This is a genomic window from Pseudoalteromonas sp. K222D, from assembly GCF_017653575.1.
GTDB lineage: Bacteria > Pseudomonadota > Gammaproteobacteria > Enterobacterales > Alteromonadaceae > Pseudoalteromonas > Pseudoalteromonas nigrifaciens.
The window spans coordinates 1-230,686 of record NZ_JAGGDL010000002.1 but is presented as its reverse complement, the minus strand read 5'-3'; the positions used below and the strand labels follow the sequence as shown (position 1 = coordinate 230,686).

Annotated in this window: 207 protein-coding genes (1 of these 207 cut by a window edge); 89 read left to right on the top strand and 118 right to left on the bottom strand. The window is 39.3% G+C overall.

Annotated features, from left to right (window positions below):
• The 11 genes from J5X91_RS02535 to J5X91_RS02485 all read right to left on the bottom strand — a co-directional run.
• Window positions 1-1,262, bottom strand: the 5' portion of a protein-coding gene (locus tag J5X91_RS02535) for a CDC27 family protein (RefSeq protein WP_208834020.1). 64 nt of this gene lie to the left of the window's left edge; the window shows 1,262 of its 1,326 coding nt (coding positions 1-1,262); its start codon is at window positions 1,260-1,262; its stop codon lies off the left edge, out of view.
• Window positions 1,263-1,313: 51 nt separating this feature from the next.
• Window positions 1,314-1,919 (bottom strand): energy transducer TonB, encoded by a 606-nt coding sequence (locus tag J5X91_RS02530; protein ID WP_011330148.1) that lies wholly within the window; start codon window positions 1,917-1,919, stop codon window positions 1,314-1,316.
• 9 nt (window positions 1,920-1,928) lie between these two features.
• A complete protein-coding gene (locus tag J5X91_RS02525; protein WP_011330147.1) occupies window positions 1,929-2,339 on the bottom strand; it encodes a biopolymer transporter ExbD in 411 nt (136 codons plus the stop codon).
• A gap of 54 nt (window positions 2,340-2,393) precedes the next feature.
• The gene (locus tag J5X91_RS02520) at window positions 2,394-2,921 is read right to left on the bottom strand and encodes a MotA/TolQ/ExbB proton channel family protein (protein ID WP_011330146.1); all 528 of its coding nucleotides are present in this window, start codon (window positions 2,919-2,921) and stop codon (window positions 2,394-2,396) included.
• Window positions 2,922-2,924: 3 nt separating this feature from the next.
• Window positions 2,925-4,292 carry a MotA/TolQ/ExbB proton channel family protein gene (locus tag J5X91_RS02515; RefSeq protein ID WP_208834007.1) on the bottom strand — a complete coding sequence of 456 codons (1,368 nt, stop codon included), beginning with the start codon at window positions 4,290-4,292 and terminating at the stop codon, window positions 2,925-2,927.
• A gap of 10 nt (window positions 4,293-4,302) precedes the next feature.
• Entirely contained in the window at window positions 4,303-5,055 is a 753-nt protein-coding gene (locus tag J5X91_RS02510) for a DUF3450 domain-containing protein (RefSeq protein WP_011330144.1), read from the bottom strand.
• 299 nt (window positions 5,056-5,354) lie between these two features.
• Window positions 5,355-5,969, bottom strand: a complete 615-nt coding sequence (locus tag J5X91_RS02505) for a DsbA family protein (protein ID WP_179806786.1) — start codon at window positions 5,967-5,969, stop codon at window positions 5,355-5,357.
• A 103-nt stretch (window positions 5,970-6,072) separates the two neighbouring features.
• On the bottom strand, window positions 6,073-7,962 hold the full coding sequence (locus J5X91_RS02500; RefSeq protein WP_208834006.1) for a methyl-accepting chemotaxis protein: 1,890 nt from the start codon (window positions 7,960-7,962) through the stop codon (window positions 6,073-6,075).
• Between the two features lie 279 nt (window positions 7,963-8,241).
• Window positions 8,242-8,754: an RNA methyltransferase gene (locus J5X91_RS02495; RefSeq protein ID WP_011330140.1), complete on the bottom strand. Its 513-nt coding sequence runs from the start codon at window positions 8,752-8,754 to the stop codon at window positions 8,242-8,244.
• The gene (locus J5X91_RS02490; RefSeq protein ID WP_011330139.1) at window positions 8,754-9,266 is read right to left on the bottom strand and encodes a YcgN family cysteine cluster protein; all 513 of its coding nucleotides are present in this window, start codon (window positions 9,264-9,266) and stop codon (window positions 8,754-8,756) included. The genes J5X91_RS02495 and J5X91_RS02490 overlap by 1 nt, the downstream gene beginning before the upstream one ends.
• 93 nt (window positions 9,267-9,359) lie before the next feature.
• Window positions 9,360-11,213: a DUF885 domain-containing protein gene (locus J5X91_RS02485; RefSeq protein ID WP_208834005.1), complete on the bottom strand. Its 1,854-nt coding sequence runs from the start codon at window positions 11,211-11,213 to the stop codon at window positions 9,360-9,362.
• Between the two features lie 157 nt (window positions 11,214-11,370).
• On the opposite strand from J5X91_RS02485, the gene J5X91_RS02480 reads away from it, so the two are divergent.
• Together J5X91_RS02480 and J5X91_RS02475 are read left to right on the top strand one after the other, a co-directional pair.
• The gene (locus J5X91_RS02480; RefSeq protein ID WP_208834004.1) at window positions 11,371-12,642 is read left to right on the top strand and encodes an amidohydrolase family protein; all 1,272 of its coding nucleotides are present in this window, start codon (window positions 11,371-11,373) and stop codon (window positions 12,640-12,642) included.
• A gap of 292 nt (window positions 12,643-12,934) precedes the next feature.
• Complete coding sequence (locus tag J5X91_RS02475; RefSeq protein WP_208834003.1) at window positions 12,935-15,355, top strand: TonB-dependent receptor; 2,421 nt, start codon at window positions 12,935-12,937, stop codon at window positions 15,353-15,355.
• Window positions 15,356-15,428: 73 nt separating this feature from the next.
• Here the strand turns inward: J5X91_RS02475 and adhP are convergent, their stop codons facing one another.
• A complete protein-coding gene (adhP, locus tag J5X91_RS02470) occupies window positions 15,429-16,439 on the bottom strand; it encodes an alcohol dehydrogenase AdhP (RefSeq protein ID WP_011330135.1) in 1,011 nt (336 codons plus the stop codon).
• A gap of 225 nt (window positions 16,440-16,664) precedes the next feature.
• On the opposite strand from adhP, the gene J5X91_RS02465 reads away from it, so the two are divergent.
• Complete coding sequence (locus J5X91_RS02465) at window positions 16,665-17,210, top strand: MarR family transcriptional regulator (protein ID WP_058375105.1); 546 nt, start codon at window positions 16,665-16,667, stop codon at window positions 17,208-17,210.
• 64 nt (window positions 17,211-17,274) lie between these two features.
• On the opposite strand, the gene J5X91_RS02460 is transcribed toward J5X91_RS02465, so the two are convergent.
• Both J5X91_RS02460 and J5X91_RS02455 read right to left on the bottom strand, forming a co-directional pair.
• Window positions 17,275-18,291 (bottom strand): lytic murein transglycosylase, encoded by a 1,017-nt coding sequence (locus tag J5X91_RS02460; RefSeq protein WP_208834002.1) that lies wholly within the window; start codon window positions 18,289-18,291, stop codon window positions 17,275-17,277.
• The gene (locus tag J5X91_RS02455; protein WP_179806791.1) at window positions 18,284-18,565 is read right to left on the bottom strand and encodes a YcgL domain-containing protein; all 282 of its coding nucleotides are present in this window, start codon (window positions 18,563-18,565) and stop codon (window positions 18,284-18,286) included. Before J5X91_RS02455 ends, J5X91_RS02460 begins: the two co-directional genes overlap by 8 nt.
• A 155-nt stretch (window positions 18,566-18,720) precedes the next feature.
• On the opposite strand from J5X91_RS02455, the gene minC reads away from it, so the two are divergent.
• The 3 genes from minC to minE are packed head-to-tail and all read left to right on the top strand — an operon-like array spanning window position 18,721 to window position 20,508.
• Window positions 18,721-19,425 carry a septum site-determining protein MinC gene (minC, locus tag J5X91_RS02450; RefSeq protein ID WP_208834001.1) on the top strand — a complete coding sequence of 235 codons (705 nt, stop codon included), beginning with the start codon at window positions 18,721-18,723 and terminating at the stop codon, window positions 19,423-19,425.
• Window positions 19,426-19,430: 5 nt separating this feature from the next.
• Window positions 19,431-20,240 carry a septum site-determining protein MinD gene (gene minD / locus J5X91_RS02445; protein ID WP_011330130.1) on the top strand — a complete coding sequence of 270 codons (810 nt, stop codon included), beginning with the start codon at window positions 19,431-19,433 and terminating at the stop codon, window positions 20,238-20,240.
• Window position 20,241: 1 nt separating this feature from the next.
• Window positions 20,242-20,508, top strand: a complete 267-nt coding sequence (minE, locus tag J5X91_RS02440) for a cell division topological specificity factor MinE (protein ID WP_024604840.1) — start codon at window positions 20,242-20,244, stop codon at window positions 20,506-20,508.
• A 233-nt stretch (window positions 20,509-20,741) separates the two neighbouring features.
• Here minE and J5X91_RS02435 read toward each other — a convergent pair whose 3' ends face one another.
• A complete protein-coding gene (locus J5X91_RS02435; protein WP_208834000.1) occupies window positions 20,742-23,570 on the bottom strand; it encodes a TonB-dependent receptor in 2,829 nt (942 codons plus the stop codon).
• Between the two features lie 372 nt (window positions 23,571-23,942).
• On the opposite strand from J5X91_RS02435, the gene J5X91_RS02430 reads away from it, so the two are divergent.
• Window positions 23,943-24,683, top strand: a complete 741-nt coding sequence (locus J5X91_RS02430; protein WP_208833999.1) for a copper homeostasis protein CutC — start codon at window positions 23,943-23,945, stop codon at window positions 24,681-24,683.
• On the top strand, window positions 24,673-25,557 hold the full coding sequence (locus J5X91_RS02425; protein ID WP_208833998.1) for a BadF/BadG/BcrA/BcrD ATPase family protein: 885 nt from the start codon (window positions 24,673-24,675) through the stop codon (window positions 25,555-25,557). The genes J5X91_RS02430 and J5X91_RS02425 overlap by 11 nt, the downstream gene beginning before the upstream one ends.
• Here the strand turns inward: J5X91_RS02425 and J5X91_RS02420 are convergent.
• Window positions 25,554-26,279 carry a helix-turn-helix domain-containing protein gene (locus tag J5X91_RS02420; protein WP_208833997.1) on the bottom strand — a complete coding sequence of 242 codons (726 nt, stop codon included), beginning with the start codon at window positions 26,277-26,279 and terminating at the stop codon, window positions 25,554-25,556. The two genes, J5X91_RS02425 and J5X91_RS02420, sit on opposite strands and share 4 nt — an antisense overlap.
• A 165-nt stretch (window positions 26,280-26,444) precedes the next feature.
• Here J5X91_RS02420 and J5X91_RS02415 point away from each other — a divergent pair, with 165 nt between their 5' ends.
• From J5X91_RS02415 to J5X91_RS02385, 7 genes are all read left to right on the top strand, one after another.
• Entirely contained in the window at window positions 26,445-27,605 is a 1,161-nt protein-coding gene (locus J5X91_RS02415; protein ID WP_208833996.1) for a Gfo/Idh/MocA family oxidoreductase, read from the top strand.
• 7 nt (window positions 27,606-27,612) lie between these two features.
• A complete protein-coding gene (locus tag J5X91_RS02410; RefSeq protein ID WP_208833995.1) occupies window positions 27,613-28,668 on the top strand; it encodes a sugar phosphate isomerase/epimerase family protein in 1,056 nt (351 codons plus the stop codon).
• 10 nt (window positions 28,669-28,678) lie between these two features.
• Window positions 28,679-29,911, top strand: coding sequence for an MFS transporter (locus tag J5X91_RS02405; RefSeq protein ID WP_208833994.1), 1,233 nt, complete (start codon window positions 28,679-28,681; stop codon window positions 29,909-29,911).
• Between the two features lie 23 nt (window positions 29,912-29,934).
• Window positions 29,935-30,627 (top strand): DUF1080 domain-containing protein, encoded by a 693-nt coding sequence (locus tag J5X91_RS02400; RefSeq protein WP_208833993.1) that lies wholly within the window; start codon window positions 29,935-29,937, stop codon window positions 30,625-30,627.
• A gap of 2 nt (window positions 30,628-30,629) precedes the next feature.
• Window positions 30,630-32,309 carry a GMC family oxidoreductase gene (locus J5X91_RS02395; protein WP_058375092.1) on the top strand — a complete coding sequence of 560 codons (1,680 nt, stop codon included), beginning with the start codon at window positions 30,630-30,632 and terminating at the stop codon, window positions 32,307-32,309.
• 1 nt (window position 32,310) lies between these two features.
• Complete coding sequence (locus tag J5X91_RS02390; protein WP_208833992.1) at window positions 32,311-33,060, top strand: gluconate 2-dehydrogenase subunit 3 family protein; 750 nt, start codon at window positions 32,311-32,313, stop codon at window positions 33,058-33,060.
• A gap of 94 nt (window positions 33,061-33,154) precedes the next feature.
• Window positions 33,155-34,030 (top strand): sugar phosphate isomerase/epimerase, encoded by an 876-nt coding sequence (locus tag J5X91_RS02385; RefSeq protein WP_208833991.1) that lies wholly within the window; start codon window positions 33,155-33,157, stop codon window positions 34,028-34,030.
• A 117-nt stretch (window positions 34,031-34,147) separates the two neighbouring features.
• On the opposite strand, the gene kch is transcribed toward J5X91_RS02385, so the two are convergent.
• The 4 genes from kch to J5X91_RS02365 form a co-directional block, all read right to left on the bottom strand.
• A complete protein-coding gene (gene kch / locus J5X91_RS02380) occupies window positions 34,148-35,323 on the bottom strand; it encodes a voltage-gated potassium channel protein (protein ID WP_208833990.1) in 1,176 nt (391 codons plus the stop codon).
• A 187-nt stretch (window positions 35,324-35,510) separates the two neighbouring features.
• Window positions 35,511-36,641: a ribonuclease D gene (gene rnd, locus J5X91_RS02375; RefSeq protein WP_208833989.1), complete on the bottom strand. Its 1,131-nt coding sequence runs from the start codon at window positions 36,639-36,641 to the stop codon at window positions 35,511-35,513.
• Window positions 36,642-36,692: 51 nt separating this feature from the next.
• Complete coding sequence (fadD, locus tag J5X91_RS02370) at window positions 36,693-38,345, bottom strand: long-chain-fatty-acid--CoA ligase FadD (RefSeq protein ID WP_208833988.1); 1,653 nt, start codon at window positions 38,343-38,345, stop codon at window positions 36,693-36,695.
• Window positions 38,346-38,459: 114 nt separating this feature from the next.
• Window positions 38,460-39,311, bottom strand: coding sequence for an alpha/beta hydrolase (locus J5X91_RS02365; protein ID WP_208833987.1), 852 nt, complete (start codon window positions 39,309-39,311; stop codon window positions 38,460-38,462).
• A gap of 324 nt (window positions 39,312-39,635) precedes the next feature.
• Between J5X91_RS02365 and J5X91_RS02360 the strand changes: the two genes are divergently transcribed.
• A complete protein-coding gene (locus J5X91_RS02360) occupies window positions 39,636-40,925 on the top strand; it encodes an alkaline phosphatase (RefSeq protein ID WP_208833986.1) in 1,290 nt (429 codons plus the stop codon).
• A gap of 91 nt (window positions 40,926-41,016) precedes the next feature.
• On the opposite strand, the gene J5X91_RS02355 is transcribed toward J5X91_RS02360, so the two are convergent.
• The 3 genes from J5X91_RS02355 to J5X91_RS02345 form a co-directional block, all read right to left on the bottom strand.
• Window positions 41,017-41,346, bottom strand: coding sequence for a hypothetical protein (locus J5X91_RS02355; protein WP_089369288.1), 330 nt, complete (start codon window positions 41,344-41,346; stop codon window positions 41,017-41,019).
• A 76-nt stretch (window positions 41,347-41,422) separates the two neighbouring features.
• Window positions 41,423-42,127 (bottom strand): tRNA (adenosine(37)-N6)-threonylcarbamoyltransferase complex dimerization subunit type 1 TsaB, encoded by a 705-nt coding sequence (tsaB, locus tag J5X91_RS02350; RefSeq protein WP_208833985.1) that lies wholly within the window; start codon window positions 42,125-42,127, stop codon window positions 41,423-41,425.
• A 9-nt stretch (window positions 42,128-42,136) separates the two neighbouring features.
• Window positions 42,137-44,053 carry an ATP-dependent DNA helicase gene (locus J5X91_RS02345; protein WP_208833984.1) on the bottom strand — a complete coding sequence of 639 codons (1,917 nt, stop codon included), beginning with the start codon at window positions 44,051-44,053 and terminating at the stop codon, window positions 42,137-42,139.
• A gap of 334 nt (window positions 44,054-44,387) precedes the next feature.
• On the opposite strand from J5X91_RS02345, the gene J5X91_RS02340 reads away from it, so the two are divergent.
• On the top strand, window positions 44,388-45,683 hold the full coding sequence (locus J5X91_RS02340) for a sodium:proton antiporter (RefSeq protein WP_086993462.1): 1,296 nt from the start codon (window positions 44,388-44,390) through the stop codon (window positions 45,681-45,683).
• A 108-nt stretch (window positions 45,684-45,791) separates the two neighbouring features.
• Here J5X91_RS02340 and J5X91_RS02335 read toward each other — a convergent pair whose 3' ends face one another.
• Window positions 45,792-46,028: a hypothetical protein gene (locus J5X91_RS02335; RefSeq protein WP_011330119.1), complete on the bottom strand. Its 237-nt coding sequence runs from the start codon at window positions 46,026-46,028 to the stop codon at window positions 45,792-45,794.
• A gap of 396 nt (window positions 46,029-46,424) precedes the next feature.
• Between J5X91_RS02335 and hisG the strand changes: the two genes are divergently transcribed.
• Genes hisG through J5X91_RS02305 form a run of 6 tightly spaced genes read left to right on the top strand, consistent with a single transcriptional unit; the run spans window position 46,425 to window position 52,152 of the window.
• On the top strand, window positions 46,425-47,324 hold the full coding sequence (hisG, locus tag J5X91_RS02330) for an ATP phosphoribosyltransferase (RefSeq protein WP_011330118.1): 900 nt from the start codon (window positions 46,425-46,427) through the stop codon (window positions 47,322-47,324).
• A gap of 5 nt (window positions 47,325-47,329) precedes the next feature.
• Window positions 47,330-48,631 carry a histidinol dehydrogenase gene (gene hisD / locus J5X91_RS02325; protein WP_208833983.1) on the top strand — a complete coding sequence of 434 codons (1,302 nt, stop codon included), beginning with the start codon at window positions 47,330-47,332 and terminating at the stop codon, window positions 48,629-48,631.
• Complete coding sequence (gene hisC, locus J5X91_RS02320; protein WP_208833982.1) at window positions 48,621-49,730, top strand: histidinol-phosphate transaminase; 1,110 nt, start codon at window positions 48,621-48,623, stop codon at window positions 49,728-49,730. The genes hisD and hisC overlap by 11 nt, the downstream gene beginning before the upstream one ends.
• Complete coding sequence (gene hisB, locus J5X91_RS02315) at window positions 49,727-50,788, top strand: bifunctional histidinol-phosphatase/imidazoleglycerol-phosphate dehydratase HisB (RefSeq protein WP_011330115.1); 1,062 nt, start codon at window positions 49,727-49,729, stop codon at window positions 50,786-50,788. Before hisC ends, hisB begins: the two co-directional genes overlap by 4 nt.
• Complete coding sequence (gene hisH, locus J5X91_RS02310) at window positions 50,785-51,375, top strand: imidazole glycerol phosphate synthase subunit HisH (RefSeq protein ID WP_041454940.1); 591 nt, start codon at window positions 50,785-50,787, stop codon at window positions 51,373-51,375. The genes hisB and hisH overlap by 4 nt, the downstream gene beginning before the upstream one ends.
• Window positions 51,376-51,408: 33 nt before the next feature.
• Window positions 51,409-52,152: a 1-(5-phosphoribosyl)-5-[(5-phosphoribosylamino)methylideneamino] imidazole-4-carboxamide isomerase gene (locus J5X91_RS02305; protein WP_208833981.1), complete on the top strand. Its 744-nt coding sequence runs from the start codon at window positions 51,409-51,411 to the stop codon at window positions 52,150-52,152.
• Between the two features lie 92 nt (window positions 52,153-52,244).
• Here the strand turns inward: J5X91_RS02305 and J5X91_RS02300 are convergent, their stop codons facing one another.
• Both J5X91_RS02300 and J5X91_RS02295 read right to left on the bottom strand, forming a co-directional pair.
• A complete protein-coding gene (locus tag J5X91_RS02300; protein ID WP_208833980.1) occupies window positions 52,245-52,784 on the bottom strand; it encodes a cytochrome b in 540 nt (179 codons plus the stop codon).
• Window positions 52,785-52,800: 16 nt separating this feature from the next.
• Window positions 52,801-53,820 (bottom strand): catalase family peroxidase, encoded by a 1,020-nt coding sequence (locus J5X91_RS02295; protein WP_244363715.1) that lies wholly within the window; start codon window positions 53,818-53,820, stop codon window positions 52,801-52,803.
• Between the two features lie 670 nt (window positions 53,821-54,490).
• On the opposite strand from J5X91_RS02295, the gene J5X91_RS02290 reads away from it, so the two are divergent.
• The 7 genes from J5X91_RS02290 (at window position 54,491) to J5X91_RS02255 (ending at window position 64,325) form a co-directional block, all read left to right on the top strand.
• On the top strand, window positions 54,491-55,558 hold the full coding sequence (locus J5X91_RS02290) for an efflux RND transporter periplasmic adaptor subunit (RefSeq protein WP_208833979.1): 1,068 nt from the start codon (window positions 54,491-54,493) through the stop codon (window positions 55,556-55,558).
• Between the two features lie 11 nt (window positions 55,559-55,569).
• Entirely contained in the window at window positions 55,570-58,635 is a 3,066-nt protein-coding gene (locus J5X91_RS02285; RefSeq protein WP_011330110.1) for an efflux RND transporter permease subunit, read from the top strand.
• A 712-nt stretch (window positions 58,636-59,347) separates the two neighbouring features.
• Window positions 59,348-61,723 carry a diguanylate cyclase gene (locus J5X91_RS02275; RefSeq protein WP_208833978.1) on the top strand — a complete coding sequence of 792 codons (2,376 nt, stop codon included), beginning with the start codon at window positions 59,348-59,350 and terminating at the stop codon, window positions 61,721-61,723.
• 395 nt (window positions 61,724-62,118) lie between these two features.
• Window positions 62,119-62,892: an imidazole glycerol phosphate synthase subunit HisF gene (gene hisF, locus J5X91_RS02270; RefSeq protein WP_011330107.1), complete on the top strand. Its 774-nt coding sequence runs from the start codon at window positions 62,119-62,121 to the stop codon at window positions 62,890-62,892.
• Window positions 62,889-63,503 (top strand): bifunctional phosphoribosyl-AMP cyclohydrolase/phosphoribosyl-ATP diphosphatase HisIE, encoded by a 615-nt coding sequence (hisIE, locus tag J5X91_RS02265; RefSeq protein WP_208833977.1) that lies wholly within the window; start codon window positions 62,889-62,891, stop codon window positions 63,501-63,503. The genes hisF and hisIE overlap by 4 nt, the downstream gene beginning before the upstream one ends.
• Before the next feature lie 104 nt (window positions 63,504-63,607).
• The gene (locus J5X91_RS02260; protein WP_182683597.1) at window positions 63,608-64,123 is read left to right on the top strand and encodes a hypothetical protein; all 516 of its coding nucleotides are present in this window, start codon (window positions 63,608-63,610) and stop codon (window positions 64,121-64,123) included.
• Window positions 64,124-64,139: 16 nt separating this feature from the next.
• Complete coding sequence (locus J5X91_RS02255; protein WP_182683598.1) at window positions 64,140-64,325, top strand: DUF1289 domain-containing protein; 186 nt, start codon at window positions 64,140-64,142, stop codon at window positions 64,323-64,325.
• Window positions 64,326-64,377: 52 nt separating this feature from the next.
• On the opposite strand, the gene J5X91_RS02250 is transcribed toward J5X91_RS02255, so the two are convergent.
• On the bottom strand, window positions 64,378-65,649 hold the full coding sequence (locus tag J5X91_RS02250; RefSeq protein WP_208833976.1) for an aminotransferase class I/II-fold pyridoxal phosphate-dependent enzyme: 1,272 nt from the start codon (window positions 65,647-65,649) through the stop codon (window positions 64,378-64,380).
• Between the two features lie 135 nt (window positions 65,650-65,784).
• Complete coding sequence (locus tag J5X91_RS02245; protein ID WP_208833975.1) at window positions 65,785-66,048, bottom strand: MetJ regulator of methionine regulon; 264 nt, start codon at window positions 66,046-66,048, stop codon at window positions 65,785-65,787.
• 185 nt (window positions 66,049-66,233) lie between these two features.
• On the opposite strand from J5X91_RS02245, the gene J5X91_RS02240 reads away from it, so the two are divergent.
• Window positions 66,234-66,566: a PBPRA1643 family SWIM/SEC-C metal-binding motif protein gene (locus J5X91_RS02240; RefSeq protein ID WP_011330099.1), complete on the top strand. Its 333-nt coding sequence runs from the start codon at window positions 66,234-66,236 to the stop codon at window positions 66,564-66,566.
• A gap of 133 nt (window positions 66,567-66,699) precedes the next feature.
• Here J5X91_RS02240 and J5X91_RS02235 read toward each other — a convergent pair whose 3' ends face one another.
• The 3 genes from J5X91_RS02235 to J5X91_RS02225 all read right to left on the bottom strand — a co-directional run bounded on the left by J5X91_RS02235 (window position 66,700) and on the right by J5X91_RS02225 (window position 73,102).
• Entirely contained in the window at window positions 66,700-68,871 is a 2,172-nt protein-coding gene (locus J5X91_RS02235; RefSeq protein ID WP_208833974.1) for a S46 family peptidase, read from the bottom strand.
• Between the two features lie 178 nt (window positions 68,872-69,049).
• Window positions 69,050-71,149: a bifunctional diguanylate cyclase/phosphodiesterase gene (locus J5X91_RS02230; protein ID WP_208833973.1), complete on the bottom strand. Its 2,100-nt coding sequence runs from the start codon at window positions 71,147-71,149 to the stop codon at window positions 69,050-69,052.
• Between the two features lie 165 nt (window positions 71,150-71,314).
• Entirely contained in the window at window positions 71,315-73,102 is a 1,788-nt protein-coding gene (locus J5X91_RS02225; RefSeq protein ID WP_208833972.1) for a PDZ domain-containing protein, read from the bottom strand.
• Window positions 73,103-73,328: 226 nt separating this feature from the next.
• Here J5X91_RS02225 and J5X91_RS02220 point away from each other — a divergent pair, with 226 nt between their 5' ends.
• The 8 genes from J5X91_RS02220 to ilvN all read left to right on the top strand — a co-directional run bounded on the left by J5X91_RS02220 (window position 73,329) and on the right by ilvN (window position 83,191).
• The gene (locus J5X91_RS02220; protein WP_208834018.1) at window positions 73,329-74,843 is read left to right on the top strand and encodes a GGDEF domain-containing protein; all 1,515 of its coding nucleotides are present in this window, start codon (window positions 73,329-73,331) and stop codon (window positions 74,841-74,843) included.
• Window positions 74,844-75,059: 216 nt separating this feature from the next.
• Window positions 75,060-76,403: a nucleotide 5'-monophosphate nucleosidase PpnN gene (gene ppnN, locus J5X91_RS02215; RefSeq protein WP_011330093.1), complete on the top strand. Its 1,344-nt coding sequence runs from the start codon at window positions 75,060-75,062 to the stop codon at window positions 76,401-76,403.
• 8 nt (window positions 76,404-76,411) lie between these two features.
• On the top strand, window positions 76,412-77,185 hold the full coding sequence (gene xni, locus J5X91_RS02210; protein WP_208833971.1) for a flap endonuclease Xni: 774 nt from the start codon (window positions 76,412-76,414) through the stop codon (window positions 77,183-77,185).
• Between the two features lie 69 nt (window positions 77,186-77,254).
• The gene (locus J5X91_RS02205) at window positions 77,255-77,638 is read left to right on the top strand and encodes a DUF3192 domain-containing protein (protein ID WP_011330091.1); all 384 of its coding nucleotides are present in this window, start codon (window positions 77,255-77,257) and stop codon (window positions 77,636-77,638) included.
• Window positions 77,639-77,650: 12 nt separating this feature from the next.
• Window positions 77,651-79,333, top strand: coding sequence for a hypothetical protein (locus J5X91_RS02200; protein ID WP_197107531.1), 1,683 nt, complete (start codon window positions 77,651-77,653; stop codon window positions 79,331-79,333).
• A gap of 187 nt (window positions 79,334-79,520) precedes the next feature.
• The gene (locus J5X91_RS02195) at window positions 79,521-80,528 is read left to right on the top strand and encodes an isocitrate dehydrogenase (RefSeq protein WP_011330089.1); all 1,008 of its coding nucleotides are present in this window, start codon (window positions 79,521-79,523) and stop codon (window positions 80,526-80,528) included.
• Window positions 80,529-80,966: 438 nt separating this feature from the next.
• Window positions 80,967-82,691, top strand: coding sequence for an acetolactate synthase 3 large subunit (locus J5X91_RS02190; protein ID WP_011330088.1), 1,725 nt, complete (start codon window positions 80,967-80,969; stop codon window positions 82,689-82,691).
• Window positions 82,691-83,191: an acetolactate synthase small subunit gene (gene ilvN, locus J5X91_RS02185; RefSeq protein WP_011330087.1), complete on the top strand. Its 501-nt coding sequence runs from the start codon at window positions 82,691-82,693 to the stop codon at window positions 83,189-83,191. The genes J5X91_RS02190 and ilvN overlap by 1 nt, the downstream gene beginning before the upstream one ends.
• Before the next feature lie 152 nt (window positions 83,192-83,343).
• Here the strand turns inward: ilvN and J5X91_RS02180 are convergent, their stop codons facing one another.
• From J5X91_RS02180 to J5X91_RS02105, 16 genes are all read right to left on the bottom strand, one after another.
• Window positions 83,344-83,619: an HU family DNA-binding protein gene (locus J5X91_RS02180; RefSeq protein WP_008166804.1), complete on the bottom strand. Its 276-nt coding sequence runs from the start codon at window positions 83,617-83,619 to the stop codon at window positions 83,344-83,346.
• A gap of 209 nt (window positions 83,620-83,828) precedes the next feature.
• A complete protein-coding gene (locus tag J5X91_RS02175) occupies window positions 83,829-84,368 on the bottom strand; it encodes a DUF3833 domain-containing protein (RefSeq protein ID WP_011330086.1) in 540 nt (179 codons plus the stop codon).
• Between the two features lies 1 nt (window position 84,369).
• Window positions 84,370-84,861 carry a chalcone isomerase family protein gene (locus J5X91_RS02170; protein ID WP_041454935.1) on the bottom strand — a complete coding sequence of 164 codons (492 nt, stop codon included), beginning with the start codon at window positions 84,859-84,861 and terminating at the stop codon, window positions 84,370-84,372.
• A 53-nt stretch (window positions 84,862-84,914) separates the two neighbouring features.
• Complete coding sequence (locus tag J5X91_RS02165) at window positions 84,915-85,415, bottom strand: DUF2878 domain-containing protein (RefSeq protein WP_011330084.1); 501 nt, start codon at window positions 85,413-85,415, stop codon at window positions 84,915-84,917.
• Window positions 85,393-86,655, bottom strand: coding sequence for a cyclopropane-fatty-acyl-phospholipid synthase family protein (locus J5X91_RS02160; protein WP_089369335.1), 1,263 nt, complete (start codon window positions 86,653-86,655; stop codon window positions 85,393-85,395). Before J5X91_RS02160 ends, J5X91_RS02165 begins: the two co-directional genes overlap by 23 nt.
• 44 nt (window positions 86,656-86,699) lie before the next feature.
• Complete coding sequence (locus J5X91_RS02155) at window positions 86,700-87,437, bottom strand: DUF1365 domain-containing protein (protein ID WP_011330082.1); 738 nt, start codon at window positions 87,435-87,437, stop codon at window positions 86,700-86,702.
• The gene (locus tag J5X91_RS02150) at window positions 87,430-88,686 is read right to left on the bottom strand and encodes an FAD-dependent oxidoreductase (RefSeq protein WP_089369271.1); all 1,257 of its coding nucleotides are present in this window, start codon (window positions 88,684-88,686) and stop codon (window positions 87,430-87,432) included. Before J5X91_RS02150 ends, J5X91_RS02155 begins: the two co-directional genes overlap by 8 nt.
• The gene (locus tag J5X91_RS02145; RefSeq protein WP_011330080.1) at window positions 88,683-89,393 is read right to left on the bottom strand and encodes an SDR family NAD(P)-dependent oxidoreductase; all 711 of its coding nucleotides are present in this window, start codon (window positions 89,391-89,393) and stop codon (window positions 88,683-88,685) included. The genes J5X91_RS02150 and J5X91_RS02145 overlap by 4 nt, the downstream gene beginning before the upstream one ends.
• A gap of 2 nt (window positions 89,394-89,395) precedes the next feature.
• The gene (locus J5X91_RS02140; RefSeq protein ID WP_011330079.1) at window positions 89,396-89,824 is read right to left on the bottom strand and encodes a nuclear transport factor 2 family protein; all 429 of its coding nucleotides are present in this window, start codon (window positions 89,822-89,824) and stop codon (window positions 89,396-89,398) included.
• A gap of 1 nt (window position 89,825) precedes the next feature.
• Window positions 89,826-91,232, bottom strand: a complete 1,407-nt coding sequence (gene phrB / locus J5X91_RS02135) for a deoxyribodipyrimidine photo-lyase (RefSeq protein WP_208833970.1) — start codon at window positions 91,230-91,232, stop codon at window positions 89,826-89,828.
• On the bottom strand, window positions 91,232-92,185 hold the full coding sequence (locus tag J5X91_RS02130) for a DUF523 and DUF1722 domain-containing protein (RefSeq protein WP_011330077.1): 954 nt from the start codon (window positions 92,183-92,185) through the stop codon (window positions 91,232-91,234). The genes phrB and J5X91_RS02130 overlap by 1 nt, the downstream gene beginning before the upstream one ends.
• A gap of 24 nt (window positions 92,186-92,209) precedes the next feature.
• A complete protein-coding gene (locus tag J5X91_RS02125) occupies window positions 92,210-92,884 on the bottom strand; it encodes a ChrR family anti-sigma-E factor (RefSeq protein WP_011330076.1) in 675 nt (224 codons plus the stop codon).
• Window positions 92,877-93,500 (bottom strand): sigma-70 family RNA polymerase sigma factor, encoded by a 624-nt coding sequence (locus J5X91_RS02120; protein WP_011330075.1) that lies wholly within the window; start codon window positions 93,498-93,500, stop codon window positions 92,877-92,879. Before J5X91_RS02120 ends, J5X91_RS02125 begins: the two co-directional genes overlap by 8 nt.
• A 69-nt stretch (window positions 93,501-93,569) precedes the next feature.
• The gene (locus J5X91_RS02115; protein WP_208833969.1) at window positions 93,570-94,148 is read right to left on the bottom strand and encodes an LON peptidase substrate-binding domain-containing protein; all 579 of its coding nucleotides are present in this window, start codon (window positions 94,146-94,148) and stop codon (window positions 93,570-93,572) included.
• Between the two features lie 219 nt (window positions 94,149-94,367).
• A complete protein-coding gene (locus tag J5X91_RS02110) occupies window positions 94,368-94,640 on the bottom strand; it encodes a hypothetical protein (protein ID WP_208833968.1) in 273 nt (90 codons plus the stop codon).
• A gap of 216 nt (window positions 94,641-94,856) precedes the next feature.
• Entirely contained in the window at window positions 94,857-95,198 is a 342-nt protein-coding gene (locus J5X91_RS02105; protein ID WP_179806886.1) for a hypothetical protein, read from the bottom strand.
• Window positions 95,199-95,367: 169 nt separating this feature from the next.
• On the opposite strand from J5X91_RS02105, the gene J5X91_RS02100 reads away from it, so the two are divergent.
• Together J5X91_RS02100 and J5X91_RS02095 are read left to right on the top strand one after the other, a co-directional pair.
• Window positions 95,368-95,997, top strand: coding sequence for a hemolysin III family protein (locus J5X91_RS02100; RefSeq protein WP_011330071.1), 630 nt, complete (start codon window positions 95,368-95,370; stop codon window positions 95,995-95,997).
• A gap of 283 nt (window positions 95,998-96,280) precedes the next feature.
• On the top strand, window positions 96,281-96,910 hold the full coding sequence (locus J5X91_RS02095) for a trimeric intracellular cation channel family protein (protein ID WP_011330070.1): 630 nt from the start codon (window positions 96,281-96,283) through the stop codon (window positions 96,908-96,910).
• Window positions 96,911-97,197: 287 nt separating this feature from the next.
• On the opposite strand, the gene J5X91_RS02090 is transcribed toward J5X91_RS02095, so the two are convergent.
• A complete protein-coding gene (locus J5X91_RS02090) occupies window positions 97,198-97,680 on the bottom strand; it encodes a thioesterase family protein (protein WP_058375038.1) in 483 nt (160 codons plus the stop codon).
• A 426-nt stretch (window positions 97,681-98,106) separates the two neighbouring features.
• On the opposite strand from J5X91_RS02090, the gene J5X91_RS02085 reads away from it, so the two are divergent.
• Together J5X91_RS02085 and J5X91_RS02080 are read left to right on the top strand one after the other, a co-directional pair.
• Window positions 98,107-99,732 carry a sodium:proline symporter gene (locus J5X91_RS02085; RefSeq protein WP_192531854.1) on the top strand — a complete coding sequence of 542 codons (1,626 nt, stop codon included), beginning with the start codon at window positions 98,107-98,109 and terminating at the stop codon, window positions 99,730-99,732.
• Between the two features lie 9 nt (window positions 99,733-99,741).
• Window positions 99,742-99,873, top strand: coding sequence for a putative transporter small subunit (locus tag J5X91_RS02080; RefSeq protein WP_011330067.1), 132 nt, complete (start codon window positions 99,742-99,744; stop codon window positions 99,871-99,873).
• A gap of 158 nt (window positions 99,874-100,031) precedes the next feature.
• Here the strand turns inward: J5X91_RS02080 and J5X91_RS02075 are convergent, their stop codons facing one another.
• The gene (locus J5X91_RS02075) at window positions 100,032-100,337 is read right to left on the bottom strand and encodes an MGMT family protein (RefSeq protein WP_208833967.1); all 306 of its coding nucleotides are present in this window, start codon (window positions 100,335-100,337) and stop codon (window positions 100,032-100,034) included.
• Window positions 100,327-101,229, bottom strand: coding sequence for a LysR family transcriptional regulator (locus J5X91_RS02070; RefSeq protein ID WP_208833966.1), 903 nt, complete (start codon window positions 101,227-101,229; stop codon window positions 100,327-100,329). The genes J5X91_RS02075 and J5X91_RS02070 overlap by 11 nt, the downstream gene beginning before the upstream one ends.
• A 124-nt stretch (window positions 101,230-101,353) precedes the next feature.
• On the opposite strand from J5X91_RS02070, the gene J5X91_RS02065 reads away from it, so the two are divergent.
• From J5X91_RS02065 to J5X91_RS02055, 3 genes are all read left to right on the top strand, one after another.
• Window positions 101,354-102,436 carry an efflux RND transporter periplasmic adaptor subunit gene (locus tag J5X91_RS02065; RefSeq protein WP_208833965.1) on the top strand — a complete coding sequence of 361 codons (1,083 nt, stop codon included), beginning with the start codon at window positions 101,354-101,356 and terminating at the stop codon, window positions 102,434-102,436.
• A gap of 2 nt (window positions 102,437-102,438) precedes the next feature.
• Entirely contained in the window at window positions 102,439-105,519 is a 3,081-nt protein-coding gene (locus tag J5X91_RS02060) for an efflux RND transporter permease subunit (RefSeq protein WP_208833964.1), read from the top strand.
• Between the two features lie 241 nt (window positions 105,520-105,760).
• Window positions 105,761-108,295: a bifunctional diguanylate cyclase/phosphodiesterase gene (locus tag J5X91_RS02055; protein WP_208833963.1), complete on the top strand. Its 2,535-nt coding sequence runs from the start codon at window positions 105,761-105,763 to the stop codon at window positions 108,293-108,295.
• A 71-nt stretch (window positions 108,296-108,366) separates the two neighbouring features.
• On the opposite strand, the gene rluF is transcribed toward J5X91_RS02055, so the two are convergent.
• From rluF to J5X91_RS02040, 3 genes are all read right to left on the bottom strand, one after another.
• Window positions 108,367-109,350, bottom strand: coding sequence for a 23S rRNA pseudouridine(2604) synthase RluF (gene rluF, locus J5X91_RS02050; RefSeq protein ID WP_208833962.1), 984 nt, complete (start codon window positions 109,348-109,350; stop codon window positions 108,367-108,369).
• An 85-nt stretch (window positions 109,351-109,435) separates the two neighbouring features.
• On the bottom strand, window positions 109,436-110,530 hold the full coding sequence (locus J5X91_RS02045; RefSeq protein WP_208833961.1) for a DUF418 domain-containing protein: 1,095 nt from the start codon (window positions 110,528-110,530) through the stop codon (window positions 109,436-109,438).
• Window positions 110,531-110,541: 11 nt separating this feature from the next.
• On the bottom strand, window positions 110,542-111,756 hold the full coding sequence (locus tag J5X91_RS02040; RefSeq protein WP_208833960.1) for an HDOD domain-containing protein: 1,215 nt from the start codon (window positions 111,754-111,756) through the stop codon (window positions 110,542-110,544).
• Between the two features lie 224 nt (window positions 111,757-111,980).
• Between J5X91_RS02040 and J5X91_RS02035 the strand changes: the two genes are divergently transcribed.
• A complete protein-coding gene (locus J5X91_RS02035; RefSeq protein WP_208833959.1) occupies window positions 111,981-112,901 on the top strand; it encodes a hypothetical protein in 921 nt (306 codons plus the stop codon).
• Window positions 112,902-112,978: 77 nt separating this feature from the next.
• On the opposite strand, the gene J5X91_RS02030 is transcribed toward J5X91_RS02035, so the two are convergent.
• The 3 genes from J5X91_RS02030 to J5X91_RS02020 all read right to left on the bottom strand — a co-directional run bounded on the left by J5X91_RS02030 (window position 112,979) and on the right by J5X91_RS02020 (window position 114,732).
• Window positions 112,979-113,407: a hypothetical protein gene (locus J5X91_RS02030; protein WP_011330057.1), complete on the bottom strand. Its 429-nt coding sequence runs from the start codon at window positions 113,405-113,407 to the stop codon at window positions 112,979-112,981.
• Between the two features lie 226 nt (window positions 113,408-113,633).
• Window positions 113,634-114,020 (bottom strand): hypothetical protein, encoded by a 387-nt coding sequence (locus tag J5X91_RS02025; protein ID WP_182683617.1) that lies wholly within the window; start codon window positions 114,018-114,020, stop codon window positions 113,634-113,636.
• A gap of 283 nt (window positions 114,021-114,303) precedes the next feature.
• Window positions 114,304-114,732 carry an Lrp/AsnC family transcriptional regulator gene (locus tag J5X91_RS02020; protein ID WP_011330054.1) on the bottom strand — a complete coding sequence of 143 codons (429 nt, stop codon included), beginning with the start codon at window positions 114,730-114,732 and terminating at the stop codon, window positions 114,304-114,306.
• A 191-nt stretch (window positions 114,733-114,923) separates the two neighbouring features.
• Here J5X91_RS02020 and J5X91_RS02015 point away from each other — a divergent pair, with 191 nt between their 5' ends.
• From J5X91_RS02015 to J5X91_RS02000, 4 genes are read left to right on the top strand one after another with little or no spacing between them, the layout of a single operon-like run.
• Complete coding sequence (locus J5X91_RS02015) at window positions 114,924-116,129, top strand: aspartate aminotransferase family protein (protein WP_208833958.1); 1,206 nt, start codon at window positions 114,924-114,926, stop codon at window positions 116,127-116,129.
• A 49-nt stretch (window positions 116,130-116,178) separates the two neighbouring features.
• Window positions 116,179-117,213 (top strand): arginine N-succinyltransferase, encoded by a 1,035-nt coding sequence (astA, locus tag J5X91_RS02010; protein WP_011330052.1) that lies wholly within the window; start codon window positions 116,179-116,181, stop codon window positions 117,211-117,213.
• A gap of 6 nt (window positions 117,214-117,219) precedes the next feature.
• A complete protein-coding gene (gene astD / locus J5X91_RS02005; RefSeq protein WP_208833957.1) occupies window positions 117,220-118,686 on the top strand; it encodes a succinylglutamate-semialdehyde dehydrogenase in 1,467 nt (488 codons plus the stop codon).
• A gap of 49 nt (window positions 118,687-118,735) precedes the next feature.
• The gene (locus J5X91_RS02000) at window positions 118,736-119,539 is read left to right on the top strand and encodes a DUF1338 domain-containing protein (protein ID WP_179806896.1); all 804 of its coding nucleotides are present in this window, start codon (window positions 118,736-118,738) and stop codon (window positions 119,537-119,539) included.
• 444 nt (window positions 119,540-119,983) lie between these two features.
• On the opposite strand, the gene J5X91_RS01995 is transcribed toward J5X91_RS02000, so the two are convergent.
• On the bottom strand, window positions 119,984-121,264 hold the full coding sequence (locus J5X91_RS01995) for a flavohemoglobin expression-modulating QEGLA motif protein (RefSeq protein ID WP_011330049.1): 1,281 nt from the start codon (window positions 121,262-121,264) through the stop codon (window positions 119,984-119,986).
• A 146-nt stretch (window positions 121,265-121,410) separates the two neighbouring features.
• Here J5X91_RS01995 and J5X91_RS01990 point away from each other — a divergent pair, with 146 nt between their 5' ends.
• The 7 genes from J5X91_RS01990 (at window position 121,411) to J5X91_RS01960 (ending at window position 128,215) form a co-directional block, all read left to right on the top strand.
• On the top strand, window positions 121,411-121,668 hold the full coding sequence (locus J5X91_RS01990) for a DUF3081 domain-containing protein (protein WP_011330048.1): 258 nt from the start codon (window positions 121,411-121,413) through the stop codon (window positions 121,666-121,668).
• Window positions 121,668-121,970, top strand: coding sequence for a hypothetical protein (locus tag J5X91_RS01985; RefSeq protein ID WP_011330047.1), 303 nt, complete (start codon window positions 121,668-121,670; stop codon window positions 121,968-121,970). Before J5X91_RS01990 ends, J5X91_RS01985 begins: the two co-directional genes overlap by 1 nt.
• Window positions 121,971-122,409: 439 nt before the next feature.
• Window positions 122,410-122,985, top strand: a complete 576-nt coding sequence (gene betI / locus J5X91_RS01980; RefSeq protein ID WP_050754485.1) for a transcriptional regulator BetI — start codon at window positions 122,410-122,412, stop codon at window positions 122,983-122,985.
• A 1-nt stretch (window position 122,986) separates the two neighbouring features.
• A complete protein-coding gene (betB, locus tag J5X91_RS01975; RefSeq protein ID WP_197107559.1) occupies window positions 122,987-124,450 on the top strand; it encodes a betaine-aldehyde dehydrogenase in 1,464 nt (487 codons plus the stop codon).
• A gap of 12 nt (window positions 124,451-124,462) precedes the next feature.
• Entirely contained in the window at window positions 124,463-126,130 is a 1,668-nt protein-coding gene (gene betA, locus J5X91_RS01970; RefSeq protein ID WP_197107562.1) for a choline dehydrogenase, read from the top strand.
• Between the two features lie 155 nt (window positions 126,131-126,285).
• A complete protein-coding gene (locus J5X91_RS01965; protein WP_182683621.1) occupies window positions 126,286-127,503 on the top strand; it encodes a BCCT family transporter in 1,218 nt (405 codons plus the stop codon).
• Between the two features lie 10 nt (window positions 127,504-127,513).
• Window positions 127,514-128,215 carry a TorF family putative porin gene (locus J5X91_RS01960; RefSeq protein ID WP_208833956.1) on the top strand — a complete coding sequence of 234 codons (702 nt, stop codon included), beginning with the start codon at window positions 127,514-127,516 and terminating at the stop codon, window positions 128,213-128,215.
• 89 nt (window positions 128,216-128,304) lie between these two features.
• On the opposite strand, the gene J5X91_RS01955 is transcribed toward J5X91_RS01960, so the two are convergent.
• The 3 genes from J5X91_RS01955 to fdxA form a co-directional block, all read right to left on the bottom strand.
• Window positions 128,305-130,215 (bottom strand): EAL domain-containing protein, encoded by a 1,911-nt coding sequence (locus J5X91_RS01955; protein WP_208833955.1) that lies wholly within the window; start codon window positions 130,213-130,215, stop codon window positions 128,305-128,307.
• 139 nt (window positions 130,216-130,354) lie between these two features.
• Window positions 130,355-132,601 carry a carbohydrate binding family 9 domain-containing protein gene (locus tag J5X91_RS01950; protein ID WP_208833954.1) on the bottom strand — a complete coding sequence of 749 codons (2,247 nt, stop codon included), beginning with the start codon at window positions 132,599-132,601 and terminating at the stop codon, window positions 130,355-130,357.
• A gap of 146 nt (window positions 132,602-132,747) precedes the next feature.
• Window positions 132,748-133,071, bottom strand: coding sequence for a ferredoxin FdxA (gene fdxA, locus J5X91_RS01945; RefSeq protein ID WP_011330038.1), 324 nt, complete (start codon window positions 133,069-133,071; stop codon window positions 132,748-132,750).
• A 194-nt stretch (window positions 133,072-133,265) separates the two neighbouring features.
• Here fdxA and J5X91_RS01940 point away from each other — a divergent pair, with 194 nt between their 5' ends.
• A complete protein-coding gene (locus J5X91_RS01940; protein WP_011330037.1) occupies window positions 133,266-134,876 on the top strand; it encodes an NAD(P)/FAD-dependent oxidoreductase in 1,611 nt (536 codons plus the stop codon).
• 91 nt (window positions 134,877-134,967) lie between these two features.
• Here J5X91_RS01940 and J5X91_RS01935 read toward each other — a convergent pair whose 3' ends face one another.
• The 21 genes from J5X91_RS01935 to dapA form a co-directional block, all read right to left on the bottom strand.
• The gene (locus tag J5X91_RS01935) at window positions 134,968-136,269 is read right to left on the bottom strand and encodes a DEAD/DEAH box helicase (protein ID WP_011330036.1); all 1,302 of its coding nucleotides are present in this window, start codon (window positions 136,267-136,269) and stop codon (window positions 134,968-134,970) included.
• Window positions 136,270-136,359: 90 nt separating this feature from the next.
• Entirely contained in the window at window positions 136,360-137,589 is a 1,230-nt protein-coding gene (locus J5X91_RS01930) for a beta-ketoacyl-ACP synthase (RefSeq protein WP_208833953.1), read from the bottom strand.
• On the bottom strand, window positions 137,589-138,314 hold the full coding sequence (locus J5X91_RS01925) for a 3-ketoacyl-ACP reductase FabG2 (protein ID WP_208833952.1): 726 nt from the start codon (window positions 138,312-138,314) through the stop codon (window positions 137,589-137,591). The genes J5X91_RS01930 and J5X91_RS01925 overlap by 1 nt, the downstream gene beginning before the upstream one ends.
• Window positions 138,311-138,781 (bottom strand): hotdog family protein, encoded by a 471-nt coding sequence (locus J5X91_RS01920; protein ID WP_041454930.1) that lies wholly within the window; start codon window positions 138,779-138,781, stop codon window positions 138,311-138,313. The genes J5X91_RS01925 and J5X91_RS01920 overlap by 4 nt, the downstream gene beginning before the upstream one ends.
• Window positions 138,774-139,946, bottom strand: coding sequence for a beta-ketoacyl-ACP synthase (locus J5X91_RS01915; RefSeq protein ID WP_208833951.1), 1,173 nt, complete (start codon window positions 139,944-139,946; stop codon window positions 138,774-138,776). The genes J5X91_RS01920 and J5X91_RS01915 overlap by 8 nt, the downstream gene beginning before the upstream one ends.
• Window positions 139,943-140,503: a DUF3261 domain-containing protein gene (locus J5X91_RS01910; protein WP_179806907.1), complete on the bottom strand. Its 561-nt coding sequence runs from the start codon at window positions 140,501-140,503 to the stop codon at window positions 139,943-139,945. The genes J5X91_RS01915 and J5X91_RS01910 overlap by 4 nt, the downstream gene beginning before the upstream one ends.
• A gap of 15 nt (window positions 140,504-140,518) precedes the next feature.
• The gene (locus J5X91_RS01905; protein ID WP_182683627.1) at window positions 140,519-141,814 is read right to left on the bottom strand and encodes an NAD(P)/FAD-dependent oxidoreductase; all 1,296 of its coding nucleotides are present in this window, start codon (window positions 141,812-141,814) and stop codon (window positions 140,519-140,521) included.
• A 1-nt stretch (window position 141,815) separates the two neighbouring features.
• Window positions 141,816-144,077, bottom strand: coding sequence for a transporter (locus J5X91_RS01900; RefSeq protein WP_208833950.1), 2,262 nt, complete (start codon window positions 144,075-144,077; stop codon window positions 141,816-141,818).
• 40 nt (window positions 144,078-144,117) lie between these two features.
• On the bottom strand, window positions 144,118-144,657 hold the full coding sequence (locus tag J5X91_RS01895) for an outer membrane lipoprotein carrier protein LolA (protein WP_086995816.1): 540 nt from the start codon (window positions 144,655-144,657) through the stop codon (window positions 144,118-144,120).
• 21 nt (window positions 144,658-144,678) lie between these two features.
• A complete protein-coding gene (locus J5X91_RS01890; protein WP_011330027.1) occupies window positions 144,679-145,107 on the bottom strand; it encodes an acyl-CoA thioesterase in 429 nt (142 codons plus the stop codon).
• A complete protein-coding gene (locus J5X91_RS01885) occupies window positions 145,100-146,644 on the bottom strand; it encodes an aromatic amino acid ammonia-lyase (protein WP_011330026.1) in 1,545 nt (514 codons plus the stop codon). Before J5X91_RS01885 ends, J5X91_RS01890 begins: the two co-directional genes overlap by 8 nt.
• A 2-nt stretch (window positions 146,645-146,646) precedes the next feature.
• Window positions 146,647-147,606 carry an acyltransferase gene (locus J5X91_RS01880; RefSeq protein WP_182683629.1) on the bottom strand — a complete coding sequence of 320 codons (960 nt, stop codon included), beginning with the start codon at window positions 147,604-147,606 and terminating at the stop codon, window positions 146,647-146,649.
• Window positions 147,596-148,345 (bottom strand): glycosyltransferase family 2 protein, encoded by a 750-nt coding sequence (locus J5X91_RS01875; RefSeq protein ID WP_086995813.1) that lies wholly within the window; start codon window positions 148,343-148,345, stop codon window positions 147,596-147,598. The genes J5X91_RS01880 and J5X91_RS01875 overlap by 11 nt, the downstream gene beginning before the upstream one ends.
• Window positions 148,346-148,705 (bottom strand): thioester dehydrase, encoded by a 360-nt coding sequence (locus J5X91_RS01870; RefSeq protein WP_208833949.1) that lies wholly within the window; start codon window positions 148,703-148,705, stop codon window positions 148,346-148,348.
• Window positions 148,689-150,068 carry an AMP-binding protein gene (locus J5X91_RS01865; protein ID WP_208833948.1) on the bottom strand — a complete coding sequence of 460 codons (1,380 nt, stop codon included), beginning with the start codon at window positions 150,066-150,068 and terminating at the stop codon, window positions 148,689-148,691. Before J5X91_RS01865 ends, J5X91_RS01870 begins: the two co-directional genes overlap by 17 nt.
• A complete protein-coding gene (locus J5X91_RS01860) occupies window positions 150,061-150,627 on the bottom strand; it encodes a hypothetical protein (protein ID WP_208833947.1) in 567 nt (188 codons plus the stop codon). Before J5X91_RS01860 ends, J5X91_RS01865 begins: the two co-directional genes overlap by 8 nt.
• Before the next feature lie 4 nt (window positions 150,628-150,631).
• Window positions 150,632-150,877, bottom strand: a complete 246-nt coding sequence (locus tag J5X91_RS01855; protein ID WP_011330020.1) for an acyl carrier protein — start codon at window positions 150,875-150,877, stop codon at window positions 150,632-150,634.
• Window positions 150,878-150,902: 25 nt separating this feature from the next.
• Window positions 150,903-151,160, bottom strand: a complete 258-nt coding sequence (locus J5X91_RS01850; RefSeq protein WP_011330019.1) for a phosphopantetheine-binding protein — start codon at window positions 151,158-151,160, stop codon at window positions 150,903-150,905.
• On the bottom strand, window positions 151,157-151,942 hold the full coding sequence (locus tag J5X91_RS01845; RefSeq protein WP_011330018.1) for a lysophospholipid acyltransferase family protein: 786 nt from the start codon (window positions 151,940-151,942) through the stop codon (window positions 151,157-151,159). Before J5X91_RS01845 ends, J5X91_RS01850 begins: the two co-directional genes overlap by 4 nt.
• Complete coding sequence (locus tag J5X91_RS01840; protein WP_182683631.1) at window positions 151,935-152,648, bottom strand: beta-ketoacyl synthase chain length factor; 714 nt, start codon at window positions 152,646-152,648, stop codon at window positions 151,935-151,937. The genes J5X91_RS01845 and J5X91_RS01840 overlap by 8 nt, the downstream gene beginning before the upstream one ends.
• 117 nt (window positions 152,649-152,765) lie before the next feature.
• Window positions 152,766-153,683 carry a 4-hydroxy-tetrahydrodipicolinate synthase gene (dapA, locus tag J5X91_RS01835; protein WP_208833946.1) on the bottom strand — a complete coding sequence of 306 codons (918 nt, stop codon included), beginning with the start codon at window positions 153,681-153,683 and terminating at the stop codon, window positions 152,766-152,768.
• 172 nt (window positions 153,684-153,855) lie between these two features.
• Between dapA and J5X91_RS01830 the strand changes: the two genes are divergently transcribed.
• From J5X91_RS01830 to J5X91_RS01815, 4 genes are all read left to right on the top strand, one after another.
• The gene (locus tag J5X91_RS01830) at window positions 153,856-154,509 is read left to right on the top strand and encodes a DUF6058 family natural product biosynthesis protein (protein WP_011330015.1); all 654 of its coding nucleotides are present in this window, start codon (window positions 153,856-153,858) and stop codon (window positions 154,507-154,509) included.
• Window positions 154,510-154,900: 391 nt separating this feature from the next.
• A complete protein-coding gene (locus J5X91_RS01825) occupies window positions 154,901-155,107 on the top strand; it encodes a cold-shock protein (protein ID WP_011330013.1) in 207 nt (68 codons plus the stop codon).
• 190 nt (window positions 155,108-155,297) lie between these two features.
• Window positions 155,298-155,507 carry a cold-shock protein gene (locus J5X91_RS01820; RefSeq protein ID WP_011329603.1) on the top strand — a complete coding sequence of 70 codons (210 nt, stop codon included), beginning with the start codon at window positions 155,298-155,300 and terminating at the stop codon, window positions 155,505-155,507.
• A gap of 189 nt (window positions 155,508-155,696) precedes the next feature.
• Window positions 155,697-155,906, top strand: a complete 210-nt coding sequence (locus J5X91_RS01815) for a cold-shock protein (protein WP_011330012.1) — start codon at window positions 155,697-155,699, stop codon at window positions 155,904-155,906.
• Between the two features lie 136 nt (window positions 155,907-156,042).
• Here the strand turns inward: J5X91_RS01815 and J5X91_RS01810 are convergent, their stop codons facing one another.
• Window positions 156,043-156,312: a hypothetical protein gene (locus J5X91_RS01810; RefSeq protein ID WP_208833945.1), complete on the bottom strand. Its 270-nt coding sequence runs from the start codon at window positions 156,310-156,312 to the stop codon at window positions 156,043-156,045.
• Window positions 156,313-156,576: 264 nt separating this feature from the next.
• Here J5X91_RS01810 and ykgO point away from each other — a divergent pair, with 264 nt between their 5' ends.
• A complete protein-coding gene (gene ykgO, locus J5X91_RS01805) occupies window positions 156,577-156,711 on the top strand; it encodes a type B 50S ribosomal protein L36 (protein WP_011330010.1) in 135 nt (44 codons plus the stop codon).
• 73 nt (window positions 156,712-156,784) lie between these two features.
• Here ykgO and J5X91_RS01800 read toward each other — a convergent pair whose 3' ends face one another.
• The 6 genes from J5X91_RS01800 to J5X91_RS01775 form a co-directional block, all read right to left on the bottom strand.
• The gene (locus J5X91_RS01800) at window positions 156,785-157,171 is read right to left on the bottom strand and encodes an OsmC family protein (protein ID WP_011330009.1); all 387 of its coding nucleotides are present in this window, start codon (window positions 157,169-157,171) and stop codon (window positions 156,785-156,787) included.
• Between the two features lie 10 nt (window positions 157,172-157,181).
• Window positions 157,182-157,571: a cytochrome b562 gene (locus tag J5X91_RS01795; protein ID WP_011330008.1), complete on the bottom strand. Its 390-nt coding sequence runs from the start codon at window positions 157,569-157,571 to the stop codon at window positions 157,182-157,184.
• A 212-nt stretch (window positions 157,572-157,783) separates the two neighbouring features.
• The gene (locus J5X91_RS01790; protein WP_208833944.1) at window positions 157,784-158,659 is read right to left on the bottom strand and encodes a kinase; all 876 of its coding nucleotides are present in this window, start codon (window positions 158,657-158,659) and stop codon (window positions 157,784-157,786) included.
• An 80-nt stretch (window positions 158,660-158,739) separates the two neighbouring features.
• Entirely contained in the window at window positions 158,740-159,981 is a 1,242-nt protein-coding gene (locus J5X91_RS01785) for a uracil-xanthine permease family protein (RefSeq protein ID WP_182678826.1), read from the bottom strand.
• Window positions 159,982-160,005: 24 nt separating this feature from the next.
• On the bottom strand, window positions 160,006-160,635 hold the full coding sequence (gene upp / locus J5X91_RS01780; protein WP_011330005.1) for a uracil phosphoribosyltransferase: 630 nt from the start codon (window positions 160,633-160,635) through the stop codon (window positions 160,006-160,008).
• A 145-nt stretch (window positions 160,636-160,780) separates the two neighbouring features.
• Window positions 160,781-161,737: a phosphotransferase gene (locus J5X91_RS01775; RefSeq protein ID WP_208833943.1), complete on the bottom strand. Its 957-nt coding sequence runs from the start codon at window positions 161,735-161,737 to the stop codon at window positions 160,781-160,783.
• A gap of 506 nt (window positions 161,738-162,243) precedes the next feature.
• On the opposite strand from J5X91_RS01775, the gene J5X91_RS01770 reads away from it, so the two are divergent.
• Window positions 162,244-162,795, top strand: coding sequence for an outer membrane beta-barrel protein (locus tag J5X91_RS01770; protein ID WP_011330003.1), 552 nt, complete (start codon window positions 162,244-162,246; stop codon window positions 162,793-162,795).
• Between the two features lie 119 nt (window positions 162,796-162,914).
• Here the strand turns inward: J5X91_RS01770 and J5X91_RS01765 are convergent, their stop codons facing one another.
• The 5 genes from J5X91_RS01765 to J5X91_RS01745 form a co-directional block, all read right to left on the bottom strand.
• On the bottom strand, window positions 162,915-165,170 hold the full coding sequence (locus J5X91_RS01765) for an acyl-CoA dehydrogenase (RefSeq protein ID WP_208833942.1): 2,256 nt from the start codon (window positions 165,168-165,170) through the stop codon (window positions 162,915-162,917).
• A 302-nt stretch (window positions 165,171-165,472) separates the two neighbouring features.
• The gene (locus J5X91_RS01760) at window positions 165,473-166,501 is read right to left on the bottom strand and encodes a zinc-binding dehydrogenase (RefSeq protein WP_193038590.1); all 1,029 of its coding nucleotides are present in this window, start codon (window positions 166,499-166,501) and stop codon (window positions 165,473-165,475) included.
• A 9-nt stretch (window positions 166,502-166,510) separates the two neighbouring features.
• Window positions 166,511-167,923, bottom strand: a complete 1,413-nt coding sequence (locus tag J5X91_RS01755) for a TolC family protein (RefSeq protein WP_208833941.1) — start codon at window positions 167,921-167,923, stop codon at window positions 166,511-166,513.
• Entirely contained in the window at window positions 167,916-171,068 is a 3,153-nt protein-coding gene (locus J5X91_RS01750) for a multidrug efflux RND transporter permease subunit (protein ID WP_208833940.1), read from the bottom strand. The genes J5X91_RS01755 and J5X91_RS01750 overlap by 8 nt, the downstream gene beginning before the upstream one ends.
• A gap of 9 nt (window positions 171,069-171,077) precedes the next feature.
• Window positions 171,078-172,247 (bottom strand): efflux RND transporter periplasmic adaptor subunit, encoded by a 1,170-nt coding sequence (locus J5X91_RS01745; RefSeq protein ID WP_193038588.1) that lies wholly within the window; start codon window positions 172,245-172,247, stop codon window positions 171,078-171,080.
• A gap of 118 nt (window positions 172,248-172,365) precedes the next feature.
• Here J5X91_RS01745 and J5X91_RS01740 point away from each other — a divergent pair, with 118 nt between their 5' ends.
• Window positions 172,366-173,304, top strand: a complete 939-nt coding sequence (locus J5X91_RS01740) for a LysR family transcriptional regulator (RefSeq protein ID WP_011329997.1) — start codon at window positions 172,366-172,368, stop codon at window positions 173,302-173,304.
• Between the two features lie 3 nt (window positions 173,305-173,307).
• On the opposite strand, the gene J5X91_RS01735 is transcribed toward J5X91_RS01740, so the two are convergent.
• The 3 genes from J5X91_RS01735 to J5X91_RS18065 form a co-directional block, all read right to left on the bottom strand.
• The gene (locus J5X91_RS01735) at window positions 173,308-174,339 is read right to left on the bottom strand and encodes a GGDEF domain-containing protein (protein WP_208833939.1); all 1,032 of its coding nucleotides are present in this window, start codon (window positions 174,337-174,339) and stop codon (window positions 173,308-173,310) included.
• 131 nt (window positions 174,340-174,470) lie between these two features.
• Window positions 174,471-174,977 (bottom strand): hypothetical protein, encoded by a 507-nt coding sequence (locus J5X91_RS18070; protein ID WP_244363713.1) that lies wholly within the window; start codon window positions 174,975-174,977, stop codon window positions 174,471-174,473.
• Window positions 174,970-175,332, bottom strand: a complete 363-nt coding sequence (locus J5X91_RS18065; RefSeq protein WP_244363711.1) for a hypothetical protein — start codon at window positions 175,330-175,332, stop codon at window positions 174,970-174,972. The genes J5X91_RS18070 and J5X91_RS18065 overlap by 8 nt, the downstream gene beginning before the upstream one ends.
• A 512-nt stretch (window positions 175,333-175,844) precedes the next feature.
• Here J5X91_RS18065 and J5X91_RS01725 point away from each other — a divergent pair.
• Window positions 175,845-176,570 (top strand): tetratricopeptide repeat protein, encoded by a 726-nt coding sequence (locus J5X91_RS01725; RefSeq protein ID WP_193038794.1) that lies wholly within the window; start codon window positions 175,845-175,847, stop codon window positions 176,568-176,570.
• Between the two features lie 118 nt (window positions 176,571-176,688).
• Here J5X91_RS01725 and J5X91_RS01720 read toward each other — a convergent pair whose 3' ends face one another.
• The 10 genes from J5X91_RS01720 to dnaK form a co-directional block, all read right to left on the bottom strand.
• Window positions 176,689-178,110, bottom strand: coding sequence for a coniferyl aldehyde dehydrogenase (locus J5X91_RS01720; protein ID WP_182683641.1), 1,422 nt, complete (start codon window positions 178,108-178,110; stop codon window positions 176,689-176,691).
• A 178-nt stretch (window positions 178,111-178,288) separates the two neighbouring features.
• Complete coding sequence (locus tag J5X91_RS01715; protein WP_208833938.1) at window positions 178,289-179,764, bottom strand: DASS family sodium-coupled anion symporter; 1,476 nt, start codon at window positions 179,762-179,764, stop codon at window positions 178,289-178,291.
• Window positions 179,765-179,775: 11 nt separating this feature from the next.
• Window positions 179,776-180,735: a porin gene (locus J5X91_RS01710; protein ID WP_208834017.1), complete on the bottom strand. Its 960-nt coding sequence runs from the start codon at window positions 180,733-180,735 to the stop codon at window positions 179,776-179,778.
• A 188-nt stretch (window positions 180,736-180,923) separates the two neighbouring features.
• A complete protein-coding gene (locus J5X91_RS01705; protein WP_011329990.1) occupies window positions 180,924-182,288 on the bottom strand; it encodes a sigma-54 dependent transcriptional regulator in 1,365 nt (454 codons plus the stop codon).
• Window positions 182,281-184,011, bottom strand: coding sequence for a cache domain-containing protein (locus J5X91_RS01700; RefSeq protein WP_208833937.1), 1,731 nt, complete (start codon window positions 184,009-184,011; stop codon window positions 182,281-182,283). The genes J5X91_RS01705 and J5X91_RS01700 overlap by 8 nt, the downstream gene beginning before the upstream one ends.
• A 149-nt stretch (window positions 184,012-184,160) precedes the next feature.
• Window positions 184,161-184,424 carry a hypothetical protein gene (locus J5X91_RS01695; protein ID WP_041454922.1) on the bottom strand — a complete coding sequence of 88 codons (264 nt, stop codon included), beginning with the start codon at window positions 184,422-184,424 and terminating at the stop codon, window positions 184,161-184,163.
• 164 nt (window positions 184,425-184,588) lie between these two features.
• Window positions 184,589-184,840 carry a hypothetical protein gene (locus J5X91_RS01690; protein ID WP_208833936.1) on the bottom strand — a complete coding sequence of 84 codons (252 nt, stop codon included), beginning with the start codon at window positions 184,838-184,840 and terminating at the stop codon, window positions 184,589-184,591.
• A 56-nt stretch (window positions 184,841-184,896) separates the two neighbouring features.
• On the bottom strand, window positions 184,897-185,358 hold the full coding sequence (ybaK, locus tag J5X91_RS01685; RefSeq protein WP_182683645.1) for a Cys-tRNA(Pro) deacylase: 462 nt from the start codon (window positions 185,356-185,358) through the stop codon (window positions 184,897-184,899).
• A gap of 77 nt (window positions 185,359-185,435) precedes the next feature.
• Complete coding sequence (dnaJ, locus tag J5X91_RS01680) at window positions 185,436-186,578, bottom strand: molecular chaperone DnaJ (protein ID WP_182677957.1); 1,143 nt, start codon at window positions 186,576-186,578, stop codon at window positions 185,436-185,438.
• A 189-nt stretch (window positions 186,579-186,767) separates the two neighbouring features.
• Complete coding sequence (gene dnaK / locus J5X91_RS01675; RefSeq protein ID WP_011329985.1) at window positions 186,768-188,684, bottom strand: molecular chaperone DnaK; 1,917 nt, start codon at window positions 188,682-188,684, stop codon at window positions 186,768-186,770.
• 254 nt (window positions 188,685-188,938) lie between these two features.
• On the opposite strand from dnaK, the gene J5X91_RS01670 reads away from it, so the two are divergent.
• From J5X91_RS01670 to J5X91_RS01655, 4 genes are all read left to right on the top strand, one after another.
• Window positions 188,939-189,754: a thioesterase family protein gene (locus J5X91_RS01670; protein ID WP_011329984.1), complete on the top strand. Its 816-nt coding sequence runs from the start codon at window positions 188,939-188,941 to the stop codon at window positions 189,752-189,754.
• Window positions 189,755-189,911: 157 nt separating this feature from the next.
• Entirely contained in the window at window positions 189,912-191,141 is a 1,230-nt protein-coding gene (locus tag J5X91_RS01665; protein ID WP_197182297.1) for a paraquat-inducible protein A, read from the top strand.
• Complete coding sequence (gene pqiB / locus J5X91_RS01660; protein WP_179807142.1) at window positions 191,138-192,793, top strand: intermembrane transport protein PqiB; 1,656 nt, start codon at window positions 191,138-191,140, stop codon at window positions 192,791-192,793. The genes J5X91_RS01665 and pqiB overlap by 4 nt, the downstream gene beginning before the upstream one ends.
• Window positions 192,793-193,407, top strand: coding sequence for a PqiC family protein (locus J5X91_RS01655; RefSeq protein WP_208833935.1), 615 nt, complete (start codon window positions 192,793-192,795; stop codon window positions 193,405-193,407). The genes pqiB and J5X91_RS01655 overlap by 1 nt, the downstream gene beginning before the upstream one ends.
• Window positions 193,408-193,423: 16 nt before the next feature.
• Here the strand turns inward: J5X91_RS01655 and J5X91_RS01650 are convergent, their stop codons facing one another.
• On the bottom strand, window positions 193,424-193,930 hold the full coding sequence (locus tag J5X91_RS01650) for a GNAT family N-acetyltransferase (RefSeq protein WP_089369217.1): 507 nt from the start codon (window positions 193,928-193,930) through the stop codon (window positions 193,424-193,426).
• 334 nt (window positions 193,931-194,264) lie between these two features.
• Here J5X91_RS01650 and J5X91_RS01645 point away from each other — a divergent pair, with 334 nt between their 5' ends.
• On the top strand, window positions 194,265-195,647 hold the full coding sequence (locus J5X91_RS01645) for a Na+/H+ antiporter NhaC family protein (RefSeq protein ID WP_208833934.1): 1,383 nt from the start codon (window positions 194,265-194,267) through the stop codon (window positions 195,645-195,647).
• 88 nt (window positions 195,648-195,735) lie between these two features.
• Here the strand turns inward: J5X91_RS01645 and J5X91_RS01640 are convergent, their stop codons facing one another.
• The gene (locus J5X91_RS01640) at window positions 195,736-198,618 is read right to left on the bottom strand and encodes an insulinase family protein (RefSeq protein ID WP_208833933.1); all 2,883 of its coding nucleotides are present in this window, start codon (window positions 198,616-198,618) and stop codon (window positions 195,736-195,738) included.
• A 176-nt stretch (window positions 198,619-198,794) separates the two neighbouring features.
• Between J5X91_RS01640 and J5X91_RS01635 the strand changes: the two genes are divergently transcribed.
• On the top strand, window positions 198,795-199,214 hold the full coding sequence (locus J5X91_RS01635; protein ID WP_011329977.1) for an MAPEG family protein: 420 nt from the start codon (window positions 198,795-198,797) through the stop codon (window positions 199,212-199,214).
• 71 nt (window positions 199,215-199,285) lie between these two features.
• Here the strand turns inward: J5X91_RS01635 and J5X91_RS01630 are convergent, their stop codons facing one another.
• On the bottom strand, window positions 199,286-200,026 hold the full coding sequence (locus tag J5X91_RS01630; protein ID WP_011329976.1) for a peptidylprolyl isomerase: 741 nt from the start codon (window positions 200,024-200,026) through the stop codon (window positions 199,286-199,288).
• 249 nt (window positions 200,027-200,275) lie between these two features.
• Between J5X91_RS01630 and J5X91_RS01625 the strand changes: the two genes are divergently transcribed.
• Window positions 200,276-200,455, top strand: coding sequence for a hypothetical protein (locus tag J5X91_RS01625; protein WP_041454917.1), 180 nt, complete (start codon window positions 200,276-200,278; stop codon window positions 200,453-200,455).
• An 82-nt stretch (window positions 200,456-200,537) separates the two neighbouring features.
• Window positions 200,538-202,154, top strand: coding sequence for a bifunctional UDP-sugar hydrolase/5'-nucleotidase UshA (ushA, locus tag J5X91_RS01620; protein WP_011329974.1), 1,617 nt, complete (start codon window positions 200,538-200,540; stop codon window positions 202,152-202,154).
• Between the two features lie 32 nt (window positions 202,155-202,186).
• Here ushA and J5X91_RS01615 read toward each other — a convergent pair whose 3' ends face one another.
• Together J5X91_RS01615 and J5X91_RS01610 are read right to left on the bottom strand one after the other, a co-directional pair.
• A complete protein-coding gene (locus J5X91_RS01615; protein ID WP_208833932.1) occupies window positions 202,187-203,134 on the bottom strand; it encodes a hypothetical protein in 948 nt (315 codons plus the stop codon).
• Window positions 203,131-204,030, bottom strand: coding sequence for a PhnD/SsuA/transferrin family substrate-binding protein (locus J5X91_RS01610; RefSeq protein ID WP_208833931.1), 900 nt, complete (start codon window positions 204,028-204,030; stop codon window positions 203,131-203,133). The genes J5X91_RS01615 and J5X91_RS01610 overlap by 4 nt, the downstream gene beginning before the upstream one ends.
• Window positions 204,031-204,233: 203 nt before the next feature.
• On the opposite strand from J5X91_RS01610, the gene J5X91_RS01605 reads away from it, so the two are divergent.
• From J5X91_RS01605 to J5X91_RS01595, 3 genes are all read left to right on the top strand, one after another.
• Entirely contained in the window at window positions 204,234-205,100 is an 867-nt protein-coding gene (locus J5X91_RS01605; protein ID WP_182683655.1) for a S1/P1 nuclease, read from the top strand.
• A gap of 28 nt (window positions 205,101-205,128) precedes the next feature.
• The gene (locus J5X91_RS01600; protein ID WP_208833930.1) at window positions 205,129-208,335 is read left to right on the top strand and encodes a TonB-dependent receptor; all 3,207 of its coding nucleotides are present in this window, start codon (window positions 205,129-205,131) and stop codon (window positions 208,333-208,335) included.
• Window positions 208,336-208,656: 321 nt separating this feature from the next.
• Window positions 208,657-211,746, top strand: coding sequence for a TonB-dependent receptor (locus J5X91_RS01595; protein WP_208833929.1), 3,090 nt, complete (start codon window positions 208,657-208,659; stop codon window positions 211,744-211,746).
• A gap of 56 nt (window positions 211,747-211,802) precedes the next feature.
• Here the strand turns inward: J5X91_RS01595 and J5X91_RS01590 are convergent, their stop codons facing one another.
• Complete coding sequence (locus J5X91_RS01590) at window positions 211,803-212,234, bottom strand: MarR family transcriptional regulator (RefSeq protein ID WP_208833928.1); 432 nt, start codon at window positions 212,232-212,234, stop codon at window positions 211,803-211,805.
• A gap of 166 nt (window positions 212,235-212,400) precedes the next feature.
• Here J5X91_RS01590 and hmgA point away from each other — a divergent pair, with 166 nt between their 5' ends.
• Together hmgA and maiA are read left to right on the top strand one after the other, a co-directional pair.
• Window positions 212,401-213,702 carry a homogentisate 1,2-dioxygenase gene (hmgA, locus tag J5X91_RS01585; RefSeq protein WP_208833927.1) on the top strand — a complete coding sequence of 434 codons (1,302 nt, stop codon included), beginning with the start codon at window positions 212,401-212,403 and terminating at the stop codon, window positions 213,700-213,702.
• A gap of 6 nt (window positions 213,703-213,708) precedes the next feature.
• The gene (gene maiA, locus J5X91_RS01580; protein WP_182683660.1) at window positions 213,709-214,341 is read left to right on the top strand and encodes a maleylacetoacetate isomerase; all 633 of its coding nucleotides are present in this window, start codon (window positions 213,709-213,711) and stop codon (window positions 214,339-214,341) included.
• A gap of 35 nt (window positions 214,342-214,376) precedes the next feature.
• Here the strand turns inward: maiA and J5X91_RS01575 are convergent, their stop codons facing one another.
• Window positions 214,377-214,610 carry a TIGR02647 family protein gene (locus J5X91_RS01575; RefSeq protein ID WP_011329965.1) on the bottom strand — a complete coding sequence of 78 codons (234 nt, stop codon included), beginning with the start codon at window positions 214,608-214,610 and terminating at the stop codon, window positions 214,377-214,379.
• A gap of 206 nt (window positions 214,611-214,816) precedes the next feature.
• Between J5X91_RS01575 and J5X91_RS01570 the strand changes: the two genes are divergently transcribed.
• Both J5X91_RS01570 and J5X91_RS01565 read left to right on the top strand, forming a co-directional pair.
• Window positions 214,817-215,119, top strand: coding sequence for a YnjH family protein (locus J5X91_RS01570; RefSeq protein ID WP_011329964.1), 303 nt, complete (start codon window positions 214,817-214,819; stop codon window positions 215,117-215,119).
• Between the two features lie 54 nt (window positions 215,120-215,173).
• Window positions 215,174-215,482 carry a VF530 family protein gene (locus J5X91_RS01565; RefSeq protein ID WP_011329963.1) on the top strand — a complete coding sequence of 103 codons (309 nt, stop codon included), beginning with the start codon at window positions 215,174-215,176 and terminating at the stop codon, window positions 215,480-215,482.
• Between the two features lie 74 nt (window positions 215,483-215,556).
• Here J5X91_RS01565 and J5X91_RS01560 read toward each other — a convergent pair whose 3' ends face one another.
• Window positions 215,557-217,185 carry a diacylglycerol kinase family protein gene (locus J5X91_RS01560; RefSeq protein ID WP_011329962.1) on the bottom strand — a complete coding sequence of 543 codons (1,629 nt, stop codon included), beginning with the start codon at window positions 217,183-217,185 and terminating at the stop codon, window positions 215,557-215,559.
• A 353-nt stretch (window positions 217,186-217,538) separates the two neighbouring features.
• On the opposite strand from J5X91_RS01560, the gene J5X91_RS01555 reads away from it, so the two are divergent.
• The 6 genes from J5X91_RS01555 to J5X91_RS01530 all read left to right on the top strand — a co-directional run bounded on the left by J5X91_RS01555 (window position 217,539) and on the right by J5X91_RS01530 (window position 223,210).
• Window positions 217,539-218,063: a sigma-70 family RNA polymerase sigma factor gene (locus J5X91_RS01555; RefSeq protein ID WP_058374953.1), complete on the top strand. Its 525-nt coding sequence runs from the start codon at window positions 217,539-217,541 to the stop codon at window positions 218,061-218,063.
• A complete protein-coding gene (locus J5X91_RS01550; protein WP_208833926.1) occupies window positions 218,060-218,743 on the top strand; it encodes an anti-sigma factor in 684 nt (227 codons plus the stop codon). Before J5X91_RS01555 ends, J5X91_RS01550 begins: the two co-directional genes overlap by 4 nt.
• A 171-nt stretch (window positions 218,744-218,914) precedes the next feature.
• A complete protein-coding gene (locus J5X91_RS01545) occupies window positions 218,915-220,507 on the top strand; it encodes a DUF4331 domain-containing protein (protein WP_208833925.1) in 1,593 nt (530 codons plus the stop codon).
• Window positions 220,508-220,518: 11 nt separating this feature from the next.
• The gene (locus J5X91_RS01540) at window positions 220,519-221,025 is read left to right on the top strand and encodes an Ig-like domain-containing protein (RefSeq protein ID WP_208833924.1); all 507 of its coding nucleotides are present in this window, start codon (window positions 220,519-220,521) and stop codon (window positions 221,023-221,025) included.
• A 59-nt stretch (window positions 221,026-221,084) separates the two neighbouring features.
• Window positions 221,085-222,110, top strand: coding sequence for a tetratricopeptide repeat protein (locus tag J5X91_RS01535; protein ID WP_208833923.1), 1,026 nt, complete (start codon window positions 221,085-221,087; stop codon window positions 222,108-222,110).
• Window positions 222,107-223,210, top strand: coding sequence for a HupE/UreJ family protein (locus J5X91_RS01530; protein ID WP_208833922.1), 1,104 nt, complete (start codon window positions 222,107-222,109; stop codon window positions 223,208-223,210). The genes J5X91_RS01535 and J5X91_RS01530 overlap by 4 nt, the downstream gene beginning before the upstream one ends.
• A 46-nt stretch (window positions 223,211-223,256) precedes the next feature.
• Here the strand turns inward: J5X91_RS01530 and J5X91_RS01525 are convergent, their stop codons facing one another.
• The 4 genes from J5X91_RS01525 to J5X91_RS01510 all read right to left on the bottom strand — a co-directional run bounded on the left by J5X91_RS01525 (window position 223,257) and on the right by J5X91_RS01510 (window position 229,763).
• A complete protein-coding gene (locus tag J5X91_RS01525; RefSeq protein ID WP_208833921.1) occupies window positions 223,257-223,892 on the bottom strand; it encodes a TetR/AcrR family transcriptional regulator in 636 nt (211 codons plus the stop codon).
• Between the two features lie 151 nt (window positions 223,893-224,043).
• The gene (locus J5X91_RS01520) at window positions 224,044-225,456 is read right to left on the bottom strand and encodes an efflux transporter outer membrane subunit (RefSeq protein WP_208833920.1); all 1,413 of its coding nucleotides are present in this window, start codon (window positions 225,454-225,456) and stop codon (window positions 224,044-224,046) included.
• Window positions 225,456-228,587: an efflux RND transporter permease subunit gene (locus J5X91_RS01515; protein ID WP_182683665.1), complete on the bottom strand. Its 3,132-nt coding sequence runs from the start codon at window positions 228,585-228,587 to the stop codon at window positions 225,456-225,458. The genes J5X91_RS01520 and J5X91_RS01515 overlap by 1 nt, the downstream gene beginning before the upstream one ends.
• A gap of 12 nt (window positions 228,588-228,599) precedes the next feature.
• A complete protein-coding gene (locus tag J5X91_RS01510) occupies window positions 228,600-229,763 on the bottom strand; it encodes an efflux RND transporter periplasmic adaptor subunit (protein WP_208833919.1) in 1,164 nt (387 codons plus the stop codon).
• A 461-nt stretch (window positions 229,764-230,224) separates the two neighbouring features.
• Between J5X91_RS01510 and J5X91_RS01505 the strand changes: the two genes are divergently transcribed.
• Entirely contained in the window at window positions 230,225-230,515 is a 291-nt protein-coding gene (locus J5X91_RS01505; RefSeq protein WP_208833918.1) for a hypothetical protein, read from the top strand.
• The last annotated feature ends 171 nt before the right edge of the window (window positions 230,516-230,686 follow it).

The window sequence follows — 230,686 nt, the reverse complement described above, 5'->3', positions numbered from 1 at the left end:
TGCTTGGCTAAGCGCTGCGACTTTTTATGTATTTGCGCTTGTTCAAACGCTAAAATAGAGGCATCAAAGTTTTGTAAATTGAACTGTGCCATGCCCAAAGCTACAAATGCGTTTGATTCAAAATCAAGGTTGCCTTTATCAAGTGCTTTACGCGCAGAGTCGGCAGCTTCTTCATATTGCTCTGTATTTACATACACTTGTGCTAAGCGCTGATCGTAGTTACCACTGCTTGATAACTGCGCCGCTTTTACAAAGTATTTAATCGATTGCGCATCTTCTTTAGCTTGGATCATGGCTTCAGCTACAAAGGCATAGTTTTTAGCGGTTTGCTCTGCTATTCCTGCCTCAATTGCTTTACTCATCACTATGGCTGCTTTATAAGCCAAGCCATTGTATAAATACACCTGGGCTAATTGGCGTAAATCTGACTTGGAGGTTAAAAAGCCTTGCTGATATGCCGCTTCAATAATTGCTAGTTGTTGTTTTTCTTGACCTGTTTCGCCATACATACCTGCTAACTGCACCCAGTATTCTGGTTTGTTATACAGCTTAACCATGCGCTCTAGTACCTTTACCACTTTATCGGACTGATTAAGTGAGTAGTACATAGCACGCTGTAATACTAGCCAGTTCTCTTTTGGTACTTTGCCTTCGCTGTCACTTAGTGTAATAGCTTGCGTTATGTAGTTAAGGCCTTGCTGGTAGTCTTTTAGCTGATAATAGGTTTGCGCTCTTAACACATAGTAGCTCTCTGGCTTATCTTTTGTATTAATAGCATCCCATTGGTCTAAAAACGTAATTACTTTGTTGTAGTCACTGTTAGCCATTGCCAATTGAGCCAAACTAAACGTAGTGCTTAAACGTAATGTTTCTGGAATACCTTCCTCTGCGACTACTTTTTCAAACGCGGCTATTGCTTTGGGTAAGTCGTTTTCGTTGTAATAAATAAAGCCATAAAAGTTATGCATCATTGCAATTTCGTAGGAGTTCATGCTTGATGCGCGATCTTGTATAGAATCAAGCGCTTCAAGGCCTGCTTTAACATCGCCATCGTCGGCAAGCTTTTGGGCTCGCGCTAACTGGCTATATACTTTTTCACGCAGGGCCGGTACTCGTTTGGTTTTTTGCTCTGCGGCTTGCGCTGTAAAAGCACTCACACCTGGTAATAAACTAAGTGCACTGGGGGTTACAATACTTGCGCTTATTGTTGCGCTGCAAAAAAGTGTTAATTTAAAAATAACTGCTATTGGTTGTAATTTCATCATCGCCTCGCTTTTCTATCCATTAATAGGTTGAATTAATTAATCCAAAAATTAACCGCTTATCTGGAAAGATATTTTGTTCTGCACTCCCGCAACTTCAACGGCTTCACCATTGACTACGCGGGGCTTATATTTAAATTTAAGGGCTGCATCCATCGCCGCTCGGTCAAATAGCGATTCAGGCTCTGCCTTTAATACCTGAGGGTCGCGAACAGTGCCTTGTTTGGTTACTGTAAACTCAACAATAACGTAGCCTTCAATCCCACGAGACAGTGCGCGCCTTGGGTACACTGGCGCCACTTTTACAATGGGCAGATATTCACCATCACTTGATTCAAGGGCTAAACCACCGGCTAAATTCACCTCGGCATCAACATTGGCCGCAAAGTCAAAATTATTAGCTTTTGCATTGGCATCGCTGTTTTGCATTTTTGGTGACTCCATTGGTGGTGGCGGCTCTTTGGGTGTGGGTGGTTTTTGTGGTTTGCGCTGTTTTGTTTGTAAGCTTTCTTCTTTTTTAAGCCGTACAAAGTCAAGCACGTTCCCCTTTGCAGGTTCGCTCATTGCGCCCTCACCACCAGTAATAAGTGCCTGCATGCCTAAAAACAGCATAAAGGTTACTAAAATGGCTATTACAAATGCTATTAAATAACGCATGGCTAACCCTTAGGCTTCTTGGGCCGCAATCGACACATCAAACACACCCGCGGCGCGCGCTGCATCCATTACTTTAATTAAAGTATCCGTGGTCGACTTTTTATCTGCTTGAATAACCACGCTCCCTTGTGGGTTTTCGGCTTTTAAACGCTCAATATTTGCCTGCACCGCACGCACATCTATTTGGCGTTTATTAATCCAAATTTCACCTGTGTCTGAAATAGCGACCAAAATATTAGCGCGTTCTTTTTTAACCGCAGTGGCGGCTTCGGGGCGGTTAACATCAATACCCGACTCTTTTACGAATGAGGCGGTTACAATAAAGAAAATAAGCATGATAAATACCACATCTAGCATGGGGGTCATGTTTATTTCTTCTGCTTCGTCTTCTTGAAATAGGTTTCCTAATGGGGCTCTCATTTTTTATTCTCCTGAAATAAGTGGCTATAGATAGAGCCACTTATTAATAATTGCTTAATGGTCTAAAACCATGCTGTCTTCAAGTAGCGCTACTTCACGTTTAGCCCGGCGTTGTAAGTACGTTGAGGCAAATACCCCAGATAACGCACCGACCATGCCTGCCATAGTTGGAATAGTTGCTTTAGATACGCCCGACGCCATAGAGCGCGCACTGCCTGTACCTGTAATAGCCATAACATCAAACACTTCAATCATTCCTGTTACTGTGCCAAGTAAGCCAAGTAGCGGACACAATGCAACCATCACATTAATAAGTGCTAAGTTAGCGTTAAGACGCATACTGGCGCGTGAGATCATCGCTTGGCGAATTTGTTCTGCATTCCAGCTATTACGCTCGTTGCGCTTAAGCCAACTGTTTTTGATGGCTTTTTTGTAACCACGAAAACCATTAAAAAAGTAAATGAATCGCTCGAGTATCAATAACCACATCGCGAAGATTAACACCCCAATGACCAAGAGAACTTGGCCACCAGTGTCGAGAAAATCACGGATAGCATTGATTGAATCAATCAATAGCACCATGGTTTATGCTCCTTTTTCACTTCGTTTTGCAATAATGCCCGCGCTTTGCTCTTGTAAAATAAGCAGTAAGCTTTTTGCTCGGGTGTTGAGTATGGTGTAAATAAATACTGTGGGTATTGCTACAACTAAGCCAAGTACTGTTGTTACAAGCGCTTGAGAAATACCGCCTGCCATGAGCTTAGGATCCCCGGTACCAAACAAGGTAATGGCTTGGAAGGTATTGATCATCCCGGTAACTGTACCAAGTAAACCAAGCAGCGGAGCCACTACTGAAATAATTTTAATCAGGGTTAAGTTACGGGTTATTTTTGGCATTTCGCGCAGTATAGCTTCGCTTAATTTAAGCTCTAGGGTGTCGTAGGCTACATTTGGGTAGTCGTCTTTTACTTTCATAACACGGCCTAGTGGATTATCGTCGCGAGCAACTGTGTCTTTAAGTTGACGGCGAATTTTGCCACCCACTAGCAATAAAGATACAAAACGCTCAATTGCAATTAACAGGGCTAATAAACCCACACCTAAAATAACGTAACCCACAGCGCCGCCTTGGTGAACTTGCTCAGCGGTATCTGGGGCTTGTACTAGTAAACCTAAAATTGAGCCACCGGTTGGGTCTAGTGCAAACTGCACAATACCGTTTTTAGCCTGCTGTAACTCGCCTGCGGTTGATGTATAGCGCGATACGGGCTGGCGGGTAAGCTCACTTAACGTATTTGTACTTGAGCTGTACTCTAAATATTTACCGTTGGATATAAGGTTAAAAGCACCAACACGCACAACTTCTTGCTCTGCTTTGTTACCACCTTCAATAATAACCTGAGTATTAAAGCGGCTCACTTTGCCTTGCTCGGTCATTTCACGTTGTAGCTCGTACCACACTTTTTCAATATCTTCGATTGAAGCAAGTTGTGAAGTAGATCCCATTTTTTGTGCCAGATCGTCCATAAAAACACTTCGCCCTGGTATTTCTGCCGATACCACAGAGGTAGCAAACTTATTGCTTGAATCGCCTGCCACTTGTTGCAACACACCAAACAATTCTTTAAGTGATCCCATACGCTTTGATAGGGTATCGGTTAAATTAGCCAGTTTAATTTCGTTTTCTTCAAACTGTGTTTCTAACCGCTCTGATTCACTAAGCATTTGACTACGCTTTGCTTGCGTGTCTTTTAGCATTTGTACTTGCTCGTTTTGACGCGCAGTAAATTGTTGTTCACGCTGAGTATTTTGCACACTTTGCGCAGATTTACCTTGTTCAAGGTTTTTAAGTAATGAATCTAAATCCATTGGCTCAGCTGCTACACTTGCGCATATAAAACTTATACTTGCAGCAAGTACGGCCATTTTTGTCATTTGAGTAAACAATTTCATTTTCGGCCTCTTATCGTGCTGCGTGAACTGGCAGAGTTAACATATCTGGGGCAAGTTGCTTACGCGCAATGCGTAAACCTTTATTAATTTGGCTAATGGTTGAGTCTGGAAGTGCTGCAAACGTTTTTGTTTGTGTATCCCAGCTACCTGCTAATTTACTATCACGGGTTAAGTAAATGAGCTCTAAGCGACCAATGCGTAAAAAGTCAACTTCGCGCTCTTTACCATTTACCTCAAGCAGTGCGCTGTAAGCTTCAATAGTGCGACCATAATCAACTTCTACTTGGTAGGCTTCGAGTACGCGGCGGAACTTTTCGCTAGAGGTAATATCGGCACGTTCCATCATGGCTTTTAAAGAGGTTAAACGCTTTTCACGCTCGTCTTTTAAAAATGGCACATCGAGTAATACAAACTGTTCAAGGCCGGTGATCATGCGCATCATTAGTGGCGTAATTTGACGCTCAATAATTGAAACCTGATCCATAGAGAGATTCATCGATTGCATTTCTGCAATTTGGTTATTTAACTGTTTTGTAAGCTGAGCGTTATACACAGCTAAACCATCAATTTCTTTATTAAGAGTTTTAAACTGTTGCAGACGCCCTTGCATTGAATCTGCAATCTTGTCTATTTTTGTTTGTGATTGCGCAGCCGATTTAGTAATTTCACTGCTTTTATCAATAACCTTATTTAAATCGTTTGCGTGTACAGCGGCACTTGCGGCCACAATACCAGCTATAATTAATGGTTTAACGCCTTTCATCGCATACACCTTTACTCGTTAGTTAGCAGATTTGCTAGTTTGTTTTTGTTAGCTTTAAACGTTTAATACAAACAATTAAAAACTAAATATTTTCAATGAGCGAAAGTGTATAGATGAAAAATGACAAGCATGTTGCGCAAAGAAGTCGCTTTTATGACAGCGTTAATAAATAGCCTGTCTAAGGGGGCTGTGCAAGGGGTTGTGTAAGGAGTGCTGTGTAACAAGTGTTATAAGGGGGAATGAGTGTTTGGCAGCCAAACACGCATAATTTAGCAATACTTAACCTGAGTTCAGGCTATTTAGCTTAAAATAGCATTAATTTGATTTAATGTTTTTTGCCAGTCGGTGTAGTTTATTGCTATTGGGTGCACTTTATTGTCATTAATAAGCACTAAAGATGGAAAACCCTGAATGGGCAAACTATGTACATAATTAAGCTCTGCAATTAACTCATCATTAAGCTCTTTTGATTGAAGCCTATTTGCAAACTGCGCTTTATTTAAACCTATTTGCTCGGCTAAGCTAATTAATGTGCTTTCATCTGAGGGGTTTTGAGCATTTAAATAGTAAGCTTGCTGAATGGCTGCAACCATTGCACTTTCTTTGCCCGCTTTACGCGCAATAAGCGCCGCTCTACACGCCGGGTACGTTGAGCGCCTTGGTTGGCAGTTGCGCCAAAAATCAAAATTAAACTCAGTGCCCAATTGCGCTGCTATTTTATGCCAGGTGTTTTGTAGCATATCTTGCATGTTTTGTGGCATGGGATCTTGGCTGTCAGGAGCAAGCCCTCCAACTTTGTATTCAACTACTAGTTTACTCTCAAGAGCGGCTTTTAACTTAAGCCAGCTCGGCGCATAACCCCAGCACCAACTGCACATAGGGTCGTGTACATAAACAAGTTTACTTTGAGCCATTTGCTCCTCCGTATTAACAGCTCGTGCTTAATGTAAGCCACCAACATTTACACATACTATAATGATTAATAGCTAAACTGTTGTTAGCGTTTGTTTTTAAAATTTAAACTTTAAACTTTTTAACCATACGCTCTAAATCGCTAAATTGTTGTTTAAGCTTGGTGCATTCATCCAAGGTACGGTTTAAATTAGCTTTGCCCTGTATTGAAAGCTCACTAATATTGTGAATGTCTGAATCGAGGGATTTAACAACCTGATTTTGCTCATCGGTTGCACTAGCTACAACATGATTCGCATCGCTAATTTTTTGTATTGCATCTATAATCTGCTGCATTACAACACCTACTGCATCGGCTTGTTGCACGCTTGTTTCGCTGTCGCTTAAACTGGTTTTCATTAGTTCTACCGCTAAATTAGAGCCTTTTTGTAATTGGCTTACGGTGTCTTCTATTTCTTGGGTTGATTGCTGGGTTCGGTGCGCTAATTGACGAACTTCATCAGCAACTACAGCAAAACCTCGCCCAGCTTCACCAGCCCGTGCAGCTTCTATTGCAGCGTTAAGGGCCAGTAAATTTGTTTGCTCGCTTACCCCTTTAATTACCTCAAGCACTTGGCCAATACTGGCTGTATGCACGTTTAAGCTATTAATAGTTTGCTGTGCCTGTTCCATATTTTTTGATAACTGATGAATACTGGCCACATTATTACTGAGTGTTTGCTGGTTTTGCGCTGAGTGCTGATCGGCATTTTTAGCTAACTTAGAGGCACGCTCAGCACTGTTTGATATTTCCATTGCGGTGGCAGAAAACTGATTAATAGCGGTAGCTACACTGTCGGTACGTTTAGTTTGGTCTTCGTACATTAATAATGTTGAGTCGGTTTGCGCCACTAAACTCGAAATAGCCACATCTAATGACTCTGTGGTGTGCTTTACTTGCTCAATAGAGTGCTGTATTTTTTCAATGAATAAATTAAAAGAATGACTTAACTCGCCGAATTCGTCTTCATTTTCAACTTCTAATCTACACGTTAGGTCGCCTTCACCTTGGGCAATGTTTTTAATAGCGTCGTTTAATCGCTGCATTGGGCGCATTAAATAGCGCAATAATAGTTGCATCATAATAATGATAACAACTATACCAATAAGCATATATATAGCGGCCGTTTTACCAAAGGCCGATACACTAGCAAAGGCTTTATCTTTATCGATTACAACGCCTAAGTACCAGTCAACGTTTTCTATACCGCGTATTTTTGTATACGATATAAGCTTACTTTGCCCTGCCACTTGATACTCTGTAAATTCGCTTTGCAAAGCAGTGTGGGTACCAAATAACTCAGTAGTATTTTTTAAATTAAGTGCTCTGTTAGGGTGGCTTAACACTTGGCCGTTACTGTCAATTAAAAAGCCGTAACCTAAGCCTAAAAAATCTATATCGTTAATAATTTTTGTAATAATGCTCATTTCTATATCGGCGCCCGCTACACCAATAAACTGCTCATTTTGCTGCATCGGCACAACCGCAGATATAGTAAGTTCATTGCTGGTTACATCTATATAAGGGGTAGTAAAGGCAGTATTTTCTTTGTTTTCTACTAGCTTGTACCAAGGGCGAGACGTGGCATCAAAATCAGCGGGCAATACTACGCTTTGATCGTTTAATATAAACACGCCATTGGATTTACCAATATAGGTATTTTTAAAGTTTCCGGCCAACTCAGCGGTATTAAGCTGTGTAAGGGTAAGCGCTTTGCTATCACCAGATTGGTGCGTTTTTGCTATGGCAATAACAATTGCCAGTTTGTCATTTAGCCAATTAGCAATGTTTTGCGAAACAGATTCTGAACTTTGTTGCAGTACGAGAGCAAGTTGCTGCTCGGTTTGATTACGCATAGATACATAGTTATTAATTGTAAAAACACCAAGTACCAACACTAATACCAGTGATGCAGCAATAGTGACCTTAGAGGTAAATTTTAACGAGCCAAGCATAAGTGCCCTTTTTTAATTGTTATTATTAGCACCTACAGTTTTAGCAAATATTTAACTAAATGTCTTAGTTATTAAAGCTTACGAGCAACAAAAGAGCTAAAACAGTAATAAAGGCTTAATTATGATTATTCATGAACTTAGAAGGATCGGGGAGATTAAGGTGTGTTGTTTAAATTGTGTACTTAAAAATACAAGCCCCTTGCGAGGCTTATTACTGATTGGCGCTTAACTGCGGGAGATTTATATCGTTTTAAAATACGCTGCACAGCGACTAAAGCGCTATGCTTTTTCCCATTTCATTTTATTATTGGTATCGCGCGAATTAATAATTGTAGTATCGCTGCTCTCTACGCCGCCTAGTTTTGCTAAACGGTCGTATAGCACCACGTTACAAGTGGCGGCGAGGTTCATGCAGCCAATAGTAGGAATATACACGACTTCGTCGGCCCACTTTAAAACGTCTTTAGACACTGAGCCATCCTCTGGGCCAAACACATAAAATGCGTTTTCTGGGTGGGTAAACTCAGGCAGTGGCGTTGCACCTTCAATTAGCTCAATAACCACAACCGTGGCACCTTGTGGCTTTACTTTTTCTAAATTATCGGTGGCAGTTAGTGAAATTCGCTCAACCACATTTTTTGTATCGGTATGAAACTTTTGTGCATTTAAATAACGGTTTCCGGTAAAAAACACCTGCTGTGCGTCGTAGCAACCTGCAGCACGTAATACACCGCCCACATTAGTTGGGCTTTTGGGATTTAATAAACCAATAACAGCCTGTTGCTTGCTCATTAATCACTATCCTTGGTTGGCCACTCTGCAATATATAGGTCAAAGTCATCGAGCTTAACGTCGCAATCTTTTACGGTTTTGTCTTTTACCGAAATGCCCTGCTGATGCATTTTTGTTTTGTCGCCATTATTTAACAGCGGATGCCACGAGGCCAACCCTCGCCCTTCGTGCAAACGGCGATAGCTGCAACTTTGTGGCATAAAAAAGATATCTTTGAGGTTTTCTTTGGTAAGTTTTACACAAGATGGTACCAGCGTTTGACGATTTTCGTATTCGCTACAACCACAGGTATTATTATCAAGATACTGACACACAATATTAGTAAATATTAACTGCTCACCTTCGCGTAGCTGATCGGTGGCGGTAAATTCATCTTCATCTTCGCTATCAATAAAGGTATTTAAGCAGCATTTCCCGCAGCCGTCACAAATGGCTTCCCATTCATTTTGGTTCATGTCACTTAGGCTTTTTTCAAGCCAAAATTGTGTATTTGCTAATTGTTGATCAAACATAATGTACTCGCGCCCCTAAAGAGCGCGCATTCTACCGTATTGCTGCAAATGGCGCAAAGCCAATACCTTGCAGGTAAGGGCTTTGCCTAAGCATTATTGTACTGATTTAACCCAGCGCTTTATTTTCTGTTCTAAAATTGGCATAGGTAATGCGCCATCTATGAGTATTTGCGTGTGAAACGCTTTAATATCAAACTTATTACCTAGCTGTTTATGTGCGTAGTCGCGCAGCTCACTAATTTTAAACTCTCCTAATTTATATGACAGCGCTTGGCCTGGCCATGCTATGTAACGCTCAACTTCGGCTATTACATCACTTTTAGCCATAGACGAATTAGCTAGCATGTAATCAATACCTTGCTGACGCGTCCAGCCTTTTGCATGAAAACCTGTGTCGAGTACTAAACGCATAGCGCGTAATTGCTCATCTGATAAACGCCCATACCACATATACGGGTCGGTAAATAAGCCAAGCTCTTTCCCTAAACTTTCAGCGTACAACGCCCAACCTTCGGCAAATACGGTGTAGCCACCAAATTTACGAAAATCTGGCAGGCCATCTATTTCTTGCTGTAATGCTATTTGAAAGTGATGCCCAGGTGCTGCTTCGTGAATCGAGAGCGTTTCGAGTAAAAACTTAGCCTGCGCCTTTAAGTTATAGGTATTAATATAAAAAACACCTGGGCGAGAGCCATCTGGTGCTGGAGACGCATAAGATGCGCCCGCAGCCGACTGTGCTCTGTAAGCTTCTACTGCTTTTACAACGTATGGCGCTTTTGGTGCTATGTTAAAAAGCAGTGGCAAACGCGCATCAATTTTTTGTTTTACGTTTTCGTATGCCGCTATTAACTCTTGCGGCGTGTTGTAATAAAATTCGTCCGAATCACGTAAGTGGTCAAAAAATGCAGATAAGTCACCTTTAAAGCCAACTGTTTCTTTTACTTTTTTCATTTGCGATAAAATACGCGCTACTTCACTTAAACCAATATCATGAATTTCGTTGGCAGATAAACTAAGCGTAGTGTGTTTTTTAATTTGGTATTCGTACCACGCTTTACCGTTAGGTAAATCGCTATAACCAACACTTTCTCGGCTATTAGGAATATATTGATTAGCTAAAAACTCGCTCATGCTGTTATATGCAGGTACTAAACGCTCTATAATCAATTTTCTATATTGTGCTGTAATTTGTTGCTTTTGCTGTGCTGTAAACGACTCTGGGAAGTTTTTAATTGGCGCCCAAAATAGTGAGTCTTCAGCGTCAGTTACCACATGGGCTGCAAATTGTGGTTGCAGCTTTTTAGCCAGTGGCCTTGGTAACACTACGCCAAGCTTTATGCCTTGCGCCATTGATTCTTGCACACTTACAAGCCAATTAATAAAGCCCTCACTTCGGGCTAAAAAGTTGCTGTAATCTTCAACTGTATTAAAAGGTTGTGCACTTTGTCCCGAGCCAAAACCAGCAAAGGTGTTATGTGCCCCTGCCATTTGATTAATTGGCAGTAAATAATCTGGGTATTGCATTCCTTCAAGCTTAAGCGCTAAGTCTTGGGTTAATATTTCAAAGCTTAATAATGCTTGTCCTACTAGCTGCTCTTTATCTATAAGTGATAAGCGCTGTTGATATTTTTTATAAAAAGCGGCTTTTTTATCACGGCTAGCCGATGAAATAACAGGCGTAAATTGGTTATTAAACTCATTACGGCCATTGTAAGTGGCACTGAGAGGGCTAAACATAAGCGATTCATCGTAATATTGAGCTACCAGTACATCAAGCTGTTGTTGTGCTGAAAGCTCTGACACCACTGCTTTGGCAGTATTAGCCATGCTCAATTGCGCGTGGCTACTGGTGGTGTTACTTTCATGCTTACTTTTATTTATATTAGTGCAACCACTTAAAGCAAGCAGTACACCACTGGCTATAACCGCCAAGTTTATTAATTTCATGCTGATACCTTGTTAAAATTTACTTATCGAGTATGCGTAGTTACATCAACTAAATAAAGAAATTACGATAGATAACAGCCATCGCTATTTATTTGCAGTTTGTGCTTAGCTTGGTAAAGTCGAGTTAATTTAAAATACTAATAAAAGACCCCCTAATATGAAAAAACAACTACTGTCTGCTTCTATCGCACTTTTATGTTTAAACAGTATAAATGCCTATGCTGTTACTTATGTATCTGCTAAGGCAATGCTTGATGTTCAAAGTGGTAAGTTAATACAGTCACCCCTTATTACCATAGATAATGGCGTGATCACCGCTATTGATAGCAATAAAACGCCTAAGCTTAATAAAGGAGATGAACATATTAAGCTGCCTGAACTGACACTTATGCCAGGATTAATGGACATGCACGTGCATTTAACCAGCGATCCAACGGTACCTCGCAGTGACCGTGTAGGACAATCGGTACCGCGTATGGCTGTAAAAGCAGCGTACTTTGCGAAAAAAACCCTTGAAGCTGGGTTTACTACCGTGCGCAACGTAGGCGCAGAAGGTTACAGCGTAATTGCAGTACGCGATGGAATTAACGCAGGCGATATAATTGGCCCTCGTATTTGGGCAGCAGGCCCCTCTTTAGGTATTACCGGCGGCCATTGTGATAACAACCGTTTGCCACCTGAGCTTAAATATACCTCGCAAGGCGTTGCCGATGGTCCATGGGCGGTACGCGTTAAAGTGCGCGAAAATATTAAATACGGCGCCAACGCCATTAAATTTTGTGCCACAGGGGGAGTATTTTCAAAAGGGACTAAATTGGGCGCACAGCAGTACTCGTTTGAAGAAATGAAAGCCATTGTAGATGAAGCGCACCTTCGCGACTTACCAGTAGCCGCGCATGCTCATGGTACAGATGGTATAAAAACCGCAATTAAAGCCGGTGTTGATAGCGTAGAGCATGCCAGTTATTTAGATGACGAGGCAATTAAATTAGCTAAAGATCATGGTACTTGGCTTTCAATGGATATTTACAATACCGAATATACACTGAGTTTTGGTGAGCAAAATGGCGTAGATGAGGAAAACCTAGATAAAGAACGCCAAGTATCTAAAGTACAGCGTGATAGCTTTAAACGTGCAGTGAACGCCGGCGTAAACATGGTATTTGGCACCGATGCTGCTATTTACCCGCATGGCGATAATGCTAAACAGTTTTCTCGCATGGTTGAGTTTGGTATGACTGAACTGCAAGCAATTCAAGCATCTACTGTAAATAGCGCAAAGCTATTAAAAATGGATAAGCAGTTAGGCCAACTTAAAACCGGCTTTGCAGCCGATATTATTGCAGTAAAAGGCAATCCGCTTAAAAATATTGCAACACTTGAGCACATTCCTTTTGTAATGAAGGCAGGGGTAGTTTACAAAAATTAGTAACTCTTTTTAGATAGCTCTACATAAGGCCCGCTTTTAATTTATAGCGGGCCTTTAATTTAAGTCTAAATAATTTTTATGCCTAAACAATTTATAGCTGAAACTTTGGCCAACTTAGGCTGAAAAGCTAATCGTACATTTAAAAAGCATAAGTTACGCTTACCAATTTCAACACGCTTAAAAAAACAGCAAACAGATTGTTATTAAAGTTTTTTTTGAACTTTTTATTTATTTTAATAACGATAACCATTATCATTCACGCAACTTGTTAAATACGAATACTTACCATTATATGCATAACTTTAAATATTCTTTACTTACCCTTGCTTGTTTAAATGCACAATTAGCCTTTGCCGATGACATAAAAGTTGAAGACAACATAGAGCGCATTAGCGTTTACGAAAAACAAAACCGTGTTGTTATGAGCTCTGGCTTAGCTACTAAGTCAAACATGTCGTTAATGGAAACCCCAGCTCCTGTGGTTATTATTGACCGTGAACTTATTGAATCACAAGGGGTTAATAGCCTGCAAGATTTAGTACGCAACGTAAGTGGTTTAACTCAAGCCGGCAATAACTACGGTATTGGCGATAATTTAGTTATTCGCGGCTTAGATGCCAATTACACCTACGACGGTATGTATGGCGGTGCTGGGCTAGGTAATACCTTTAACCCGACTCGTTCACTTACTAATGTTGAATCGGTTGAAGTACTAAAAGGCCCTGCTACTGGTTTATATGGCATAGGTAGCGCTGGTGGCGTAATAAACCTAATTGAAAAAAAGCCTGAGTTTAACGAAAAACATAAAGTGGGCGTAGAGCTTGGCCAGTGGGATAGTTATGCACTTTCGATTGATAGCACCAATGCTATAACCGATAATTTAGCCTACAGGGTCATGGCTAAAACAGCTTCAAGTGCCGGCTTTCGTGACTTAAAAGAAGATCGCGACGAAATTTATACCTCGCTTAAATATGTATTCGATAACAAACAAAATATTATGCTCTCCGCGGCCTACATTAAAGATGCCATTGCAGTGGATTCAATTGGTCACCCTATTCGTATTTACGATGCAAATTCGGTAAATGGCCTAACGTCAGATCAAGTAACCGGTGCTGATTTAGTAAATGATCCGTCTGGCAATGGCTTGCAATTATCTGAAGCGCAGCGCATTGAGCTTGCAAATTCATTATCGTCTTCAGATGGTTTAACGCCTTACAGCTTTGGTACTAATGGTATTATTTCACCTATGGCTAAAGATAACGAAGGTGAGGAGCTGCGTTTTAAATTAACCCACAACTACTTTATTACCGATGATTTGTTTTTGAATCAACAATTGCAGTATCGTAATTACACCTCAAGCTTTGCTCGTCAAACCGGGGCTTATAATTACGTGTATTCAACCCGCAGTGGAGTAATAAATCAAGATCCGCGCGCGCCACTAGTTGAAGACGGTGTACTTTACCCGTTTGCAGCACGCCGCCAAGAGTATCGACAAGTGGAGGCCGACGAGAAGTCGTGGCAGTACTTTGCCGATTTGCGTTACGACTTTTCAGTAGCCGATATAGACAACGAGTTATTAGTAAACGCTAATTATGAAGATAGAGATATTGGCTTTAAACAATACTCTATTTATGATGCCGATAAAGTGATCAACGATAGCGACGGTAACTTACTTTACCAAGGCACTCTGCCCTACATTTACGATATACGAGAGCCTAACTGGCCAACGGGTAACTTTGAAGATTACGATCCGCTTAAAACAAGTGACTACAATAAAAAAGTACAAGCATGGGGGCTAGGTATTCAACATGTAAGTTATATTAATGAAGCCCTTACTACACGTATTGGGGTTGCCTATAACCGTATTAAACAAAGTTACGAGCATTTAGGTGTAGATGAGCGCTACAGTTCAAGCCTTGCAAACCCAACACCTGAGGCAAATACATCAGACAGTGGTTTAACCTATAATTTAGGTGCAACTTATCAGCCAACTGAAGATTTTTCGATATTTGTTAATCATTCTAAAGGGCGTACAGCCTACAGTGTTTTAGGCTCTGTAAGTGGTAATGAAACCGACAGAGAAGATTCTGAATCGTTAAGTAACGATTTAGGATTTCGCTTTAAGACCTTTGACGATCAGTTATTAGCGTCTATTGTGGTATTTGAAAGTGCACGAACTAATTTAGAGTATGCTAATCCTCTTTATGAAGCGGGTGTATCTGCAGAGGGTGTAGTTGAAAGCTTTTATAATGGTAAAGAAGAAACCAAAGGTGTGGAGCTTGATTTAAACGCTTACTTAAACGATAAATGGAAAATAAACGTCAACGGCGTATACCAAGATGCGCGCGATCAAAGTAATCCTAATAGCAGCAGTTTTGACACTCGCCAAAAAGGTGTGCCCTATGTAACTGCCAGCACTTGGGTAACTTACTACGCAAACATGTTTAATTTACCAGAGGCAGTAAATATTAGCGGCGGTATTACTTTTGTAGATAACCGCAGCACTAACTCTAGCTCGTTTTCGATTCCGGATGGTTATGTACCTAGCTATACAATTTATGACACTGCCATTTCGTACACAACTGATAAATGGCATATGCAGCTAAATCTTAATAATTTATTTAATAAGCATTATTACTCTAAAGCCATGTTTTTAGGCGGTATGCCTGGGCAAGAGCGCAATGCTAAATTGAGTTTTAGCTACACACTTTAACTAGGATTTGTCACTAAAATAATTAAAGGCGTACATACTTAATATGTACGCCTTTAATTGCCTTTTTTAACCGTTAAATAGTAACAACTATACGACCGTTAATTTCGCCTTTAAGCATATCGTCAAAAATTTCGTTAATATCCTCTAAGCGTTTTTCTTCAATAATTGCTTTTACTTTACCTTGTGCTGCAAATTCTAAGCACTCTTGTAAATCTTTTCGAGTACCTACAATAGAGCCCACAACTGACACACCATTTAATACTGTGTCAAAAATAGGTAATGGCATATCCTCTGGCGGTAAACCAACTAACACACACTTACCACCACGGCGTACACTTTTATAAGCTTGCTCAAAACCAGGCTTTGAAACTGCAGTACACACGACTGCATGCGCGCCGCCTACTTGTTCAAAAATGGCTTCACTGGGGACCACTTCTTTAAAGTCGAGAGTAATATCTGCGCCAAGCTCTTTAGCCAGCGCTAGTTTTTCTTTGCCGGTATCAACTGCTATAACATTAAACCCCATTGCTTTAGCATACTGTACAGCTAAATGCCCAAGACCGCCCACTCCCACAATAGCAACCCATTGCCCGGGTTTAGCCCCTGACACTTTAAGTGCTTTATACGTGGTTACTCCAGCGCAAAATAATGGCGCGGCTTCTGAAAAGCCAAGCCCTTCGGGTATTTTTACTACGTAGTCACCGTGTGCTAAACAATATTCGGCGTAACTACCATCTATAGAGTAGCCGGTATTATGTTGTGACAAACACAGGGTTTCTCTGCCATCTAAACAAAACTCACAATGCCCACATGCACTGTAAAGCCAAGGCACACCAACGCGATCGCCTACTTCTAGGTGTTTAATATTGCTACCAACCTTTTCAATTACACCTACGCCTTCGTGGCCCGGCACTAAAGGCATTTTAGGTGCAACAGGCCAATCGCCATGACATGCGTGTAAGTCGGTATGGCACACCCCACAGGCCGCTATTTTTACTAGTACATCATTTATGCCAACCTCTGGGATAGGCATGTCTATTATCTGTAATTTACCTTTAAATTCATTATTAATTGCAGCTTTCATAATCATTCCATCGTTTAAGTAATACCTATAAAATAAGTATTAATGTGTATTAAAAATAAACGTCATTGCTTTATACCCATTACAACTTAAACCAATATAGCTGAGTGATTATTAATCTAAATCAAACTTTAGTCTGACAGTAATTGCTTAACTCGCTGTAAGACCTTGCCATACTCAATAAGCGTGCTAGCATTAGTTTCTGAAATTACTAAAAATTAAGAAGTTATGAGTTTATCCGACAAAAATTTTTCCTTTGTAATGCACTGTGGTGAAATGGGTAGCCGCTGGGGATTCAATCGTACTATTGGACAAATGTGTGGCTTATTGATTATTACTAAAAATCCGATGACCGCGAACCAAATTGCAGAATCCCTCAGTATTTCACGCGGTAATGTCAGTATGGGCATTAAAGAACTGCAATCGTGGCAGCTAATTAAAGTACAACATATTCCTGGCGACAGAAAAGAATATTATGCCCCTGCGGGTGATATTTGGGACATGGCTAACCGGGTGTTCGAAGAACGTAAAAAGCGCGAAGTAGAGCCTACTCTAAGCTTACTGCGCGATAACCTGTTAGACACTGCAAACAACGAAGATGAACTTTACGCACAAAAACAAATGGGCGAAATTCATAACTTGCTTGAAACAGTGACTAAATGGTCGTCTGAGCTACAGCGTTTAACTCCTGAGCAACTTAATAAGCTAATGAAGTTAGGCTCTGGTATCGGTAAGGTAATTGATTTAAAAGATAAAATATTCAAAAAAGAGTAAGTTAAACCCAAAATCTAAAAAAAGCCGCAATTGCGGCTTTTTTTAGATACTTATTTAATCTGTATTATATTTTTGGATAGCCAATTCTGTCTGACAAGTAGCCAACACTGGTAGCAAAGTAGTATGAGCGATTCCAGTGCATAAATACTTTATAGTTATCGTAGGCTAAGTACATACGACCATTCATATCATCTGGCATTACCAACGCTGCTCGCACATCTACATTTGGCAGATCACTACCATCTGCACGGCGCACACCTAGTGCTTGCCAATCTGCTAATGAACGTTCTGAATCATTCCAAAATTCTAACCATTGCTTGCGCGTTTTAGTACCACGCACTAGCACGTATTTACTGTCAAAATTTTCTGGTAACTTAACCTGGCGACCCCATGTAAGCGAGTCGTTCCAACCTTCTTGCTTTAGGTAATTAGCAATAGAGGCGAATGCATCTTCTTTGGTCGTCCAAATATCTTTGCGACCATCGTTATTATAGTCAACCGCGTAAGCGTTAAATGAAGTTGGCATAAATTGCGTTTGCCCCATAGCACCTGCCCAAGAGCCTTTAAACTTGTCAAGGGTAATGTGCCCTGACTTTAAAATATCAAGCGCAGCCCAAAGCTGTTTTTTATACATGGTTTCGCGGCGACCATCGAATGCGAGCGTAACAAGCGATGAAATTACATTATGACCACCTTGTATAGCACCAAAGTTACTTTCAAGGCCCCAAATTGCCACAATAAAGCGCGCTTGCACGCCAAAGTCTTTAGCTACTTTTTCCAGCACTTCTTGATTTTCGGCGTATAATTTACGAGCACGATCAATTTTCCATTGCGGTACACGTTTAGGTAAATAGGTTTCAAGCGTTTCTTTGACTTCTGGCTGATTTTTATCAGCAGATACTATTTTTTCTTTATAGCTTGCACCAGCAAATGCTTGATCAATAAGCTGGCTGTCGTAACCCTTTGCAATTGCTTCTTGCTTTAAAGCGTCTAAATATGTTTGAAATTCAGCTTGGGTTTTTGCCATTACAGATGTGCTTAAACATACTCCACATAAAATTATGGCTAATTTTTTAATCATTCTCGGCTCCGTTTTCTTTTCGCAATTGGCTTAACAGATTCTCTTGCGGAGGCGGTATTTGTAAATAATACCCTTTTTCTGTCAATGCTGCTTTTACGGTTTCTAAATCAGCTGTACCTAACACCTCACGTTTTGCTAGGTTTATCAGCATCACATATTTAGGTTGACCAAACATAGCCATTAAAGGTTCCGGAACTTTAGTAAAATCATCTCTTTTTTCAACAAATAAGAAGCTATCCGCTTTTTTCTTACTTTTATATACCGCAGTGAGCATTATGGCCCTATAAATTCTTGCTTAACAATGATTCACACTATAACATGAGAGCAATAATAAGTTAGAAAAATTAGATTGAAAATTTCAATAAAGGCCTTATTCAGCCTGCGTTTATCTAAATTTAATCTCTGATCAGATAATTCAATTGAGCGTGTATGTCAGAACAAATTTTTGAGCTAAAAGGGAATCTTTTTACGTTATCAGTTTTACATCTTTATAGTACTGATATAAATCTTTTAGCAGAGCAACTGTATATAAAAATAGCCCAAGCACCCAAGTTTTTTGAAGGTGCGCCTATTGTTGTTAACTTAAATGAGATAAAAAATAACTCTCTCGATTTTGTCCATTTAAAATCATTACTTGAGCGCATGAGCTTTAATGCGGTTGGTGTATGTAATGGCTCAGACGAGCAACATACACAAGCTAAAGCTGCTGGCCTATCGGTATTAAATTATTCACAAGACGTTAAGAGTGAATCTGTTAAAAAAGAACCCAATACATCTATTGTTGAAAAAACAGTGCACTTGCCTGCACAAATAATTAATGGCACGGTACGCTCTGGTCAGCAAGTTTATGCAAAAGATCGCGATTTAGTGGTACTAGGTGCTGTAAGCCATGGCGCAGAAGTTATTGCTGATGGCAACGTACATATATACGGAACCCTGCGTGGCAGAGCAATCGCTGGTGCAAAAGGGTTTAAAAACGCACATATATTTTGTAATCGCTTAGAAGCAGAACTCGTTTCAATTAATGGCAATTACTGGATCAGTGATTCACTGCAAGGTGAACACTGGGGTAGCGCTGTGCAGATACAACAAAAAAATGAATCATTAGAAATTTCAGCTTTGGTTAAAGGATAAATCTCATGGCAAAAGTTATTGTCGTTACCTCGGGTAAAGGTGGTGTTGGTAAAACAACGTCAAGTGCCGCAATTGGTACAGGCTTAGCATTAAAAGGCTACAAAACAGTTATTATCGATTTCGATATTGGCTTACGTAATTTAGATTTAATTATGGGTTGTGAACGTCGTGTAGTGTACGACTTTGTAAACGTAATTAATGGTGAAGCAAATTTAAATCAAGCACTTATTAAAGATAAGCGTGTTGATAAACTATTTTTACTTCCTGCGTCGCAAACACGTGATAAAGACGCCCTAACACGTGAAGGTGTTGAGCGCGTACTTAACGAATTAAAAGAAGATTTTGATTACATTGTTTGTGATTCACCAGCGGGTATTGAAGCTGGCGCTATGATGGCAATGTACTTTGCCGATGAAGCAATTGTAACAACAAATCCTGAAGTATCCTCAGTGCGAGATTCAGATCGTATTTTAGGTATTTTACACAGTAAGTCTAAGCGCGCTGAAGAAGGCTTAGAAAATATAAAAGAACATCTATTAATTACTCGCTACAACCCAGATCGTGTTTCGAAAGGTGAAATGTTATCGGTTGAAGATATTCAGGATATTTTAGCGATTGATTTATTAGGCGTTATTCCTGAGTCTCAAGCAGTATTAAGTGCATCTAACTCTGGCCAACCTGTTATTTTAGACAGCGAATCTGATGCAGGCCAAGCTTATGCAGACGCTATTAGCCGCTTACTAGGTGAGACTGTCGACTTTCGCTTCTTAGATGTAGAGAAAAAAGGTTTATTCAAACGGATATTTGGAGGTTAACGTGTCTTTACTTGACTACTTCCGCTCAGAAAAGAAAAACAGTGCGTCATTAGCAAAAGAGCGATTGCAGATCATAGTCGCGCACGAACGTTCTCAACGAGGAACGCCGGATTATTTGCCACAATTAAAACAAGATATTTTAGATGTGATCCGTAAATACGTTAACGTGAGCAGTGATGCAGTCCAGGTTCAGTTTGATCAGAATGAAGATGACTTAGCCGTGCTAGAGCTAAACGTAACCTTGCCTGACGAAGAGCCAAAAGTATAAGCCAGTAATTAAGCATTAAATTACTGTTAGCAAAAAAGCCGTTCATTAAAGTGATCGGCTTTTTTATTTTTAACTTTAGAGTTTATTGGCTTATATAAATTACAAGTAGAATAATCATATTTTAATTAGCCTTGAAAGATCAACATATCCTAAACTCTAATTTGTATTATATTTTGGATATGAACAGAGAGCCACTTGGGCTCTCTTCTTGGTTCAGTATTAAAATAGCTTATTTAAAACTTATAGTTTGCACCTAAGTAAAAGCGTCGGCCTGAATATTTATTATAAGTAAAGCGGTTACTTTGTTTCCAATAGCCTTCTTCAATCTCTTCAGTTAAATTAACAATAGAGGCCGTGATTGAAAGGCTTTCATTAATATTATAACCAGCGTTAACATCTAATTGACCGTATGCTTTGGTATACATATTATAACCTTTATGTATGCCATTAGCCCTGTCGTCCTTCCAGTTATAAGATGCTCGTACACTAAAGTCATCATTTTCAAAGTAAACTGAAAGATTATATTGATGCTTAGCCGTACCCGGTATTTCAGCTTCAGTTATTTGGCCGTCAGTTGATACTTTACTACTGCTGGTTTCTGTATATGTATAGTTTCCAAGTACACCAAAGCCACTTTCAAATGAGTGCTGGAAGAAAAGTTCTACCCCGTCAGAACTTGCATCACCGCCGCCAACTTTGGTGCTCATTTCAACATCAAATGGTCCATTACAACAATCATGTTCGCGCTGTACAATTTCCACACTAGAAATCGGTAAATTAGCAATATCTTTGGTAAATAAAGTGGCTCCTAGCGCCGAACCCTCACCGTAATACCACTCGAGTCCTAGATCAAACTGATCCGATATCATAGGCTCTAAACCAGTATTAGCTGCTGTTCCAAAACCGCTACCTGTCCATGAGTCTGGTGAGTTAATATTAACAGGCGGGCCATAAGATTCTGCTTGGCTCAAATCAGCATAACTTACTCGCGACATGGTACGTGCAGCAGCAAATCGAACCACAATATCAGTACTCGCATCCCATGCTAAGTTAAAGCTAGGTAAAAATTCACTGTTATTACTGCTACGGTTATTAGGTGTAATACTATCGTCATCTTGACCAATTACATCATCGTAAGTAAGAGTTGATAAATCTGTTTTAACGTACCTTACACCTATATTCCCTCTAAAATCTTGCCATTCAAAATTAGACTGCACATAAGCAGACCATATTTTTTCTTCTAATGTATAAGTACCCGCTAAAGTAGGAACTACTGTTTGGGTGAAGTTATCCTGTATATATGCATCTAATGCAGCAAAATCGAAGGCCAAATAATTAAACGCTCCTGTATTACCCGCACTGTTATCAACTACATTATCGCTAACGAGTGACTCAGGATCTGGGTGAAAGTCAGGGTTATGAAACCATTCTGTGCCTGGTAAATAGCCACGATAACCACCGTTATCAGCTATACCATCATCCCATCGGAAGTCATTTCTTGAGCCTTCAATTTGATGATCTCGATATTTAACACCTGTAAAAATAGTGGTGAATATACTGCTGTCTACATCAAACTTAATATCTGTTTGTGCGTAATCTTCAGTGTCTTTATTTTCTGATGAGTAAGAATCAAACCAATCATAGTATTGGTATGCTTTTTTATCCGAGGCCAGATCTGTTGAAATGTCGTAACTGGGTTTGCCACCAACCGTTGACCAATGCCAGCTATTTACTGAGCCTTGTCTGGCATCTATATTGGCGTATGTTTCTTTTGAAGTACCACCCTCGGCTTGGGTGCGACCTACTTTAAAAGATGCTGTAAAAGTGTCGCCATGGTAGATCCCTTCAAAATCAAAGGTATCTGACTTTGATTCACCAATTTTTTCACGACCTGTTAATTGCGGCGACAATAAACCACGGCGTATAGCAACGCCATTATTAACATCGGCATCTCCCCAGTTTTGATCATTGAGCAGGCCATTATCTGCATTGCCGTAACCAATAACAGTATCACCGTCTAATTGCACACCAAAATATGGATTATGGTTATCATTCCACTCAGCAAAAGTAATTGCCTGTCCTATGTCATCGTAGCCCACTTTAGCACCAAAATAATTTAGGTTTAACTCTAAATTTGCACTCGGGGTCCACTGCACTGCTAGCTGATAACCATCACGAGTACGATCTTGAGTTGAGTTGTTAATATACATGCCGCTAGGCGCCCAAACATCATTGTAAACCTCCCCGGTAGCCTGATCCACTATTGCAGGACGATCTGCTTTTTCATCTGTATCGGAATGTAGGCGCCATCCCATTGCATCATTCGAAATCGTTTTTACTGTTCTATCTTGTCGTGTAAATCCAGCAAGAACACCAAATGTTGATTCTTGATTTTTCCATGAATACAGTAAGTTAAGTTGTGGTTCTGTTTTCTCAGTAACATCCGCATAAGTAAATTCGGCACTAACAACGCCTTCATTAGCTTCCATTTCTAACGGTTTTCGCGTGTGTAAAATGACTGTACCACCAATTCCGCCTTCATCTATTCGTGCTTCGGGGCTTTTATAAACCTCAACACTGCTAATCATATTTGCTGGTAATAAAGCATAGTTAAAACTGCGCGATGGAACGCCAGAATCTGACGAGGCAATATAGTTGCCATTTAATTGAGTTAACGTCCAGTCTGATGAGGTACCACGAATACTAACGCGGTTTCCCTCACCGCCACTTCGGTCAATCATTACCCCTGATACACGTTGAAGAGAATCTGCAATGTTTTTATCTGGAAACTTACCCACATCTTCAGCGGTAATAGCATCAACAACAGAATTTGAAGTACGCTTAAGCAATAAGTTTTTAGCTGTACTCGAGTAAATTCCTCTTACTTGGATTACTTCAATTTCTTCACCAGTCGTTTCTGCATATACATTAGATGAAAGCACGCCTAAAACAGCGCAACTAATTAATGATGCTTTGAATAAAGATGCAGGAGAGCGGTGTGTTCTCTGTTTTTTAAATCCTGAGGCGTTTTTTATTATTTTTCCACTGTTATTATTAACCATTATTATCTCCAGTAGTATTATAAGTGTTGTCAAATAGTGTTCGCGAGCAATTAACGCTTAGGTTATATACTTCCACAGCTTTGCTTTGTACGAGTTAACACTTTGTTAAGCTGCGTTTCAGGATAGGGATACAGTACAAAAAGTGATAATAGTATTTCGGTGAACACTAGTAAAAAATCGGCGTTTACTAATAAATAGATTTTATTAATCTCAACCTGGTTTATAGTATCCATGCTCTGTTTGTTATTTTGAGCGACACCTATTTAAATCGTAATACTTTGATTTAAATGTCTTATATTACAATTTTTGATAAGCATTCACTTTTCGATTTATTTGCTAATCGGATTTTTTAAAGAAATGATAGGCTCAACAATGCGTAATAATTTTGAAATCTGCTTAAGCGCAGATGAACTTGATAAGTTAGCTAGTAATATTCACATTGCATTTACCTGTGGTGCAAGCAGAGTAGAACTGTGTAGTGCCATGCATCTTGATGGCCTAACTCCTAGCATTGCAGCGATTAAGGTTGCCCGTGAAAATATGCCTCATGACGGTGACTTGTTAGTAATGATAAGACCCATTAGCAATTTATTTGAAGTCGATAGAGCACTGCTATCTACTATGTTAGAACAAATTGAAAGTGCGGCTAAGTTAGGTGCAACAGGAGTTGTATTTGGTGCTATTAGTCACGGTAAACTCGATATTAAAACCACTAGAACACTGGTAAAACATGCACAAAAATATCACCTCAGTGTTACTTTTCATCGCGCATTCGATTGTATTGAAAACTGGCAAGACGCTCTCAATTTATTCATAGAGCTTGGTATTAGTCGTGTATTAACTAACGGAACAAAGTGGCTTAGTAACACTAGCATAATACAAAATATACAACACTTAAAAACGCTAATAAACTTTGCTGACAATCGAATAGAGGTCGTTATTGGTGGTGGAGTTACTAGCAGTAATGCAGCTAAACTGTGGCAAATAGCAAGACATAACAATAATCAAGTTTCGCTGCATGTACACTCTGCTGTATATAAACAAGATGGGTATTTAGATCCTTTAGCAGTGTGTACTCTTGCTGAAATAATAGGAAAAAAGAATGAACGATAATACATCTACTGCGCTATTTTTAGGCATTGACGGTGGCGGTACAAAGTGTAAAGTTAGGCTCGAAAATGCCCAAGGTAAACTATTAGCTGAAGCTATAAGTGGGCCTGCAAATATTGCCACCTCTATTGAGGTGGCGCAAAAGTCAATTATTGCAGCAACACATACAGTATTAAGCAAAGCAAAATTACCTACCACCGCAATATCATCCATTGTGGCTTGCGCTGGACTTGCTGGAGCGAATATAAAAAGCGCTATGCTAGTAATGCGCGATTGGCAACATCCATTTGCCGAACTGAGCTTAACCACAGACATAGATATTGCCTGCCAAGGGGCTCATTTTAATAAACCTGGAGCCGTAATTATTTTAGGTACTGGATTTTGTGCAGGAGCTAAAAAATCTAATAAATGCATAGACTTTGGTGGCTATGGCTTACTGTTAAGCGATGGTGCAAGTGGCGGATGGTTAGGATTAAACTTATTTCGCTATGCGTTAGAAGTAACCGATGGTTTGTTACCAACAAGCCCATTAATTAATGCGCTCTTAGCACAAATTAACTGTACCTCTAGTAGCGATATCACTCAAATAGCACTTAAAGCAAAGCCTGCTTACTTTGCCAGTTTTGCTCCTTTAGTGTTTTCTATGCCTGATGATCCCTATGCTAAATCACTTTTACAATATGCCGCTAAATTTATAACCCGCTATGTAGATCACCTAGTGAGTATGGGTTACCCCAGGGTTTCTTTAATCGGTGGTACAGCAGTAAAAATTACGCCTTGGTTAACTGCACAAACACAACAGTACCTTAGCAAAGCTAAATCGACTCCTGAGCAAGGTGCAATTCAATTAGCAAAACACAGCCATAAAATACTTTAATCTTCTATTTTATTACGTAATTGAGACGGTATTTCACCGAACAACCGTCTAAATTGCTTACTAAAATAACTCGGCTCCGAAAAACCACATTGATAGGCAATTTGTGAAATAGGTAAGCGTGTTTCAACTAACAGCTTACGTGCATTTTCAAGGCGGATTTCGTTAATAAATTGATTCGGTGTTTTAGCTAAATGTTTTTTAAAACGCCGCTCTAATGCACTTACTGAAAGGTGCGCTAATTTAGCGAGTTCATCAATAGTTATTGTACGATGATAGTATTTTCTGATGTATTCAACAGGCTCTTCAATTACCCTAACATGAGATAATGCTTTAGATGTTTTTTCTAAGTGACGAGTTACGCCATAGGTGCCTAAAATAGTATCATTATCACCTCTTAGTACCTGTTTAGAAGTAGAAAACCACGCTAATTCACCACTTAGTGTTTGATTAAGTTCAAGTCTGTCGGTAACAACATGCCCCTGCATAACCCGTTTATCATCATTTACATATTGAAAAGCCAAATGCTTTGGGGAAAAGTCAAAATCAGTTTTTAGTAAAATCTGATCAAGTGACTTAAATCCTTGGTGCTCTATAAAATGTTGATTGCAATGTAAAATTCTACTTTGCGTATCTTTAACCCAAAACAAAATATCAGGTAGCAAGTCAAATGCGGCTATTAATTGGTGTATACCCGCTTTAGTTATAATTTTATCTTCATCCATTGTGCTATTTAGCGCCCCTACGCGTATTTATTTATATCTTGCAAACGCCGATTTTGTCTCATTGTTAACCGAATTACTATTATCACTTAACATTTCATTTCCCTATTATAAATAACATGTTTTTAACTTACTTTAGTAATCTTATTTACTAAAAGGAGCTTTTCCATGAATAGTAACAAAATACGTATGGGCATGGTGGGCGGCGGCGAAGGTGCTTTTATAGGGGCTGTACATCGTATTGCAGCACGTTTAGATGGATTAATAGAGTTAGTAGCCGGTGCCTTTAGTTCAGACTCAGCACGGAGCACGGCTGCAGGACAAATGCTTGGCTTAGATCCCGCTCGATGCTACGCAAGTTATCAAGCCATGTTTGAGGCAGAGTCATTATTACCAGCAGATCAACGTATCGATTTTGTCGCTATTGTAACGCCTAATCATTTGCATTTTCCTATTGCACAACTCGCTATTCAATATGGTTTTCATATACTTTCCGATAAGCCCGCTACTCTTAATTTAGAACAAGCATTAATGCTAAAAAAACAGCTTGAAACTAGCCATGTTGTATACGGGCTTACACATACCTACACAGGTTACCCAATGGTTAAAGAGGCTCGCCATCGTATTGCTAATGGTGAGCTTGGCAATATTCGTAAAATAATTGTTGAATATAACCAAGGTTGGTTAGCCAATAGCAATGACGAAACATCTAAGCAAGCACAATGGCGTTTAGATGCTAGCAAGTCAGGTATTAGTTGTTGCATGGGAGATATTGGGGTCCATGCAGCTAACTTAACTGAGTACGTGAGCGGCTTAGAGATTACTGAACTATGTGCTGATTTAAATCACGTTGTCCCCGGCAGAACTCTAGATGATGACGGTACTGTATTGCTACGCTTTAACAATCACAGTAAAGGAGTGTTAATTGCCAGCCAAATTGCCTTGGGCGAAGAAAACAACCTCACTCTGCGTATTTATGGCGATAAGGCCAGTATTGAATGGTCACAAATGGAGCCTAATAGCTTGTGGTTAAGAAGTCATAACGCCCCCGCTACTTTGTTACGCGCGGGTGTTGGCCCACTTTGTAACGCTGCCACAAATGCATTACGTACTCCAGCAGGCCACCCTGAGGGATATCTTGAAGCATTCGCTAATATTTATGTAAATTTTGCTAAGCAAGTTCAAGCCAGTAAATCAGGGCTGACAACAGTAAACAGCGAGTTTGATGTACCCGGTATTCATGAAGCAATTCGTGGCATGGCATTTATTGAAAATGCGGTGTCTGCATCAGCACAAGATACCAAATGGCATACTTTTAAAATTGGATAAAATAATAATGAAAGAAATAAAAGGACCGGCGATATTTTTAGCACAATTTATCTCAGATAAACCGCCATTTAATAACTTTAAAGACATTTGTCACTGGGCAAGTAACTTAGGTTATAAAGCAATTCAATTGCCAACTTCAAATTCGGACCTATTTGATTTAGAAAAAGCAGCTCAAAGCCAGCAATACTGCGATGAAGTGACTGGTATTGCAGCAGACGCAGGGCTTACAATTTCAGAGCTGTCGACTCACTTGCAAGGGCAGTTAATCGCTGTACATCCAGCATACGATGAAATGTTCGATAATTTTGCGCCGCAAGCAGTTAAAGGTAACCCCGCAGCAAGAACCGTATGGGCAAAAGAGCAATTAATGCTAGCAGCCAAAGCAAGCCAAAAGTTGGGATTAAAAACCCATGCAACTTTTTCTGGGGCATTACTTTGGCATACTTTTTACCCTTGGCCGCAACGTCCACAAGGACTGGTTGAACAAGGATTTGCAGAATTAGCTAAACGTTGGCTGCCTATACTAGATTGCTTTGACGAAATGGGTGTAGACGTGTGTTTTGAACTTCACCCTGGTGAAGATTTACATGACGGTGTTTCGTTTGAACGCTTTTTAGCGGCAACTAATAATCATCCGCGCGTAAATATTCTTTATGATCCTAGTCATTTTGTACTTCAACAACTTGATTACCTCGCATTTATAGACATTTATCATGAACGAATAAAAGCATTTCATGTTAAAGATGCCGAATTTACTCCTAACGGTCGCTCTGGCGTATATGGCGGCTATCAAAACTGGCAAGATCGCCCAGGAAGGTTTCGATCTTTAGGTGATGGGCAAATTGACTTTAAAAGTATTTTTAGCAAATTAACTCAGTACGGCTTTGATGGCTGGGCTGTTTTAGAGTGGGAATGTTGTATTAAACATCCAGAGGATGGCGCAAAAGAAGGGGCTGAATTTATTAAACAACATCTGATCCGCCCAACTGATAAGGCATTCGACGATTTTAGTCGAGCTGAAACAGATACCCAACGTAACAATCGCATTTTAGGTATTAAATAGGATATCGCTAATGAATGATAATAATAATAACAACCGCCTAGTATTTAGGCTCTGCTGTATTGCATTAATTGTTACCTCAATGACATTTGCGATCCGCGCCGGAATATTAGGCCAACTAGGTGAACAGTTTGGCCTTACTAGCACTCAGCTAGGTTGGGTTAACGCCATGGCCTTTTTAGGGTTCCCGGTTGCCACTATGGTTGGCGGCTTTATATATAATGCTATTGGAGCTAAACGACTTGTAGCACTGGCTTTTGTTTGTCACTTTGCTGGGCTCATTTTAACCATTACCGCAGACGGTTTTTGGGGATTGTTAGTCTCTACCTTTTTAATTGGTTTTGCTAATGGCTCTGTTGAAGCTGGTTGTAACCCACTAATTGCTCAAATGTTTCCAAAAAACACCACCACTATGCTCAACCGTTTCCACGTTTGGTTTCCAGGTGGTATCGTAATAGGAGCTTTGGCTTCAAGCGCTATGACTGCTGTAGGATTAAACTGGCAATGGCAAGTGGCATTAATTCTTATTCCAACCATTATATATGGTGTGATGATACTCAAATCACAGTTTCCACAGTTTGATATGCAAGTAAACTCAACCAGCAAAAACCTAAAAAACCTACTATCACCCGTGTATTTATTCCTGATTGTTTGTATGACAGTGACAGCCATTACCGAGTTTGGCACACAACAATGGATAGAAAAGATTTTAGGCTCTTCGGGTGCTTCACCTATGGTGATTTTAGCGCTTATAACTGGCCTTATGGCTACAGGCAGATTTTTTGCAGGACCAATTGTTCATCGTTTTAGCCCAACTGGGGTACTGCTTGGATCAGCAATCTTTGCCACCGCAGGAATATTTTTAATGAGCCAAGTGCAAGGTAACGCTATTTACTTTGCAGCAGCAATGTTTGCTGTTGGCGTCACTTACTTTTGGCCCACCATGCTTGGCTGCGTTGCAGAATTCGCCCCTAAAACAGGCGCTTTGGGTATGTCATTAATGGGCGGTGCTGGCATGTTTGCAGTTAGCATGTGGAACCCGGTAATCGGCCATTGGATTGATGCCGCAAGTAAAGAAGCCGAAGCGGCAAACTTAACGGTGCAGCAAACTCAAGTATTAGCAGGGCAAACAGTGTTAGGAAATCTGCTTATTTTCCCTATTATATTAATTGTGGTTTTTGCTGGGTTTCATCTGATTATGAATAAAAATAAAACGCTAAAAAACGCGTCTAGTAGCAACCATTAAAAATAAATAAACGAGGTTACATTATGCTTAAATCATTCAAAATGTTGTCACTTGCACTGGCTTTTAGTAGCTGTGCTTTTGCCCATACACCAGATAACCAACTAACCATAGAAGAGCAAAAAGCCGGCTGGCAATCACTTTTTAATGGTAAAGATATGTCTATGTGGCGTAACTTTAAAAGTGACACGGTTAACTCAGCATGGAAAATTGAAGATAACGCCATGACCCTAACGCAAGGTGGCGGCGATATTCTCACTAAAAAAATGTACCGCGACTACGAATTACAAATGGATTGGAAGATCTCTACAAAAGGCAACAGCGGTATTTTTGTATTAGTCGACGAAACTGGCAGTATGATCTATTCCCATGCGCCAGAAATTCAAATTTTAGATAATGTAGAACACTCAGATAATAAAATAGATTCTCATTTATCTGGCTCTATTTACGATCTTTTTGCAGCACCAAAAGCAGCTCACAAACTTGCAAATAACTGGAACCATGTACGTATTCGCATGCAGAATATGCACCTACAGGTATGGCAAAACGGTATCAGTACTACCAGTATTGTAATTGGCAGTACTACCTGGAACACCTTAGTGGCCAATAGTAAATTTGCTACGTGGGAAAACTTTGCAACGGCTGAGCAAGGGCATATTGGTCTTCAAGATCATGGTGACAAAGTTTGGTTTAAAAATATAAAAATTAAGGAGCTATAACTATGTCTAAATTCGATCATAAAGTACTGGTTGTTGGTTCGGGTGCTGGCGGTGCAATGGCCGCTTATACATTAACCAAACTGGGCCATAAAGTTTTATTATTAGAAGCTGGTAGAGACTACGATCCGAAAACAGAAAGCCCAATGTTTCGCCGAAATAGCGAAGCCCCTCTAATGGGAGCAGGCACTAAAGATAAAAGCTTTGGTTTTTACGATGCTACAGTAGATGGTGGTTGGCAAGTACCAGACGAGCCCTACACAAATGCCAAAGGTACCGATTTTTATTGGTGGCGAGCACGTATGCTCGGTGGCCGAACCAATCACTGGGGACGCTATTCGTTGCGCTTTAGTGAACACGACTTTAAAGGTAAAAGTCAAGACGGCCAAGGCGCCGATTGGCCGTTTGTGTATGAAGATATTGCACCTTGGTATGACAAAACTGAAGAGCTCGTTGGTATTTGTGGAACTAATACGGGTTTAGATGATATGCCTCCTTCTGCACCCGGTGTTTTACAGCCGCCACCAACACCTAGAGTGCCGGAGTTACTAATTGCAGCCAGTGCTAAAAAATTAGGTATTGCTGCAGTCCCTATGCACAGAGCCGTACTTACACGTAATAAAGATGATCGCATGGCGTGTTTTTATGCGACACCTTGTGGTAGCGGCTGCTCTATTGGTGCTGCTTTTCAAACCACAACTTCCCTACTACCTATGGCAATGGCGACCGGTAATTTAAAAATTGTTACCGACGCTATGGTTAAATCTGTCGCGGTAAATGACGCTGGTAAAGTAACGGGTGTGACCTATGTTGAGAAAAAATCTGTAACTGAGCATACTCTCTCAGCTGATGTGGTAATTCTTGCTGCCAGTGCATGTGAATCAGCGCGTATTTTGCTGAACTCTAAAACAGCCAAACACCCTAAAGGTTTAGCTAACTCGAGCGATCAGGTAGGCCGTAACTTGATGGACTCTACTGGTGCTTGGTTAGGCGCGCAAATTCCTGCTTTAAAAGGACGCCCGCGTTATAACGAAGATGGCCATACTGGCAACCACTTGTTTATTCCTTGGTGGGGACACAAAGCACATGCCAAAGGTGAGCTTGACTTTCCACGTGGCTACCACTTTGAAATAAGTAGCGGCTTTAATCAGCCAGGTTCAGGTGTGTCGGGTGATAAACAAGGATATGGGCCTGCCCTTAAGCAACAAGTTCGTGATGCATATGGCTCTTATGTTGGCTTTGCGCTGCGTGGCGAGATGCTCCCAAACAAAGACACTTACATGGAAATTGACGAAACCGTTAAAGATAAATGGGGGATCCCCGTTTCTAAATTCCATTTTAGATGGTCAGACCGAGAGCTTAAGCAAATTGAACACGGATTAAAAACAGCAAAACAAATTTTAGAAAATATGGGTGCTAAGGTCGGTAAATTACCGTCTGCAGAAAAAGCGATTTCTAAAGGTGGTGAAATTATTCATGAAGTAGGTACTACCAGAATGGGTAGCTCGCCAAAAGAGTCTGTTACTAATCAATGGGGTCAGACCTGGGAATGCGAAAACCTATTTATTATGGATGCCGGTGTATTTGCATCAAATCCACATAAAAATTGTACTTTAACAATAATGACACTCGCAATGCGTAACTCAACGTGGCTTGCAAAACAAATTGAAAAAGGGGTGCTATAACATGGATACACAAGATCGCATCGACTCTAACAAATACGCTTCAGGAATGTCACGTCGTGAATCATTAAAATGGCTTGGGCTACTCGCCGCTGGATCGGCCGTGTCACTAAGTGCTGGTTGCACTAAAGCACTCGATGGTTCTATGAGCAAAGCTGGTCATTGGCCTGATATAGACATAGCCCCAGTAACAGGTAAAGGTTATGGTACAGATCCAAATATGGTGCTCCCACCAGAGTCGCCTTGGCCGCTCACCTTAACTAATGCCCAGCTGACACTCGTCGCTATACTTGCAGATTACATAGTACCCCAAGAAGGTAATAATCCAAGTGCTTCACAAGTACAGGTACCAAGTGTAATTAATGAATGGGTAAGCGCACCTTATAACGGCCAGCAAAAAGATAGAGTAGCTATCCTGCATGGATTAGCGTGGATTGACGATGAGGCAGCACTTCGTTTTGAAACTAATTTTGTGCAATTAAATAGTGAACAACAAACCGCTATATTAAATGATATTGCCTATGTTGGTGAAGATATACCCGCTCAGTTTCAACGTATAAGTGATGCTTTTTTACGCTTTAAAAATTTGGTGTTAGGTGCTTACTTTTGCACGCCACAAGGCTGTAAAGATATCGGTTACTTAGGTAATGTACCTATTGCTGGTGATTACCCTGGCCCTAGCGATGAAGCCAAAGCACATTTAGAACATGTGTTAGCAGAACTAGGCTTAAGCGAATACGCTTATAAAGACTGATTTAAATTAATGCCGTTAATCTAACGATGGCTACATAAAAGAAACAAACGCAAAGAGGGATTCACCTCTTTGCTTATTTAATAGGTATTTTGTGATGTTTAATACAAAATTTTGGCAACTAAAAACGTTGCTGTTTATTGGTGTTGTAACGCTAAGCTGCAGTGCGTTGCAAGTGAGTGCTAAAACAGCAAAAGCACTCCCGCCTGTAAGTGTACAGCTTTGGTCGGTTAAAGATGCATTAAAGGCAGACTTTGAAGGTACACTACAGTCGCTCTCTGCTATGGGTTTTCAAGGAGTAGAGTTTGCCGGTGATTTTGGTAGTTACCGCAATGATCCGAGCAAGCTAAAACGCAAACTTAGTGATTTAAATTTAGTTGCTAGCAGTGCGCATATTGGCTTTGAAGTACTAACGAATGAGAGTATTTCAGACACCCTTCTATTTTATAAAACCTTAGGCGTATCGTTATTATTTGTACCATGGGATGAACGCGCATGGCATCCTACTGGTGTAATTGCTTTAACCAAGCAACTAATTGCAGTAAATAATATAGCCCAACGTTACGATATGCAGATTGGCTTTCATAATCATGATCAAGAGTTTAACCATTATAAAGGCGCTACTTATTGGGATTACATTGCGACCCAAACACCGGCTAATATGCCACTGCAACTCGATATTGGTTGGGTTAATTATGCAGGGAAGAACCCTCTCACTTACGTGAAAAATTATCCGCAACGTACAATATCGACCCATTTAAAAATTCGCACCCATAAAAATGATGACCTAAGTCCTATTATTGGTGAAAATAGTTATTCTTGGCAGTCACTGATAAAGTCATTAATTCAGCACGGCGGTACTCAATGGCTGGTATTAGAGCAAGAAGAATACCCGCATGGTTTAACGCCAATGCAAAGTGTTGCTAAATCTAAAGCTAATCTTGATGTGATTTTACAGGAAATGGCACAATAACTACGGTAGGAAAGTAATTTTGTGACCCAAAGGCCAATGTAAAATAGCACTTTATTGGGTCACAATACTTTTTAGTTACTCTATTTAACCGTTTTATAACTCAGTAATTACGAGTGCTTATTCTTCGTTACCAAAGAATAATTTAGTGATCAGTTTATTATCAATAGTCTCACCCTTTAACGTTCTCACTAATAACTCACTACCTAGTAGTTGCAATGAAAATACCACGTCAGGTTTTACACGTTTAATTTGCGGTATATGCTTACTTGAATTAACTAAAGCAATTGTTTTGGTGTCCTCGCCAGCAACTTCTTTAGCGGCTAAAATACTAAACGCATTTTCAGCATCATCATTACGTAACGCTAAAATATAATTTGCCTTTTTAGCGCCCGCTTCTATTAAGATATCTGCCGAGCTTGAGTCGCCATAAACAATGTCTGCATCTACCGGGTATTCGTGTTCAGACCCTGTTGGGCACACTAAAGTAACTGCATCGCCACGCTCTACCAAACCGGCATATACACTGTGTGCGGTGGGTGAAATACCTAAAATAATAAAATGATTTTTTCTCATTACGTTCGAAATCCTACCTTTAACAATTTTTTTAAGATTACCACCAATTACAGGGCCTATAATAGCACTGATAGAAGTAGCAAAAACGGTAATACCCATAACAATAATTGATGCGGTAAATAGTCTCGCCGTAGACGTTACAGGGTAAAGATCGCCATAGCCTACTGTCGACATGCTCACAATAGAAAAGTAAAATGCAGTGGGTAAATCGGTAATAGGGGTACTAAACTCGCTGCCTAAATACAAAGTGCCAAACACAGCATAAAGCATTAATGCACCTGTGCTAGTTAAAGCAAACAAACTACCTGCGGTAATACTAGAGCCATCAAAGCTTTTCCAGTATACGAGTAATAACATGCTCACAACCATAGTGTAAGACAATAATATTAGCCCAGAGCTTGACGATGAAATACTAATAACCGCAACCACTATTAATAATATCAGTGAAAAAGCCCACGCTAAACGTGCTTTTAAAGCTAAGCCAACCGACATTATTATTAAACCTGCACCTAAAATAAAGCGCGGTAGTTCTGTTATTCCTATTTTATCAATTAAATTTAACCAATCGAGCGACCAGTTTAATACACCCGGTAGCATTTCGAGCATACGTGCAACAACCGGTTTAATTAACCAGTAACCATTAAAAGCAACCAAAATGGCTAATATCCAAGCTGGTTTACACAGTTCTAGTAGTTTACGTTTTATTGTTTCAACTTTCATAAAAAGCACTTTAATAACAGTGGCATATACATAATACCACTCGATGAATAGCAAATAAATTAATAAAGCTATTATAACTGCCACCCAATATTAGGTGCACTTATAATAGCTTAGTATTTATACCTGTTAGCTCACTACACTATTAAGTAAGTTACCTATGTAAGCTAACCAAGAGACTTAAATACGCTCAAACATCCCATTCTTTTAGTGTATCTTTTACAAAAAAATAGCGCCAAGAACTAAGCAAATCTGGTTTAATATGCTGCTCTTTTTGTGTTGCAGATAACTTCCAATTCCAACTAATTAATTGATTAACCTGTTTTTTAGAAGCCATTACATCTTCTGGAATATTATGTTCTTTGGCAACTTTATTAATTTTTTGTTTTATTTCTTTCGCTACTTTTTTATAACTAGGAAAGTCTATTAAACGCTTTAAAATTGCCGGGTGTTGCTCCTCAGGCAGTGCTTTTGCTTGCTCAATACACTTTAGTATTTCGACTCCCGAGCGGTTCACTTCTATCGCCTCAACGCCCGGAATTTGCCTTAATGCATTTAAACTTGCAGGGCCTCGTTTAGCAATTTCTGTCATATTGTGTTCTTTTAATACAAAGTTAAGTGCTAAATTTTTACGAATTGCTTTATTTCGACGCCATACTGCCAGCTCTCTTAATATAGCAAGTTCATGTGGTCTTAGTTGCCATGCATTTTTGATGTCTTTGTAGAGCAGCTCATCTGGGGTTTGAAATTCACGCTTATTAGCTACTAACTCACTTTCGCTAATAACAATATTAAATAAATCGGCGGCTTTTACACTGTCAATAATAAGATTAAAACAGGGTAATAAATGATAGGCATCGGCAGCAGCGTACTCTAATTGTTTATTTGTTAATGGGCGTTGCAACCAATTTGTACGTGATTCACTTTTATCTATTTCAATATTCAGTAAGGTTTTTACCATAAGGGCAAAGCCCATGCAGTTTCCTTCGCCTAAAATTTGCAGTGCAAATTGAGTATCGAATAATGGTGTAGGAACAAACCCTGCGTACTTTTGAAAAACTTCTATGTCTTCTGAAGGGGAATGAAATACTTTTAAAACAGCAGGATCTTTTAAAATTTGCCAAAAATCGAATAATGACAGTTCTGCCAGTGGATCTATAAGTGCTAAATGCTCGCCATCATAAACTTGAATAAGTGCAACTTCTGGGTACAAAGTACGACGGCGCATAAACTCTGTGTCTATGGCTAAAACGGGTTTGTTTTTAATTTGCTCAACAAAAGTATTAAGCTGATTTTGGGTTTCAATTAATTGGTAGTGCACTTAGTCTCCTACAATAAAAAAGCCGACATATGTCGGCTTTTTTAATGGTTGCTAATCTTTCAAGGCTCTTCTGAGTATTTTACCTACGTTAGTTTTAGGTAACTCATCCCTAAACTCAACAAGCTTAGGCACCTTATAATTAGTTAAATTATCACGACAGTGTTTTATTATATCTTTTTCAGTTAAAGAAGGGTCTTTTTTTACAACAAAAACTTTAACTTGTTCACCACTCGTATCGTGAGGGATACCAATAGCTGCTACTTCAAGCACTCCATCGTGCATGGCAACAACTTCTTCAATTTCGTTAGGGAATACATTAAAGCCCGAGACAATAATCATATCTTTTTTACGATCAACGATATAAAAGAAACCTTCGTCGTCATACGTTGCTATGTCACCGGTAGCAAACCAGCCATTTTGTAAGCTCTCAGCGGTTGCATCTGGGCGTTTGTAGTAACCAAGCATAACCTGAGGACCTTTAACCCAAAGTTCTCCTGGTTCACCTTTTGCTGCTTCTTGGCCATTATCAAGAATTAATTTGATTTCGGTACTTGGAGCCGGTAAACCAATTGAGCCATTATATGCAGTTAAGTCATAAGGACTAACGGTAACTAAAGGAGAACACTCGGTTAAACCATACCCTTCCATTAACTTAGATTTTGTAACTGTTTGCCATTTTTCAGCAACTGGGCGTTGTACAGCCATACCGCCACCTAATGACATTTTTAAATGACTAAAATCAAGTTCGGCAAATCCTGGTGTGTTTAACAAACCATTAAATAAAGTATTTACACCCGTAATAGCAGTAAATTTAGCTTTACTTAATTCTTTAATAAAACCAGGCATGTCGCGAGGATTAGTTATAAGTACATTTAATCCGCCATACTTCATAAATGTTAAGCAGTTAGCTGTTAATGCAAAAATATGATAAAGCGGCAACGCAGTTATTACTACTTCTTTACCACGCACAAGCACTGGGTCTAAACATCCCGATACTTGCTCAAGATTACCTACCATATTACCGTGGCTTAACATTGCGCCTTTAGATACACCCGTTGTTCCGCCGGTATATTGTAAAAAAGCTAAATCACTTAAGTTAACCTCTGGGCGTACATAGGCATTTTCGTCGGCTTTAAGTAAGTCGCAAAAATCAATGGTATTTGGCAAAGTATAGCTTGGCACCATTTTTTTAATGTACTTAACAACAAAGTTTACAACATGCTTTTTAATGCCACCCATCATGTCGCCTACTTGGGTAACAATAATATGTTTAACATCGGTATGCGGTAGCGCTTTTTCCAGTGTATCGGCAAAGTTAGCCAATATAAAAATTGCTGAAGTATCAGAATCTTTTAGTTGGTGCTCAAGTTCACGCACTGTGTAGAGTGGATTTACATTAACAACAACACAGCCTGCGCGTAAAATACCTAAAATAGCAATGGGCGTTTGTAACAAGTTAGGCATCATAACTGCCACTTTGTCACATTTTTTAAGGCCTAAATCATTTTGAATATAAGACGCAACTTTTTTAGTTGCTGTATCAATTTCATCATAAGACAAGGTTTTACCCATATTTGTAAATGCGGGTAAATCTTTGTAGTCGGTAAAACTTTTTTCAAACACTTCGAGTAATGAGGCGTAGTGCTCAGGATCGATAGTTTCAGGCATACCTTCTGGGTAGCGCTTAAGCCAAATTTTTTCCACTCTTAGCCCCTGTTTATAGTTATATTTTTATTAACCTTAATCTAAGTAAGGCACTTTGACAATTGAGCAAATACTCTAATGGAGAATAATCCCACATTTAACGCTAATATACAATTAACACACGCTACTTTGCACCATAAATGCTTGAATCTGTTCAAAACAGTGCGCACTACTTTGCATATGACAGTGATGCCCGCCCTCTACAGTTATTACATTTAAGCTATTGTAATATTTAGCATAGTTTTCTAAATTTTGTTTTACAAAAGTATAGCCTGCATCCCCTAGTATTAACTGGCATGGCGCAATTAAATTTTTTATTGCACCAATACATTGCGCCTCATCAAACCTAAAACCTGAATGATTTTTAAGCTTTGGGTCGGTTGTTAATGCAAATCCATTTTTAATTGTTTTAATATTGCGCTCCATTAACACCTCAACAAGCTGGCTACTTAAATCTGTTGTTTGCGCACGTGCTTGGTTTATTTGCTCTTTCGATTGATACACTCTTGGCTTTTTATTTTTTAGTCTGTCTCGGTTTAAAATAGCACTTTTAAGTTGTTGCGTTACTTCTTCAGTTGGAGTTGTTACGCACCCTATCCCTTCTATAAATGTTACAGACGTTACATAGTCACTAAAGCAGCTTGCAAACACACCCGCCACCATAGCTCCCATAGAGTGCCCTACTAAATGTATTTTTTTTACCCCTAGAGTATTTATAAACTGATATATATCATCAATATAATCTACAAAATAATAGTGTGCGTCGTCGCTACGCCATGACGACAATCCGTGTCCGGCAAAATCAAGGCAATACCACGTTTGCTGCACTTTGGCATTTGCTAACATAGGGATATAACTTGCACTATTATCAAGCCAGCCATGTAGCGCAATTACAACTTCATCTCCACTTCCCGTTTTTAAACCATGAATATTTAAATTATTGATTTGAATATTAAATGGTTCCACAGCACACCCCTATTAATTTTATTAATGATTATTTATAACTGTTAGCTCTAACGTGTTTTAAAAGGTGTTTTTAAATCTATCCTTCAGTAGTTATAGACAATGTAACCTTTAATGATAGGTATTTGCTACCAACTAATTTAAAACAAAGGAGTAATTATAACTAAGCAAGTAAGTTAGTTTATGTGATCCTGATTTAATAAAGCTTAAGCGCAATATAACTTTAACACTTTGCTTTAGTCGTTCATCGATATTAATTTATTTATCATATTAACTGTATACAATAACTCCAAGCTATTAAATTAAGTACATTTAAAAGGTACAAACATGAAAAAACAGCTCAGTTTATTGGCGCTTTTATGCAGCGCAACAAGTGCTTATGCAGATTCGGCACCAAAAAATATTATTTATATGATTGGCGATGGTATGGGCCCAGCTTATACAACTGCTTATCGCTACTTTAAAGACGACCCGAACACTAAAGCAATTGAAAGCACTGTATTCGATACTATTTTAACTGGCATGGCACACACCTACCCAGACGATCATACTTATGTTACCGACAGCGCAGCAAGCGCTACAGCGTTAAGCAGCGGCCATAAAAGCTATAACGGTGCTATTGGCGTAGATACCAATAAAAAGCCCGTTAAAACGATGTTAGAAATTGCAAAAGAGCGCGGTATGACCACGGCACTTGTCGCTACTTTGCAAATTAACCACGCCACACCGGCAAGCTTTGCAGCTCATAATGAATCTCGCGGTAACTACGATGAAATTGCTAATGATTACATTGACAATAAAATTGCGGGCAAGCTACCCGTTGATTTAATGCTAGGTGGAGGGACTAAATATTTTATTCGTGAGGACCGTAACTTAATTGAAGAATTTAAAGCCGCTGGTTATCAATACTCCGACGACATTAATAACCTAGGCCAAATTACGCAGCTCCCTGCCATTGGTTTATACGCCGAAAAAGGCCTTCCATACGCAATTGATGAGCACCCCAATCGCCTTGCACGATTAACCACTAAAACACTTGATTTATTAGATGGCCAAAACAAAGAAGGTTTTTTTGTGATGATTGAAGGCAGCCAAATTGATTGGTGTGGCCATGCTAACGATATAGCCTGTGCTATGGCAGAAATGGACGATTTTGCTAAATCGGTCGAAAAAGCAAAAGCATACGTTGATAAAAACCAAGACACGATTTTAATTGTTACCGCAGATCACTCAACAGGTGGTTTAACACTTGGTGCCCACGGACAATACAAGTGGGATACCGAAATAGTTAAAGGCGTTAAAGCCTCGGCTGGTAAATTAACCTCGCTATTAATGGATGCCAGTGATTTAAAAACAGTTTGGTCGGCTAATACTAATATTGAGTTTAGTGCTGAGCACCAAATTAAACTTGAGCAAGCTAAAAAAATGGGTAAAAAGCCTTTAAATTTAGCCATTAAAAGTATTATTAACGATGCCAGCTTTACTGGCTGGACAACTGGTGGCCACACAGCAGTTGATGTACAAGTATTTGCCTATGGTAAAGGTAGCGAGCAATTTACGGGCTCACAAAACAATACTGACATTGCCGATAAGCTAATTGCATTTATAGAAAAATAACGTATTAGAAACAATGAATATGTAACAAACAAAAAGCCCGAGCATCTAATATGTTCGGGCTTTTTATTTTTAAATTTTATATTTGAGTAATTTAAGCGTAAATGTCTACACCAATTAAATCTTGCACTTCAGCACGTCGTTCTAAATTTGCAAATTCGGTATAAGTGGAAATAGCCTTGCTTACTTGTGCTGAGGGTTGGTCGTAAATAGTTTGATTATATTGTGTATTTGCTGCGTTCGCTTTAAAAAATTGATTGGCTAACTCTACGCCTTCACGACTGTTTTTAACATAATCGGTATTCGTTTTTGGCGCAGCAGTGTGCTCTAACAAACCTTGAGGTTTATTAGTAACTACTTTAGCAGAGCTAACTCTACCCGGAATATCTCCGGTAAAAAAACCTGAACCAATAGGCAGCGTCATTACGCGTCTCCAATCTTAATCTATTTAAAATTATGATTTAAAAACAACCGATTTGCAAATACTCGTTATTTAATTTTCACTCTCGACCTGGAAGCTTTTTCCAAGTAACAGTATCGCGTACATATTTAGGCTGTGCATCGCTTGCTTTTACAACGTTACCCGCTAAAAAGCCTGCCTCTACAAATGCTAGCATGTAGCGTGCATCGGGCAGTGTGATCTCGCTATTAATAGTTACGTTATCAAAATCATTCAACGCATCAGGGTATGTTTTAAACCCTGTACCTACAGCAACCGATTGTGGTGCACTATTGGCTATATAATCTTGATTTAACAACTCAGGTTTAATTACGCATTCTTGATTAACTAATTGCATTAAGCCGTTTTGTGCTTGGTAATGCGCAAAGTAAATCTCTCCCATGCGGGCGTCAATACTGGGATAAACACTTTCATGGCCGTGTTGCTCAAACGCTTGTTGCGCCATAATAGCTAACGTAGATACCCCTACAAGTGGCAATTTAGTTGAATATGCAAGGCCTTGTGCAATAGCTACACTAATACGTACTCCCGTAAAACTACCTGGACCTTGACCAAAGCCAATTACGTCTAAGTCTTTTAATTTACAGTTTGCGCTGGTTAATAGCTGATCTATTAATGGCAGTATTTTTTGACTATGCTGCTGCGGGCATTCTTCAAAATGATGAAATGTTTGCCCCTTAAAATGTAAAACAATTGATAGCGCTTCGGTAGACGCATCAAGGGCAAGAATATTACTTTTGATCATTTTATTACTCTAATTAATTTGTTGTAAAAATTTATTGGCATCTTCTAAGCTTCGCGTGCGGCGCATTGGCGGTAAGCTCTTTAAAAATACTTGCCCGTACTGGCGTGTAACTAAGCGATTATCGCATATTACAAGTACGCCTTTGTCTTTACTGTCGCGTATTAACCGCCCTACTCCTTGCTTAAGCGCAATAACTGCTTGTGGTAATTGTATATGTGCAAAGGGGTCTTTTCCTTGCATTTGGCAGTCTTGCATTTTAGCTTGTAGTAAAGGGTCATCTGGTGCGGCAAATGGAAGCTTATCAATAATAACACAGCTTAGCGTACTGCCGCGTACATCAACCCCTTCCCAAAATGAAGCCGTCCCTAATAGCACTGCATTACCATGACGGGTAAACTTTTCTAAAATAATACGTTTCGACATTTGTCCTTGCATATAAACTGGGTAGTCTATTTGCGTAGTAAGCCCTTCGGCTACTAAATGCATCATACGGTAACTTGTAAAAAGCACAAAACAGCGTCCTTTAGTCGACTTAATCAGTTCCAGCGTTAATTTTACAATTGCGTGGGGCATATTGTCTGCGTGCGACTCAGGTAAATAACGCGGCAAACACAGCAGTGCTTGGTTTGGATAATCAAACGGGCTATCTACCATCATGCTTTGTTTGGGTGTTAGTCCAAGGCTGGCGTTAAAGTGGCTAAGCTGATTATCGACCGACAATGTAGCCGAGGTAAATACAAACCCTGCGCCTGTATCGGCCATCATTTTAGCAAATTTAACTGATACATTTAATGGCGTTATATTAATAGTTAAATAACGGCGGGTGGTTTCGTACCAATAGCTAAAACCTGTTTGCGTGGTATCGAATACCCGCTCCAACTGGCCTTTAAACGACAGTGCACGTTCAAACGGGTGCTCTATTTTATCGCTTCTGTCTAAGCAAAGTTTTAATACCTGATAAACAAAGTCTAGGTCGCTAATAACCCGATGCAACGCGGCGCAAATTTGCTTATCGCTGAGTTTAGCGCGCCAATCACCACGGCTGCCATCAACGCCAAACTGCAGGCGTAAATCGGCAACACTGGTTTCGAGTTTATTTAAGCTTTTACCTAGCTGCAACATGTCAGGGATTTCGGCTCGATAAATGGCGCGTAAATCGTTTATTAAATCCACCAGCTTTTTAGTGCTAACGCTTTCGCCAAAGTAATCACTAGCAATTTCGCTTAATTGGTGTGCTTCGTCAAATATATAAGCATCTGCTGTGGGCATCAGCTCTGCAAAGCCACTGTCTTTTACTGCCATATCAGCAAAAAATAAATGATGGTTAATTACCACTATATCGGCATCAGCCGCATTTAAGCGTGCTTTTCTTATATAACAAGCTTGAAAGTCGGGGCATTCTTTGCCTAAACAGTTGTCTGCGGTGGAGTTTACATAAGGTAATACTTTTGCATCGTCTTCTATACCAATACAGTCGGCTAAGTCGCCTGACTGTGTTTCGCTGGCAAACTTAGCCACCATAGCTAATTGGTGCATTACATCAGAATCGTCGGTAGGTACATGAGCCACATGCTGATTAAGTCGATAAGTACATAAGTAGTTTGCTCGGCCTTTTAATAATGCCGTTTTTTTAGAAGCACTTAACGCTTTTACGAGTTGAGGTAAGTCGCGATGATATAACTGCTCTTGCAGGGCTTTAGAGCCCGTAGATATGATGGTTTTACCTTTTGATTTAAGCGCGGGGGCTAAGTAGGCAAAGGTTTTTCCTGTGCCCGTACCGGCTTCAACTACTAGTTGTGAGCTGTTTTTTAACGCATCAGCAACGGCAACGGCCATATCTATTTGTGGCTGTCGTGGTGTATACCCATCTAAAGATAACGCCAAAGGCCCGGTTGCACTAAACAGCTGTTTGATAATACCAATCACTTTACAATAAATAATAGCACGATTTTACGTAAGCTAACCACCAAGGGCAAGTAATTACAAAGTAGTTTTACTTTTATGACGCTATTTATAAAATAAAATCTTCATTTTAATTATTCATCCTAAATTACCAAGAGACGTTATTACTAACTTAGCTTTAAAGTTATGACAACACTATTAACAATGGCTCATTTACTATTAACCAGTTGCGATAGTAAAGTTAAATTAAACGCCTAATTCGCCTATAAATATTGTGACACTATAATATGACAGGAGTACCATAGCAGCCTTGAAACTCGCTTTTTGTGTGTCGCTTATAATTAATTAAGGTTAATCGATGAATGCTTGGTACCTCATTTGCTTTCTTTCTGCACTTGCTATTTTTATTGCATTTGCAAATCAATATATTCTTAAAATGCAAACCACTATTGCCATTACCACAGGCTCGGTTGTCATTTCATTATTGTTGATCATTGCCGTTAAGCTTTTGGGCGATCAAAACGCGTTAGCTATGACCCAAATTGTCTCGAGTATTAACTTTAATGAGTTACTTCTTAAAGGCATGCTAGGCTTTTTGTTGTTTGCCGGCGCACTGGAAATTAACCTGCAAGCTCTTAAAAAACAACGCTGGGAAATAACCGTTTTAGTCTTGTTTTCTACCTTGGTTTCTACTTTTATAGTTGGCTATTTAAGTTTTTACTTATTTGCAGCCTTTGGCTGGCCAGTGCCTTTTATATACTGTTTATTATTTGGTGCATTAATTAGCCCCACCGACCCAATTGCAGTACTGGCTATCATTAAGCAAATGCGTGCACCTGAGGGTATTTCGGTACAAGTTGAGGGCGAATCGCTTTTTAACGATGGGATTGGTTTAGTTATATTTACCACTATTTTTTCAGTAGCCTTTTATGGTACCGATGCAAACTTTAAAGATATAGCCGAGTTGTTTTTTGTTGATGCCCTTGGTGGTATAGCGTTTGGCTTGGCTATTGCACTGGTTGGCCACTTTTTAATTATTAATAGTCGCGACGTAAATATTCGCTTGCTTATTACTCTCACTATCCCAAGCGCAGGATTTGCAGCGGCTAATTTATGGGAAATATCGGGCGCGCTTGCTATGGTAACCAGCGGTATTTTGTTAGGTAATATTACTCGCTCTAAAGCCACTGAACGCACCGGGCCCGATGATACCCGTTATGTAAAAGACTTTTGGCATGCCACTGACAGCTTTTTAAATGCGCTACTGTTTTTAATTATTGGCATGCTCATAGTGACCATGCCCATTACGCTAAGTGAAATTGGCGTAGGCTTGCTGATGATACCTGCTGTGCTTATAGCCCGTTTTATTAGTGTAGGTGCCCCTTTTGTATTGTTTAAACAATTTAGAAGTTACGACAAGCATAGCGTTAAAATATTAACCTGGGGCGGATTAAGAGGTGGCTTAGCATTAGCCATGGCAGCGGCCATACCCCGTGAAGAAGTTTTTATTGGCGGCTCTGATTTACATAACCTAATTGTAATTGTGACCTATGTAGTGGTGATTTTTTCAATTATTATTCAAGGTTTAACTATTTCACCACTTATTCACAGCAGTATTGCATCTGCAGAGCAAACTAAAAAAACGGCTAATTAAGCTATTACTTTGCTGCGGTTAACTGGTTATATACATGATCAAATAGCGCCTATTTTGGGGCGTATTTGATCTATTTTGTAGCTGCGCTTAATAACGCAGCTTAACAACTTATGCCCATGTATCTAGGTGCGGCGTACCGTCTTCATCTTTTTTAATACCCGAGTTATCGGTGTTTTCGTTGATAAGTGAAAGCTTTTGTTTCTTTTCTAACTCTCGTTTTTTACGCTCATCTAATGCGACTTTGTCAGTACTCGCACCTTGTTTTACGCCCGCAATATAAAAAGCCCCTTTAGGCTCGAGCGCTAAACGCGTAATTGGCCCTAAGTAGGGGATCATAATATCCATACATCCTCCTTCAATACCAAAATCAATTTATGGTATGAGCTTTTAAAGCTTAAGTTAATATACATTAATCCTAGTTTATATCGGCGGTTATAACATATTCTTTAATTATGCAAAAAAAGGCTTGCCATATTATGCTGCTTTATGTTTTTATAATACGCACAAATCGAGATACATAACAACACACGTTAACTATATAAACGTTTGTTAAATAGGACAATAAAATGCGCTTAAACCTGACATCAGTACATCACCACCATTCATCGGAATAACCTGTCAGGTCTTTCGCTGAGAGGTTATTCCTAAAAGGAACCTCTGGCGAGTCATACAAATTGATTCATTTTCGCCCTGAGGTTCCGCCTCGGGGTTTTTAGTTTTTAAATTAAAGGAAAATGAATAATGAACAACAGTAATCGTCTACGTATCGCCATCCAAAAGGGCGGCCGCCTTTCAAAAGATTGCCAAGAGCTACTTAAACAGCTAGGTATTAAACTTAATCTTCGTGAACAACGCTTAATTGCACATTCAACTAATATGCCAATTGATGTATTACGTGTGCGCGATGACGACATTCCGGGCTTAGTAATGGAAGGCGTATGTGATTTAGGTATAGTGGGTGAAAACGTACTAGTAGAAGTGCAAGCTGAGCGTTTACGCCAAGGCATCCCAAGCGAAGTAACTAAACTGTCTAAACTAGACTTTGGTTACTGCCGCCTAGCACTAGCGTGGCCACAAGAGCTTGGTAAGCAAGACAAGAGCTGGTTTGAAGGCAAGCGCATTGCTACCACCTACCCTGAAATTTTAAAACAGTACTTAAAACGCGAAGGCATTAACGCCAGCACGGTTATGCTTACCGGCTCGGTTGAAGTAGCGCCACGTGCAGGCCTTGCTGATGCAATTTGTGATTTGGTTTCTACTGGCGCAACGCTTGAAGCGAATGGATTAATGCAAGGCGATACTATTTTAGAATCAAACGCTTGTTTAATTCAAAATAAAGACCTACAAGATACCGATAAATTAGCACTTATTAATAAGCTTATGCCGCGCCTACGTGGTGTTAGACAAGCTAAAGAAAGCAAATACATCATGCTACACGCGCCAAAAAATAAGCTTGAAGAAATTTGCGAAATTTTGCCTGGCTCTGGTCAACCTACCCTACTTGCCCTTGCCGGTAGTGATGATTATGTAGCACTGCACATGGTAAGCAGCGAAACTTTATTTTGGGAAACCATGGAGCAGCTAAAAGCCCTAGGTGCTAACTCAATTTTAGTTATGCCTATTGAAAAAATGATGGAGTAAGTAACATGCTTCGTTGGAATGAGGAATCTTCACAAGCACAAGCAGCGGCGCTAACACGCCCTGCGGTTTCGGCCAGCGCTAAGGTTGAAGCTATATGTAAAACTATTTTAGCTAAAGTAAAAGAGCAAGGCGACGAGGCTTTGCTGGACATGGCTAAAGAGTTTGATAATAGAGCGAATCCACGTTTACGTGTGCCGCTTGATGAAATAAACGCATCTGAGCAGGCGCTCAGTGCAGAGCTTAAGTATGCCATTGATACCGCTTATGCAAATGTAAAATGTTTTCATGAAGCGCAATTACCTAAAGATATTAAATTATCGACCCAACCGGGCGTTGTGTGTGAACTGAAATATCAAGCCATCGAAGCTGTTGGTATATATGTACCCGGTGGCAGTGCTCCACTGCCATCGTCGGTTATTATGCAAGGTGTATTAGCCCAATTAAGCGGTGCAAAAACCGTTGTACTTGCTACCCCCGTACAAGGCGATAAAGCCATTAACCCCGCTATTTTATACGCAGCAAAATTATGCGGCATTACCACGCTAATAGAAAGTGGTGGCGCAGGCGCAATTGCAGCAATGGCTTATGGCACAGAGTCAGTGCCTAAAGTGAATAAAATTTTTGGCCCAGGTAATAGCTTTGTCACTATGGCTAAGCAACTTGTGGCGCAAACTGTACCTGGCATGGCCATTGATATGCCTGCAGGCCCATCTGAAGTATTAGTTATTGCAGATGAACGTGCAAACCCAGAATTTATAGCCGCCGATTTACTCTCACAAGCAGAGCACGGTGCTGACTCGCAAGTTATTTTATTATGTAACAGCGAAAGTATTATAGAGCAAACTCAGCAGGCGCTTACTCGCCAACTTGCTAAATTAAGCCGCAAAGAAACCGCCGAGCAAGCCTTGGCTAACTCGTCACTTATTTTAGTTGACTCAATCGCACAAGCGTTTGACGTATCAGCGCAGTACGGCCCTGAGCACTTAATTTTGCAACTAGCAGACTCCACACCCTACCTAGATAAAGTTAAAAATGCGGGCTCAGTATTTGTGGGTGATTATACGCCTGAATCGGCAGGCGATTATGCATCAGGTACTAATCACGTATTGCCAACCTATGGTTATAGCGCAAGCTATTCTAGCTTGAACTTACTTGATTTTTTTCGCACCTACACAGTGCAAACAATTACTAAAAGTGGTTTAACCCAGCTGTCAAAAGCTATTTTACCCCTTGCAAATGCCGAGGGCCTTGATGCTCACGCAAATGCGGTTTCAATTCGCTTAGAGGCAATTAAAAATGAGCAATGAGAGCACGCAAGCTAATAACTTATTACCAGCAAATATTGCAGCGCTTGCTGCTTACAGCTCAGCTAAAAGTGAAAAGTTAAGCGGCACAACTTGGTTAAATGCCAACGAAAGTCCGTATGCTAAAACCATCCAGCTGAGTGTTGAAGATTTAAACCGCTATCCAGATCCACAACCACAACTGGTTATTGATCGCTACGCGGCGTATGCAGAGCTTGAAAGCGAAAACGTGCTAATGACCCGTGGTGCCGACGAAGGCATAGAGCTTTTAGTGCGAACATACTGCGAAAGCGCAAAAGACAGCATTGCGCTATTTTTGCCAACTTACGGCATGTATAAAGTCACTGCCGATACACACAATGTCGCCATTAACGCACTAACACAAGCGCTATTATTAAATGGCAGTGTTGATGAAATAGTAGATGCGGTTGGCAGCTCAAAATTGGTATTTATTTGTAACCCAAATAACCCCACAGGCAGCTTAACCCCACTTGATAAAGTGACAGCAATTGCAACAGCACTTGCAGATAAAGCATTGGTTATTGTTGATGAAGCCTATATAGAATTTTGCCCAGAGCAAAGCGCTACAAAATTAATAAACCAATTTAGTAATGTAGTGGTGCTACGTACCCTTTCAAAAGCATTTGCACTGGCAGGCCTTAGAACCGGTTTTACGCTTGCACAAGCAGCAACTCTTGCGCCAATTCGTAAAGTAATAGCGCCGTATCCGGTATCTGGCGTAGTAGCAAGTATTGCAGCGCAAGCAATTGCTCCCGATGCAATTACCTCAATGCGCCGCCAAGTGATTATTTTAAACGCTTTAAAAGCTAAACTTGTACAGTGGCTAAGTGAATCGCCTGCTGTATTAAAAATTCTCACTGGTGAAGGTAACTTTGTTACTTTAAAGTTAGCCGATAAAAACTATTTTAAAATCGCACTTGATCAAGGTTTGGTTATGCGCGCTTTTACCTTATATGGTGAAAGCGACTGGCTACGCATTTCAATTGGTAGCGAACAAGAACTTAAACAAGTAAAAATTTGGCTTGATGGCCTAGCATTGCCAACAGCCTCAGCAATTTCAGCACAACAGGAAGTATCATGAGTAACCCCTATTTATTTATTGACCGCGACGGCACCATAATTGAAGAGCCAATTACCGATAAACAGGTAGACAGCCTTGAAAAGCTGGCGTTTTTACCCGGTGTAATGCCCGCATTATTACAATTACAAGCAGCAGGCTATCGCTTAGTAATGGTATCTAACCAAGATGGTTTAGGCACCGACAGCTTTCCTACACAGGATTTTGATCTAGCCCAAAACAAAATGATGGACATACTACAAAGCCAAGGCATTAACTTTGACGAGGTATTAATTTGTCCACACTTTGACGAGCAAAACTGCGATTGCCGTAAACCTAAAACAGGTTTACTTACCGAGCTAATGCGTTCTGGCAAAGTAGATTTAGCGCGCTCTTTTGTAATTGGCGACCGTGAAACTGATATAGGCCTGGCGCAAAATTTATGTTGCGAAGGTATTTTGTACGATGGCGATTGGAGTGCAATAGTTACTAAACTAACTACCGCAAACCGCGAGGGCCGCGTTACACGTAATACCAAAGAAACTCAAATAGATGTAGCAATAAACTTAGATCAAACTAAAAACGGCAGTATAGATACCGGCCTTGGCTTTTTTGATCATATGCTTGATCAAATTCGCACCCACGCCAACATTGGTTTAAACATTAAAGCCAAAGGCGATTTGCACATAGACGAGCACCACCTTGTTGAAGACATAGGTATTGCTCTAGGTGTTGCACTTAAACAAGCCTTAGGCACTAAATCGCAAATTGCTCGCTATGGTTTTGCCCTGCCAATGGATGAATGTAAAGCCGAAGCACAAATTGATTTATCGGGGCGTGCTTCGTTTGTACTTAACGCTAATTTTAGCCGCGAAAAAGCAGGCGATTTAGATGTACAAATGGTTGAGCATTTTTTCAAAAGCTTAAGCGATAACGCCGCAATTAGCCTAATTTTATCGGTAAGCGACGGTAACTGCCATCATCAAGTAGAGGGTTTATTTAAAGCTTTTTCTCGCGCACTGCGCATGGCAATAGCGCAAGATATTAGCCAGCAAACTGCTAGCTCTAAAGGGTGTTTATGATTGCGATAATAAATACCGGGTGCGCTAATATAAACTCAGTGCGTTTTGCCTTTGAACGTTTAGGACAAACGCCAACTGTAATTACCTCTCCAGAGCAGTTAGCGGGTTTTGAGCGCGCTATATTACCCGGTGTTGGCCATGCTTCGGTTGCCATGAAACGCTTAGTCGATAACGGTTGGCAACACGCTATAAACGAATACCAGCGCCCGCTAATGGGTATTTGCTTAGGTATGCAGTTACTGTGCGAAAGCACCGAAGAAGGTAACGTGCAGTGCTTAGGTAAAATACCTGGGCATGTAACAGCGCTTGATGTAGGTCAACTTACGTCACCGCATATGGGCTGGAACAATTTAACCATAAATAAAGAGCATGCCTTAACAAAAGGACTAACACCCGACGAGCAAGTGTACTTTGTACACAGCTTTGCGCACACGGTAAACAACGCCACATTAGTAAGCGGCGAGTACGGACAACGTTTTTCGGCCATAGTGGCCAAAGATAACTATGCCGGCATGCAGTTTCACCCAGAGCGCAGCGCTAAAATAGGCGCGCGTTTATTACAAAATTTTGTTGATTGGCAGTTGTAGACTGCCCCTCATCTATTAATAAAGAGACACACTGTGATTATTCCAGCATTAGACGTATTACAAAATCAAATTGTGCGCTTATACCAAGGCAAATACGAGACTGTACAGTTTTACCCATTCGAGTTAGGCGCGCGTTTAAAAGAATACGCCGACAGCGGCGCAGGTAAACTTCACTTAGTTGATTTAGAAGGTGCCCGCGATCCAAGTAAAAAACAGTGGCAACACATTCAAGCGGCTACAAAAGCACTTAATGTGCCGTATCAAGTTGGCGGTGGCATTCGCTGTGAGCAAGATGTAAGTGATTGGCTAAAAGCCGGCGCAAACCAAGTGGTTATTGGCTCAATGGCGGTTGAAAAACGCGAACAAGTTAAAGCCTGGATTGAGCAGTTTGGCGCAGAACACTTTGTTATTGCCCTTGATGTAAATAAAACAGCCACTGGCTGGGCTCCGGCAACCCATGGTTGGCTAACTGAATCTGAGTTTGGTTTACTTGAGCTAGTAGATTTTTATGCTAACTTAGGTGTTATCGATTTTTTATGTACGGACATCAGCAAGGATGGCACCATGACCGGCCCATCGTTCGCGCTGTACGAGGATTTAATTAAGCATAACCCAACTATTAAAGTACAAGCATCTGGTGGCGTAAGCTCTCTTGATGACATTAAAAAGCTCAAAGAGCTGGGGATTGGCGGTATTATTTTAGGTAAATCACTGCTCGATGGCGCTTTTAGTGTCGAGCAAGCGTTAGCGTCTTATACCAACTCTGATAATGATTAAATAAGTCAAGCGAAACGAAGAAAGCACATAAACGTTATTTTATGTGCTTTTTACAATTGTATTTAATACTGCGGTGCTAAGTTAATAATAAGTTATTTATTTTTACCCGGTAGCATAGATGATAAAACCCCATCTTGCTTAAGCAAACCATGGTATAGCGTTGCGCTCACATGCATAAAAATAAATAGCAGGAATAAAACCGCTATAATTGCATGCGATTCACGCAAAAAGCCATAATAACTTATATTCTTCTCAAGTAAGTTTGGCAGGCTGAACAAGCCAAAGAAACTGATACTTCTGCCATCTGCATTTTGCATTAACCAGCCCGATATTGGCATTAGAATCATCGTTGTGTATAAACCTAATTGCGTGAGGTGCGCCGCAAGTGCTTGTGGCTTTGCAACGCTACTGGGGAGTTTAGGACTAGTAGTAAGCGATTTGTTTATTAACCGAATACATACTAAAAACAATGCTAAAACCCCAAACGACTTATGTAATAATACTGCCTCTATTTGCCAAACCGCTAAACTTTGCACCATAGATAAACCCAAAAACAACATCGAAATAATTAATACTGCCATTGTCCAATGAATAAGCATACTGGCTGGTGAGTACTTAGTTACTGTTTTCATACTACATTCCCTATTATTAATTATTTAAAAGTACTTCTTTAGCACGACGACGAAATGACTCAGCGTAACTGGATGCTCTGGCACGTAATATAGGATCTGCAGTTGGCTCAATGCCTGTAGGTAAAACAAGTGGATCAAAGTTCATATTTGCACATTGGCCACCCTCTTGTGCTTGAAAACGCGTAATAGCAACTGTGCCTGCATTAATTGATTTACGTGACTCTGGCCACAAAATAGTAGGATTATTTTCATCATCACTGGCATCTGCAAAGGTAAAAATAAGATCAAACTTAATCGGTCCAATTGCTAATTCATCACTTAATTGCTGCTGTAGTGCATCATTAGAATCTAAATCAATTTGTGCACTGCTTTTAGCGGTACTTTGTGGCTTAGCAATCCAACGTACTGCCCGTTTTTTACCTTGCTCATCTACAAGGTAAAAAGCATTAATACTGTTGTAGGTTTCAGTAGCAAAACTATGGGTTGGCACATAACTGGCTTTCCATTTATTAAACGCTGCGCTTTCTGGATGAGCGTCAAAAAATGCTTTTATTTTTTCGGGGCTACGCTTTTTTGTTACTGGGTCGGGTGAGAGCGCTTGTAATTGCTCAAAAAAAGCAGTTGGTGTAGCCACTGCCATTACTGGTGGTGTGTTCATTGCCACACGCCATTCTTGATTAGCATTTGCAGTTAATGAAAATGCTAAACTACGTACGGGTGATTTTAAATCAGGTGCGGTGGGATTATTTCCTGCAACTGAAAAACGCCCTAAAAGTGGTGTTGAACCCAAGTTAAAAATTTGTGCTTGTGAATAACTAGCTAAAGCGCCGTTTGATTCAAATGACCCCGCTATACAAATGCCCTTGGCATGGGCGCGACGAAAAGTAGGGTGAGGATTTCCCCCTTGCTGTAAGTTTACAAAGCGTTGGGCTGTAACCCCACTACTAAACACGCCGCCAAAATACAATATAGTAGTAGCAAATAGTGAAATAATGATAAGCAGAGCAAGCTTACGAAATATATTAGGTTTTTTCATATTTTTAATAACATCTTTATATTGAAGGGGAATTATATTTATCTGTAATTTAAAAAAACAGATTACTAGCACTTAACAGACCTTATTAAGGCAAATTTAATTTCGTGAACATCATTAATTATTTTTTATACTCATATAGTTAAATTTACGATCACAGGTTTGCGAGTCTTGACCAGACTTTTTTAATCTTTGCCTGCTAATACGTTAAAGTAACAACATCATAAAAATTAGTTTTATCTCGCTTGCAATATTAACGCTTTGTCTTATTGATATTGTTTTATCAACTGAGTGTACGTTTGAATTACACAATCATACAAAATAAAACACTAACATACAGATATATTAACGTATTGAATTTACAATGTTATTCTTAAAATATGCGCTAAAGTACACCCTTTATAAAACAAATATTAATTTAACATTGTAATAACAATTATAATTGCAGTATTTGGCTTTATAGCGTTTACTTCTAATAACAGCATAACAATACATAACTACACTCAATCGGTTTGGTATAATTATTCATACTCGTAGTGAAGGTTAGTAAAAGTAATGGTGACACCCTTATAAATAATAAGGTTAGCAAGCTCGCCAATAGTTACACAATTTGATGTAAGTTTACCGATTTATATAGTTTAAGCGTACCTGATTTTTATAAAAGGCATAAAATATGAATATGAAACACGTAGTAAAAAATCGATATACGCTAAGCATTGCATTAGCGGTACTACTGTCGGGCTGCTCTGAGCCTGAAGTAGATACAAAAATTGAAAAGGCTCCAAAGCCAGTTAAATTAATTACCATTAAAGATACTGCGCAATCAAACATTCTCACTTACCCTGCCACTGTCGATGCGATAAAAAGCTCAAAGCTGGCGTTTCAAGTTGGCGGTAAAATAGAAAAACTCAATGTTATTGCAGCACAACCCGTATTAAAAGGTGACGAACTGGCATCGCTAGAAAAGCGTAACTTTATTAACGAAGTAAACTCTACAAAGATACAGTATGAAACAGCTGATAATGACTTTAATCGCGGAATTAAACTCTCTAAAGATGGCGTAATTTCGGCTAGAGATATAGAGCAGCTAAAATCGAAAAAAGAAGTTGCTCAAGCTCGCTATGACTCAGCAAAAAAAGCACTAACAGACAGTACATTAGTCGCCCCTTATGATGCAATTGTAGCCGCTGTACCCGTAGAAGCGCTGGAAAATGTAAATGCGGGCCAACATATAGTTACTTTATTTGGTAAAGGCGAAATGGAAGTAGTTGTTAATATTCCATCTTCTATTGTTGCCACTGTTGACTCCCGCAAAGGCAGCCGTGCCTTTGTACTTTTAGAATCAGCTGCTAATACTTCTATTCCTGCTACATTTCGTCGCGCTAATTTAGAAGCTGATACGTCTAGCCAAACTTATGAGGTTAGGTTTTCATTTGCTGTACCGCAAAATCTAAATATTTTACCCGGCATGAATGCCAGTTTACGTATCGAGTTTGATAATAAATCGACTACAAATGAAATTACGCTACCTACATTTGCTATTTTTGAAGAAAATGGCCAGCACTATGTATGGACAGTAAGTGAATCTATGATCGTGAGTAAAACGGTTGTGACCTTAGTAAACGGTATTGGTGAAGAACTTGTTGTTACCAGTGGTATAAAAGCCGGCGATGTAATTGTTGGTGCTGGTGCAAATTATGTAACCGATGGTATGAAAGTACGCGCTTGGACTAAGTCATAGGAGCTTGAGTAATGGATTTAGCAAAGTGGACTATTAATAACAAACTAATTAGTACCATAATTATTATACTGACGTTAGGCTTTGGCTTTTCTTCATATAAAAACATGGCACGATTTGAAGACCCTGAATTTATAATTCGTACCGCACAAGTATTTGTTCCTTATTCTGGTGCAAGCCCTTTAGAGGTAGCCCGAGAAGTAACCGAGCCTTTAGAGCGTGCAATTCAAGAACTGCAGGAAATTGATACCATATCGTCTACCTCTTCATCGGGTATGTCTGAGATAAAAGTTGAGATTAAATCGGAGTTTTCGCCGACAAAGTCTGAGCTACAGATTATATGGACCAAACTAAGAAATAAAATTAATGATGCTCGCCCTTCCCTTCCACCAGGTACAGGTACGCCACAAATATTTGACGATTTTGGTGATGTATATGGTTTAAGCTATTTAATTACAGCCGAGGGTTACTCTCCTGATGAGCTGCATGCCTACGCTAAAAACTTACAAAGTGATATTTTACAGGTTAAAGGCGTTGCTAAAGTAGCTATGACCGGTGTTCAGCAAGAAGGTATTTTTGTTGAAATAGCCCGTGAAGATTTGGCCACTTTAGGTAGCTCAATCAGTAATATTTATTCAATTTTAGATAAGCAAAATACAGTAATAAGTGCCGGTAATACGCAAATTGGTGATCAACGTATTTTTATAGATCCCACCGGCTCTATTAATTCTATTGAAACAATACAAAACCTATTAGTGAGCGCCACCAATGACGGTAAAGCTATATATTTAAAAGATATTGCTAATGTATATCGTGGTTTTCAAAGCCCAGCAACTAAACTTGTACGTTACAACGGGCAACCGGCAATTTCTTTAGGGGTTGCCAGTGTGCTTGGTACTAACGTTGTTAAAGTGTTTGAGCGCGTAGATGAGCGCGTTAAACAAGCTGAAAACGTGAGACCCATTGGTATAACAGTGCATGAATATTATCATCAAGGTAAGGTTGTTCAGGCATCGGTAGATAACTTTGTAGTAAATGTAATTGTGGCATTAATTATTGTTGTTGTTACTTTACTTGTGTTTATGGGGCTGCGCTCTGGGCTTGTTATTGGCGCAGTATTACTACTGACTATTTTTGCCACACTAGCAACCATGGATTTTAGCGGCATACCCATGCACCGAATTTCACTTGGGGCATTAATTATTGCTTTAGGGATGATGGTTGATAATGCCATTGTTGTCACCGAGGGAATACTGGTTGGTACTAAACAAGGGCGCAAAAAGCTAGAAATAGCATCTGAAGTTGTAAAGCAAACAAGGTGGCCTTTATTAGGCGGCACTTTGGTAGGTATTGTGGCCTTTGCACCTATAGGTTTAGCACCGGGTGATACTGCCGAATTTACTGGGCATTTATTTTGGGTTATTTTAATTTCTTTACTTTACAGTTGGTTATTTGCAATTACCCTAACGCCACTATTTTGTTTTTGCTTGTTTAAAGAACAAGATAAAGACACCTCTACAACAGCTAAGCCTAATATGATTATGGCGGCTTATCAATCCATTGTTGTTAGCTCGCTTAATCATCGCTGGTTAACAGTTGCTGTAGTGATATTTACTTTTAGTGCATCAATGTGGGGATTTCAGTTTGTAAAATCTGGGTTTTTCCCAGCCTCTACAACACCACAAATGGTAGTAGATTTTTGGTTACCGCAAGGAACTGATATCGAAAAAACCAAAAAAGATATGATCAAGCTTGAATCCTTTATTCAACAGCAAGAGAGTATTGAGGGCGTACAAACCTTAATTGGTGGTGGCGGTTTACGATTTATGCTTATTTATGGAGCAGAATCACCAAACAGTTCTTACGGCCAAATATTAGCTAAAGTAGATGACTATAAAGTGCTTGATACTATGATCCCTAAAGTACAAGCGTATATAGATGACACCTTCCCAGAAGCGCAAGGCAAAGTATGGCGCTTTGTAATGGGACCCGGAGGTGGTTCTAAAATTGAGGCTACATTTAAAGGGCCAGAACCCGCAGTAATTCGTGAATTAGCCGATAAAGCGAAAGCAATCATGATTGATGACGGCGGTGCACTCTCAATTAAAGATACTTGGCGCCAGCAAGTTAGGGTTATTGAACCGCAATACTCGCCAATTAATGCCCAGCGTGCAGGTGTAACACGCAAAGCAATTGCTGAAGCGTTACAACAAAACTTTTCTGGTAAAACGGTTGGCCAATATAGAGAAGGTGAAGAGTTAATTCCTATTATTGTTAGAGCTCCCCTAAAAGAGCGCTCGAATGTTAATGATATAGGCAACATTCAAATTCCTAGCCAAATCACAGGTAAAACAATACCATTAGAGCAAGTTACTAATGGATTTAAAACCGTATGGCGTGATGGTATTTTAAAGCGCGAAGATAGAATGTGGACAATTAAGGCTCAAGCCGATCCACTTCCTGGGCAGCTTGCATCTGAATTATTTAATCGAGTAAGGCCACAAATAGAAGCGATTGACTTACCTGCCGGTTACACATTGGAATGGGATGGTGAGTATGGGCAATCAAAAGAGTCAAATGAAATGCTTGCATCAACACTACCACTTGGCCTTTTAGCTATGGTGCTAATTGTAGTGGTGTTATTCAATGCTTTAAAACAACCTATTATTATTTGGCTTGTGGTACCGCTGGCTCTTATAGGCGTGGTATTTGGCTTAGTAACAACTCAAACCCCACTTGAGTTTATGGGGATATTAGGATTGCTCTCTTTATCTGGCCTACTCATTAAAAATGCCATTGTATTGGTTGATCAAATGGATATGGAAATTAAGCAAGGTAAACCACGTTATGATGCCATTGTCGATTCGGCTAATAGCCGAGTAAGACCAGTAATGATGGGAACACTAACAACAGTACTTGGGGTAATACCGCTTTATTTTGATGCATTTTTCCAATCAATGGCGGTTGTATTAGTATTTGGCCTACTCTTTGCTACATTACTAACCTTAATTGTTATACCTGTGCTTTACGCTATTTTTATGGGCGTTAAAAAGGATGAACGCACGCCAGTTAATGCCTAAGGTAATAAACTAAATATTGCAAAGTAAATAAAATATACGGCCAGCTAATGTAAAATATTATCTGGCCGCATGCTTTTTTATACCCAACCCACAACATAAAATATCGCTCTATGCTGTTGATAAATAACTAGCTTCATAACTTTAATAAAGTGCCCATCGGCGTACTTGTTAACACTGTTGGCGGCGATGGTACAGGTAAATAAAACCCTTGCGACATTAAAGTAGCCAATTTAAACGCGTATTTGATATGAATGTGTTTACCATGTGCCGACTTTGTCAATTAGTGGCTCCTCACATGAAAAATAGCGATTATGGCAGCATAATTAATATCTCTTCTATGGCGAGCGTTAACAACAGCCCCGCTATTAGCGCCATGGCCCACGCGCTGTAAGTACTGATGCACTTAAAAAATGCTTACCTCTGAAGTATTAAAACAATGTTACTTCATACTTTTATTATCAATACGTTAAAGCTAACTCCATAGTTAATCCAACAAACTCATTTTATATCGCAACTTACTTAACATAACCAACTTGCTTAACCCTATTTCCTCGTTATAAAACCTCTAAAAACCCTCATACTAACGGTACTAAAATAACCCAAAGTAATATTTTTCAGTTAAGCATTTAATGGTCAACACTATATTTGTATACTATACTTAAGTTATTCATAAATAGGCCCTTAGAGCTTATAATTAAGGTGAGGGACCGCATTGACTAATCATTTAACGCTACATTTTGTAACGCCAGAAATGCTCAAAGCAGCGGAGATCACAGCCAAATATGACCCCATACTTGTTTTAGCATCTGTATTTACAGCGGTATTTGCATCTTATATTTCATTTTTACTTTCTGCTCGTATTAAAGGCGCGCAACTTAAAAACGAAAAGCTTTTTTGGACCCTACTGTCATCTTGCTTTTTAGGTGCAGGTATTTGGGCAATGCATTTTGTTGGCATGTTAGCCTACCAACTCCCTATTCCTGTAAGATACAATATACCTATAACACTAGTTTCAATTTTACCCAGTATATTTGCTAGTTATTTTGTTATATCCCCTAATTTAGAGCGTTTTAAACACTTATGGTTTAGAAGTATACTTATGGGCTTAGGTATTTGCAGTATGCATTACGTAGGTATGATAGCCATGATAATGCCAGCGCATATGGCTTATGAGCCCATTCTGTTTACGTTCTCTGTATTTGTTGCCGTAGCACTTTCGGGTTTAGCTTTAAAAATAAATGAATTACGCCAAACAACGCAAAATAAACAAAAGCGGGTTAACTTCTTAGCAGCGCTGGTAATGGGCAGTGCTATTTCGGGTATGCATTATATTGGTATGCTCTCTATGTATGTATTTGAATCTAGCCATACAACCTACCTTGCAAATGACAACAGCGCACAACTTGCCCAAGTGATTATATTTGTAGTGCTAGTATTGAGCTTATTTTTAGTAGGCAGTATGGAATTACGCGCCAGAAGCTTGTTATCGGCAAAATTAAAAGCAGTACTAAATACAGTACAAGACGTAGTGATATGTTTTGATCGCCAAGGCATTATCGAATTTGCTAACCCTCCAACCGCTAAAGTATTTGGTTTTGATCAACAGGCGTTAATTGGCAAAAACATTGCTATATTGCTGCCAAAAAAGCATGCAAAATTTTATCATTCATTTAATGAAGATCAATCCAACTTTGGCAAAAGTCAATTATTACAGGGGTGCAAAAATTGTGGGCAAGAGTTTCCTATAACAATCGCAATCAACCCTATAAGTGAGCTAACTAACGCCCCTTTAGTAGCTACTATTAAAGATTTAACCGATATTCAAAACCAAGAAGCCTTTACACAAACTATATTTGATACCCTACCTAACATTTTGTTTATTAAAGAAGCTAAGCATCTAAGTTATAGCCATGTAAATAAATCAGCTGAAAAATTACTTGGCAAATCACAAGAGCAACTTATAGGATTAAATGACTTTGATATATTCCCAGCAGAGCAAGCAGAATTTTTTGCAAAAGCAGATCGCAAAGTATTGAACTCAAACAATTCGATAACAATTAACGAAGAGCCAGTTACCATAAATGGAACAACTCGCTATTTACGTACTCACAAAGTGATTATAAAAGATAATATGGGTAAGGCTAAATTTTTACTTGGTATTGCTGAAGATATTACTGAGCTCAGAGAAGCTAGGATTGAGTTAGATAACTTGCATCATCGAATAGCATTAGCAGCAGATGCGGCTAATATTGGCATATGGGAATGGAATTTTAAAACCGATGTGCTTATTTGGGATGACTGGATGCACACACTTTATGGCATTAAAAAGGGTACTTTTTCTTGTAACTATGCTCAGTGGTCAAAAACAATTCATCCCGATGATTATGATGATGTTACCAATAGGCTGACCAAAGCAATAGCAACCAATGAAAAGTTTCATGCTGAGTTTAAAATTATACTGCCCTGTGGAGCAATACGTTATATAAACGCCGATGGGCGAGTATATGGTGATAGCATAGTCGGTATTAATTTTGATATTTCAAAGCGCATTATCGCTGAAAAAGAAGTACTAAAACTAGCTCAAACCGATTATTTAACCGGGCTTGCAAACCGTAACACCCTGACAAAGTTTGCTGAATGTGAGTTTAGAAAAGCTAAACAAACAAACAGTAAAGTGGCATGCTTATATTTTGACTTAGATAAGCTTAAGCCAATAAACGATACTCACGGCCATATAGTTGGCGACTGTGTATTAACCGTAATAGCCGACCGCTTAAAAGATATAACCCGTAAAACTGACTGTATCGCCTGTATTGGCGGGGATGAATTCGTTGTTATAAGCACCAACATTGAAAGCCTAAACCAAATAGAAAAACAAATAACCAGATACTTAAGTGCGATTGAGTTACCTATTGTTTTGCAGCACAACGAACTCTTAGTTACAGTAAGCATTGGCTATGCTATATATCCCGACGAAGCAGCAGACTTAGATGAGTTACTTAACAAAGCGGATAAAAGAATGTATGAACATAAAAGTAAAAAGCATGATCATGCTAATAACAGCCAACCACAAGTCAATTTAAGTTGAGCATTTAATTTTAACAATACATAACTTAAATGAACTGAACTGAAAAACTCAAATATTCCTACAGCTTCACTATGTATATCCTAAAAAGCGCTAAGTTAGCGGCTGCTTAGAGCCGTTCATTATAGGTTAACGCATTAATACAGCACGTAATTAGCATCCGTAAACACGCACTTTTTGTTATTTATACAATCCTCTGAATAGCTTTAAAAGTAATTAACTATAAGATATTTCGCCTATAAATAACGCTTAGATATATATATACTGTAGGTAATTATTAATATGACTTTTTGCTGACAATAATGTTTTTAGTGTTGTTGTTATTAATGCAAAATATTAACGAAAAGAATAGTAGCTATGACTTTCAAAAATAAACACACTACCTGCGAGACTTTCCCATGTTATCAAAACGCATAATTCCATGTCTCGACGTTAAAGACGGCCAAGTAGTCAAAGGCGTAAAATTTAAAGGCCATGAAGTAGTTGGTGATATTTTAACTATGGCAAAAGCTTACAGCGAGGCCGGTGCAGATGAACTTGTTTTTTACGAAATTAGTGCCAGTGTTGAAAAACGCTTACTCGATGTAAATTGGGTAGAGAGTATTGCCCGTCATATTGATATTCCTTTTTGTGTGGCTGGCGGAATTAAGTCGGTTGCCGATGCAGCTCGCGTACTTGAACGCGGCGCAGACAAAATCAGCATTAACAGCCCTGCTATTGCTCGCCCTGAGCTAATAAAAGAGCTGCACGATGAGTTTGGTAAGCAATGCGTAGTGGTCGGTATAGATAGCTTTTACGATGAAGTGACCGGTGAATACTTAGTGTACCAACTTACTGGCGATCCTAATGCGTCAAGCCGTACCCGTTATAAAACACAAGAATGGGTTAAACGCGTACAAGACTTAGGAGCAGGCGAAATAGTATTAAACTGTATGAACCAAGACGGCGTACGTAACGGTTATGATATTGAGCAATTAAGTAAAATACGCGAACTGTGTAATATTCCTCTTATCGCCTCAGGCGGTGCTGGATCTATGCAAGATTTTGTAGATGTGTTTAAACAAAGTGAAGTTGATGGCGCACTTGCAGCCAGTGTTTTTCATAAAAATGTGATTAACATTGGTGAACTAAAACAATTTTTAACTAATAACCAAGTGGCAGCAAGATTATGATATTAACACTCGACAACCAAACTCAAGTTGATTTCACTAAAAGTGAAATGATCCCTGCTATTATTCAAGAGGCACGTTCTGGTGTTATTTTAATGCAAGGCTTCATGAACAGCGAAGCACTAAAGGTGACACTTGAAAGTAACAAGGTAACGTTTTACTCGCGCTCAAAATCGCGTTTGTGGACCAAAGGTGAGTCATCTCAAAACTATTTAAATGTCGTGTCAGTACACACCGATTGTGACAACGATTCTATTTTAGTACTTGCCAACCCAGAAGGCCCAACGTGCCACTTAGGCACACAAAGCTGTTTTGGCGATGATGCAAAACCAAGCCTAAGCTTTTTAGCGCAACTTGAAGATGTTATTGTAGCGCGTAAAAACGACGATCCAGCTAAAAGCTATACAGCGTCTTTGTTTGCAGAAGATTTAAGCCGTAGTTGTCAAAAAGTAGGCGAGGAAGGCGTAGAAGTTGCCCTTGCTGCAATGAAACACGATAACGATGAGCTAACAAACGAGTCTGCTGATTTAATTTATCACCTTACAGTGCTATTACAACGCCAAGGCTTAGCCCTTGAAGACGTAGTTAAATGCTTAATAGGTCGCCACAAGTAAGTTGTAACTTTAATACCAACAACTTTTATAAAAGCACGCTTAAATTATTTAGTGTGCTTTAGCACATAGCGCACTAAATTCATTAATTAAAAGGATAATATTGAATGAAGAAGTTAGCCTCTGTCGTATTTACTGGCTTGGTAATTTCAGGTTGTTCTAGCGTTGTTACTGAGCAAACAGCCGCTATAGATAAACTTACACCATGTAATAAAATTCAAACCTTACTTGGTGCATACGATACCCGTTTTGAATCGCTAAAAACAACCAAAGTAACCACAAAATTTATGGATAGCTGGAGTACTAACTATCATTTAGTGGGTAAGCAATGCCAAATTACTGCATTTGATCATGATAATGTTATTTACCGCTGTCAAAATAGTTACAAAGAGCAAGTAGCTGCTGTAACAGATCATCAAAAAGCAGTGGCTTTTACTCGCCAATGTTTGCTTGAAAGCAATTGGCATGAAAGCCAAAAAGAGTCAAAAAACTCGATTCGTACTACTTTCGTACTTGATGAAAACACCCCTGTTATTTCAATCTACACCGGTAAAACGTTATCTAGTTTAAAATCGTGGTCTACCTCATTAGAAATTGGCAAATCAGTAGCTACTAAACAATAATTTTTTATAGGGTTTTATGGGTTTTCAAACAAAAACTAGCAAGACTAAACTTAAAACCGATTGTATTGGAGTTTGCCAGCGGCGCAGTGGCCTATGTACCGGCTGCGGACGTACCAACGATGAAATTTTTGAGTGGATTATTTTATCTGAAGATGAAAAAAAGGTGATTTTAGCAACCCCACGAAAAGATTGTGAAAAATAGTAAATTTAGTTCAAATTAAGTGCCCCACACTGTTTGAGGCACTTAAAAACGATTACGCATTATCGAGCGCTTGACTTACATCTGCAATAATATCGTCGATATTTTCAATACCAATCGATAAACGCACTAAATCACGGCTCACACCTGCATTCGCGAGCTCTTCATCATTAAGCTGACGATGCGTGGTTGATGCAGGATGACACGCTAGCGACTTGGCATCGCCGATGTTTACCAAACGCAGTATCATATTGAGTGCGTCGATAAAACGAGTGCCGGCTTCCAAGCCACCTACAATACCAAAGCTTAATATACCCGATGCTTTACCATTAGTTGTTTTTTTACACATTGCGTTGTATGGACTTGACGCTAAGCCTGCATAGTTAACCCATGAAACTTTAGGGTGCTTTTGTAAATACTCAGCCACCTTTTGTGCATTTTCGCAGTGACGTTCCATTCGCAAACCTAAGGTTTCAAGGCCAATTAGAATGTCTGATGCATTTTTTGGTGCAAGTGCCGCACCGGTATTTCTAAGCGGAACCACTCTACAACGGCCAATAAACGCAGCTTCTGCAAAGGCTTCGGTATAAACAACATTATGATAAGACGGATCGGGCTCGTTCATCATGGCAAAACGCGTAGCATTTGCTTTCCAATCAAATTTACCTGAGTCAACAATCATGCCGCCAATGGCAGTACCGTGCCCATTTATGTATTTAGTTAATGAATGCACCACTATATCGGCACCCAGCTCGAATGGGCGGCATAAGTACGGCGTTGCTACTGTGTTATCAACAATAAGGGGCACACCCTTACTGTGTGCTATTTTAGCTAATCGAGCAATATCAACAATGTTACCTGCAGGGTTGCCAATTGATTCACAAAATACCGCTCGAGTATTATCATCTATCGCGCTTTCAAAGGCCTCAAAGTCATCTGCTTTGATCATCCGTGCTTCAATACCTTGGCGTGGTAATGAATGCGCAAATAAGTTGTAAGTGCCGCCATATACTTGGCTAGTACTGACAATGTTGGTGCCAACTTCACATAAACATTGAATTGCGTAAGTAATTGCTGCCATGCCAGAGGCTACAGCTAGTGCGCCTACGCCCCCTTCCATAGCGGCGATACGCTGCTCTAATACTGAGTTAGTTGGGTTCATAATACGGGTGTAAATATTACCAGGTACTTTTAAATCAAATAAATCAGCACCATGCTGGGTGTTATCAAACGTATAAGATGAAGTATTATAAATTGGCACTGCTGCAGACTTTGTGGTTGATTCTGATTCGTAGCCATGATGCAGCGCTAAAGATTCTAGTTTCATTAGTATATTCCCTGTTATTAATTTACTTAGCGTTAAATTAGCACTTATATGCTACTAAGTGCACTTGAAATATACTAATGACAATTGAAATTTTTAACCTTTAAAAACAACCACTGTTAACTTTTAAAGCTATAACTAGTTTAGCTGTAAACTAAAACCAATAATAAAGAGTATTACACCTAAATAAATAGTACATGCAGATTGCATATTTTGTGATATTCCACCTGCAATCAAGTCGCACGTGCCTTTATATATCCCTTTGCACACCAATAATATTCCCCTGGTTAGCCTATAATTATTTAAATTTATTTTACCTTTTTCATCTGTAATAATGCGCAAATAACCAATAAGTATAATAATACTTGCCGATATTAATAATCCAATTTTTAAACTTTCCATGGGTATGCTCACTTTTAATTTAAGTGCTTAGTTTAATATTGATAGTTTGATAGGTCGTTATACTTATTAACGCTACTTTTAACTTCACTATTTAAATTGGCTAATAGTGCGTACATCTTAGTTATATTATGCCTAAGCTGTTAGGATACGCCGTCTAAATAATGTAGAACGGTTATATAAGTATAATGTCTAAATTTTTCTTTATGGGTAAGCCCGATATAATGGGTAAAAATAACAGTAACGGTTTTAGTCCTAAGCGCAATGAAAAAGTGGGCAGCGAGCTTCATCCATTATCGTTAGTGGTTAATTCACCACAACGCAAGTTAGAAGTAGAAGCAATAGTACAAGAACATAAGTTATTTGCTACAGTAGAGCTTAATACTCAAAGTGATGAAGATATAAGAGAGCTTGAATTCGCGCTGGTTAAGTCTACACCGCAAGTATTCGATAAAGTCCCTGAGCGTAACTCTCCTTGTTTATGCGGTAGTGGTAAAAAGTATAAAAAGTGTTGTGCTTAAATTATAGCTCATAATTTAATCTCCCTTCTCATTCTTTAATATAAAAATGCCACCTGTTAATAACAAGTGGCATTTTATTATTTGCTATAAAATTCAGCTAAAATAAAGGTTCGGCTTTATTTTTACGCTTAACTTATTTTACTATTTTCATTTCATCTAATAAATTCTGGGCATTATCTACCTTGTCCATTACCCATAGCATGTAACGAGAATCTACGTGAATTGAGCGGTTTAGTTCTGGGTTATAATCCCAATCGCCAATGATGCTTTCATATACGCCATCAAACAATAAACCCACCAGCTCGGCTTTACCATTGAGTGTTGGCGAGCCTGAGTTACCGCCGGTTGTATCTACGTTTGATAAAAAGTTAACAGGTACTGTGTTCATGCCGCCGGTGTAATCACCATAAAGCTTGGCTTTAATTTGCTCTTGTAACTTTTTAGGTGCATTAAATGGGTCAACATCGGTGTTTTTAGCTAGTAACCCTTCAAGCGATGTAAAGGGTGTTGCTACCAAGCCATCTTGAGGTGAGTAGCCACCTACCGTGCCGTAAGTTACTCGTAATGTGCTGTTTGCATCTGCATATACGGCCTTATTTTGTGCTTTATTAAAGGCAATAATAGCGCTCATTAACTGCGGGCGAGCAGCTTGTAACTTGCCTGCAAGTGCTTTTGATTTATCTTCCTCAGCTTTCATTACTTTAAATATTGCTTTAGCATATTGCACAAATGGGTCTTGGCTTTGGTTTAGCTGGCTAAACGATTGCTCAAACAATGAATTGCGTACAACTTCGTTATCAAGTGTTGATTTAGTATACATTTGCTCAAGCAATGCACTTTGTTTCGCTTTATCAAAACCATTTTGTAGTTTAAATGCCTTATCAACCTCGCTAAAGCGCTCTTCTTTCGGAAGTGCGGCATAAAGCTCTAAAAAGTGCAGTAAAATAGCTTTATCTACATTGGCATCAAAGCGACGCGTCATACGCTCAAGCCCAGCTTTAATGCGCGGTAAGTCACGCTCTTGGTATCCAGACTCTCGCTCTGCATTTGGCTTTTGTTGCTCATACGCTAAACGGTATAAGCTGCGAGCGGTACTGATCATTTGTGATCTGTGTACATAACCTAACATACGATCGCGCTCGCTATGCAGTTGCGATTGCGCTACTAATGCCGATAGCTCATTTAAAACATCGCCATATTGCTGCTTGCGTGTTTTATCACTATTAATCCATTGAGTTAGTTCTTGCTCAAACTGTTTTTTGCGCTCAAACATGGTGCCTTTTTTAAAGCTTTCTATCATTGAGCCATAGTTTTTAATGTAATTATTATAACCTGCAATAGTGCTTTCGTAAGCTATACGCGCTTTACTGCCGTCCTCTGCGTTTTCTTCAATAAGTGCTACGTATTTTGAATTATGTTCACGCGCTTTAGGATAGCTGTCGTTAAATACGTTATCTACTTCTGCAGCAATACGGTAACGGTTAGTACGCCCCGGATAGCCTGTTACCATTACAAAGTCGCCCTCTTGCACACCTTTAGCACTTACACTTAAGTAAGAATCGGGTTCATAAGGTACGTTATCTTCGCTGTACTGTGCTGGTTTACCATCTTTTCCTACATACGCACGATAAAAACCAAAGTCGCCGGTATGGCGCGGCCACATCCAGTTGTCTATATCACCGCCATATTTACCTACGCCCATAGCGGGAGCGTATGCTAGGCGTACATCTTTTATTTCTAGCGACTTAATGAGGTAATACTCTAAGCCACCATGAAACGAATACACATTACAACGATAGCTCTCATCGGCTTCACACTGAGCCACCAGTGCTTTTTCATTTTTTTCAAGGGCATCGTAGCGTGCTTTAGCACTTAACTTTTGAGTGTCTTTAATTACTTTGTCGGTAACGTTAGTTACGGTTTTAGTAACATAAACACGAGAGCCAGGAGCTGCGGGTAAATCTTGCGCTGGAGTTTTAGCTAAAAAGCCATTTTCTAAAATATTATTATCGGTTGTTGAGTTGTATTGAATAGAGCCATAAGCACAGTGATGGTTTGTTACCACCAAACCTTTTGGCGATACAAATGATGCCGTACAACCACCTAGGCTAATTACCGCATTCATCGGGAATTCGGTTAATTTTGAAATAGATTTAGCATCTATTTCAAGCCCTTTGGCTTTTAATATTGATTCTAATTCTGGAAGCTGATGTGGTTGCCACATGCCTTCATCTGCAATTGCAGTGCTTGAGAGTGTAATTGCTAAAGTTGATGCTATTATAGCGACAAGAGGTGTTAAACGCATTATAGAGTCCTTTTTATTGTTTCTATAACAGGTTACTCGTGAAGTATTATGCAGGTCAATACCGTGGTAATAAATTGTTACAATGTGGCCTATAAACCTTCATATATAGCGTTAATAGCAAACTGTGGCAGCTATATTTTGTATTTACTTATAACTACTTTATATAATATGTGATTATTTATAAAAACCTTGGTGAAAAACCCAATAACAACTCCTCAGGTAATGGCTTACTAAAATAGTAACCTTGAACAAAATCACAATTTAACTCACCAAGTAAAACAAGCTGCTCTTTCGTTTCCACTCCCTCTGCAACCACGGTTAACCCTAAGCTATGCGACATGGCTATAGTTGCTTTGACTAAATTACAGTCTTCTTTTTTGGATGTAATGCCATTAATAAACATGCGATCTATTTTTAAAACATTAAAAGGGTACTGCCTTAAATAGCTTAATGATGAATACCCAGTACCAAAGTCATCCATTGATAGCTTTATGCCCAATTTAGTTATTTCTTGCAAGGTGTCATTTATATTCAATTTAGCATTCATTAACACCCCCTCGGTAATTTCTAACTCTAAATATTTAGCCTTTACATCTAGCTCGCTAAGAGTGTCTTTTATAAAACTAAGTAGCGCTGTGTCTCTAAATTGACTTGGGGATAAATTAACAGCCATAGTATATTTATGGTGTTGCCCTTTATTTAGCTGCTTATTTTGCCATTTTTTTAAAAGCTGTAAGGCTTGCTTAATAACAAACTTCCCAATGGGGATAATCAACCCATTATGCTCGGCTATTGGAATAAATTCATCGGGCGGTATATTCCCCAGCACTGGGTTATACCAACGTAGCAAAGCTTCCGCGCCGGTAACATGTTTATTTTTAACATCTAACTGCGGTTGGTAATATAGTTCAAATTCATTACGCTGTAACGCACCTTGCATCTGCTCCTCTATCGCAAGGCGGCGCTGAATTACTACGTTCATTTGTGGAGTAAAAAACGAGTAACTGTTACGTCCCAAGGCTTTTGCTTGATACATTGCCGTATCTGCATTGCGTAAAAGATCAGACGCTGTATCGCCATTTTCGGGGTACATAGCAACCCCAATACTCATGGTGAGTACAAGTTCTCTCCCTTCAATTTTAAATGGCGAGGTAAAACTTTTCAGTAGCTTTTCTGCAATATCTATTGCGTTATAATGACTATTAATACCCCGCAATAGTACAATAAATTCATCTCCTCCTAAACGCCCTATGGTGTCTTCTTTGCGAATGACTTGCTGTAATCTTGCAGCTGATTTAACCAGTAGCTTATCGCCTAGTTCATGGCCAAACGAGTCATTTACTTTTTTAAAGTTATCTAAATCAATAAAAAGTACAGCCACATGCCCCTTGTTTCTTTGTGCTTCAAAAAGCATATGCGATAGTCGGTCAAGTGCTAAAAAGCGGTTAGGTAATGAGGTTAAATTATCATAATAAGCTTGTTTACGGATCAGCTCTTCTGCCTTGTGCTGCTCGGTAATATCTCGAATAATAACCATAACTTGCTGATATTGAGAAATATGGTTAATTCTTGCCTCAAAGTACACAACTCCCAATGGCATGGTTAGTTCATATTGAAAGCTCACCATCTGTTTTTGGCTTAAGGCTTGGGAAATATTTTTTCTAAACTTACTGCTAACATCGTCTGGTAATAAATCAAACATACTGCTACCAATAAATTGCTGAGGTAAAGCATAAAGATTACTGCTACTACTGCTGCTGGCTTGATAATCAAGGATTTTGCCATCTTCTTGCATTACAAAAAATAGATCAGGAATAGCCTCAAATATTGTTTCCAACATTTTTTCTCTAAACATAGCCTGTTCTTGCGCCTGTTTAACATCGGTTAAATCAATATCAATACAATACATTTGTTTAATGCCATATTGATTTATAAACATTACATGGCTTGAAAACACCGAAACATCATTATTATTTTTATCACGAAGAGTTAGCTCTGCTGCAGGAATTTCTATGCCATTATTAATCCAATTTCCATGGCCAGCAACCACGGCCTCTCGTAAATCACTTGGTATAATTAAATCTTCAAGCTTTTTACCTGTTGCTTCAACATTCGTATAACCATAAAGCACTTCGCTGCCTTTATTCCAATAAATAACACGGCGTTGTTCATCATACCCCTGTACAGAAATAGCATTCACAGCATCAAATAATTGATGTAATGGGTCATTAACAACATATTGGTGAGCTAAAGTATGTATATTATTTTTAGATTTCATTCTGATCAATTAATAAATAATACTTAATATTTATAATAGAACGAAATAATTAAATTAACACTTAAAGGAGCGAATAAATGCTTTTAGGTAATGCGGCAATATAAGAGTGTAAAAATAAAAAGGAGCCGTTGCTCCTTTTAGTTATTAGTTTTTAACTCATTAATGTTAATCTTTTTTAGCGTTATTAGGATGCTCAACACCTATCCATGCTTTAAACAACGCCTTTTGTTCACTCGATGCTTGCTTATTAGCAATCACCTTTTTAGGTTTATCAAAATCTTCTGATAAAACTAAACTGGTGCTAGCAAGTGCATCGCGGCGAATATAATCAATTGTAATTTTATCCCCTGCTTTATACATTTCTAGGCTGCTGGTTAAATCCTTGCCAACGTGATGCTTATTAATAGCAACAATTTTATCATCTGTTGTTAAGCCTGCCTGCCATGCACTGCCACCGCGTTTAACATGCGAAAGCGTAAGGAGTTGGCCGGTATTTTTTGCCACAGCATCTATACTAGCTAAGGCTTTCGCTTTTTCTGGACGCTCAAATGTTAAACCTACTTTATTGAGTAACTCGTCAAAATTTAGTGAAACTGGCGAGTCGACATTAGTTTGCCACCAAGTGTTGTAATCACGCCCGGTTAGGTCTTTTAAAATATTGAGTACATCTAAAGAAGTAAAACCTGCAGGTAATTTATGTTGCTTATAAAGTGCCTTGTGTACATCGCGATAACTTATTTTACCTTGGCTTTTTTCTAGTAAATCAATATCTAAAGCAAGTGATAACAATGAGCCTTCTGAATAAATGTTAGTAGAGTAATTACGCGCGTGGTCCCCGCCTTGGTTTATCCACTTATCAAAGCTTGTTTCGCTGGCGCTTTGTACTTCGCGACCAGGTGTTTGTAAATGACGATTAATTGTTTTACTCAGTAGGTTAAAAAACTCATCAGTGCTTTGAATGCCTGAACGCACTAATAAATGATCTTCAAAATAGCTGGTTGAGCCCTCTGCTATCCAAAGTAATTTAGAGTAATTCATATTGGTGTAATCGTAAGGTGTTAGGCCCGCTGGGCGGTAGGCTTTAACGTTCCAAGTATGAATAAATTCATGCGCCGCAGTGCTTATAAAGGCTAAGTAATCTTCGCGTTTAGCGAATCGGTCTCGCGGACGCTGAATAATAGTCGAATTTAAATGCTCAGTAGCACCACCCGCTCCCGATGTTGCATGCACCATAAATACATAACGTTCATACGGGTAGTCATCCCAAATAACATTGCCAGTAGCCACTAATTTTTTTAGATCCGTTAGCATGAGCTCTACATCATAATTACCGTCACCCCATATAACTAAATCGTATTCACGGCCATCAACTTTAAAGGTGTGTAATTGGTTAATACCTGTCTCGATTGGTGAATCTACAAGTACGTCATAATCTGCCGCCTTAAATGTATTTTTACCTTTGTTATTTTTCATTCCAGAAACAGAGCGCCACTGTTTAGGCACCTCTAAATTAACCGTAACGGGTTCTTGGCGAAATGAGTCACTAAACATAAAAAAGCCTGATGCATCAATAAATGCATGGCTGTCATCAATATGGCGCGCACGTTTGCCAAGCTCATTTGCGTATACTTGATATGCTAAGTTAACTTTAGTTGGCTTATTTAAATGTACACGCCAGGTGCTGTGATCAATTTTTTCCCACTTTAGGGGGTTACCCGTACTGTCTTTTGCATCAAAGTAACGCACCCCATTGGCTAAATTTAATATTTCGTAACGCCCAGTGCGCCATGCAGGTAATTTAATGTCTAAATGCGCTTGTGCCGTTTTGGGAAACTCTACCGTAACATTACCTAAGTGGTGCTGTGGCTGAGAAATGTTTAATGAATAATTTACATCAGCAAACGTAGGGGCAGAACATGCGGCTAAAATAGACAGCGCTAATAGCTTTTTCATAATGGCTCATAAAGATAACTTAGTGTGTAAAGAAGACTAACAAGGCGCTATTTAAAAGTGAATTAAAAGCGATAAATAGACTTTTAGATACGTTTATTGGCAATATCTCATTAAAAACACAAAGTTTTTAATGAGATAACTACACTTAATATAAATTTGTTGTAAACTTAACTGATACTAATTAACACAATGGCGGTATGTTTAGGTGCCTGATAAATCTAATTCTATGGACAAAAAACTCAAACAAGCTATTGAACAACGAATAGTAATTGAGAGCGCAAGGAAAACCCAAGTAGACACTCTGTCAAATTTAGCAGCTAAATTGTCTTTAAGCTGTAAGGGTCTTGATATTGAATTAGATAATCGCCTAGCTAAATTTAGAAGCGCACTTAATAAAGGGGTTAGCTTTGAGCACTTATCGCCGTTAATTAATGATATTTTAGTACTTTTAAAAAGCCAAGAAGCCATTCAACTCGCTCATCAACGCGACTTATACACAAGTGTAAAAAATGCTGGCAAGCAATTACAAAAAACCAATGGTTTACCTGACAACACACGCAGAACACTGCGTAACTTGTTAGATAATGAACTTGATGCCGTTCAGTCAACCCATGGTTTTATACCGCTATTAAATCAATTAATTACTATTTATAACCAAGCGTTGCACACTAAATTTAATGCATTACCCGCAGAACAACATACCGATACTCCAGCAATTGCTAAAAAGTTGTTAGAACTTGCCCACCAGCTGGTACTTGAAGATGAAGCAGCTGAGCAAATTCAATCGATAAGAACCACTATTTTACAAAGTAATACAGTAGATGACTTACTCGCTGCCGCGATTGAAATTATTAGTATTATTGTAAAAAACATTAATAACGAGCGCCAATCAGCGCAAAGCTTTTTAGTGTCTTTAAATAAAACCTTAGAAGAGTTACACCATTCGATTTTTTCGACCAGTAAACATTCCGAATCTATGGGAATTGAGTTTGACGTATTAAATAAACGTATTAAAACTAAAATTAATAATCTTAATGAACAAACTAAGAGTACCACTTCAATTTCATCATTAAGAAAATTGGTTGATCATGAATTAAAGTCCCTCGGTGAAGATTTTATTGCCAAAGAAGAACTTGAACGCAAAGATCGCAAAGTACTTATAACCAGCTTTGATAAAATAAATAATCGTATTGGTAGCTTAGAAAATAAACTCACTAAATATAAAAAACGCCTTAACGATCAACGTTTCAAAAGCCTGCTCGATAGCCTAACCAAACTGCCAAACCGGGCCGCCTTCGATGAGCGCTATAACCACGAAATGCACTTATTTAATGTGCAAGCATCCGATGTTACTCTGGTGGTAATTGACGTAGATTATTTTAAGTCAATAAACGACAGGTTTGGTCATACTGCTGGAGATATTACGCTACAAGTTATTGCTAAAGCCTTGCAAAAGTCGATAGAAAAAACTGACTTTATAGCGCGTTATGGCGGCGAAGAATTTGTACTATTAATGCCAGGTACTTCTTTAGAGCATGCCATTCCCCAACTCGAAAAGCTTAAAAAGAATATAAAAAAGATCCCGTTTAAGTTTAAAGATAAGCAAATAGAAATTACAGTGTCACTTGGTGCAACTCAGTTTAAACAAGGTGACACATTATTAAAGGCATTTGATAGAGCAGACGATGCTTTATACGAAGCCAAAAACGCAGGTCGGGATCGTCTGTGTATACGTAAATAATGTTATATAGCTCAATTGTTTTGAGTTTTATAACTAGCTAGTTTTTTACATTTTATACCAATTGTATTAAATGAGTCGTTAATTATAGCAACCGCTCTAAAAAAGTACGGCGCCTTATATATTACTTATATAAGTTCAAGTGCCCAAAATGAGTTTAACCTGCTAGAGCAATCAACGCTTGTATTCAATTGGTATTAAGCAGCAAGGAGAATGCCGATGTTAATACAGTTAAACCCTACTGGGGTTTTAGATTTACTGTCGCAATTAGAAGTTGATTTATTAGAGCAATCTTCCGCTAGTGAACGCTATCGATTATTTAGAAACTGCGCGCTTGCCGTCCTCAATGTAGGCAGCCATACAGATGAAAGTAGCGACATCTACGATAAATACCAAGACTTTGATATTCGTTTAGTTAGCCGTGAGCGCGGCATAAAAATAGAACTAATTAACGCACCTGATACCGCATTTGTTGATGGTGAAATTATTACCGGTATTCACGAACATATATTTTCTGTGATCCGCGATATTTTATTTATATGTCAAAAATACGAAAAAGATCTTAAAGAACAAAAAGCCATTACCCACATGGTTTTTGATATGCTCAGAAATGCCGATGCACTAAAAGTAAACAGCGAACCAAGCATGATTGTATGTTGGGGTGGGCATTCTATTAGTGAAGTTGAGTATAAATATACCAAACAAGTAGGCTATGAGCTGGGCCTGCGCGGCTTAAACATTTGTACCGGCTGTGGCCCTGGCGCTATGAAAGGTCCAATGAAAGGCGCTACTATTGGCCACGCTAAGCAGCGCATTAAAAACAATCGTTATTTAGGATTAACCGAGCCCAGCATTATTGCAGCAGAGCCGCCTAACCCAATTGTAAATGAATTAGTCATTTTACCCGACATAGAAAAACGTTTAGAAGCCTTTATACGCACTGCGCACGCTATCATTATTTTTCCTGGTGGCGCTGGTACTGCTGAAGAGTTTCTTTATTTATTAGGGATATTATTACACCCAGAAAATGACAAGCAGTGCCTACCGGTTATTTTAACAGGACCCAAACAAAGTGAAGCCTACTTTAAAGAGCTGTGTCACTTTATTGAAATGACACTGGGTGTAGAAGCGCTCAGTAAATTTGAAGTTATTATAGATAACCCACAATTAGTAGCGCAAAAATTAAAGTCGACCATGGCTAATGTTCGCGACTATCGTAAAAGCCAAGGCGATGCATACTATTTTAACTGGACATTAAAAATAGAAAATGACTTTCAACAGCCGTTTATACCATCACATGAACAAATGGCGAACCTAGACTTGCACCTAGAACAACCAAAACAGTTATTAGCTGCAAATTTACGCCGCGCATTTTCGGGCATTGTTGCCGGTAATGTTAAAGAAGAAGGCGTAAAAGCAATTAAACAACATGGGCCTTATATTCTAAGTGGCGAGCCTAGTTTAATGAAAGCAATGGATAAGTTATTACAAGCTTATGTTGACGAGGGAAGAATGAAACTGCCCGGCAGTAAATATGTCCCCTGCTACACAATCAAGGCGTGAGTTCTGTATTGAAACCCCATTTATTACTTATTGATGCGCTTAATTTAATTAGGCGCATTTACGCGGTTGACGCGAATCAAAAACATCACAGTGACGAGCAAATGCTTAAAGCAAGCTGCTCACGTGTAGCGCATGCCTGCTCAAAACTTTTAAGCAGCACTAAAGCAACCCATGCCATTGCCGTATTTGATGGCGATAAAAGTTGGCGCTATCATTTTTATAAAGATTACAAACACTCCCGTGCTCCTATGCCACAAATACTTAAAGATGCATTAGTGCAATTTAAAGCCGCCATTGAAGAAACCGGTATTGTAGTGTTTGAACCAATAAACGATGAAGCTGATGATATTATTGCAACTCTTGCAAATAAGGCATCACATAACAACATCAGCAGTGTGATTGTCTCAACTGATAAAGGCTTTTTACCTTTTTTAAATGAGCATATAGCTGTGTATGATTATTTTAAAAAACATTATTTAGATCAAGATAGTATTAAGCAACGCTTTGGCGTTGAGCAAAAAAAACTAGTAGAGTTTTGGGCATTTGCTGGCGATAAAACCAATGATATTCCGGGCGTAAAAGGCATAGGCACTAAATCGGCACAGCTACTAGTTAATAACTATAGTTCTGTCGAGGATGCACTCAATGACGATGCTCTTAGTGCCAGCTTACGTAAAAAGCTAACTGAGAATATGGATATGTATGTTATTTCAAAGCAACTGGTTAGTTTACGCACCGATATAAACTTAGGCTTTAGTTTAAAGCAGTTAAGGCTTAATTAGTCGCAAGTTAATAGCACTGCCGTACGACAATACGTATACTATTAGCAGTGATGGTTAGTAGAGTAAGTAATGTTCAAAAAGTTTTTTAGATATTTAATTTTAGGTTTAGGGCTGTATGCGCTAATAGCCACGTTAGTGATCGTTTTTTATAAAGATGATCCACAAGCTATGATTTGGCAAGACAGAGAAGCCTACAATAAACGCTATATCGAAAAGCTAAAAATAGAAGACACTGCAACCCTCAATAGTGTACTCGAATATTTAGGTAGCCCAGATCTTACCTTTGCTAAGCGTGATGAGGACCAAGTATGGCAAATTGTTTTTTATCGTACCCAGCATAAAACATCTGACGGCATTACTACTATAGATGAATGTACCGGCTTATTATTTAAAAACGGGCAGCTCATTTTATGGGGTCCCAGTGCTTACGATCAATATCTAAAACCAGGTTAGGGAAACGGCATAATGGATGAGCCTGTATCAATAAAGCTAAAAAGGTTGCTTGAGCATACGCAGCTATTTTTAGCTTCATACAATAATAAAAAACAATGGCCTACCTTTTATCCGCTAGTGTGCAAACTTGCAGAGCAATACCGAACCCTTTATAAGCAAAATCCGAGTGCTCTACAAGCGCAACTTATGCTTTATAAAACTCAGTACGACTTTGCTACCAACCTTGTAATTAACCAATGTATTTTAACAACCGCACTGTGCGTAAGCCAAAATTACGATGACGAACTAAGTGAGCTGTATATTAGTGCGTCATTAATTGAGCACTTGTGCGTAGGCGCTCAACTTAATAAACTGTCCAAACAAATAGCGTTTACCAGTACCGAAAGCCAAATATGGCAATTACGCCACAAACTTGCAGCGCGCGTATTACTAACCGCAAAGCAACCTGCTCATAGTATTACTCAAGTATTAGCTAAACTGAGTAAATATAAACACGCTTTAGTAAGCACCCCTAAAATAATGTTATACGATGGCGGCACAATAATTGTGGCGTTAGCTAATATTTTGGCAGTTAACCTCACGTGTAATGCAGCAAATCAGCAAATAAATTTTTATAAAGCGATAGGCGACTTATATTTGCGAACCCCAAATTTATTTGCTCAGCGGCTCTTAAAATCATTAATTGCGCATATTGGTCCTTTGCTCCCCGGGAGCCGAGTTTTATATGCCGAACAAGCAATGATTTATTTAGCAACCGACGCCGAGCAGCGCCACATACTTATTAAAAGCTTAAAGAACAAAATAGTTTGGTACAGGGTAAAAGCAACGCTTAACGATAACGCAGTACAATGGCTATGCGCTGATAAACGTATACTTTATAAAGTGTGGGATACTGAATATGTAAATATAAAAGCCGCAACTCCCAGTACCCAAAACACATTATATGATCTAATTGGGCTTATTAAACTGCAACAAGAGTATAGCTTTAACAATATAAATACTTTATTAGCCCCACATCCTAATGTTATTAAAAGCTTATGCCAAGCAGTTAAACCGTATAACAAAGAGCATCAAGCCGCTAAAAATTTAACGCATAGTTTGTCTATGGTTGGCTACAATAATGCCCCAGCTATTATACAGCGCGTGGTGTTTGAGCAACTAGTTTTTGCTATTCCGCATCCTTTACATGCTTTTTTAGTTAATCGACTCAAATGTATGGTCGATATAATGAGGCTATTGGTCTATAACAATAAGCAATATCAGTTTGAGCATATTTGTTTGCCTTTATATGCTTACGCGCATTACTTATTAATACATTGTAGTACGCAACTTTCAAGAAAGACGCCTATAGCGCACGCCCCCAATAAATCATCCGATACACCTATGTGCGCATTTTTTGGCATAGAAAGCATGGATAGTAAGCATTTAAATCAGCAGTTATCAGCGCTTTTAAGTGATAACCCATGGACCTTTGCATTATTAGATGCCGAACAAGTAGCTAAAAACGAACTCACTGAGCAAAGTAAGTTATGGGTAGCATTTAAAGTCGTGGCGCAAAGCGTGTTTAAGCCAAAAACAGCATTAACACCTTGGCAACAGCAAACACTTAAGCAGCAATTAATAGCCCAGGGCTGGGACAATCAAGCCGATTTTTATGACAAACTTCAAACATTAGCTTTGTTTGATAGTATTTAAGCTACTTATTTTAACTATAAACAGCGGTTATACCCAGTATTAATAGTATAAACTGGCAAAATGACTTAATAATTGGTATAAATGCGCCCTTGAATTCTCAAGCTCGTTCACATAAATTTTCTAACAAGCAGTTGCTCCCTCGGAGCCACAATTTATGTGCAAATCAAACTCTTTAAAGGATAAGTTAATGGCCAAACAAACCATAACAGTGATCAAAGGCGACGGCATCGGCCCTAGCATTATCGACTCAGCACTTGAAATACTAAAAGCCGCAGGATGCGATTTTGATTATGAATTTGTTGATGCTGGCCTAGCTGCACTTGAAAAAACAGGTGAGTTACTTCCGCAAGACACAATCGATACTATCGCTAAAAACAAAATCACCTTAAAAGGTCCTTTAACAACGCCGGTTGGTGAAGGCTTTACTTCTATAAACGTAACACTACGTAAGCAATTTGGTTTGTACGCAAACGTACGTCCTGTTAAATCGTTTGTAGGCACAAAAGCACGTTATGATGATATTGATATCATCACTATTCGTGAAAACACCCAAGGTATGTACTCTGGCGCTGGTCAAATTGTAAGTGAAGATGGTAACGAAGCAGAAGCAAAATCTGTTATTACTCGCGAAGGCGCAGAAAAAATCGTAACGTTTGCTTACGAGCTAGCAGTACGTGAAGGCCGTAAAAAAGTAACAGCGGTACATAAAGCAAATATTTTAAAATCTACATCAGGCCTATTTTTAAAAGTAGCGCGTGAAGTTGCAGAACGTTTCCCAGAAATTGAATCAACCGAAATGATTGTTGATGCAACCTGTATGAAACTAGTAATGACGCCAGAAGAGTTTGACGTAATAGTAACCACAAACTTATTTGGTGATATTTTATCAGACCTATGTGCTGGTTTAGTTGGCGGCTTAGGCATGGCACCAGGTGCTAACATTGGCGAAGATACTGCAATTTTTGAAGCAGTACACGGCAGTGCGCCTGATATTGCAGGTAAAAACCTAGCTAACCCTACTTCTGTAATTTTAGCGTCTATTCAAATGCTTGAGCATTTAAACATGGGCGACACCGCAGAGCGCATTAGAAGTGCAGTTGCTGATGTGATTAAGTCAGGCGATCGTACTACTCGCGATTTAGGCGGCAGCCACGGTACAACAGACTTTACTCAAGCTGTTATCGACCGTTTGTAATATAAAGTATAAAGTACATACATAAGTACTTGTAAGCGTACTGATATAAAAAGCCAGCAATTGCTGGCTTTTTAATATTCAAAATTGCAAACCTGCATAAAACCTCCCTCCACTTACTTTAAAACCTCAAAAAACAACTAACTCCAGCACAAAAATAGCATGATGAGAAAAAATAATGCAGAAAAGCCATTTCGCGGTTGACATACTCCCTCAAAACCCTTAAAAATAACCACATACACAATTTTAGTTTAAAGCAGTATTAACGCTTTGTAATAGAGTAATTAATTATGAATACTACAATTCGCCTATTAATCGTACTCGTACTGGTCTTAGTTATAAGTCCAGCGGGGATGTATTGAAAGGTGATACTGCTTTTTAAAAACCCCCGCCCCATGCGGGGGTTTTTTTATGCATAAAAATAACGGCAGAGGAATGAGGATGAGCAAACAACAATATAATGGTTCTGAACTAGTTGTTCAGGCATTAAAAGAATTAAAGGTTAAATACATATTTGGCTACCCCGGGGGGTCAGTATTAGATTTATACGATGCACTTTTTCAGCAAGACGACATTGAACATATTTTAGTTCGTCATGAGCAAGCCGCCACACATATGGCCGATGGTTATGCGCGTGCTACTGGCGATGTAGGCGTAGTACTGGCAACATCAGGCCCAGGTGCTACAAACTGTATTACCGGCATTGCTACAGCCTATATGGACTCCATTCCAATGGTCGTGCTATCGGGGCAAGTACCTACCAACTTGATTGGTGATGATGCTTTTCAAGAAACTGATATCGTTGGTTGCTCGCGCCCTATAGTAAAGCACAGCTTTAACTGCAGAAGCGCAAAAGATATCCCAACTATTTTAGCTAAAGCTTTTTATATTGCCAGCACAGGCCGCCCAGGCCCAGTGGTAGTAGAGCTGCCAAAAGACATGCTAAACCCTGAGATAAAGTTTGATTATGAATTTCCTAAATCTACCGATTTAAGAACTTACAACCCAAACACTAAAGGCCACTCAAAACAAATACGCAAAGCCGTTACCGCCATACTAGAAGCAAAAAAACTGGTAGTGTACTCTGGCGGCGGAATTGTAATTTCAAACACTTCTGAGCAATTAACTCACTTGGTAGAGTCACTAAATGCGCCAATTACCAATACCCTTATGGGGCTAGGTGGCATTTCAGGTGTGCATCCAAACTTTGTAGGCATGCTAGGTATGCATGGCACCCTTGAAGCCAATAAAGCCATGGCTAATGCCGATGTAATATTAGCATTAGGGGCGCGTTTTGATGATCGGGTCACCAATAATGTGCAAAAATTTTGTCCCAACGCCACTATAGTGCATGTAGATGTTGATCCAACGTCTATTTCTAAAACAATTAAAGCTCACATTCCGGTAGTTGGCTGTCTTGCAACCGTACTAGAGCAGCTACAAGCTGGTATTGATAAGAGCCCTATTCAAATTGATCGCAGCGCCCAAGAAGATTGGTGGCGTCAAATTATCAGTTGGCGCGAACAAAAGTGCTTAAGCTATAACACCGATGGCGATGCAATTAAACCGCAAGCCGTAATTGAAGCGGTTTATAAAGCCACCAATGGCGACGCTTATGTAAGCTCCGATGTTGGCCAACATCAAATGTTTGCAGCCCAGTATTACCCGTTTAAACATCCGCGTCAGTGGATCAACTCAGGCGGCCTTGGCACTATGGGCTTTGGCTTACCTGCTGCCATGGGTGTAAAACTTGCTTTTCCGGATAAAGAATCGGTATGTATTACTGGCGACGGCTCTATTCAAATGAATATTCAAGAGCTAGCTACGTGTTTACAATATAACTTAGCGGTAAAAGTCGTGTCATTAAATAACCGCTCTTTAGGCATGGTACGCCAATGGCAAGATATGGTGTATGGCGGGCGTCATTCATCATCTTACATGGAGTCTTTGCCTGATTTTGTTAAATTAGTAGAAAGCTACGGCCATGTAGGTATTAAAGTAAACACCCTAGATGAGTTACAACCGGCTATCGACAAAGCCATGTCGATTAACGATCGTTTAGTATTTTTAGACATTCTTGTAGACGAAAAAGAACATGTATACCCAATGCAAATTAAGTTTGGTGGCATTGATGAGATGTGGCTACGTAAAGGAGTAAAAGCATAATGCGTCGTATTTTATCTATATTATTAGAAAACGAACCAGGAGCACTGTCGCGTATTGTAGGATTATTTTCGCAGCGTGCTTATAACATCGACAGCCTAACAGTTGGCACAACGGATGATCAGTCTTTATCGCGCATTACTATTACCACTATGGGTGATGACCGTGTAGTAGAGCAAATTACCAAACAGGTAAACAAGCTTGTTGATGTACTAAAAATTATTGATTTAACCGAAATGAGTCATATTGAGCGTGAACTATTATTGGTTAAAGTATTTGCCCAAGACGAAACAACACGCGCAGCGGTTACACGCGTAGCAGATGTATTCCAAGGGACTATTTTAGATATGGGCCGGCTAAGTTATAGCCTACAGTTAGTGAGTAGCACAGATAAAATTGAATCATTTTTAGATACGCTACGCCACGAAACCGACATTATTGAGGTAGTGCGCTCTGGGGCAGTTGGCATTGGCCGTGGCGATAAAGCCCTAAAAGCCAAATAAATAACTAAAAAGTTAATCCACCTTAATAAAGGTGGATTAACTTTATTACAATTATTAAATGTAATTATAATATTAACAAGGTTGGCAAATATTTTAGGCATAAAAAAAAGGGCTAAAAGGCCCTCTTTTCATTTAATTAGATAAACCTACAATTAAAGGTTTACTTGATCTTTAAGACCTTTACCTGCTTTAAAGCTTGGGATAGTTGCCGCTGCGATTTGGATCTCAGCACCCGTTTGTGGGTTACGGCCAGTACGTGCTGCACGTTCTTTAACTGAAAAAGTACCAAAACCAACTAACGCTACTGAATCACCTTCTTTTAAAGAAGAAGTTACAGCGCCAGTAAACGCGTCAAGAGCGCGTGTAGCAGCGGCTTTAGAGATTTCTGCATCAGTAGCAATTTTTTCAACTAATTGAGCTTTATTCATTATTTGATTCCTATTCGTTATTATTTTGCCTTCGCAAAACCTATCTTTATGCATTTTTGAAGAGTTAGCAACAGCAAATTGCATTTTTTGCTTAAAATCTTATAAAATGCGTAAAATTAAAATAATTATCGGTAAAATACAGCGTGTTGAGTTAACAAAGACTTAATTTAAGTGCAATTTTAACGCAAGTTAAGCCACAAAGTCATAAGCTATATTTTTTCGATAACCAAGGTAACTTCCCCAACTTCGATACCAAACTTAACAATAGACGTACGGTTTATCAAGCGAGTTTGTGTTACCAAGTACATCCAATCATCAAAGTTTACCGTTAAAGTGCTGCCATCGTACGGCAGTTCAACATCGTAATTCCAATGAAATACACTGCCATCACTTTTCCCTTTAGCTGTGCCTAAAACATCATCTGCAGTGCCGGTTAAACTCTTGTCATCATTGAGTGTTACTTTCCAAATACGTTTTTGAGTTTCACCATCATCATAAATAAAATCTTCTTCTATAACGCCTTGGTTGCCCTCCCAGCTTGCATGCATGTCAACCACGAGCTTGCGGGTTAATTCACCTTTATAGTCTTGTACAACGCCATAGGCTTTTAAATTTCCGCTAAAAAACGTTTTAAAGTCAAATTCTGGAGAGGTGTTATTGTAATGTTCGACATTGGGGGCAGAGCAACTTACCAATAACAGCGCACATATAGCGGCAAAGGTTACTTTTGCATAATTTAAAATCGTCATATTAATTTCCTAATAATTGCTTTCGAAGTGCGGGCTCAGAGGTATTTTCGCTCAGCCAAATCGCCAAAAAGTCAGCGGCAAAGCCAGGCTCATTAATTTCACCAATGTGTTTATCATTATGATAAAAAACACTAAGCCCTTGCTTGTCTGTTACGAGCGTTAACGACTCGCCTTTTTTTATATTTGGCCACATCGCTAATAATTTATCGCTATATTGCGTTGTTAGCTGTTTTTTACCTAAATGTTGCCACTGCTCGTTGGTCGCTTTTACTATGTCTTTAGCAGCAAAGTCACGCAAATAAGTCAGCTTAAATTTAATCGGATTATCGCCTAACTTATACTCTCCCGTTGTAGTAAATAATGTAGCGTCGTATACATCCCAAAATAAATACTCCATCCGCGCATCCCCTACCTTCGTTAAGCTAATTTGTGCCACAGCAACACAACTCGTTGTGAGTAAACAAATACACAGTACTTTAAATATAGCGTTCATGGTAAATCCCTTCAGGTAAGTGAATAATCATACGGGAGCGGCAAGGGCGAGGATCAGCGAGTAATAAGTAATTTAAGTTTTAAATTAGCTAAAATAATTAAAGTAAATACAGCAGCCCAAAGAGCACCGTATACCAGCCAAAACTCCAATAGTGGCAGGCCTAAATTTAGCACTTCAAAGCGCGCGCCGGCCCAGTAACTTGCAGGGGAAAACACAAGGCAAATAATAAATACTTGCCAAAGTTTTAGTGAGATTAAAAAGCGCATTGAGGTGTTTATGCTAAGCAGTAATGCAAACCACAATAAGGCAAGCCAAACAGGAAATGGGGATACTTTAAACTCTAATAAGCCACTTTTAACGGCAATAAACTCGCTCAATAAAGCCAAGGGCAAAGCCACTAAAACCAGTAATGCGTCGTGCTTTTTTTGTTTTGATAAATAAAACATCAACGCAATAATAGCGCTACTAAACACAACAGAGCTTGATTCAAGCAGTAAGGATAAAAACCACACTGCTTGAAATAACACAAAATTAATAACCGAGTGCAATTTCATCATCAGTACTGATAAAACGTGGTTTACGCGCCATTAAATGCACGGTACTAGTTGCACGTGCTCTAAATGCACCTTCGCAGTAAGCAAAGTAAAATAACCACAAACGATAAAAGCGCTCATCAAATTTAGAGCTGTCTAAGTCTGGCCAGCTTTGTATAAAGCGCGTACGCCAATCGGCAAGTGTACGTGCATAATGGGCACCAATATCGTTTACGGTATGAATAACCATATCAGTATTATTTTTAATTTGTTCACTCATTTCATTTAACGATGGCAAACAACCACCAGGAAAAATATATTGCTGAATAAAATCTGAGTTTTTTAAATAATGTTTATAACGCTGATCGCCAATAGTAATCGCCTGAATAAGCATAGCGCCATCATCTTTTAATAACGCACTACATTGAGTAAAAAAGCTTGGTAGGTAATCGTGCCCTACCGCTTCAATCATCTCAATTGAAACCAGTTTATCGTATTGCCCTTTAAGTGAACGGTAGTCTAATTTAAGCAAAGTTATTTTATGTTCAAGCCCAAGTTGCTTCACTTTTTGTTCAACATAGTCGTGCTGCTCATCAGATATAGTCGTGGTAGTAACATAGCAGTCGTAATGAGTAGCTGCATAAATTGCGAATGCCCCCCATCCGGTGCCTATCTCTATTACCGAGTCGCCTTTTTGTAGTTCAACTTGTTCACAAATTCGTTGTAACTTATATTGTTGAGCTTGCTCTAAGGTTGCTTCTTTTTCGGGATAGACTGCACACGAATAGAGCATTTCTTTGCTTAAAAACGATTCGTATAAATCATTCCCTAAATCATAATGAGCAATAATATTTTTTTTCGAACCCGATTCTGAGTTTTTGTTTTTTAAGTGATTTAAGCGATTGACAATATTACTGAAAAAAGAAAATTTTTTTTCAAAAGCATCTAATTGATTTTGATTAATCGCAAATATTTCGATCAGCTGAGTTAAGTTATCGCAAGACCATTGTCCTAAAATATAAGACTCGCCTGCGCCCACACTACCCGACAAACAAAATGCTTTGTACATTGCTTTATTATTAACAGTAATCGTTACTTTTGCAGCTGACGATAAATCGCCAAAAGTAATGCGTTCGTTATTATCAACTAACGTTATTTGCCCTGTTTGAATCGATGAAAAGGCTTTAAATACTATTTTTTTATATAAATTAGTAAGCCAGCTTCGATTATTTTGACAACGTAAATGCGTCGCTTTTTCCATAAAATCACCTATATTATTACTCTTAAACAACATAACAACTTGCTTTATGGCTTACCTGAGTGGCCTAAAAAAGGCACTCTTTTAATAAACAACTTTAATGCTTGATAATAAATACCCTTAAAAATTGACCAAGTCATCGCCGGAAAACGTTTAAGCAACCTACTTACTTGTTGCTCAGTTAATTCGTGGCGTTTTAACCTTAGTGTAGCGTCGAATAATACCTGCTCGTCGCGTATATTTTTAATCTGTATTAATGCTTTATCCTGCGTTTGTCGAATATGCCAGTGGTAGTTCATGTCCAAGTCCATAAAAGGTGATACGGAAAAAGTTTTCTTAAAGTTCACTTTTTTTTCTAACGGAACTAAATAATAGTGGCGTTCATTCCAAGGTGTGTTGCTAACCTCTGCAATCATGTAGCTAAATTTTGTATCGTTATCGCCAAAAAAATAAAAATTTACTGGGCTAAAGTAAATACCTAAACAGCGTAATTGCCCCAGCATATAAACATGGCTAAAGGTTTGTTTAACACCTAGCTTTGCAAGGTGTTTGCGCGCGCGCTCTACTAACGAAAAGGTATTTAATTGCGGGTCTTTATTTAGATAGTCTGCTTGGTTAAATTTAAGAGCTTTAAAACCTGAACTGCCCAATTGGCTATGCACACCGTTTAATTGCTGTGGGTTATTTAAATCAACCCACATCATGTACAAAGGGTAACTAAAGCTATGGCTTTTAACCGCAAAACGGCGATGTTTTACATCGCCTAAATATACAGCGCTAGTCAAATTCAACCCCAAGCTGTTTGGCAACGTCTACGCCACTATGCACCCCATCTTCGTGAAAACCGTTATACCAATACGCACCACAAAAATAGCTATTATTTTTCCCGTCAATGCTGTGCTTTTGTTGCTGCGCGGCTATCGATTCTTGGTTAAATACTGGGTGATGGTAAGTAAATTCACGTAATATTTTACTCTTTTCTATTCCTTGTAGATGGTTCAATGTTACACAAAACTGCGTATCTGACTGTAACCCTTGAAGTATATTCATTTGATACGTAACAACAGCCGCTTTATCGGTATTATTATTGAGTAAATAATTCCAACTAGCCCAGGCTGCTTTTCTGTCGGGTAATAAATTAGTATCGGTATGTAGTACCACTGAATTTTCGGTATAAGGAATAGCGCCCAACACTGACTTTTCTTGCTCGCTGGCATCGTCCAATAACGCTAACGCCTGATTTGAATGACAAGCAAATATCACTTTATCAAACTCGCTTTGCTCACCATTAGCAAACACTATAGTTACTTTATCGGCAGCTCTAGTTACTGATTTAATATCTGTATTGAGTTTAATTTTGTCGGCAAAGCCTCTAATTAGCGGGTTAATATATTGACGAGAACCACCGGGTATTACATACCATTGCGGCCTGTTTACTACATCTAATAAGCCATGATTAAAAAAGAATTTAACAAAAAATTCAACGCCTACATTTTGCATTTCTTTAATGCTGGTAGACCAAATAGCAGCGCCCATAGGTAAAATATAATGATATTTAAAAAAGTCGTTAAAATTATGCTCACTTAGTAGCTCACCTAATGAGTGATCGGCTTTATAGCTGCCTTGCTCGTGTATTGTTTTACATAATTTATTAAACCTAACTATGTCATACAGTAAACGCCAAAACTTTGGTCTAAAAATATTACGACGCTGTGCAAATAAACTCGTAAAGGTATGGCCGTTGTATTCAAAACCTGTTGCATCGTTATGCACACTAAAACTCATTTCTGTTTCTTGCTTATCAACGCCAATACGCGCTAATAACTTTTCAAAATAAGGGTAGGTTCTGTTATTAAATACAATAAAACCAGTATCAATAGCGTGTTCAATACCATCAACTTGCACATCAACCGTAGCCGTGTGGCCACCAATGTAATTGTTTTTTTCAAATAGCGTTACATCATAGTGCTTATGCAATAAATGCCCACAGGTTAAACCTGAAACGCCAGTGCCAATTATAGCTATTTTTTTCAACGCGCTAGTCCTTTTGCAATTTTGAGCCACAGCGGCAATGGTAATATGCGCAGTGCTTTTAATATTAGTGTAAAACGATACGGAAAATGCACTTCTTTACGACGCTTGTGTATGCCTTTTATCATGTAGTCTGCCGCTTTTTGCGCTGTAACGGCCATAGGCATAGGAAAGTCATTTTTATTTGTTAGAGGGGTTTTAACAAAACCAGGATGCACTAAGGTTACATCAACGTCATTTAAATCAATTGCTAAGCTTTTAGCCAAGTAGCTTACACCCGCTTTAGAAGCGCCATACGCCTCTGAGCGCGGTAGTGCTAAATAGGTTACACTTGAGCTGACTAACACCAGCTGGCCACCACTATTTATTTTAGGTAATAAAGCTTCTAAGCAATACCCCATAGCCAGTAAATTAACGCTAATGACTCGCTCAAATAAGGCGCTGTCAAAATTTCGTGCATCGTCAACGTATTCGCAGTTACCAGCATTGAGTATGACCCGATCAAAATGAGCAAAGCCAATGGTAGCAGATTTTATTTGTTGTAAATTTGTGGCATCAAATTGGCAGGTTTGAATGTTGTTATGCTTAGCAAGCTCAGCTAACTTTTCGCTGTTACGACCGCAAGCAATAACAGTATCGCCTTGCTCGGCATATTTTATTGCTAATTGTTCGCCAATACCTGAGGTAGCACCGGTAATAAGTGTGATCATAATTAGCCCGCCCTTTTATCTATAAGCTTAATAATACGGCCTAATAAAGGAATATGCTTATACAGTAGCTCGCCTACGTTAAAATAGTCGCGGTGCTCAATTATTTTGTCACCGTTAAATGTAAGCTTACTGTGCCCCTGCACAGTAATGGTGTTTCCTGAGGCTAATTTAGGATGCACATAATGCATACTCCAATACACAAAGGCGTTATTGGCAACACTAAATGAGTCGGTTATATCAAACTGGCAATGCGTAACATTGCTATACAAATTAGCAAAGTATTTGCGCAGCTCAACAATGCCATTAATGTTGTGCATTGGGTCGGTAAATTGTATATCGTCGCAGTAAATTTCACTTAATAAATCAAGGTTACTATTATTAAGTTTTTGATATATATCTACAAACTTATCTACTGGTAACTGGTTATCCATATCATACCTTAAATGCTGCTAGGGCACGCTCTCGCGCCGCTTTATGATCAACAATTGCTGGCCAATAACACGAATCACTTTGCCCCAATGAGGCTAAATAGCTATGTGGAAAGTGAATGTGTTTATCTGGCACGTTTTCAAGCTCTGGTATGTATTTACGAATAAATTCGCCGTTTGGATCAAAGCGTTCACTTTGTCTTATAGGATTAAAAACTCTAAAGTAAGGCTGTGCATCACACCCGGTACTGGCCGCCCACTGCCAACCACCATTATTAGAGGCCAAATCGCCATCTATAAGATGTTGCATAAAAAAACGCTCGCCTTTGCGCCAATCTATAAGTAGGTGTTTAGTTAAAAAGCTAGCAACCACCATGCGTAAACGGTTATGCATCCACCCGGTTTGCAAGAGTTGCCTCATCGCAGCGTCAACAAGCGGGTAACCTGTGCGGCCTTCGCACCATGCTTTAAATTCGTCATCGCTGCTACGCCAAACTACCGCGTTATACTTTTCGTTAAAATTATCGCCACGCGAAAGCTTTGGAAATTGCGCAATTAAATGCCGATAAAATTCACGCCAAATAAGCTCATTAACCCAAGTAAAGGTTTTGCTTTTTGAAGTGCTTAAAATATCCGGGTAGCGCTGTTGTATATTTATTAATAATTGCTTAGTACTAATAATACCTAGCGCTAAATAAGGGCTAAGGCCTGAGGTGCCTTTAATACTGGGAATATCACGGTGATCGTCGTAACTTGTTAGTTTATCGCAAATAAAGTTATCAACCACAGTGGCCAATGTTTTATCATCAACGGGCCATTTTTCAGAGCTGCTATCGCCTTTGAGTAAATTGGTTTCATTTGTGCTTAACTGCGCACCGCCGCTAACGTGCTCTACAGGCCACTGCGGCAAAGAAAAATGCACCTCAATGTACTGCTTTAACCAAGCGCGTTTAAATGGCGTAAATACTTTGTACATTTCGTTGCTTTGGTTTTTAACGCTGCCTACCGGGGCAATTAAATCGCCTTCGTACAAGGTAAACGTAATAGAAAGCTCATCGCACTTTGCTAAAATGGCTTTATCGCGGTTTACTTCGTTTAGTTCATACTCGGTATTGGCAATTACATGCTTAACATTATTAGCCTTACAAAAATCAATGAGTTGAGTTTCGCAATCAGCAAAGTATGGCGCATCAATAATGTGTAAGGTAATGCCGTGATCAGCAAGTTGCTGGTGCAGGTAAGTAATGCGACGTTTAAGTAAGTCAATTTGTATTGGCGCTGCTTGATGCTGCTGCCATTGTTTTTCGCAGATAAAAAAAATAGCGTGGTTAGCGCCATTATTAAGCGCTTGAATTAGCGCCTCATTAGAAAAAAGGCGCAAATCGCGCCTAAACCAAAATAATGTGTTCATTAAATACCGTAGCGTAGTTTTAATTCATTAGGATAAGGATTAAAAAATACTTGTTTTTCAAGATACTCGTTTGGGTGCACCTTTAAATGATGCTTTAGCAAAGTAAGTGGCACGTAAAGAGGCACTAAACCATCGCTGTATTCATCAATTGCTTCTCGCATTTCTTGTTTTTCGACTGACGATAAATCTTTTTTAAAGTAGCCCTGTAAATGCATTAAGGTATTACAATTATTTTTGCGTGAGGCTGGCTTTTTAAGTCCATTCATCAAACCTAAAATGTACTTATCAGCAAGCTCGGTTACGTCATCACCTAAAAACGTACCTAACAGATGACCTAGATCGCGGTAAGCTTGGTAATTATGCGCCATTAACAAGTATTTATATTGCGCATGAAACTGGGTTAAGCGATGAACGTTCAATGGCTGTTGTATTAATTTTTGCCAATTTTTAAACGTATACACTCGCATTACAAAGTTTTCACGCAAGTGCATGTCGTTTAAACGGCCATTTTCTTCGCACGGTAATAATGGATTGTGCTTCATTATTTGCTCTGCAAAAAAACCAACACCTTCTGATGTGTTACCAGTGCCCGCTTCGTTGTATATTTTAATGCGCTCCATGCCACAGCTTGGGCTTTTAGCACAAAACACAAAGCCGCTTAACTCTTTCGCTTGTTCGGTAGCTACTTTAATACCGTAAGCAGTAAGTTGTGGTCCAACGTCGCCAGAACCATCAGGGCGACACACTTTTATTGTATCGCCTACTCGTACTTGGCGAATAGTTGGCCTTGGAATAGGTAAACCTACCGCAACCTCTGGGCAAAAGCGCGTATATTCAACATGCTTTGCAAACTCATCCATACAAAAGTTTGAGCGTTTATGGCCTGTGTCAAAACGCACTTTTTCGCCTGCTAGGCATGCACTAATGCCTATTTTAATTGTATCAGCTTGCATAATATCCCTAATAAACTGTTTATATTAGTAAATTAAATTACCAATTGGGTTAAGTAACTTACTCAGCCCTTTATTAAAATGTAGCGCACTACTGACTACTGTAAAGCATAAACAGCCTTCTTTTGTTACCGGTGTGTGCAGATGGCTGCCATCTTGCCAAATAAAATCACCCGGTACGTAGCTACCCTCTTCGTCGCTAAACTCGCCGTTTAGTAACAAAGTAATCTCAAATCCGGTATGAGTATGCTCTGGTATTTCTCCACCCGCAGCAATGTGCAATAAGCTAGTACGTAATGGGCCATCATCTAAGGCAACGCGCGAGCGAGCTAATTTGCCAACTTGAGTAAATTTGCTGTGCGAAATACGTGTTAAAGCACGCGGCAGTTGATAGTTTTGCTGGTTTATTTCAACAGCAATTGGTTCAACTTCGTATACTTCATCAATACTGGTATCGCTGGTTATTAAATCAAATAAGCTTGAGCTTTCTTGCTCAAAATAACCACTAGTATCATCCTTAGCCTCTGAAGGTAATGCATCGTTAAACACTTCAGCTGCATTATCAGCTTCAAGCTTTGTTACTTTTTCTTGGCATACTGGGCACATATCTACGTGTATAGACACAGCTAAACTTAACGATGCGCTAAGTGATGCACTGCAATATTGTGTCAGTAAAGTATCACTCGGGTGATGTTTAATCATGCTGATCTCCCATTTCATTACGTAATTTTTGCAAGGCTAAACGTAACCGTGATTTTACCGTGCCTACTGGAATATTAAGTTGTTGTGCAAGTTGTTCTTGCGACATATCTTGAAAATAAACACCTCTTACTACTTCCCGCTGAGCTACTGGTAGCTTTTCAAGGTAGCGTTTAATTTGTTTATCTTCTAAATGATCTGTGTATTCGTGATGCGTATTTTGCGATTCGTTCAATAACGGCCAAATATCTTCGCTGATGTTTTCTTCTTTATTGCTTTTCATTTTGCGCAGCATATCAAACGAAGCATTTCGCATTACCGTGTAAACCCAAGTAGTCGCAGCCCCTTTGTCACTATTGTACAAATGTGCTTTACGCCAAACCGATGTTAGTGTTTCTTGCACTAACTCCATTGCTTGAGCTTCAATACCAAATTGCTTGATACCAAAACGTTTAATTTTTGGCGAAAAATATTCAAATAAATAAGCAAATGCTTTTTTATCGCGGCTTTGTGCAACATCAATTAATGCTTGCATCAATTCCTTACTTGGCGTTTCTGGCATGGCAGTGTACTTACCTGTATTAGGTTCACAACGTAATGATTGTTGTTGACTTACCATAGTAATTTATCCCGTTATTGCTTTAGTACATGTAAATACGGGCAATAATTAAATAAGGATCAAATTAAATTAGGCAAATTCGTTATTAATCACAGTATGGAGGAAACTTAGTAAGTTATCAAAGTTAGTTTCAAACGCAAGTAGCTGTTTTTTCTCAATAGATATAGGTAACAGCTCAAGCCATCGAGCAGCAACCCAAGTAAGCTTGTCAAAATAGGTTTGTTTATATAATGAACTAAGCTCTGGGTTATTAGTGAACACTTCACGCAGCGTATCTTGTAGGCGTTTATGCTCGCCAATATTATTGTTTGCCTCTGTGTACCAATAAGGCGTATTACAGTTCGACACTAAACCGTAGCGCAGTTCTTGCTCGTCTTGAAACACATCGTTTATTTGCACACTTTGAGTAGCACATACATCTATAAGTAGCATGCCATTATCATCTTGATCAAAGTCAATAATGTTCATTAGGCAACCTTGGGCGCTGATATTAAATGGCGTGTCGTGCTCAAAACTACAAAGCACAAATCCAATGTTTTCTTTTAATGCGCTTTTAACCATATTTAAATAGCGAGGTTCAAATATGCGCAAACGCGTATAACCGTCAGGGAGGATAAATAAGGGTAATGGAAAAATCGCACGTTTCATAAAGTCTACTTGTTTAAAACATTCTGCCTTCATTTACGTGCGCTTTAACTAAGTCGATCAGCTTTTATTAAACCAATGTTAAATATTAAACCACGCTCCCATACTTTTAAGTAATTGCACCGAATAATAAGCGCTGATCATACTTACAACCGGCGCCAGCATTAAAGCAAATAATCCAAATTCACTGCTCATAGGGTTATTCCTTATAATTGACGTATATTATTGCACTGGTTTAACGGTATTTTCGGTTTTAATTTCAGCTTGAATATCGGTAATTAATGGCTCACTTAACCAGCTATTAAGCATAGTTTCGGTATTAAAAGTAAGCGTGTCTTTTATTGAGTTTTCAAGCTCTATGGTGGTTTGCGATATATAGCTGGTAATTGTTTGTGTGAGGATATCAGTTACATCAAGGTCAACTTCGGTTGCGTTTGCTTGCAACGAACCTAATACTAATAAACTTACCATAGCGATTTTAATTGAATGTTTCATAATGGATTTCCTTGTTTGTGTATTGTTTCGACTCAATTACATATTCAAGGGATGTGCCACACTAAATTAAAATTATAACCCATTGTTTATAAAATATATTTAAATATTAGTAGCAGAAAATGAAATTCAGCGTTGGTTAATATAACTAATTAATTTAACTTTTCAGCTAAATTTTAGTTAATATAACACGCTGTATTTATGCGCCAATACCGCTGTTTATTTAACCACCTTTCTACCTAACCTGTAAGCATCTACTATGCTCAAAAACCAAATAACCAACATTAAGTAAATATACTGGTATTGCCCTAATGCTGCACAGTGCGCTGATGGGTGCTTTACTGCAGCCAAAATATCATCAAAGCTAGCACCGCCCCTTGTGTTTACTATGTCATTAGCTATGCATTGCGCCATTGCATACACCTCTTGTAAAGTTAACAGTAGTAAAACCGAAAATACTCCCGCAAAAATAGCGCCTATTAAATGCTTTTTTAACGCAAAGTGCCCAGCACCTGGGTAAATTAAAGCGCTAAGTAATGCTGCTTTAAAGCTTTTTTGCATAATTTTCCTTTAAGTAACAGTTGAGTGTTCAGCCTATTTTGTAGTAAAACATATTGAATTAATGAGCCTTTAAAGCAAGCGAAAGTTTGCCCTTATGTTTGCTTATAATAATTGAAAGATTCAGCGTACACACGTACACTGAAAACAATTAAAAGTGGTAGGATCAGTTATGTCATCGAATGCGCCCTATTCGCGTAAAGAAGAACAGCTCAATGTAATTAGCCATGCAATAGGTGTGTTATTTGCTTTCTGGGTAATGTGGGATCTGTTTAATCAATCAAGTAGCACTAAAGCCTATATAAGTGCAACGATTTATAGCGCCAGCATCTTTATTTTGTTTTTATCATCTACTTTATATCACGCCAGTGTACAACCTAGGCTCAGGGCATTTTATAAAAAGTGCGACCACTGCGCTATTTATATTCTTATTGCCGGTACTTACACTCCCTTTTTACACCTGTCGTTAACAGGTGTTTGGTCTTGGGCAACCCTCACCTTTATTTGGTCGGTGGCACTTGCTGGCGTAGCGTATAAAGTTTTAGTTCACAATGGTAATAAAAAAGTCTCCCTTGCCACCTACTTACTCATGGGATGGTTTGCACTCGCCATTATTTATCCGCTTTACTTAGTTATTAATGTAAACGCATTATATTGGCTACTCGCCGGCGGCATTTTTTACAGCCTAGGCACAGTATTTTACAGCGCCAAAAACACCCAATTTAGCCACGCCATTTGGCACTTATTTGTTATTGCCGGCTGCGTTTGCCACTATGTGGGCATTAGTCGTTATGTGTATTGAAGGGAAAGCGTCCTCTGATAAAGCCGATAAAATCGTGAATAAGGTTTATTTTATTTATTAAATTGATGCTTAGTTTAGCCAATTATTTAAGCCAATCTATAATGCAAAACGCCTAGATTAATTGATGCTGCCTTTTTTCGTTGGGTTCACTGCGCCTAAACCAACCTACGTAATTTCATATTAAAGCTATTGTTGTGGGGGAGTGTTCAGCAAAAATAAATTTTAAATACGCTACACTGTTTATTAATTCTACCTCTCCTAATTATGGTAAGGAAACCACACCATGGCGTTTGAATACTTTCATTTTATGAGTTTAATTGGGGTGGCCTTTTTTGCTATATCGGGCACTTTATTAGGCCACGAAAAAAACATTGGGGGTTTTGGTGTTGTAGTTGTAGGCTCAGTTACTGCGCTTGGCGGCGGTACATTGCGTGATATATTATTAAATCAGCCAGTGTTTTGGATTGCAGAGCCCGATTATTTATACGCCACCTATGGCGCAATATTTATTGCGGTGGTGTTTATTCGCCATTTACCGCACGTATCTAATTATTACATGCTGCTAGTTGATGTATTAGGCATGGCTATATTTAACATTGTCGGCATTGAAAAGTCGTTAATTGAAGGCACTACCATGATAGTTGCCATTACCATGGGTATGACTACCGGTATATTTGGCGGGCTAATGCGCGATGTAATTTGCAGAGAAATTCCGCTAGTAATGCGCGAAGAGCTGTATTCTACTGCGTGTCTGTCGGGCGGTTTAACTTATGCAGCGTTGTTTTTACTCGGAGTGTCTTATATATGGTGTATTTTAGGCTCCTTGTTTATTACCGTATTTTTACGTTTGGGCGCGCTGCATTGGGGTTGGCAGCCAAACATATTTAGAAAAAGAACAGTTAAAAATAAATAACGCTAAAAACTAACTGTTTTGTGTTTCATTTTAGCGCCAGTTTATACTCGCCTGCCGCTAAAATAAAATCACCATGAAATATAACTAATAACATTATGTAACATGAACTCTGGTTAAGAGGTTTACTTACGTGTTGAGTCATAGTTATATTTAAATTTATTTTTTCTAGCCAGAGGTTTCCAGTGAAAATAAGGCGAATTTACGCGCCAATAGCTGGCCTATTGCAAGCAAATTCAACGTAGTTAGCGCTAAAAATAGCTGCTTGAGATAGATTTATTATCCAAGGTTCAAGTTATGCCGGGTATTTTAATTTTACTGCCTACTTTAGCGGGCTTGGGTAATTGGCTAAATTGCTGCTCTATTACCTTTAAACGCTGTAGTACCTCACTTGGAAATGGCGATACTCGCCTGGTTGCTAAATCAATATGCAAATCTAAGTGCTCGCCCGCAGCGGCGCGATACCCTTTATTGGTGCAATATATTTCATGAAATGTATGAATACGTTTTTCATCAACGTACAACAGCCAAGACACAACCTCAATTTCATCGCCTTCGCACAACTCTCTTTCAAAAATACAGTGGCTCTCTACTAATGCTTTGCTGCAGTTATTTGCATAACGGTAACGCTCACCTAAATCCAGGTGTTCGGTAAAATCTATATGCGCATCGTAAATAACTAAACCATAATACTTTGTATTCATATGGCCGTTAAAATCAACCCATTGGGTGGGCACTGTGGCTGAATATTTTTTAAATGGGTAGAGCGACATTTTACTTCCTTTTAGGGTAACGGTAAGGCTTAAGTAACTATTTCTGTATTAACCAACCACTGAAAAACTTGCAGTGTAATTACATTAAATAGCCGTCCTGTTAGTTGTTATTCGTTAGCGGAAAATTGATTTATATTAAATATTGAGCTACACCAATTTCAGCATTTAATACTGTAAACCAAGCTAAATCACATAACATCCTCCATTTGTGTTAACATTAATTTCTTATGTGGGCGTTTTTGCTTACATTATTCTTTACTGATGATCGTATCAGCTATTTTTTGCTACTAGTTTTATTAAGCTATTTTATAAAGTTTTTAGTAGCCCTCTAATTATTTACGTGCGTTTTTAACTGCGTAAAATAAATAATAACCGTCACCTTATTACCTCTATTGTAATGACGAGTGACGCGGCGAAGGAGTCAAAATGTTTCAGTTTAGTACCAGCACTATACTGCTGGTTTTATTTGCTTTTTATGGTTTAACCTTTTTATTCACGCTAAGTATTGGCAAAAAACAAGAAAATGCCGATGGCTATATGGTTTCCAACGGATCCGTTGGATTTAGCATGTCTGCAGCGAGTATGACAGCCACATGGATATGGGCAGCATCGTTTTATGCTGCTGCAAGCTCGGGGTACAAATATGGTTTATCGGGGGCAATCCATTACGGTTTTTGGGGCGCACTGATGATTTTATTTATTTACCCCTTTGGTAAGCGCTTTAGAGAGCTTGCGCCAAATGCGCGTACCTTAGCCGAAATTATGCATGCGCGGCATGGCAGTGCTAGCCAAATGATTTTAGCCTCTTCAAACATAGTCGGCAGTATAATTAGTTTAATGGTTAACTTTACTGCAGCCGGTGCGCTGGTAGATATTTTATCACCACTGAACTTTACCGAAGGGGTATTAATTGCAGGCTCTGGCGTGCTTATATACACTTTTTGGTCGGGGTTTCGCTCCTCGGTTTTTACCGATTTTGGCCAGTTAATGGCTATGATGCTCGCCGCTGTGGTTATTATTCCTATGCTATTTTTTGAGCTCGACGGCCCCGACTTATTTACTCAAGGCATGAGTAACTTAACAATAGAACAAGCTGACTTTTTCTCTACTACTGCCATTTTAGAGCAAGGCGCGCCATTTTTTGTTGCAGTTCTTGCATACGCTATTGGTAATCAAACTATTGCCCAACGCTTATTTGCTGTACGCGAAGACTTAATAAAACCGAGCTTTATTACCGCAACCATAGGTTATGGCTCTATTGTTATAGGCTTAGGTATGCTGGGTTTACTGGCGTTACTAGCCGGCGTGCAACCTATAGACGGTGATTTAAATAACCTCATTCCACAAATGGCCGCCACCTACCTGTCACCTGTAATGGTATTAGTATTGTTTGTGATGATTATTGGCTCGCTTTCATCCACCGCCGATTCTGACTTGTCAGCCTTATCCGCAATTATAATGACCGACGTATACGGTAAACATTTAAGTAAAAACAATCCTAACCCTAAAAAAATGCTTTGGGTTGGCCGCTTTACCATGGTTGTTGCCACCATGTTAGGCGTTATATTTGCAAGCCTTAAACTCGATATTCTCTCAATGCTAATTTTTGTTGGCGCACTGTGGGGCGCAATTGTGTTTCCGGTTATTTCTAGCTTATATTGGAATAAGGTGACAAATCTGGCGTTTACTGCCGCGGTAACCGGCGCGTTTTTACTCTTTATTATCGCACGCTTTGAGTGGCTGGAATTAACTGGCGCTGTCGCGTTGTTTTTTGAGGTAATAGCAAGCGTAGGTGGCGGTGTTGTTATTGGCTTAATGTGTTTTGGTTTTTTTGGCCGCACTGCGGGGTTAATTTTGGGCGCAATAACAGCCGTAATACTACTGTTTTTTACTTTAGGTTTTTTACGCGACTATATTGTATTGCTAAGCTCACTGACCGCTTACGGTGCCAGCGCTATTATTTGTGTAGTGCTTACCTTAACCAGCAACAAAAGCGCGTTTGATTTTGCTTTAATTAAGCAACGTGTTGTTGAATTTAGTGACAATAAATAAGGAAAAATTATGTCTACAACATTACTTACTATTTATGTATTAATTTGGCCTGTGATTGCCTTTGGTGTATTTGTTATTTTACTTTGCTCACTTATAAAAGATCTTAAAAATGCGAAACAAAAAGGCAAAAACTTAGTGTAAAGCATGCACTTTACACGCAAACTAGGGCAAGCATTTAACTTGCCCTTTTTTATTGCGTTAAGCACTTAGTTATAAACACTTTAACGCTAGCACTATTTTAACAGCGCACTCATTGAGCAAGTGGCTAAGTAAACAGCAGGCAGATTAAACTTGTTATATTACTGCCATTGGTACACACGCATATTCACTCGCTCATTTTTAAATGCAATGCCTTCTAATAACAGTTTTTGTCGTTGCTCTTGATATTTATTACTGCCTATAGGAAACGATATTTTACCTTGGCTGCTTACTACTCTATGCCAAGGTATTGTTGAGTCGTTGGGCATTAGCTTTAATAACCGCCCCACTAAACGCGCATTTTGCGGGTACCCCGCAATAGCGGCTACTTGCCCATAACTTGCAACTTGCCCTTTAGGAATGCTACCAATAACGGTATAAATAAGCGTTTCTTTATCAATTTCCATGTTTTTTCAAATACGCCTGGCTAAGTTGAGTAAACTGCTGCCAAATAGTACGTGCTACTGGCCCATGATGGCTAGAGTGCTGCCTAAAAACGCGAATTTGCGTGCTAAATTCATGCTCGCGATCAGTTATGGTGACTTTTTGTAATAACCCCGATTTAATTTCTTCAGCGCAATGCTCTAAGCTGATCATAGCCCAACCAGCGCCCGATAATAAAAACGATTTTAAGCTCGATATATCGTCAATTTTCATCATTGCTGGGCCTTTAGAATAAGACAACCTATCACTGTCTATACTCAGGCCGCTTTCAAACATGGCTAAACACGGGTACGACTGTAATTCACTGTAGCTAAGTATGTTAGGTATAATATTTTTTGCGCTAACAATACCAATGTCGAGCTTGCCTATGGGCAAGCTTTCTAAATCGCCGGTAGCATGAAACAAGTCAAACCAAGGGCCTATGCCAAGCTCTGCTTGGCCATTATTAACTTGCTCCAACGAAATAAAGCGTTTACCACTGGTTAAACTAAACTCAGTGCTATTAAATACTCTAAAAGTATTACTTATGATCTCATTGTAGCTTTGCACATGGCATATTTGTTCATAACAAATTCTAAATTGCGCTTCATTGCCTAGTGCTAGCTCTTTTGCAAGTTGTGCAAGCTCTTCGTTGTTATTGAGTAGTTGTTTCGCTTGGCGGTGAAAAATCCGCCCTTTTTCGGTTAATTGTAAACGGTATTGCGAACGGTCGAGTAGCGCAAAGCCTATTTTTGCCTCTAAACTTTTAATTGCTAACGTAAGCGCTGGCTGCGTTTTGTGTAGTTTAAGTGCCGCTGCACTTAAGCTTGCGCTTTGTACAATGGCGTCTAATATTTGTAGCTGGTTGAGTTTCATAGCACTGCCAATAACAACATAAGTAAAACTTATTGAGTTTTTAAAATTTAATGAATTTTATTTTATATGTTTGCGGAGTATGCTGCACTGACTTTATTTAGCTTTTAATTTTCATGGAGAAAATATGCACCTCTTACGTCTATGTGTAGTAACGACGACTTTACTTGGTTTAATAGCCTGCTCTGAGCCTGAGCCGCAAGTAAAAGAAGAGCCAATACGCCCGGTAAAGTTATTTAATATTGGTCACGATTCGCAAGTTAACATTCGCAGTTTTCCTGGTGAAGTAGTTGCAAATCAAGGCTCTTACCTTGCATTTAGAGTAAGTGGTGAGCTGGTTGAGTTTCCGGTATTAGCGGGTCAGCATGTAAAAAAAGGACAACTATTAGCTAAGTTAGACCCTGAAGATTTTCAGCTGCAATATAATGAGCGTAAAGCCCGCTATGAGCTGGCTAAATCACAATTAGGGCGCATTGAACAACTTTTCGAAAAACGCATTACCAGCCAATCAGAGCTTGATCAGGCTATTGCTAACAAGCAAGTTGCCGAATCGGCCTTTAAAATTGCACAAACGAATGTGGAATATAGCCAACTTAGAGCGCCGTTTGCGGGCACGATTGCTAAAGTATTTGTAAAAAACTTTGAAAGCGTACAAGCAAAGCAAAATATACTGCGTTTAGAAACCCGCGATTTAATGGATGTTGAAATTCAAGTACCTGAAAGAATTGTGGCGCGCTTTATTAAAGGAACTCAATACCAACCAACGGTTATTTTTGACGGCTATCACGATAAAAAATACACACTCACACTTAAGGAGTGGGACACCCAAGCAGATCCTGCCACATTAACGTATAAAGTTGTGTTTTCGCTGCCAGTGCCAGAAGATTTTAACTTACTTGCCGGTATGACTGGCCGCGTACTTATCGATTTAAGTAAAGTAACGCAATCACAAACCGCTTACACTATTTTGCCCAACGAGGCGGTGTTTTCTGATCCGCAGCAATCTATTAATAACAACGCTTATGTATGGTTATATAACGAGCAAACCGGCCAAATACATAAACAAGCAGTAAAAGTGGGCCAATTACACCGCGATGGCATTGAAGTACTCAGTGGGATTACAGAAGGACAGCAAATTGTTTCTGCCGGTGTACATTCACTAAAAGAAGGCATGCAAGTACGCCCGTGGAATAAAGAGCGAGGCCTGTAATTATGAGCTTTGCACAACTATCTATAGAGAAAAAAGTTATTAGTTGGATGTTTACTCTATTGCTACTTATTGGCGGTGGTGTTTCTTACTTTGACTTAGGGCAATTAGAAGATCCTGAATTTACGTTAAAAAAAGCCATGGTTATCACCATGTATCCTGGCGCGTCGCCACAGCAAGTAGAGGAAGAAGTTACTTTCCCTATCGAAAATGCGATTCAGCAATTACCTTACGTTGATTACGTTACCTCTATTTCGTCAAATGGTAAGTCGCAAATTACCGTAGAAATGAAAAGTAACTATCGAAAACAAGAGCTAAGACAAATTTGGGATGAAATGCGGCGTAAAATTAACGACCTCAATCCATCTTTGCCCAGTGGTGTATACGCCAGTAAAATTATTGATGACTTTGCTGATGTTTACGGCGTAATGTATTCCGTAACCGGCGATGGCTATTCGTATGACGAGCTTAAAGACTACGTAGACTACCTTAAACGCGAACTTGTATTGGTTAAAGGCGTAAGTAAAGTAACTATTGCAGGAGAGCAACAAGCGCAAGTAATGGTTGAAATTTCTACGCAAAAACTTGCTCAATTAGGCATAGCGCCCAGTCATATTTATCAATTATTACAATCGCAAAATACGGTTTCTAACGCGGGTAAAATTAGGGTCGGCAGTGAGTCTATTCGCTTGCACCCTACTGGCGAGTTTAAAGATGTAAAAGAGTTAGAAACCCTGCTTATTTCTAAATCGGGTGCCAGCGAGCTAATTTATTTAGGTGATGTAGCTAAGGTATACCGCGAGTACGCCGAAGTGCCCAGCAATATTATTCGTTACAACCAACAGCAAGCATTGTTAATTGGCGTATCGTTTATGTCGGGCGTTAATGTGGTTGATATAGGTAACGACATTGACGCACACCTTGCGTCATTAGAGTACCAGCGCCCACACGGAATTAAAATTAATGCCGTTTATAATCAACCAAACGAAGTAGAAAAATCGGTAAACGGCTTTATTGTTAGCCTAGTTGAAGCGATTGCCATTGTAATTATAGTGCTATTGCTGTTTATGGGGGTTAAAAGCGGGCTGTTAATTGGTGGTATTTTACTGCTTACCGTTTTAGGTACTTTTATTTTTATGAAGTTATTTGCTATTGATTTGCAAAGAATTTCGTTAGGTGCGCTAATAATCGCACTTGGTATGCTTGTTGATAATGCCATTGTTGTTACCGAAGGCATTTTGATTAACCTCAAACGTGGGCAAACTAAACTAAGAGCCTCTATTAATATTGTTGAACAAACTAAGTGGCCATTACTTGGGGCAACTGTGATTGCTATTACTGCATTTGCGCCGATCGGTTTAAGCTCCGATGCCAGCGGTGAGTTTGCCGGTAGTTTATTTTGGGTATTGCTAATCTCCCTTTTATTAAGCTGGATCACTGCCATTACCCTCACACCATTTTTTGCCAATTTAATGTTTAAAGAAACGCAATTAAACGCTGATGGCGAGCAACAGTATGACGACCCATATCAAGGTTTTATATTTACCAGTTACAAAGCCAGTTTAAACCTTGCTATGCGCTTTAGAAAAAGTACCTTAGTTTTAATGTTAGTACTGCTGTGCAGTGCTGTTGTTGGTTTTGGCGCTGTAAAACAATCATTTTTTCCGGCATCTAATACGCCAATGTTTTATGTAGATTATTGGCAAGAACAAGGCGCTGATATTCGCTCAACGCTTGAGGGGATTAAAAAGTTAGAAGCATTTTTACAGCAAAACCCGCTCGTTACTGAAATAACCAGTACTGTAGGCCAAGGTGCTCCGCGCTTTATGCTTACTTATGCACCTGAAAAGTCATACCCTGCGTACGGGCAATTGATTATTCGTGTAACTGACCGCGAAGCGGTTGCTACTGTTATGCAAAAAGTACGAGATTTCGCACAGCACAATCCGGTTGCCGCACAGCTTAAAGTTAAACCTATGGAAATAGGCCCTTCAACAGATGCAAAAATAGAAGCGCGTTTTTCTGGCCCAGATCCAGTTGTACTTAGAAAACTATCTGCTCAAGCCAAACATATCATAGCGCAAGATACAGGTTCGCATAATATTCGTGATGATTGGCGGGCACGTACCAAAATGATCCGCCCACAGTTTAACGAACAAAAAGCGCGTCGTTTAGGTATTAGTAAATCAGACCTTGATCAAGTATTGCTTACTAACTTGTCGGGTAAGCAAGTAGGTGTATATCGTGATGGCACCCAATTACTGCCTATTATTGCGCGCTCTCCTGCTAACGAGCGCTTAAACGTAGAAAGTGTACACGACCTACAAATTTTCAGCCCAGTATTGGGGGTGTTTATACCGGTTACTCAAGTTGTTGATGAGTTTGTAGTTGAATGGGAAGACAGCTTGATTATGCGCCGCGATCGTAAGCGCACTATTACCGTTATGGCTGACCATGATGTACTAAGTGACGAAACGCCGGCTAAACTATTTGCACGCATTCGCACCGATATCGAAAACATTGAGCTGCCACGCGGTTACGAAATGCAATGGGGTGGCGAATACGAGTCATCGAGTAAAGCTAAAAAAGCTATCTTTGGCTCATTGCCGATTGGTTACTTAGCTATGTTTGCAATTACAGTATTGCTGTTTAACTCTGTTAAGCAGCCTTTAGTTATTTGGGCTACTGTACCACTGGCAATTATTGGGGTAAGCGCTGGGCTATTGGTCATGAATGCGCCGTTTAGCTTTATGGCATTATTAGGATTACTAAGCTTAAGCGGTATGTTAATAAAAAATGGCATAGTATTAGTGGATCAAATAAATCTTGAGTTATCTGAAGGTAAAGCGCCATACCAGGCGGTATTTGATTCAGGAGTAAGCCGTGTACGCCCTGTTGCTATGGCAGCAATAACCACTATATTGGGGATGATCCCACTATTATTTGATGTGTTTTTTCAATCAATGGCGGTTACTATTATGTTTGGCTTAGGTTTTGCTACCATATTAACTTTAATTGTAGTGCCTGTGCTTTATACCATTATATATAAAATTGAATATCAGCCACTTAAAACTCGAATTAAATAAAGCAAATAAGCTTTTAGTATATTAATAAACGCAGCTAAAGCTGCGTTTATTTTATATACCACTTTATACCTGCCTTATAACTGCCTACTCTTAACAATAAAGTACCATTGTGATTATGCCGCTCAAAAACATCGTTTTTCTTATATTTTATATACATACAAACATTTTAAATATCTGGTATTTTGTTTTAATAATGCTAATGTAACTTTAATGTTAATCATTTTAAGGACATGAGAAAATAATGAGACTATCCCTAACTCAATCAGCAGCAAGTATATTGTATTTAGGTTTTATCCAATTTTTTCTTGTTGTTGCATTTTTGGGGGCTTTAGAAAGTGTTGTTGTTACGCAAAGCTTAATGCCGGTTATTTCTCTGCAACTTTCTTTGACTGCGTTAGGCTTAGCTATTTTATTGGCTTTTTTACCTAAGGTTTTACCTACAAAAAAAATTAAATATCTCATACCTATATTACTCATTACCGGCGCTATATTGTTTATTAACTTTGAGCTAAGTTTGTGGCGACACGATAGCAGTAGCTGGTTTTGGGACAGCCATAACCCTTTTATCTCATCTTTTAGTGCTGTAATGGTATTTGTGTTTTTTTTAGCTTTAATTATAAAAATTAAAAACCCAATTACTACCGTTAAAGGTTCTATAACCGCTAAAGTAATTACGTTTTTTGCTATTTTTATTGGCATAACACTTTGGCAAGTTACCGCAGTTAAAACGGTAACTAATGTAGCTGTAGATGCACAAAATAAAATTAAATTTGTTGAAACTATACTCAATAAAAACCTCGAAAGTCATATCACATCACTTACTCGCATAAAAACACGTTTAGAAGCAGTGAATGCCGACGACTTTATAAAAATGGCTAATATAGACTTAAAAATTTATACCCAAGACTTTGAAATTATTAGCAGTATGCTTCTTCTCGATGAAAATTTGAATTATATAAACGGTACAACATACTCTAAGCAATTTACTAATGACGGATTAATTGCAACCAGCCCTATTACTAACTGGTTAAAAGCAGCTGAAAATAAAGTGAGATTTGCGGCTAACTCTGCAACCTTAGATACAGATACGCCCATTATAATGTTCTCAATTCCGATAACGGCAAGCAATGGTAAAAAATACCAAGTGCTGGCACTGTTAAATTTAAACTTGTTAATTGAAAACAGATACATAGATTATCTCAGCTCGTTTGATACTTTTATTGAGTTAACACCTAAAATTTATTTCGCAATCGACAAAAACCAAAAAAATGTTCAAGACTTAAATAGCTTATTAAGCCGTTATAGCAAGCATTATATAGTTAACGAAATTGTTGTAAGAGAGGTAATTAAGCACAACGTTTATAGCTTTATTAAAGACTATTCAAAGCTTAAAGAAGCGGCACAAATTGAGCAAATGATAATATGGCTTACTTTTGCGTTTATTTATATTTTGATCTTAGCCATTGACTCTACTTTTTTGCTCAGACAACAGTCTATTGTGTTACATAAAATGGCTAAATACGACGAGTTAACCGGCCTGCTACGCCGTGATGCATTAAATGCAGAAATAGAGGCTAAGCAGGTTAACTGTGTGGATGTAAATTGCGCGATGGTGTTTTTTAATTTAGATGGCTTTAGCGCAGTAAACAATAGTTTGGGCCATAAATTAGGTGACATGGCTTTGCAATTAGTCGCTAAAAGGCTTAAAAAAAATGCAGTTGCAGCGGATTCCATAGCGCGTTTTGGCAATGATGAGTTTGTATTGCATTACTGTAATATATCTAAGCAGCAGCTATCGGATGAAATTACACTCGTAATAAAATCGCTAGCCGATATATATAACTTAGGTGAAGTTGATATCCACCTTACTGTGAGTGTTGGCATAGCCATGTCTAATGGAGAGGTCATTAGCCCTGCATTACTACTACAACAAGCTGATATAGCAATGGATAACGCTAAAGCTTTAGGCGGCAATCAATTTTGTTTTTACCATAAGCTTATGGATGAGAGCCATAATTTTATGGTTACAATTAGAAGTGAGCTACAAAAAGCGATTAAAAAAGAGGAGTTAGAGGTTTATTATCAACCCATTTATAACTTAACTACTCAATGTATTGTTGCTGTAGAAGCTTTAGTTCGCTGGAAAAATAATGGCAGTTATATTTCTCCTGCTGTTTTTATTCCTATTGCTGAACAAACAGGGCAAATATTACAAGTGGGCGAACAAGTCCTCACTCAAGTGCTAAACGATATGAGTACCATAGCTGAATTACAAAATATTTGTGTTGCGGTTAACTTTTCACCGCAACAAATACAACAGCGAAACTTTACCGAAAAGCTTTATAAGTTAACGTCTGAAAAAAACATACTGCCTAAGTTGCTCACCATCGAAGTGACCGAAATGATTATGTCAGAAAAAGGCGCTATTGAAGAAGTGCTTAAGGCACTGATGAATAAAGGTTTTAATGTAGCAATTGATGACTTTGGGACGGGTTACTCAAGCTTGTCTTATTTATCGCGTCAGCCGGCAAATATAATAAAAATAGATCGTGAGTTTACCATTGGCGCCGAATTAGCTGGGCAAAAAAGAGCATTGCTAGAAGGCATTATTAATATTTGCACGCAGTTAAATAAAACAGTGGTAGTAGAGGGTGTAGAAAGTCCTGAGCTGATCGGTTATTTATCTAAGTTTAACAACATTAGAATACAAGGCTTTTATTACTGTAAACCTATGCCTCTGGATAAACTTATAGAATATATACATAGCAACAAATAGCGATTTTGATAATAAATTATTAAAATCGCAGGTTAATTAAGTTGTTGTACTGTACCTAATGTTATATCGCTTTATTTTTTAAGGCTCAATATTCCTTTTGAGTCGGATGATTTATTTGCTTTTATACTTTTAGGTTTACCAACATAAGTGGTTGAGCGCTTTTGATAAGGCGTTTTACTACGCTCTTTTTTACGTTCTTCAGTGCACTCACCTTGATTAAAACGTTTAGGGTTTTCGCCCTGAAAATCACGTTTTTTATCACTTGTTTTTTGCGGCTTAGCTACAGCTTGCGGGCTTTGTTGCTGTAAAGCGTTTGCTTCATCGTATACTGAATGCTCTTGGGTTTTTCCTGAGTCAGAAATAGAGTTGTTTATAATCGCCATTTCTTGTTCAGTTAAGTGACGCCATTGCCCTACTTTTAAACCTTTAAGCGTCACATTCATAATACGTACGCGTTTGAGTGTGACCACTTCATAACCTAAATATTCACACATTCTACGTATTTGACGATTTAACCCTTGGGTTAAAATAATAGTAAACTGCTGCGCACCGGTTTGGGTTACTTTACATTTTTTAGTGATGGTATCGAGTATGGGCACACCATTACCCATTTTAGCTACAAACTGACGGTTTAATGGTTTATCTACAGTAACTACATATTCTTTTTCGTGATTATTGCCAGCGCGCAAAATTTTATTAACAATGTCGCCTTCGTTAGTTAAAAATATTAGCCCTTCAGATGGGCGATCTAAGCGCCCTATTGGAAAGATCCTATCGGGGTAATTAACTGCTTTAACAATATTACTTTGAATTTTTCGCTCTGTAGTACAGGTAATACCAACGGGTTTGTTATAGGCAATATAAACGCGTTTAGGGATTGCTTTAAGTGTTTTGCCATCTACCAATACAACATCAGTAGATGAAACTTTTACGCCCATTTCCGGGCGAATACCATTAACAGTAACACGACCGTCTTCAATATATTTATCAGCCTCGCGTCGCGAACAAAAGCCAGTATCGCTAATAAATTTATTTAATCGTTTTAAGTCTGTCATGGAAGCAATTCACCTTAATTTTAAAGGCTGCTAGTTTAAACCACCCACAATAATTTTTCGCCCTTAATTTAACCTTTGTAGCCGTTTAAGCAGTGATTTTTGCGTAGGTTAATTTTCGCCATATGTATTCTAAAGGGCCTTGTTGAAAATAGCGGCTATAAATGGCGGTAATAATAAGCTGAATAACGATTAGTAAGGTAGCAACTAAACAATAGTCAATACGATTAAAACTGAGCGTCCACTGCTTAAAAAACACTTTAAACAACACAAGTTGCATTAACGTTTGGCTTATATATAAACTAAATGCTAAACGCCCTACTTGTTGAATTAATTTTCCTGTGTTGGCATTGTTACTACACAACTTAACTGCAATATGAATATAAATAACCGCCATACATAATGCTGCCACACTGTTAATTAATTCTTGCAGCGCATAAAATACACCACTGCTATATTGCTCTGTAGTTAGCCGTAAACTGGTAAATAGTAGCGCACTACTAATTACTAAAATGAGTTGCTTTGCCGATAAGCCACTAGCAAACACCTGTTGCTTATACAGATATATACCTAATAACATTAGCGCTGTCGTTACCCACATAGTAAGTATAGGCACCATAAACACCATTAAGGCGTTCATAGTTATGTTAGATAACAAGTGATCGCCATATGATTGAAAGTATTGGCTATACAAAGCATTAAACTCTGGCGAATCACGGTATATTAATGTCTCTGGTACGCTATACATAACTAAAGCGGTTGCCAAACCCGAGAGTAGAATAAACCCATAGGCGTGCTTTAAAAGTTGCTCATTGGTACTGCTTAAGTACCTTATAGCAAGCAACCCCGACACCCCATACAAAAACAAAATATCGCCGGCCCAAAGTAAAAAACCATGTAATAAACCAAAAACTAGTAACCAATATAGGCGGCTTTTAAGTGGTAAAACCAAGTTATAGCGTTGCCATTGTATGTATAAACCCGCCCCAAACAGTATGCTAAATATGCTCCTAAAACGCCCCTCTATAAATATTAGGTTTAATGTTTGAATCAGGCTATCGCTGCTTGGTGGGGTTGTTAGGGGCGTATAACCGAGTTCGAATACTCCAAAGGTGTATATATTCATAAACACCAAGCCAAGTACGGCAATACCACGAATGAAGTCTAAATTATAATTACGCATTACCTATTCCATTACGTGATATTTTTATAGCTATCGGCCCAGTCTACCGCTTGTTTATAAATGTTAGGTAGTAATTTACTATCTATATTTATTAATAAAACGGCCTGCTCTAATGCCCACCAGCTTCCTGATTCATATGCTTTTACGGTTTCAACAATATAATGTAAGGTGTTTTTTTCACCCTGTAACGCTGCTTTAATGTCATCTGGAAATGGTAGTTTATTAACTAATAAACTCATAGGTTGATCTAATATGGCATCGAGTAACGAAAACAGCCCGGTTAAAAAGGCTTCACCTTTTTGCTGTTTACTTATTTGCGCGGCAATTAGTTCGCAAAAGCGAGCACGGACTACGCACATTTTCATTAATTCGGCAGGCTTAGACTTAACTGTATAAGCAGTAACGATCAAACTTACAAACTTTTTTAACCGTTCCTGACCTAAGTATACTAATGCTTGTTTAAGGGAAGATATTTGGCTTTTAATAGGAAACACACCACTATTAATTAAGCGTAATAGTTTGTATGCCAGCGCAGCATCAAGCTCAAATAAACCAGAAATTACGCTTATATCTGGATTGGGTTTCATAACTTCTGCATAAATTGCAATTACTAGCGCGTAATTATAGTCAATATCGTTTTGTTTAAGCATGGTTGGCTTTGCAAAATAATAACCTTGAAAGTAATCAAAGCCCATTTTATAGGCAAGTTCAAACTCCTCGGGCGTTTCTATTTTTTCGGCAAGTATTTTTATTCTTTTATGTTTTTTTAGTTTTTTAACAACCTGGGCAATTTCCGGTAATGGGGTTTGACGTATATCAAACTTAATCAGATTTACCAGCTTTAAAAATCGCTCCCACTGTGGGGTGTACACAAAATCATCTAACGCTAGTTTATAATTACTATGAAATAAATCACGGCATAACTCATAATTATCGTCTGTGGGCTCTATGGTTTCGAGTAACTCAATCACCACATCTTTACAGGGTAAAAATGCACATAAATCGAGCTTTAACGACTCTGGGCCTATATTAATCAGCGCTTTTTTACCTGACGTTATATGGCGGGTTCCTAAGTTAAGCTGATTTTCCATGATCAACCTTGCCGTTGCTTGGCCATCAGATATTTCTGGAAAATAGTTTTTATCACTATCACGAAATAATAGCTCATAAGCAACCACATTCTGGCGACGATTTAATATTGCTTGCCTTGCAACAAATACAGACACATTACCTACTTCTTAGTTTTTATACAGTACTTAGCTATTAATAGCGTAATCAGCAATAATTGTCACTTTTCTTCGACAAAATCATGTTAATTAACCTATTTAGTTTAAAATACATGCAATTTTAAGCAACCGTTAATAAACGCTACAAGATAAGTCTTTAGTTCTCTTCTACCATCAGCGATAATAACGATATATTAATTAACATTCTGAAATATATTAATTTGATGTTGAAAAAAAGCATTCTACTTTCTATTGCTGCTCTGTTTATTTTTAGTGCCACATATATAGGCTCTGCTATTTATACCTTGTATAGCAAAAAAATGATTTCTGTTGACCCTAGGCTCAAAGAAGTATCTGGTATTGAGTATGATAAGCATAAACGCTTATGGGCTATTAACGATAGCGGCGACGAGCCTAAACTTTACCGACTCAATGATGATGGCTCAATTGCTAAAGAAATATTAGTGACTAACGCTAAAAATAAAGATTGGGAAGATATGACCCAAAATAAATTTGGTCACTTTTTTTTAGGTGATTTTGGTAATAACACCAATGAGCGCCGCTGGCTTACTATTTATAAAATAGAAAACCCCATTGATATTAAAACCGATACCACCGAAGCTGAAATAATTAAGTTTACCTACCCCGAGTTAGACGGTACACCGGTTGCTCCAGATAACCGCAATTATGACTTAGAGGCGTTTGTAGCATTAGGTAGGCACTTATATTTATTTACCAAAAATCGTACTGAACCCTTTGATGGCATTACAAATGTATATAAAGTGGGTGATCATGCGGCTAATTTTAACGCAGAACTAATCGACTCATTTAAAACCTGCACCACCATGGAAAAGCTCTGCTGGATAACCTCTGCTGCACTGAGCCCTGATCGGAAAAAACTAGTGTTATTAGACTCAACTAGCCTTTGGTTATTTGAGAATTTTAAAGGGGATAAGTTTTTCTCTGGTGATGTATCGCGAATAGACCTAGGCATTGTTACCCAAAAAGAAGCGGTTACTTTTTACGACGACAACACCATAGTATTTACCGATGAAGAATTTAAAGGTATCGGCGGTAATGCCTATGTTATAAAACTCGACGAAGCCAAAAAGCAAATCATTAGAAAAGCCCCTTTAAAACCATAATAACTAATGGTGCTTAATGTATTACTTTAAAGTGCTGAGCTTGTAGCTCAGCAAAATAAATATCAATAAAAAAGGCTCTAGCCTTCTTCTTCTACCAGCGACTCTAGTAGGTCGTGTATTTCTGCTTTAAGCTCTTTATCCGAAATTTTATTAGCGCTGATTTTAGCATCTTGAAGGTTTTTAATTGCAGCCTCTTTTTGGCCTAATTCTAGCTGCAAAGTTGCCATAGAGAATGCAACCGACGACATATGATCTTTAGAGTTAATGGCTATCGATTTTTTTAAGGCTTTTTCGTAGCCTTCAATTGCTTCTTCTAACTCTTCGGTAAAATCAGCCAGCGTTTCCCATTGTACAGGGTGATCTTTGCTGGTGTTTTCGTTTTCAATACAAATTGCTTTAAGCTGCGCGTAAAGTGACTCGAATTTTTTTGTATCGTTTTTATTTGCAGCCGCCATTAGCTCTTCAGCTAAGTCGTGTACTGCTTTATATACTTTGGTGTTCATCATTGCTAATTACCTTTTGCTACCACTAAATAGTGGGTAAATTAATCATTCTCTCTTTAATAAACTTATTTTAGCAAATTAAGAAATATAAGCTGCAATGAAGTGCACTTTATCAAGATTAATACCAATACCATTGATTAAGAGAGCTATTTAAATGACGAGAAAGCCACTAAATTATTAGTGACAAGTTTAACGCATTTACCCGAGCAAAAGATAAGTAATTAAAATATTACGAACTTACGCAGTCAATAAACTTTTCTGCGACTAAGCTAACCGGTGTTTTTTTATCGTAAAATGCTGCGTTATGCGCCGTTAAAAACTGTGCGCATTTTGCTTTTGATTGATGAAACTTGAGTTTGCAAGAGTCAACCGTTTTCCCTAAAACCTGCTGATAAACTGCATCATCGCACATTGAAAGTGCAAATTGTGAAGCTCCAGCAATAATTTCATCTATGCTCACTGAATCTGGGGCCGAATCTGAGCCTAGTTTATAAAATAAATCGCTATACTCTTTAACTTCAATAGTTTTGTTCGCATTAAAAATGGCGGCATGAACACTAAGGTAATAGCCACTCGTTATTATTAATAAAACAATGATGGTTATAATAACTTTCACAATTTGTCCTTATTATGTCAGCAGATTGCTGATTCCTTGGCAGTGCGGCTAATGAAATAAACTACCCAATGTACTGTAAATTGATTGCTATTAATTGAATTAAAAAGGGAGAGTAAAATTCAACTTTCCTGAGTTTATTTAAACAGTCCTTGTTTACAAAGTACAAGCTAATAGTATCCACTTTCATGACATTAGAGCTTGCACTCTATGCAATAACTTTATTATAAATTGCTTGGTATATCAATGCGTAATCGCTACCTGTTTACATTTTTATACAACAAACCTAGCGTTTAAATTTGGTTTCTAAAATAACAGATGAAGTAGTGCGTTCTACACCATCTAAGTTGCCAATATCATCGAGTAAGTGGCTAAGTTGTTCTAAGTTTTGTGCTTGCACAACTGCAATTAAGTCAAACTCGCCACTAATAGCATAAAGCTGCGATATAGCATTAATTTGCTTTAGCTCTAAATTGGTTTTTGTCGTCAGTTTTTGCCTTACTTTAATAGACACATGAGCGGCTACCATACTATTTAAAAAGTCATCGCCGTAATCAACGCTATAACCTTTAATTACGCCACTTTCCTCTAGCTTTAACATGCGGCTTTGTACAGTTGAGCGTGATAAATTAAGGTGCCTAGCTAAATCTGAAATACTCGCTCTGGCATTGGTTTTTAAAATAGATAATAGCTTTTCGTCTTGTGGAGTTATCATAATGCACAAACCCTTCGTTAATTTGACTTTTATTCTAATCATTTTTCACAAAATAGCACTGCAAATTTCATTCACAACCTTCGATAATGACACTTATAACAAAAAACACAGTGTTTACTGAAGAATACAGGCTAAGTTCTTCTTTGTTTTAGCAACACTTTTTTAAGTAGCCACATAATTTAGGTGTAAAAATGCAAGTAACTAGAGACTTATTTAACGATGTAATGGTGCCAAACTACAATCCTTCAGCAGTTATTCCGGTGCGCGGCGTAGGTTCGCGTGTATGGGATCAAGATAATAACGAGTTTATTGATTTTGCCGGTGGTATTGCGGTTAACTGTTTGGGCCATTGTCATCCGGCTTTAGTTAATGCACTAAAAGAGCAAGGTGAAAAAATTTGGCATTTATCAAACGTAATGACCAATGAGCCTGCTTTGCGTTTAGCTAAAAAAATGGTTGATGCTACATTTGCTGAAAAAGTGTACTTTGCCAACTCAGGTGCCGAAGCTAACGAAGCAGCGCTAAAATTAGCGCGTCGTTTTGCCCTAGACGTACACGGCGCTGAAAAAACGCAAATTATTGCTTTTAATAAAGGCTTCCACGGTCGTACCTTTTTTACCGTAACGGTTGGTGGTCAAGCAGCTTATTCAGATGGGTTTGGCCCTAAGCCTGCCGATATTGTGCATTGCGATTTTAACGACATTAGCGCATTTGAAGCCCTTATTAGCGATAAAACCTGTGCGGTAATGATGGAGCCACTACAAGGTGAAGGCGGTATTATTTCACCCACTGACGATTTTGCACACAAAGTACGCGAGCTATGTACTAAGCACAACGCGCTGCTTATTTTTGATGAAGTGCAAACGGGTGTGGGCCGTACTGGCGATTTATACGCGTATCAGGGCTTAAACGTAGTACCTGATATTTTAACTACAGCAAAAGCGTTAGGTGGCGGTTTTCCTATTGGTGCCATGATCACCACCACGGCAATCGCAGCGCATTTAAAAGTAGGCACACATGGCTCTACATACGGTGGAAATCCATTAGCCTGCGCCGTAGCCGAAGCAGCTTTTGATACAGTAAATACCCCTGAAGTGCTTAGCGGCGTAAAAGAGCGCGAACAGCTGTTTCGTGATGGCTTAAATGCAATTAACGAAAAATATAATGTATTTAGTGAAATTCGCGGTAAAGGTTTATTAATTGGTGCAGCACTAAACGACAAGTTTGCTGGGCGTGCGCGCGACTTTTTAATAGCCAGTGCTAACAATGGTTTAATGAACTTAGTAGCGGGTGCAGATGTTATTCGCTTTACTCCATCTTTAGTTATTCCGCTAGAAGATATTAAAGAAGGCCTAGAGCGCTTTGATAAAGCCGTAAGCGATGTAGTTAACGGTTAATAATAGTAAACCAGCACGCCTTTGGGCGTGCTATTGGAGCAAGTAATTAATGCAAGTATTACGTCCTATTACAGCCAACGACTTTGATGCGCTTAAGCAAATAGCAATAGAGTCTGGGCATGGGTTTACCTCTTTACCCGTGGATGACACCCAGCTAAAAGAAAAAATTGACCGCGCTGAAAAAAGCTTTGCTAAAAACATTAATAAACCATTGGACGAGAGCTATTTATTTGTTTTAGAAGACAGTGAAACAGGTAAAGTGATTGGCACAACCGCAATAGAAGCCGCTGTAGGCTTAACTGTGCCGCTATATCATTATCATTTAGGTAAAACAGTGCATCACTCGCCTACACTAAATGTATACAATACAGTTGATATTTTGAGCATGTGTAACGACTACACGGGTTGCTCTGAAATATGCACTTTGTTTTTACGCGAAGACAGCCGTACAGGCTTAACCGGGCGCTTTTTATCACGCTCGCGCTTTTTGTTTATGGCGCAGCACAGCGAACGCTTTGCCGATACCGTCATTGCCGAAATGCGCGGTGTAAGCGACGAGCATGGCCACTCACCATTTTGGCAATGGCTACAAGAGCACTTTTTTAGTATTGAGTTTCCACAAGCTGATCATTTAGTCGGTTTAGGCGACAAGGTATTTATTAGCGAGCTCATGCCTAAGTACCCTATTTACGTAAATTTACTGAGTAAAAAAGCCCAAGCTGTGATCGGTCATGTTCATGAAAAAACCAAACCCGCGCTTAAACTTCTCGAAAAAGAAGGTTTTGAACATCGCGGCTATGTTGACTTATTTGATGCCGGCCCCACTGTAGAAGCCAAGCTAGGTAATATTCGCAGTATTCGCGAGTCTCAAGTGTGCCCTATTACCATAGGTGAACTTGAACATATAACACAAAACAGTTCCGACACGCTCGCTATTTGTAATCATGGTGTGAGTGACTTTAGAGCTACATTTACTAAACACGCGCATTATAATCATGCAAAGCATACGTTAATCATTAGCCAAGCAGTGGCTGATGCACTTAAGTTAAGCCAAGGAGATGCAGCACGATTCTTTCGTCTGTAAATATATATGAATACACAACTTATAAATAACCAATGGCAAGCAGGCCAAGGCCTCGCGTTTGCCTCAATTAATCCAAGCAATGGCGAAACAATTTGGCAAGGTAATGGCGCCAGTGCTGAGCAAGTAAATAGCGCAATAAAAGCCGCAAGAGCAGCGCAGTTACAGTGGGCTGATACCCCGCTTGAGCAGCGCATTACCATACTAGAGAACTTTGCTGCACAACTAAAAGAACACAGCGAAGAGTTTGCCGTTATTATTGCCCAAGAAACCGGGAAGCCTTTATGGGAAACCCGTACTGAAGTAGGCGCGATGACAGGTAAAGTCGCTATTTCGGTAAAAGCATATAATGAGCGTACCGGCACCACAGAAAATCCAATGCCTGGTGCTAAAGCATTTATTAGGCATAAACCGCACGGTGTAGTGGCTATTTTTGGCCCTTATAACTTCCCTGGGCACTTGCCTAACGGGCATATTGTGCCCGCTATTTTAGCGGGTAACACTGTGGTATTTAAACCCTCAGAGCTTACTCCTCATGTAGCACAATTTACTTTATCGCTGTGGTTAAAGGCGGGCTTACCTGCTGGTGTAATTAACCTAGTACAAGGCGAAATTGAAACAGGTAAGGCATTGGCCGCTCACCAAGATATAGATGGCTTATTTTTTACCGGTAGTTCTAATACAGGTCATTTATTACATAAACAGTTTGCTGGCCACCCGGGTAAAATTTTAGCGCTTGAAATGGGCGGCAATAACCCGCTTATAATTAAAGACGTAAACGATGTTAGCGCCGCAGTACACGACATTATTCAGTCGGGCTTTATTACTTCTGGCCAACGCTGTACCTGTGCACGCCGTGTATTTATTGAAAACTCGAGTAATGGCGATGCCATTCTAGCTAAGCTTATTAGCGCCACTAAAAATATTGTAGTTGATGACAGCTTTGCAACAGAGCAGCCATTTATGGGTGCTATGATCAGCGAAAAAGCAGCATTAGGTATGGTGGCTGCGCAAAATGAACTTGTCGCTAAAGGCGCTGAGATTTTAGTTGAACTTAAGCAATTAAAACCAGGTACTGGTTTTGTCAGCCCAGGTATTATCGATGTGACTAATGTTAATGATATGCCAGATGAAGAGCATTTTGGGCCATTAATTAAAATATATCGCTACAGCGATTTTAACAGCGCCATTAATGAAGCAAATAACACCAGCTTTGGTTTATCTGCCGGCTTACTAGCCGATAGCGAACACGATTATAGCCATTTTTTAAAGCGTATTCGTGCTGGCATTGTTAACTGGAATCGCCCCATTACCGGTGCGTCTAGCGCTGCACCATTTGGTGGCATTGGCGCAAGTGGTAATCACAGAGCAAGCGCCTATTACGCTGCCGATTATTGCGCCTACCCGGTAGCTTCTGTTGAATCAGATAAAGTAACTTTACCGCAAACCCTCGCGCCGGGCTTAATAATTGAATAAATACAACTTAACTAGCGTTAAGGTATATAACAAAATTTAAGGATTTATAATGCATACTGATGTAAATACATTATTTGATAACCTATGGCAAAACTACTTAAACGTAACGCCATCGGCAGACAAAATTCATGATCTATTAGGTTCAACGCAAAAAGATGACATTATTAACGATCATATTGCTCTGCGTACCTTTAACATTGAAAAAGTGGGCTTAGAAAAGCTGGCAGCACACTTTTTAGCTTTGGGTTATAAAGAATGTGGTGAGTATCACTTTGAAGCTAAAAAACTATACGCAAAGCACTACGAGCACAGTGATTTAACACAGCCAAAAGTATTTATTTCTGAGTTGTTGGTAGATAAATGCTCTGCTGAGTTACAAGCAATTGTAAATGATATGGTGAGTCAAATTGACGAGGACGCAGTGACCGCCGATAACTTTTTATACTCAGGCACGCACTGGCAAGTAAGTACAGACACTTATAAGCAACTTCTTGCCGAGAGCGAATACGCAGCGTGGATGTCGGCATGGGGTTACCGAGCTAATCACTTTACGGTAAATATTAATACCCTTGATAAATTTGATAACATTGAAGATGTTAACCAAGCGCTAAAAGATGCAGGCTTTACACTTAACAGCTCAGGCGGCGAAGTGAAAGGCTCGCCAGAGGTATTACTTGAGCAATCGTCGACCCTTGCTGATGAGTACTCAGTAAGCTTTAGCGATGGTGAAATGAGCATTCCTAGCTGTTTTTATGAGTTTGCTATTCGCTACCCTAAAGCCGATGGCGAGCTTTACACCGGGTTTGTAGCAGCCTCTGCCGATAAAATTTTTGAAAGTACCAATGCGCGCTAATTAGCCTGCATTTAGTCACTCTTTAAAAAGCCCGTAAAGGGCTTTTTTTATGCCTATTTAACCGGAGCTCTGGTAAAGAGGTTTACTAACGTAATGGCGCTTTCGATTAATTTTACTTATCCATTAGATGATTTAAATTAATAACCCAAACTACTGTTTTATATTAACTTAAATTAATTCCAAGCTATTTAAAATTAACTATTGCACACATTAAAAACACGTTTTATTATTTCGCTGCTTCTTGATTATAATCAATCTGAGTAGATTACAAACCTAGTTTGTAGCAAGGCAAATCAGCAACTATCCAGCCAAGTTTTACCTGGCTAATTACTAGCAAACTTTCCTCAACTATAGTTACGTTGGCTTGTAACTATATACTTAAACGCAGTTGCTCATTCCAACTGCGTTTTTTTTGCTTTAAGGGAGAAAAGCTCCCAGTAGTTATTATAAAAACAGCGGCTTATAATCGTTTTCTAATTGTTCAAACGACAAGTCTCCAATAAAGCGCCCAAAGCTGAGCCAAGTTGCTAAACCGCGTAAGTCTTTAAAGTGTGGCGGTACAAACTTAGGCGATTCGATTACTCCTAAACTATGCAGTTGCGTAATCAGCCTAAAGTCATCAATCGATATTTTTCCAACCAGTAATAAAGGCAGTTGATCGATTCTGCCCAGTTGTATGGCAACCCGAATTAAGTTGTACACCAAAACAAAGCCTTTAATGTAGGCAATGTCTTTAGTAAACGGCAAACCTGTGGGGGTACTGCCCCTAAATACACGCTGAGCTAAAGTATAGCTTTCATCTTGCGATAACCCTTGCGCTACATAATCGCGGTAAATATCAACAAATTCAGCACCATCAATTACCTTGGTCACCGCTTGAATACGGTTAACTAATTTAGATAAGCGCCGTGGTGTTGATTTTAAGGTAATAATTTCGGTTAATACCGCAAGGCCCTCTTGGGTCACTGTTGAGCTTGGCGTGCCTTTACTTAAACAGGTTAAGTAAGGTTGCGCTAGGCCATTTTGCGTCGTGCCTACATGTATCCAGCCTTCGTGCACTTCTAGAATATCGAGTTCACGCTGCGAAAACTTCACATCTTTATTTAGCTTAATGTTATTAGCCCCAGCTGCTGCATCGCTCACTATGCCATCGCTTAGCATTACCTCTACGTTGATCCCTACCATACTGGCATTAACTTGCTCAGATAAAATACGCACAGCATCGCTTGCTGCTATATTTTTAGGATCGTCTGGCAGTATATCGGCAATTAATAAGTTTTTAAGCGGCCGCTCTAACATGTTTGCCAGCTCAGTAAGTGAAGGCTCACCAGCATGAAACAAATCTTTAGGGTGCCCAAATAGCTCTACTGATAGGTCATGAAATTCAGGCGTTCCTCGATATTCCAGCATGCTTAATACGGTTTTATACTCGCTGCACATTTTTCCCATATATTGAGCTATTGGGTTTAGCTGTCCTAACTGGTTAATAATGTTACGCTGCAAAGTAGAAAACGCTTGGCGTAGTTCGCTGGGCACAAATCCTAAATCGCGCTGCTGATAATATGCACGATCGATAACTGGATTTTTTTGACATTTTTGTCTAAAAAACTCTTCTTTAATTTGTTTATCCCAATTAATCGCATCCAGTATTCTTATAGGTGTTTGCAGGGCAACTAATTGATCTGATAATTCACGAGTTTTAAGTAGTAACGCCTTGTCTATCATGGTGTAAGCTCAACAAATAATGAACCGTGAGCATAATTTAAAATAACCAAATTACAAAGTAATATCATCATTTTTTAACCATTGTTTTTAAGATGATCGGGCCACATATCTAAAACGTATATACTTGCAAAGTTAAGGATTAATTAATGAAAAATGAAATCGACAACAAGCAAATTTTAGCTGTGTATGAACGCATAATACAACGCGGCGAAATGCAGGATGATGGTAAGCATTATCAAGGCGTTACCGCGTATTCAGACGCAGACGGTTATACCATTTATTTACAAGGCAGCGGCGTAGAACTGCGTTTTGGGTTTCATAATACGTATCATCTTGATTACGAACATGAAAAACACAAAGATGACTTTTTAAAAAAATTACACAATATTGCCAATGAAACCTAATGCTGCCACCCAGGCTTAAAAAACGCGCCACTAGCAAGCTCAATACTTCCTTTATTACGCAAGTAATTATTGAGCTTGAAGCTAACCCGCACAAGCTCGAAATTATTCGCCACAACCTAGCTTACTACCGTACCCAAACCCATTTAAAAAAAGGCTTTCTCCTCGCTATTGAGCGATTTGACTGGGTGTTTGCAGCATGTAATAACGTGGATGAAATTTGCGCACAAATTATGGCCGATGACTACATTGGAAATCGTCTTAGGCGTTATCCTCTTTTGTTCAAAGGTATATTAGCGCCTTAAATTAAGCTGTAACAATACGTCTGCTTTGTACCTATATTAGCCCTTCTTGCTTTGCTATATTTACAATTAACTTTATAAAACCAGCCTGTTGTTATAATTATATCCATTGCAATTTTGGCTATATAAACAGCAACACATACCGTTAGTGCTCTAATGATTACCGTACTAAGCATATTATTTGAAATTATTTACATTTTATTTCTTAGCCAAAATAACCCTCCCCTATTGCACTACAAAATAACACGTAAACTCTTGTTTTTAAATAATATAAAACAAATTCAATGTTTGTTATTTACGTATACTAGATCACCTTTCTTGTTAATATTTCATCTACATTTAGGCATCCGATCATTTACCTGCGCCTTGAATTGTTAGAGCTATTACCTTAAACTTATGTTTATTGAACGGTCAATTAATAATAAATATGCCTAAAGTTGGAATGGAACCTATAAGACGTCAGCAGCTAATTGACGCAACAATTGAGTCGGTTGCACAGCGCGGTTTACAGGCAACCACTATTAACAGTATTAGTAAAAATGCGGGATTATCCTCTGGCATTATTAGTCATTACTTTGGTGGTAAGCAGGGATTAATTGAAGCAACGGTGAGGTATTTACTTACGAGTTTAAAACAGGAGCTTGTTTGCAAACTTGAAGCAAATACCAACGCAACGCAGCGCTTAATGTTTATTATTGAAGCCAACTTTGCACTTGTGCAACAGCGCTCAGATACTACACGAACTTGGTTGAGCTTTTGGGCACAATCAATGCACGATGCCGAATTACACCGGCTACAAAATGTAAACAGCAAACGCTTGCAAAGTAATTTAGCATTTTCATTTAAGCAATTAATGCCCGCTGAGCAAGCAAAACAAGCCGCCGAACTTAGCGCCGCCATGATCGACGGCCTATGGTTACGAGCAGTACTTAGTAAATCAAACGAACATCAGTTTAATCACAGTGAAAAGCTAGCAAAAAGTTATGTGCATTCACTCATCAAGCAATATGGAGCCTAGCGTGACAACACCTGTCTATCAAAATTTTATTAACGGCCATTTCCTTGCAAATAAAAGCGGCAAAACATTTGATGTAACTAACCCTGCTACGGGTGAAGTTATTTATGCAGTAGAAATTGCTGACGAGTTTATTCAAAACGCTGCCATTGCAAGTGCAAAGCAAGGTTTTGCTCAGTGGTCGGCCATGTCGCCTATTGAGCGCAGTCGCATTTTACTCAAGGCCGTAGCAATTTTACGCGAGCGCAATGATGAGCTAGCGCTGGTAGAGGTACTTGATACCGGCAAACCAATGCAAGAAGCAAACTGTGTAGATATTGAAACAGGCGCTGATGTTATTGAATTCTTTGCTGGTTTAGCACCGGCACAAGTTGGCCAACAACAAATGGTTGGCAGCGACTTTTACTATACCCGTAAAGAGCCTTTAGGTATTTGCGCTGGTATTGGTGCGTGGAACTACCCGCTACAAATTGCCTGTTGGAAATCGGGCCCTGCTCTTGCCGCTGGTAATGCGTTTATTTTTAAACCATCGGAAGAAACACCACTTGGCGCAATTAAGCTAGCTGAAATTTTTGTAGAAGCTGGCGTACCCGCAGGTGTATTTAATGTAGTACAAGGCGCAGGCGATGTAGGCCAATGGCTAACACAGCATACTGATATAGATAAAGTGTCGTTTACTGGCGAAGTGGGTACAGGTAAAAAGGTAGTTGCGAGCGCTGCGGGATCTTTAAAAGATGTCACCATGGAGCTTGGTGGTAAGTCGCCATTAATTGTATTTGATGATGCCAATATTGAACAAGCAGTAAGTGCTGCAATGTTAGGCAACTTCTATACTCAAGGCGAAGTGTGTACTAATTGTACCCGTATTTATGTTCATAAAAATGTATATCAACAATTTATTGATGAGCTTAAAACCCGTACTGAACAAAATATTATTGCCGGCGATCCTCAAGATTTAAATACTAACTTTGGCGCGCTAATTTCTAAAAAGCATCAAGACTTAGTAATGAGCTACGTTAATAAAGGTATTGCAGAGGGCGCAACGCTACTAACAGGTGGTACAACACTTTCACCTGCATCTGCACCTAACGGCTATTTTGTTGCCCCTACTGTGTTTATTGATTGCAACGATGACATGAGCATAGTTAAAGAGGAAATATTTGGCCCAGTAATGAGCGTGTTGGTATTTGATGACGAAGACGATGTGATTAAACGTGCAAACGGTACTCACCTTGGTCTAGCTGCCGGTGTATTTACTAGCGACATTAAACGTGCACACCGTGTTATTCATCAACTACAAGCGGGTATTTGTTGGATTAACGCTTATGGTAACTCACCTGCAGAAATGCCAGTGGGTGGTTACAAGCAATCGGGCATTGGCCGCGAAAACGGCATAGAAACCCTCGATACTTATACCCAAACTAAATCTGTTTATGTTGGTATGACCGACATAGAAAGCCCATTTTAAAGGATACTGATTATGAGTAATTCGTATGACTATATTATTGTGGGCGCAGGCTCTGCAGGTTGCGTGTTAGCAAATCGCTTATCAGCCGATAAAAACACCCGTGTATTACTACTAGAAACGGGTGGCAGTGATAAAAGCATTTTTATAAAAATGCCTACCGCGCTTTCTATTCCAATGAATAGCGATAAGTACGCGTGGCAGTTTCATACCCAACCTGAGCCGCATTTAGACAACCGCGAAATGCATTGTCCGCGCGGTAAAGTACTCGGTGGTTCGTCATCTATTAATGGCATGGTGTATGTACGCGGCCATGCAAAAGACTTTGACGAATGGCAACACAATGGCGCAAACGGCTGGGATTATCAGTCGTGTTTACCGTATTTTCAAAAAGCAGAAAGCTTTTACTTAGGTGAAAATAAGTACCGTGGCGGTAAAGGCCCGCTGGGCGTTAATAACGGTAACGAAATGAAAAACCCTTTGTACAGCACCTTTATTAAAGCGGGCATTGAAGCGGGTTACGCACACACTAACGACTACAATGCCTCGCAGCAAGAAGGCTTTGGGCCAATGCACATGACGGTAAAAGACGGTGTACGTAGCTCAGCCGCGCGTGAATATTTAGACCCAGTCAAATCGCGTAATAATTTAACTATTGTTACCGGTGCACTTGCCCAGCGCGTTGTTTTAGAGGGCAAAAAAGCCACTGGTATTGAATACAAAGTAAATGGCGAAGTTAAAACCGCTGTTGCTGCAAAAGAAGTGATATTAAGCGCCGGCTCTATTGGCTCGCCACATATTTTACAGCTATCGGGTATTGGCGATAGCGAAGTGCTTAAAAAAGCAGGCATTGAGGTAAAACACCATTTACCCGGTGTAGGGCAAAACTTACAAGATCATCTTGAGTTTTACTTTCAATATAAGTGCAAACAACCTATTACCTTAAACGGTAAATTAGGGTTAATTTCAAAAGGTTTAATTGGTGCGCGTTGGTTATTAACCCGCAAGGGACTGGGCGCTACAAATCACTTTGAATCATGTGCTTTTATTCGTTCTAAGCCTGGAGTTGAATGGCCAGATTTGCAATACCACTTTTTACCTGCCGCAATGCGCTACGACGGACGCAGTGCCTTTGACGGCCATGGTTTTCAAGTACATGTAGGTCATAACAAGCCAAAAAGCCGCGGCAGCGTTACTATTGCATCGGCTGATCCTCAGCAACCACCTAAAATTGTGTTTAATTACCTACAACATCAAGATGACATTGAAGGCTTTAGAGCCTGTGTACGCCTAACTCGTGAAATTATTGAGCAAAGTGCCTTTGATGATTATCGCGATGAAGAAATTCAGCCAGGTAAGCATATTCAAACCGATGCAGAAATAGATGCCTTTGTACGTCAAACGGTTGAAAGCGCTTATCACCCTTCTTGCTCTTGCAAAATGGGTGAAGATGAACTGGCAGTCGTTAATTCAAACACCCAAGTACATGGGATTGCAGGTTTACGAGTAGTTGACTCGTCTATATTTCCAACCATACCAAACGGTAACTTAAACGGCCCTACCATTATGGTGGCCGAAAAAGCCGCTGATATTATTTTAGGTAATAAGCCACTAGCAAAACTCAATGCATCTGTAGCAATGAGCGCTAACTGGCAAACAACACAACGTAATAGCAAGATATAAATTAAGCCACTGGCAAAGGTTTAGCTACTTAGGTAGTTAACCCTTTGTGAGGCTCGCCGTGGCTCACGATATAAATTGGTTATGTTGTGTTAACGCGAGAAAAACAATAAACGGAGTATTTATGAATTACTTTTATTTATTTTGGGAGGGCGATAATGACTATTTGGCTTAGTGCTGGGATTATTTTCACCTTATTAGCTGTAATCGCTATTTTATTTAAATGGGGCAATGTACGTGTTGTAGGCGTAACGCCAGTTAGAACATTTACCTTTATAGCCATATTATTTACCTCAGGCCTAGATGTTGGCCTTATTATGTTTCCGTTAACCGAATTTGCCGGTTATGCAGACATAAAAGCAAGCCCAGAGTACGCATTTGCAAATCCGCTAGCTATTGAGTTTGGCTATTGGGGGTTTTTAATCTGGGGATTTTACTTTCTTACGTGCTTTTATTTCTGTGTAATAGAACCTAAAGTTAAATTTTTCGAAATTCCTTGGGTTAAGTTTATTAATAACGTTGTCATCATTGGCACCTGTGCATTTACTGCTTACTTACTACTGACTAACTTACCTTGGTACTTACCCGACTTCGGTGATGGCTCAAGTGTTATTCCGGTGTTTTATTTAATTGTGCTGGCTGCAATAGCGTTTGCTGCCTATTCGAGTACCGACATTAAGTATGTACGTATTTTAAGTATTTCTACTACTTGGATGTTTTTAGCACTTATTGCCTTTATGTGGGCGGGTGCATTTGTATTTGGTGACAGTGAATTGTCTGCCTTTTCGAATAACTTAGGCGCTATTGGTACTTATTTTGCCAATATTAATGAATTTGTTTTACCGCTAAATGACTACCATGAGTTTTATTTATTTTGGTGGTTTGCATGGAGCATTATGATAGGTCAATTTACTGCACGTTTTGTCGGTGGATTAAGAACTTACCAGGTATTGGCTGCAATGTTGATTTTCCCATCAATTCCAATTGCTATCTGGTTTAGTGTGCTTTATCACTACCACGAAGCTGGTATTCCTACCGAAGGTATTAAAAACTTTGCCATGGTATTTGTTGGTATTATTTTTGTAATTAACTCTCTTGATTCGCTTATCCGGTTATACACAGATAACTTAAACTTGACGGTGAAACGCTTAGGTAAATTTAAATACTTAACCATGAATATTGTTGCTTTGTCGTTGTTAACATTACTATTTAAGTTAGAGTTTTTGCAAATTCAATGGGTTGGCGCATTAGTTATTGCCTTGTTCTTTATTTGTATTGCTTATATTGGCTACAACAAATTAAAAACGGTGAACGACATTATAGGCTCACCAAAAGCAAACAAAATTGATTACACCAAAATTGAAAATATGAGCTAGGAAAAACACTATGAATAATAAACTAAAACAACTTTTTATCGCTTTACCTTTTACACTTTTATCTACAACTGCAGCGGCTAATTGGTCAACAACCATTACTGCCGCTTCTGACTATACTTTCAATGGTGTAACGCAAACAGATAACGACCCTGCAATTCAAGCAAGCCTAGATTACGCATTTGATAGCGGTGTGTATGCAGGTATTTGGGCCTCTAATGTAGATTTTGGTGATGACACTGATTTTGAGCTTGATGCTTATGTAGGTAGATACATTCAGCTTGATGAACACTTTAGTGCTGATTACGGTATTGCTTATTACACTTACCAAGGCAATAACAGTGATGGTAATTATGGCGAAGCCTATACAAAATTTGGCTATGCGAGTGATTATGGCCAAACAGAGCTTAACTTTTGGTATAGCTGGGACTACTTTGGCAGCGGTGCAAGTCATGTTATTTCAATGATCGCCCATACTTATGAACTTGCGCCTAACCATGCACTACGTGCAAGTTTTGATATTTCAAACTCATTAGACGGTAAAAAATACGCGTGGGATAGTAATGAAAAAAAATCTTACAACCATTACCGCTTAGCATACCAAACTAGCTATGAAGGCTTTAATATTGAAGTTGCCGCTGAAAACACCAGCTTAGATTACGACTACGCAGATGAGCGTCTAGTATTGGCCGTATCACGTACGTTTAATTTATAATCTTAATTAAATGAATGCTATTTATTAGCAAAAAAGTGCCACTTAAGTTAAGTGGCATTTTTATGTGCGGCTGTTAAATAAGCAATTTACTAATTACTTATTTCCCAGGCACTGGTTCCTGAGCCTGACATATTGCTCACATTTTTGTTGAGTAGTTTATTACCTACATTAACAGATGACTCTGGCCTACTTACTAAATAGCCTTGTACAGAGCTCACACCTATACGCTTTACTAATTCAAACTGTGCTGGCTCTTCTACACCTTCGGCCACTATTTTAAGCCCCAGCTTTTGTCCAAGTTCGCAAATAGTTTTTAATATATCGAGGTACTTTTTACTTTTATTTGCTTGAGTAATAAAAGAGCGATCAATTTTAATCACATCTATAGGTAAATCAGCCAAAGTGCTTAAAGAGCTAAAACCAGTACCAAAATCATCAATGGCAATCGTAATGCCCTCTTTACGTAATTTTTCAAGCTCTTTAATTATTAAAGAATCTGCTTTTATAAGCGTTGATTCTGTAATTTCTAGCATCAGTGAGTTAGGTGACAGCCCGGTTTTGGTAAGAGTTGCCATAACCCAGTCATATATAGATCTATGTTTTAGCTGCACTCCCGACACGTTTACCGATATTCTTACTTTGCGCAAACCGGCATTATGCCATGCAGCCATTTGTCTACATGCCTCTAACATAATCCAATCGCCTAATTCTAAAATCAAATTAGACTCCTCAGCTATAGGAATAAATTCAACAGGCGAAATCATTCCCTCAATTGAATGGTTCCAACGTGTTAGTGCTTCAAAATAATCTATCATGCAATCTTCAACATGTACGATAGGTTGAAAGTTTAAATAAAAGTCTTTGCGGGCGACCGCTAAACGAAGCTCTTCTAGCAAATAATGATAGCGGCGCATTTTATTACCCATTTCGGGAGAGTACACTTTAAAAATACCTTTACCATCGTGCTTTGCTCTATACATAGCTACATCTGCAAGTTGCAGTAAGGCTTGCGGCGTTGAGGCACTCTCTGGGTATTTTGCAATACCTATGCTGGCACTTATTTTTATAATTTTATTACCTAACACAAAGTCTTTTTCTAACTCGTTTAATACATTCCTTGCAATATCTAAAACTTGCGCTTCTGACTCAACTGACTCTATAAAAATAGAGAACTCATCGCCCCCTAGTCGAGATAAGTTTTGCTCTAACTGATTGGCTGGATTTATGTTATTTAACTTATTATGGCGTATCACATTGGCTAAACGAGTTGCTACTTGAACTAATATTTCGTCACCAAAACTATGCCCAAAAGAGTCATTTACTTTTTTAAAACCGTCCAAATCAATAAACAATAAAGCACATTTTAAATTTTCAATATTTACTTGGCTAATTTGTCTATCTATATGTTTAATATAGGCATGGCGGTCTATTAGTAGGGTGAGTTTATCTTGGTAAATACTGGTTTGAGTTTGCTTTACATAGTGCTCAACATGGCTATTAAGGGTGCTTATAGACTCACTCAGCGTTGTAATACTATTAGCGTTAGCTGCTGACTTTGTTTGTAAGTTAAATGCTTTGAGTAAGGTATCTGTTTGTTTATTAAGTTGGATAATTTTTTTTGTGTAGTAATGTTTTTTAAGCTCTTTTTTTAAATACACAAAGCCAATGAGAAAAATCACAAAAAATATAAATAGGTTTCGTGGCGATGTAAGCGTAATTAAAATTAAATCGTTAGCTTTAACCGCTATAAATTCTGTTTTGCTGGTTTTCAATACTATAAAGTTTATATTGTTTTGCTTAACAATATAATAGCCATTTAATATTGGGTTATACCAAGGGGCCAATGTCAATGTGGTGGTATCTATTTCAAAATTACGAACATCGATATTAGAGTGAAATAAATTAATTTTATCTATCTGATTACTTATACCTACATTAATACTAAAACATAAAGAAATAGCCATTATTATAATTACATTTATAGATTTTAATTTATTCACTTAAAGGTCCATCTAACGTTGTTAACATATTAAAGCATAAGCAAATAAAACATCATATAGGCTATTTTTACTACTAATTAAGTTATTATACAATCCTTAATGATTACAGGGTACTCATTATTATCTAATTAAGTGCATTTTAAAGCTGCCATGCGTAACTGACTTTAGTAAAAAAGGTGCGCTGGTCGCGCTCTAAGCTTTTAAGTGAATCATCTTGGTAACCTTTATCTGAATACCCTAAGTAAAATAATGTTTGCGCATTAATTTTGTACGAATAAACGAGTTGGCTGCCGTAATCTTTATTAGTTTGGTTCACTTGATAAAAATAAGCATTTTCGTTGCGATCAATATCTTCAAATTGCCAAATAAGCTTTAGCATTGAGCGCATATTAAATTTATAGTAAAGCCTAAAATCAATTAGGTTAGCTGTAAAAACACGCTCCCCTTGTAGGTTGTCTAATTGGCTGTAGCTATGCTTTATGTCAACTTGCCAATGATTGTTTATATCCCACACCGCTTGAGTTTGGGTATCAAAGGCGTCACCTAGTTGCTCATTACTGTAGTCAATGCGACTCCCGTATTCAACATACAAAGACAGCCTAAGATCTTTTGTTGGTTTAAATCCGCTGTAAATATAACCAATGTTTTGATTATAAAAATTAGTGTTATAATTTTCATACCTATGTATCAGCCCTATTTCGAAAATAGACTGTTTTTGGCCTTTAAAGCTTAAATAACCTTCGTACTCTTGCTCAAGTAAATCGCCATTTTTCGCCCAAGTTTTATCCCAATCAGCTACATATGACCAAGAGGTAACTAAATCATTTTCATCTCGATACCAGGTTTGCCCGCCTCCTAAAATAACTTTTTCGTAATCGACCTTAGCTTGATAGCCTAAATCGGCACGATAATCTGCGCCAATATTTTCGTACTCTGCGAATAATTTATAATCGCGTTTATCGCGGGTGAGCTTAATTGCATACGCTTGATCGGATTGTGTTTGTGACAGGTTATAATTTTCAACTAAAAATGCTGAGTTGCGGGTATCACTGCTCGCAACTTGATAACTTAAGGTGTCTGATTGATTAAACCAGTAACTACCGTCAACTGATAAAACCGTATTGCGATAGTCATCACTTTCACGATGCGTACTTGAAATCCCTACAGTGCCTTGCTGGCCAATATCGTACTGGTAACGCGCCACTGCCACTTTGGTATTTTCGTTTAAGCTTGCAAATCCTGAGCCCTGATTAGTTGGCAGTAAAATATTGCTATTGTCGTCATCGGCAAACATCACCGCATAACTGTGATTAGCTGTTTTGCCGGTTAATTTAGCGCCTAGATTAGGCTCTGCAATGGTGCGAGTATATAAAAGCTCAAATAAACTACTTTTAAAATATGACGCACCGTCTAAAAAAAACGGCCGTTTTTCTTCATAGTATATAGAGTAAGTGGTATTAATATCCAGCGCCAGAGAGTCGGTTTCCACTTGCGAGAAGTCTGGATTTATAGTGGCGTTTATAACGGCGTCTTGGCTTAAGCCCCAGCGTAAATCTATACCCACTTCGGCGTTTACATCGCCATTTTCCCAATCACCCGGTAACTGTGATTTGGTATCGTTACGCAGCGCAGTTAAAGTAGGCGTTAATTGCAGGTTTTTGCTGGCCGTTATTTTTTCAAAGCCGGTAAGTTTATCAAACTGGCAAAGGCTGCACTTAATATCGCGATCAAACCCAATGTTTGATAACTGATAAAGCACATCTCGTTGATAATTGCGCATTAGGGCAAAACCCCAGGTTAATTGCTCTTTATTTTGTGCAAAACGCAGCGCTTTAAAAGGAATACGCATTTCTACCACATAACCTTGCTCAGTAATCTTGCCTGCGCTATCCCAAATGGCATTCCAAGAAAGGTCTTGTTGCCAGCCATCGGTGTCGGTCATGCGAATATCGCCCTGAGCCCCTAGCGGGTTCACATAAAATTCATAACCAGAGCGCTCATCATTAAAGGTATCAATTACTAGTGCCACGGTGTCATCTTGCCACAGAGTATCGCGATCTCGCAGTGCAGCGCGAATGTGCGTTGGGTCAGGATCGTGTGCAACAAACGCTACATATAAGTTACTGCCGTCTTCGTATATATAAGCATCGGTTTTTACCGGTGGCGTACCTTTTTCATTTGGTTCATCTTGAAACTGCAATGCAATGCGCGTGGCATCTTGCCAATGTGCCTCATTCATTACCCCATCTACTGTTATATTTTTATTAATACGCGTGAGTGAATAGTGTTGTTTATTGGCAAGCGCGCTTGGAGTGGTGAGTAAAAGAAAGAAAAAGCTTAAAATAAAGAACACTGATTGTTTTTTTATTATTATTAAGTACTGCATAAACATCCATTTAGACTTAAATTACTCAATAAGAGTAATTTCTGGCGTGGATTGTAGTTTATACCAATGGATTTGTTAATACCTTGCAAATAGTTTTTTGCATAACATTAACTAATTAATAATAAAGAAGTATTTAAGCGCAGCGATTAGGTTTCAATAAGCTTGAGTTTATCAGCAATACCATTCCACTCATCAGCATCGGCTGGGGCTGGTTTTGCCTGCGTAATGCGTGGCCATATAAGTGCAAGCTCGGCATTTAGTTCGGTAAACTCTTGTTGTGACTCTGGTAATTCATCTTCTTGATAAATAGCATCAGCTGAACATTCAGGTACGCATAAACCACAGTCAATGCAATCAATTGGGCTTATAGCTAAAAAGTTAGGGCCTTCAAAAAATGCATCTGCTGGGCACACTGATACGCAATCTGTGTACTTACATTTAATACAGTTTTCGGTGACTACAAATGCCATAATGGTTCAATGCCTAAGGTTTTATAACGACAACGGCGGATCATACCCAACCAAGGCTAAAATACAATATATAAGTGCCATAATAGCGTAATTTAACGTAAAATAAGCGCCTTATGTTTTGTGGTGCTATTTGCGCTACTCCCCTTATTGTGAGCGGTAATTAAAAGCCCGCTAAGACACCTAAAAGAGACAAAATGATACGTTTAACCGAAATAAAACTACCGCTAGATCATGACGAAAATGCAATTAAAGATGCCATTGTCAGTAAGCTAAAAATAACGCCAGAACAGTTACATAGTTTTAATGTGTTTAAACGTGGTTACGATGCCCGTAAAAAAACAGCTATTTTACTTATTTATACCTTAGATATAAGCGTTGATAACGAAGAGCAGTTACTCACAACTTTTGCCAAAGATCAGCATGTAAAAGTAGCACCCGACACCGCTTATAAGTTTGTTGCCCAGGCAAATAACGATTTAAAAGAGCGCCCTGTCGTAATAGGCTTTGGCCCTTGTGGTTTATTTGCAGGTTTAGTGTTGGCACAAATGGGCTTTAAGCCAATTATATTAGAGCGTGGTAAAGAAGTACGCGAGCGCACTAAAGATACCTTTGGTTTTTGGCGTAAGCGCGCACTAAATACCGAGTCAAATGTACAATTTGGTGAAGGCGGCGCAGGTACATTCTCCGACGGAAAATTATACAGCCAAGTAAAAGATCCAAAACATTATGGCCGTAAAGTTATTACCGAGTTTGTTGCCGCTGGCGCGCCAGAAGAAATTTTATACGTAAGTAAGCCACACATAGGAACCTTTAAACTGGTAACTATGATTGAAAAAATGCGCGCGCATATTGTAGAACTTGGCGGCGAAATTCGCTTTAGCACTCGCGTAGACGACATTCATTTAGAAGACGGCCAAGTAACGGGCTTAACCTTGTCAAATGGCGAGCAGCTAAATACCCGCCATGTAGTGCTTGCTGTGGGTCACAGTGCCCGTGATACCTTTGATATGCTATATAAAAAAGGTATTTACATGGAAGCTAAACCATTTTCGGTGGGCTTTAGGATCGAGCATAAGCAATCTATGATCGATGAGTGCCGCTTTGGTGACAATGCAGGTAACCCCATTTTGGGCTCTGCTGATTACAAACTAGTTCACCACTGTGATAATGGCCGTACCGTATATAGTTTTTGTATGTGCCCAGGGGGGACTGTGGTTGCAGCCACCTCTGAAGAAGGCCTAGTTGTTACCAATGGTATGAGCCAATATTCTCGTAGTGAGCGCAATGCAAACAGCGCTATTGTTGTAGGTATTTCGCCAGAGCAAGACTTCCCGGGTCACCCATTAGCGGGTATTGAGTTACAACGTAAACTTGAAAAACAAGCATACGAACTTGGCGGCAGTAATTACGATGCGCCAGCACAACTTATTGGCGACTTTTTAAAGGGTAAATCGTCATCAGCTTTAGGCGATGTGCAATCATCTTATACGCCGGGTATTAAATTAACCGATTTAGCCGATGTATTACCTAAATATGCAATTGATGCTCTGCGTGAAGCAATTCCGGCATTTAATAAGCAAATTCGTGGTTTTTCAACTAATGATGGCTTACTAACAGGTGTAGAAACACGTACCTCTTCGCCGGTAAGTATTAAGCGCGATAAAACACTTCAAAGTATTAATACTAAAGGGCTTTACCCTTCTGGCGAAGGCGCAGGCTATGCCGGTGGTATTTTATCGGCAGGTATTGATGGTATTAAAGCCGCTGAAGCGGTGGCGCTTTCAATGCTAGAAAACGCAAAATAAGCGTTTTATTAAATTAAGCCATAAAAAAACCTGAGCAAGCTCAGGTTTTTTTGTAACTGCAAATAACCATATTAGGTTAGCGCATTATTAATTACTTTTTAAGCGACAGTTTTTCGCCTTTTAAGCTTTTACGTATTTTAGAAATACGTGAGCGATTTACTGCTCTTGCTTCGCCAGTTGCTTGACCAGATGGCTTATTAGCACGAGTACGACGTAAGTGTGCAGGCTTTTTGCCAATTTTATCAATTAATACTTCACGGTTACTTACTGCATAGCCTTCTAAGTAAACACGTTTAATTTTTTGACCAATTAAGGTTTCAATTTCAAACAACATGTTTTCTTCTTCACGGCTTACAAACGAAATTGCTTGGCCTTCTTTACCTGCGCGGCCAGTACGACCAATACGATGTACGTAGTCCTCTGCAAGCCAAGGTAAGTCAATATTAATTACACGCGGTAAACCGTCTATATCAATACCACGCGCCGCAACTTCTGTTGCCACTAATACACGTACTTTACCTTCTTTAAATTCACGCAGCGCACGACGACGATTACCTTGTGACTTATCGCCATGACAAACCGCAGCCGGAATGCCATCAAGGTTAAGCTCTGTTACTAGCTCATCGGCTGTTTCTTTCATGTTTACAAATACTAACACTTGCTGCCAGTTTTTCTTACCAATTAGCTCAGAAAGCAGCTCTTGCTTACGGCGCTCTTCAACTGGGTAAACCACATGCGCTACAGTGCTAGCAGTACTGTTTGTTTGATCAACACGTACTATTTCTGGCTGTTTTAATACTTTAGATGCAAACTGTTTAATTGCTGCTGGGAAAGTAGCTGAAAACAACAAGATTTGACGATCGTCAGCGCAGCTTTTTATAACGCCTTGCATCTCTTCAATAAAGCCCATATCGAGCATACGGTCGGCTTCATCAAGTACTAAGTGCTTTACGCTGGCAAGGCTTAAGTTACCTAAGCGAATATGATCAAGTAAACGCCCTGGCGTTGCTACTACAATATCAACACCTTCTTTAAGTGCATTAGCTTGGCCTGCGGTGTTAACACCACCAAATAAGCTGACTACTTTTAACGAAGTATGTTTTGCGAAGTCTTTAAAGTTATTTGCTATTTGCTCTGCAAGTTCGCGCGTAGGCGCTAAAACTAAAGCATGCGGAGCATTAGTAGTGCTTACTTCAGACTCAAATAATTTTTGAATAATTGGTAGCGCAAACGCCGCGGTTTTACCCGTCCCCGTTTGTGCACTTGCTAAAACGTCTTTACCTTTACGAACAGCAGGAATTGCTGCGCGCTGAATGGGCGTAAGGGTGTGATAGTTAAGTTCGTCTAACGCCTGAACAAGTTCAGGAGCAAAACTAAAAGATTTAAAATTCATGGTGTATAACCTGCGGCCACATTATCAAGGGTCGCAAATTATACAGTAAAAAAGTGCTAACAGTTAGTCATTACTTTACTTTTGCATGGTTTAATCTGTTTTATAGCGTTTAAATATTAAAGAGGTATTAATACCACCAAAAGCAAAGTTATTACTCATTACATAATCGGTGTTAATTTCTCGCCCTTGCTCTGTTATGTAGTCAAGTTGAGCGCACTCGTTATCCACCTCGGTGAGGTTTATTGTGGGGGCAAACCAGTTATCATTCATCATATTAATCGTCGCCCACGCTTCAATAGCACCGCATGCGCCCAAAGTGTGGCCTAAATAACTTTTTAAAGAGCTAATGGGTTTTGCCCCTAATGCGTTAAAAGTGGCATGCGACTCTGCTATATCGCCTCGATCGGTTGAGGTGCCATGCGCACTTACATAACCAATTTGCTCGGCGGTTAAATTTGCATCGTGTAGGGCTTGTTCAATCGCTATTTGCATTGTTTTAGAGGTAGGTTGAGTAACATGCTCACCATCACTATTACAACCAAAACCAACCACCTCTGCCAGTATAGTGGCACCGCGCGCTTTTGCGTGTTCATACTCTTCTAAAATCAGTGTGCCAGCACCTTCGCCAATCACTAATCCATCACGGTCTTTATCAAATGGCCTGGGGGTTAACTTGGGTGTGTCGTTTTTTGTGCTGGTAGCATATAAGGTATCAAATACTGCGGCTTCGGTAATACATAACTCCTCTGCACCACCAGCAACCATCACCTTTTGACGACCAAATTTTATTGCTTCATAGGCATAACCAATACCTTGTGAGCCTGAGGTACAAGCTGAGCTTGTGGTGATCACTCGCCCTTTTAAGCCAAAAAACACTCCAACATTAACCGGAGCAGTATGCGCCATCATTTGAATATAACTAGTGGCTGTTACCCCAGACATAGAGCCCGACTCCATCATATTAGCAAACGCGAGTAACGGCGGGGTTGACCCTATAGATGAACCATAAGAAACCCCCGTAGAGCCATCGGTTAAGCTACTATGATTGAGTAACTGGGCTTGCTCTAACGCGCACTCTGTAGCGCGTGTTGACATAAGCGCCACTCGCCCCATTGAGCGTATTTGTTTACGTTTATAATGACTCGGTCGCTCAAAATGAGTAACCGGCGCCGCTAAACGCGTATTAAGCTCTGGTGCTTTGTCCCACTGTGGCATAGTGGTCACTGCATTTTCGCCTCTAATCAGTGCTTGTTTAAATACCGACCATTCATCGCCAAGTGCGGTGATCACCGACATACCTGTCACTACAACGCGCTTCATTACACCATACCGCCGTTAACTGAAATGACTTGGCGGGTAATGTAGGCCGCATCATCTGAGATTAAAAATGCCACAGTACCCGCAACTTCCTCTACTGTGCCCATACGCTTAAGCGGGATCATTTTTAGCATTTCGTCTACCGGTAACTCGTCAGTCATTGCGGTTTCTATTAACCCAGGTGCAACGCAGTTTACGGTTATTTTTCGCTTAGCCAACTCTAACGACAACGCTTTTGTAGCGCCAATAATACCGGCTTTTGCCGCACTGTAATTTACTTGCCCACGGTTACCGGCAATGCCCGATACAGAAGCCATGGTTACAATACGCCCACCTTTACGGTTTTGCACCATAGGCATTACCGTGGGGTGCACCACATTATAAAAGCCATCAAGCCCGGTACGAATAACGCAATCCCAGTCCTCGCCTTGCATAGCCGGAAACGCCATATCATTGGTAATACCTGCGTTACATACCACGCCATAATAAGCACCATGCTGGGCTATGTCTTGCTCTATTTGTGCTTTGGCGGCGGCTCTGTCGCATACATCAAATTGTAATAAGCTAGTAGCTTGGCCTAATGCCTGTATTGCTGCGCAAGTTGCTTGTGCATCTGCCACACCATTTTTACAATGCACTGTAATGTCATACCCTTGGGATGCTAATTTAAGCGCAATAGCCCTGCCTATGCCACGGCTTGAACCTGTGACTAAAATTCGTTTTGTCATTGATTATCTCTTATAAATTCCAGCGGATTTTCGGGCTGAAAAACATTAATTTTTGCTTCACATGCTAATGTATCGCCGTGGATTATTTGGCATTCAAACACACTCAATCCCGACTCTTCTTGATATAGCTTATGCACTTTAATAGTTAAACTACTATTAACTTTAAAACATGCTTGATGGGTTTGATATTTACGCGTACCAATTAAAAAGCCTATTTTAGGAAGCTCATTTGCATCGTTTGCTAATGCGCCTGCGTAAGCGGCTATTGACTGCGCCATATACTCAACCCCAATATAACTGGGTACACCGGCAATATCGGCATTATAAAACGCACTTTGCGGTGTAATCGTTACCTGGCAACGCGCACTCTCGGCGCTATAATGCGTTAAAGTGTCAATTAAAATCATTGGTGCGTCGTGGGCAAGCAACTGCTCAATTGCGTAATGATTACTGCTCAGCTCATTCATCGGCAATACCTAAAATTAAACTGGCGTTATTGCCACCAAAGGCAAATGAGTTTGACAAGCAGTAACGCAATTTGGGCTTAAATGCTTGTTTTATTATTTTTACATCGGCCAAGTTACCGCCTGTTGATAATACGTTATACGGCAATGCATACTGGCCTTGCTCTTTAAGAAGTAGCCAGCATAGCGCGGCTTCAATTGCGCCTGCAGCTCCTAAGGTATGCCCAGTTAAGTGCTTGCTTGAGCTAAGTGGCGTATTGTTGCCAAACACACGATTAATTGCAAGTGCCTCCATTTCATCATTTTTTAGCGTTGCGGTACCGTGTGCATTTATGTAGTCAATTTCATGGGCAGCTAATTGCGCTTGTTTTAGTGCTTTTTGCATTGCAGATTGCGCGCCCATACCATTGGGATCGGGCGCTGAAATATGATGTGCATCAGAGCTTTCGCCGCCACCGTACAGTGCAATTGCTTTATCTGTAATTGCGCTTACGCCTTTACTCATTACAAATAATGCTGCGCCTTCACCAATATTAATGCCGTCTCGGTTACTTGAAAACGGCTGGCAAACTCCGCTACTTAACGACGCTAACGAATCAAAACCATTGAGAGTAAGTTGGCATAGGGTGTCAACGCCACCGCATATAACAACATCGGCCATATCAGCTTTTAGCAGTGCGCGGGCACTTAGTAATGCTTTTGCGCTTGATGTACAGGCTGTAGAAATACTATAACAGGGTCCCTTTGCATCAAGCTTTTGCGCAATATAGTGTGCTGGGGTGGCAAGTTCTTGGTCATAATAATGAAAGTCATTTGGCCATTGCGCTGTGTGTTCAAAATGAGCACGAGCCCGTTCACCATCTGCAATACCCGAAGTACTCGTGCCTAACACCACCGCAATACGGGATTTATCGATATGCGAAAATTGCTCAATAGTTGTTTGTAGTTGCGCTAAACACATATCAATAAAGGTATTTATACGTTTTTTTTGCGCCAACGCAACCGAGGTTACTTGGCCAACATATAACGGCTGTTGTTGCGCGCTAAGTGTAGAATTTAGAGTTAATATAGGCGTTGCAGAGTTATAACTGTTTAAGCTATCGAGAGTTGCCTGCGGGCCTACTCCCATCGCACTAACAATACCTAAGTTATTTAGCCAATATGTCACTGAGTTACCTTTTTAAATATTATTTTATAATCACGTACAATATTATGCAGCGTAATTGCATCATCGTTATAGTCAATGGTGATCAGGGTTTTATGATTTTGTAGTACTTGTCTGTGTGTGCCTACTTGTTCCACCAGTGCGCCGCTCAGCTGCTCATTTATAAACGCAACAGGCCAATGTACTAAGGCAATGTCGGCCAATACATAAGCAGGATTTATATCGACGCCTACAAGCATTTTTTTAGCTTTAATTGGCTCTTTGGGTGATTTTTCAAGCTCTACAATTGGAAAGCCCTGGCTGGTCATCATCAGCAACTTGACCCCTCCCGCCTCATTAACCGCCAATTGCGATAACAAGGTATGCTGCTCTTGCCCAGTGGTAATAAATAACACTTGTTGCCAAGAGCGGCCATACATTGATGGCGCCATGCTATTTAAATTTAGGCTAGCCGCAGGTGCTATGCTTATAGCTGCACTGGAACTAAACTGACTCGCACAGGCTGACAGCACTATGCAGGTTAGCAATAGCAGTGCACGCTGGAGTATTAGTTTAAGCATATTAATTTCAACATATTAGTTTCGGCACAGCTGAGCTAGCACATTTAAGCGGCGCTCACTTTGTGCAACAAATGGGTTACTCGTGTCCCATGCGTATCCGGCTAAAATTGCACTGATCATTTCTCGCACTTGTTTGTTTTGCTCTGTATGAAATATTACGTCTTGAAAGCGCGTATCGTACCAGCCTGTAACAAAAGTTCTAAAACAGTTAACTCCCGCTTGTAGCGGTTTTGCATAATGCTGCTCAAAGTCAATCGTCTCACCTTTTAAATACTGATCGACCAAAGGTGCAATTAAACTTGCTGATTTAAGCGCAATGGTTACTCCTGATGAAAACACCGGATCTAAAAACTCTCCCGCATTGCCTAATAGCGCAAAGTGCTGTCCATACAGCTTACTCACATTAGAGGAGTAGCCTGTTATGCTGCGAGCTGGCCCAATTAATTCGCGTTTAGCTAGCAGTGCTTTTAAATGTGGATCTTGCTCTAAAAAGCGATTTAACATTACCTCTGCTTCGTCGTCATTAAAACGCTCAGACTCTGCTACAACACCAATACTTGCGGTGCCATCACTAAAGGGAATTAGCCAATACCATATATCTCGGTGCTCTGGGTGTACGGTAATGAGGATTTTATTACGATCAAAATTTTCATCGCTAATATTATCTACAAAGTGGCTAAAATAAGCACTGCGTACCGGAAAGTTAGAAGGTAACTCTAAGTTTAGTAGTTTAGGTAATACTCGGCCAAAGCCGCTGGCATCTAACACAAAGCGTGCTTGAACTTGGTAAGGCTGCTGCTGCGCGTCGTGTACTAATAAGGTTGCACCACCATTTTTATCGGTACTATCTTTATTGGTATTACCTTTATCGGAACTGTTTTCAAAAACATCAGTAACCTTGTAGTCTTTAACACTGTGCTGATAGCGAATAACAGCCCCTTGCAGCTGTGCATTATCGGCTAGTAATTTATCAAACAGCCCTCTTTTCACTTGATAAGTAGTACCTGGCCCTGGTGATGATTTTTCGGTAAAATTAATCGCGGTATTTTCACCCGCTCGATGAAACGCAGCGCCGTTTTTAAACTGAAACCCCAAACTAGCAGCGTGTTCATGCAATGGAGCGACTAAATTAGCGTCGGCCAAATACTCCATACATTGCGGTAACAAGCTCTCACCTATAGTAAAGCGCGGAAAAATCTGTTGCTCAAGTACTAATACTCGCCAGCCTTTTTGCACTAAAAGGCTACTTGCAAGTGCGCCAGAGGGGCCCGCACCAATTACAACAACATCAAACTGCTCAGGGTTATTCACTTTATCCTTCCTTTTGCGAGGGTAATACACTCAGCGGCGATAAAATATATACCGCTAAAATCCCTACCATTACGGTAAGTCCAAAACTAAAAATAGCAGGGGTGCTTGAGGCACTTAACATACCAAACACCCACATAGAAGACGCTGCAGATAAACTAATTGCCAATATATTTTTTGGCTGTAACTTATTTATTTGATAAAAAACAAGGTAGTCAATAGCTAAGGCTACCACTAGCAACGCGCCCAACATGTTAAATAACGACAGGCTGCCTTGAATTGCATTACACACCCACAGCATGCTAACAACCACTAATAACAAGCTTAACAGTTGTAAAGTGGCAATTTTTACGCCAAAACGCCAACTAAAAAGTAACCAACTAATGGCCCCTGCAAGCACTAAACTTAACAATAAGTATGCTCGGTAATCGCTTAATAACGCACTAATTTGCTGCGGTTTATTATATAGCAATAAGCCATCATCTTCTAAAAGCGCGGCGCTTAAGCTCTGTGTATTAATATTGGTAATTGTCATCCAGGTTATGGCTTGCTGCGGCTCAACATGCATTTGCGCTAACAATAAGGGTTTAAATTCGCTATTTAATAATGCGTTATAGGTAATAAATTGCGCGGGGCCGCTACTTAATTGCCGCCCAGTTAATTGCTCGCTGAGTGCAAACACACCACTTTTTTTAGCTTGATTAAACACCGCTAAATTATTTTTTTGCTGCTCAATACTAGGCAGCCATCGGTTAATGGCATTGTGTTTAATATGCGGGTTACTCGCGGTTAAATCGCTAACTAACCGCTGTTGTTTTTGTAACACGTGTTGTGCATTGTCGCCAATAATAAATACTATATGGCTGCGCCATTGATCTAGTAAAGTTAAGTGTTTTTGTTCACTTGCCATTAGCTGCTCAGAGCTGGCATTAAGCAATCTAATATCATCATTAAACTCAATCGGTTTTAATACCAATAAGCTTGCAAGCACTATACTTAGCGCAATAAACAGTGGTTTTTTTATTTTATTACAGTACAAAAACACCCGCGTTATTTTTTTACTGAGTAATAAACTTGATGTCGATACACGCAGTGTTTGCTGCCAAAATGGTAAAATTAACACAGTAAACAACCATGCACTAAATAAGCCCGCTATAACAAACACAGCCACTTGCGCTAATAAGGTTAACGGTGCACCTAATAAGCAGCTGTAGCCTAATGCGGTCGTAATAAAAGAGAGTAATAACGCTGATTTCACCCCTTTGCTATAGCCGTTAGAAGTGGCTTGCTGTGCAGTTTCATTTGCTACTTTGGCTAAATCGGTCATGCCATGAAAGGCGTAATCAATAGCAATGCCTATTAGGGTTACGGCAAATACCAAGGTTAATAAGTGAATACTGTTAAACACCAATAACATAACAATAGCGCCGCCCATTAATGCGCTAAGCACAGTAAAGCTCGCTAATAAAATACTGCTAATCGCTCTAAATACCCAAAACACCATAACCATTAGTGCCATTAGGCTAATACCACCAAACAAACTCATTTCGTATTTTGCTTGTTGGGCATTTTCAGCCGTATGAAACAGCACCCCTGAATAGGAAATAGTGGTATTTGGGTACGCTTTACTTAGGGTGTTTATTTGCGTTTTAATTTTAGCAGCTAAGCTAATTGCATTATTAATGCTCAAGTTTGGCTCTGGCAGTGTGGCAAAAAGCATTGCATATTCAACCCCCTCATACTGGCGAGTGAGGCGGTTTTGTTTAATAGTAAAAACTTGGCTTTGGCTTAAGTTTTCGCTAATAAAGCCAGCTAAACTTAAACTAATATCAGTACTTAATGTAGCACTAACAAATGGCGATCCTAACTGATTTAACTGCTGCAGGTAAAACTGCTCAAAGCTGGCTTTGTCTGCTATTTTTTGCTTATAGGGCTTACTTAATAGTGCATATTTATAAGGCGCAAATGTGGCTGTTAAAGCGTTTATAGAGGGAAAATTAAATGTGCTTGTTATACCTTGCTGCTCAAGCCAATTGTTAAATTCATCGTGGGCGTTATTTTTTTGCTCACCAGCAAATGAAAACACTACACGGTGGGCATTTTTTTCAAAAAACAGCTGTTCGCCATAAGCTAATTGAGAATGCGATTTTGGCAGCAAACTAAACATATCAGCACTAAATGTAGGTTTAGTCAGCCAAAATATACTGGTTAAAAGCAAAATTAAACCACTAAACCAAATAAAAACAATGCCAATTCGTTTCTTCAATCCACTATTCCATTAATTAACTATTTAAACGATTGAGCCGTTAAGGCTGCTCAGGGTAACTAAACTCAATAGTTGTTTTACTACCTGAATGCTCATAAAGGATGATGCTGTGTACCGTTTTATCACTTTCACACAAAGTAAAGTGGCTAAATAATTGCTGTAACAACGCTTCTTTTGGGGTTAGTTGCAGGCAATTGTTTTGCGCTTTTATACTAAAGCGTGTTGCAAGGGCGCTCATATCTACACTGAGTAAGTCAGTTAAAAGCCCTACAAACTGCTCACTGCCTGGCTGTGGTACAAACTCCCCTTTAGCATTTTCAACCAATACCTGGCCATTTTCTACAATCAATGCGCTTTTTACCGGTTGTTCTACTTGCCATACTAGCTTTTTGGCATTTAGAGAAAACACTCCAGAGGAGACGAACGGCGATGCAAAACCAGCAAGTTGTTTATATTGTTTAAACTCACCCGTTACTGTATCAGCCTTTAATGAGGTATTTACCTGCGATGCCGTGTTTGCTTGCAATGCACTACAAAATAGCAGCAATACGCTGGTTATAAATAATTTAAACATTGTCATTCCTTCTCCTTTAATTGCCAGCTACTTCAAAAAAGGGGCTAGTTTTTCATAAAGTATTGGGGGTGAAACAAATTGCATTTCTTTGGAGCTAATTTCTACCGCCACTTGTGTAGTGGACGCCTTGGTAATGCGCTTATTACTGATTGCATCGGTAATAACATAATCAATACGTAATCGGTTTTCATACTCTTTTAAATACGCTGCCACTTTAATTTTTTGTGTAAATACAGCTGATGCTACGTATTTAATTTGCATATCAACAATGGGCCACGCAAATCCAGAGTCTTTCATTTGCAGGTAGTCGTAGTCAAATATTCTGAGTAACTCACAACGAGCAATTTCTAAATAGCGTGGGTAATTACCATGCCACACTACATTCATTGGATCGCAATCATGAAAAGGGATTTCTATTTCTACGCTGTGCGAAAGTAATGCGCCTTTATTATTCATAAAGCGCCCAGCGTTTGCTTTGAATATAGCTAATAGTTTGTCTTAGCACCGCTTCCATTGGTCTGTCTTCGGTCAGGTTTTCAAAGTAACCTGTTATATCGCTATACATATGCTGCATATCGTCAGTTAAACTCGTAAATTCTAATTCGCCTTGTTTAATTCGCAGCCTTAACCCTTGAATAGCGGCTAATAAGGTACTGGCCATCACTTGCTCGGTAAGCTGTAAAATACGTAAACAATCGCGCGAGGCTATGGTACCCATACTTACTTTGTCTTGATTGTGACACTCGGTAGAGCGCGAAAATACACTGGCAGGCATAGTTAATTTCAATGCCTCAGCAGTATAAGCACTGGCACCAATTTGTACCGCTTTAAAACCATGATTTATATAACGACGCTCAGGGGCACTGTCGGATAAATTAGACGCCAAACCATTGTTATATTTAGTATCAACCAATGAGGCTATTTGTCGATCGGCTAAATCAGCTAAGTTAGCTACTGCGGTTTTCATGCTGTCCATTGCCATGGCAATGTGGCCGCCATAAAAATGCCCGCCGTGCAGTACATGCTCCCCTTCGCCATCAATAATTGGGTTGTCGTTGGCTGAGTTTAATTCGTTTTCGATCATTTGCCTAAAAAACGGCAAGCTGTCTTGCAGCACACCAATAACATGCGGTGCACAGCGAATTGAGTAGCGATCTTGCAGGCGGTCGGCATTACGTGGATGGTCGTGATGATTTAAATCATCTCTGATCCAACGTGCTATTTGCTGCTGCCCTGGGTGAGGTTTTACCGAGAATAAAATTTCATCAAAATGATGGCTATTTCCTTTGAGCGCTAAGCTAGCAATGGCGGTAATACGACTGGCTAATTTGGCTAAATAATTGGCTCTGTCGAAGGCTAAGCAGGCTAATGCGGTCATTACCGCGGTGCCATTCATTATTGCAAGGCCTTCTTTTGGGCGCAGCACGAGCGGCGTTAAGCCAACTTCTTGCATTACCGCTAAGCTATTACGTACGGTGTCTTTATAATATACGTCGCGCTCGCCTATCATAGCACCAGCAACATAAGATAATGGCGTTAAGTCGCCACTGGCACCTACCGATCCCTCTTGAGGAATAACCGGTACAATATCGTGATTTAAGTAGTCGCGCAGTAAATTCAGCATTTCCCAGCTAATACCCGAGTAGCCTTGCGATAAAGACGTAAGCCGCGTGGCTAAAATTGCTCGTCCTTGTACTTTATTAAATACGTCGCCTAGTCCACATCCATGAAATCGCGTTAAATGTAGGGGGAGTTCATCTACTAAATTTAATGGTACTGCTACGGTTACTGAGTCGCCATAACCAGTCGTTACACCGTAAATAACGCCGTCTTCTTTTAATAATGTATCTAAAAAACTCAGCGCACTATTAATTTTGCTACTAAATTCGCTGCAACCACTAATTTGCACTTGGGTGTGGTTATGTGCAATATCAACAATGTTTTCGATTGATAATCGCTGCTGACCAAAAAGCTGTGTGTTTTGAACTGGCACTTCTATTTCTCCTTTGCTTGATCGCGGGCGACTTGCTGATCATTTTGCCAAAAATCGTAAAAATTAAACCATTGATAAGGATATTGCGCAGCATAGTGACCTAAACGCTGCGCATAGTCTGTAATTACTTGGTTTAAAATTGCCTGTCGTTGGGTGCGTGGCATTTTTAAGCTGTTGCTGTATTGCTCAAATATTACGTGGTACTTACTGCTTTGCTGATCTTTTAAACAAAACAAAAAATAAACTGGGCAATCAAGTAATGCCGCTAAAATAAAAGGTCCTTGAGAAAACGGGGCTGGCTTGTCTAAAAAAGGCACTTGCACAGAGCGCGCGGCAGTGGTGGTACTGGTGCGATCGCCAACAATAACAATAATTTCGCCTTGCTCAATTTTTTCTTTCAATAAAATAGCTAAACCTGGGCCTAAGTCAGTTACTTGAATTAAGTTAACCGCTACGTTGGGGTTAATTTTTTTCAGCATTTTATTAAATTCTACTGCATGATGAGTAAACACCAGCACATTAATAACTTTGCCACTGCGATGTTGGCTAAGCGCTCGGCACACTTCTAAATTACCCAAATGCGAGCCAATAAAAATAGCCCCTTGGCGTTGCTCATTTAATTGGCTAAATAAATGCTCGTTGGTATATTCAATATCACTTAAGCTAATACGCCCAAGCCAACCATCTATTTTATCAAAGGCGCTGTCGGCAAAACTACAAAAGTGCTTTAGTTGCTGCTTAAGTGTCACGCTTTGCCCAGTGCCGGTGTACAAATTAACTTGCTGTAAAAACTGTTTTGAAGCAGCACGGGCAACCCTACCAGTAATAAAGAGATACACCACCACAGGAAACAAAATTAGCCACAGCCCTTTGCGACCCAGTATTTTATGTGTAAATAGCAGAGTTTGAATGCCTAAATAATTACCGCGCTCTTGCATTTTAGACCAATGTTTAACGGCCATAACGTCTCTTTAATTTGTGTGCTATAAGCCAAGGCGAGCGCACTAACATACCAAAAAATAATCGCGTATGTAGCCAAGATATACGCACGTTGTCGTGCAATGGCTGAAAGTGAGAAAGCCCATTTTCTGGATAGATCACTTGGCTAGGTAAAAATATAAACGGCACATTACGCCAATATAAACGCACTAATATTTCAGGATCAAAGTCCATCCGCTTGCCCAGCTTAACTTCTTTTAACAGTTTTTCGCAGGCTCCCAGCGGATACACTCTAAAGCCACACATAGAGTCAACAATTTCAAAACTAAGGGTTTCAATCCATACCCACACATGGGTTAAGTACCGTGCTAAATAGCGATGCTTAGGCACTGAAGCGTCGTATATTGGGCAACAGCTTACTAATGCCTGTGGATTGGCGTTTGACAGGCGCAAAAGCTGCGCTAAATCGGCCAAGTTATGTTGGCCGTCGGCATCAACTTGAATAGCATGGGAATACCCTTGCTGATACGCATAATGCAAACCGCTTTGTACCGCCCCACCTTTACCTTGGTTGTGCACATGGGTAACAATGGTAAGTAACGGGTGCTGCTGTGCAAGTGCAGAAAACACTGCTTTAGCTGCATCATTGCTTGCATCATCTACCATAATAATTGGTAAGTTATATTCAGCAAGGCTGGTTAATACCGCCGCTATCACTGAGGTATGATTGTAGTTTGGAATGACAATACAAAACTTATTCATTTAAGCAACACTTTCAAAAGCAATCCGCCCAGACGCATGTTGCCCCTTAGCCGAGCGATAAGAAAACACATACTTATTAAGCGCTTTTTGCTCTATGGCTAATACCATAGTAAGGCCCGGCGTAATCACCACCTGAAACTTTAGCACTTCGACATTCTTTACCGCTAATTGAATATTATACTGCTTACAAATTGCAGCAACCGCCCAATCTAGCTGCACTACGCCTGCTAAAATAGGGCCGTCTTTAAAATGGCCATTAAAGTAATCTAAATCCTTGGGCACAAATAAACTTAATTGATAACCTTGCTCGGTTTGCTCACATTTAAGTAGTTGCGGCTGCGTTTTAATCAACTTTGTCAAAAAGGTGCTCCAATGCTTTTAAGTTTAATTTAGCTTGGCTGTTATAAGGTAACTGCTCTATAAAACGCCACTTTTTAGGCGTACAAATGCGCTCAAAACGTGTTAGTGCATGCTCTTTTAAAAGCTTATTAGTGGCTAATTTACTTTCACTTTGTAAATGTTTTACCCCTTGCTGGCTAAGCACAACTACCGCACCTATTACTTGCCTTGCCCCAGGTAATACAATTACTTTAACGTCGTTTACCCACTCACTGCTTGCTAGGTGGTGTTCTAGTTCATCCAAACTGAGGCGTTTTTCTTCTAATTTTATGATTCGGTCTAATCGACCAAGCAGTTTAAATTGACCACTTTTAAGCACCAAACCTCTATCGTCAAGCGGGTAATCTTTGTGGTTCACTAACGGTGAATTTAAAAGGAGTCTATCGTTTGTGCCAACACTCATTTTTATACCTGAAAACGGCTGCCACGAGCTCACGTTTTCAAGCGAGGTAACTTGTCGATACGCTATACCACCGGTTTCGGTACTGCCAAACACTTGTGTTATTGGTTTATTTAACTGACTGAATAGCGATACTGCATCTTCGTTTGCCAGCGGCCCACCAGATGAAAATATCCATTGTAAGTGAGATTTTTGTTCAATTAATACGTTGTCTGCGCGTAATCGTTTTAGCTGTGCTGGGCTAGAAATTAACACCACTTGTTCAGCGCCCTTGAGCTTGGCGGCTATATGCTCTGGGTAGTGCAGTAAATCGGTATCAACGACATGTCCGGTACTAAGTGGCCATAACAACCTAAATAGCAGCCCGTAAATATGCTGATGCGATACGCTAGCAATAAACATTGGCATACATTTTAACGCATAACTGCTTGATAAAATGCTCAGCTCTTTGTTAATTGTTTGCCACGACTTTACAATTGGCTTAGCTTTACCTGTTGATCCCGAGGTGTAAAAAACCAAGTTCCCTTCTTTGGGCCAAACAAGTTGCGCTAAAGGAAAAAAGCCAGGCTGTTCAGGCAAGTTTTCTATATTGATAAAGTCTATACCCAGTGGTTCGACAAGCTCTGAGTCACCTAAAAAACAAGGCGTTTGCTGTAGTAAGGCTTTGAGTGTTTCGGGTTGACCATTAGGTGGCAGTATAACCGTGCAACCGCGCAAGGTGAGTGCCATTAAACTCACCGCAAACTTATAAGTGTTAGTGCTATATAACACCACAGATGTGGGCGCTGTGGCCGGTGAATACTTAGCTAATAGCCGATTAACATCGCTAACAAACTGGCGTTGTGTCACTGCCTTATTTTCATGATTAAAGCACACACTAACATTATTACTTTGAAATACTTTACTTTGAAAGGTACTAAACACGCGCTTTCCTTTTTACTTTTAGCCTGACTAGCCACTCTAAGGCAAACAACACGCCCATAGCTACATAGGCAATCACACCATTATAAAAAGCCCACACTGCCAAACTAGCAAACAGGCTGGTATATAAGGCAATACCACCATTAACTATAAAAAAAACGCACCACAACTGAGTTACTTTTTTAGTGTATTGCACACCTTGCTCATCGAGCTTAGGCTCAGTGATGCGGGCAAAGGTTTCTATTATTGATGGCCCTTTATAAAGTGAGTAGCTAAACACGAGCAACATCACAGTGTTAATAATCACCGGGTATAAACGTAAACCCACATCACTGTCGAACACTTTTGACAATACGATTGCTATCACAGCTAAAAATGTCGCTGGCTTTAACCACGGCATTTTGTCAAATAATGCTTTGCTTAACCACAAGCGTAGTGCAAGCAAAAATAATAATACGATCGATAGCAGTTGGCTATTAAACTGCGTCAGGCCCACATACACAATAACTGGGTAGCAGGCCAAACAAAGCATAATAAGGGTGGTTAATAAGGCTTTAAGCATTTATTTAGTTAACGAGCTTTTCTATTTCGCTAACTACATTTTGCACAGTACGTACTTGCTTAAATGCATCAGGATCAATTTTTTTACCGGTGATTTCTCTTAGTTTTACTACCAAGTCAACAGCGTCAATGCTGTCTAAATCAAGGTCTTGATATAAGTTGGCGTCTAGGTTTATGTCGGCTGGGTCTATCTCAAAATCGTTTTCTAAAATGCCGTGTAATACATCATAAATTTCAGCAGCGGTTTTCATTGTTATTCCTATATATTTTTATAATTTAAGAACGCGCTTGTTCTATAAAGTGTGCTAAAGAATTCACCGAGGCAAAGTGCGCTTTTGTTTGCTCTGAATTGGCATCTATTTTCACATCAAATTGTTTTTTTATTGCCAAACCAAGTTCTAGTGCATCTATGCTATCGAGCCCTAAACCATCAACAAATAATGCTTCATCATCAGCAATGTCTGCAGTTGTCATATCTTCTAGATCAAGGCTGGATATAATTAATTGTTTAATTTGTACTTTTAATTCAGTCATAAATTGCTCAGTTCTTCTGTAAAATAATGTTGTAAGCTGTTAGTTAAATGCCGAGATTGTATAGCGGGTGTGTCACTAACATAAGGCAGGTTACTGTTAAACTGCTTGCTGGCCAGCTGCAAGCTAAAGTGCGCTTGATAAGGCGCTACTTTATACCAAGGTGTACCCTTGGTTAAGGTATTAGGCTGCATTTTTATTAATACTGTAGCGATTGGCACATTACATCTAAGTGCTATATTGGCCGCTCCTCGTTTAAAATTAAGTGCAGTATGGGGCTGTGAACGTGTGCCTTCAGGAAAAACTATTAAGTTATTTCCTTTGCTTATACTGCGCTCACATTCACGTAATAAACCTTCTGGATCTTCGTTACTTATATAACCAGTACTTTTAATTACACCGCGCATAAAGGGGTTTTTAAATAAATGGGCTTTTACTACGCAATCTGCATTTTTAATCACAGATATAAGCACAACCACATCAATTAAAGAGGGGTGATTGGCAAGTACTAATTTTCCGTTTAAATTAGCAAGCTGGGTTTTGTCTTTAATATTAAAACGAATAACGCCTGTGTAATGCATTAATCCAACAAAAAATTTAAAACAGTAATGTACTGTCGCTCTTGCTCTGTTTTTACGGGTGTTTACATCTGCTTCTAATACGTTTTGCAGCGGAAAAACCACTAATGTTAGTACTAAACCACCTATGCCAAACACGCTAAAACAAACACCGGTTGCAAGCACACGCCAACAAAGCCCTGTTATTCTTATAATGTGTTTAATCATGGTAGGTAAGTTGCCAATGATGAGCCAGTGTAGTGTGGGTTAATATCGCACTTTTTTTATCGTGTAGGGCTTTAGCACCTTGCAGGCTCATTGGTAAGTTACTACTTTTTGCAGCAGGGTTAAGTACTTTATTTAAACTAAAACACGGCTCATTTGCTTGAGCAAGGCGCACTATCATAGCAATGGAATGAGTAATTTGTAGCTCGTCAGCAAATTGGTTATATATATCGGGGAGGATTTCATCGCTATGGACTACTAACATGTACGGCTCATTGCTATCAACAAGGCGAATGTAGGCCTCTACAATTGCACACATAAAACTCTCAGCCCCTGCTGCAATAGCATTCATTGCACTGGTATTACTTTTTATAATACTAAAAAGTCCGGCTGCGGCATTATGCACACTCAGGCCAAAACCTGTGGGCGATAATGGTTGCTGATTAACTATATCAACTAATAAATTGGCTGTTTTATGAAAGTCCCCGTGGCGCGATGAGAACACCGCCGATAAATTAGTATACTGATCAGCGCTACTTACTTGCTGAGCACTGTGTAATACCATTTTGCTAAAACGAGTCATACGCCGGCGTTGCATAGGTGCAACCCAATCAAGTGTTATAGGCGAGTTATCATACCAATGATCGCTTTCTATTTGTCGCTGTTCTGGCTGGATCCATGTAGCGAGTTGTTCAACAACAAATTTCACAAATATACATATTTAGTTAATGATAGGACGCAGGATCTTACATTTTTTAACAAAAAAAGTAAAATAAACAATAAAAAAAGCCAGCGCTGAATTTTCATTCAGCGCTGGCTAATAATTCTATGATATTAAAAAGAATTCTTGTTCATTTATGCAGCGAGCATGGCCACCAACAACATCACTTGCGCTTAGCTGATTAATCAACTTTTCACCTTGTTGTTGCTGTGCGTCGTTAAGGGGTAAGTAAGGTAATCTAAATACCGGTTCAACTGCCTCAGTCATCATGAGTGCAGTATTAATCGCAATTGGATTTGGCTCGCAAAACAACCAATTTATTAATGGTTGTAATGACGTATTTAGCGCAGCATTTGGCGCATCCATTAACTGGCGAAACAATTCTGGCATAAGATTAGAACTAACCGAAATAACCCCATGAGCGCCATGAGTATGACGAGCATCGTGGCTTTCATCATCATTACCCGACCAACACGCTATGCCTTGCTTCTCATAATGAGCTATACGTTCGTTACCACCACACTCTTTAACACCAATAAAATGTTCGTGCTTTGCTAGTGGTTCAATAATATCAGGCGTTAAGTCTTGTCCTGTACGCCCCGCTACGTTGTAAATAAATGCAGGGCCAATATCAAGAACACGCTTTAAATGCTCTTTTACACCCGCAATAGAGGTGCGCCCATAGTAAGGGTTAATTTGCAACGCAGCATCCATACCACTGGCAAAACCATATTTAGTGGCTTTAATCGCTTCTCGGGTATTATTACTGCCCGTATTACCTACAATTACTAGCTTACTGCTAAACTTATTTACGCTATGCGCTATGAGCATTAAGTGCTCTTCCCAGTTCATTAACTGGCCTTCGCCGGTAGTGCCGCCTACAACGATACCGTCAACCCCAGCTGCTATTTGTAACTCAACAAGGCGATCGTATGTTGCAAGGTCAATTTCGCCACTCGATAAATAAGGTGTTTTAATTGCTGTAATAAGACTTGCTTGTTTAATTTGTTCTAGGCTGCGCATAAAAAATCATTCTTTATAAAACTTGCGCTATTTGTACCATATTTATGTGTGCTTTTGCAGCTGTAAACGCATATTTTGTAATAAAATGGCTTGTAATATTAAGTTTGATAATACAAAATGAACAACTGTATATATAAACAGTGTTTGTATTTTTAATATTAGGCGAGCTTTTATGCGTTTATCTCAGTACTTAACAACCCATTTTTATCATACCGACGAGCTATGCCAGGCACTCAATATTGATGCAGATAAGCTTGAGCATTGGCAACAGCAAAGTGTATTTCCTAAGCCTAGTTATTGTATTAAAAACCAACTAAGTTGCAGCTCATACTCGGGTTTGTACGAATGCGAAGAGTACGACGATTATTACCCACGAGGTTGTGTAAACTGGGGCCAAGGGCTGATAAAACAAAAAATCGATTCATCCAGCCAGGCATTTAATTACTTTGCCCAGCAATATACCGCCAGCTTAACCAAACTTGCTCAGCAAGGGTTTGAATTTAACGAAGAGCTATTTGGTTGTGAAATAGAAGAACATGTTCAACAAGTATGGCAACAATTTTTGTGCAGCAAATATGGCGTGCTTACTCAAAATGGCTTAATAGACGAAATAGTGGCTGTTGATATAGGCCGCCTGGTGGTTGATGACATAACCGAATTACGCAGTAAAGCGGGGTTAGATCAAGATGAGCGTGCAAAACTGCACCCCGCTATAAAGTTACTCAACCGGGCTTTGAGCCATGGTGCCGATCACGAAAAACAACACACACTTAGAACTCGCTATATAGATACCCTTATTTTAAAATACGACTTATCGATAAAGTAATTATTAATGTACTACTACTTTAAGATTAACTATGCCAATTTATAATTAACGAATATACGTATAGCGGCCAGTAGCTTAAGAAAATACAGCCTATAGGATTAGTGTTTGTTTGCGTTACAGCACCCTCAATACAAGTATTCCTATATAAAGTATGTAACAAAGTCAGATGATCAAAGTGCTATGCGTAAAACTAAACTTAAAATAAAGCTTGATATCCGCCAGAGGTTGCTGTTAAAGTACGTCGCATCGGGTTGACAGAAAGCCCTGTTTATTTGTAAGTACCACGTTGTTATTAGTAATAATCCTTCGCGCTATCCTCAGTTAAATATATGTTTTCTTACTCTTTACATTGCCTTATATAGGGCGCACTTTAATTTTTTAGGATACTACTATGTCTACAACAACTGGTTCAGTTAAATGGTTTAATGAAGCAAAAGGTTTTGGTTTTATTGAACAAGAGTCTGGCCCTGATGTTTTTGCTCATTTTAGCGCAATTACTAGCGATGGCTTCAAAACATTAGCTGAAGGCCAACGTGTACAGTTTACTGTTACACAAGGTCAAAAAGGCCCGCAAGCTGAAAATATTGTTTGCATCTAAATTGTTTAATTTAATGGGTTAGTAATAACCCGTTAATGAATATTAGTTTGAAAGAAGTTCTGTTTATTTGTACGTACCACGTTGATATTAGTAATAATCCTTTGTGTTATCCTCAAGTTAAATATTTATTTTTTCCAGCTTAATCGCCTACTTTCAGGCACATTTTTTATTAATTTCTTAGGATACAATTATGTCTAATACAACTACTGGTACAGTAAAGTTTTTTAACGAAGCTAAAGGTTTTGGTTTTATCGAGCAAGAATCTGGCGCAGACGTTTTCGCACATTTCAGTGCAATCTCTGGCGACGGTTTCAAAACTCTAGCTGAAGGCCAACGTGTACAGTTTACTGTTACACAAGGTCAAAAAGGTCCACAAGCTGAAAACATCGTTTGTATCTAAGATGTTTAAGTTGATGGGTTATTTATAACCCATCTATTTATATAAGTTTGAAAGAAATACTGTTTATTTGTAAGTACCACGTTGATATTAGTAATAATCCTTCGCGTTATCCTCAAGTTAAATATAGGTTTTTTCCGGCTCAATCGCCTATTTTCAGGCACACTTTTATTAATTTTTAAGGATATTATTATGTCTAATACAACTACTGGTTCAGTAAAATGGTTTAACGAAGCAAAAGGTTTTGGTTTTATCGAGCAAGAATCTGGCGCAGACGTTTTTGCACATTTTAGCGCAATTTCTGGCGACGGTTTTAAAACTCTAGCTGAAGGCCAACGCGTACAGTTTACTGTTACACAAGGTCAAAAAGGCCCACAAGCTGAAAACATCGTAGCTATCTAAGCTGTTTTAGCTGATGCGTTTTTAAAGCGCACTAAAAACCCACTCATAGCTTGGCTATAAGTGGGTTTTTTGTTTTTCTATACTTATATAGCATTGTTATTTAGCTTTCATAGCAATAAATAAGATTATTATTAGGCTAGTTTTGATGTTCGTATTGCCCACGATACACTTCAAATACTTTTAGTAATGTATGCTGCTCTTTAGTTAGATTATCAAACCAGTGATCAAATAGATCATCGTTATCCTGTTCACTTAATGCCATATATTGGGCAAGTAACTCAATAATATCATTATGGGTGCAAGTTAAGGGGTTTACTTGTTGTGCTAAAACACTATGGTCGCGCTCTTTTAGAGTATCCATTACTCCTTGATCTATTTGTTGTTGTTTTTGTATTGCGTCGCTCATATGTTACCTCTGAGATCTACTGTTTATGCTATTTTTAACGAATGTAATTATAGTTATAACAGGCTAAACGCCAATAGCCAGCACTTTTGGTTTAACTGCTCACTTTTTGATTTGTTTGCATAAATAGCCAGCAATTATGGTTTTTAAATGCTTATTAAATAATTTTTTGAGTGGCTATAGATCCTGATGAATAAATGATATAATATCACATAACGTAATGCTGTTATGAGAATTTCCCTATTTTATTTATTAATGAGGTATAAAATGAAAGTATTAAGCTCACTTAAAAGTGCTAAGCAGCGTGCAGGGTGTCAAGTTGTAAAACGTAAAGGACGCGTGTTTGTGATTTGTAAGGAGAACCCGCGCTTTAAAGCTGTTCAGGGTATGAAAAAGAAATAGCATTTAACCACTATCACTTTATAAAGCAGTCACTCAGTGTTGTGTGCAACACAGAGTGACTTTATTTAACTAGTTATTTAACTACCACTGAAAATTCAGGTACTGCCTGAATTACTTTTTTCACGGTACATGTATTTACCGCGGCAACCAGTGCTTTTTTATACTTATCAGGGAATCCATCTGGGAGTGTTATCTCAATAGAAAATAACTTTTTACCATCTTCATCCACATTTTCGTTATTTTGCTTAAGTGACATCCCTTGTGTCGAAATATCGCGTTGTTGGCAAAACTTTCTTGCATAAAAACCTGCACATAACACCATACTCACTAAAAAGTAATCAAACGGTTCTGGGTGCTCTGCGTTGCCACCTGCAGCCAAACTCTGATCGCTTATCACTTCATGATCGCCAAATTTAGCACTGAGCTTTTGGCCATCTAACATTGCAACTGAAATTTCCATCGAGGGTCCCTTATTTTCCAAATAGTAATTCAAAAAAGCCTGGAGGCTCATGTAACTCATGGTACTTTTTACGTAAATTATCTATATTTTTTAGTGGCTGTTTAGCCGCACTCAAACCTTGCAGGTTAGCAGCTTGTTTTGCAAGCTCAGCCTGAGCAATGACTTTATCAAGCCCTTGTAATGATTGCTCTGGTTCTTTATAAAACTTAGCTGTTTTACTTATTTCCACTAACGAGATGAATTCATTAATCGCAAGGTTAAACTCGTCAATATTAGTCGCTTGCACTGCTTGTTTATATGCAAGCCCCGTGTTTTTCATATTAATTTCAAGGTCAACTGGCGCGCTGGCAATTGAGACTGATGACGTGAGTAAAATAAAAACAAAATAAAAGTACTTCATGATAAACCTTTCAATTAAAAACTCCGTCGATTATACCAATAATACGCTAGTAAGTAACCGCAAATGAAAGTGTGTAATGTTTAGCCTTGTTCGCTATGTAAAGCCCCTTTACACTTTAGATGCAAACTTAAAGAGTAAAGAGCGACTTTTTTGAGGAGCTTAGTAAACTCAACCTTGTTATAGCAAGCCACAGTAGCTGCTGACATAACATTTTAATTAATCAGCTTAAACTCCAAGCAACTAATTTCCCGTTGCTCGTTAAGTGTTACAAGGGCGTTTGCTGTTGATGCTAGTGTGTTTAAATTTTCTCGAGTGATACGCTCAAAATGAGCAATGAAGTACCTAAGTTGGGCGTCATTCATAGTGCCTGCACCTTGCCCTTTTAAGGTTATAAGCTTTTGCTCTTGCTCTTTTCGCCATGCATATACGGCAGCAAAACTAGGGGCTTTAAGCATCACTAAATAATCAACTTTAGCAAAAATGTTTAAATATTCTGTTTTTAAACAATTGTTCACATAGTTACGCCAAACACCTTGGCTATCTGCATTTTGCTCTAACTCATTTAATGGTGCAGTTAATGCTGATGCCGATTGTGCCTTACTACCTACGCACCACCCTTCTAAAATAATAATATCGACAGCGGCATTATTACGCGGCCACTCGTTATGTGGTGCACTGTCATCTAAATGCTTATTAAAATGAGGTAGAGGCACACCACTGTGCCCTGCTAGTAACTTCTCAAGTGTGCTTTTCATTAAAGCTACATCGTGCGTGCCGGGTACACCGCGAGTAGCAAGTAGCGGGTGTACATTTTTTGCAAGCTGCAGTCGGCGCTGCTTAGTAAGGTAAAAGTCATCAATAGAAAGTGCTATGCTATTAAACGAACTATTTTTTGCCAACCAAGTTACTAAAAAATCAGCCAACGTAGTTTTACCCGAGCCTTGGCTGCCATTAATAGCAACAAATAACGGAGTATTCGTTTTTTTAGCGTGCAATATATTTTTTGCTACCGGAATAAAAAACTGTTCACACTGCTGTTGATAGCTTATTGGTAATTGATGTTTTGCTAAAAAATCACTGATATCCATATTTCTATTGCGCCTTTATTTTAGATAAAAAAATAGCGCATATATATGCGCTATTAGGTTAGTTTAACTTATCTATAAATTTAAGCTGCGGTTTTCTTCTCGGCTTTTGGTAACACTAAGTTTAGCACTATGCCTAAAATAGCGCAGAGGCTTACGCCTTCTAGGCTAAACTGACTACTGCCAATATGCATTCCACCAATACCACAAATCAAAATAAGCGCTACTATGCTTAAATTACGCGGTTCGCTTAAATCATCCCCAGATTTAACTAAAGTGTTTAATCCGATCACTGCAATTGAGCCAAACAATAAAATCATAATGCCGCCCATAACCGGCACTGGAATTGTTTGTAAACTTGCGCCCATTTTAGCTATAAAGGCTAAAGTAATGGCAATAATTGCAGTCCATATCATCACTTTTGGGTTAAAGTTTTTAGTTAGCATTACTGCACCGGTTACTTCTGAGTAAGTTGTGTTTGGCGGCCCACCAAACAATGATGCTGCTGAGGTAGCTAATCCGTCGCCAAATAGAGTGCGATGTAGCCCTGGTTTTTTCAAAAAATCTTTATTGGTAACTTGGCTAATCGCCATCATGTCGCCAATATGCTCAACAGCGGGAGCAATCGCCACCGGCACCATAAACAAAATGGCTTGCCATTTAAACTCAGGTAAAACAAAGTTAGGCACAGCTAACCACTGTGCGTTAGTTACGGCGTCAAATTGCACCACGCCCATAGCAAGCGATAAACTATAACCTGCTACCACTCCTGCTAATATTGGAATAAGTTTAAATACACCCTTACCCCATACCGCTAATATAAGCGTAACCACTAAAGAAAATAATGAGATGTAAATAGCGCTATCATAAGCAATAATTTGCGTGCTGCCGTCACCACTTTTGCCCATGGCCATGTTTACCGCAACCGGTGCTAAAGCTAGACCTATAACCATAATAACCGGCCCGACTACTATTGGGGGTAGTATTTTATGTAGCGTTTCAGTGCCTTTAAATTTAACTAAAAAGCTCAATAGCATATAAGCAAAACCAGCCGCCATTAAACCACCCATAGTGGCAGGTATGCCCCACATTTGTATTGAGGCAATAATCGGTGCAATAAAAGCAAACGATGACGCTAAAAATATGGGTACTTGGCCTTTAGTAACAAACTGAAATAATAGCGTACCTAAGCCCGCAGTAAAAAGAGCAACACTTGGATCAAGCCCTGTTAACAGCGGTACTAATACTAATGAGCCAAATGCTACAAACAACATTTGCGCACCAGTAAGTATCGTTTTTATTGAGAACATGGCATTGTTTTTCATCGTATCGTTTTGCACTATTTTCACTTAAACCGTACCGAAAATTTTATCACCTGCATCACCTAAACCAGGCACAATATAGCCTTTATCGTTTAAGTGACTGTCTACCGATGCGGTATATATTTCTACATCTGGATGGGCAGCTAATGTTTTTTCAACCCCTTCAGGAGCTGCAACTAATACAATTACCTTGATTTCTTTACAGCCTGCTTTTTTAAGCATATCAATAGTGGCAATCATAGTGCCGCCTGTTGCAAGCATAGGATCTATCACTAAGCTTAAACGCTCATTAATATTACTTACTAGCTTTTCAAAGTATGGAATTGGCTCTAATGTTTCTTCGTTTCGCTCAAGGCCTACAACACTTACTTTGGCAGCCGGCAATAACTGCATCACACCGTCCATCATGCCTAAGCCCGCACGTAAAATAGGCACTACAGTAATTTTTTTACCTTTAATATGCTGCACATTTAACTTTGTGCCATCCCAGCTGGTAATTTCGTTATCTTCTAACGGTAGGTTTTGAGTTGCTTCGTAGGTTAATAATGTACCTACTTCTGAGCACAATTCACGAAAGCTTTTAGTGCTAATTCCATGGGAGCGCATTAAGCCTAATTTATGTTGAACAAGGGGATGAGTTATAACGTGAATAGCCATATTAAAAAAACCTAGTGATAAAATTTGCGATATTTTATAGTAAAAAAGTGCATTTGGCCTGCAGTTTTCGTTAAGTTTTCACAATTGCTGCCAAATAACATTATTTTGCCTGATATTAAGGCAATATATCTAATTCAAGCGTTAATTAAATGTGTTTTTTTAACTCACTATTTACGTGAAGCAACATGTAACTGTTTATTTTTTTATGCTCTGGACTCCACCCTGCTAAAAAACGATAAAAATCGGCCCATGCAATACTCCATAAATTGCGCCAATCGTTAATCACTTTACTTGCCTCTACCTTAGGATGATAAACGCCTAATGCTAACTTCAATTCGCTAAAATACCACTCTAAACAACTATCAGCATGCTGATGCAATTGTGTTTCGTTAAAGCAGCTTGTCATAAAATACATCACGTCTATAACCCCAACACCAGCACCTACATATTGAAAGTCGTACCCTAGCACGTGCTGCTGTTTGTTTATGGCAAAATTTGCCAGCTTGGCATCACCATGAATTACTGTTTTATATGCACTATTGCATAATGTCGTATTTAGCTTAGCTGCAACCTGCTTAATAGCTGATTGCTGGAGCTTTGTAAGCTCATCGGGACGCGTACTTAAATGCCAATAATTGCCCTGTGGCCATAGCTTTTCAGCCGCGTGAGTAACAGCTTCAATTGTTAAATTAAACGCATGAAAATGCGCTAACCATTTAATAACCTCGCGATAGTCTTGAGGCAAAGCTTGTACATAGCCCTGCTGGGTAAAATCGTTAAACGCCAGCACATATTGCTGATCATTTTGGATTGCGGCTAAACAGCCAATAGCAGCAGCGTTATTAGGTAACTGCTGGCTGCAATCATTATAAAAGTAGTATTCAACATTATAAGATTTACGCTTACGATTAACAGCAAACGCCGTTTGTTTAATCTTTGGGTGATTTATAACCTCAGGAATATTCACCGCCTTTATAACACACGCCTGTCCGTCAAGCTCACAAGCCACTATGCTGCCACAACCACTCCACAAAGAAGTCAGCGTAGCCCCCACTTTTATCTGTTTAAACTGTTGCTGTAATAAAGAAAGGTAAAAAGCCATAGCCGCACTTAATATTAATAAATTTTAGTTAGTTTAACGCAAAGCGTTGTTATTATAAAAAGTGTTATTTAATAGTAAAAACTACTTAAGTGACAAAGAACAATTTTATTTATAAATTTATTTTCATTAACGTTAGCTATTACCTCTATTCATCTTTAAATCAAAAAACAGAAAACAATTAGCAGCATTGCTTTTGCATTCAATACTGTATTAAATTTACAACTAAAATGAGCTGCAATGCTCAATACACGCTCACATACCGCTCACAATTAGTATGATAAGTATCCCAACCACACCACCATTGCAAATAACTCAATAAATACAATAACTTAATATTAGACACTTGCTTTTGTATGCGCTATTCTCTCGCCGATTTCATCTCTATAACATCATACATGCTGCTTACTTGGTGTAACGGGCTAAATTTTTTAGTCGTTAAAACCTGAATATGCTTTATGAGAATTATCTTTAAATCGTACTTTTAAAATATCAAAATAGGAAAAATAATGAAAAAAACATTCCAGGGAACTTTGCTGCTATCTTCTTTATTACTAGGCTCTTTTGTACAAGCGAATGAGCTAGAACCAGTACCTCAAAAACATTGGAGTATTGGAGCGGGTGCTTACGCGTTCACATTAGCCAATGACAATAGCTCAAGCGAAGATTTGGATTTTAGTGGTTTTAATATAGCTGCTGGTTATGCTGTTAATAATCACTTTCAAATTAGAACTACCTACTTCTCATTAGAAAATGACGATTTTTCAGCGATAGAAAGTGATGGATTCGACCTAATGGCTTACGGTGGTGTGGGTTTGTCTAAAAAAGGCTTTAGGGGCTATGGCGGTGCTGGTTTCTTTTCAGATAAGTGGAGTGCCTTGGGTGAAAATGAGACTATGTCAGGCTTTCAACTTGGTGGCGGCTTAGGCTACAACTGGGGCCCTGCGGCTTTAGATTTTGTTTTAACTCTACGCCAAGCTGATGAATATGAAGATTTTATGTACCGCACAGGCACCTACGTTGCTGTATCGGGTAACTTAACTATTTCTTATTTATTTTAAATAGCTCCTCATTAAGTTACAAAAAGCCCCTCAATTAACTTTTGGGGGCTTTCTTTAAAAACGTAAAAAGCGCCCAAACTACAGGCGCTTACATTGTTGAATTTATTTACACTGGGTGGTTACTGATTTACAACACTTTTAAGTGGGTTAACCGGTTGTGCGTTGTCGTCAAGTAAGTTCATATCAAAATCGAACTCATCTACACGAATCGCTTTTTCACGCTTAGTGTTGTAATCAATAAGCTGAGTATGTTCAGCCGCTGTAATTACATTAGCCGAAAGTGCGTTATCAAGTGTGATTGAAAAACGAATACCCGCTTTAATTGTTTTAGCACGCAGTGCTTTTTTAACTTTAGCCAACTCACCAAGCGATGCCATTTTAGCTTTGTACGCTTGCTCGTTAATGTAATGCCCATCACCTTTAACTGGCTTAACTAAATGCGTAATTTGCGCTTTAAAGGCCGTATCTAGCTGAGCTTGCTTAGCTAATTCACGAATTAAGTCGTCGCTAATTTTTGGCATTTTAGTTGAGTAGTTCATGGTAATAAAACGCATGAACTTACGCGTACCACTTGCAGGGAAGTTATCTAAAAACTTGTGCAGCGCTTCTTCAGCACTTTGTAGTGCAAAGCGAGTGGCATAATGAAAATACGGTGCTGCTTGCTCACGTTCACTGCTTGATACTTTTTGCTCGTAGTATTTAATTGACGCCATTGCCGCGTATAAAAAGCTCATTACATCACCTAAACGTGCCGACAACATTTCTGCTTGCTTAAGCTTACCGCCAAGTACAAGTAGCGAGAAATCTGCATATACAGCTAATTTAGCTGACAGTTTATGTGCTGCTTTTTCGTATTCACGTACTTCTGGTAACGTTGAGCTTGCACCCGCTGTAAATGGTAATACACCCAAGCGGAACGCACGTAAGCTGTTTGCTACGCTGTAACTTACTGTTTTACGTAAAATACGGTTAAATTCTTTATCTGCATTTTTATCTTCGCTATGAATTGATTCAACCATAGATTGTAAGTATGGATGACAACGCATTACACCTTGACCAAAGATCATCAGGTTACGAGTAAGAATATTCGCGCCCTCTACCGTAATGGCAATTGGCTGTGCTACATAACCGCTTGCTAGCGTGTTTTGTGGGCCATTTTGAATTGCTTTACCCGCTTGAATATCCATTGCTGAGTCGAGTACATCACGGCCCAACTCAGTCATGTGGTATTTAGCAATTGCAGTTACTACCGATGGTTTTAAGCCCATGCCTAAGCCTTCAGTTGTAAGCACGCGCATTGCTTCTTGTAGGTATGTTTTACCTGCAATATCGGCAAGCTTTTCTTGAATACCTTCAAACTGGCCTATTGCTAAACCAAATTGCTCGCGCACAGCCGCGTACTCAGATGCTGATTTAAATGCAACTTGCGCCGTACTTACACCCAGTGCTGGTAATGAAATACCACGCCCTGCGCCTAAACAACTAACTAGCATTTGCCAACCGCGACCAATGTTTTTCTGGCCACCAATGATAAAGTCCATAGGTACAAATACTTTGTTACCACGCGTAGTACCGTTATAAAAACGAATATTCATAGGATCATGGCGATTACCTAACTCTACACCCGGGTGCTCTTTAGGAATAAGCGCACAGGTAATACCTAGGTTTTCTTTACCGCCAAGCAAACCATCAGGGTCAACAACTTTAAATGCTAAGCCCAATACAGTCGCAATAGGCGCCAGTGTAATGTAACGCTTGTCCCACGTAATTTCTAAACCTAGTACTTCTTCGCCGTTGTACATGCCTTTAGTAACTGTACCTAAATCTGGAATGCCACCTGCATCAGAACCCGCTTCTGGGCTAGTTAATGCAAAACATGGAATGTCTGTACCATTTGCTAAACGTGGTAGGTAGTGTGCTTGTTGCTCTTGCGTACCAAAATGTAGTAATAGCTCACCTGGGCCTAACGAGTTAGGTACCATTACTGTTACCGCTACTGCAGAGCTTTTAGTGGCAATAGTGGCTACAATTGTTGAGTTAGCGTATGGGCTGAACTCTAAACCGCCAAACGATTTAGGAATGATCAGCGAGAAGAAACGCTCTTTCTTTAAAAAGTCTAAAATGTAATCCGGTAAATGAATGCCATTTTGAATTTCGGTGTCATCAATCATACCCAACAAGTCTTGCAGTGGGCCATCAATAAAGGCTTTTTCGTCTGCGCTTAATACTGCAGCTGGCACGGCGCGTAGTGCACTAAAGTCAGGTTTACCTTGATAGATAGACCCTTCTAACCATACATCGCCGGCGTCTAGCGCTTCTTGTTCAGTAATTGAAATACTTGGTAATACTTTTTTTAATTTTGTACGTAAACTCATGATTGAACTCATCCGACCAGATAATAATAACTACATTACGTCATAAAAATTCGATTAGATCAATTACTCTATGCAAATAATTAACAGTTTTTTCAATTTATTTTCTTTACGTGAACGTAAACTGTTTAAACACAAGGGCTTACGGCTATACGCTGAAAAACATTATTTTTCTTTATCTGGCTAATTAAACAACAAAACTTAGCTAAATCACGCCTTAAAGATAAAGCGACTTTAACGGGCATAAAAAAACGCAGCATAATTATATGCTGCGTTAATTAGTATCCGCTCAATTATAAAATTAACTAAGTGCTTATTTTAACCACTTGTTTGCCGGTAAAACCGCCGTCTAATTGTTTATGCAGTGCTGCTGATACTGCTTGTGCGTTAAAGTCGACAGCTGTAATTTCGGGTGTTTTAATGTCACCACTCAAAGCACCTTCTATTAATAAGTTACCCATAAAACTTAAACGTTGCTGGGCACATAAACTATTTGCCAACCAAGCACCTCCTAAGGATACAACACCAATATTGGGTGCTCGACGATACATTAGCTCTTGTTCAAAATGTGGCAATGGGTTTAAACAAGCAATTCGCCCACAAAAACGCATTAGTTCTATATTGCGTATTGTAGAGGCGCCACCAACGGTGTCTATTACCGCATCAAAGCCTTGTGGGCCAAGCTCTCGGCGAATTTTTTCGCATAAGTCTTTATCGTGGTAAGCAAATACCACATCAGCGCCTAATTGTTTTACCAATTTATGATTACGCTTAGCTGCTGTGGTAAATACGTCGGCACCGCGCTGCTTTGCAAACTGAATGGCAAACTGCCCTACAGCCCCTGCGCCACCGTCAATTAATACGGTATCGCCCTCGGTAATATTAATTTTATCTAGGCTTATAAGTGCAGCCATACCGGCACAAGGTAAAGTAGCCGCCATATCGCCTGCAAGCTCAGCAGGAACAACCGATACAGCATAGTTAGCTACTTTGGTATATTCACTCAACGCCCCTTGATCGCCAATACTGGCATGCCACATTACACGCGTGCCAACGCCCGGGAAAACACCTTTACCAGCCTTTACCACTACGCCAACGGCATCAAGCCCTAAAATATGTGGATATTGCCACTTACAAAAACCCGATTTAGCAAACAAGCCATCAACTGGGTTTAAGCCAACATATTCAACTTTAATAAGCAGCTCGTTGTCTGCACACTCAGGAACAGCGTACTCAACATCGGCTAAACAAATTTTTTCATTAGGCTCAGGCAATACAATTGCTCGCATAGTCTGCGGTAGCGTATATTGCGGTGAAATATCAGTATCAGACATCAAAAAACTCTACTGGTTAGTATTATTTAACGCATAACTCCATCGCCCGTTAAATGATTGGTAAGCATTTACTTTAGCGAGCAGTGATGAAATCGTTGAATCAACAGCATTTTCTTGAGCTATTAGAACATCCCGACGCGCATCTAACAACTCTAAGTAAGGAATTTGCCCTTCTTCGTACATTGCTTGCGCTTGTAAAAATGCATTATTAGCAAACTGATAACGCTGCTCAGCAAAGCTCTTTTGCTGAGCTTGGTTGACCAACAATTGCAAAGAAAGTTCACTTTCGCTCAGCGCTTGGAGTATCACTTGTTGATAATCGCTATAAGCCGCTTGAGTTAAAAGTTGCTGTGCATCGCGCTGCGCTATGAGTGCCGGGTAGCTCAGTATTGACCACTGAATTTGCGGAGCCACCTGCCATTGCTGCTGTGTATCACTAAAGCTATTACTACCAATACTAAGCACGCCTGCAAAACCACTTAAGCTTATATCTGGTAATAACGCTTTACTTGCAGCAACACTTAAACTATTTGCTTGGCTAAATGCATAAAGTGCTTGGCTAATATCGGGCCTAAGTGCGATAGATTCATTAGCATCATTTAACGATACGGTAAATTTATGCTCTAAAATGGCTTGCTCATTAGTGAGTTTAACATTTTGTGCTAGCCGTCCGCTAAGCACAGCCAGTGTAGATAAATCACGATACTTAGCGTATTCAATTGCCGGCATTAGTGCTTGTTGTTGCTTAAGTTGTGCCATAGTACGGTTTAAATCAAGCTCGTTTGCTACGCCTTCATCAACCTGGGCTTGAAGTACCGCAATACTTTGCTCTAGTGCGTCTATTTGCAACGTAACAATGTGCTGCTTTTGTACATTACCTTGATAGCTCACAAAGCCTTTAACAACCGACGAAACCACTTCAATTTGCAATAAACGCACTTGCTCGGCTTGGCTCATGGCCGATGCATTCGCTGCATCAACCAATGCCGTAATACGACCAAATAAATCGAGCTGCCAATTAAGTGCTAAATTAGCACTCGATTGACGACTGTTAGTATCGCCTAAACCACTGCGCTGCGCGCCAATTTCTACCCCGCCTTGCGGTAAATACTGCGCTTGTTGCTCACCTAAGCGCGCCAAGGCGCTTTTAAGTACTAACTGACTGGTTTGTAAGTTGTGGTTATTGGCTAATGCGTCTGTAACCAACTGATTTAACTGAGCTGATTCTAGCTTTTGCCACCAGTTTGTCTCATCAATATTATTAAGCTCGCTGGCTATATTGGCACTAGCTATAAACTCACTAACCACGTTTTGCTCGCTGGCAGCGTCAATTTTAGCGGCGCAACCCGATAACATAGCAGCAATTAATATAGCGCTTGTGGTAAGCGACGTTTTAAGGCTTTTTTGCACTAATTTAGTCATGTGATACCTGCTGTACTTTTTGCTTTTTATTAGCTACTAACATATAAAATACCGGGGTAAATAATAAGCCGAACACGGTTACTCCTATCATGCCTGCAAATACAGCATTACCCATAGCGTGGCGCATTTCAGCTCCCGCACCCGTTGCTAATACTAATGGTACAACGCCCGCGGTAAAGGCTATTGAGGTCATTAATATGGGGCGTAAGCGCATTCGACATGCCGCTAACATGGCATCTAAATGTGATAAACCGGTTTCGTGTTGATCTTTGGCAAACTCCACCATAAGTATCGCGTTTTTAGAGGCCAAAGCCACCAGCACAATTAATGCAATTTGCGTAAATATGTTGTTGTCTGAGCCCACAAACCACACCCCAATTAGCGCCGAAAATATGGTCATAGGTACAATCATTATAATTGCCAATGGTAAACGTAGGCTTTCGTATTGTGCAGCCAGCACCATAAATACCAGTAGTACCACTAACGGAAATACATACACCATAGTATTACCCGCAAGTACTTGCTGATAGGTTACTTCGGTCCACTCGTATTCAATACCTGAAGGTAGCGTATCGGCAAGTACTTTTTCAATCGCAACTTGCGCTTGGTCTGAGCTATAACCTGGCGCTGGGCTGCCATTAAGTTCTGCACTTGGGTAGCCGTTGTAATGCATTACTCTGTCTGGGCCTATGGTAGGAGTTACCGTTAACACTGATCCTAATGGCACCATATTACCCGCACGATTTCGTACTTTTAAATGCAATATTTGTTCTGGATCAACGCGATAATCGGCGTCAGCTTGCGCATTGACTTGGTAAGTACGGCCAAATAAGTTGAAGTCGTTTACATACACTGAGCCTAAATATATCTGTAGCGCATTAAACACTTCATCCAGTGGTATGCCTTGAATAAGCGCTTGTTCACGGTCTATATCTATATCCATTTGTGGTACTTGAATACGAAAACTTGAGTACAGGCCAACTAATGCAGGGTCTTGTTGCGCTTTGGCTATTACCGCCTGTAGGCTATTAAATAATGCTTCAAAGCCTTTGTTTGCTCTATCTTCAATTTGTAATTTAAAGCCACCTGTGGTGCCTAAACCTTGAATAGGCGGCGGCGGAAATACCGCTACAAATGCTTCGTCAATTGCTGCAAAGCGCTGATTAAGTTGCGCTGCAATTGCCATGGCAGATAGGCTAGGATCAGTCCGCTCACTAAAAGGAGCTAAGGGCGTAAATACAATACCGCTGTTAGGGCTGTTGGTAAAACCGTTAACCGATAACCCCGGAAAGGCAACCGTATGGGCAACGCCGGGCACTTCTAGCGCTATTTGTTGCATTTGTTTAATAACCGCTTCGGTACGATCTAGGCTCGCAGCATCAGGGAGCTGTGCAATCGCCACTAAATACTGTTTATCTTGCTGAGGAATAAAGCCACCGGGTACAGAGTCAAATAACTTAATAGTACCGCCCACTAAAGCAACGTAAGCAACCATGACCACCACGCTCATGCGGATCAGCTTTTGTACCAGTTTTTCGTAGCCTTTAGCGCCACGATTAAACACGCGATTAAAGGGTGCAAATAACCAACGGCCAAATAGTTTATTTAACAACCGCGTAAAAGCGTCTGGCTTTGCGTCATGGGGTTTTAATAATAATGCAGCGAGTGCTGGGGATAAAGTCAGCGAGTTAAAAGCTGAAATAATAGTAGAAATAGTAATGGTTAAGGCAAATTGCTTATAAAACTGCCCCGACAACCCGGTAATAAACGCCGTAGGAATAAATACCGCACTAAGTACCAAAGCAATTGCAATAATAGGGCCGGTTACTTCACTCATGGCAACGCGGGTTGCTTCAAGTGGCGACAGACCTTTTTCAATATTACGCTCAACGTTTTCTACCACTACTATGGCATCATCTACCACAATACCTATGGCCAATACTAAACCAAACAGCGACAAGGTATTGATAGACACTCCCAGCAACTGCATCACTGCAAAAGTACCAATGAGTGAAACAGGCACCGCAATCAATGGAATTATAGATGCACGCCATGTTTGTAAAAATACAATCACCACAATAACAACCAATGCGATTGCTTCTAGTAAGGTAGTAATTACTGCATCAATAGAGCCCCGTACAAATACTGTCGGGTCGTACACTATGTCGTATTCAACACCCGTAGGAAAGTCTTTCGCTAAACGTGCCATGGTTTCGCGTACTTGATCAGAGAGCTCAATTGCGTTAGAACCTGGGCGTTGAAATATTGGCATTGCCAGTGCTGGTTGGTTATCAAGCTCAGCGCGCAGTGCATAAGTGTCTTGCCCTAAATCTACACGGGCTATATCTGATAAACGGGTTAACTGCCCTTGCTCACCTACTTTAATAATAACTTGTTCAAATTCTTCAATACTGTTTAAACGACCTTTAACATTTAACAATATTTGAAACTGGCTGTCGTTCGAAATTGGCTGAGCGCCTAAGCTACCCGCAGCAACCTGCTGGTTTTGTGAGCGCAGCGCACTTATTACATCCGATGCGGTTAACTCGCGCGATGCTAAAGCATCGGGATTAAGCCACACACGCATAGAATATTTACCGCCACCAAACAGGCGAATATCACCTACGCCCGATAAGCGTGCTATTTCATCTTTAATATTTAAATCGGCATAATTTGATAGATACGCCGTATCGTGGGTGTTTTCAGGAGAATATAAATGCACCACCATGGTTAAGTCGGGCGATGACTTTTCGGCTACCACGCCTAAGCGCTGTACTTCTTGTGGTAAACGCGGCAATGCGCTATTTACTCGGTTTTGTACTTGTACTTGTGCTCGGTCTAAATCAGTGCCAAGCGCAAACGTCACCGTTAAGGTCATACGACCATCACTAGTGGCTTGTGAAAACATATACAACATGTTTTCGGTGCCATTAATTTCTTGCTCTAATGGCGTTGCTACCGTTTGTGCAATAACGGTTGGGTTTGCCCCCGGGTAACTGGCTGTTACCACTACGGTAGGTGGAACAACTTCCGGGTATTCACTTACTGGCAGTTGAAATAATGAAATTCCCCCTGCTATTAAAATGATTAACGACAACATCGCCGCAAATATTGGGCGCTGGATAAAAAAGTGCGAAAACTTCATCAATAAACCTTATTGTTTAGCGACTAACTGGTTGTTGCTATTACCTAAAGTAAATGCAATTCCACTGGTATCAATAGTGACGGTATTAGGAGAAATTGGCATACCAGGTCCGACGCGAGCGGGGCCATTTACAGCAATCACATCACCCTCTGTAAGGCCTGCAGTAATCGCGCGTAATGAGCCATAACGCTCTCCAACGGTTACTAATTTATATTGCAGAATATTGTTTTCGCCGACCGTAAGTACAAAGCGATTTTTTAAATCTGTACCTATTGCTCTATCTGGCACTATCACTGTTTCAGTAATTGCATTAGCGGCTAACTTAATACGCGCAAACGAGCCTGCACGTAACTGCCCGCTATTATCTGCAAACACTGCTCGCACGCGTAAAGTACCCGTAGCGGCGTTAATTTGGTTGTCAATAAAGTTGATGTAACCTGAATAAGCAAAATCATCTTGACCTACCTTTTGCATTACCACAGGTTGGCGGCTTGCTGCACTAACATCATTAAACGATGAATTCCAAGTGCGCTCGTCTATATCAAAATAAGCGTACATTTTTTCATTTGAAACAATCGACGTTAATACGCTTTGCCCCGCTAAAATATTATTACCTTTAGTAATATTAGCGCGCGAAATAATGCCATCTATAGGCGATACAACTGAGGTAAATTCTAAATCAAGCTGCGCCGATGTTAACTGTGCTTGTAGCGCCGCTAGTTGCGCTTCGCGTTGGCGCAGTGTTGAAGTACGTGCTTGTGCTTGCTCAGTTGAAATAGCTTTACGCTGCGTTAAGCGTACCGCACGGGTTGCTTCACTGCTTGCTTGTTCAAGCGCTGCTTTTGCACTGTTAACTTGCGCCTCAAGGCTGGCAACCTTGGCTGTAAATGAACGGTTATCTAATTGAAATAACACGTCGCCCTTATTTACCAAGTCGCCTTCGTTAAACTCGATGCTGTCGATAACACCCGATACTCGTGGCATTAAAGCAACTTCTTGAGGCGATTCTAAGCGAGTTGTGTAGGTGTGCCAGCTTTGTACCGGTTTAACAATAACCTTGGCAACATCTATTGGCTGATGTTGCGCTGTTGGAGCCGACTGAGCCGTGCTTTCATCGGCACAACTTGTAAGTGTTAAGGATGCTGTAGCCAGTGCTACAGCAATTAAATGTTTGTTCATTACGACGCTCCTTTATAATTAGCGTTGCATGGTACGGAACAATCGTGCTGACAAAAATAATAGATTTCTAAATTCATTAATGCCAAAATGGCATCAATAAACTATTTTAGGTAATATTATGGATACAACTAGTCGACTTTTAATGTTACTTGAAGTGGTTGAACAAGGCTCTTTTGCCAAAGCAGCTGAAATACGTAATATTGACCGCTCCGTTATATCAAAACAAATTAGCCGTTTAGAAGATGAGCTTGGCGTGAGGTTGTTAAACAGAACAACACGTTCTTTTTCGCTTACTGCAGCGGGCGCCGAAATGATAAAAAAAGCAGCCGACCTTAGAGAGCTGCTAGGTGAAACCCTGCGCATGGCCGAAAACTATCACCAAGAGCCGCGTGGATTATTAAAAATAACAGCGTCAACCATTATTGGTCGCCGTTATTTACAACCTGTTATTAATGATTTTCAAAAACGCTTTCCACAAGTAGAAGTAGAATTACGTTTAGATGACCGCTTGGTCGATATAGTATCTGAAGGGTTTGATTTAGCATTTAGAATTGGCGAGCCAAAAGATTCATCGCTCATTGCGCGTAAAATTGCCCGTAATCGTTTATTAATATTAGCAACACCTGAATTTGTAAAAACCTATGGCATGCCTAAAACTATGAGCGATCTGGCTCAATTACCGGCGGCAAGCTATAAAAGCAATGCATTTAGAGTGGATGCAATAAATTACTATAACGATAAAGGTGAGGCTTGCGAGCAAAAAATAAGGAGTGTGTTTCGGGCTAACGACGCTGAAGTATTGCTAATGAAAACACTCTCTGGCACCAGTTACTTTTTGGCGCCTGCATTTTTACTCGATAACGAAGTTATTGATGGCGAGTTAGTGCCATTACTTACCAATATAAAAATAATGGACCACAGTGCTATGTATGCGTTATATCCGCATCGCGACTTACCGGTCAGAACGCGACTATTTTTTGATGCTGTGCGCGAGTATTTAGGCAAAGATAAACCGATTTGGGAAAACAGTATCCCAAATTTTGATCACATGTATTAATCGTTATATAAGCGCTGTTTTGTCACTTTTAACCGCTGGATAATAAACGCTATTGCGCCCTAAATCTTTGGCTTTATAAAGCTGTTTATCGGCTGCTTTAAGCAATTCATTGAGTGATTGTTGGGGTTTATAATTTGCAACGCCAATACTTGCTGTTAGGTTTATTTTATAGTTATCAACGTTTATGTATTTATTTTCCAGTGCAGCTCTTACTTTTTCGGCAACAGCAAGCGCTGCATGCTCACTATTAAACGAGCTTATAAGTGCAAACTCCTCGCCCCCGACCCTAAAAACATAACCTTTAGCAAAAGTAACTTTTAATAGCGTGGCTACTTCTATCAATACTTTATCGCCCACATCGTGGCCGTATTTATCATTTATTTGCTTAAAAAAATCTAAATCAACTAAAAATAAGTAAAGCTGGGTACGCTCACGTAACTCAACCGAAAAGTAATGATTCATTGCCAAACGATTACCCGCTCCGGTCAGAGGGTCAAGCATGGCAAGTTTTTTAAGTCTTTTTGAAAACGATGCGCGGCTACTTTCAAATGTATGTGAAATAGCCCAAATAACAATATAAGCAAATAATATATTTAAATATAAATTCAGAGAAGTAAAAGGAGCTAACGAGGATTTATTCATTAATACAATACTTTGTAAGCTAAGCAAAACCATAGAAAAAATAAATCCATAGTTTTTTCCTAGCAATAAATAATACATAGTAGGCAGCACCAACGCCCAAACAAACACCCCATTACTAGGTGCGGCTATATAAGCTCCAAAAACCACAATAAAAGAAATAAAGGCACACATAACAACAGACTGCCAAACTTGCACCGAGTGTTTACCCAAACGAAAATAAATGCAAAAACAATACAGCGAAAAAACAACTTCAAAATAACCAAGCACACTTAAATTATTCACAGTAAGATTAAAACCTGCAAATACCAACGCCAAGCAACCAAAGCATAAGCTGACCCATTTGAGAACATTTTTCCTTAAAAACTCTGTACTATTAAGTGCTGCTATATCCATTTATGAAACTTGATAAAAAATAAAAAATTAGTTTAACGTGAAACATAAATATAACAAAATAGTTTACCTACAATAGCAGCCCTGCTGGTAAATAATTATATAAAAATTCGTTACTGTACTGCGTAAAAAACCTAATCAGCAATAAGATCGTCCACCGTCTCTATCAACTCAGCAAAGTACTTATTTACGTGGCGGCGTTGTTTATCCGATAAAGTACTATTTAAACTAACAAGCAAATTTACATGAGCCATTAAATTAGCTTGGTTTTTGGCCGCTAATTCTTCACTAATAAAATATTCACGATCGGTAATTATAATGCTCATTTGCTGCTCAAACTGCTCAACATTACGTAATTCATAATTAAAAGCCTGTTGCAGTGCGTTTAACCTATTTTGCTTATAACGCTGCCAAAGCACAAAGGTATTAATATGCTGCTCGTTAGCTACTGTTATAAGCTGTGTTTGCTGCTTAGTTAATTTCCCTAACCAATCTTTATAATAACTAAGCTGCTCTTTTAGGCGCTCTTCGCTAAGTTGTTGCGTCGTTTGCTCTTGATACTGTTTTAACTCGTCAGCTAAGTTAGCTTGTATGTTAGTTACAAGCTCTTGTTGTTGCTTGGTACTGAGTGTTTTAGCCAATTCTATTAAAGGCGCTAACCTGTACTAATAAATTGCTCCAATGCAATTTAGCTACAGTAACCTGCTGTGTTAAATCGCTGATATTAAACTCACTATTAAATGTTTTTTGTAACTTGATAAGATCTTGCTTGTACTTAGGCAGCTCTACCTGACGATGCCAATTACGGGTTTGTTTAATTATAATTTTAAGCTGTTTTGCTTGGCTACTGTTTAGGTCTATGTAGTCATCTACCCAAAATGATGATAGCCAAGGTAAATTGTTATAAGCAAAAGAAGTAGAGCAGCTAGCTAAAAGTACAAAGCTGATGACTACCATTGCATGTATTATTTTTTTTGTATTTATTTTAATTAACATAACTCTCCTGCGCACACACAAACTTGATAATAGTTTTTATTTGCATTTGACTTTAATTTAAATCTAACTGATAATCACTCGCATAAGTTAAATGTACCGACCTCAGTGCCCAAGGATGAACTTTAAGCACGGATGCTGTTATTTTATTTAAGCACGTAATACTTATGTAGCTCAGGTTTTAATAAACAAAGTTTAGCTTACATCTTCATTTTTCATATTAGTGACGGTTGATATGACCCAAAAGCCCGAAAGGGCTTTTTTTACTGCTTTAAATTTTTTGTAATATCTGTATCTTACACTGCTAAAACAACTCTGCTCGGCTTTAAGCTATAATAAGCGTACTTTGCATTTGCTAATGCGGTGCTTAATACTAAAGCCAGCGTAATGCATAACAAGCAATAAACTTTGCACTTAATTTTTAAACGTTGCATTACCTCATTTAGCGCAAAATTTTAAATAGAATAATGTTTAAATAGTACACATTGCAACTATCACTTATTGGAGACATTTTTATGTCACAGTTTAATTTTAAAACCTTACTCCTAGCTGGCATTTTACTTAGTAGCCCTTTCGCTCATGCTGGGTTAGAGGAAGGGATCAAAGCCGCTAATGAAGGCGAATTTGCACAAGCACTAAAAGAGTTTAATTACCTAGCAGATAAAGGCTTTGCCCCTGGTATTTATGAGCTGGGTAAATTGTATGAAGGTGGGTATGGTGTAACGCGTGACTACCGTAAAGCTGCTCAACTTTATCAACAAGGGGTAGCAAAAAATCACCCCGATTCTATGTTTGCTTTAGCCGTTTTATACGATGAAGGCAACGGGGTAAAACTCGACAAACAAATGGCAATAAAGTTATTTGAACAAGCGGCAAACAAAAACCTACCCGCTGCACAATTTAACCTAGGCGTTATGTATGCCAATGGTGATGGCGTAAGCGTAGATTATGAACTTGCTAAAACGTGGTATGAAAAAGCTGCAGCCAATAATTATACTTTGGCGCAATTTAATTTAGCTTTAATGTACTTTGAAGGCTTAGGCATGCCTAAGAATTTAGAAAAGTCATATATTTGGAACACCATTGCCGAGTATAACGGCAATATGCAAGCAAGCCATAGTCGCAAGCTCGACGAGCAAAAAATGCTGCCCAAAGAAGTGGAAGAAGCAAAAGAAAAAGCCGACGCTATTTATACCAGAATTTTAGCCGGCACTTACGCTGGTGAAGGGCGGTTGTTTTAATAAACTGCTTTAAACGCTGTTTTAATTAATTGCTCTAAAACAGCGTTTAAATAACAAGGCTAAGCTCGCTAATACTAACTAATGCAGTAAGATGAGTTTAGCCTTTTTGTTATATTCACTACTTTTTAATATAAAGCCACTTTAATAACTTAATTAGTACTTTGCTTTGTTTAAGTAGCATGCCGATACGTGGATTGAATGATCCAGAAACCAGCGTGTTTTTAGCATGGCTAAAGGTTAAAAACCCTTCATTAGCATGATAATGCCCCATTCCAGAATGCCCCACTCCACCAAACGGCGCATCATCGGCAGTTACTTGCACTAAGGTGTCGTTAACCGCAACAGTACCACTTAGTGTTTGCTTTATAATATATTCTTGAATTTGTTTATTTTGCCCTAAAATATACAAGGCTAATGGGTGATGATGCTGCTTTATATAACTTATTGCGTGCTCTAAGTTGGTGTAACTCATTACAGGTAATATTGGGCCAAATAGCTCATCTTTCATTAATTGCATGTCATCGGTTACTTGGGTGACAATATGTAGCCCCATTCGATGTTTATCTGGGTCTTGCTGGTTATCTTCAAGAGGTTTAATTATGGTTGCGCCTAGCTGCTGTGCTTGTTCTAAATAACCAGATAAGCGTGCATAGTGAGCGTCGCTTACAATAGAGGTTAAATTTTTACCTTCTACCCCTTGTTTGTAGTGTTTTTTATATAATTCACACAAGTGTTGCACCAATTGATGCTCAAGCTCTTTGGGTACAAATACATAATCGGGGGCAACACAAATTTGCCCAGCATTGGCCATTTTACCAAAGAGTATTGCTTGCGCCGCTTTTTTAATATCTGCTTTTTCAGTAATAATAACAGGCGATTTACCGCCAAGCTCTAAGGTAACTGGCGTTAAATTAGCACTTGCAGCGCCCATTACTAACTTACCTACCGCAATTGAGCCTGTAAAAAACAGGTGTGCAAATGGCAGCGATGAAAACTCACTAGCAACGTCACTCCCCCCTTGTATTATTTTACAATGCTGCTCTAGTTCACCACTAAATAGCTTTTCAAGCACTTGATTGGTGTGGGGGGTAAACTCACTGAGCTTCAACATTGTACGATTACCCGCTGCCAATGCGGTAATAACAGGCACAATGGCAAGCTGTATTGGGTAATTCCAAGGCGCTATAATGCCAACCACGCCTTTAGGCTGGTATGTTACGCTCACCTTTGAAGGCCATAAGCTTAAACCTACTGATCGCTTGCTTGGTTTAGACCACTTTGGTAGTTTTTTTATGGTGTGCGCTAAGGCTTGCATGGTGGGTAATATATCGCCTAGCAAGGTATCAAATGCGGTGCGATAACCAAAGTCTTTTGATACTGCGTCTATCAGCTCTTGCTCAAACTCTACAATACGACTGCGCAATTGCTTTAACACTGTGATGCGTTTATTAATCGACAAGTAAGGAGTTTTTATAAAGTACTGTTGTAACTCATCAAATTGTGTAGTTAACGAAGGTGTTTGCGGTGCGTCGATAGTCAAAATAGATTACTCAAATTTTAAAGTTATTTGAGACTATAACCTTGTTCTGTAATACGAGCAATAAAGAGTAATTTTGCATAGTATTGAACTATATACAAAACTACTCTGGTTTTGGTTGGAACTAAGTGGTAACTGTTGCAGCTATTGGCTGTTGTTTAGCAGCCAATAGCTGCGTAATTTAAAAGCCAAATACTTGCGCTGCAATTGTCATTGTTACTAAGGTAATTAAAACAATTGCCACAATATTAAGCACAAAGCCTGCGCGTATCATGTCGCGCATTTGTATTTGCCCTGAGCCAAACACAATTGCGTTTGGCGGAGTGGCTACTGGCATCATAAATGCACAACTACAGGCAATCGCCGCCGGAATAACCCACACAAGTGGTGAGCCTGCAATGGATTCTGCAACGGGGCCAAGTAAGGGTAAAAAACCAGCCGCGGTGGCGGTGTTACTGGTGATTTCGGTTAAAAATGTAATTAATGCAACGACCACTAAAATACTCATAACGAGAGGAATAGCACTCGCGCCTTGAATCATTTGTGCAATATATTGCGCCAAGCCCGATGACTTTATTTGCGAGGCAAGTGTTAAGCCACCACCAAACAATAATAATACGCCCCATGGCACTCTAGCAGCACTTTCCCAATCTAAAATACGCTCGTTAGTGCCTTTATTTGCAGGCAATACAAATAATAATAACGCCGCTGCAATCGCAATAGTGGTGTCTGAAATACTCAAACCACTAAACTCGCCTAGCAAAGGTCTAAATATCCAACACGCGGCAGCAAGCACAAATACAAATAACACGCCTTTTTCGGCGCGTTGCATTTCACCAAGTGCTTTTAATTGTTCAGTAAATACAGCTTTGGTGTCTATTTTTTGATTATTTTTAATACCTGCGTCTACTTTATAAGCAAACTTTGTAAGCCAAATCCAACTAATAAACAGCATACTTACCGCCAGTGGCACACCGACTAGCATCCACTGTGCAAAGCCAATTTCTATTTGGTAGCTATCGGACAAGTAAGCTGCCATTAAAGCATTAGGCGGAGTACCGATTAATGTTGCAATACCACCAATACTCGCACCATAAGCAATAGAAAGTAGTAAAGCTTTTCCAAATCCTTCATTGCTAGGATCTGACTGCTTTACTAAATGTGTAATAGACAAAGCTATTGGTAGCATCATCACTGCAGTGGCTGTATTTGACATCCACATAGATAAAAAGGCCGTAACCAGCATCATAGCTAAAATTTGTAAGCTAGGCTTAGTGCCTGCATACAACATGGTGCTCAGTGCTATGCGTTTATGTAACCCCCAGCGCTCCATTGCGATAGAAATTAAAAACCCACCTAAAAATAAAAATATTAATGGATGAGCATAAGGCGCGGCTACACTTTTCATACCTGCTATACCAGCCAGTGGCGATATAACAAGTGGCAATAAAGCAGTCGCCGGAATAGGCACTACTTCGCTTACCCACCACGACGCCATCCAAAATGCTAACCCAGCAGTTTTAAACGCGGCACTGGACATGCCCGTAGGGGGATCGAGTAAACAGGTCAATAGCATTATGCTTGGCCCAAGTAACAGTAATAACCATTGCTTAAATTGGTTTTTAGGCACGTTATTTTGCAAAATTTGTTGTGTCATTTATCTAAACCTTAAAATTTGTACCTAAGACCAAGCGCTAAGCTGCTATCGGCGTTTTCTTCTAAGTCTAAGTCTGTATATAAAAGATAAGCCGTGGTTTGTTTATCAAATACATAGTCTAAACCTGTACTCCACTGAGTGGCTTCTGACTCTTGACGCAGTGCTGAGTCATCTTTTGCAAACTGTAATTTAGGAACCCATTTATCTAATGTATAGCTTGCACTTAGTACATAGCCATTGCCTGATTTAGTGCCATCTATTGAATCTGAGTGTTGATACAAAGCACCTAGCTGTAACTGCTCAAACTTATAAACACCTGCAATCCGACTCGCTTTAATATTATTAAGTGAGTCAACATGGCTTAAAGAAATATAATATGGCGTATTGTTTAAATTACGATCACCGTAAATAAGTGTAGCGGCAAAACCCGCTTGGTTATCTTTATTATCGTCTTTGGGGGCATAAGTAAATGAAAACTGAGCATTATGCCAATAGTTTGAAGTGTAAGTGATGGTATCACCAAGGCGGTCTTGCCCAGCAATAACTTGTGCTATATCGGCTTGTGTTTCGTTAAAATTATCCAGCTTACCTTCTGAGTATTTAAAGCGGGTATCGTTTCTACCGACAACTATTTCACCAAACACACCTTTTAAACCTAAATAGGTATTACGCGCTGCAAACGGCTCGTTAGTATCGTCATGTTCAAAGCCCTTTACTTGTACTTCGTATTTAAATACTGCGCTAACGTACTCGTTAAGTGTGTGTTGTCCTTTGATCCCTATGCGTGAAAATGGCGCGTCTATTTGTGTGCCTTCATCAGCGTAGCGCATAACACCTGTGTCGGTTTTAGCTATTTGTACTTCTGCTTTACCATACACAGAATATTCAGCAGCTAATACCATATTAGGTAAGGCAGTTATGCTACACAATAAAGTAAGCGCAGAACGTTTAACGTGTGTGTTGTTTATCATCATGTGTCCTAAAAATTAGAATCTACTTATTGTTGTACACCCATTAAAGCAAAATGGTGGCCAACTACTAAATAAACATAAATTTCAGTAAGTTAAATGATTAACACTGTTTTTAAAGCAAAAAAGTGTGCGGATATCCGCACACTTTTATTTAAAAACATCACCTTTATCGCACACTACTACATGCCCTAATCAGTAAACATATCCCGATTTAGACCATATTTACTCATTTTGTCGTACAAGGTTTTACGCGCAATTTGCAGCGTGCCCATGGTGTTTTTTATACTGCCATGGTTACGCTCTAATGCTTCTTCTATTAAAGATTGCTCATAATAACTGACCTTTTCGGCCAAACTTAAATCTTGTGATAACACTTGTTGATCAGCTGAATCACTTTGCGCAAATGCTAATTCAGGCCCTAACAATACTGCTCGTTCTGCTTGGTTTCTTAGTTCACGCACGTTACCTGGCCAGTCATAGGCTAATAAACGTTGTTCTAACTCTACATTTAATGCCCCAAGTGGTTTATAAAACCGCGTTGCCGCAATTGAGCTAAAATGCTTAAATAATAAAGGAATATCAGCTTTTCGATCGCGCAGCGCTGGAATGCTTACTTTGACCAAACTAAGGCGATAATATAAATCGGCTCTAAACCCACCTTCATTCACCAATGCCAGCAAATCAACTTTAGTAGCAGCAACAATGCGAATATCTAAGTTAACGGTATGATTAGCGCCAACCGGCGTTACCTTTCGCTCCTCTAGTACACGCAGTAACTTTACTTGTAACGACAACGGGGTGCTTTCTATTTCATCTAAAAAAACAGTGCCACCTTGGGCAAATTCAAATTTACCCTTTCTATTTTTTGTGGCCCCAGTGTATGCACCGCTTACAGCACCAAACAGTTCACTTTCTATGAGCTGCTCTGGCACAGCACCACAGTTAATCGCTACAAATTGACAGCTTGAACGGTTACTGTGGTCGTGTAAGTAACGTGCAACCAGCTCTTTGCCAGTCCCAGTTTCACCTTCAATTAATATATCTGCAGGAGTATCTATCACGGTATTAAGCAGCTTCATCATGTGCTGCATTTTAGGCGTATCACCTAAAATACGCACACCCGGCGCTGAGGTTTTTTCTACCGCGCGTTTAAGAGCGCGATTTTCCATTACCAGGCTGCGTTTATCGCACGCTCTAGCAATACAATCTATTAAATGCTCGTTAAGGGGTTTTTCAAATAAATCATAAGCGCCTAACTGCATCGCTTTTACCGCCACCGACACATCGGCATACCCAGTTAAAAATATAACCGGTAACTCACTATCAAACGCTTTTATTTGCTCAAGTAACGTAAGCCCGTCCATTGCTGGCATATTAATGTCGCTAAGGACCACGCCGCTATAGCCTCGGCTTAAGCGACTAAGCGCCGTTGCCCCATCACTAAAACATTGAACTTGGTAGCCTTCCAAAGTGAGTAATTGATTTAACGAATCGCGGATCATCGCCTCATCATCAATAACCATTACCTGTTTACAAAGCAGTGGCTCAATCATGTTGTGACTCCGCAGTACTCCAAAGACAAATAATAAACTGCGCCCCCCCTTCTGGGCGATTATGCGCACTTAAACGACCATCAAACGAGTCGATGATTTGCTTAGATATTGATAAACCAAGGCCTAAACCGGTACTCGACTTGGTACTATAAAATGGTTCAAAAATAGAGCCTAAAGTATGGTGTTCTATGCCAGATCCTGTATCTAATATCGATAGTTTTACGCGTCCATCAAAGCATTCAACTTCAAAACTTAATTGCCGCGTTGCGCAGTTACTCATTGCCTGCGATGCATTAGTAATAACGTTAACTAATACTTGTTCAAACTTAAGCGAATCGACCAAAACGGTAATATTTTGCTCAAACTGCGGAGGAATAATGCTAATATCATCTTGTTTTAGTTGTGAATGAGTGATCATTAAAGCGTTATTTAATAATGCCGACAAAGGGTGCGGCCTTAGTTGCATTTTTGAAGGTTTACTAAAGTGTTTTAATTGCGCAACAATTTTATGCACCCGCTCTACTAAGCCCTCAATAATGACTAAGTTCTCGTTTAATGCTGTTAACTTACCTTTATTTAGCAATATTTTTGCACTGGCTAAATAAGCGTTCATGGCACACAAAGGCTGGTTAATTTCATGGTTTATGCCTGCGCTTAATTGCCCTATGGTGGCAAGTTTTGCAGACTGTACTAAAGCGGTTTGAGCTTTTTCAAGTGCTTGGGTACGCTCAATCACTTTTTGCTCTAAACTGTGCCTAGAATAAAGTAGTTTTTTATAACCAGCAAAACGTGCAAGTAAGCTATAAACGATAAAAATAAACACACAATAAAAAATCATCAACCATAACAACCGAGGTAACTGCATGGCTGCTATGTTAGAAACATCTACTAATACGTTCATTTGAGCATTAAAGTGTTTTAATGGCTTAGAGGCCACTACATATAAACGCTTAGCAATTTTAAATTGTGCAATGTTTTGGCTATTAAATTGTTGTAAAGGAATAAGACCCGGCTGGTAGTCTAAATAAGCACGACGTTGATTTATTTCCCGCCTGGCTGCAATATCCAGCTCTTGAAAGCTGTTTAAACGCCAATTAGGCTCATCCGACATAGCAATAACATTATCTGCTAATTGTAAATAAAAATGACTACCTGCTGCCGTATTAAGCAGCGATCTGTCGTCTTCAAACTTAGCAACATTTACTTTTAGCGCCACAACCCCAATTGCTTTACCTTCATGATAAATAGCCTGCGAAAAATATAATCCACGCTCTTTTGAACGCTGACCAAGCGCAAAATAAGCTACCTTTTCACCCGCAAATGCTTGTTTAAAATACGGTCGAAATGAAAAGTTACTCCCTAAAAATGTATAATCGGCCTGCCAATTGCTGCTCGCAACGACCTCGCCCTGAGTATTAAGTATATAAATATCAGATGCGCCACTGGCTTTTTGTATATCCGCTAAGTAGTTGTTAATAGCGCTATAATGCTCTTCTTCATTATTAGTAAAGCGAATGAGTAAGTTGTTATTGGTGAGTAATTGCGGGATCGCAGCAAATCGAGCAAGCTCATTATCAATGTAGTTATTTAATTGGCTTACTTGTTGGTCGGCTTGTTTTTTTGCTTGCTCTAAGTCATGTATTCGACCAAACCAAAAAGTGACTGTTAACAACAAGAGTAGCAATAAAAATGCGAAAATAATTTTTTTAGGAATGAAGAACATAAACGCCTATAAAACGGGTAATGTTAGCTATTAATAATGGGGTATAGTTTATCTGCATAATGCAAAGAGAGATATAAACTTTTTGTTAACAATTGTATTAAAAACATAAAAACCGTGAAATAAGGCAATTTCACGGTATAAAAGTATAATTAAGCTTTGCCTAGCTTTGGTTTATTTTTAACATATTTATATAAACCAATTAAAGAGGCTGCAATCCAAAATATTTCAATTACAAAACTGGCTAAATTAAAGTTATAACAAAGACTAATAAGCAGCAATATAGCGCCGGTTAAGTTCATCATGTTATAAAGCAAACTCGCTGGTGATACTTTATTTAGTTGTAACAAAAAAAATGAACCCACTACTAAAGCAGTACCCGTCATACCTACAATATCAAATAAAAGTGCAATCACACGTCTATCCTTTTCCATTTTAAAAACCCAATTGACTGGCCCAATCCGTGGGGAGGGTATTTTTCAATCATTGAAACAGCAAAACCGGTTAAGTTTATCAATGTAGCAAATTCAATCAAGGGCTTATGTCCGCCCTAATCGGAATATTGAAATAAACAGATGCCTTATTTAAAAGTAACTTTTCCACCAATCATTTTATATGCAGCTGTGCCTTTAATAATTACGGGCCGCGCAAATGGGCGTTCGCATTTTGGGCAAATACAAGGCTGCTTAGTATAGTCTTGGCTAATGCGCTCAATAAAACATTTAACTAACGCACCTTTTCCCCCTTTACGGTACTTAAATAAAGGTGCCCTGCAGCTTGAGCAAAATATATCGACCGTTTTGGTTGGCCCTTTTTTATTTGGCTTTGCCATTTGTCCTCCATTTTTGCAGTAATTTAATTAACTAGGCGTTATAAAATCAATGCCGATCAAAATTCCCCCAGCACCGCTGCTGTTAATTTGGTTAACTCATGTGGGTTAATCGCAATGTCTAAGCCTCGTTTACCGGCACTTACATAAATACATGCAAATTGTGCAGCGCTGCTGTGCAAAAAAGTAGCAAGACGTTTTTTTTGTCCCAGTGGGCTCACGCCTCCTAATACATAACCTGTGCTTGCTTGCACTTTTTTTGCCGCAGCCATAGCTACCTTTTTAGCGCCACACAATGAGGCAAGCAGCTTTAAGTTAACTTGCTGAGAAACAGGTGTAATGGCGACTATGAGCTGTCCATCTTGGTTTTCCAGCACTATGGTTTTAAACACCTGATCCCTATTAAGGTTTAGCTTTTGGGCTGCTTCAAGGCCAAAGTTAGTGGTGTTTGGATCGTGCTCATAGCTTAATAATTCAAAGCCAATTTTTTGTTTTTTTAGTAACTCTATTGCTGGTGTCATATGTTGCTACGCTATTATTTTGAGCAAAAAAAACGACGCTCTAAAAAGCGCCGTTTAATATTATAAAACACATTAAATTATTTAGTTAAATCATCAAAAAACTTTTTAACACCGTCAAAAAAGCCTTGCTCTTTAGGACGGTTTTTTGAGCTATCTTTGCCCATGCTTTCTTCTAATTCTTTTAATAATTCACGCTGACGTTCGTTCAGGTTTATTGGTGTTTCAATAACCACTTTACAAATTAAGTCGCCTATTGCACCACTGCGAACAGATTTAACGCCTTTGCCACGCATACGGAACATTTTGCCCGTTTGTGTTTCAGAAGGAATTTTAAGCTTAGCGCGACCATCAAGTGTTGGCACTTCAATTTCGCCACCAAGACCCGCTGTAGTGAAGCTAATAGGAACTTCACAATGTAAGTTATTTGCGTCACGTACAAAAATACGGTGTTCACGAACAGATACTTGCACGTACAAGTCGCCAGAAGGCGCACCATGCATTCCCGCTTCGCCTTCGCCCGTTAAGCGAATACGATCGCCGGTATCAACACCCGCAGGAATTTTAACCGATAAGGTTTTCGTTTTTTCTACGCGGCCTTGTCCATGACAGCTGTCACAAGGGTTAGATATAATCTGACCTTGTCCCTGACACGTAGGACACGTTTGCTGAACAGCAAAAAAGCCTTGGCGCATTTGTACTTGCCCAGCACCATGACACGTAGTACATGTTTTAGGCTTGGATCCGGCTTTTGCACCGCTGCCATCACATGGATCACAACCTACCCAAGTTGGTATTTTAATTTCGACTTCTTTACCACGAACCGCTTCTTCTAAGCTTAAGTCCATGTTGTAACGCAAATCAGATCCACGTTGCTGACGAGATTGACGTCGGCCACCGCCGCCACCAAAAATATCGCCAAATACATCACCAAAAACATCGCCAAAGTCGCCATGACCGCCGCCAAAACCACCATGACCACCACCGCCGCCACCTTGCTCAAAAGCTGCATGGCCGTATTGGTCGTAAGTTTGACGTTTTTGCGCGTCAGTTAATATCTCGTAAGCTTCTTTTACTTCTTTAAACTTTGTTTCAAGCTCTTTGTCGCCTGAAGTACGATCTGGATGATATTTCATCGCTAAGCGTTTATACGCTTTTTTAATGTCTCGCTCACTCGCATCTTTGCTTACGCCGAGGACTTCGTAATAATCGCGTTTTGACATATCTACCACACTACTCTTTTCTATTTGCAGCTAGGCTGCTTGATAAACCGATAAATCGTATCGATTTACCACCTAATTCTCATGCAAAAGGCGCGTCAAGCTATTGCCTGCGCGCCTCAATCGTTCATTCTAACTTAAACACTTAACTAAGTTACAGTGCTTTGTGTTAGCTAGAAGCGTAAGCAACAATTACTTGTCGTCTTTAACTTCTTCAAACTCTGCATCAACTACGTCGTCATCTTGCTTAGCAGATTGTTGTTGCTCGCCTGCGTCAGCTGAACCTTGTTGAGCTTTAGCTTGTGCAATTTCCATAAGCTTTTGAGACTTTTCAGCAAGCGCTTGAGTTTTAGCTTCAATTTCGTCTTTCTTGTCACTCTTAATAGCAGTTTCAAGGTCAACTACAGCCGCTTCAATCGCTTCTTTGTCTTCACTTGGAAGTGCATCGCCAGCTTCTTCAATTTGCTTGCGTGTACCGTGAACCATTGCATCTGCTTGGTTACGAGTCGCTACTAGCTCTTCGAATTTTTTGTCATCTTCAGCATGCGCTTCAGCATCACGAATCATTTGTTCAACTTCTTCATCACTTAAGCCTGAAGATGCTTGAATCGTAATTTTTTGCTCTTTACCTGTATCTTTATCTTTAGCAGATACATGTAAGATACCATCGGCATCCACATCGAATGTTACTTCGATTTGTGGTGTACCACGTTGTGCTGGACGAATACCTTCTAGGTTAAATTGACCTAGAGATTTGTTGTCGCTTGAACGCTTACGCTCACCTTGCAGTACATGAATTGTTACTGCAGACTGATTATCTTCAGCTGTTGAGAAAGTTTGCGATTTCTTAGTAGGAATCGTGGTGTTCTTCTCAATTAGTGCTGTCATTACCGAGCCCATTGTCTCAATACCTAGAGATAATGGAGAAACGTCTAGTAATAGTACGTCTTTAACGTCACCAGCTAGTACACCACCTTGAATTGCCGCGCCTACTGCAACAGCTTCATCAGGGTTAACATCTTTACGTGGCTCTTTACCAAAGAACTCAGCAACTGTTTTTTGTACTAAAGGCATACGTGTTTGGCCACCAACAAGAATAATGTCGTTGATGTCGCTTACTGATAAATCAGCATCAGCAAGTGCACGTTTTAATGGTTCAATTGACTTAGTTACTAAGTCTTCAACAAGTGACTCAAGCTTAGCACGTGTTAGTTTCACGTTCATGTGCTTAGGACCTGTCGCATCTGCAGTTACATACGGAAGGTTTACTTCTGTAGATTGTGCAGAAGATAGTTCAATCTTCGCTTTTTCAGCTGCTTCTTTAACACGTTGCATTGCAAGTGGGTCAGTTTTTAAGTCTAGACCTTGGTCTTTCTTAAATTCAGCTACTAGGTAGTTGATTACGCGGTTATCGAAATCTTCACCACCTAAGTGCGTGTCACCATTTGTAGCAAGTACTTCAAACGTGTGCTCGCCTTCAACTTCATCAATTTCAATAATTGATAAATCGAAAGTACCGCCACCTAAGTCGTATACTGCAACAATGTTTTCACCACGGTTTTTGTCCATGCCGTAAGCAAGTGCTGCAGCAGTTGGCTCGTTGATGATACGTTTAACTTCAAGGCCAGCAATACGACCCGCATCTTTTGTAGCTTGACGCTGTGAATCGTTAAAGTATGCCGGTACTGTGATAACTGCTTCAGTTACTGCTTCACCTAAGAAGTCTTCAGCCGTTTTCTTCATTTTTTTCAGGATTTCAGCAGAGATTTGTGGTGCAGCGCGTTTTTCGCCGCCCGCTTCAACCCATGCATCACCGTTATCGGCTTTAACAATTTTAAATGGCATGATGCCGATATCGCGTTGTACTTCTTCGTCTTCAAAACGACGACCAATTAAACGCTTAATAGCAAATACTGTGTTTGTTGGGTTAGTAACCGCTTGACGTTTAGCTGGCTGACCAACTAAAGTTTCACCGTCTTGCGTATAAGCAATAACAGACGGGGTTGTGCGATCGCCTTCCGCGTTTTCAATAACACGTGCTTTGCCACCATCAAGTACTGCAACACAAGAGTTTGTAGTACCTAAGTCTATTCCAATAATTCTACCCATGAAATTTCTCCAACTTCAATATTCGTTAATACGTTCGATGACTAGTTAATAGGGATGCTGCAAACTTAATTCAACTGTAAAAATGAAAAAAATATCATTTTTTTTGATTTTTTTACAAAATAAGCTAAATAAAGTGCAATATTTGCTAGCAACGCTGGTTTTTACGCCGTTTGTATTGAACTTTAATTGCTGGTCTGACAAGTTTGGCTGTGTTATATATTTAGTAATTCGTACTTTTAAGGACACGCTAACTAATGAATTTCGATCATTTACTGCAACAAGCCGCTAATATTAATAATCAAGACGACACTAATAATGTGGCAAACACCATGCAGTTTGAAGCTAATTGGTGCCAAGGGCGCACCGCTTTTGGTGGGTTATCTGCAGCACTTTTATATCAAGCAATGAGAGCTCAAGTAAATAGTGAGCGCCGGTTATTATCTTTAAGTACTAACTTTGTTGGCCCGCTGCTTGCCGATACGCCATTTTCTTTATCTGTAGAAATACTGCGTGAAGGCAAAAGTAGTACTCAAGTACTGGCCAAAGCAATTCAAAACGAGCAAGTGTGTGTAATTGTACAAGCCTGCTTTGCTAGTAACCGCAACTCAGCTATTAATGTACCCGTTGCAAAGTCGTTAGGCTTACAGGAAGTTAATGAGCGTCATACATTGCCATTTATACAAGGGCAAATGCCGGAGTTTTTTCAACATGTTGATTTATGCCCACAACAAGGTGCTATGCCTTTTAGCAGTGCAGAAACCTCCCATTTAGGTGGGTGGATGCGCTTTAAAGAAACTCCAGCGGCCATTACAGAAGCACATGTTATAGCGCTAACCGATGCATGGCCTCCTACCTTATTACAAATGTTTAAACAACCAGCGCCTGCTAGTAGTATGTCGTGGTATTTAGAGTTTGTGCAAGCGCCTAACTTAACTCCTGGTCAATGGTTGGGCTTTGAAGCAATTACCCATCATGCAAAAGGTGGTTACGGCTTAGAAGACGGCTGTATTTGGTCGCAATCGGGTGAGCTGATTGCCCTTACTCGCCAAACAGTGGCATTATTTGATTGATGTATAAGCAGTGGTATTAGCTATATATAATGTAGCCAGTGCCACTGCAATGCACTCTTAACTAATAATTAATTACGCTCAACAACAGTTATAACATTTGTATTTAGGCGATAATTATAGCAAAATTTAACTCTTTGTTTAATTCTAAGCGAACACTTTGCAAATAGCGTGTCCTTGTTGCGACTATATTATTGAGGTCCCCCTGGTTGAGGCAAAAAATGTCGCAACGTGCCCCCATTGCGGGCATAAGGTTTCTGACTCAGATACAGATCACGACAGCCGAGTTGTAGCCCTGAGCTTTAGTGCCTTGCTAATGCTACTCAGCAGCATGTTTTATCCTTTTATTTCGTTTAGCAGCAGTGGTATTACGCAAACTATAACCTTGCCCGATGCCGCGCGTATTTTATTTAATTACGATAGTAACTTGTTGGGGCTGTTTATTGATTTAAGTATTATAGCCTTGCCTATGAGCTTACTTATTATACTAATACCATTACATTTAGGAGCGCTTAGAGCGCTACCTCAAGGTATTGCTCGACGATTATTAAAATTTACCCTAGCGCTTGAACCTTGGATTATGTCGGAGATTTTTCTCATTGGCGTACTTGTCAGTATGGTTAAAATAATGTCTCTCGCCGATATTAGTTTTGGGGTGAGCTTTTGGGCTTATGTGGGCTTTGTTATTTTATATATTAGTGCGTTAACACATTTAAACCGCCCCCGTTTGTGGGCACAAATTGGCCCAGTAGAAAAACTTGAAAATATAAACCTTACTCACCGCGCCATTGATAACGATATAAAAGCTTGCCATGTGTGCCATCAACTATGCACGCAAAGTGTTTGTAATCGTTGCCATAGTAAAACCTATCTTAGAAACCCCAACAGTGTACAAAAAGCTACGGCTTGGTTAATTACCTCTATTATTTGCTATATTCCAGCCAATGTTTTACCCATTATGTATACCACCAGTTTAGGTGATGAAAGCCCTTCAACCTTAATTGCTGGTGTTATTGCACTGTGGCAAAATGGCTCGTACCCTATTGCTATGATTATATTTATTGCCAGTGTTGTAGTCCCACTTGCAAAGGCTTTAGTATTGAGCTTTTTGTGTTTTATGGTTGCCAAACCCGCAAATGATCACACCATAGGGTATACACGTATTTATCAACTTACTGAATTTATTGGGAAATGGTCTATGATTGATGTGTTTGTTGTGGCCATTTTAGTTGCTTTGGTACAATTGGGTAACTTAATGTCGGTAACGCCCGGCTTAGGCGTTGCCTTTTTTACTGTTATGGTACTATGTCAAATGATGGCAGCTCACGCCTTTGACCCACGTTTGCTATGGGATTCACCTAAAAATAATAACGCAGAGAATAATGCATGACCGAAACCGCTAATATTACACAAAAATCAAAAATTTCTGCAATTTGGATTATTCCCGTTATTGCCCTGTTTGTGGGTGTTTGGATGCTTTATCAATACCAAACTAATTTAGGCCCCACTATTTATATAACCATGCCACAAGCGGAGGGGATAGTTGCGGGAAAAACCGAAATTAAAGTACGCAGTGTTAAAATTGGCCAAATAGATCATGTGCGTTTATCCGACTCGCAAGACAGTGTTATTGCCCGCGCTCAAATAGATAAAAACTACGATAACTTACTCACCGAAGATGCCAAAATTTGGGTGGTAAAACCGCGTATAGATGAAACCGGCATTAGTGGCATGAGTACGCTTTTATCAGGTGTATATTTAGAGTTTTCGCCTGGGGAAAGTAAAAAGAAAAAAGAAAAGTTTGAACTACAAGACGAGCCTGCCTTAATTGGTAAAGATGTTAAAGGCGGACGCTTTAAGTTATTAAGCTACAACGCTGAGGTACTTGAAGTAAGTACCGGTATATTTTTCAAAAACTATAAAATTGGGCAAATAGAAACCGCGACATTTGATTGGAAAAACCAAGCCATGAAGTACGGTATTTTTATTAAAGCACCCTACGAAAACCTGATCACCTTAAATTCTATTTTTTGGGTTAACTCAGGTATAGAAATTGACCTTTCTGCTGATGGCATAAACATTAATACCGGATCGCTTAGTAAACTTTTAAAAGGCGGTATATCGGTGGGCTTACCCGATCAACAAGCACCTGGCGATATTGCCCAAAATGAGCATAGCTTTTCGCTTAGTCAAAGCTATAAAGAAGCACTAGAAGAGCGCTTTTACGACTTTGACTACTATCTTATTGAGTTTGAGCAATCAATTCGCGGCCTGCGCGCTGGCGCTCCGGTTGAATACCGAGGAACTCGAATTGGTACAGTAGTAGAAGCCCCTGCCAATGTGATTATTAACGGCAAACCAGCTCACTTTAAAAACCAAAATACGGCTGTACCTGTGCTTATTAAAATAGAATATGGGCGCCTATACCACGATAACGATTTAGCTAAAGAGTATTGGCAAACGAGTTTAAATGGCTGGGTAAACAATGGTATGCGCGCTTCGCTTAAACCGGGTAATTTACTTACCGGTGCTGTGTATGTCGACTTTGACATTTATACAGATGCGCCTGATGCAAAACTAGAAAAACTGGCTCAATATGATGTTTTTCCAAGTATATCTAGCGGTATTACTGTATTAGCCGATCAGGTTTCTGATGTACTTAATAAGGTAAACGAGCTAAAAATCGAAGATAGCTTAGCACAAATGCAAGCCACTTTTAGCGACTACCAAGGGTTGGCCAACGACATGCGCGATTTGCTAAACCAAAAAGACACACAAAATTTACCGGGTGACTTTAATCAAAATTTCAAAAAAATGACCAAGAGTATGGAACAATTTGAAGTCACTATGCGCCAATTTGATAAAACCATGGCCAGCTACCAAGCAGGTTCGCAGTTTAATAATCAGCTACAGCAAACCTTGCAAGAGTTTAAACGTTTAAGTGAGCAGCTACAGCCGCTAACTAAAGGCCTAAATGAGCAGCCTAATATGTTTATATTTGATAAAGCATTACCCGCAGACCCAAAACCAAGGAAGCAATAATGGTTAAATCATCTTTTTTTGTTATTTTACTCGTTTTACTGCATAGCGGTTGTAGTTCATCAATTCAAACTACCATCGCGTATTATCAGTTTGAACAACCTATTGTTGCCTCCTCAAGAGATGTAAGTGCAACTGATGCGCAATTAAGAGTACAAACAGTTGTACTGAGGGGCGCCTTAAATAATCGCGGCATTGCTATGAAAATAGATCACAATCAAATTCATGCTGCAAACTATCACTTATGGGGTGAGTCACCTGATTCGATGCTCACCGTAAGTGCCCAACAAACACTCTTTAATGCCCTACCTAACTGGATGGTAATAAAAGGTTTACCGGTGATCACCGAGCTAGATCAACAAACTTTTTATGAATTAGAATATGAAATTCATCATTTTAATGGCGACCTACAAGGCAACGCAGATATATCTGGGCTATGGCGTTTATATTATACCCATCCCGAAACAGGCCGACGCTTATTAAGTTTGCACAATTTTGCTAATGTAACGCAACTCGACGGTGACGGCTATGATGCGCTGGTAGCAACGCTTGAAAAAACCTGGCAAGAAATCAACCTAGCAGTAGCCAAGCAAATTGAACAAACGCGGTTTAAATAATCATTACTAAAATTATTTAATGATATAAAAATAAAGAAACAACGCTGCGGCTTTCTTTATCTATTATTACTTGCCCTTGTGGCTTAAAGCCAAGCTTAATTAACACATTTTGTGATGCGCTATTATCTATTGAGGTAATGGCGCATAATTTATTAATGCCATATATACTTTTATTTTCAACTAACGCTTTTGCAGCTTCGTAAATATACCCTTGTTTTTCAAACGCTGTTAATAACGCAAACCCTATATCGGGGTGCTGCAACATTGCACGGCTATAAAAACCAACAACCCCCACTAACTGCTGATTTTTTAAAGTGATCACATAAGGGCCAAACCCTTGCGATTGGTGCGCCTCACTAAAAGCTTGCTTAATATAGGTTATAGCATCCTCAAGGGTATAAATTTTTTTATCCCCAATGTATTTTATAAAACTTTTTTGATTTACTAACTTTAATAAATCGCCAGCATCTGCTTCAACAGCATGGCGAATAATTAATCGCTCGGTATTAAATTGCCTTCGCATGTATTGTTATCCTTCTGGTTTGTAGCGTTATATTCAGCCAAATAATAAAAATGAGTCAATTAAAGCATTTATTTGTTGACTGAAGATGTAAAGCAGATTACTTTTGCGCCGATGTTTTTATAGGCATAACAAAAGCGGTTGCACTCCTCGCACCGTCTGGCGCCAAGCCAACGCATATTACTGCTGATTATTAATTTAAAATAACAGTTCCCTAGTGATATCGCGTGCAAAAGCAGTGACTTGGAAAGTGATAATACTACTAACTTATCATCTTCTTTGTTTTTGTTAAGCAGTTTAAATTTTTAAATATGCTTTTAATTTTGTGAATACTTAAATGCTTGAACCTTCTGCGTTAAGCTTACTACCGCCTTTAGTGGTAGTTATTTTGGCTGTAGTACTACGCCGCCCTATTTTATCTTTATTAATTGGTGCCCTTGTTGGGCTCATAATGGCTGATCCCTCGCAGGTATTGGCTAATTTTGCCAGCACCTCACTTAAAGTAATGAGTGACGAAACCATTGGCTGGCTAATATTGGTGTGTGGTGGTTTTGGTGCGTTAATCGCCTTATTAGTCCGTACCGGTGGTGCTTCTGCATTTGGTAAGTTGGCACTTAAATACACTAAGGGCAAACGCTCTTCATTATTTATGACCTTTTGCCTTGGATTAGTTATTTTTATTGATGACTATTTAAATGCGCTTACTGTGGGTGAAACCATGAAACGCATTACCGATAAATTTAAAGTAAGCCGTGAAATGCTAGCCTACGTTGTCGACTCAACTGCGGCACCAATTTGCGTGCTTGTGCCTCTATCTACGTGGGCGGTATTTTTTGGTGGTTTACTCGTAGATAACGGTATTGCTGAAGAAGGCAAAGGCATTGCTGTTTATGTTCAGGCTATTCCGTACATGTTTTACGCATGGTTTGCGGTAATCGTTGTGCTATTAGTGGTACTTGGTGTGATCCCTGCTTTTGGCCCGATGAAAAAAGCAGAACAAATGGCAAAAATTGAGCAAGCACAAGTCGATCCGGCGCAATACAGTGAAGTACAAACAGCTGACGAGTACGCGGTAAAAGCAGTAGAAGAAAACTTTGAAGATGCCGATCCTAAAGGTAAATTACATAACTTTTTATTGCCTATTATTTTATTAGTCGGCTTTACCGTTTACTTTGAAATAGACGTTTATAAAGGTTTATTAGCCACTATGGCTATAATTTTGCCATTTTATGCACTACAAAAATTAATGTCGTTTAGTGAAATGATTGAACGTATGCTCGATGGATTTAAAAGCATGATACCGGCTATAGGCACGGTTATAGCCGCGTTTATATTTAAAGATGTGTGCGATTTAATTGGCTTGCCACAATATGTTATTAATAGTTTAAGCCCATACATGACCGCGGGTTACTTGCCTGCAGTGGTATTTATTGCAATGTCTATTTTAGCATTTGCAACGGGCTCAAGTTGGGGAATATTTGCTGTGTCTATTCCTATTGTTATGCCACTGGCAACGGCGGTAGATGCTAATATTCCATTAGTCATTGGCGCGTTATTATCGGCATCATCGTTTGGCAGCCAAGCATGTTTTTATTCAGACTCAACGGTATTAGCAGCCCAAGGCGCTGGCTGTAACTTAATGAGCCACGCGGTTACGCAATTGCCTTATACGCTAATTGCTGCAGCACTTGCAGTGATAGGCTTTTTACTAATAGCTTAAGCTTTAGTGATGGCTTAAATTAACTGAAATAAATAAAAACCCCAATGTAGCAATACATTGGGGTTTATTTTAGCTGTATAAATACAGCTTATTTTTGTAATTTAATACCATTAAAAAAAGCATCAAGCGTGGTTACTTTTGTTTGCTTTGGTAAATCGGCAAACTCGCTTTCTATAAACTTAGTCCCGCGTAATTGCACATTTAAACGTGCCGCATTAGGGTTAAGCATTGTTTGTTGGTAATAGTCTTTAATATCGCTAAGCGTTACTTTTTCAACTTCATTTATTAGCTGCTGCTTTGAATCAAAATTAAAGTTTTCACGATACCAATCATTTAATAGTGGGCTCATTTCGTCACTTAAGTTTTTAGGTTGCTCTTTAAGCGACACTAAGGTGGCATTTTTAAGCTGTGCAAACGTCTCCTCGTTCATGTTGTCGAGTTCAACTGCATACTCTTTCTTAAACAGATCAAAACGCGCTTGTATTTCTTTTGGCCCTTTTACTGGTGTTTGAATAAACAAACCAATCGCTGAGTAATCCTCTATGGGGCGAGCTAACGCACCAACAGCATAAGCAAGTTGCTCCTCAGTACGCATTTTATCAAATGCAATGGTTCTAAAGTGCCCTTGTAGCACAGCTGCTTGTGCTTTTTGTTTGTAACCCGGTGTTGGATGAACTGTCATATCAACCACGGCCACATCGGCTACATCTATATCTTTTTGTAGCACTATGGTTTCACCCGGTTGTGGTAACCATGCTTTACTGCGCGCAAACTCAGTGTGTTTATAGTTACTTGGCAAAATAGCACTCAGCTCGGATGCTATTGCTGCTATGTCTTGCTGGTTATAGTTACCATAACTAAATACGCGTAAATCGTTATTAGCAAAGGTGTTTTGTTTTAAAGCATTAAAATCAGCTAAAGTTAAAGTGTTGGCTGTGCTAATTAAAGTATCAGTATCAAAGCTACCGGTACGGCTTAATTTTGTATATTCAGCAAATGCTTGCGCGTAAGGAAATTGTTTTTGCTGGTTAAGTAAATTACGTTTAAAACGATCTACAGCTTGGTTAAATGCTTGCCCACTAATATCACTGTTTAACCCACTTAATGCTTGTTTAAGCAGTACATTTTGCTTATCTGTAAAGCCACTCATAGACAAAACTAAACCATTACTGGGTGCAAGGTTTACGCTCATACCTGCAATAGCAGCCTCAGTGCTTAGTTGGCTTTGCTGTATGTTGTACAGATCGGCCCAAACAGAGTATAAAACCTCCGCTTTTACATCGTTTAGCCCCGGCTGAGTATTTATATAAACTTCAACAAGTCCCTTTGGTTGCTCGGCAAATTTTTGACTTGCCTGACGCCATATTTTCACGCCATTTTTATCATAAGCAAGCTCTGGGGATTTTTGCTGTTTAAATGCTTGGGTTTTAATAGCAAAATTTTCTGGCAGTAAGTTATTTACGCTAGGGAGCGCTAAATTAAACTGGCTTTTTTTGTTCCAGCTTGCAACTTCCTGCTCGCTTATGTCACTAATGCGGTATTTACCGTCGTAAAAGTGTAGCTGTGAGTCGGTTTCTTCTTGCTGCGATACATACCAAATGCGTAAAGTGTCGGCATTTAATTGTTTAAGCACTTTATTTACTGAGTCTGCATCAAACTTAGCGTAATAATAAGGCGCATTAATGGCATGATTTAATGGATAATCTTGCATGCTTTGAGTCAATGTACTTACGTAGTTAAACTCATCGCCTTTTTCTAAAAACTTAAATTGATTATTTAACGAGGTACGAATTTCGTTAAAGTATTTACTATCAACGCCCTCTTTTTTAATCAATTCAATGTACTGCATTATAGTCGCCACTATCGTTTCACGATTTTGCATACCTGTATCGGTAAGCTCTAGGTTAACGTTTAACGACCCGTAGTTGCCATAGTGGGTTGGCACTGCCGATGCTGACAATTGCGATACCCACCCTTTATCACGTAATATTTGCGCTGGACTACCTGGCATTTCATTACTTAATAAGTAGGCCACAAAGCGATTAGGTTTAAGTGCAAACTCGTTATTGTTATTGCTAATGGTAAAATCAAGTTGTAGCTGTTTTACATCTTCATTAGGGGCATAAAACACGCGCTTACCACCGGCGTTATCAAAGTTAAGCTTGGCGGTTACTGTTGGTTTTTCAATGTTTTTATTTTTAATATCAGCAAAGTATTTTTGTGCTTTTTGCTCCATTACCGCAATTGACAAATTAGAGATAAGCGCTACTTTCATAATATTCGAAGAGTAGTATTTATTATAAAAATCAACTGTTTCTTTGTGTAATGAGCTGCCTTCTTTGTCACCTAAGGTTTCTAGGTTGCCAATTAAAAAACGGTTAGCTGGGTGGTCACCCATCATTTTACGCGCTAGTTTAAACTGCCCAAAAAAGTCCATTTCGCGGCGCATTGACCACTCTGCATTTACTGCATTTTTTTCTTTGTCTGTGTATTCAGGGTATAACTTAGGGGCTTTAAAAAAGTCAGCAAAACAGTCTAACCCTTCATCAAACGCATCGTTGTTAATTTTAAACATATAGTTGGTAATATCGAGCCAAGTATAGGCGTTGTGTGCGCCACCATTTTTGGTCATAAAGTCAGAGTAACCTTTAGTATCTGGGTAGCGCTCTGTGCCTAAAAACAGCATATGCTCTAAATAATGGGCCATGCCTTGTTGGCTCATTGGGTCATGTAATAAACCCACTCCAACACTTAATGCCGCGGCTGATTTTTCAGCACTGGGGTCTGATACTAAAATAACTTCAATGTCGTTAGCTAATTTAAGCGTTTTATATTCGCGATTATCATTAGGACTTACAACCAGCGAGTCTGATAATAAAACAGTTTGAGGTGCTTGAGATACAGATGATGTATTTGAACAACCGCTTAGTACAGCAAGTGCAATGGCACTAAAGCCAATAATTTTTTTCATTTTATTTCCATTAAAAGTATGTCGCAACTGCGATCTACGCTTATTTAAAAAGCTATTTACAGCCTAAATTAACATTTTAGATTAATGTTTTGCCACAATTTATCCGTTAATTGTGTAACACATTGTGAAAAACACCTGCATACTGCAACTCATTCAAATAATAATAAGGAAAAACCATGGAAAAGTTGATCATTTTAGCTATGTTCGCCCAAGTTTTACTCTCACTCATTGTAATGATTATTATGGGTAAAAGACGGTTTGCCGCAGCTAAAAATAAACACATCAATTTAACCGACTTTGCCACTATGCGTTTAGATAGTGCAGGTGACAATGTGCGTGTTGCTGATAGAAACTTTACCAATCAATTTGAAATACCCGTGTTGTTTTATGCTGGGTGCTTACTTGCAATGCAACTCAATAGTGCAAGCATTCTGGTGGCTGTTTTAGCTTGGCTGTTTGTGATTTCGCGTATTTTACATAGCGTTGTTCACTTAGGCAGTAATAAAATAAGAATACGCTTTAATCTATTCTTAATAGGCTGTGGCAGTGTATTTGCGTTATGGCTGGTAATAATTTGGCGGGTATTACTGTTTTAACTCTTACATTAAACAACTAAAAACCCCGCTATTTAACACCCATAGCGGGGTTTCTTTATTTTGAGTATTTGTTATTTAGCGCGTTTTAAACGTGGTAACACTAATAATAAAGCCCCTAGTAACCAAGCCATACTACCGCTTGAATCTTCTTTTTGCGAAGGTGGCACTACTTGGCTAATTAATGTGTTTTTAGCCGGTGTAAGGTTCTGCGCTGAATTAGGATCGTCATCTATAACTAATACGCTTTGAATAGTCACTAAATTAGCATTACTAATGGTTACATCACTTTTTAAGCACTGCTCTGTAGTGATACCAACTACCGGTATTTCACCACAATGTACTAAAGCAGCTATTTTATCTAAAGTCGCTTGGCTATCATCCGTAATCTGTCCAAACACAGTAAAACCACTGTTTTGCACATCCAAGTTGGCACTATTATCTTTTAAGTTAAAAAACCACTGGCTAGTTGCACTGTTTGGGTTTCCACCTAGTTTAGCCATGGCAATCGTGCCTTTAACATTAGAGTAAATAGGTTCGTTAATGACTGCTGGCTTGGTTGTAATTCGATCAAAATCATCTGAGTAGGTAAAACCGCCACCTTGGATTATGAAATCTTTGACTGAGCGATGAATCACTGTTTGGTTATACGCTGCATCATCTAAATAACTCATAAAGTTTTCTACAGTTTTTGGTGTTTTTTGATCAAATAAATTAATTTTAATAACACCTTGGCTGGTACTTACTTCTACAATGGTTGCTGAACTGGCAAAGCTTACTGCGCTAAGTAACGAGGCTAATAAAAGCTTTTTCATCGTTTTTCCCTATTATTATTTTATTTAAGTGTAAAGTTTAGTGATACTTAGAGTAATGCGAGTAAGACTAAAAATCGACTGCAAAATAGCCCCTGATACAATTCAAACCAAGTCGGTTACAACTTAATTACATTTCATCACCTTCCTACTGAACTTATCCTTGTAAAAACGCTGTTTAATGAAAATGCACTTATAAATTGTTTTATTTTTGTTATGATTCCTCTGCAAATTCGTAAATGGAGAATTGTAATGTCAGAAAAAAACAACCAAATTTGTGATTTTGGTTTACATAAGGGAGAGCCCTACACACGCTTACCTGCTAGTTTTTTAATCTGGATGGTAGGTATTAATCATCAAAAAGCCAGATATGCCAGCGAAGAGCTAAAACGCAGAGAGTTAGCTGCTACTAAAAAATTAAAGTGTGATTAAAGAATGTAAAAGTGTGTTTTTGTAGCAAACTAGTTAAACTATGCGCCAATAAACGTAAGTGCTTTTAATCAATAGGTGTTTTATGCGCATAATTTTTTTGTTTGTCATTGCTTTTAGTGTACTTGGGTGTAGTACTACACTCACTAGCCCCACCCCACAATATTTAACCGTACTGCATACTAACGATAATCATGGTCGCTTTTGGCACAATGAAAAAGGTGAGTATGGCATGGCTGCCCGTAAAACCCTGATTGACTCGCTACGCAATAAAGCAATCGCGCAGGGACATGCAGTACTGCTGCTTTCTGGTGGCGATATAAATACCGGCATTCCAGAGTCAGATTTACAATACGCTGAGCCTGACTTTAAAGGCATGTCGTTAATTGGTTATGATGCGATGGCCCTTGGAAATCATGAATTTGATAACCCGATGAGCGTGCTTAAAAAGCAACAGCAATGGGCTAACTTTCCTTTTTTATCGGCAAATATATTTGAAAAATCGACCGGTAAAAATGTATTTGATAGCTATAAAGTATTTAATAAAAATGGGCTGAGTATTGCTGTTATAGGCTTAACCACCACTGATACAGCCAAAATAGGTAATCCCGAATATATTCGCCAATTAGAGTTTAAAGATCCAATCGAAATCACGGCACAATTAGCACAAAAAATTAAAGCACAATATAACCCCGACATTACTATTGCGCTCACTCATATGGGGCATTATGTGGATGCCAGCCACGCAATTAATGCGCCTGGAGATGTAACACTTGCGCGCTCACTGCCAACTAACACCTTAGATATGATCATCGGTGGTCACTCTCAAGAGCCTGTATGTATGGCGGCTAAAAACGTAAATGACGATAACTTTAAACCCGGCCTAGCCTGCACGCCCGATCAACAAAATGGCACTTGGATAATGCAAGCCCACGAATGGGGTAAATATGTTGGTAAAGCCGAATTTAAACTTGAAAATGGCCAGCTAACCCTCTTAAATTATAAACTGCTACCCGTTAATTTATATGTTGATAAACAACACGCGGATGGCACAACGTCTAGTGTATTAGCTAACGAGTACATTACGCCTAATCCACAGTTAAACGCATTTTTAGCCGAGTATCAGGAAAAAGGCGCTAAACAAATTGAAGGTAAAATTGGTTATGTAAATGCCAGACTTGAGGGCGATCGCAATAAAGTACGCTACCAACAAACAAATTTAGCTCGCGTTATTATTCAAGCGCAAATGAACAGTACCGATGCTGACTTTGGCATTATGAGTGGCGGCGGTGTACGCGACAGTATTGCTGCAGGCGAAGTAAGTTATAAAGATATTTTAAAAGCTCAACCGTTTCAAAATCGAGTGGCTTATATCGATATTGCAGGAGAAGATTTATGGCAATATTTAGAAGTTGTAACGCGTTTCCCGCCTGATTCAGGCGCTTACATGCAGTACCACAAATTATCGTTTGAGCATAAAAACAACACCTTAGTAAAGGTATTAATAAATGGGCAAGCATTAGATAAAAGTAAAACTTACCGTATGAGCATTAATAACTTTAACGCCTCAGGTGGTGATGGCTACCCTGCACTAACCACAGCAAAAGGTTTTGTAGTTACTGATGAAACAGACTCTAACGCATTAAAGCGTTTTTTTGCAGAGCACAGCCCAATAGATGCGGCCCAGTTTGCCCCTAAATAATCTATATTTTGGAGATAGTAGGAGCTAGTATATTACTTGCCTACTATTTCTAAATCGCCTTTAGCAATATTAACTAACCCGTAACTGTGTAGCCGCGAACGAGAACCCTCTCCAAATGCCTTAGGCGGATAAAAAATTTCTTTTTGTTGCGGGTATTCACTCAACACTTCATCTAACGCCGCGCGTATTTCGCTCAATGTTTTTTCAAGGCTATTATTAAAGTTAGGGCGCTTGCGGATCGTGTGTCCCAGCTCTACTAATCGATAAAAATATTTATTAGCTAATTCAATTAGCTCATCAGGCACATCTTTATTATGGCTGAGCACAACATCGCTATTACTGTTACAAAATTCAATAAGCGCTAAATAAAAACTAAGTGGTTTATTTGCTAAACATACTTGGTATTGCGGATTAATATTAACTGACACCGTTTTAGTATTTAGATTAATAACTAACACGGGTGATTTACTTTCCTCAACAGGTTCAGGCTGCAGCGTAGCTAACTGCTTACTTTTTTGCTCTATTGTAATAACCGTTTTCAGCCAGTGGCTAACAAAAGCACTTAACATAAAAATAGCGACATAATAATAAATATAACGCCACGGCCATGGCTGTGGTTTTATATCAAAAACTAAAAAAACAGGGCCAATACTGGTCGTTAAACGCGTAAAAAACTGCGCTCCGGTTAATGTGGTTGATAGCTTTTTATCAGCGACAATATTTAACAATAATAAATTAGTGCCGATTAGTTGCGAATTTAACTGCTCTAAATAACTATTTATATTATCTATATTACTGGAGTACTTAAGCAGTTCATTAGATAGCTCGAGTAAAGGTAAATCCAACGCTACCTGTTTTTCTATCGTGGCTATATTAAGCTTTTGCACTTGCTGTTGTTTATAGCTTACAGAGTAATAAAATACGCTACAAAGTAATAAAAAAATGAATAGCGTAATAAATGAAAATAACTGCTTACTCATATTTCATCTCGCTTAAAAGTTACAACGTCATTATCACACTGCCAAAATGACTGCGCACCTTTATAGTAATGAAGAGATTGCTCTTGCGACATGGCTAATAAATGCGCCTGTACCGAGCATAATAGATCGGTATTATTATGTGGCATTTTTAAATACCAACGCGTGCCTGCAATATTATTTTTTAGCGGGGTAATATAGTTTTTTGAAAAGCGTTTTGCATCACTTTCTTGCCAAAACGAAGCTATAATATCTACTTTTCCGTTAGCCAATAAATCACGTAAGGCATCGTGAGAGCTAGCATAAACAATATTTAAGTTTTCGAGGTTAATATCCAACTCTTTAAATATTTGCTTGGGCAATATATGCCCTGAGCGGCTCGTAGGGTAATCTAACAACCCAATGCGCTTACCCAAAAAGTATTCCTTTGCTATTTTAGGTTTTTCTTTAGCCGAAATAAAAAATGCAGTGTAATCAGAAAACCCAACTACAGGTTGGTAGTTATAGGTAGTCTCTGCTTTAAATGCTTCCATAATATTGTTTTTAGTTAAAATAAGATCTGCAATGCCTTTTCCTACAAATTCAAAGCTCTCAGTCGTGTTATAGCGCCAGTAACTTACAACCGAACCGTACTGCTTAGCTACCACATCATCGGTGCACAAACTATGTGCTAATGTACCTGCTATTTTTTTTGATGGTGCAAAAATGATTAACTGGTTTTCATTTTTAATTGCAGATGTTTGGCATTCAATTGATGTTTCTATTAATTTTACAAAGCGTAATTCACTGCTATCAACACTTAGTTGACCACACACCCACACCAAAACAATTAACAAATATAAAAATACAATTAACAGTATTTTATTGTAAATGACGCATTTAATGTTCAAACAAAACATCCTAATATTATTATTAGCCCATTTGAACAATTTTAATTACTTATTGCAATAAGTAATTTTACCTATTAACTATAAGCATCTGATTTAATTAATTTACCTACAAGTTAATATGAATATTCTTAACGCCTTCCTATCCTCAAAATAAACAAGGACAATTGACCGGATTAGTGATTTTGACCCTATAATAATTTGAAGGAAACCAAATGCGTAACAACTTAATGTCCTCAGTTAAAGCAACGCTGGTCGTCAGCGCTGTACTTGTTTGTACTAATGCTCATGCATGGGGTCAAAATGGACACAGGATCATAGCTAAAATTGCAGAGTCTCACTTAAGTGAGACAACAAAAACAAAACTTTTGCCGTTATTAAATAATGAATCTTTAGCACAAGTGTCTACTTGGCCAGATGAAATGCGCTCTGCTCCAGGTGAGTTTTGGCAAAGAAAATCATCACGCTGGCATTATATTAATACATCTGCAAACAAACCTATTTCACTCAATCATTCTCATACAAAAAATAAAGAATCTGTTACCAACATTCTTGAAGGTATTCATTACTCAATTAAAGTACTTCAAGACGAGCAAAGTTCATTAGATGCTAAGCAGTTTAGCTTACGCTTTTTAGTACACCTGGTAGGCGACAGCCATCAGCCTTTTCATGCTGGCCGTGCAGATGACCGTGGTGGTAACAATATTAAAGTGAAGCACTTTGGTCAAGAAACCAACCTACACAGTTTGTGGGACAGTAAGTTAATTGAAGGCGAAAACCTCTCATATACTGAATTTGCTGACTTTATCAATACTAATAATCAAACTTTAATTAGTGAGTACCTAACCAGTACCCCTACTAGTTGGCTAGTAGAATCAAACAACTTAGCAGAATCAATCTATAATAAAAATGAAACAGATATTAGCTATAGTTACATTTTTAACCATATGCCAATAATTAAAATTCGGCTGCAACAAAGCGGAATAAGACTCGCCGGTTTATTAAATAGTTTATTTGATGAATCAGCAACACCGTTAGTCAGTGCACTTAAGATGCAAACTAGCGAAAAAACAACTAACTAAGTAACTTTTAATACGGGAAAACAACATAATGAATAAACTTCGCCTTTCGAAATTAACCGGAGCAATTATTTTAGCTCTTGGTGTTTCTGCAAGTGCTATGGCTGCTGACACGTCATCTGCAATGCGCGGTAAAATCACTACTCCATCTGGTGAAAGTGCTGCAAATGTAAAAATTAAAGTTATTCATGGTCCTACTGGAACTGTAAGTGAGCTTACAACCAATTCAAGTGGTACTTTTATAGCTAATGGTTTACGTGTTGGGGGTCCATATACAGTAATAATCGACTCTGATACTTTTAACGACACTACGCTTGAAAACATCTACCTAGAATTAGGCGATACTTATCGCTTAAACTCTCAGCTTAGACCATTAAACATGGAAAAAATTGAAGTTTCTGGCTATAAAATAGTACAACAATCAGGTGGTTCTAGCAGCTCTTTTGGCGAAGATACAATTCAAAACATGCCAAGTTTTAACCGCGATATTAAAGATATTGCTCGCTTAAATCCACTTGCAAATATTAACGGTAATGGAGAGCTAACCTTTGCTGGTAATAATCCACGTAGTAATAGCTTAACTGTTGATGGTATTGGTCAAAACGACGATTTTGGTTTGAACTATGGCGGCTACCCTACAGCGCAGCCACCTGTTGCACTTGATGCAATTGAACAAATTTCTGTAGACGTATCTCCTTTTTCAGCAGCTAAAGGCAACTTTGGTGGCGGTACTATAAATGCAGTAACAAAGTCAGGTACTAACGAATTTAAGTTCTCTGGTTTTTACGAAACATCAACCCCAGATATGGCGGGGGATGTAGACAGTATTTCACAAGTATACGCAAATGGCAGACCAGCTTTAGATGAAGATGGCCACAGAACATTTGTTACTGAACAAGTAAAGCCAATCCAAACAGAAGCGCGTTACGGTTTTAACTTTGGCGGACCAATACTAGAGGATAAGCTTTTTTACTTTGTAAACTACAATGCATGGAAGAGCGAGTTAGATTTAGACTATGGTTTTGAAGGCTCTGGTGCTGCTAATGAGTACGATGTAACCAAAGAAAGCTTTGATCAGTTTTTATCTATATTAGATAACGTGTACGGTATGCAAGATTCTCTTGGTGGCGACCCTAAAGACACCAATGAGTCATTATTGGTTAAGTTAAGCTGGAACATCAACGATGACCATCGTTTAGACTTTACATACCAATGGCAAGACGATAAAGACGAGCGTAATTTTGGTACTGGTGGCAGTACCGTTTCACTTGCTTCAAATCGTTACACTTACGCGACTAAATTCAACAACTTTGCTACCAAGCTTTACTCAGATTGGAATGAAGACTTCTCTACTGAAATTGGTATTGCTTATAAAGATGTAACATCTGACAGCATCACTAATTCTAAAATTGGTAGTGTTAAAGTTGAAGAATATTTCCGTGGACCAGCTTATCAGTTTGGTACTGATGAATACCGTCATGCCAATAAAGCAGCGACTGAAAATTTAACACTAACTTTTGATGGCACATACTTATTAGACGAACACCAAATTAAGTTTGGTGCTAAGTATGAATCTTTAAATTTATATAATTTATTTGCAGCCAACTCTTTAGGCTCATGGGAGTTTGATAACTTTGCTGGTTTCGAAAACCGCGAAGTAGGTAATTACAAAGGTAAACATGACTTTACTTACAGTAATGCCTATACCAACAACTCAGCAGATACTGCTTACGATGCAACGCGCAGTCAGTTTGCTCTTTACGTAGAAGATACGTTTTATGCTACTGATGATTTAGAAGTAACTGCGGGTGTACGTTATGAGCGTTTGGCATCTGACGATAAACCAACATTGAATGAAAAGTTTTTAGAAACCTATGGTTTTACTAACCAAGAAAACCTTGATGGTGTAGATATTATTTTACCTCGTGTTGGTTTCAAATATTATGCAACAGAGGCTCTTACTATCAATGGTGGCGTAGGTCGTTTCCAAGGCGGTATTCCTAACGTTTGGTATAACAACTCATTCCAAAAAGACGGTCTTACTTTTGTTGACGCACCACAAAGCGTAATTGATGGTTACTACGCAAATAACCCTGTTGATATCACTCAAGTTCCAGACGAAATAAAAGGTTCATTAGTACAAGGTGCGGGTAGCACTAACTATATTGATCCTAACTTTAAATTACCTTCAAGCATCCGTGCGCAAGTTGGTTTTGATTATGAATTTGACTCAGAATTTTTAGGTAATGGCTTTAAATGGCAAGCAGAAATTGCTTACCATAAAAAAGAAAATGAGGCTGTATGGCATAACACTGCAATCAAGCCTGTTGGAACAACCGCTGATGGCGATCGTATTATTTATGAAGGTATCTACGAAGGTGACTTAAAAGATAACTTTGATATAGCAATGACCAACTCAGCTGAAGATGGGCGCTCGGTAATCTTCTCTACCGCTCTTGCTAAAGAATGGGATAACGGCCTATACATATCTACCAGTTATGCACATCAAGATATTACAGAAGCTTCAGGTGGTTCATCATCACAAGCACAAAGTAATTATAAACATACAATAACACAAAGCCGTAATGTTGATTTAGCACAGCGTGGTGCTTACGAAGTGGAGCATAGCTTTAAGGTTAATGTGAGCTATAATACTGAGCTTTTTTCTGGCTACCAAACCAAGTTTAACATGTACTTTGAGCGTCGCTCTGGCCGCCCATTTAGCTATACAATGGGTCTTTATGAAAAAGACGATTTAGGCGATACACGTGACTTTTATTCAAACTCGGCTTACCTTGCATACATCCCAACGGGTGCTGATGATGCAAATGTAAACTGGGATGAATCTGGTTTGTCGTGGAGCGAACTTGAAACGCTACTTAACCGTGCTGGTATTTCTGAGCGTGGCCAAATTCTAAACCGTAATACAGGAACTCAACCTTGGGTTACTACTATGGATATTAGTGTTAAACAAGAGATCCCAGGTTTTGCTGAAGGCCATAAAGGTGAGGTTTACTTTATGATTGATAACTTTGCTAACTTACTTAATAGCGACTGGGGTGTTGAAAAGCGTTTAGGTTACTCTGATCAAGCTGTATATGACCTAGCTGGAATAGATGATGAAGGCCGATACATTATCAACAATCGTCATAACGGTGCTGATGTACGCAATTATAGCCAAATTTCTACGTCATCATCTGCATGGCAAGCTAAAATTGGTGTGAGCTATAAGTTTTAATACCTAATAAAGTATTACATTTTATATTAGTTAAACCCATTACAACTTTGTAATGGGTTTTTTCATTTAAACTCCCTTTTTTCATCTATCTGTCATAAATAGTATCTACTCTCTTTTACAACACGAACATTTCATTATTAACATTAATAATCCGTAGCATTATTCTATAAATATTAAAAAAACATTACACTTGTAGCTTATTTGTAAACACAAACTAATGTATAATATGTATAGATTTAGTACTGCATGAATTTGGTTCGTTTGTTTAGTGCAAATACTTTATAAATATAAAAAGTTTAATAAACTACATGGGAAAACAAAATGAAAACTCAACTTCGTAAAACAGCTCTATCACTCGCTATTGCAGCCTGTGTAGGCGTGAGTGGTGCTGCAATCGCCAACGAAACGTCATCGTCTGTTAAAGGTCAGATTACGGGTCCAAATGGTAATCCAGCTGTTGATACTCAAATTACAATTATTCATATACCATCAGGTTCAACAAAGACCGCAACAGTTAATGCACAAGGTAACTTCTCGACCAAGGGATTGCGTGTTGGTGGTCCTTATAAAATAATTGTTGATTCTGATACTTATCAAGATACTCAAGTTGAAGATATTTATTTAACGCTAGGACAAACTTACCCTGTAACCGTTGCTCTTCGCTCACAAGAAATGGAACAAATCATTGTAAGCGGCGCACCAATAAGCTCACAATCAGGTAGTACAGGTCCAGCTACATTTTTCACATTAGATGATTTAGAAAACAAGCCTGCAATTAATCGTGATTTAAAAGATATTATTCGCGCCGATCCTCGTATTTATATCGACGAAACAAATGCCGGTGCAATTAATTGTGGTGGTGGCAACCCTCGCTTTAATAGCTTAACGGTTGATGGTGTTCGTATGAACGATAACTTTGGCCTTAACTCAAGTGGTTACCCTACCGAAAGAATGCCTTTTTCTTTTGATTCTATTGCACAAGTTGCCGTAGAACTAGCACCATTTGACGTACAATACGGTGGTTTTACCTCTTGTAATATCAATGCAGTGACTAAATCAGGTACCAACGAATTAACTGGTGGCTTCTTCTATGATTATACTAACGACTCAATGTCGGGCGATTCCATTAAAGGTAATAAACAGCAACTTGGTGATTACTCAGAAAAGCGTTATGGTTTTAACGTTGGATTGCCACTAATTGAAGATACACTATTTTTATTTACCTCTTATGAAAAACTTGAAGGCGCACAAATATTTGCATATACCCCATTTGCGAATGGTCGAATTAATCAAGCAACTGTGGATCGTATAACCCAAATAGCTAAAGATAACTATAATTACGATGCTGGCAATATGACGCCTAGCATGCCTGTTGAAGATGAAAAAATATTAGTTAAACTAGATTGGAACATCAACAACGATCATCGTGCTAGTTTTGTGTATAACTATAATGATGGCTTTAGTTTAGCGCAGTCAGATGCTGATGCAAATGAACTCGCATTATCAAGCCACTTTTATGAGCGTGGCGCTGAGCTACAATCTTATGTCACCTCACTTTACTCTGATTGGACAGATAACTTTTCAACAGAAATGCGTATAGGTTACTCAAAATTAGATAACCGCCAAGACTCTTTAGATGCTGCTTCAGGATTTGGTGAATTCCGTATTGATACAGGTGATATAGATGTTTATCTTGGCCCAGATGATTCACGTCAAGCAAATAAACTCAAGTATGATAATTTATCTCTTAAACTAGCCGGTACATACTACTTAGAAGATCATGAGCTTTCATTTGGTTACGAACGTGAAGAGCTAGATGTATTTAACTTATTCGTACAGCATAATGAAGGTGAGTATCGTTTTAACTCTATCGAAGACTTTGAAAATGGTGTAGCGCGTGTTTATTATGGTAATGCTTCAAGTCATAACCCTGATGATGCAGCGGGTGAATTTAAGTACGCACTTAACACTCTTTACGCACAAGACAAGTTTGAGTTAATCGATTACGATGTATCATTCATTGTAGGTCTACGTTACGACTGGTATACCAGCGATGACAAGCCAACTCATAACCAAAATTTTGAAGATCGTTATGGTTTTTCTAATAGCCAAAACTTAGACGGTATAGATTTGTTACAACCGCGTTTAGGCGTTAACTGGATTTATAACGATCAGTTAGAACTTCGTGGTGGTGTCGGCTTATACTCTGGTGGTAACCCTAACGTATGGGTATCTAACAGCTATTCTAATGATGGTGTGCGTAATATTCAGGTAAACCAAAAAAACCTACAAATTTTAGGCCCTAATGCTATTGCATTTAACGGTAATGGTCAGCCTGGTTACGATATCCCACAAGACTTATTTGATAATGTTGGTCAAGGCGGTGCTGATGCAAGCACCAATGTAACAGACCCTAATTTTGAAATCCCTTCTGAGTGGAAATTCTCGCTAGGTGGTACTTATATTACCGAGAGTGAGTATGTATTTAATGTTGATTATCTATATACCGACAAACAAGACTCCGCAATTATTAGCAACCTGGCAAATGTAAAAAGTTCAGTAGCACCTGATGGCCGCCCTGTTTACAGTGATGATTTACATCCTCGTGAGTCTGATCTAATGCTAACTAATGTTAAAGGTGACGACGCATATTCACATGTTTTATCCATAGCAATGAATAAATCTTTTGATAACGGCATTGATTTAGCGCTTTCTTATGCTTATACAGTAGCAAAAGATGTGCATCCAATGACAAGCTCTGTTGCATTTTCTAACTACCATAATATTGCAGTATCAGATACAGAAAACCCAGGGCTTGCTGCATCAAACTACGAAATTCCACATCGCTTTACTATGAGCTTATCTTATAACCATGAAATATTTGATGGTTATGACACTAAGTTCAATCTATTTGGTCAGGCATCGCAAACCAGTCCTTATTCTTATGCGTTTGACTCTCGCTCTGGTGGCTTAGGCTTTAATGACAGCAGTCGTCAATTACTATATGTACCTACCTTAGATGATAGTAAAGTTGTTTACGGCGCTAACTTTGATAAAGCAGCGTTTGATGAGTGGGTTAATAGTGAAGGTTTAGCTCGTGGTCAGATCCAAGAGCGTAATAGTATTGATGGTGATTGGTGGGTGACGCTTGATTTCAAAGTTGAGCAGGAGTTTATGGGCTTTACTGGTGATCAAAAAGGCTCAGCTTACTTTGTAATTAAAAACATCGGTAATATGCTGAATGACGATTGGGGCGTGCTAGAAACAGGTAATTCATTTCAAAGTGCTGTTTCTGCAGATATCGTGAATGGACAGTATGTGTTTAACAGCTTTAATAACCCATCGGGTGCAAGCATTGATGTTAAACCATCTCTGTGGGAAATGCGTGTAGGCGTAAAATACACTTTCTAATTAAAATTAGGTAATAATTTTAATTAGTTTAGAGCCCATCTTATGATGGGCTTTTTTTATGGCTGTAACTGATGTTTTAATTTTTCAAAAATGCTCATCATTTGCAGACGCTCATCGTCACTGAGTGTATTTAGGAGCTGCGCTTCCCATGCAAGTGCCTCTGGGGTGATTTTTTTATACAGAGCCTCGCCTTCATCAGATAGCATTAAAAATGCAGCTCGTTTATCTTGCTCATTCACTTTGCTGCAAATAAAACCTTTAGTTATTAAAGCTTTTACCGCTCTTGATACCGTTGATTTATCCATATCAGCTTGCGTGCATAATTGTTTAGCTGTGCTTTGCCCATATTGCGCTAAGTTAGCGAGTATGCGCCACTGCGGAATATTTAAGCCAAATTCACGTTTATACACTTTGGCAAAATCGTTACTCACAAGCGTAGCTATATTGGTTAATTGATAAGGTAAAAACGTATCTAAATTGATCTTCATCGTTGTAGCACCACTCGTTGGGCCTGCGTTTTAATTCAACTGGAAATGACTGTTCATTATTATTTACAGTGAATTAACTTACGCAATTTGAAATTAGTCTCACTTGAGAGTATCTTAGCCTAAATAATAACAAGATTAAACTACCCCACTCTCACAGGAGTTGCTAATGGCTACCGAATTAAAATACATGACTGGTTTTGGTAATGAGTTTGAAACCGAAGCTTTGCCTGGTGCATTGCCTATCGGACAATTTAGTCCGCAAAAAGTAAAGTACGATTTATATGCAGAGCAATTTAGTACAACCGCGTTTACTGCGCCGCGTGCACAAAACCGTCGTAGTTGGCTGTACCGTATTCGTCCCTCTGTTATTCAAGGCGATTATATCGCAATGGATAATGGCTTAATTCGCACTGCGCCTATTACCGAAGTAGTAACTCCACCAACTATGCTGCGCTGGAACCCTATCGATATCCCAGAGCAACCAACTGATTTTATTGATGGCTTAATTACTATGGCCGCTAATGGTAGTGCAAATGGCCAAACCGGTATTGCTATTCATGTTTATGTTGCTAATAAATCGATGGACGGACGTTATTTTTATAATGCCGATGGCGAAATGTTGTTTGTACCGCAGCAGGGTGAATTATTGCTCAAAACTGAGTGTGGTAATTTAACCATAAAAGCGGGCGAAATAGCGGTTATTCCCCGTGGTATAAAGTTTCAGGTACAACTATTAACAGCGACTGCGCGCGGTTATATTTGTGAAAACTATGGCCATCAGTATGAATTAGCTGAGCGTGGCCCGGTCGGCTCTAACGGTTTTGCCAACGATCGTGACTTTCAATACCCAGTTGCTGCTTTTGAAGATATAGAAGGTAAGTTTGAATTAGTGGCTAAATTTAACGGCAACATGTTTCGTTGTGATATCGGCCACTCGCCTCTAGATGTAGTTGCGTGGACCGGTAACAGTGCGCCGTATAAATATGACTTAGCACGTTTTAATGTAATGAATACAGTGAGCTTTGATCACCCAGATCCTTCTATTTTTACCGTACTTACATCGCCATCAGGTACTGAAGGCGTGGCTAATATTGATTTTGCTATTTTTCCTCCACGCTGGATGGTGGCCGAAAACACCTTTCGCCCTCCTTACTTTCATCGCAATATAATGAGTGAATTTATGGGCTTAATAGAAGGCGTTTACGATGCTAAAGAGCATGGCTTTGTTCCTGGGGGTATGAGTCTACACAATTGTATGTCGCCACATGGACCTGAAGCCGACGTGTTCGACAAAGCCTCTAATGCCCAGCTTGAGCCACAACGTTATGATAATACGCTGGCATTTATGTTTGAATCACGTTATATCATATCCCCAACTAAATACGCTCTTGAGGGCAAAGAGCGCCAAACTAACTACACTGATTGCTGGCGCACAATTAAAAAGCAATTTACTGGATCACAAGGATAATAAACCATGAAACTTTATAGTTATTTTCGCTCATCTGCCGCATACCGGGTGCGTATTGCGCTTAACTTAAAAAACATTGATCACGAATTGGTTGGTGTTAATTTACTAAAGTCTGAACAATTAGGTGCAGCCTACTTAGATAAAAACCCACAAGGTTTACTCCCAGCACTTGAAACAGCTGACGGTGTGCTTGGGCAATCTCTGGCTATTTTAGAGTATCTTGAAGAAAGCCATCCAAACACAACGCCATTATTATTTGGTAACGCGTGGCAAAAAGCACAAATCCGTAATTTAAGTTACGCCATAGCCTGCGACATTCATCCGTTAGATAATTTACGCGTACTCAAGTATTTAAGTAACGAACTAGGGGTAGACGATGAGGCTAAAAACACTTGGTATCGCCACTGGGTAGAAGTAGGGTTTGAAAAAGTAGAGCATCTACTTGATCGTAATAACGCTTTTTGTGTGGGTGAGCAACCAAGCCTTGCCGATGTGTGCTTAGTACCGCAGGTATTTAATGCTATTCGTTTTAATGTAAATATGGCCGCATATCCTAAAATAGCAGCCATTTATGAGCGTTGTAATAAGCTCGATGCATTTATTGATGCCGCACCACAAAATCAACCTGATGCAACCTAGTCTAAATAATTAGCCTAGGTAATTAACCCAGAAAATTAGCCTTGTAAGGCACTGTGCACCACAGTTACATGGTCAATTAATTCTAAGCCCAGATCAGTTAAATAACCGCCATCTGGGCTATCTATAATTCCTTTATCAAATAAACGTTGTGCGGCGCTTAACAAGCTAGGCTCTGCGTCTGAATGAAGTTTAATTCCCTGCATTTTACTTTCACGCGGAAATTTAGCTAATAGTGTAAATTCATCGATCATTGTTTGGTTAAATTGCATATATTTTCACCTATTTATTGTTCTGTGTTTTACTAAATATAAATATACCCAAGTCAAGAAAGCGCCTTTTCTATAAGCAGCTGTCTAATGTTAAGGTGCTATAAAATACCCAATTACGCATTTTTATGGTGTTTGTGTATACCTTACCCTAGCATGTTTTTTAGCTTAGTGTATTATTTTTAAACCTGCGACAATTTGAGACTAAAATGCGCCATTTATTAATCTTATGTTTTTATATTAGCTGCTTAAGCTATTCGCTACTCAGCCATGCTAATACAATTAAAACCCACTCTGTTATCGATGCTAATCAGTTTGTAAATACCGACACAAGTTGTTGGTACGACAATAAGCGCTACAGCGAAGGAGCGTTAATACAAATACACTCATTTACACTTATTTGCGGGGCTAAATTTGTACAACATAACAACAGCCAACTAATTTGGCTTAAACTCGACAAACAAGGCAATGCAATTTACCCTACTAAGCCCGCTACAATTACAGTGAATTAGCCTCTACGAGTGAATTAAGTTACACTATGCGCAGTTTAAATAAGTAGTGTAGCTATGGATAATCAACCTAAAAACCCTTTACATGGGGTAACGTTAGAACAAATACTTGTTGAGTTAGAGCAACGACTTGGCTGGAGAACTTTGGGTGAACAGGTTAAAATTAAATGCTTTACTGATGCACCAAGCATTAAATCGAGCTTAAAATTTTTGCGTAAAACCCCATGGGCACGAGATAAAGTAGAAGCACTTTATATTCATACCATAAATAACAAGCCAATTCGTAGACCTAAAAGTGCACCAAGGCCCACTTCCGATAGAGCACCTGATACATCGGGCTTTGTTTGGCCTTCGATCAAAAAATAAATAATAAAACGGCGTGTAATAACGCCGTTTTATAGTTTTATAGTTTTATAGTTTTATAGTTTTATAGCCGTGTATTATTTATCTAGCTGTTCTTTGCAAATAACGTTTAATGATCCAGGTGAAATTGTAATAACTAATTTGTTAGAAGTTTTCACCTCTCCATCTACTACGTATTTAATCTCTTGCTCTGCACTTACTTCCACTCTTTTAGCATTTGTATGATGCGAATTAATAGCTAAATGTGTTTGTGTAATGCTGCTAAACATAAGCTCGGCAATACTCAGTACTGTAGTGCCATTTTCTTTATTGGGTATTAACCAATTCACATCAAGTAAGCCATCACTATGATCGGGCTGCCCGCCACCTTGAGCTAGCAAAGTAGTAAAGGGTGCGGCATTAGCAACAATAAAACTATTGGTACTTACTTGCGTTGGTTCGTTATCATCAAGCTTTATCGTTAATACTTGTGCTTTTTGTTCACCAAAAGCTTGTAAAAAACCATTTAAATAGGCCAGTTGCCCAGATTTGTTTTTAGCTTCACGGTCGGCTTTTTCAATCATGGAGTGTTCAAAGCCAATTCCTGCCAGTAGTAACATTAGCTCGTCGTTACAATAAGCTGTGTCGATTAAACTTGTTTGCCCATCAATAATTAAATCACAGGCTTGTTCAACAGGAATAAATTTTGATTTTATGCCCATTAACACATGCGCTAATGCGTTAGCCGTGCCCAGCGGAATAATACCCAACCTGCATTTAGTGTGCACTAATACACTGGCCACTTCTGTCACTGTGCCGTCACCACCACAAGCAATAATAATATCTGGCTGCTCTTTTATTGCCTGTTTAGCAAGCGCTACGCCGTTAACTTCTTTTGAGGTTGTTAATACGGTTAAGTCGTAATAAGCCGATAAACTAGCAATAATTAGGTGTTGTTTGTCTTGCCACATTTTTGTGCCCGACACTGGATTTGCAATCAAAAATGCTTTGTTTTTAATTACTAACTCACCTTTTTTATGGCGCTTAGCTAAGTGATGTAATTGGCGTTTATTAAGGTTAGCTGTCTCGCGAGTTTCTTTTATTTGTGCCAGTATTTGATGCACATCGGCATCTTTATTTTGGCTAAGCAAGTAGGCCGCCATTACAAACACAGAGCGCCCGCGCCCTAAAGCACAATGCACCACCACACGGCGATCTTTTTGTACATGATGATGGATCCAATTAATTGCTTGGTTTAACTGCGAATGCGTAGGAACGCTATGATCGAGTACCGGAATGTTTAAATAATTAATGTTTTCTTGCGTAGAGCTCCACTCTAAACCGTCAAACTCGCACGTTACATCAAGTATTGCGGTAATACCATTTTCTTTTAGCGTGTCTATGTCGGAGGGGAATAATCGACATGCCAAAAACAAATGTTCATTAATCTTTTGAATAGGCGGCACTTTATCGTGTTTACGTGCCCACGCATTGTATAGTTGTGCGCCGAATAAAAAAGGAATAAACGCCCAGCGAATATAAAAAGGGATAACGCCGTTTTCGCGTTTTCTAAACACTTTTGCTATATCGAATATATAAGCGCCCCCCACTAAAAGTAGTGACAACGCACTCCAATAAAATACAATTGAAAAGTAAATTGAGTTAACTTCCCAGCCAATAAATATGAGTATAAATGCCAATAGTAAGTAACTAATTGCAGCCCACATATGTTCTCCTTTTATAATATATGCTCGTTGTTGTTATATTTATTAATCATGCCTTAATATTGTAAAAGCAAATTTTACGCCAGCATTCACTTATCCCTGATTAATTATATTATTGATAATTAACACTTTAATTTTTATTTATTAAGCCTTTTTTAGTCCACTTATAAAACGTTGCTGTTTTTACACTGTAGTAGGCTAATTGTTCACACTGGTATAAAGTAACAGCAATACACTTTGTTTACTTGTATTAGGCTGTATTGCAGCTAATCTAATAGAACATCTAAGCATTTTTTTGCATCCACAAACAACTCTCAAACGTTTATTTAACTAATAATAAAAATATTAAGGTAATCATGGAAAACGACGATTTACTCCCCCTTTTGTGCTCAACCGCACAAGGCGATAAACACGCATTCGCTAATCTTTATCAGCAAACCAGCGGAAAGTTATTTGCTATAACTTTAAATATGTTAACAAACAGAGCGCATGCGGAAGAAGTATTGCAAGAAGCTTTTATTAAAATTTGGCATAACGCATCTGAGTATAATTCATCTAAGGGAACGGTTATTAGCTGGATGATCAGCATTGTTAGATACCGAAGCCTTGATGCGCTGCGCTACAACAAAGTGCGCAAGGAGCAATCACTAGCCGATGACGATATAAACGAGCACGATATTGAGGTGAGTTATGCCGAAAATACCAAACTCGTAAGCTGTATAGAGCAATTAGAACCACAGCAAAAGCAAGCGATTCACTTGGCCTATTACAAAGGCTTAAGCCACAGCGAATTAGTTGATCATATCGACACGCCTTTAGGTACGGTAAAAAGTTGGATCCGCCGTGGATTAGTTCAGCTACAAAGGTGTTTAACCCTATGAATTATAATAAACCCGAGGTATTAAATGCACTTGCAGGGCAATATGTATTGGGTACACTATCAAGCTCAACCCGTAAGCGTTTTCAGCGATTACTCCTCAACTCCAGCAAAGCACGTGAGGCCACAACAATGTGGGAGCAAAACTTAAATAACTTAGCCAGTGCTATTACGCCACGAGCGCCAAGTGACGACTTATGGCCAAAAATATTACAACAAATTGAAAATCAGCCCCAACCAACGAAAACAATAATTCGTACACAAGCTTCAATTTGGCGCACTTGGTCGTTTGTTGCTACAGCAGCTTCAATTGTATTAGCATTTTTAGTAATGCAACCGGCCACTAATGTTAGCAATATTCAGCAAATTGCATTAGTGCAAAATAAAGCGCAGCAGCCGTTATGGTTTATTGATGTTAATGAGCAGGCTTTATCAATTAAGGCAAGTAGTCAGCTTGTGGCTAAAACAGATAAAGACTATGAGCTGTGGATGATACTAAAAGACCAAGACGCACCAATATCGCTGGGCTTACTCCCTAAAACAGGCAGCATAACGCTATCTAAAAACAGCCGTTTTAAAGCCAGTGATGTTGCTTTATTAGCTGTAAGTTTAGAACCTATTGGTGGCTCGCCAAACGGCTCACCAAGCGAAGTACTCTATACCACCGAATTAGTACTTTTATAAATTACTAAAAACAGCTCTTTTATCTTTTTCAGAAATAAGATATTAGAGCTAAAAACAGCGGTAATTAACAAATAAAGCACATTAATTAAAAATAAATTAACTTATTTGCATCCAATTTAAATCCTGCCTCGTATTACTAATGACTTCAATCAAAAACTAAAGGACAAAGTCATGAAAGCTTTTACTCCATCAATACTCGCAGTTGTTATATGTGCTACTTTTGCAAGTGCACCAAGTGAAGCATCAAGCCATAGAGAAGCGCCTAATATTAGTCGTTTTCCAACCTTAGACTCTACCGATTTTTATGTTTTTAATAGTTATGAGCAAGGCCGTGGTGACTTTGTTACCTTGATTGCTAATTACATTCCATTGCAAGATGCCTACGGTGGCCCTAATTACTTTGCCATGGATCCTGATGCTACTTACAGCATTCACATTGATAACGATGGTGATGCTATTGAAGATATTACTTTTGCGTTTAACTTTAAAAGTATGCTGCCTAATGATAATCAAGGTGTGCAATTAACCGTCGGCCCTGAGGGCAATCAGCGCACTGTATCTGTGCCGCTAAAAAATGTTGGTGGTATTACGGCAGGTAATGATAGTGCAGCTAACTTTAGTGAATCTTACACTGTAAACATGATCAGCGGCCCGCAAAAAACAGGCACTAGCGTACAGCTTAGTAACACCACTACTAGCTCAACTACTTTTAATAAACCGCTTGATTATGTAGGTAATAAAACCTTTACCTCAAAGCAAGATTACCAAATGTATGCCGACCAATTTATGTATCAAGTCGCTATTGCGAACTGTGATGGCATGGCTAAAGTGTTCGTTGGCCAACGTAAAGACCCTTTTGTAGTTAACCTAGGCAAAACCTTTGATTTAGTAAACTACGTACCTGTTGAAGGTGACAGTGCTGCGGGTGCAGGTGATGGCTCAGGCTTTCCTGGTGGCATTACACAGTCGGCAGATAACGATGATTTAGCCGATAAAAACATTACCTCTATAGCAATTGAAGTACCTAAAAGCTGTGTGGTTGGCTCAGGTAATGGCGTAATTGGTTCGTGGACAACAGCAAGCTTACCGCAAGCGCGTATTTTAAATCCTAATGCTAAGTTTGCAAATAACGCAGTTAACGGCGGCGCATTAACGCAAGTTTCGCGTTTAGGTAACCCACTGGTTAATGAGCTAGTAATTGGTATTAAAGATAAAGACACCTTCTCTACTGCACATCCTAAAGATGATGGTCAATTTTTAGATTATGTGTCGCATCCTTCACTGCCTGAACTATTAAATATTTTATTTAAAGATGCAGTTAATACCACCTTAGGGACAAATTTTGCCACGCTTGCACCTACAAACTTTCCACGTAATGATCTTATAACCGCATTTTTAACTGGCTTTGCCGGTGTTAATCAGCAAGCAACAGTAACGCCATCAGAAATGCTGCGTTTAAACACTAAAATTGCAGCAACAGCACAAGCTGATCAATCAACATTTGGGGTAGCAGGTAATGATTTAGCCGGATTTCCAAATGGCCGTCGTCCAGGTGATGACGTTGTTGATATAGCACTAAGAGTTGTTATGGGTCGTTTATGTCACCCTATCCCTGTAGCAGGCGTAGACACTGATTTAGGGCTTTGTAAACCAGAGGATGCTGAAGTAGGTACTGTGCAATTTACCGATGGCGCACCAATAAATGCCGCTATGATGGATGCAAGCTTTCCCTACCTTACTACCCCACTTGCGGGTTCTAAATAAGGAGTAAAACAATGCGTAATTTAAAATATACACAGGCATGTTTGCTGGTAAGTGTTTTAGCAATGAGTGGCTGTGGTAGCGATAATGACAACGAGCCAACAGTGGCTGTTAATGTTGCTCCCACAGCAAGCGATGCCATGGTAACCACACAAACTGAGGTGGCTATTAACGACATGCTTGACGCAGCAGATGCCGATGGCGATACACTTGCCTACAGCATAACAACCCAACCTACACTCGGCAGCGTAGTTGTAAATGCCGATGGCACATACACCTACACGCCCAACAAAGAACAAACAGGGTCAGATAGCTTCATGTTTGGTGTGTCTGATGGGGTTAACAACCAAGTAACAGCAACGGTAAGTATTACTATTGAAGCGTTGCAAGTCGACTTTGCTCAGTTTGCAACCGATGCATTTAATCAACCCGCTAACGCTGAGCCACTGTCTATAAACGGCCGGGTATTTACTAACACCGAAACAGATGTTGGTGGCCTCCACCCTGCAACAGGTAATTAATCAGTAAGTCATAATCAAAGCTGACAGGCCACGGATGGCTTTTTCAAAAGGACTAAACAATGCAATTACCTTACACCAAATTAATTTTGCTACTTGTGGGTATGTTATTTTCAAGCAATGTATTTGCCAGCGCTTTTACCCCAGCCGATAATGAGATTATTGCCCCTAGTAACTCAAATATAGTCGCTCAACTGTCTGTTGCCGAAATAAACGAATTAGTTATAAATAGCCAATATGCTGGGCAAACTGAACGTTTGCAAGGTGTGTTAAAAACACATTTAGCAACTTTGTATAACCAAAACCCCACTCCACAAGTTGGTTATTTATATGCACGAGTACTACAAAAAGAACACCAATTTGATGCTGCAATTAAAATTGCTACTGAAGTATTAGTGGCTGAGCCAAATCACAGTAATAGTCATTTATTACTGGCTAATATTTACATGACCAAAGGTAAATTCACTGCTGCCAAAGGGCATTGTACAGCCTTAATTGGGCAGGTAAGCCTTATTACCGTAAGTACTTGCGTGTTAGATGTACAAAGCCAGCAAGAGCAACTAATACAAAGTTATAATGCATTAAAAAAGATTACCCATAATAAAAATATTAGCCTAGCCACTGCCCATGTATTAAGTGAAATGAGCTACCGATTAAATAATTATCAAACTGCGTTGAGCTACATTAGCCATCTTGATTTACAGTTTGCGCCGGTGAGCCTTATTGTACTGTGGGCCGATACTCAATTAGCACTTAATAACACGCAGCAAGTACTCAATACTTTAGCTGGTTTGCTAACAGATAACAGTAATTTAGAAGATGCTATTTTACTCAGGCTGGCTATTGCTGAAAAAAATACCAATGCGGTTAGTACTAAGTGGCAAACAATGATGAAAAGCCGTGTGGCGCTGCGCGAACTACGTCAAGATACCTTTCATGCCAGCGACCTAGCTCACTATTATATTGCAGTAGCGCCAAATAGTGATAAAGCCCTGTACTGGGCCAATATAAATTGGCAACAAGCTAAAATGAGCACCGATAAGCAGTTATTAATACAAGCCAAAGCCATGCAGCGAGCAACACTATGAAACTCTTTTGTGTATTTATTCTCACTTTAGCCACCTGTTTAGTGGCCACTAATAGCTTTGCTCATCAGTTAAGTACTGGCTATATAACTTTAAATAATACCGCTGCTAGCCAAAATAAGTACAGTGGTCAGTGGCAAGTAAATATAACCGATTTAGAGCAAGTCGTGGCGCTCGATATTAATAACGACAAACAAATAACCTGGGCTGAAATAAAAGCCAAACGCAGCTCAATTAATAGTTTTGTTTATGCTAATTTACAGCTAATTCAGCAACAACAGGCATGCAGGCTCTCTACCCAAGGAGCGTATCAATTAGATAGTCACTTTAATCAACCCTATTTAGTAATACCGCTGCTATTTAGCTGCGCTGACCAAACTGACATTAGCTTACATTACAGCGCCTTTTTTAATACCGATGGCAACCACAAAGCCATTGTAAATATTAATAATTTATCGCGCGTGTTTAGCGCAGCCAATGCAAAACAAACCTTTAACTTTAGCCAATCAAGCTACTTAAGCACCTTTAATCAATATGTGTATCAAGGAATATTACATATTTGGATTGGTATTGATCATATTTTATTTTTAATCGCCTTATTACTTACCTGCGTACTTACCCGCACCGAAAAACAATGGCAAGGTATTAGCTCAAAAAAACAAATTATTAAACACACCGCGTGGATAGTTACCGCATTCACCCTAGCGCATTCAATTACGCTCACTGCAACAGCTATGAATTTAGTATCGCCAAATAGCCGCTGGGTAGAGCTAGGTATTGCCCTATCAGTACTTTTTGCTGCACTTAATAATGTGTGGCCACTGATATTGCGCTTAGGCTGGGTAACATTTGCATTTGGTTTATTGCACGGCATGGGGTTTGCCAGTGTATTGGGTGAGTTGGGGCTGTCGAGCGATTATCAGCTATTGAGTATTGTGGCATTTAACTTAGGGGTAGAAATTGGTCAGCTCAGTATTTTACTCGTAGCATTACCGGTGTTAATCAGCATAAGAGGCTATCAGTGGTATAAAAAATGGTTAATGCCGGTGGGCTCATTTGCCATAGCACTGATTGCATTACAATGGTCAATCGAGCGGTTTTAACCTGTAACCGCTCTAATACCAATTTAGAGTACTTTTTATAGTGCTTTTACAGTACTTCGTCATGCGCTTCAAAAGGCATGAGTAGCGTTTTCATCGCAGGGCGAAGTGCTATTAATACTGTTTCTTCTGTTAGTTCTGGGTAGAGCATTTTGCGTAAAAACAAGCCCGCCATCATAGAAAAAATAACATTAATACGGCTCTCTAATTCTTGCTCTGAGTGTGATTTTAACAAGCTTCTGTCGCTAATTAATAACTGTCTCATTCTGTTTCGCGCTTGCATATCGGCTTCATGCAATAGCGAGGCTACTTTATCGTTTCTACTCGCTTCTGCCATCATGTCTAAATCGATCACACAGGCACCGGTATCCATATGGCGTTGCACACTTTGATGCAACCGATCTAAAAGTATCGTTAACAAATCCCCAGGCTGATCTTCAAACTCTTGAAATATAGAAAACATTTCTTGCATGTCTTGCTCAATAATACTCTCTATTATTGCTTCTTTACTTTCAAAGTAGTTATAGATATGGCCGGCACTCATACCCGCAGTTCTTGCAATTTCAGCCATGCCTGCCCCATGATAGCCTTTGCGACGAAAGCAGTCTGCTGCAGCATCTAGTACTTGTGTGCGCCGTGCTTCGACTAATGCAGGATCTGCATGTCTTTTACTTTTATGGGTCACTTACAACTCCACTATTTAACCTGTCTATTATAAAAACCAATTGCATCTAAATATTTAGTTACAGCAAATAAAGCGCTGTTAAATTAGAAGTATTATAAATTTAACATTCTAGTGATGGCCTATAGCAAAAGCTATAGACCATATAGACTACTTAATCTTGCACCGCTGGTGAGGTAACTTGCCAACCGCCGCCAACTGCTTTGTATAAGTTAATTTTACTGGCAAGTAATGCTTGCTTACCCGTAATTAACTGCTGTTGGGCACTGTACCAAGTTCTTTGCGAATCAAGAACTTGCAAGTAACTGTCGGCACCTTTGTCGTAACGCGCTTGCGAAATATCAAAGGTTGCTTGACGGCTTTGCACTAACTGCTCAAGTGCGCTTAGCTGGGCGTTATAACCTTCTCTATCTGCAAGTACGTCAGCAACTTCACGAAACGCTTGCTGAATTTTTTGCTGATAGGTGGTAAGCGCTATTTGTTGCGCCGCTTTAGCAACATCTAAATTAGCTTGGTTACGGCCCATATTAAAAATAGGCAAATTAATAGTAGGTATAAAACTCCACGTACCCGAGCCACCATCAAATAAACCACTTAAGTCGCTTGATGCAGTACCCGCATTAGCGGTTAAACTAATACTTGGGTAAAACGCAGCACGCGCGATACCAATATTTGCATTAGCCGCTAACAACTGATGCTCAGCCGCTTTAATATCAGGGCGTTGCGTGAGTAAATCAGACGGTAAACCAACTGGTACTTCTGGTAAGTCGAGTAAATGATTAAGTGACGCATTTGGCAGTAAATCACTGGCAACGCTATTACCTACTAGTAAATCAAGCGCATTTTTATCGCGTTTTAATAAACGCTTATACTTTGCTATATCAACTTTAGCTGTAGCAACCGTACTTTTAAGTTGCTCTAGGGTAATTGCTGATGCAGCACCTAAATCAAAACTTTGTTGAGTAAGTGATAACGACGACTGTTGCGACGTTAGGGTTTCCTCGGCCAGTGCTAATAACTGCTGGTCGGTTGCATAGTTAAGCCAGGCATTAGCAAGCTCAGCAATAAGCGACACTTGCATACTGTATTGGCTCAGCTGCGTAGAGTATAAGGTTTGCAGTGCTTGCGCTGACTGATTGCGCACCTTGCCCCATATATCAAGCTCATACGAGGTAATACCTACGGTAGCACTGTACTGCGAATTAATACGCGGCTCACCAGTACTCGATAAATCACCCGGCAAGCGCTGACGCGATCCAGAGCCATTTATATCAAGCGATGGAAATAATGCCGAGTCTTCTATTTGATATAAGCCACGCACGCGCTGCACATTTAATGCAGCAATTTGTAAGTCTTTATTATGCTCAAGGCTCTGTGCAATTAACGCTTGCAGTTTTTCATCGTTAAAAAACTGTTGCCAATTTAGCTGCGTAGCTTGCGCTTGCTCTGCACCCGATGCATACGCATCAGGCACAGGTAAAGCTATTTCTTGTTGCTCTGGGGCAAGTTGGCACCCCGTTAATACAGCTAAAGTAAGTGCGTTTAAACCTAATGTTTTTAAGTTCATTATTCGCTCTCCTTCGTTGCTACTGCCGATTTACTTGAGAATGTTTTACGTACTAAAACAAAAAACAAAGGCACAAATAACACCACTAAGGTAGAGGCAGCTAATGTACCACCAATAATAGAGATACCCAGCGCATTTTGTGCACCCGACCCTGCGCTCGACGCAATAGCCAAAGGTACAACACCACAAATAAAGGCCAGCGAGGTCATTAATACTGGGCGTAAACGCAGTTTAACAGCAGCTATTGCAGCATCCACTAAGCTCAGGCCTTCTTCCATTTTATGAATAGCAAATTCAACTATTAATATCGCGTTTTTAGAAGCCAAACCTATGGTGGTTAACAAGCCTACTTGTAAGTAAATATCGTTTGATAAGTTACCAATTAATGCCGCCATAATCGCACCAAATATACCCAGTGGCACAATAATCATTACAGCAAATGGTACTGACCAACTTTCGTATAACGCAGCTAAACATAAAAATACAAACAACAGCGACAATCCATACAGTAAAGGCGCTTGCCCACCACTTGAGCGTTCTTGATAAGATATACCCGACCACTCAGAAGCAATACCGTTTGGCAATTGCTTAACTAAACGCTCCATTTCATCCATAGCCTGCCCTGTACTATAGCCAGGTGCTGCACTACCTTGAATTTCCATCGCAGAAAAACCATTGTAGCGCTCTAAGCGTGGTGAGCCGTAAGACCAGTGCGAACTAGCAAATGCTGCAAACGGCACCATATCGCCATTATTATTACGCACGTACCACTTATTTAAGTCCTCTGGCACCATGCGCGAATCAGCTTCGCCTTGCATGTATACTTTTTTCACGCGGCCGCGGTCAATAAAGTCATTAACATAGCGGCTACCCCATGCGGTAGACAAAGTACTATTTATATCGGTTTGAGTAACGCCCAATGCTTCCGCTTTTGCAAGGTCAATATCAAGTTGCAGCTCTGGCATGTCTTCTTGGCCATTTGGACGCACACCCGCTAAAACAGGGCTTTTACTTGCCATACCCAATAGCATATTACGTGCATTTAATAACTCGTCATGGCCTAAGCCTACGCGGTCTTGTAAAAACATATTAAAGCCATTAGCTGTACCAAGCTCTACAATTGCCGGTGGTGGGAAAGCAAATACAAACGCTTCTTTTATGGTTGAAAAATACCCCATCCCTTTACCTGCTACTGCATTTACCGATAAGTCGTCACGCTGGCGCTCATCCCAATGCTTTAAGCTCACAAAACCAATTGCTGAGTTTTGCCCAGAACCGGCAAAACTAAAGCCTGTTACCGTAAAGATAGAACTTACCGCTTCGGCTTGATCATTCAAATAATGGTTTTCTACTTTTTCAACTACACCTAACGTTTGCTCAATGGTAGAGCCTGCAGGCAACATTACTTGGTTAAATAATATACCTTGGTCTTCGTCTGGTAAAAAAGCAGTTGGTAAGCTTGAAAACACATATACCATACCACCCACAAGCACACCATAAATAAGTAAGTAGCGCTTTGATTGGCTGATCATACGCCCAACAATACCTTGCGCGCCGCGGTTTGTTTTATCAAAGCCACGGTTAAAGCCAGAGAAAAAACGTCCAATAAATGATGTTTTATCGTGTACATGGCTTGGCTTAAGTAAGGTTGCACATAATGCAGGCGTTAAAATAAGCGCCACTAATACCGACAAGCCCATTGCCGACACAATAGTAATAGAGAACTGACGGTAAATAACACCGGTAGAGCCACTAAAAAACGCCATCGGAATAAATACTGCCGACAGCACCATAGCAATACCTACCAATGCGCCTTTAATTTCGTCCATTGATTTACGTGTTGCATCTAATGCCGAGAGTTTTTCTTCAGTCATTAAGCGCTCTACGTTTTCTACTACAACAATCGCATCATCAACCAACAGGCCAATGGCAAGTACCATAGCAAACATAGTTAACGTATTGATTGAATAACCAAAGGTATACAAAATTGCAAACGTACCCAGTAGTACAACAGGTACTGCAATAGTAGGAATTAACGTTGCACGAAAGTTTTGTAAAAACAAATACATTACAACAAACACAAGTATCACAGCTTCAATTAACGTGTGTACTACTTTTTCTATCGACAAAGATACAAATGGTGTGGTGTCGTAAGGAATAACAACATCTAAACCTTCAGGAAAAAACGGTTTTAAGTCCTCTAATGCTTTTTTAACGCCCTCTGCGGTATCTAGTGCGTTAGCACCACTGGCAAGCTTTATACCAATACCCGCAGCCGGATCACCATTAAAACGTGCAACTACACCATAATTTTCACCGCCCAGTTCTACTCTAGCTACATCTTTTAGACGCACTACTGAGCCATCACTATTGGTTTTAACTAAAATGTTTTCAAACTGATCAGGTGTTTGCAAACGGCTTTGTGCCGTTATTGTCGCATTTAACTGCTGCCCTGCAATCGCAGGCATACCACCGAGTTGGCCGGCAGAAACCTGCGCATTTTGTGCAGTAATTGCCGCGCCAATATCGTTTGGAGTTAACTTAAAGTTTTGTAATTTTGCTGGATCTAACCAAATACGCATAGCGTACTGCGAGCCAAATAACTGCGCTTCACCTACACCATCAACACGAGAAACAATATCTTGCACGTTTGAGGCTACATAATCACCAATATCAATATTAGTCATGCTGCCATCTTTAGACACAAAACCTAATACTAATAAAAAGTTACGCGCCGCTTTGGCTACTACAACACCTTGGCGTTGTACTTCCTCTGGTAACAACGGCGTTGCGGTTGCTAATTTGTTTTGTACTTGAACCTGAGCAATATCAGGGTCTGTATCAGCATTAAACGTTAATGTAAGCGTTGCTGAGCCACTCGACTCTGACGTTGACGACATATATAACAAGCCGTCTAGCCCTTTCATTTTTTGCTCAATAACTTGCGTTACAGAGTCTTCTAAGGTTTGCGCTGATGCACCTGGGTAATTTGCAGTAATACTAATCGCAGGCGGTGCAATAGAAGGATACTGTGCAATAGGTAAACTTTTAACTGCTAAAATACCCGCTAACATAACAATAATAGCGAGTACCCAAGCAAATATCGGTTTATCGATAAAATATCGTGACATTTAAACTCTCCGTTATTGCGCTTGAGTGGCTAAAGGTGTTGCTTCAGTGACAATCACTGGCGCGCTAGGACGAATTTTTTGTAAGCCTTCAACAATTAACTTATCACCAGCAGATAAACCTTTAGTCACTAACCAGTTCGAACCTATTGTTCTATCAACCTCTAGTACTCGGCTCTCTACTGTATTATTTTCACTTACCACCATAGCCGTTGGCTGGCCTTTGGTATTACGCGTTACACCACGCTGCGGAACCAAAACAGCATTTTCTTGAACCCCTTCAACAATAGATGCACGGGCATACATACCCGGTAAAAGTAGTTTCTCAGGGTTAGAAAATTTAGCTCGCAATGTTACCGAACCCGTACTTGGATTAACCGTTACTTCTGAAAACTGTAAGGTGCCCTTATGCGGATAAACCGAACCGTCTTCCATATAAAGCTCAACCTCGGTTTGAATATCTGCATCAACACTTAACGAGCCCGACGACAATGCTTTTTTAAGCTTGGTTAACTCATTACTCGATTGTGTTAAATCAACATAAATTGGATCAAGCTGCGTTACTGTTGCCAATGCCATTGCTTGATTAGCACTTACCAAAGCACCAACAGTCACACTCGATTTACTAATTTGACCACCAATAGGCGATGCTACATGGCTGTAATCTAAATTAATTTGTGCAGCCTGTAATTGCGCTTTCGCAGTAAGTAACTCAGCCTTTGCCTGTTTAGCAGTTGCATCTGCTTCGTCAAAGTCTTGCTGACTTACAGCTTTAATTGCCAACAACTCTTTATAACGCGCAGCTTTTGATTTACTGCTGGCAATACTCGCCTCAGCACGGGCTACAGCTGCTTCACTTGCTGCAAGCTCAGCTTCAAAAATGGCTGGATTTATTTGATATAGCGCTTGGCCTTTTTCTACTTGCGTACCTTCTGTAAACAAACGAGATTGCACAATACCGCTAACTTGAGGACGAATTTCTGCTATTTGATATGCACTTACACGCCCTGGTAATTCTTGTTTAAGTGTAAGTGTTTGGCTTTTTATCGTAACTACACCTACTGGAGTGCCTTGAGAAGCAGTAGCTTTAGGTTGCTCAGCAGCCTGATCACAACCAGTTAAAACGACAGAACCAACGAGGGCCGAAAATACCAATAGCGCGATGCGGGAACGCTGCATATTAAATTACCTTTTAACTTGAATTTAAACTTTAGAATGAACGTTCATTCTAAATTATTTGCATGCACTTTCCAATGCTAATTAAGAATTATTTTTAACTAGATTTAATGCTGTAAACATATGTAAATTTGGTTGACTAAAGCGACTATTTGCTTACAGTCAAAACTCCCCTAGGGCATTGTGTAAAGCCCAAATAGGGCTGAATTCAGCGTGGTTGTGCTTTGAATAGTGATTAGTTATTGGTATTTAGTAATTGCTATAGACACTTGATTGAGGTGTTGTATGGAACGGTCATTGAGGTTCGCTAGATATAATAGAAAACTTAGTGATAGTAATATCTTAGGTAATTTGTTAAAACTATATTAAGTAGAGAAATGAGCGTGACATCGGCAGAGATATCACGATTCGCACACTATCAATGATGCAATAACTTATTAATTGAAACACAATAGAGAAATATAATGATTATAGACGGCGAAATAACTTTAAAGTCAGGGTTTAGATATCAAGTTGAGTTACATTCAGTCAGAACTGACAGCATCGGCAACCTTCATGGAGGAAAGTTCAAAAATGATACTGACTTTCAAGCGCAATTAGAGACAGATGCAAGAGATGCTGGATCATGGAAAGCGATACAAGAAATGAGTATCCAATTCGATTACCGAAGTAATACTTTTGATTGTGATATTCTTGTGCAAGACGTATTCAATGATTTCCCTTCATTCAAAGTAATCAAAGTGCGTGCCATGTAAATTACACGTACAAGCCAATCAAGCAGGATTAAAAACGGCTGCTCAGTCCCGCTTAGCTGCACATTTTAGCAAACAATTTTTAGTCTCTTATTGGGCTGTTGAACAAAGCCGCTACGCGGAGCTAGCAACTTCTAGCATAATTGCCACACTTGTCATTGGGACTTCCCCCTA

Coding starts and splice junctions, on each gene's coding strand:
- J5X91_RS02530 (WP_011330148.1), bottom strand. CDS start 1,919: ATGCGTTATTTAATAGCATTTGTAATAGCCATTTTAGTAACCTTTATG.
- J5X91_RS02525 (WP_011330147.1), bottom strand. CDS start 2,339: ATGAGAGCCCCATTAGGAAACCTATTTCAAGAAGACGAAGCAGAAGAA.
- J5X91_RS02520 (WP_011330146.1), bottom strand. CDS start 2,921: ATGGTGCTATTGATTGATTCAATCAATGCTATCCGTGATTTTCTCGAC.
- J5X91_RS02515 (WP_208834007.1), bottom strand. CDS start 4,292: ATGAAATTGTTTACTCAAATGACAAAAATGGCCGTACTTGCTGCAAGT.
- J5X91_RS02510 (WP_011330144.1), bottom strand. CDS start 5,055: ATGAAAGGCGTTAAACCATTAATTATAGCTGGTATTGTGGCCGCAAGT.
- J5X91_RS02505 (WP_179806786.1), bottom strand. CDS start 5,969: ATGGCTCAAAGTAAACTTGTTTATGTACACGACCCTATGTGCAGTTGG.
- J5X91_RS02500 (WP_208834006.1), bottom strand. CDS start 7,962: ATGCTTGGCTCGTTAAAATTTACCTCTAAGGTCACTATTGCTGCATCA.
- J5X91_RS02495 (WP_011330140.1), bottom strand. CDS start 8,754: ATGAGCAAGCAACAGGCTGTTATTGGTTTATTAAATCCCAAAAGCCCA.
- J5X91_RS02490 (WP_011330139.1), bottom strand. CDS start 9,266: ATGTTTGATCAACAATTAGCAAATACACAATTTTGGCTTGAAAAAAGC.
- J5X91_RS02485 (WP_208834005.1), bottom strand. CDS start 11,213: ATGAAATTAATAAACTTGGCGGTTATAGCCAGTGGTGTACTGCTTGCT.
- J5X91_RS02480 (WP_208834004.1), top strand. CDS start 11,371: ATGAAAAAACAACTACTGTCTGCTTCTATCGCACTTTTATGTTTAAAC.
- J5X91_RS02475 (WP_208834003.1), top strand. CDS start 12,935: ATGCATAACTTTAAATATTCTTTACTTACCCTTGCTTGTTTAAATGCA.
- adhP (WP_011330135.1), bottom strand. CDS start 16,439: ATGAAAGCTGCAATTAATAATGAATTTAAAGGTAAATTACAGATAATA.
- J5X91_RS02465 (WP_058375105.1), top strand. CDS start 16,665: ATGAGTTTATCCGACAAAAATTTTTCCTTTGTAATGCACTGTGGTGAA.
- J5X91_RS02460 (WP_208834002.1), bottom strand. CDS start 18,291: ATGATTAAAAAATTAGCCATAATTTTATGTGGAGTATGTTTAAGCACA.
- J5X91_RS02455 (WP_179806791.1), bottom strand. CDS start 18,565: ATGCTCACTGCGGTATATAAAAGTAAGAAAAAAGCGGATAGCTTCTTA.
- minC (WP_208834001.1), top strand. CDS start 18,721: ATGTCAGAACAAATTTTTGAGCTAAAAGGGAATCTTTTTACGTTATCA.
- minD (WP_011330130.1), top strand. CDS start 19,431: ATGGCAAAAGTTATTGTCGTTACCTCGGGTAAAGGTGGTGTTGGTAAA.
- J5X91_RS02435 (WP_208834000.1), bottom strand. CDS start 23,570: ATGGTTAATAATAACAGTGGAAAAATAATAAAAAACGCCTCAGGATTT.
- J5X91_RS02430 (WP_208833999.1), top strand. CDS start 23,943: ATGCGTAATAATTTTGAAATCTGCTTAAGCGCAGATGAACTTGATAAG.
- J5X91_RS02425 (WP_208833998.1), top strand. CDS start 24,673: ATGAACGATAATACATCTACTGCGCTATTTTTAGGCATTGACGGTGGC.
- J5X91_RS02420 (WP_208833997.1), bottom strand. CDS start 26,279: ATGGATGAAGATAAAATTATAACTAAAGCGGGTATACACCAATTAATA.
- J5X91_RS02415 (WP_208833996.1), top strand. CDS start 26,445: ATGAATAGTAACAAAATACGTATGGGCATGGTGGGCGGCGGCGAAGGT.
- J5X91_RS02410 (WP_208833995.1), top strand. CDS start 27,613: ATGAAAGAAATAAAAGGACCGGCGATATTTTTAGCACAATTTATCTCA.
- J5X91_RS02405 (WP_208833994.1), top strand. CDS start 28,679: ATGAATGATAATAATAATAACAACCGCCTAGTATTTAGGCTCTGCTGT.
- J5X91_RS02400 (WP_208833993.1), top strand. CDS start 29,935: ATGCTTAAATCATTCAAAATGTTGTCACTTGCACTGGCTTTTAGTAGC.
- J5X91_RS02395 (WP_058375092.1), top strand. CDS start 30,630: ATGTCTAAATTCGATCATAAAGTACTGGTTGTTGGTTCGGGTGCTGGC.
- J5X91_RS02390 (WP_208833992.1), top strand. CDS start 32,311: ATGGATACACAAGATCGCATCGACTCTAACAAATACGCTTCAGGAATG.
- J5X91_RS02385 (WP_208833991.1), top strand. CDS start 33,155: ATGTTTAATACAAAATTTTGGCAACTAAAAACGTTGCTGTTTATTGGT.
- kch (WP_208833990.1), bottom strand. CDS start 35,323: ATGAAAGTTGAAACAATAAAACGTAAACTACTAGAACTGTGTAAACCA.
- J5X91_RS02360 (WP_208833986.1), top strand. CDS start 39,636: ATGAAAAAACAGCTCAGTTTATTGGCGCTTTTATGCAGCGCAACAAGT.
- J5X91_RS02355 (WP_089369288.1), bottom strand. CDS start 41,346: ATGACGCTGCCTATTGGTTCAGGTTTTTTTACCGGAGATATTCCGGGT.
- tsaB (WP_208833985.1), bottom strand. CDS start 42,127: ATGATCAAAAGTAATATTCTTGCCCTTGATGCGTCTACCGAAGCGCTA.
- J5X91_RS02340 (WP_086993462.1), top strand. CDS start 44,388: ATGAATGCTTGGTACCTCATTTGCTTTCTTTCTGCACTTGCTATTTTT.
- J5X91_RS02335 (WP_011330119.1), bottom strand. CDS start 46,028: ATGGATATTATGATCCCCTACTTAGGGCCAATTACGCGTTTAGCGCTC.
- hisG (WP_011330118.1), top strand. CDS start 46,425: ATGAACAACAGTAATCGTCTACGTATCGCCATCCAAAAGGGCGGCCGC.
- hisD (WP_208833983.1), top strand. CDS start 47,330: ATGCTTCGTTGGAATGAGGAATCTTCACAAGCACAAGCAGCGGCGCTA.
- hisC (WP_208833982.1), top strand. CDS start 48,621: ATGAGCAATGAGAGCACGCAAGCTAATAACTTATTACCAGCAAATATT.
- hisB (WP_011330115.1), top strand. CDS start 49,727: ATGAGTAACCCCTATTTATTTATTGACCGCGACGGCACCATAATTGAA.
- hisH (WP_041454940.1), top strand. CDS start 50,785: ATGATTGCGATAATAAATACCGGGTGCGCTAATATAAACTCAGTGCGT.
- J5X91_RS02300 (WP_208833980.1), bottom strand. CDS start 52,784: ATGAAAACAGTAACTAAGTACTCACCAGCCAGTATGCTTATTCATTGG.
- J5X91_RS02295 (WP_244363715.1), bottom strand. CDS start 53,820: ATGAAAAAACCTAATATATTTCGTAAGCTTGCTCTGCTTATCATTATT.
- J5X91_RS02290 (WP_208833979.1), top strand. CDS start 54,491: ATGAATATGAAACACGTAGTAAAAAATCGATATACGCTAAGCATTGCA.
- J5X91_RS02285 (WP_011330110.1), top strand. CDS start 55,570: ATGGATTTAGCAAAGTGGACTATTAATAACAAACTAATTAGTACCATA.
- hisF (WP_011330107.1), top strand. CDS start 62,119: ATGTTATCAAAACGCATAATTCCATGTCTCGACGTTAAAGACGGCCAA.
- hisIE (WP_208833977.1), top strand. CDS start 62,889: ATGATATTAACACTCGACAACCAAACTCAAGTTGATTTCACTAAAAGT.
- J5X91_RS02260 (WP_182683597.1), top strand. CDS start 63,608: ATGAAGAAGTTAGCCTCTGTCGTATTTACTGGCTTGGTAATTTCAGGT.
- J5X91_RS02255 (WP_182683598.1), top strand. CDS start 64,140: ATGGGTTTTCAAACAAAAACTAGCAAGACTAAACTTAAAACCGATTGT.
- J5X91_RS02250 (WP_208833976.1), bottom strand. CDS start 65,649: ATGAAACTAGAATCTTTAGCGCTGCATCATGGCTACGAATCAGAATCA.
- J5X91_RS02245 (WP_208833975.1), bottom strand. CDS start 66,048: ATGGAAAGTTTAAAAATTGGATTATTAATATCGGCAAGTATTATTATA.
- J5X91_RS02240 (WP_011330099.1), top strand. CDS start 66,234: ATGTCTAAATTTTTCTTTATGGGTAAGCCCGATATAATGGGTAAAAAT.
- J5X91_RS02235 (WP_208833974.1), bottom strand. CDS start 68,871: ATGCGTTTAACACCTCTTGTCGCTATAATAGCATCAACTTTAGCAATT.
- J5X91_RS02230 (WP_208833973.1), bottom strand. CDS start 71,149: ATGAAATCTAAAAATAATATACATACTTTAGCTCACCAATATGTTGTT.
- J5X91_RS02225 (WP_208833972.1), bottom strand. CDS start 73,102: ATGAAAAAGCTATTAGCGCTGTCTATTTTAGCCGCATGTTCTGCCCCT.
- J5X91_RS02220 (WP_208834018.1), top strand. CDS start 73,329: ATGGACAAAAAACTCAAACAAGCTATTGAACAACGAATAGTAATTGAG.
- ppnN (WP_011330093.1), top strand. CDS start 75,060: ATGTTAATACAGTTAAACCCTACTGGGGTTTTAGATTTACTGTCGCAA.
- J5X91_RS02205 (WP_011330091.1), top strand. CDS start 77,255: ATGTTCAAAAAGTTTTTTAGATATTTAATTTTAGGTTTAGGGCTGTAT.
- J5X91_RS02200 (WP_197107531.1), top strand. CDS start 77,651: ATGGATGAGCCTGTATCAATAAAGCTAAAAAGGTTGCTTGAGCATACG.
- J5X91_RS02195 (WP_011330089.1), top strand. CDS start 79,521: ATGGCCAAACAAACCATAACAGTGATCAAAGGCGACGGCATCGGCCCT.
- J5X91_RS02190 (WP_011330088.1), top strand. CDS start 80,967: ATGAGCAAACAACAATATAATGGTTCTGAACTAGTTGTTCAGGCATTA.
- ilvN (WP_011330087.1), top strand. CDS start 82,691: ATGCGTCGTATTTTATCTATATTATTAGAAAACGAACCAGGAGCACTG.
- J5X91_RS02180 (WP_008166804.1), bottom strand. CDS start 83,619: ATGAATAAAGCTCAATTAGTTGAAAAAATTGCTACTGATGCAGAAATC.
- J5X91_RS02175 (WP_011330086.1), bottom strand. CDS start 84,368: ATGACGATTTTAAATTATGCAAAAGTAACCTTTGCCGCTATATGTGCG.
- J5X91_RS02170 (WP_041454935.1), bottom strand. CDS start 84,861: ATGAACGCTATATTTAAAGTACTGTGTATTTGTTTACTCACAACGAGT.
- J5X91_RS02165 (WP_011330084.1), bottom strand. CDS start 85,415: ATGAAATTGCACTCGGTTATTAATTTTGTGTTATTTCAAGCAGTGTGG.
- J5X91_RS02160 (WP_089369335.1), bottom strand. CDS start 86,655: ATGGAAAAAGCGACGCATTTACGTTGTCAAAATAATCGAAGCTGGCTT.
- J5X91_RS02145 (WP_011330080.1), bottom strand. CDS start 89,393: ATGATCACACTTATTACCGGTGCTACCTCAGGTATTGGCGAACAATTA.
- J5X91_RS02140 (WP_011330079.1), bottom strand. CDS start 89,824: ATGGATAACCAGTTACCAGTAGATAAGTTTGTAGATATATATCAAAAA.
- phrB (WP_208833970.1), bottom strand. CDS start 91,232: ATGAACACATTATTTTGGTTTAGGCGCGATTTGCGCCTTTTTTCTAAT.
- J5X91_RS02130 (WP_011330077.1), bottom strand. CDS start 92,185: ATGCAAGCTGATACAATTAAAATAGGCATTAGTGCATGCCTAGCAGGC.
- J5X91_RS02125 (WP_011330076.1), bottom strand. CDS start 92,884: ATGATTAAACATCACCCGAGTGATACTTTACTGACACAATATTGCAGT.
- J5X91_RS02120 (WP_011330075.1), bottom strand. CDS start 93,500: ATGGTAAGTCAACAACAATCATTACGTTGTGAACCTAATACAGGTAAG.
- J5X91_RS02115 (WP_208833969.1), bottom strand. CDS start 94,148: ATGAAACGTGCGATTTTTCCATTACCCTTATTTATCCTCCCTGACGGT.
- J5X91_RS02110 (WP_208833968.1), bottom strand. CDS start 94,640: ATGAAACATTCAATTAAAATCGCTATGGTAAGTTTATTAGTATTAGGT.
- J5X91_RS02105 (WP_179806886.1), bottom strand. CDS start 95,198: ATGCAAAAAAGCTTTAAAGCAGCATTACTTAGCGCTTTAATTTACCCA.
- J5X91_RS02100 (WP_011330071.1), top strand. CDS start 95,368: ATGTCATCGAATGCGCCCTATTCGCGTAAAGAAGAACAGCTCAATGTA.
- J5X91_RS02095 (WP_011330070.1), top strand. CDS start 96,281: ATGGCGTTTGAATACTTTCATTTTATGAGTTTAATTGGGGTGGCCTTT.
- J5X91_RS02090 (WP_058375038.1), bottom strand. CDS start 97,680: ATGTCGCTCTACCCATTTAAAAAATATTCAGCCACAGTGCCCACCCAA.
- J5X91_RS02085 (WP_192531854.1), top strand. CDS start 98,107: ATGTTTCAGTTTAGTACCAGCACTATACTGCTGGTTTTATTTGCTTTT.
- J5X91_RS02080 (WP_011330067.1), top strand. CDS start 99,742: ATGTCTACAACATTACTTACTATTTATGTATTAATTTGGCCTGTGATT.
- J5X91_RS02075 (WP_208833967.1), bottom strand. CDS start 100,337: ATGGAAATTGATAAAGAAACGCTTATTTATACCGTTATTGGTAGCATT.
- J5X91_RS02070 (WP_208833966.1), bottom strand. CDS start 101,229: ATGAAACTCAACCAGCTACAAATATTAGACGCCATTGTACAAAGCGCA.
- J5X91_RS02065 (WP_208833965.1), top strand. CDS start 101,354: ATGCACCTCTTACGTCTATGTGTAGTAACGACGACTTTACTTGGTTTA.
- J5X91_RS02060 (WP_208833964.1), top strand. CDS start 102,439: ATGAGCTTTGCACAACTATCTATAGAGAAAAAAGTTATTAGTTGGATG.
- J5X91_RS02055 (WP_208833963.1), top strand. CDS start 105,761: ATGAGACTATCCCTAACTCAATCAGCAGCAAGTATATTGTATTTAGGT.
- rluF (WP_208833962.1), bottom strand. CDS start 109,350: ATGACAGACTTAAAACGATTAAATAAATTTATTAGCGATACTGGCTTT.
- J5X91_RS02045 (WP_208833961.1), bottom strand. CDS start 110,530: ATGCGTAATTATAATTTAGACTTCATTCGTGGTATTGCCGTACTTGGC.
- J5X91_RS02035 (WP_208833959.1), top strand. CDS start 111,981: ATGTTGAAAAAAAGCATTCTACTTTCTATTGCTGCTCTGTTTATTTTT.
- J5X91_RS02030 (WP_011330057.1), bottom strand. CDS start 113,407: ATGATGAACACCAAAGTATATAAAGCAGTACACGACTTAGCTGAAGAG.
- J5X91_RS02020 (WP_011330054.1), bottom strand. CDS start 114,732: ATGATAACTCCACAAGACGAAAAGCTATTATCTATTTTAAAAACCAAT.
- J5X91_RS02015 (WP_208833958.1), top strand. CDS start 114,924: ATGCAAGTAACTAGAGACTTATTTAACGATGTAATGGTGCCAAACTAC.
- astA (WP_011330052.1), top strand. CDS start 116,179: ATGCAAGTATTACGTCCTATTACAGCCAACGACTTTGATGCGCTTAAG.
- astD (WP_208833957.1), top strand. CDS start 117,220: ATGAATACACAACTTATAAATAACCAATGGCAAGCAGGCCAAGGCCTC.
- J5X91_RS02000 (WP_179806896.1), top strand. CDS start 118,736: ATGCATACTGATGTAAATACATTATTTGATAACCTATGGCAAAACTAC.
- J5X91_RS01995 (WP_011330049.1), bottom strand. CDS start 121,264: ATGATAGACAAGGCGTTACTACTTAAAACTCGTGAATTATCAGATCAA.
- J5X91_RS01990 (WP_011330048.1), top strand. CDS start 121,411: ATGAAAAATGAAATCGACAACAAGCAAATTTTAGCTGTGTATGAACGC.
- J5X91_RS01985 (WP_011330047.1), top strand. CDS start 121,668: ATGCTGCCACCCAGGCTTAAAAAACGCGCCACTAGCAAGCTCAATACT.
- betI (WP_050754485.1), top strand. CDS start 122,410: ATGGAACCTATAAGACGTCAGCAGCTAATTGACGCAACAATTGAGTCG.
- betA (WP_197107562.1), top strand. CDS start 124,463: ATGAGTAATTCGTATGACTATATTATTGTGGGCGCAGGCTCTGCAGGT.
- J5X91_RS01965 (WP_182683621.1), top strand. CDS start 126,286: ATGACTATTTGGCTTAGTGCTGGGATTATTTTCACCTTATTAGCTGTA.
- J5X91_RS01960 (WP_208833956.1), top strand. CDS start 127,514: ATGAATAATAAACTAAAACAACTTTTTATCGCTTTACCTTTTACACTT.
- J5X91_RS01950 (WP_208833954.1), bottom strand. CDS start 132,601: ATGCAGTACTTAATAATAATAAAAAAACAATCAGTGTTCTTTATTTTA.
- fdxA (WP_011330038.1), bottom strand. CDS start 133,071: ATGGCATTTGTAGTCACCGAAAACTGTATTAAATGTAAGTACACAGAT.
- J5X91_RS01940 (WP_011330037.1), top strand. CDS start 133,266: ATGATACGTTTAACCGAAATAAAACTACCGCTAGATCATGACGAAAAT.
- J5X91_RS01935 (WP_011330036.1), bottom strand. CDS start 136,269: ATGAATTTTAAATCTTTTAGTTTTGCTCCTGAACTTGTTCAGGCGTTA.
- J5X91_RS01930 (WP_208833953.1), bottom strand. CDS start 137,589: ATGAAGCGCGTTGTAGTGACAGGTATGTCGGTGATCACCGCACTTGGC.
- J5X91_RS01925 (WP_208833952.1), bottom strand. CDS start 138,314: ATGACAAAACGAATTTTAGTCACAGGTTCAAGCCGTGGCATAGGCAGG.
- J5X91_RS01920 (WP_041454930.1), bottom strand. CDS start 138,781: ATGAATGAGCTGAGCAGTAATCATTACGCAATTGAGCAGTTGCTTGCC.
- J5X91_RS01910 (WP_179806907.1), bottom strand. CDS start 140,503: ATGCTTAAACTAATACTCCAGCGTGCACTGCTATTGCTAACCTGCATA.
- J5X91_RS01895 (WP_086995816.1), bottom strand. CDS start 144,657: ATGACAATGTTTAAATTATTTATAACCAGCGTATTGCTGCTATTTTGT.
- J5X91_RS01890 (WP_011330027.1), bottom strand. CDS start 145,107: ATGAATAATAAAGGCGCATTACTTTCGCACAGCGTAGAAATAGAAATC.
- J5X91_RS01880 (WP_182683629.1), bottom strand. CDS start 147,606: ATGGCCGTTAAACATTGGTCTAAAATGCAAGAGCGCGGTAATTATTTA.
- J5X91_RS01875 (WP_086995813.1), bottom strand. CDS start 148,345: ATGAATAAGTTTTGTATTGTCATTCCAAACTACAATCATACCTCAGTG.
- J5X91_RS01860 (WP_208833947.1), bottom strand. CDS start 150,627: ATGCTTAAAGCCTTATTAACCACCCTTATTATGCTTTGTTTGGCCTGC.
- J5X91_RS01855 (WP_011330020.1), bottom strand. CDS start 150,877: ATGAAAACCGCTGCTGAAATTTATGATGTATTACACGGCATTTTAGAA.
- J5X91_RS01850 (WP_011330019.1), bottom strand. CDS start 151,160: ATGACTGAATTAAAAGTACAAATTAAACAATTAATTATATCCAGCCTT.
- J5X91_RS01845 (WP_011330018.1), bottom strand. CDS start 151,942: ATGATTAAACACATTATAAGAATAACAGGGCTTTGTTGGCGTGTGCTT.
- dapA (WP_208833946.1), bottom strand. CDS start 153,683: ATGCGCAGCCTAGAACAAATTAAACAAGCAAGTCTTATTACAGCAATT.
- J5X91_RS01830 (WP_011330015.1), top strand. CDS start 153,856: ATGCGTTTATCTCAGTACTTAACAACCCATTTTTATCATACCGACGAG.
- J5X91_RS01825 (WP_011330013.1), top strand. CDS start 154,901: ATGTCTACAACAACTGGTTCAGTTAAATGGTTTAATGAAGCAAAAGGT.
- J5X91_RS01820 (WP_011329603.1), top strand. CDS start 155,298: ATGTCTAATACAACTACTGGTACAGTAAAGTTTTTTAACGAAGCTAAA.
- J5X91_RS01815 (WP_011330012.1), top strand. CDS start 155,697: ATGTCTAATACAACTACTGGTTCAGTAAAATGGTTTAACGAAGCAAAA.
- J5X91_RS01810 (WP_208833945.1), bottom strand. CDS start 156,312: ATGAGCGACGCAATACAAAAACAACAACAAATAGATCAAGGAGTAATG.
- ykgO (WP_011330010.1), top strand. CDS start 156,577: ATGAAAGTATTAAGCTCACTTAAAAGTGCTAAGCAGCGTGCAGGGTGT.
- J5X91_RS01800 (WP_011330009.1), bottom strand. CDS start 157,171: ATGGAAATTTCAGTTGCAATGTTAGATGGCCAAAAGCTCAGTGCTAAA.
- J5X91_RS01795 (WP_011330008.1), bottom strand. CDS start 157,571: ATGAAGTACTTTTATTTTGTTTTTATTTTACTCACGTCATCAGTCTCA.
- J5X91_RS01790 (WP_208833944.1), bottom strand. CDS start 158,659: ATGGATATCAGTGATTTTTTAGCAAAACATCAATTACCAATAAGCTAT.
- J5X91_RS01785 (WP_182678826.1), bottom strand. CDS start 159,981: ATGAAAAACAATGCCATGTTCTCAATAAAAACGATACTTACTGGTGCG.
- upp (WP_011330005.1), bottom strand. CDS start 160,635: ATGGCTATTCACGTTATAACTCATCCCCTTGTTCAACATAAATTAGGC.
- J5X91_RS01775 (WP_208833943.1), bottom strand. CDS start 161,737: ATGGCTTTTTACCTTTCTTTATTACAGCAACAGTTTAAACAGATAAAA.
- J5X91_RS01770 (WP_011330003.1), top strand. CDS start 162,244: ATGAAAAAAACATTCCAGGGAACTTTGCTGCTATCTTCTTTATTACTA.
- J5X91_RS01765 (WP_208833942.1), bottom strand. CDS start 165,170: ATGAGTTTACGTACAAAATTAAAAAAAGTATTACCAAGTATTTCAATT.
- J5X91_RS01760 (WP_193038590.1), bottom strand. CDS start 166,501: ATGTCTGATACTGATATTTCACCGCAATATACGCTACCGCAGACTATG.
- J5X91_RS01755 (WP_208833941.1), bottom strand. CDS start 167,923: ATGACTAAATTAGTGCAAAAAAGCCTTAAAACGTCGCTTACCACAAGC.
- J5X91_RS01750 (WP_208833940.1), bottom strand. CDS start 171,068: ATGAAGTTTTCGCACTTTTTTATCCAGCGCCCAATATTTGCGGCGATG.
- J5X91_RS01745 (WP_193038588.1), bottom strand. CDS start 172,247: ATGAACAAACATTTAATTGCTGTAGCACTGGCTACAGCATCCTTAACA.
- J5X91_RS01740 (WP_011329997.1), top strand. CDS start 172,366: ATGGATACAACTAGTCGACTTTTAATGTTACTTGAAGTGGTTGAACAA.
- J5X91_RS01735 (WP_208833939.1), bottom strand. CDS start 174,339: ATGGATATAGCAGCACTTAATAGTACAGAGTTTTTAAGGAAAAATGTT.
- J5X91_RS18065 (WP_244363711.1), bottom strand. CDS start 175,332: ATGTTAATTAAAATAAATACAAAAAAAATAATACATGCAATGGTAGTC.
- J5X91_RS01725 (WP_193038794.1), top strand. CDS start 175,845: ATGTCACAGTTTAATTTTAAAACCTTACTCCTAGCTGGCATTTTACTT.
- J5X91_RS01715 (WP_208833938.1), bottom strand. CDS start 179,764: ATGACACAACAAATTTTGCAAAATAACGTGCCTAAAAACCAATTTAAG.
- J5X91_RS01710 (WP_208834017.1), bottom strand. CDS start 180,735: ATGATAAACAACACACACGTTAAACGTTCTGCGCTTACTTTATTGTGT.
- J5X91_RS01705 (WP_011329990.1), bottom strand. CDS start 182,288: ATGATTGAGCCACTGCTTTGTAAACAGGTAATGGTTATTGATGATGAG.
- J5X91_RS01700 (WP_208833937.1), bottom strand. CDS start 184,011: ATGTTCTTCATTCCTAAAAAAATTATTTTCGCATTTTTATTGCTACTC.
- J5X91_RS01690 (WP_208833936.1), bottom strand. CDS start 184,840: ATGGCAAAGCCAAATAAAAAAGGGCCAACCAAAACGGTCGATATATTT.
- ybaK (WP_182683645.1), bottom strand. CDS start 185,358: ATGACACCAGCAATAGAGTTACTAAAAAAACAAAAAATTGGCTTTGAA.
- dnaJ (WP_182677957.1), bottom strand. CDS start 186,578: ATGTCAAAACGCGATTATTACGAAGTCCTCGGCGTAAGCAAAGATGCG.
- dnaK (WP_011329985.1), bottom strand. CDS start 188,684: ATGGGTAGAATTATTGGAATAGACTTAGGTACTACAAACTCTTGTGTT.
- J5X91_RS01670 (WP_011329984.1), top strand. CDS start 188,939: ATGAATTTCGATCATTTACTGCAACAAGCCGCTAATATTAATAATCAA.
- pqiB (WP_179807142.1), top strand. CDS start 191,138: ATGACCGAAACCGCTAATATTACACAAAAATCAAAAATTTCTGCAATT.
- J5X91_RS01655 (WP_208833935.1), top strand. CDS start 192,793: ATGGTTAAATCATCTTTTTTTGTTATTTTACTCGTTTTACTGCATAGC.
- J5X91_RS01650 (WP_089369217.1), bottom strand. CDS start 193,930: ATGCGAAGGCAATTTAATACCGAGCGATTAATTATTCGCCATGCTGTT.
- J5X91_RS01645 (WP_208833934.1), top strand. CDS start 194,265: ATGCTTGAACCTTCTGCGTTAAGCTTACTACCGCCTTTAGTGGTAGTT.
- J5X91_RS01640 (WP_208833933.1), bottom strand. CDS start 198,618: ATGAAAAAAATTATTGGCTTTAGTGCCATTGCACTTGCTGTACTAAGC.
- J5X91_RS01635 (WP_011329977.1), top strand. CDS start 198,795: ATGGAAAAGTTGATCATTTTAGCTATGTTCGCCCAAGTTTTACTCTCA.
- J5X91_RS01630 (WP_011329976.1), bottom strand. CDS start 200,026: ATGAAAAAGCTTTTATTAGCCTCGTTACTTAGCGCAGTAAGCTTTGCC.
- J5X91_RS01625 (WP_041454917.1), top strand. CDS start 200,276: ATGTCAGAAAAAAACAACCAAATTTGTGATTTTGGTTTACATAAGGGA.
- ushA (WP_011329974.1), top strand. CDS start 200,538: ATGCGCATAATTTTTTTGTTTGTCATTGCTTTTAGTGTACTTGGGTGT.
- J5X91_RS01615 (WP_208833932.1), bottom strand. CDS start 203,134: ATGAGTAAGCAGTTATTTTCATTTATTACGCTATTCATTTTTTTATTA.
- J5X91_RS01610 (WP_208833931.1), bottom strand. CDS start 204,030: ATGTTTTGTTTGAACATTAAATGCGTCATTTACAATAAAATACTGTTA.
- J5X91_RS01605 (WP_182683655.1), top strand. CDS start 204,234: ATGCGTAACAACTTAATGTCCTCAGTTAAAGCAACGCTGGTCGTCAGC.
- J5X91_RS01600 (WP_208833930.1), top strand. CDS start 205,129: ATGAATAAACTTCGCCTTTCGAAATTAACCGGAGCAATTATTTTAGCT.
- J5X91_RS01595 (WP_208833929.1), top strand. CDS start 208,657: ATGAAAACTCAACTTCGTAAAACAGCTCTATCACTCGCTATTGCAGCC.
- J5X91_RS01590 (WP_208833928.1), bottom strand. CDS start 212,234: ATGAAGATCAATTTAGATACGTTTTTACCTTATCAATTAACCAATATA.
- hmgA (WP_208833927.1), top strand. CDS start 212,401: ATGGCTACCGAATTAAAATACATGACTGGTTTTGGTAATGAGTTTGAA.
- maiA (WP_182683660.1), top strand. CDS start 213,709: ATGAAACTTTATAGTTATTTTCGCTCATCTGCCGCATACCGGGTGCGT.
- J5X91_RS01575 (WP_011329965.1), bottom strand. CDS start 214,610: ATGCAATTTAACCAAACAATGATCGATGAATTTACACTATTAGCTAAA.
- J5X91_RS01570 (WP_011329964.1), top strand. CDS start 214,817: ATGCGCCATTTATTAATCTTATGTTTTTATATTAGCTGCTTAAGCTAT.
- J5X91_RS01565 (WP_011329963.1), top strand. CDS start 215,174: ATGGATAATCAACCTAAAAACCCTTTACATGGGGTAACGTTAGAACAA.
- J5X91_RS01560 (WP_011329962.1), bottom strand. CDS start 217,185: ATGTGGGCTGCAATTAGTTACTTACTATTGGCATTTATACTCATATTT.
- J5X91_RS01555 (WP_058374953.1), top strand. CDS start 217,539: ATGGAAAACGACGATTTACTCCCCCTTTTGTGCTCAACCGCACAAGGC.
- J5X91_RS01550 (WP_208833926.1), top strand. CDS start 218,060: ATGAATTATAATAAACCCGAGGTATTAAATGCACTTGCAGGGCAATAT.
- J5X91_RS01545 (WP_208833925.1), top strand. CDS start 218,915: ATGAAAGCTTTTACTCCATCAATACTCGCAGTTGTTATATGTGCTACT.
- J5X91_RS01540 (WP_208833924.1), top strand. CDS start 220,519: ATGCGTAATTTAAAATATACACAGGCATGTTTGCTGGTAAGTGTTTTA.
- J5X91_RS01535 (WP_208833923.1), top strand. CDS start 221,085: ATGCAATTACCTTACACCAAATTAATTTTGCTACTTGTGGGTATGTTA.
- J5X91_RS01530 (WP_208833922.1), top strand. CDS start 222,107: ATGAAACTCTTTTGTGTATTTATTCTCACTTTAGCCACCTGTTTAGTG.
- J5X91_RS01520 (WP_208833920.1), bottom strand. CDS start 225,456: ATGAACTTAAAAACATTAGGTTTAAACGCACTTACTTTAGCTGTATTA.
- J5X91_RS01515 (WP_182683665.1), bottom strand. CDS start 228,587: ATGTCACGATATTTTATCGATAAACCGATATTTGCTTGGGTACTCGCT.
- J5X91_RS01510 (WP_208833919.1), bottom strand. CDS start 229,763: ATGCAGCGTTCCCGCATCGCGCTATTGGTATTTTCGGCCCTCGTTGGT.
- J5X91_RS01505 (WP_208833918.1), top strand. CDS start 230,225: ATGATTATAGACGGCGAAATAACTTTAAAGTCAGGGTTTAGATATCAA.